Source organism: Trichocoleus sp. FACHB-262, assembly GCF_014696035.1.
Classification (GTDB): Bacteria; Cyanobacteriota; Cyanobacteriia; order FACHB-46; family FACHB-46; genus Trichocoleus.
Window position 1 is genome coordinate 57,672 of sequence record NZ_JACJPK010000090.1, and the last position, 209,886, is coordinate 267,557.

A 209,886-nucleotide genomic window follows, 5' to 3' on the forward strand; every position below is an offset into this window, starting at 1 on the left:
CGGCTTCGAGGAGGCGGGAGAAGTAGAAGCGGGTTTTGGTCATGGCATTGCGCTCAATTTTCCAGCCATTGGCTTCCAGGATTTTCACTACGTCTGCTTCTCGGTGCAGGTAGGCGCGAGTGGCTTTACTGGGGCCAGGAAAAAAGTCGCCAATTTTCTTGAGTAGGCTGTAGGCGAGGGTCTTGGGGGCAAAGCTGAGAATCAACCGCGATTCTGCCAGGGAGCTGAGATGCGCGATCATATCAGCGGCTTTGTCTTGTGGATAGTGGATCAACACGTCGAGGCAAATGACGGTGTGATAGCTACCCGTGAGGCTTTCGAGGTCTTGAACACTAAATGTGGGGTTGGTGCCTTGGCCGAGTTCGGTGGCAGCGCGCTCTTTAGCTTCTTCGACCATTTTTTCGGAGATGTCGCTGCTGAAGACTTTAGCGCCTGCTTCAGCTAGAGGGATACTGAGGCTACCCACACCACAGCCTGCGTCGCAAATGGTTATTTGGGAAAGGTTGTCGTCGGCTTTAAGCCAGCCCAAGACGTGATCAATGGTCTGTTGATGCCCAATGCGAATGTCGAGTTGGACTTTGTTAACTTCTCCATCGCCGTAAATGCGTCGCCAGCGGTCAAATCCGGTTGCGTTGAAGTACTCACGGACTACGGTTTTATCATCCACCACGTTCATAAATTTGCTTCTATTTACTGGGTTTCAACAGACTACAGTTCTCAATCCTATGATGATTTGTTCTTAGCGCGATAGTTTTGGTGGGGCGATCGCGGGTCTCTGATGCTCTTGGTGACACTTGGTGAATCCGAGCCTTGAGGGCACCTGCCCTCAAACTCCCGCTGAGGGACGGCTGCGTCCCCCAGTCCCCCTCCAGACAAGTTGGCCTGTTAGGGTTTCGAAATTGTGTTTTCTCTCTTCATCTCCCCTTCCCTGCGAGGGAAGGGGCTGGGGGTTAGGTCTCTACTCGCTGCCACACTAAATTTTGAGATTCAGAATCGAATGACCAGCGCAGTAAGTTGCTAGCGGGCTGACCTTGGTAGAGACAATGATCGTCTGCTGACTGGTTCCACAATCCGATCGCGCGTCTGGGTGAGGTGGTGGCTAGGGCGATCGCTTGTTCTACACTGCAAAGGCCCCATTTCACCAAATTTTGTACGCCAACTAACAAGGGCAAGGTTGTTCCAGATAGGGTGCCATCTGGAAGTCTTGCGGTGCCGTGTTTTACCTCAATTTCGCGGGTGTCCCAAGGGTAAATGCCATCCGGTAGACCCAGTGGAGCCAAGGCATCACTGACCAGGAATAAGCCTTGGTCGTAGCGGCTGGCTCTCAGCAGGAGGTCGAGCATGATTGGGGAGACGTGTTGGCCATCGGCGATGAAGCCGCATTGTACTTGTGGGTTGGCGATCGCGGCTCCTAGCAGTCCGGGTTCGCGGTGGTGCAGGCTGGGCATGGCGTTGAAGGCGTGGGTGACCATTGTGGCTCCTTGGGCGAAGGCTTGTTGCGCTTGGGCAACGGTGGCTTGGGAGTGGCCGAGGCTGATAGTGATGCCGAGGGAGCGCAGGTAGGCGATCGCGGCTCCGGTGGGGTCGAGTTCGGGGGCGAGGGTGATGACTTTGACGATGTGAGCGCAGTCACCTAATACTCGCTTGATTTGCTCGACGGTGAGGGGCAGTAGGTATTCAGCTGGGTGAGCACCGCGTTTTTCAGGGTTGAGGAATGGGCCTTCTAGATGCACGCCGAGAATTTGAGCAGCCTTTGTTTGGGTAGGTTGGATTTGTTCGATGAATTGCGCAATGGTGGCAAGCGATCGCTGAATGTTCTCTACAGATGTGGTGACGATGGTGGGGAGAAAAGCATCTACGCCCTGCTGCCAAAGAAACTGGCAAATTTCAGCGAGTTTGTCGAAATGCTCTGGGGCGAGGTCTGGAAAGGCTAACCCTAAGGCTCCGTTAATTTGCAGGTCAACCCCACCGAGAGAAATCCAGTTTGCGCCCGCATCTAGCAAGGGTTCGTGAATGGGGATGATGCCTGCTACGGACTGCCCCATTGGTTCGACCCATTGAATAATGCCGTCTTCGATGTGAATATGCTGAATTCCTAGGTGACCAGGCACCCGCGCCTTGATAATATCCATGTGCTGGATTGAGAGTTGCAATACTGAAACCGCAAGTTCTAACTTAATCCAAAATCCTAAATCTCAAATCCAAAATCTCAATGACTCAACCTTTAGTTGGCATCATCATGGGCAGTGATTCCGATTTGCCCACCATGCAAGCCGCGATCGCCACTTGTGAAGAATTCGGTGTGCCCTGCGAAGTCGGCATTGTCTCTGCTCACCGCACCCCAGAACGCATGGTGGAATATGCCCAGCAAGCCCATACACGCGGCATCAAAGTGATCATCGCTGGAGCGGGAGGAGCCGCGCACTTACCCGGTATGGTTGCCTCTCTCACTCCCTTACCTGTGATTGGGGTGCCTGTGGCTACTCGCAATCTCCAAGGCGTAGACTCTCTCTACTCGATTGTGCAAATGCCCGCCGGAATTCCTGTCGCCACCGTCGCGATCGGTAATGCCAAAAACGCCGGATTGTTAGCAGTCCAAATCCTCGCCACCTCAAATTCCACGCTGCTAGAGCAAGTCCAACAATATCGTCAATCTCTCAAGGATATGGTGATGGAGAAACAAGCCAAGTTGGATCAAATAGGTTATCAACAGTATCTAAAGGAGATGTAAGAACCTCTCCCCAACCCCTCGCCTCCTAGGCGAGGGGCCGAAGACTTTGATCTCCCCTTCCCTATTAGGGAAGGGGCAAGGAGTTAGACCTAACTCGCGATCGCGCTTAGATAAAAATCAGAGCCAAACGTGAGTGGTAGATCTGTTTCGGGATCAATAATCACCAACTGATTTTGAGTGTTAGTTGTTGGGGTGGTGCCAGGAGTTCTCCCCGTCAAAATCGTCGTGAGGATATCTGCTGGTTTCACCGATCTTCCTAAAACGGTATCGGCGATCGTCCGAGCAGCTGCGGTAATTGCGGTATCCTCTAAGCTTTGGCGCTTCGCCTCCTCAGGTGCTTTAGCGGTCACTAAAGGAGAGGTGACATTGAGATTGTTGTAGGTTTGGGTACCGACCAACAAACGCTGCGCCACAAACTGCGTACCTAGGAATGTAGAGCCGCTATAACGAGGAATTAGCTGACCTTCCAGACGACTGTTCGCTGGAACGAGCACCTTACCCTGAGAGTTTTTAATATCACTAGCGGTGGTTACTGTCATATTGATGCTTTCGCCTGGAGCCACCACCACTTTGTCTGAGGCTTCATACTTGACGTTGACTTTAGTACCTTGAGCGATGCGTAACTCTGGGTTTTGGGTAGTTTGGGTGCCAGTGCTAGGAGGTTGGCCGCCAGTGTTAGCATTGGTACCAGAGGTGTTGCTCTTGACGATATAGCGATTCACATCGATCTGAGTCGCCAATGGTTGGAGTCGGCCTGATTTAACTAAAGCCTGATAAACAAAGGCGGCAACTTCGGCTCTGGTTGCTACATCATTCGGATTGAGGTAACTGACATTAGGATAGTTGACCACAATGTTGTCTTCGGTGGCTGCTGCAACTCCTTCGGTGGCATAGGTGGGAATTTGCCGCGCATCTGCATACACACCGAGAGTACTAGCCGTAGCTTGGTCTGCTTTCAGGGTGAGACCACTGGATAGGGAAACTAAGACCTGTACCCGTGGAATCTGCTCGTCAGGACGGAACTGGTTGTTGGGATAACCGGAGAGAAAACCTGTTTCATAAGCCGCATCGATCGCGCTGGCTGCCCAATAGTTACTGGAGACATCGGCAAAGCCACGAGAGCTACGAATTCGATCTTTGTTAAACGCTTTCCGGACGATCGCAGCAAATTGGGCGCGGGTTACTGCCTGGTTTGGCTTGTAGGTGCCATCAGGGAATCCAGTAATGATGTTTTCATCTGCGAGTTTTTCAATAAAGGGACGTGCCCAATGATCGCGTACATCGGAGAGTTCAGCCGCACTCGCCGGGGCTGTCATGACAATGGGTGCCACTACAGGCGCAGCTACAACCGTTGTTAATCCCAAAGCCAGTAGTGCTGTACTTTTTGCAGTCCAGCGAGAGAAACCAGTCATCACCATCCACCTCATGAATTCTTTTTTGCTATGTCTGCCTGAAGGTTATCTTTTTTCTCGCCTCAGACGTTACTATCCGATGGAGTAATATTGGCCTTCTCAGCAGGAATGCTCATTCAATCGCCCATCATCTAGTAGCGATCGCGACCCATCCACTTACTTAGAAGCATAATTAACTTCTGAGTTCCCAGCTCAATTTATGATCGCTCTTTGGATATAGGAAGAGGGGCGATCGCCCTTCTGTTTGCTCTCCTTAAAGAAGCGATCGCTTGCAAATCTGTTGAGTTTGCTTAAGAACCTATTGGTCTTTTTCTAGTAGTTACTACAGTTTCATCCAAAACTTTATTACCTCTTGATGACATTCCTACATTTATTTGTGGTTTCTTCGTAGCTGTTGAGATTCGATAGGGCATCTTAGCAATAATGCAAGCCTGCTAGTTTTAACTGTTCAGTACGATTACCTATCAAGTGGAGAAACTTTAATGGACTTTATCGATCAGCTGAGAGCAATTAGTGACCAAATTCCCAAATTAAGAGACCAGATTTTGGGTAACGAGCAGGCCACAAAAAGCGCTTTGATCATGCCTTTTATGCAAGCTCTAGGTTATAACGTCTTCAATCCAGGTGAAGTATATCCAGAGTTTGGTGCAGATGTACCAGAGGTGAAAGGAGATAAGGTTGATTACGCTATTCTCCAGGATGGAAAACCAATCATTTTAATCGAGTGCAAATCATGTGGTGAAAGTTTAGAGAAGCCACAGCATATTTCTCAGCTCTTCAAGTACTTTAATGCGACAGAAGCGAAGTTCAGTATTTTAACCAATGGAATTATCTATCGCTTCTACTCTGACTTAGAAAGGCAGAACATTATGGATGCCAAGCCATTTCTGGAGTTCAATATGCTGAACATCCAAGAGGCCCCATTAAATGAACTAAAGAAGTTTTCTAACTCTTCCTTTAATCCAGATGAGCTCAAAAATACAGCTATCAGCTTGATGTATACGAGAGAAATCAAGCGAATTATGGCGGAGCAACTCGTGAATCCTTCACCAGAGTTCATTAAATTTTTTGCTGCACAAATTTATAAAGATAGGCTCAAACAGTCAGTCGTTGACATGTTTGCTGATATCGTTAAGTCATCTCTGAGTGAGTTTATTAAAGAGCGTATAACAGGGACATTACAAACAGCGCTGAAGGCAGAAGATGCTGCATCTACTACATCCAGCGCATCTAACGGTGCTCCCAGTGACGGCATTGTTACGACTGAAGAAGAATTGGAAGGGTTCTTGATCGTCAAAGCGATTCTGAGCGAGGTGATCGAGCCTAAGCGGGTTCAGCTAAAAGATACTAAAAGTTATGCTGGCATCTTGCTGGATGGGAACACCTGGAAGACTATTTGCCGACTTCGCTTCAACTCTAAACAAAAGTACGTCAGTCTGTTTAGCGAAGATAAAAAGGAAGTGAGCTATCCGATTGATAACTTAAATGGAATTTACAAGTTAGCGTCAGAACTCAAGAACAGAGTGATCCGTCTAGACAAAGGAAATGTCACAACCGAGATCGTGGCAACCGATGACGGCGGTAACGAAGAAGTTTTGGTGTAGCAAATTGTATTAATTGGCAAGCGATCGCTCTCCTGAAACTCGAAGCAGCAGAGGGCGATCGCTTTGTTTTTTATCCAATCTTAAGGAGACAAGGGACAATAAAAACAGCCATTACTGCTGGAGCAAGGGGCGATCGCGATGGTTCAGATACCTACTAGAGCACTTACGTTAGAAGAGTTTTTGCAACAGCCTGAAACCGAACCAGCCAGTGAGTATATCAACGGTCAAGTCATTCAAAAGCCAATGCCTCAAGGAAAACACAGTACCATTCAGGGCGAATTGGTAAATGCAATCAACGCTGTAACTAAGCCTCAGAAAACTGCACTTGCTTTTCCAGAACTACGTTGTACTTTTGGTGGACGCTCCATTGTTCCTGATGTCGCCGTCTTTACTTGGGGGAGGATTCCCCTGGATGCTAGTGGGGAGATTGCCAACACCTTTGACACCCATCCCGACTGGACCATTGAAATTCTTTCCCCTGACCAAAGCCAAACTAGAGTGACGGGCAACATTCTGCATTGCCTCAATCATGGGACTCAACTAGGTTGGCTGATTGATCCAGCAGAGCGCTCTGTGCTGGTTTATCCCCCTGGGCAGCAACCAGAACTATTGCAAGATCCGCAAGACTTATTGCTTACACCAAATTGGATTGCTGACTTGCACCTCACTATAGAAGATTTATTCGGTTGGCTGAAATTGGGAATTTAATGCCTTGTGTTTATTGAGGCTAGGGCATTCTCAATGTCTACTAATAGTTAAGGTTTGATGACTTGTGTTTCAAGCTAAGCCCTAGAAAAATTTTTCTTGGTAGACTTTCCCATGAGGAGTATTTTGTCTAGCATAAAAAATGAATTACAAAAACCTAAAAAGAATCAGCTGTGCCCTACTGTTTGCCGCTACCGTCAACACCGGGACAGGACTGGGAGCGGCTGCCAGCGCGATCGCAGACCAAAGCTCAGACCAGCAGACTGCTCAACTTCTAGCCCAAGCTCAGAGTCCCGCTCCTAGCCCCGCTCCTGCTGCTCCAGCCGCAACTATCACTCTCAGCGAAAGAACTGATTACATTGGTACCTGCCGTGGCACCACCGCAGCGGTCAATATCTATGAAGATACTCAACTCACTCGCAGAGTAGGGACTGTAGCCGCTAGAAGCAGCGTCACCCTCACAGGAATACTGGGTAACGGCATCGCTCAAATCAGAACCCCCAGTGTCGGCTGGATTCAAACTACTAACCTCGTCACCAACTGCACAGGCGGCAATCCAGGTGACAATCCTGGCAATGTCCAGCGCGGAGAATGCCGCAGACTGCGCGATCCAGATGTGGATGGTGCAGGATATGAGTCTCTACGCTTCGGTTTAAGAGCATATGACAACCCCGGCACTACGCCTCAAACTTATCAAGGCAGCTCTGACGGACCTGCCAAGGGAGCCAGAATCTTCCTCACGAAACCCAGCCAAACCAATGGCAAGTGGATTCGAGTCTTCTACACCAGCGTGTCTGGTCGAGAGCGCCTCGGTTGGATTTCTGGTGGTACAGGCACAACCAATAACTTGGCTAACTGCCCCACCAACCGTTAATTAGACTCGATAAGTTGAGGTAGGTTTTGCCTACTGCAATTAGAAGCAAATAAAACGAGGCGATCGCTCCATACAAAACAAAGGGCGATCGCTTTGTCTTTAGTGCTTAAACAACACTAGAATTCCAAAGCGCGATATCAAATTTTATAAGCGTAGATACGGCTTAGCGATCGGGTAATCCGCAAACTGAGTTGTCCCAGATGAACGATAATAGAAGTAGAGCTAAACAGGCTGAATATGTCCGTCTCCACCTCTAGTTGCGTATCTACCTTAGATCAGCAACAGCAACAAATCCAACAGGCAGAACAGTGTGCCGAAGAAGCGACAGGCGATCGCTGCAAAAATTTGTCTCAGCGTTGCACCGTGGTCGAAAATGGCCGAGTTGTGGTCAAGCCGTTACGGTAAAGGCCATTACGGTAAAGGCAGTACATCATGAAAGTGGTTGTAGTCGATGTAGCGATGCCCATCGGCTGTCTCATGAAAGATATCAACAAAGCAGTAATTCCATAAAATCTCTTGAGCGCTGTAGGTGTGACGCGCATGGATGACTTGAGATACCGTTTCATCAATGCCGCTGAGGGAAACCACCACTGAGGCTCGCATTTGAGCTAGAGACTCGGGTGTAGCTCCATAAAAAGGACTGTATTCATCAATGGGATGGAGCACCGTCCAACTGAGGGTAAAACTGGGAGTACGACTCCTCAGAAGCTTCAATTCGTAAAAACGCCGCATAGAGTGTCCCTCAGCGCTCGTTTCATCCCGCATTAAGTACAGTCGGATTTGGGCTTCCAAAATTTGGTTGCGTCGTTGATTAGCAGTCCGAAATATGAAGGTGGGTACTCCTTCGTAGGGACCAATCACGGCAACATGACTAAAGGAAACCCGCGCTGTAGGTCGTGAAAAACGAGCAAACGCTAACCCTGTCAGGAGGGCAATCCCAACTAAACTGACCATCGCCTCAATGGTGACTAATATGTTGGCATATACTGTCTGGGGATACAGGGCTCCGTAGCCAATAGAGGCGAGAGTTTGCACACTAAAGAAGAAGGCATCTAGAAAAGACCCAGGTTTGGCGTTGGCGATGCTAGCGGGTTGAGCTAGATACAGCAGTGCAAAGACGGCATTAGTAACCACATAGCAGAGAACCGTCAGGGCTAAAAAGCCAGTCCAAGGAATAGTAAGCAGCAGATGGTAAGGCTCTCGCCAGTAAGAGTGCCAAACTCCGTTGCCTAAGATGTGAAACTGTCCGTCTCGAATCTTGATCTGTACGACGGGTTGCGATTGCGATCGCCGCTTCGGTCGCCAATTCCGGAAGATCGTTAGCTGCCTCATGACTAATGCTGCTGCCTTTGAGAAACCATTCACGCCAATTGTCTGTGGCCTCTCAAAATTGCACAACCGAATCTTAGATGCAGTTCATGCAACACAATTCGCGCATCACAATTTACTCACGCAGTAATGTGGCTCTAGAGATACCCAAAGGACAGAAACCTCAGTTGCCCTAGCTCCGCAGATCTTGAATAAACTCCTCATATGCTTGCAGATGAGAACCTGAAAAATTATCCATCTCCTGATTGGTCAAATAGCCTGTTTTGTCAGTGTGAGGATTTTTCACATAACTGTAGATGTATTTGGAATAGTTAGGATTCTCATGCCAGCTAATGTTGAAAGCTGCATATTTTGGGAAAAAAGTCATGGAGGCATAAGCTGGGATGTGGTCATGTATCCACCAAGCTAAAGCAGTCCAATCTCCTGTGCGTTCGTAGTAAGGGATAAAGGAAGTCACGACAATACAGGTGGTCGCACCCATATACCCCTTGCTGTCTCTGACATCCCAAATATGACCTGCATAGTTTTTTTCATTACTCGCGCAGCTATATTGGTTCTTGTTCTCGGCTCCTTTAGCATTGACATCAGCGGAACGGTAAGCAGAGCGGATACCAATTCTGCCTAGCTGCTCCTGGAGTGGCTCCAGCACTTTCTCGCACAGATTCTTGCCAGCGGCGATCGCCAGTTCTGGGTCATTAGGGATATTGGGAATGCCCTCAATTTGAGAAATTTCCGAGTAAAGAAACTCTCGCATAAAAAAACTTTTAGAGAGTCGAACTCGACCCAACTCTTCTAAAGCTTTGACTGTCTGGGGCTGTCTCATGGAAGTCTTTCTACTGAGCGGTACGCTCCAAACCTTATACTTTTTCCTTGGGTGGTGGTGTGATGCTCCCCCGATTCAGCAACTCATCGATTTCTCGCAGAAGGCCAAAATCTTCTTTGGGTAAAGGCCGCCCTTCCGAAAAGTTTTCACCGATAGCAGGATATTTCTCTAAAAAGGAGAAGGCTTGGCGGAACTGACGCGGCCCTGCTGCGACTGGGGCATCTAGGTGGCAGGGAATAACCTGATGAAAGTCCCATTTTGCAACTTGGTCGGCCCACTTAAGAGTAATCTCAGGGGCGCGGTTGAGAATCAAAGTTTGTAGCACCGGAGCCACAAACAGACGGCCTCCTCCTCGCAATGCTTCAAAAGATCGCTGCCAATCTTCTTGCCACTGAAAAGGAAACAACCCAAAATATGCCTTTTTTGAGCGATCGGGAGCGTTGCGGGCTTCTCGCCATGCGTCTCCTAGCTTCACGGGTTCTAAAGCGCTAGGACGGAAATAGAACGCGAAGAGGGCAATCCGCTTCCATCCTTTACGTCGATTCTCTGCATTGTCCTCCACTACTTCGGAGCCGCTATCTTTAGCATGAAAGAGCAAGGCATAGGGGTCTAGCTGTACGATCGCGGGTGGTTCTTCGGGCACTGACATCACCGAATCGGTCACGAGCAGGGTGCGCGATCGCTTGTGGAAGCAGGCAATTTCGCCAAACGACCCAGCACCCAGGTCAATATCTAGGACTGCATAATCTATCTCTTTGGCAAAAGGCGCTTGGCTACTGTCTTCTGGAATGACGTGGGTACGCTTCATCGGGAATCCCAGCCAGCTCAGCGGCAAATTGATCGGGAAGCTCCACTGGTGAGGCGCGACGAACACTTGGGCATGGGGAAAGCGCCTGGCAAAAGGCCCGACAAAAACTTTGTGCTCTAGACCAGAACTCGTGGGCAGGATGATGTATTTCACCTCACCATGTGCTGCCACCAGTTCCTCAACTAGGCGGATACATTCTGGAGTGGGGGCAACTGGCGCATAAACCAGCAGTCCTCCGGCTTCTAGCCTTACGACAGTCATGCGGATGGGCACGATCACGTAAAAAACGCCTTGAATTTGGTCGAAGGTCCAAATGGTGTCTTTTACCACTTCTTGGCGGAGTGTGCGCCGTTTGCCAAATGGGTAGAGTGGTACGGCGGGCCAAAACCGCCATGTCCAGTCTTTTGGATTGCTTGTCTCAATCGGTTGTCCTTGCATATCCTGCCCGTTCATCGTGGTTCTATCCACGCCACGACCCCCATCCCGAAAGCGTACACTACTACTGTTAAGTCTAGCTTTTGGACATTAGAAAATTTTTCAATCTGTATCTGCCGTAAGTATGATTGCTCGGTTCGGTAAGAATAAGGCTTAACTCGAACTGCGTCTCGTACTTAGTCTAGTAATTTCTGCGATCGCTGCCTTAAAAATATCCCTTGAAGTAGCCTAATTGTCCCTTGCGGGATTTTAAGCTGACTCAAGATTGAAAAGCTGAAACATTCGCGCAGAGTTACTATGCAGAAAAACTTGTCACCTAAATGCCTAATAAAGTTGTATTGAGCGGAAAAAATACGTCTGAATTGCAAGTCCTATATAGTCAGGCAGAGAAATCTCATGTTCGGATACGTACTGCTGTGTGAAGACACCTTTAAGGCGACGAAATTATCACGTGAAATCTATGTAGAGAATGCCGTACGAAACGCGATACCGATTGCGCCTCCACCTGAAAAAATGTTTGGGGTCTACGAGAACATCGTCAGTGGAGAAGTTGGTCTACACGTTCCACTCAAATACTGGGCAAAGTTACCAGACAGGTTCCGATCATCACGTGTCCATAAAACCCCCTTTTGGGTCAATCAGGAATTTATTAATGGCGAACCGTTGTTCTTTATTGGCAACAGTCCACTAGGTTTTGGTGTTGGTGTCAACAATCCACAAGAAACAAGAAAAATTCTTGAGGGAAACTTTGCAAAACCGTTGCTTGACGAGGTTCGCAATTCGACAAGAAAGTACACAATTAAAGTTCAAGAACGTGCGGAGCGTTTCATTCGCGAAGTATCGGATGATCCAGTTGTTCGAGAAAAACTTCTGACGCAGCTTGATCCTATCCTTTTCGAGGAGGTCGTTGCGGAACTACTTGCATCAAAGGGGTTCGACGTTTTTCTCACGTCGCGGACTCGGGATAAGGGGAAGGATATATATGCTGCTTGGCCAACGCCAGATGGGACAATTCTCATGATGATTGAGTGCAAGCGGCTGCAACCGAATTCAGCACTTGATGCTATTAACGTACGAGCACTTCTTGGTCAGTTTATGTTCGAGCAGACATATGGATCCCGTGTTAGCTGTGCTATGTTGGCCACTACTGCTCGAAGGCTAGGTGCCGTTGCGTGCGAGTACTCTGAGAAGGTTGAGGATCTCACCATTAAAACCTATGACGATCTCTCTTCATGGATCTCATCGTATGGTCGTTCCCGTGATGGTCTGTGGGTACCAACTCTGTTCAAGGACGTACTTTAAAGATCGCTCCGCGACTTCATTTTCAGTATCGGCTAGTAAATGACATCTTTAACAAGCTAAATATTTCCTCAGCGGTTAATGGCAAATCGATGCTATCCAAAACAGTTAAAGCATCATGGCCGTAGCGGAGTTCTGGTTGTTGATTGGGTAGAAAGACCAGAATCGAGCGATCGCCTCTATATAGGGCCCTTCAAACTACTTCCAGAAAGCACCAAAGTTAAATTGCAATACACCCAAAATGCTGGTGACGCTGAGAACCGAGAGAATGCTTCCGGCGCTGAAACAGCTCAGAATACTGCCCGCACTCCCGACACTCAAAATACTGCCAGTGCTGCCAATACTTAAAATGCTGCCTGCACTGCCAATGCTGAGAATGCTACCGCTACTGGCAATGCTTAAGATGCTGCGGTGACTGGCCCAGCTTAAAAAACTTCGGTCTGCAAGCGGCTCATGTTCACCCATCATTTATCTCTTGAAATAGCATCTGCTTTAGGTATGGGCGGATTCTATCACAGAGCATCAATTCAACTGTGGAATATTAGTGAAGAGAGCGATCGCCTAGAGTTGGAGCCTAGCGATCGTTCTTTGTCATTCTGCTGAACTTGCTAGCAGCCGTTGAGCAAACTTCAGTAGACGGAGTGAGAAATGATAGTTATATAGTGATGTATCTATTTAGACCTGCTTTTACTGGGTTTCAATCAAAACAGTCACGGCAGCGATCGCGACAAACATATCGTCATTTTTGTCATTGAATTGAGGAATGGCGCGACCTTGCACCACCATACCGCCGGACTCAACTTTTAGGCTTTTGCGGCCAAAGGGTAGCATTGCCAGCACTTCCGCTTCCCGCACTTGCTCTGGATAGGGAACCGCCACTTGTACCTCAACAATCATCTCGTTTGGGTCGCTCAGTCCTGCCACTTCCCACACTCCAGGTAAGGCATTGTGAGCGATCGCATTGCGTACAGCTCTAGCGGCTGCCACAGTTGGTTCTTGTCCGTGCTGGTCTACTCCCATTCCCATCTCAATCACTAGGCGCTTACGAGTCATACGGCTCTCTCTAAAGGTTCTACAGGTTTCTTCACAGCTTATAGCGATTCTGCCTGTGTAGGTGCGTAAGCGTAAAGGAGTGAAATCAGACAAAGCTTTAGCGAAAATTTATAAAAGGGATGAATAGCCACAGCTTCGTAAAGTTCAAGCAAACTTTCTCACTTGTACGATTGTCAATCATTCCATCTGTAGGATTTACTAAATCGAGACTTTGCTAAAGCTTTATTCCCGTACAAATACTTAAATAAGCTACAGAAAGCAATGGTTGGGTAGCGGTCCAGCTACTCAGAATAGGGTGATCTAGAAATAGTTGAGAAGTTGGTGTTTAGAATATAGCCGTTGATTCTTTCTGAATGCAGCGCCTCTAAACAGATAACGGTAGGACGCTGACAGTTGAGTGACTGTGGCTCGGAGATCTAGCGATTCAGCTGATTGTGTCTAGCGCAAACCAACAGTCGTTTTTCTAATAGGTATCATGTCGAACCTGAAGCCAAATAGCAGTTCTGGTTATGTGACCCTGAATGCTTTGAAACAAAACCCTGCTCTCTCTCGTTTGATGTTTACGACTCAACCCACGAGTGCGGAGCAGATGGCAACGATTATTGAACCTATTCTGCAAGCTCCCCAACGTTGTAGTATTACTCCGCTATACATTCAGGCGATCGCGACTGCGGAAACCACCATTTTGGCGACAAATCTTGGTTCCCCCCAAGAACTTCAGGTGACTGAAAAGGCTGCTAATTGGTTGATTGGGCGCAATGCTACCTGTGCCATTACAGTTGCTCATCGCTCAGTCTCCCGTTGTCATGCCGTGATTGGCTACTATCCCAGCCGCGATTTTTATATTGCGGATGTCGGCAGTAGTAACGGCACTTGGGTAAATCGTCGTCGCTTAGCCCACCTAGAGCGCCACCTGTTGCAAGATGGCGACTTGATTCAGCTAGGCTCTCTTTGTGTAGAGTTTTTTGTAGCTACGGGCGATCGCTTAGCACCTGAAGGCAATGAAGCCACAGCTACCCATCATTAAAGATTCGGATTAAGCTTTGTTTAGCCAACCGAGTCTTCTGTTTTTCTTGAGATACGTTTCCAACTCCATCACGCCCTCCTCTTCTAAATTGAAAGGAGGGTTTTTCATTGGGCTTTGGTCAACCTAGCAAGTGCTCAGCTCAGGAAAGGCTAAGAAGCAGCAGGCTGTGCTTCGCGATCGAGCAGTTGTTGAAACTGGATTGTGTCTTGGCGCGGATCAGCGTAAGTGACCTTAACTTCCATGCGATCGCCTGGAGATGCTGCTTTGGTCAGCCGAATCGCCAATTCCAGCCCTAAGTCTTCTAGCAAAATCAGCGCTAAGTTTTCGTGCTCCCGCAGCCAGCGCAACACCAACGCTTGCCAAACCTCATGAGTATGACGCCGCAGGTATTCCAAGCCCCAATAGCGGTTGGTTTGGCGCTCTACCGAAGTTGCTTCTTGAGCTACAGCACCCACGCTCATCAATAGCTCTTTCATCTCTTCTGCCGAGAATGGTAGCGGGGTGCCTCGTAGATGAGCCTTAATCTGAAAATGCGCCAGCAAATCTGTGTAGCGCCGAATGGGTGAAGTGACTTGAGTATAAGTGTCTAGGCCGAGGCTGGCATGTCGCGCTGGGGTAATGCTCATTTCACTGCGAGGCATACAGCGACGAATCGCGCAGGAGCGTACAGGGCCAGCAGGCAGTTGCAATAACTCTTCTTCGGGCGGTAGCTCTGGCTGAGTTTGGTTGCGGAAGGGAATTGCTAAGTTATGCGCTTGACCGTAGCGGGCCGCCACTTCTCCAGCCAAAATCATCATTTCAGCCACGAGTTGCCGCGACTGAGAAACTTCTAAGACTTCAATCGTAATCTCGTCATCGTGGACCTTGATGGAAGATTCTGGCATGTTGATGCTGATGGCACCTTGAGAGTGCCGCCAGGTCTGTCGCCGCTTGGCCCAGCTTGCGATCGCCTGGAGTTCAGATTCACCTAGAACTCCCAACTCCAACATCTCGTCGACATCTTCGTAGGTGAGGCGATAAGTGGGCTTAATCAGGCTAGTTTGAATTTGGTAGTCTGCGATCGCCCCGGATTCATCCAGAATCACTCCAAAACTCAGGGCGTAACAGATTTTCCCCTGAATCAAGCTCATGGGGCCTGTCGCCAGTTCGGGCGGAAACATCGGGATGATGCCAGTTGGCAGATAAATGGTGGTGCTACGTCGGCGTGCTTCTAGATCTAGATCGTCTCCAGGCACAATCCAGCGTGTTGGATCAGCAATGTGAATCCAGAGCTTTTGACGGCCATCTTCTAGGTACTCCAAGCTGACGCCATCGTCAATCTCTCGCGTACTCTCATCGTCAATGGTGTAGACTTTTAGACCCGTCAGATCAAGCCGCCCCTCGACATCGAGATCGGGGGGTGGAGACTCTAAGCAACGTTTTGCGACTTCCAGCACTTTGGTAGAAAATTGAGTGGGGATTTGACTGCGGCGTACAAACAGATTCTCGTGGACGCTCCACAACCCTAAATCCACCAAGAGTTGGAAACCAGCTTGAGGAGTTTCAGGTCTTCCGAGAGCAGCCAAAGTTTCTAAGGCTGGCATCCGGTGAGAAGCTTCTTCTCCTAAGGTAGCAAACCGCTCTAAGGCTTCGAGGCGACCGCGATCGCTGTTCTGCCATTCTACGGCTTGATCCGTTAAGGCTTGCTGGATTCGAGTCAAAAATTCTTGCCATTCCCGCTGCTTTTGACCCGCCACTGTTAGCTGGTGCTTCAACTCCGCAACCTGAGTCGCTGAGCGAGGCTCGTAGTGGTCTCCCTTCTGCTTAAAGTAAAGCTTGTCTTCTGAGAGTAAATAATGAGCGGTATAGCACAGAGGCGGACTCTGGTCTGAGAACAGTAGCAAAGCCATGCCAGCGGGATCAACCGTCTCACTGTCTTCCACCAACAGTTCCCAAGCCACCTCTAGACTAGAGGGGTCGAGATATGCCTCTACTTCCTTTAGAAATTGAGGGATTTCCGACGGCTTGTAACTTTGGCCTGTAACGGTGTAGGTGACTTGCCGAGGATGAAGGGTGTAAGACTGGCCACGTTCATCCAACACGATCCAGTGCTTTTTACCCTCTGGACGTTCTAGAACTGCCAGCCGACGATCGCTATGCAGTCGAAATTCAACGAGAGTTCCCTTCTCCACCAGCTTTTGCTAACCCCAGTATGGCTTTTGCGGTTTACTGATCAGCGCGCTCTATTCAGCTAACTATCGAGTCTTAGCCGATTGAGTCGGAGTGTCTTTATCCTGTCCATGTGAAATTGCAGCCACGTCTATAGTAAGGCGGGTTGGCATCACCTGGCAGAAACTTTAGACCCGATTTTGTCGAAAAACCCCTCCGAGGGGAGAGGTAAATTTAACCTTCTTGGTTCACGAAAGGCAACAGAGCGATGAGGCGAGCGCGTTTGATCGCCACAGTTAGATCGCGCTGTTGCTTAGCAGTCAAACCCGTGATCCGCCGAGGCAGAATCTTGCCACGCTCAGTGATGAACTTACGGAGCAAATCCACATCTTTGTAATCAATGGGTTCTTCGGGCTTGATGGGGGAAACGCGACGGCGGAAGTAAGTCATAGCAATTGTTTGTGAGTCAAAAATCTTCAGAAAAACAGCGGACCAGAAACTAATAGAGCCTTGAATCCAGAAAAATAACCTTTCGAGGATTTTCAGACAGCAAGCTATTTAATTTCTTTATGAGACGTGTGCTTGTTGCAGTGGGTGCAGAACTTGTTGAGTTCCAACCGAGCAGTGGTGTTGCGACGGTTCTTGGTGGTGGTGTACCGAGAGACTCCTGCCGAACGCTTTGCAGCGTTGGTACGGCACTCAGTGCACTCCAGCGTAATGATAATACGGACGCCCTTAGCCATAGTTCCAGCCGTTCAAAAATGCGAATTAGACACAATCTCTTATTTTTTCACACGACGACTCACTTCGGCAAGTAATCGCTTCACCTTTAAGTCTAAAGAGTAGCCTCGGCTGGTTTGGATCACGCTAGTCTTTGCCAAGCGATCGTGCAGAGATTGTTGGTTGAGGGAGTCGGCGACCGCCAGCCCCAAGTCCAAGGCCAAGGGCAGGACTAGCAACACAATCCACCCTTCTCGAATCAAGCGCCAGCTACTCAACCCCAGGGCGACAAACAGAGCACTAGCCCCCAAATAAGCTTCTCGTTTCAGCAAGGCTAATAAATCAGCCGAGCGCAGCGCTTTGGGATCAATCACCTTAATATCGAAAACCCATCGCCCCAGGCTTTGACCCTGGTTGCGATAGGGAAGGAAAACCCGGAGAGCCAACCAGGCGATTAAGAAAAGCAGCGATCGCAGTAATTGCACCATGCCACCACTGCCTAGCACCAAAGAGCCAGCGAACCAAGCACAGAAAAAGTCCAACGTGAAAGCCACGGCACGTCGCCAAATTGGCGCTTTAGGAAGGCGAGCTGCTACAAGGTCACTGCGCATATATTGTGAGCGTTCCGAGATAAAGCGTGAAGTTGGGCGGATTCTGTCTAAATCATGAGTACGAACTGCTGAAACCTCACCGTCCTATAGGGGTGATGTTCAGCTGAGCGCAGCTACTTAAAACGTATCATTCTGCTGATTGCTAACGAGCGGTAAACTAACAAACAAGTTCCAAGAGAAAATCCGGACCATGCTGCCCGTCAAGCAAGCAGAAGCGCTAATTCTCAGCTTAGTTAACCCCTTATCGCCCGCCCAAGATACAGAAGTTTTAGACTTACTGTCTGCGTCTCAGCGGATTTTGGCAGCAGCGGTTACGAGTGCGCTTGATTTTCCTCACTGGGACAATTCAGCGATGGATGGCTATGCAGTGCGCTTTGCCGATGTGCAGTCCTGCAAGGCTGAGCAACTTGCAACGCTAGAAATTGTGGAGGAAATTCCCGCAGGGTATCAACCGCAGCAAACGATTCAGTCTGGGCAAGCCGCCCGGATTCTGACTGGAGCCATGATGCCAGCGGGAGCCGATACCGTTGTGATGCAAGAGCGCACCCAGCGTCAAGGCGATCGCGTCACGATTTTGGAAGCTCCAGAATTTCAAGCTTTTGTGCGGCAGCGAGCAGCCTTTTACCAAGCGGGCACCACCCTCCTGCATCCAGGTATTCAGCTGAATGCGCCCGAAATTGCGGTGTTAGCAGCAGCCCAGTGTGCTCAAGTCAGCGTTTACCGCCGTCCCCGGGTTGCCATCCTCTCGACTGGTAGCGAATTGGTTGCCCCAGACCAACCTTTGCAACCTGGGCAAATTGTGGACTCGAACCAGTACGCTTTAGCCGCGTTGGTGCAGCAGCTAGGAGCAGAACCGTTGCTGCTGGGAGTAATTCCAGATGAACCGGAAGCCTTAAAGTCAGCGATCGCCCAAGCAATTACTACTGCCGATGTCGTGCTTTCCTCCGGCGGTGTTTCTGTCGGTGACTATGACTACGTGGATGAGATCTTGGCAACACTGGGAGCCGAAATCCACATTCGAGCCGTAGCCATCAAACCAGGCAAACCTTTGACAGTGGCAACTTTTGCTGCACCCCAAGCGCGTTCGGTTTTGTACTTTGGGCTACCTGGGAATCCCGTTTCGGCTTTGGTCACTTTCTGGCGCTTCGTCCAACCCGCGCTCCGCAAACTATCAGGATTAGCTCAAGGCTGGGAACCGACGTTTATTAAAGCCCGCACCCAGCAAGATTTGCGCTCCGATGGCAAGCGAGAGAGCTATCTCTGGGGACATCTGCAACTGCTAGATGGTGACTACGAATTTCGTCTGGCAGGAGGCAGCCATAGCTCTGGCAATCTGATCAACCTGGTCCAAACTAATGCCTTAGCGATGCTACCTGTTGGCCAAACCGCGATCGCCGCAGGCACAGAAATATTTGTCATGCAAGTCGATTGAATCAAAAATCAATTCACTTCCAGCCCCAACTTCCAGCAATCACTTCGAGCCTCATACAATTAAACTCGTCTGGAGGAGGTCTGGAGGACGCAGCCGTCCTTCAGCGGGGGTTTGGGGGCAAGCGCCCCAAGGGTTTGGTTCTGATAAGATGGTCGGTTGGTAATCGGTGCGTGCGGCACTAAACGCACATTGAATCATGAGTATTAGCTGTTAGTGCGCGCCGAACACACCCTACATTCCTACAAAAAACACCTCCGCCTTTAGCCACTACCTTCAGCACCTACTTGTCTATGGTTTCCACCAACGTGAACCCCACCTCCGCAAAACCCCGCTCGCGATCGCAAATTAGTGTTGCAATTATTGGCACAGGTTTTGGGCAGAAAGTTCACATTCCAGGGTTTCAAGCCCACGATCGCACCCAAGTCTTGGCCGTGTATCACCGAGATCTAGCCCAAGCCAGAGCGATCGCCGAAGCCCACCAAATCCCCCATGCTTGCAGCAGCGTCGAAGAAATTGCCGCTTTGCCAGAAGTGCAGGCCGTCAGTATTTCTACACCCCCGTTTCTGCACTACGACATGGCCCAAACCGTATTGCAAGCAGGCAAACACATCTTGCTAGAAAAGCCGACAACCCTCTCCGCCACAGAAGCCAAAGACCTATATCATCTAGCAGCCAGCAAGCAAGCGATCGCAGCCCTCGATTTTGAATTTCGCTGTGTCCCCGCTTGGCAACGCTTGGCTGAGCTGCTAGCCGAAGGTTATGTCGGTGAACCTCGCTTGATCAAAATTGACTGGCTGGTTTCCAGTCGAGCCGATGCCACCCGTCCCTGGAATTGGTATGCTCAGCGAGAAAAAGGAGGCGGTGCTTTAGGCGCGATCGGTTCCCATGCCTTTGACTACATTGCTTGGCTATTCGGCCCCATCCAACGCTTATCGGCTCGGCTGAGTACTTCTATCCCGGCACGTCTTGACCCCAGTACCGGAGAGCAGAAAACGGTCGATGCCGACGACACCTGCATGCTGATGCTAGAGCTAGGCAACGGTACCCCTTGCCAGGTATGCCTCAGCTCCGTCACCTATCAAGGTCGTGGTCACTGGATAGAAGTGTATGGCGATCGCGGCACTTTGGTTTTAGGCAGCAGCAACCAAAAAGATTACGTGCATGGATTCCAACTCTGGGCCAGCCAAGGTGGACAACCCCTGAGCTTGGTAGAAATTCCCAAGCGCCTAGAGTTTCCCAAAACTTACCTGGATGGTCGGATTGCGCCGTTTATGGGGGTGGTCGATCGCTGGGTGCAAGGGATTGATCAACGAGCCGCGATCGCCCCTTCCTTGCGCGAAGGTGTTTACTCACAATTGCTGATGGACTTAACCCATCAATCCCACACCATAGGAACTTGGGTAGAAGTGCCCGATTTAGAGCAATTCCTAGCAAGTTGAGCTTGGGTTCACTCTAGGAAAGCTGGTAACGCATCCCAGGTGCTTGCGACACCAAACCCAGTAATTCCAACTGAAGTAGTGCGCTGGAAACTGCTGCCGCTGCTAGCCCTACCTGCTGGACAATCAGATCAAAAGCTGTAGGCTCAGCCGTTAACGCCTGCAAAACGGTTTGCAACTCTGGCGCTAAATTTGGAATTAAGGCATGGCTCGAATGGCTAGGAGCAGCCTTGGCGCTTGGGGCTGCTGACGCTACCACCTGTAGACGTGGCATTGTACCGAGCATCTCTAGCAGATGGATTTCGCTTAAAATTGCTTGGGCTCCCACGCTTAGCAGTTTCAAGCAACCCATCGAGCGGGGATTGTCTAGCGAACCAGGCAGAACATAGACATCGCGACCATAATCATTCGCCAGATGAGCCGTAATTAAAGCGCCAGATTTGCCGGGTGCTTCCATTACCAAAACTGCGCGACTCAACCCTGCAATGATGCGATTGCGTCGGGGAAAATGGCTGCGATCGGGTTGCGTCCCAGCGGGATATTCGCTCACTAGCAAACCCTGCTCGACAATTTGGTCGTAAAGCTTCTGGTTCTTCCAGGGATAGACCATATCTACCCCAGTCCCTAGGACTGCGATCGTGTAGCCGCTCACATCCAGACAACTTTGATGGGCTTCGGTGTCGATGCCGTAAGCCAAGCCCGAAACCACTGTAAAGTTTTGGTGAGCTAAAGAGGAACTGAGTTTGCGGGCCCAACGCCGCCCATAGTCCGAAGGGTCACGGGTACCCACGATCGCGATCGCAGGGGTGGTTGCTTGTTGCTCCTGAGGCTGGACTTGACCTTTGTAATACAGAGCAGGCGGAGGATCTGGGATTTCTAGCAGCAACTGAGGATAGCCCGGATCGGCTGGGGTCCAGAAACAGGGGTTTTCCCGCTCATGAGTTTCTAGCAACTGCTCTGGATGAATTTTGGCTCGCGCTGCCACCATCACTTCGAGGGTTTGGGGTCCAATGCCGTCCACAGCCCCCAGCTCTTTTGGGCTTGCTTCCCAAGCAGCTTCTAAAGTTTGGAAGTGCTGTTGGAGCCGTTTAAGCAAAATAGGGCCAATACCTGGAATGCGGGACCAAGCTAACCACAGTGCGCGTTCTGAAAACAATCATTCACCCTCAAGTCGGCGGATCTCAGTATGCCCCAATTTTGGCTTAATGCTGACTCTGCCTAGCGCCAATCCCCTCAATTTCAAGCTGGGTCTACGTTCTAAGTTTTCCAGCTCACAAACCGAGCATACAAATAGGCGATGACCTCAGAGATCACCGTCCGCACTCCTTCGCTCGATCGCCACCAATGTTCTACGTCATAAGCTCGTGGCTCAACGGCGATCGCACCCACATGCACCGTTGGGGCCAGTGCTTGCCGAAAAACCAGCCAACTACGACGAGTATGAGTGCCCAAAGTGAAAAGATTCACACCTGTAATCCGTAAACCCGATGCGGACAACCACTTCCGTAAGGTAATGGCTGAGGTGTAGGTGCGGTCCTTCTCAGCTTTGGGAGTTGGGACAGCAACCAATTGCTTAGGGTCGAACCCTAGAGCTAGAAATGTGGCGGCTGTCAGCTCTGCAAAGTTTTTGTACTCAGCCAGGTAGTAACCTCTGGATAACGGAGTGCCTGTAGTAATGAGTTTTTCGTAGGAACCACGCTGATATTCCGCGATCGCCTCTTCTACAGCGTAATCTGGCAACCAACCTTCTACAACTAGGATATTGGCGGGAATTGGGGCGGTGACAGCGAGAAAAGGATGGATATTAGCGATCGCCCAACCAAGCATCATCAGCAAGCTCAAGAAGATAACAGCCCAACCTTGCAGAGTTGGCAGCCACACTTCTCGTCGCTGGATTAACTGAATTTTGAACTTCAATCTATTTTTTGGCTGCATTAGACGCTAATTCTTGCTAGGGCGATCGCTCACTACTTTAGACAACCAATATCCTTCAGCATGGCTAACTGTTGTTGGACGGGAGCGAGCATATTAGCAGCGATCATGCCACTGGCTGCAACGGCGGGTAAGCCAATGCCAGGAAAAGTAGAATCTCCACAGCACAATAGTCCTGGCAAAGGTGTAGTCGGTCCTGGAAATAAGCTGTCCCCGGCGGAGATGGCGGGACCATAGGAACCTCGATAACGCCGCAGATAGCGCTCGTGAGTGAGCGGGGTGCCCACCAAGGAGACTTGGCAGCGGGAGCGGATATCAGGAATGATACGTTTCAACGCTTGCCACATCACCTCTGCTCGTTGCTCCTTTTGTTGGGCATAGGCTTCACTGCGTCGATCCAAGTCTTGCCACAAATCATAAGGTTCATTCCCAGGAGTATAGACATGAATCGTATGTTTTCCAGCAGGAGCCAGGGAAGGATCAAGCAGAGAGGGAATGGAAACAAGAACTACATTTTGAGGAGCGGTGACTTCCATCTCCCAATCATTCACCACAATGTAGTGACAAGCCAAATCCGAGCGAAGTTCAGTAGCATCAATACCGAGATGGAGATGCATAAAACTATCGCAAGCTGGCGTAGATTGCCGCTGAGCTTGAAAACGCTGAGGCAAAGCTCCTGCGGGTAGTAACTTGAGCGTATCCCAAATAGAAGCATTCGAGATCACCGCTCGTTTAGCGCAGATCTCCTTACCACCTCGCAAACGCACTCCGACGGCGCGATCGCCCGCTACTAAAACTTGCTCTACATGAGCATTTAACAGCAACTTTCCTCTCTGTTTCTGCAATCCTCTTACCAAAGCATCCACCAAGACTCCGCTGCCTTCGATGGGATAGTCGAGCGTTACTTCTGGTCGATACCAATCGGCAAACATAAACGCCATCTCCGCTGCACTGGTTCCACTGGCAGGTAACCCAGAGAGGAGAAAACATAACAGATCGAGCCAATTGCGGATAAACGGATCTGTGACCACACCCTCCATGACTCGACTAAACGAGCCAGTCAACTTCGGGATATGACCAATATGCTGCAAAAGGGAGGGAGCAAAACGCCCCATAGTCAAGGCAGCACCAAAATCAAGGCGGACGGCGGCTGGAGGAATTGCGATCGCCGCTCTCCCTAGAGGAGCCATGACTCGCTGTAATTCTCGCCATTCGGATACCGCAGTTTCCCCTCGAAGTTTAGCTAAAACCTCACAGAACTGATCCGCACCAACAGTAGTATCAAAATCGCCCTCAGGGAGACAGCAACCCCACGTATTGTAGGTAACACAGGGCAGCTCCTCACCAATGGCATCCAACACTTGACGGAGAGGGTTAGCAGAAGGACTGTAGGACAAACCAGAGTAGAGCGAGGGGCCAGAGTCAAACTTGAACCCTTGATACTCAAACCCATGAGCCGCACCACCCGGAATCGCATGGCTTTCACAAACCGCCACCTCAAAGCCATAGCGAGCTAGGAGCGCCGCACAGCTCAGCCCTCCAATGCCACTCCCAATTACAACTACATCCACTACATCCGTCACGGTGTCACTCAATAATCGAATAAGTCTTCAGATAGGGGGTAGATTACCATCTACTGATTATGCTGAGCACATCAGTTGTTGCTTGAGAGGCCACCCCGATGAACTCCGCAGACAATCACCAAAATTCCAGTGATACACCTGATCAAGCGGTCAACCTCAACACCAAGCAGATGGACGATGGTAGTGACGCTGATCTAGATGATTTGCAGATCACTGATGACAACGTGGTTTATAACGAACGTCTCCTCAACAGCCCAGCCGTCATGCCAGAGATGCCAGGGCAGCGAAGAGACGCAGATGCAGAGAGCAAAGAACAAGTTTAACCAGTGATCCTAATTTCCAGCTTTCGCCAACCGCTCCTGATGAAGATAGTCAAACACAGACTTATCTCCGATGTCAGGTGGAATCGCCTGGATCGCTTTGCGGCAAGCAAACACGAGAAACAGTGCTGCCCACAGAGCTAGTAGTACCTGTTCTCCCTGAGGCGGCAGAATGCCTACCATATGCCCTAGCAGCAGAATAGGAAGTAGCGGAGTCAAGATCTTTGTTTCAGCTCGATTAAAGCAAAAAGCTTCCTTGAAAAAGATCCCGGTCAAAGCTGCAAAAGTGAAGCCAACACCCAACAAACTTAAGGGATGATTGTAAACGAAACTCGCTAGCGGTTCATCTGCTTGTAGAGCAAACGCGATCGCACTGAGACCCCCGATCGCCCAGAACGCTTGCAAAGCTCGATGCAGCGGCGCTAGATAGATATGAATCGTGAGTAAACTAACGCCCAAGGCTAGCGAAAAGCCAGCATACAGCACAGTCACCCACGACATCACACCTGGCTCATCGCCAAAGCGCAACACTAACCCAGCCCCAAGCGCAAAACAACCAGCCGCCACCGCCAGCCCTGCGCGATAAATTATCACACCCTGGCGATCGCCCTCCGTAATCGTAAACTCCCCAAACTGCCCTTGATACACTTCCGGTTCCAACTTCGCAGTCGTCATCTCTCTCCTCCCTCTAACAAAAACCCAACAACATAGCCAAAAGCACCCTTTTGGAGGGGGTCTGGGGGACGCAACCGTCCCTCAGCGGGGGTTTGGGGGCAAGCACCCCCAAGCATTTGGTTTTAGCAGCACCTCAACTGCATCCCCGACATGCAATTTCAAACTAGCCTCAGCACTTCCCCCATTCACCGCAACTTCAACCCATCCATGACTTCCTACTAATGCTAACAACGCTCCAGAATCGCGATCGCTGTAGCTAGACACCCCCATAATTTCCGTCTCACCAATCACAACCGCCCAAACCTTTTCTACCACCGCACTTTCAGGAATATTCGTAATTAGATTCCCAAAGCGATCGCAATACTGTACACAACCCCACATCCTGTCACCCTCAGACCGATAACCAGGAATTGGCAACTGCACCAAACTTTGCAGATCAATCACTGGTCCCAACTCCCGTAACGCCACCCCAGAGGCCAAATGAGCCGCCACAGGCGCAAAAATATCGCGACCATGAAACGTCGTACTCAGTTGCCCCGATCGCCAGAATCGAGCATTTATTAACTCCACTGCCGCGATCGCCCGCTGCTGACTCAACACCCCACTAAACAACCCATTATCTGGCCCCACCAAAAACCCATCCTCCAGTTCAATCGCGATCGCCCGCCTTGCACTTCCCACCCCCGGATCAACCACCGCCACATGCACCGTCCCAGGTGGAAAGTAAGGATAAGCATTCATCAAACAAAACCGAGCGGCCACTACATCTTGAGGCGGAACCTGATGCGTCAAATCAATCACCCGCACCTCAGGATTAACCTGAGCGATCGCCCCCTTCATCACCCCCACATAAACATCACTCAAACCAAAATCAGTCAAAAGCGTAACTAGAGGTTGATTCATAAGTTAGGAAAGATGAAGGAGGAGGGATGAAGGATGACAGGGGAGAAGAGTGAGGAGTAGGGGCTAGAGAAGAGCCGAAACACTGACAGTGACGTTCGTTTGGACGGGGTCTGGGGGACGCAGCCGTCCTTCAGCGGGGGTTCGGGGGCGAGTGCCCCCGATGGTTCGGTTCATTAACTCAACTCAGATAAAGGATACTGCCGCCCATACTCATACATCGCGATCGCCGCCGCAGTCTGCACATTCAAAGACTCCACCATGCCAAACTGAGGAATCGCGATCGCCAGATCACAAAGATTTGCAATCTCCGCTGGAATCCCCGTCAGCTCACGCCCCAACACCAAAACCGATCGCCTAGGAAAACTGAACCCAGACAAAGGCACCGCATCAGCCCTTAAATCCAGCGCGATCGCAGAATAACCCGCTTGCTGTTGAGCTGCAATCCAAGCAGGCAAAGCCGAAATCGAACAAGTTTCTAAGGGTTGCCAATGGTGAGCTGAAACAGCCAAATTCCTAAACGCCAAATTCTGGGTCAGGGCTAAATCAGCCACCACCACCGACCCCACTCGAAACGCCTCCGCAGTGCGACACAGCCCACCTAGGTTAGCGGGATTCTGCACCAAACTGGCACAAACCACCAAATCTTGTCGGGGCAATTGGGCATAGCGATCGCGAGCAATCGAGGGTCGCTGAGGCAGAGACATGGGCATAATTTCACAAGGCGATCTTAAATTTTTGGTAATGGACGTTACAGACTGTGAGCCGGGAATGTTAACTTAGAGATCAGTTAAAAGCATAATCAAGCAGAAAAAACAGTCCGCCATGAACAAAAATCATCGGGAAGCCGCAACCAGAACCGTACAAGCTCATCGGGAAAACATCCAGAGAAGCCTGCAACACCGCCTAGAAGTTGCTAGAGCCAACGGAGACGAAAATCTAGTTCGCATGTTGGAAGCCGAAGCCAACTACCTCCGCTAATCGTTCGCTCATTAGGTTAAGGATTGAATATTGATTGCAAGGCCAGCGATCGCCTAAACTATGCTTCGATTTGCTGGCCCGCCTGCTTTAGTATTTCATTGCTCAAGAGTTACCCTTCAAGCTTTCTAAAGAAAATCCCTCAAGAATCCAACCCGTTAATTGGGCGATTTTTGAGGGATTTTTTTAGGAGTTAGAAATCAACCGCTCCCCGACACCACAGGTAGGATTTGCTTAGTACTTCATCCACCGATTACGTAGCGTTATCAGGAGCTTTCTTGCTTGACGTTAAACTTTAGGTTTTTAGTTCCCCAATGTCTGAAATTTATCCGATGCGACTTAATTTGGACCGGGTTCTAAAAGCGTTTGCCCCTGAAGCTGAGTTGGATGACGCAAACCTACTTCCATTTTAGGCTTTATCTTGACGGTGAGTGAAAACCTGCGGCTAGTATGAAGAAGCGATCGCCCCTGATGGTGCATTTCAGGGCAGGTTATCGCTGCTGATTCGTTCTTGATTGAATGCTTATGAAAGCAGAACTGCTCAACTGGATTCTGTTTGCTGGCAAGGTTTTACACCGTAACAGTGATTGGATGGCTTGGAACTTATTCCTAGCTCTTATCCCGTTAGGATTGAGCGTTTGGCTATTTCGTAGAAGTCGGCAGCCCTCCATTCTTTGGTGGTTGGGTTTGGTGGTATTTGTCGCCTTTCTACCCAATGCTCCGTACGTTCTGACTGACATCATTCATCTGATTTACGACATTCGCGAAGGATTTTCCGAGTGGATTGTCACTCTCGTCCTAGTACCGCAGTATATCTTGTTTATTCTGGCGGGCTTTCAAGCTTATGTCCTATCGCTGATCAACTTGGGCCATTACCTCAACCAACGACAACGGCATCGCTATGTGCTTTGGGCAGAATTGGTTCTGCATGCGTTGAGTGCGCTCGGCATCTACCTAGGGCGATTCTTGCGTTTTAACAGTTGGGATTTAGTCACACGCCTAGACTCCGTAGCAGACAAAGTCGTAGATGATTTAGTAGCTAAGCGTCCTGCCCTCGTAATGTTCGTCACATTCATCGTTATTACTGGCTTGTACTGGCTGATGAAGGAGGTGACGTTGGGCCTGATTTTGCGGAAGCGCTATCGTAGAACCTTTGAATCGACCTCTGAAGCTGATCCTGGGTCCAGCTAGTTCAAACTTCCGGAGCTAAACCAATCTCAGGATCTAAGCGTGCGTAATCCTGCACCGCTTTAACCAGATTTTCGGGGGTGCCAATGTCGAGGTATACCCCTGCCTCAAACACCTCTGCTTCGACTCGTAACCCTGCTGTAATTCCCGCTTGAATCACATCCCCGATCGCGAGTTCTTGGGGCGATCGGGGTCCTAAATTTTGGGCCTTGGCTGCTTCGATTTCCTTGAGGTAGTCATGGAGAAACTGGGTGAAAGTTGGATTCCAGACCGCGATCGCCCACATATATTGCAAAGTGGTTTGGCTCGGTTTCTCAATAATCAGATGCACTCGCCCGGATGAGTCAAAACTAACCATGCCTGCCTTCTGGGGTTGGTCGGTAGGAAACAAGCCCAAAACTACATCAGCTTGCGTTTGGGCCTGCCGTCGTAACAAATGAGTAAACGCATCTTCGGGCCAAAACAGAATATCTGGAAACCCCAGCGCCACAATCGCGTTTTGGATAAACGGGTAAGCTTGGTCCAGGGTATAAGGTACTCCATAGGGCAACCCCATGAGTAAGTAGCCCAAGTGCATCTGTAGCATTGAGCCATCACCAAAATAAGCGGGAATGTCCCACTTACCAGACCGCAGAATGAAATAAGCCTGAGCGATCCCCGCTTGCTGCAACCGCTCTAGCAAATATTGGCTCACCACTTTGGGCCGCACACTTCTTCCGGATGCTACCGCTTGAAACCCAATCGGATATAACTCCTTGCTGAGCGGAAGCGGTGAAATCCGCGTTGCCTGACCGCCCGCAGGAAGTAATCCGATGATGGGTGGTGAGGAGGTGGCTGGCAAGGCAATGAAGTCAGATTGCGGCATAGGTTTAGATGCTGAATTGAATCTGCGGTCATTGAAGTTGTGGGAGCGATCGCCCTCTCTATATTCCCGATATTCCCGGCTAAGCACCAAACTCCTAAGGCTGGCAGAGGCTGGCAGTTGCTGTCCATTGCTATAGCTGTGAATCCTGGGAATCCTATAGGGTGAAGAATTTTACCTGCTTCTAGCAGATTACTCAAATTAGGCGGCAAAACTAAAACGATGAAGAACTTGCTCAATGCTGGTGTGAGTCCAGGATTAGTCTGGTTAGCTCTGCTCAGCATTATCTTGCTGCCAGTTCCCGCCACGGCTACCAGCAAAACGGCTCAAGCAGGCAACGTGAAAGCAGAACTTGCTTACCAAAAAGCCAACACGGAATTTAATCAGTTTAATGACCTACGCCTAAAAATCACCCGTGATGGAAAAACACTGCTTGATCAACCCTTGCCAGATAGTGAAGGGAATTGGCCTCTAGTGGCTTTAGGGACAGATTGGGCCAAGGAAAACGCTCAGGCCGCCTTTCAAGTGCGTGACTTAGATGGCAACCAAGAGCCAGAAGTGTTGATCGATCTGTTTACAGGTGGAGCGCACTGTTGCACCTACTCGCTGATCTACCGTTACAACCCCAAAACCCAGACATACAGCGCCGATCGCTTTGAGTGGGGCAATGGTGGTTACCAGTTGCAAGACCTAGACAAGAACGGAGTACCAGAATTTAATGGGCGCAATGATGCCTTTGCTTATGCTTTTGGTAGCTACGCTGCCTCTGGCTACCCACTCCAGATCTGGCAATATCGGCAAGGCAAAATGGTGGATGTAACTCGCCAGTACCCCAAGCTCATTCATAACGATGCCTATTTCTGGTGGCAAACCTTTATCGAACGCCAGAATGATGGTGTGGAGTATGGGAAAGGGGCGCTGGCTGCCTACTTAGCTGATAAATACTTGCTTGGGCAAGGACAAGATGGCTGGCAAAAAGTCCAAAAAGCTTACAAAGGACCCGATCGCCAGCAGTACTTTACCGAATTACGCCGTTTTCTGCGGCAAACTGGCTATATTTCGGGTAAACCCCGCTAATCTGGACCGTGAAGCCGAATTGTAATCAGTTATACCGAAACAGATTATTTTTAGTTCAGATTTCCTCTCGAATTAGTCATAGGGGCACTCATACCCAATGATAGAAAACCTTTGCAAAGCTAAGGACTAATCTTGTGACATAAGGTCTTTATTTAAGAGAGTGTAAATATGACAACTGATCCTCGTGATAACAGACCAGAAAACGATCGCTTTGATCCTGAAGATAATCCGGGCACCCAAACTCATGTACCCACCACAGATGAGGGAGATACACCCTTAGATGAGCGGTATCGGATGACTAGTCAGCGCTCTGATTCTGATCCTAGCTCCGGTGCCGAACCCGAAGATCCAGGCGCTCCGGTGGAAGTGATTGGTGGCCCGAATCAGGGAACTGAGGTTCGCTAAAACAATTCCTGGACCTAGGAAATGTTGGATAAGATGAATTACTAATATCTCCCTAGCTAGCAACATTTGCCGAGTAGGGAGTTTTTTATATTTGGTTAAGTAATACCAATTCTCTAAATTCTATTTACCAAATATTCGTAGGGGCGAACGGCCGTTCCCCCTACAGCCAATCACTTTAAATAATTTTTAGCGCTGATCAGTCTTAGGTTTTAACGATTTGGAAATGGCCGTAGACACCAGCCAGAGAGTAATTGCTACGACCAACCAGATGAGTGTTGCAGCGATCAAAACTACCGATGCTGACCAGCGATCAACAAAGTACCAAACGGCGATCGCAAAGGTAACCAGACCAATGCTGCCTAAAGCTGCACCTGCGGTATCGGCTCCAGCAGCATCTATGTTTTCGTGTTTTTCAATGAGGGTGATACTCGCAGGTAAAACGGCGGGAAAAGCCATAAACAATCCGCCAATACTGGGACCATAGCGATAGGCCAAAACTCCGGTGAGCATAGTGACTAGCCCGCCAAACACAAACCGGATAGCATAGTCTGACCAACGCATTTGTTTCAGCTTAGAAAGATCAACCTTGATGCCCATACTTTTCCTCAGTCATCCTAAGTAAAGCTGACTGTCCACAATCCATAAGCAACGGTTAGCCACAATAGCCAAGCTGCCACAGCCGCCACCCAAGCTTTAATTCTTTGGCTCAATAGCAACCATGTGACTAACAGACTGTAGAAGAACAAGGCGATCGCCCCGGCAATCATGGCTTGCGCTGCTGTCTGTACATAAGTCATGCCATTGTTGGCAAAGGCGATACTTAAGGTTGCTAAAGCCACAGAAGGAGCCGCACCAAATAGCCCAGCGAAGCTTTTAGGTCGCAGCACATCGCTAATAACAGCAAAACCGGAGACGAAGAGTCCCCCGATAAAAAATCGCAGAATCAGCTCAGACATTGACTACTTTAAGCTGAGATTAAATTTTGGTTAAAACACTCTAGCTTGTAGTCTAGGATACTGTCATCAAACTATAGTCTTAGGCCTAGTCACCCTATTTAAGGAGCTAAGTCAAGTTGTCGCCGTGCTGCTGCTAACAGGACCTTGTGTTCCGCACGGGCGATCGCGTGATAAGTGCGCTCAACTGCCTCGGCATCGACAGAAATCGAGTTGATGCCCCAACGGACTAAGTGATCAATCAATTCTGGAGATTGGGCGGGCGCTTGACCACAAATAGAGCAGGGAATCCCGGCGGCTTGAGCCAGCTGAATCAGTTGGGCGATCGCTCGTAACACGGCTGGATGGCGTTCATTGAAGACGGCAGCGAGTTCTGGTTGGTCGCGATCGGCTCCTAGCAAAAGTTGGGTTAAATCATTGGTGCCAATCGAAATGCCTTGGACCCCAGCCTTCACATAATCTGGCAGCAAAAATAGTACCGATGGCACCTCTGCCATGATCCACAGCTGAAACTCTGCTTGCTGTATCAACCCAGCTTGTTCTACCCGCTGCCGACAAAAGCTAAACTCTTCTACTGTGCGGACAAAAGGCAGTAATAAATGCACGTTGCTGTAACCCGCTTGTTGCACCTCCGCAAGGGCTGTGAGTTCTAGCTCGAATAAGGCGGAGTCGACAAGATAGCTAAATGTGCCCCGCAGTCCCAACATGGGGTTGGTTTCGACGGGTAGCAATCTGCCGCCTTCTAGCGCTTGGAATTCATGAGAGCGCAAATCGAGTGCCCGGTAAAACACTGGACGGGGAGCGAAAGCTTTCGCAAACTGGCTCACCTGACTAGCAATTCGATCTATAAATTCTTGCTGCCGTCCCTGCTGCAACCATAGATTGGGATGTTGATGTTCTAGAACCTCTAACAGCATCAGTTCTGAGCGAATTAACCCAATGCCATCTACGGGCAAAGTTTTAACTTGGTCGATGAAACGAAGTTGGCTCAGGTTGACCAATAGTTGCGTGGCGATCGCGGGTAGGGGGCGATCGCTCCAGCGAGAATTAGGAGACGAACTAGGAGACGAAACAGGGCTATCTTGACCAGAGCGATTGATCGAGTCAGCATCGGCAGGCAGCGTGGTTTTTGGCTTAGGCTGAGTCAGGGGCGGTTGTCGTTGGTAATGAGTGGTTCGGAAATCGGCAATCCGATAAATCTCTCCCTGCGTGCCATCCAATAGCACTGTTTCCCCTGCCTGAATAATGCGAGTTGCCTGCGCCGCACCCACAATCGCTGGTAATCCTAGCTCCCGCGCCAAAATAGCGCCGTGACTGGTCATGCCACCTTGCTCAGCCACCAAACCAGCGGCTTGCTGCAAGCATGAAAACCAATCTGGGGTGAGTGTGGTGGTGACTAAAATCCGACCGGGTGGGATGTGCTCAGGTAAGTGGGCATCAGTAATCACGACTGCTTCGGCGATCGCTTGGCCACTAGCCGCCGCCAATCCTCTGAGAATCAGCTGGGGTTCTGTGGGTACAGTCTTCCGCAGCCATGATGGAGCGATCTGGTCTGGTTGTTGAAGTTCTGAAATTGGTAAGTTAACTTGGGTGAGATACAGCTCCGGGGGAGACTCTATATCTGCCTGCATCCACATCCACTTGAAGGTGAAGGTAGCGCTAAAGTCAGCTTTGAGTTGTTGCGCGATCCGAATCAGTTGTTGCAGCGTGGCTGGAGGCAGGGCGTATCGGTTTTGCTGCGCTTCTGTGAGTAGGTGAACCTGCAAGCAGCCATCGGGATGTTGAAAAGCAGGCTGGCTAATGTCCTTTAAGAACGGTAAGAAATCGGGGGCTTGGGGCAAGGTATGGGCGCAGGTTTTGCTACCCAAGGTTTGAGCTTGCACATTGCCTTGGAGCGCATCTACCTCGTAAGAGTCTGGAGTCACTTCACCCCAGGCGATCGCAGTTTCTAGACCCCAAGTAGACTGAATCGAAACAAGATTATCCTCAACCTTCACCACTCCTGCGGCGATCGCGGGCAAGACTGGGTGAATCAACACGGCTAAGCAAATTTGCTCTAAAGGAATTTCGGCTCGCTGCCAGTACAGCAAACTTTTGGCTCGAAACAACTCTGCCCAAACTTTTTTTAACCCGACTGCTAAGGCTTCTGGTTTAGCAGAGCAAATTTGCGGCTCAAAGATCTCGGCAGCTTCTAGGGCGAAGAGATTGTCGGCGGGTGGCTTCAGGGCCAACGAAGGTTGCAAAATCAGGGTGGTGGCTTGCAGTTGGGAGGCCGCTTCGCTTAAGTTTTCTAGCCACAGCTCTGGTAAGGGAGTGGTCGTAATCTCATGACGGATGTGCTGGGCGATCGCCTGCAATTGTTGAGGATGATCAACGTTCAGATGCAATGAAGAACTCGGAAGATCAGCAAATGGCTCCCGCCACTGAATAGATTCGATAAATTCTTGAAAGGTCTGGGCTGGTACCACTAAACCGGATAGCACAGGGTAGCCACTCTGAAGCAGATGACCGAGATAGAAGGCTTGATTTCCAAACCACAAAGGATTCGTATGTTGAATTTGATTCAACCAGTACAGGCTAGGCACAGGCGGCGCTGGGCTGAAAATAATCTTTCAATCTTAATCTAGTGGCTGTCTTTCCCCGGATCTTCCTTGCAATGATTAAAGACCTGGCTGCTATTTAACCGACTTAGCTGACTCATTCAGTTAGCTGACTAAGCTAACAATCAAATTAATTAACTCGGCCAAGTTTACAGGCTTGGATAAGTGGTGCTGAAATCCGGCGGCTAGAGCTTGTTGGCGATCTTCTGCTTGGGCATAGGCAGTCAAGGCGATCGCTGGGATATTGCGACCTTGGGTTGCTTCTGCCGCGCGCCACTGTCGGATTAAAACGTAGCCATCTTCACCAGGCATGCCAATGTCGCTGACTAACACTTGAGGTTGCCACTGCTGCCGCATGGCTAAGGCCGCTGGGCTAGAACCAACGGCTTTTACCTCAGCCCCTTGCTGCATTAAAGCAGTCATCAAAAATTCTCTGGTATCGGCATCATCATCCACCACCAAAATGCGTAAGTTATTCAGATTGGACGTAGATGGGAGGGCTATGGCGGGTCCTACCAACGTGACTGAAGGTAGAACAGTCTCTGGGATAGGACCCAAGCTCCGAGGTAAGCGGACGGTAAACGTAGCACCTTGGCCTATACCTGGGCTGGCTGCTTTCACTTGGCCCCCATGTAGCTCGACTAAATGCCGCACGATCGCGAGTCCTAGACCCAAACCGCCGAAAGAGCGAGTTGTCGTACTGTCGGCTTGACGAAAATGGTCAAAGACATGGGGGAGAAACATCGGACTAATACCTTGCCCCGTATCAGCGATTTCAATTTCTACAGTGGTTTCGCAGTGACGCAGATGCATCGTGATGTGCCCTGCTGGAGGCGTGAACTTGATCGCATTGGACAGTAAATTCCAAATCACCTGCTGCAAGCGATCGCTATCGCCCAAGATGAAGCTATTAGGTTGGTCAAAAATGAGTTGCAGTTGCATCGATTTGGCTTCGAGTAAAGGGCGGGCAGCGTCGAAGGCCGCTTCAACCACTGGCACCAAGTCGAGTTGCCGCATTTGCAGCTTTATCTGGCCCCGCATCACTCGGGAGACATCGAGCAAGTCTTCAATTAATTGGGTTTGCAGCTTGGCATTGCGCTCAATGGTTTCTAGGGCGCGCTCGGTAGTAGCAGGATCAAAATTGCGATTTCGCAATAGGCGGGACCAGCCCAGAATGGCATTGAGGGGCGATCGCAACTCGTGAGATACGATGGCGAGAAATTCGTCCTTCATGCGATTAGCCGTTTGGGTTGCCTGGTAGAGTTGGGCATTGTCTACAGCGGCGCTCGCCCGACGGGCTAAATCTTCTGCTAAGTTTAAGTCGGCTGATTGGTAGGGTCGCGTAGAGTCCACTCGAATTAAGGAAATAACCCCTAACACTCGTTCGCGAGCTACGAGAGGGACGCACATGAGAGAGCGGCCTGCTAAGCGCTGTAACACAGCTAAGTGCTTGGCATCCTGGGCAATTTCAGCCAAAAACCCAGGGGAAATTTCCGGGATCAGCACAGACTTGCCAGTGCGTAAAGCAGTGAAAGCAGGGTGCGGCTTGGTCAAATTGGGCGGGTACTGCTGCAACTGCTCTTGCATCATTTGAGCTTGCGCCGAGTCTCTGTGAGCGATCGCTAAGCGCCGCAGCGTTTCTCCCTCCTCCACCATATCAATGGTACAGAAGTCGGCCAAGGTAGGAATGGTGAGCTGCGCCATACTGGTAAGCGTGGCTTCGTAGTCGAGCGAAGACACTAATACAGTGCTGGCTTCGGCCAAAAACTGCAAAGCGCTCACCGCCCGCCTGCGCTCGGTGGTTTCTACCATCACGCCCCGGAGTTGCTGAGCTTGACCGGACGCATCGGTGACGACGTAGACAATGTCCCGTAACCAAATCACTCGACCATCCGCCGCGATCGCCCGGTACTCAAAATCTTGGTTTTGGCAGGTGGTCGCCGCTGTTTTGCAGATCTGGTGGACGCGATCGCGATCGTCTGGGTGAATTAAGCTGGGCCAGAAAGTTGCGTCTTCCAGCCAGCGATCGATCGGATAGCCCAGCATCGTCTCTGCTTGCTGGCTGACAAAGGTAAACTGCCAAGTTTTAGCTTCGGCTTCCCACACGATCGCGTCGAGTCCATTCACCAAATCGCGAAATCGCTGTTCCGCAGCTTCCGCCGCCGCTCGAGCCGTTTGTTCTCGCTCTAGCAGCTTCAGCCGCTCCACCTCGGCACGCTTACGCTCAGATACATCTGACATCAGCGACACAACGCTGTTGGGCTGCCCCTTGTCGTCTCGTAGCACCGCCGTCCATAAGTCAATAAAGATCGACGTCCCATCTTTGCGCTGGCGATAAGTTTCAAATCCGCTGAGCAGTTGGCCCGCTAAAGTCGTCTGTAAATTTTGTAAAAATTCTGCCTGTTTATCGACAGGAATACTAGGGAGAGGTTGACCCAGCACTTCTGACGCAGACCAACCAAAAATCTTTTCAGCGGCAGGGTTCCAAAGCTGGACTCGGCCTTCGGGGTCCAGCATGGTGATGCCGAGCGGAGAAGCTTGGATCAGCGCTTGTAAGGTTTGATTCGTTTCTTCTAAAACGATCGCGGCTTGTTTGTAGGGAGTAATGTCTTCTAACAAGCCATCAATAAAGGTTTTACCATCGGCTGATTGGCTCAAGATGGCGCTGAGCAAAGCCCAAATGCGACTACCCTGGCTACAGAGCTGCACTTCGCGCTCGTAGTAGCGGCTACTGGCTTGCAACCATTGTTGAAATTCTAAGTAGTCGGCATGGTGGCAAAACAGTTCTTGCCAATTCAGCCTTAGGGCAGCGGTAGTCTGCGGTAATTTTAGGATTTTTTGAAAAGCGCTATTGCTTTCCAGCAAATGTCCATCTGCACTCGCTCGAAACACACCCACATTCAGCCGCACCAGCAAGGATTGGAGTTGTTGTTGTAACTGAGCTGATTTGCGGCGCTCGATCGCATGTTCTAGAGCAGAGCGGACGGCGATCGCTAAACGAAAGGTGTGTTTAGGAGACTTGAGGATGTAGTCTTCTACCCCAGCCTTCATCGCTGCCACCGCCACTTCTTCGTTACCGCTGTTGGTGAACATAATCACCGGACAGTCGGGATAACGGGCTTTAATAGCTTGGGCGATCGCCACCCCATTGTTCCAACCTAGCTGGTAGTCAGTGACGACTAAGTCAAACGTATCTGTAGCGAGAGCTTGGGTAAATTGCGCCGCAGTAGCAACTTCCTGAAGCTCCACGTCCTGGAACTCTCGGTGCAACTCCCGCTTTACTAGGAGGCGATCATCAGGATTGTCATCGATAATCAAAATCCTTGCCATAGCATTGCCAACTGAACATCCACTTTAAGCTGCGCCAGAGAAAAGTTACTGCAAGTCGGGTCTGGATACAATTGCCGCGATCGCTTTAACTTGCATCCTAAACCGCATCTGGGATGGCATCAAGGCTCAATCGTGGGCCAGCGTGGGAGCTTGATTGAGATTCATCCAATAGAGATCGAGCGTTTTCACAATGTCTAATAAAGCGTTGAAGGCCACTGGCTTGACTAAGTAAGAGTTTGCGCCCAAATCGTAAGCCCGATTCACATCGCCCATTTCTTGGGAGGAGGTCAGCACGATTACGGGAAGACGCTTTAGCTCAGGCTGTTGTCGTAACCACGCTAGCACTTCATGCCCAGAACGGCAGGGAAGTTTTAAGTCGAGCAACACGAGACTAGGTAAGGGATGCTGATGGCGATCGCGATAAGGGTCTTGGCCAGACAAATACAGTACAGCGGCTTCGCCATTGTCTAGCACCTGCATCGGAGCCGGGAGGTTCGCTTTAGTAAAGGCTCGTTGAATGAGTAAAACGTCATTTGGATCATCTTCCACCAATAAAACTGATCCTGACGTGCTTGAAATCATATCGCTCTCTCCGTCTCTGTCTCTTGTAACTCTAGCTTGGTCTAGCTCTGGGCTTGTGGTAACTCTAGCCAAAACTGACTGCCTTGGGTAGGGCAAGACTCAACTCCGACCCGACCACCCATGCGTTCTACCCCCTTACGCACGATCGCTAAACCGATGCCAGTGCCAGGATAAGCTTCAGTGCCATGCAACCGCTCAAAGACCCGAAAAATGCGTTCTTGATGTTGCGGCGCGATGCTGATGCCGTTATCTTGCACCCACAGCCGCACGCCATCGGGTTGCGTCTCTGCCCAAATTTTAATTTGGGGTTGCACTCCCGCCCCCACGAACTTCAGCGCATTCATCAGCAAGTTGGTCAGGACTTGCACCAGAGTAACGCGATGACCCATGACGCTGAGGAGCGGGGGCACAACCGTAATTTGGGCGTGGCGTTGCCGGATTTCTAAGTCTAGCTGCACCAAAATCTCGCTGACTAAAGCAGTTAAATCGATCGGTTGCAGCTGCAACTCAGCGCGGCTCAAGCGACTGTACGCCAGCAAATCTTCAATCAACGTGTCCATGCGCTGAGCGGCTTTGCTGATGCGATGCGCGTAGTCCTGGCCAACCTCATCTAGAGCTTCCTGATAATCTTCCAGCAAGGCTTGTGTAAACCCTTGCATGGCTCTCAGGGGTGCCCGTAGGTCATGAGAAACCGAGTACCCAAACGCCTCTAACTCGGTGTTGGCTGCTTGGAGTTGGGCGGTGCGCTCTAAAACCCGATTCTCTAGCTCCGTGGCATTTTGCTGGAGTTGTTCTCGCAATTGGGCTTGCTCCAGCGCGATCGCCAGTTGATTGGCGACTTCCTGACTGATTTCTCGCTGCTCAGGGGTTAGTGTGGCCACATGAGCACCCAGCAACCTCAGCTCTCCTACCAAGGTGCTTTCGCTTTTGAGCCGCAACATCAAACAGGTTTCATGTTCGCCCGTAGGCTCAGGCAGAAGATTGGTAGGGCAAGTTGCTTCTAGCGCCTCAGCGGCATGAGGCGGATTAGATAAAGTCAAGGGTGAAGATGGCTCGATATTAGGTAAAACGGATGCCAGGGGTAGGCGGGTGCCAACTGCCAACCGAGAAACTTTTCCGTTGCTGCTATTCCCTAAAATCTGCGCTTCGCCCGCTTCAAAGTCGTAGCGCAACAGCAAGGCTTGTCGGCAAGGTACTAGGTAGCACAGACGAGCGATCGCCGATTGAGCAATTTCTAGCGATGAGTGTGCTTCTAGAATGGCGCGATCAATATCATGCAGGATGGCTAAGCGTTGAGCCGAGCGTTGCAGAGCGGCTTCTGCGCGTTTGCGCCGTGTTAGGTCACGAGTGATAAGTGCATAAAACCCCACCAGTAGCAGCAAGGTCAGAATGGCAATTAGCGATAGGGCGAGCGTGGTCTGGCGGATGCTGTCGCGGGACTGCTGCGATCGCAGCGCTAACAGGTCTGCTTCCTCTTGCTGCATATCAGCAACCGTGAGGCGGATTTGATCCATCAGTTGTTTGCCTCGATTGGACAACACAATGCGCCGAGCCGCTTCCAGCTTGTTCTGCTGGCCCAATTGAATCGTTTGGTCGAGTTCGGTTAACTTCTGGTTGATTACGGGTTTTAAGAAGGCGAGGCGACCTTGCTGGTTCGCGTTGTCCCTAGTCAAGGATTGCAACTGCTCCACTCGCTGATTTATTTGAGCGATCGCACTGTTATAAGGCTGCAAATAGCGGGTTGCCCCGGTCAAGAGATAGCCTCGTTGTCCAGTTTCGGCATCTTTCAAGGTCGAAAGCATTCTCTCCAAGGTGATAATCACTTCTTGGGAATGAGTGACCGAGGCATTGTTTCGGATCAGTTGCAGGATATGGTAGTACGACACTCCCACATTGATCGCCAAAACAGCGAGGCCAAAGACGAAGTAGACCGTGAGGCGACGATGCAAAATCTTGGACATAGGTTACTGTCAGAAGCTGACCTTAGGGCTAGATTTCACTAAGGTTGCGATCGCGTGAGTCAGGGCCATCGGTTCTACAGGCTTGGACAAATGCACCTGAAATCCAGCCGTAAGAGAGCGTTGTTGTGCTGCTTCGCCAGCGTAGGCCGTTAAGGCGATCGCCGGAATATGACAAATCCTGGCATCGGCCCGCACCTGTTGAATCAACTCATGGCCGTCCCGCTCTGGCATCGCAATATCACTGACGAGCACATCGGGTTGGCAATGTTGCAGTACAGCCAGGGCTTCTGCGACCGCAGCCACGGCAGTGACTTTAGCGCCTTGGGCTTCTAAAACAACCGTGAATAACTCTCTAATATCTACTTCATCATCCACCAACAAAATCTGCATCCCCTCTAGGGTTGGCCCTGGGTCTGTAGCCACGGCACCCAACTCCGCAACACTGTGTACTTGAGTGGGTTCTGCCCTAGTAACGAGCGGGAGCCGCACACTAAAAGTAGCGCCTTGGCCTTCCCCCGGACTTGTAGCTTGGACTGTACCTCCATGCAACTCAACCAAGTGACGCACGATCGCCAAACCAAGCCCTAACCCGCCTTGCGATCGTGTCGTGGTGCTGTCGGCTTGGCGGAAGCGCTCAAAGACATGGGGCAGAAATTCTGGTGCCACGCCTAAGCCCGTATCACTGACCCGAATTTCTACTTGAGCCTCACCCAGAGAGCCATTGGGATCTAGGTTGGAGTTGCCCAAAGCCTGGACCTGCTCCATCTGCACCTCGACTCGCCCTCCAGACGGCGTAAACTTGACGGCATTGGAGAGCAAATTCCATACCACTTGCTGAATCCGGTCTGGATCAACCGTGACTCGATACCGGGGAGAAGTACAAGCGCAGGTGACTTGGAGTGACTTAGCTTCAGCCGCCGGGCGCGCCGCATCGATCGCCGCTTGAATCACTGTCACTAAATCGGTAGGGCAGAGATTGAGCCGCAACTGGCCCCGAATAATCCGCGAAACATCCAAAATGTCTTCTATGAGTTGGGCTTGCAACTTAGCGTTGCGCTCAATGGTTTCTAAGGCGCGTGTGGTGGTAGTGGCATCCATCTGACGCTGCGTGAGCAAGCGGGACCAGCCCAAAATCGAATTGAGGGGAGTGCGAAGCTCGTGGGACAGGGTAGCCAAAAACTCATCTTTCATGCGATTGGCGGCTTCGGCGGTGCGGCGGGCAGCTTCACTGGCGGCTCTGGCTTGCTGAGCTTTCTGGTATAACCGCACGTTGTCCAGTGCGATCGCGGCTCGGTGCGCGACTTCTTCCACCAACACTCTTTCGTCGGGTCCATATCGCCGATCTGAGACAGTTGTAGCTAGTAAAATAGCGCCCAAAATGCGATCGCTACCCCGGAGCGGCTGAATCGTAAAAGACCGCGTGGCCAAATTTTCGATCGCAGTGATATGCCCGGAACTGGTGGGAAATTCCCGAAAAAATGTCTCCGCGATCTCCGCCTGACAAAACGCTTTTCCGGTCCGGATCGCCTCAGCCACGGGCACCTGGGCTTGCAGATGCAGAGGATAGTTTTGATTGAAGGCTAGTAATTGCTCGGTCTGCGTCGGATCAACATGAGCCGCAGCCACGCGACGAATTAGGTCTGAACTTTCATCTCGGACATAAATCAGGCAGTAGTCTGCCAAGTTGGGCACGATAACCTGAGCGAGCGCTTGCAAGGCCACTTCAGACTCCAAGGAAGTCGCGAGTTGAGCACTCACTTGAGCCAAAAAAGCGGCGCGTTGTTGGGCGGCTTCCGCTTCTGCGCGTGCAGCCTGGGCTTGGATCAACTGTACCCGTTCGGCTTCCGCTTGCTTGAGGGCGGTAATGTCGCGGCTGACGATCAAGGCATACTGCACGTTTCCTTCAGCATCCAACTCGGGTACCACCCGTGATTGATAAGTGCGCCATCCTTGCAGGCTAGGAGCTTTGAATTCCACCGTCTGCTCTTTTCCTGTGGCAAACATTTGCTCCATGCTGCTGTCCCAAGCTTGACAGAACGACTCTGGCAAACCATGTTCTTGACTCGTGTGGCCTAAGAAGAAAGCGGCGGGGAATCCGGTGATACGCTCTACGGCTGGATTGACATAGACATAGCGAAAGGCGCGATCGCAGCGAATAATTACATCCGGGGTGTTATCCAAGAGGGCTTTAGATTCTTGCTCTCGCCGATACAAAGCTTCCTGGGCCTGCTGGCGTTCTGCAATCTCCTGGTGCAAAATCACATTGGCTTGGGTGAGCGCTAAAGTGCGTTCCTCCACCAACCGTTCCAATTCGTCGTGAGATTGGCGCAGCACCTCCTCTGCTTGCTTACGTTCCGTAATATCTAGAACAGTCCCGAACATTCGGATCGGTTGACTAATCTCATTTTGCAGAAACCGCCCCCGACTGACGATCCAATGCAGCGTGCCATCGGGCCAAATAATCCGAAACTCTTCGCTATAGTCAGCTCTAGAGGCTTGCGCTACCTTAAAAGATTGGGCTAGGCGATCGCGATCGTCTGGGTGCACACAAGCTAGAAAGGCGCTCACGGTACCCGGAAAGGAGTCCTCGGGCAGGCCAAATAACCGCTCTTGTTGGCGTGACCAGCTAACTTTACCGGTACGGATGTCCCAATCCCAATTGCCCATTTGGGCGGCTTCGATCGCCAAACTGAGTTGTTCTCGGCTTTCCCAGAGCTTCAGACCTCGCAAATGAGCTTGTCGCTTTGCCACCCAAAGCCTGTGGTGGAGCAAGTTTGTCACCACCACTGCGGCAATCCCAGCACCAAGGCGCAGCAGATCTGTTTCAGTAAAGTTGAACTGGAACAAGGGGAGATTGATGAAAAACTCAAAGGCCAATGCCGATAGAAAACCAGCCGCAAACCCTGGGCCTACACCGCTGTACCAAGTGTTGACAACAATTGCAATAAAAAATAGTAGGGCTGGGGTATGACTCAGTAAGGGTTGCAGTAAGCAGGTGAAGACCAAGGCGATCGCCACCGTAAATGCAGCGATACCGTAATGTTGTAGAGCCGTGTACCTCACCGTCATCAACCAGCCTTCACTGTAAATAGAGCAAATAGAGCAATCAAATAGCTCAGCGTCAACAGACCTGCATACCCAGCACAGAGCAGGGTGCCCAAAACCCAATTCTGGGTTCAAGGACATAGCCTTTCTATCAAGACTGATTGAGCTAAATTCAGCAACGACTCCAAGAACCTTTTCCACTTGATCCCGCTCTGTCTACAGATAGATCTTGAGGCGAGCTGTGTAGTCTAAGGAAGCAAGGTTTCTCTACAAATTGAATAGAGCAAACTGGCTAGAGAGAACTGAACAAACTGATCTACTCCATAACTGCACTGGGTTTGTTGATGCGCCACTGGACTCATCCGTTGAAAGCTTGGCTGAATGTAATCCTGGAGTCTCCTTGCCCGTTGTGTCAGCGCTCGACTGCCGCTACCTTTTGCCTCGACTGCGATCGCCAGCTCCAACGCTGTGCTTTGCCAGCTCCAGCGGCGCAGTGGCAGGGGCAACTCCCGGTGTTTGCTTGGGGCAAATATGGCGGCACGCTCAAACGGGTGCTAGCGGGCTTGAAGTACGACTACCACCCCCAAGTCGCGCAGCCTTTAGGGCAATGGTTAGGGCAAGCTTGGCTCAAGCAAGGACCAAAACATCTCGTTCATCCCACTTCGGCGGCACCCTTACCCGTTGTGGTGCCCATTCCACTTCACACCGCCAAACTAAAACAACGTGGGTATAACCAAGCCGAACTCTTAGCCCAGAGCTTTTGTGAGCAAACAGGTTTGTCATTGCAGCGGCAAGGTTTAGTGCGAATTCGAGCCACAGAAGCTCAATTTGGTTTGTCTCAAGTCGCTAGAGAGCAGAACTTGGCAGCGGCTTTTGCGCTGAATCAATCTGTATGGCGAGGCTCTCGCGATCGCCCTGTGTTGCTACTCGATGACATTTACACGACTGGAGCAACAGTACAGTCAGCCGCCCAAACCCTGCGATCGCAAGGGATTAAGGTTTGTGGCATCATCGCGATCGCTCAGGCGCAATACTAAGGCGCGTTTGAGGAAATAAGTTTGATGAGATTGCGAATTTAGAGCGCTTTAAGAAGGATATACAGTAGGTTGCATCCGTGTGGGCCGAGTGGGACCGAAGATCGGGCTAGGATCTAGGCCAGCAATTTGCTGAAACTGCTCTGGTGTAATCGTGCTCACAATGGGCTGCTGTTCCCAAGTCTTAAGCTTCTGATGCGCTTGCAATAGGAATTGAAATCCTCTAACGAGAGGGACAGTTAACCAACTGTCTACTAACGTCTCCACCAGCGCTAATTCAATCAGGGGTGCTGGATAAACTCGTAGGAGATCTGCTAAGTAATCTTCAAAGTCATCAATTAAGTCGCTTGGCTCAAGATGCAATTGATAACTATTGACGATATGTTTAACTCGTTGATGGCTGAGTTGTTCCGAAATATTCATCTAGACCTCAGCTAGACTTTAGCGTTGAAATTCTTCTGAATCACTGTCTAAAATTAATCCTTAACTAATAAGTAATTGATAATTTCAAAGATTTTACCAAGCACGGTTTAATTTATAAAAATAATTCTAATTCTTTTCAGATTAATTTAAGCGGCTGCACCTGGGCGATCGCGAATGCAGAGTCAAGCAAGTTTCGGTTGGCAGAGCAAGATGTGGTGAGGTTTTCGCCGAGCATCTAGGTCGATACCGCTTGATCACACGCTCATGGGATGATAAAGAAATTACCAACCCTTTGGGTCCATACCGAGCCTGCAATTAAGCAATTCACCCAACTGGCTCTTGAATCAGCGCTAAATTCCCACGCCGTCCAGCCATGAAAAAGTTTTCCGCTTATACATCTTCTCTATTAGTTACTGGAGCTTTATTTCTGGGAGCTTGTAGTCCCAATTCCAATAACACAGCCGCCAACAATACAACTAATACCACCACATCCAGTACAGGTACGCCGATTTCCATTGGCATTGCCGTAGCCCAAACTAGCAACGTGGCTTTGTTAGGGCAAGAGCAAGTGGCAGGAGCTAAGATTGCCGAGAAATATTTCAATGAAAAAGGTGGTATCAACGGTACCCCAATCAAACTCGTGTTTCAGGACACCGCTGGAGATGAAGCAGGGGCGATTAATGCGTTTCAAACTTTGATTACTAGAGACAAAGTAGTCGGCATTGTTGGGCCAACTTTGTCTCAGCAAGCCTTTGGAGCCGATCCAGTCGCAGACCGAGCGAAAGTTCCTGTCCTTGGCCCTTCTAATACTGCGAAAGGTGTGCCGCAGATTGGAGAGTACGTTGCCAGAGTTTCCGCTCCGGTGGCGGTGGTAGCTCCAAACGCAGTCAAAGCGGCGCTAAAACTGAATCCTGGCATCAAGAAGGTAGCAGTTTTTTATGCTCAAAACGATGCTTTTAGTAAATCGGAAACTGAAACCTTTCAGCAGACGGTAAAAGACCAAAACCTTGATCTGGTTACAGTCCAGAAGTTTCAAACCACAGATACCGACTTTCAAACCCAAGTCACAAATACGCTCAATCTCAAACCGGAATTGGTAATTATTTCTGGGTTGGCTGCGGACGGCGGTAACTTGGTGCGGCAGTTGCGGGAACTGGGTTACAAAGGCGCAATTATTGGCGGCAATGGCCTGAACACCTCTAACATTTTCCCGGTTTGCAAAGCGCTCTGTGATGGCATTTTAATTGCTCAAGCGTATAGCCCAGAGCATCCTGGTGAAGTGAATGCAGCTTTCCGCAAGGCTTATCAAGCTCAATACAAGAAGGAGCCGCCTCAGTTCAGCGCTCAAGCTTTTGCAGGAGTGCAAGTTTTTGTCGAAGCCCTACAAAAAATGGGAGACAAGGCTAAATCCAATCCAGGAGCGATCGCTGAGCTTCGGACAGCGTTAAATCAGGAGATTTTGCGGGGGCAATATGCGACTCCTTTAGGCGAGATTGCGTTCACTCCAGAGGGTGAAGTGGTGCAGAAGGAGTTCTATGTCGCCCAGATCAAAATGGAAGGCGATCGTGATAGTGGCAAGTTTGTGTTTCTCAAGTAGGCTTAGCTCGCAGAGAAATTGATGAGTTTTACTCTATTTTTTCAGCAGTTCTTGAATGGCTTATCGATCGGCAGTGTTTATGCCATTTTTGCTTTGGGCTATACCCTAGTCTTCTCGATCTTAGGCATTATTAACTTTGCCCACGGTGCTATTTTCACCCTCGGAGCTTACTTCACCTACACGCTCATGGGCGGAGCGTTTGGTTTTAACGGCTTGCTAGCGAATGCCTCTCTCCCGGTGCAACTGCCGTTTGCTTTAGCCTTGGTATTGGGCAGTGGTTTAGCAGGTTTGGTCGGTGTAGCTGTCGAGCGAATTGCCTTTCAACCGTTGCGCCAACGCCGCGCTGATCCGCTACTCACCGTGGTTTCCAGCTTGGGTGTAGCAGTGGTAATTGTGAACTTGATTCAGTATCTAGTGGGGGCAGAGATTTATACCTTTCCCAACAATACCTATGGCGATTTGCCAGCAGCCATTAACTTTGGCACTGTCGCCCAACCAATCATGATTCGCACCGTACAGGTGATCATTTTTGCTGTTTCTGTGGTGATCTTGGGGATTTTAACCTTTTTGATTAACCGCACTAAGTTCGGCAAAGCGATGAAAGCTGTGGCAGAAGACCCCACAACTGCCAGTCTGCTCGGCATCAATACCGATCGCTTTATTGTCTTGACCTTTTTCGTCAGTAGCTTTCTAGGTGGTTTGGCAGGAACGTTAGTTGGCTCTAGCGTTGGTATTGCGGGGCCTTACTTTGGTATTGGCTTTGGCCTCAAAGGATTAGCGGTGATTGTGCTGGGTGGACTAGGCAGTATCCCTGGAGCTGTGTTAGGGGGGGTAGTTATTGGCTTAGTAGAAGCGTTTGTCCCCTCTGACTACTCGGCGTACAAAGATGCAGCCGCCTTTGGCATTCTATTTCTGATGCTATTGGTGCGACCGCAAGGTTTGTTGGGTCGTACCTTCGTGCAAAAGGTTTAATCATGTCTAATTATGGTTTTGACTTCCTAGCGACCTACGGCTTTCTAATTGTCTCTATGTTGCTGGGGGCGATGTTGGGGCTGTCTCTCTATTTGCCGCTAATGGCAGGGCAGCTATCTCTTGCCAGTCCTGGCTTCTATGCTTTAGGGGGATATATTGCGGCAATCTTGTCTACCAAGGTATTCCCTTCTACAGGTGCTACCTTTCCTATCCCGTTGTTGTTACTAGAAATGGTGATTGCAGGAGCGGTGTCTGGAGCGCTGGGAGTGCTGGTTGGCGTGCCAGCTCTACGGTTGCGCGGCATCTACCTGGCGATCGCTACCATTGCCTTCGTAGAAATTTTGCGTGTCCTTGCTCTCAACCTAGAAATTACCGGAGGTGCAGTCGGGATCTTTGGCATTCCGCAACCGTTTCAGACTCCGCTGGGATATCTGTGGATTGTGGTGCCGCTGTTGCTCCTGAGTATGTTCTTTGTCTACCGTCTGGAGAATATCCGCATTGGTCGCGCTCTAATTGCCATCCGGGAAGATGAACTCGCAGCCGATGCGATGGGGATTAATCCCACATACTACAAAGTCTTAGCCTTTACGCTGGGAGCCATTCTAGCAGGGGTCGTCGGCGCGGTGAGTGCCCACTTCATCAATACCTGGAATGCTCGGCAAGGCACCTTTGATGCCAGCATTATTTATCTCACGTTTGTCTTGATTGGTGGTTCTAGAACCGTGGCTGGGCCTGTCTTAGGTGGCATGGTTTTCACTGCTTTACCGGAAGTGCTGCGGGCGATCGCGGATACACCGAATCTCCCGCTCTGGTTGGCTAGCTTCTTGCGGGATGGTCGTTTGATTATCTTCGGCTTGCTGATCGTCATCGGCACGATCTTTTTTCCTCAGGGTTTAGTCACACCCGATTTGTTCAAACGGCGCGATCGCACTAAAAAGATGATGCCAATGGGAGCGCGGAAGTGATTTTATGCAGGCGTTAGGGCGATCGCAGCCCTGTTCAACCTTTCATTTTCAGCAGCACCATAAATGATTTAGAGTGCGTCTATGCCAATTTCTCCAATCTTAACTCTGCACCCATGACCGAATCGCCTGTTCTGGAAAGTAGCTCTGCTCTACCGCGTCAGCCTCTCTTGGAAGCCAAGGCGTTGACTCGTCGCTTTGGGGGGCTGTGTGCGGTGGATACGGTTTCTTTTACCGTTCATTCGGGTGAGATTTTTGGCTTGATTGGTCCGAATGGCGCAGGCAAAACCACCTTATTCAACTTGATCACGGGGCTGATTCCCCCCTCTAGCGGCCAGTTGCTCCATCAAGGTACCGACATCTCGCGGCAACGACCGCACCGAATTGCGGCCAAGGGCATTGCTCGAACGTTCCAGAATATTCGTCTGTTTGCTGACTTGTCGGCGCTAGAAAACGTCATGATCGCACAGCACATTCATACCAAAAGTGGCCTGTTTACGGGTGTGTTTGGCTTGCCGCCTGCTCCCCAAGAGGAACGCCAAACCCAAGCAAAAGCTTTGGAACTGCTCAAGCTAGTAGGGTTGAGCGATCGTGCTACGGAAAAAGCTTGCAACTTTCCCTACGGAGACCAACGCCGCCTGGAAATTGCCCGTGCTTTAGCGTTGGAGCCGCAAGTCCTGCTCCTAGATGAACCTGCGGCAGGCATGAACCCCAACGAAAAACAACAACTCAGTGAGTTTATCCGCGATATTCGCACCCAATTTAACTTGACGGTCCTGCTGATCGAACATCATGTGCCGCTGGTGATGGGGCTGTGCGATCGCATTGCAGTACTCAATTTTGGCAAACTGATTGCCCTCGGTCAGCCTGCTGACGTGAAAGCCAACCCTGCCGTGATCGAAGCCTACTTAGGGGGCGATGTATGAGTACAACCCAAGAGCAAATGGAACCGCCAAGGCATCCGGCAACTGACTTGCCCCTGCTAGAAGTGCGCGGTCTCAGTGTCAACTATGGCGGCATTCAAGCCCTGCAAGAAATCAACTTAGTGGTGAACCAGGGTGAAGTGGTGACCCTGATCGGCGCGAACGGAGCAGGCAAAACTACCACACTCCGCACCATCTCTCGCATCTTGAATCCACGCCACGGCCAAATTGTCTACGCTGGACGCGACATTACCCGTCGTAAAGCGCATGAAGTAGTGGCCCTAGGCATGGCCCACTCCCCGGAAGGCCGCCGAGTTTTAGCCAAGCAAACCATTCTCGACAACTTGGAGCTAGGTGCTTATGTCCGCTCCCATGCCGCTGCCGTCAAGCAAGACATCGAGCAGCAATTTCAACTGTTTCCCCGCTTGGCAGAACGGCGCTACCAACTCGCAGGCACCCTCAGTGGTGGGGAGCAACAAATGCTAGCGATCGCCCGCGCGTTGATGAGCCGCCCCAAGTTATTACTGTTAGACGAACCCAGTTTAGGCTTAGCCCCTGCGATCGTGCGGGAAATCTTCAATATCATCAAGAATCTGCGTACCACCGGAGTCACGATTCTGCTGGTGGAGCAAAACGCCCACCTGGCCCTGCAAGCTGCTGATCGCGGCTATGTCTTGGAAGCAGGCCAAATCACCCTCACTGGGCCTGCTCAAGACCTGCTGCAAGACGAGCGCGTCAAGCAAGCTTACTTAGGTTAACTCGGTTGCTTTTTCTTTACTCTCATCTCTGTCTCATGCGATCGCTAGACTTCTTTTTATTGAATCGTCCTGCTGCTTGCTGGCCTAAATTTGTCCTATCCCTAACCTCGGCAGTCCTCGCTAGTACTTTCGCTCCCGTTGCCGTTGAGGCCCGGAGTCAGCTCTATAAACCGCCAGCCTTGCAGTTCAATCGCGCGATTTCCGATCAACTCTCTAACCAGGATATTCCTACAGGGCAAGGAGGTTTTGCTAGAGATTATGTGATCACCTGTAAGGCGGGAGAGCAAATTACCATCACCGTGACTTCAACAACCTTCGACCCCATGCTGGCTGTGATTTCACCCGATGGCTCTACACTGGCTGAGAACGATGATGCTGAAGATGGCACGACCAACGCTGCTCTTGCGGTTACGATTCCCCAGAGCGATCGCTATACAATCCGAGTACAAAATTTTGGGCAAACTACAGGCGGCTCTTTCCAACTCCAGGTGACTCGCTCACCCGCTCAACAAATCCCTTGAGGAGCTTATCCGAAAATTTTTGACTTTACCTCTTGCCACAGTTAGATAGATTTGTTAATTTAATAAAGCGCCGAAAACAAAGCGCCCCTCGCCGGGATAGCTCAGTTGGTAGAGCAGAGGACTGAAAATCCTCGTGTCACGAGTTCAAGTCTCGTTCCTGGCATACCAGATGAAACTAAAAGCCCTCTGAAAGTTTACTCTTAGAGGGCTTTGTTTTAGTAATTACTGCACTAAATATCGGCCACGCCCAAAAGCGTGTCTAGCACTCCATTGAAACTCAAACCATCTTGCTCCCCAGCGTACAAATTTTTACAACGCGATCGCGGCAGATGTAGATCCAGTCGCTAGATTAGTGGGTGAGTCTCTGCCTCGAAGGTGATTGGATCTACACCACGTAGGCTCATGAATCAAAAGTTTTAGAGCTTGGAGGTGCCGTCATGGATGAGCAAGTACAACATGCGATGTTACCGCAACCCACCCATGATGAGTTAGCCCACCAGCAATTCGTTCATAGTCTAGAACAACATATTGCGACACAGATCTCACCGAATAACCGCACCATTTACGAAAAACGCGCCAAGCCTCGCTTTGAGCAAGAACACCAGCGATCGCCCGAAACGCAGCATGAAATTCGCCAGTTAATGCAGCAAGAATCCTACTATTGTCTGTGGGGAGCATTACGGCGTACCGCTCAGGAGATGCTGTGGGAATCCGTCAACCTCAGTGTTGAACGACAACTTCCAGAACTGATGGCGCGATCGCAACAACTCCAGACTCAGGCGATCGGCTCGTTAACTCTAAATCCCACGTTAGAAGTTCCGGCTTATCATACAGCGGTGGATATCCACTGTATGCCAGGAGGTTATCACAGCGAATATCGCGACGAGGATATTGCAGCAGGGGTCACCTACGATCGCGGTGTCTATCTCTATGCGATGGGTCGGCTTGGCCCGTTGAATGATGCAATAGGCCAAGCAGTCATTCAAAACTATCTCAAGCTGCAATATCCTGATTGGCAACCGGAGAAGATTTTGGACTTAGGATGTTCGGTCGGTCATAGCACCCTGCCTTATGTAGATGCCTATCCAGATGCAGAAATACATGCCATTGATGTCGCTGCTCCTACGCTGCGCTATGCTCATGCACGGGCTGAAGCATTAGGGAAGCGGGTGCATTTTTCCCAACAGAACGCTGAACATACAGATTTTCTTGATGCCTCCTTTGATCTCATCGTTTCTCATATCCTTTTGCACGAAGCTCCGCCCCACGCGATCGCCAATATCCTGCGTGAATGCGATCGCCTGCTCAAGCCAGGTGGATTAATGGTACATGCGGAAGCGCCGCTCTACCGCAACATGGACCCCTTCAGCGCCTTTATGTTTGACTGGGAAACTCAAAATAACAATGAACCTTGGTGGGGAGCGATGCGCCAGCTAGACTTAGAATCACTCACTCTACAAGCTGGCTTTGCTGCTGAAAACATCACTCAAACGGTGGCACCAATGGAATTAAAAACAGGCCAGTTAAAAGATGGAGGCTTTGGCAGTCGGGGCAACTGGTTTCTCTTAGCTGCCCATAAAGATAGCAGTCCTATCCAGAATGATTTATAAGGTTGAGGGTTGTGAGAAATGCATTTCTCACAACCCATTTCGGATTGCTCTGGATTGCTATAGATCTCTCAAGTACAACCAAGACGCAATCGCCTAGGAGCAGTGATGGCCATCGCCAAAGGCAAACGACCCCTTTACTTCGAGAATCCAGAAACCGATAAATTGCTGGCAATGGTTCTTGCCCTCGCCGAAGAGGTTTCTGTATTACGCGATCGCCTTGACACAGTAGAACGACTCGCCCAAGCGAAAGGCTTACTATCCCACGCAGAAATTGACGCTTACCAGCCAGACCCTCAAGCTGCCGCAGAACGGGAGCAACAGCGAGCGGCCTACATTGCTCGAATCTTACGTATTGTGCAAGCAGACGTAGAGGCGATCGCACCTGAAACTCCTGTAGAGCCAACAACAGCGCGATCGCCCTCCTAACATCTCCTAACATCTCTTAACAGACTGAATCAAAGCTGGGCAATTACGCCGTCGTTCTTCCTGCATGGCTACTTGTTTGGCTGTTGGATCTCCTTTTGGACTTCATCAGATAAGCCGGATTCCTGCACACAGATGGCGTAGATTTGCACCGCATCTAGTTGCGGAACTAAGGTTCTAGCTTTCTCTACCGTCATGCCAGGGGGTTTGCAGAAGTTATTCGCCACCTTGCGGTACTGCTCGGTACTGCCCAACAAGTTACTGAATTTATTTGTGTTTTGTAAAATCGGTAGCGATCGCTGCATCACCCGATTCACTAGAAAACTGACAGACTTCTGAGAACTTTGCGGCACTAGGCCACTGGTGGTAATGGCATTGGTCAGCGCATCTTGCAAGGAAGCTTTGCCATCTGGGGTAGCTAGGTAACTGGTTACCATATCCATTTGTGCCCCTGGATAAGATTGTAGAGCGGCACGCACCCCGACTAAGAAACTAGCTGAGAGAAAATCGGACACCGTACTGACATATTCATTAAACTGCACCGGAGAGTTCCGAGTCCCATTGGCGCAAATGACCGAGCCATCTTTGTCAGCGCCCGCGCTCAAATTAACGCTACCCTGCTGAGCGCAAGAGTTGAGGATTTGCTGGATCTTGGGGGAAAACATCTTATTGAGTTTCTGGGCTGCGGGAGAGTCAGCCAAAGAAGCAGGTGTGGCCGCTGTCGCAGCATCCATCAAACCGACCGACATCACCGAACTCAAAGCCGCGATCGCCACTTTTGTCCAACCAATTTTGCTCCGACGAGCCAAAGGAGCATATTTTGGAGCTAAAGCATCATCTTGAGGGCGCGGTTGAAGCTGGAAGCAAGCAGTCATAAAAACCTCAGTCAATGAGGGTGGACAATCAATCACAATCTAGCTCAAGCCAAGTTTCAATCTACTTAACACAAAGCACTTGGCGCATCTGCCGCATGTTAGTTGGCAAGTCTAGCTGGATTGCTTGCTGCACAAACAGCGTCGGAACCGGAATCGCAGGGGTGGCTTGCACCGAGTAGGCCAGAAGCGTTCCTGTGCGGTAATCTTGCAGAGTCAATTCAGCGGCAAAATCCGTAAAGCTACCTTGCTCTTGGCGAAACTGAATTTTTTGATGCACAGTCTCTACTACCCGCAGGTAAACCTCAACTTGAGCGGTAAAAAAGAGAAATGCCTTGTTCGCCACCTGATAGAGCCGTTTTCCTCCTGACCCTAGACTATCGCCTCGTTGCAGCACTTCACTGCGCACCAGATCAGGAAAGTACTGTACCCAACGGGGGTAGTCGGTTAGCTGCTGCCAAGCCAGCGATCGCGACAGGGGCAAATACATTGAAGCTGTAACCGCCCCTCCCCAAGCAGAATAGGCTCTTGTACTCAGTAGAATCTCGCCTCGTAGCAGAGCTTCGTGTTCGCTCTGACTGCGGTTGGGGATCGATGCCAGACAATCGTCATTAAATAGGTCAGCAGTCATGTAGACTCAGGAACTCCTGATAAGCCAATAGAACCCTTAGTCAGCCTGGATCAAAACCTCGCCCTTTCAGGCATTAGGAAATTTTGGCTACCGAGGTTCTACTTGATTTATTCACCACCTTACCTAGATCTCCCGGAAAAGGGGTTGATTCTAAATAAAGATTCCGCAAAATTTTGTAAGAATCTGTAAACCAATTTCTACTTAATTAAACATTTCTCAGCCGCCCCTACTGGGTTAACTCGCTTTATTTCTCATGCCACAATGAGGGCAATCGCTGACAGCGTTTTGCTGATTTGAGGATGTAAAGAGCAATGCATAACTTCTCTCGGAAATTTTCTCACCCTACTACCAAGTTTTTTTTCATCTGCTTGGGCATTACCGTGGTGATTTGGATTTTGAGAGGGTTTGGTGTTTTATCGTTTCTTTCCAGCGCCATCCTCTGGTTTCTCTTATTTCTGACTATCGGTAGTGGGATTGTCGCTGGGCTGCAACGAGCGCGATAGCTTGATTGCCTGAATCACGTTTTGTCGGTGTTGTTGCCGCATCGCTGCACCCACTGTGACATTCAACTGATTGCCAATTAGGAGCACCAAGGAGCTGAGGTAAAGCCAGAGCAACAAGACAATCACCGCACCAATGGCACCATAAGCTCGGTTAAAGTCGCCAAAATGGGAGACATAATATCGAAACAAACTTGAGAGAATCGCCCAAAATACTGCTGCCAGTACTGCTCCCGGCATAATGGGCGTGCCAATCTTCCATTGGCTAGGACCATAGCGATAAATAAAGGCAAACGCCGATGAGACAATTCCTAGAGCCAAGGGCCAACTCAATAGCCGCCAAGTTGACAGCAACCCTGATCCTAAAAAACCACTTTGGCTGGCTACATGCTTGACGATCAAGTCACTAATAAACATCAAAAACGATGCCATCAGTAACAGCAAAATCGTGCCGACTGTAAGCGCGACAGAAACCAATTTAGCTTTCCAAAACGGACGAGTTTGTTCTGGTGGAACTTGCTGGATGTGGTCAAAAGCCGTCATTGCCGCACTCAACGCGCCGGAAGACGCCCAAATTGCTGCAATGAAACTGAGGGAGAACAAACTACGATTCCGGGTTTGGCTGATGCCTCTGACAAAGTTTTGAATGAGAATCTGCACTTCCTCAGGGGCAACTTGACTGAGTTGAGACGCCAATCTTTGCAGCGTTCCTTGCAGAGATTCAAACAGCCCGATCGCCGTCAAAACAGCCAGAATTGCCGGAAACAGCCCCAACATGGCGTTGTAAGCCATTTCTGCGGAGAGCCCTGGTAGCCGCTGCTTACCAGCAGAGTCAATGACTTCTTTAATCGTTTTCCAATTTAGGTGCTGAAAAAAGCGGAAAAAACGAGCTGATAGCATGGGCTTGGGGCAACAGCACTTTGAGAATTACTTTGACAGATTCGGTGCAGAAATGCCAATAAATTAGAAACTTCAGCCTTGAGTTGACTCCTGATAGATCAAGTAGCGATCGCGTCCTGCCATTTTTGCTTGATATAGAGCTTTGTCAGCAGCGGCAATTAAGAAAGTGGGAGCAATGCCAGTTCGAGGAACTAAGCAAGCAATCCCCAAGCTTAAGGTGACATAATCCGCAATCGAGGACTGAGCATGAGGAATTCGCAAAGTCTGAATCCGGGTTTGAATTTCTGTAGCCACCAAGGTCGCACCTCGATCTTCTGTATTGGGTAGTAGAATGGCGAACTCCTCACCCCCATAGCGAGCCGCTAGGTCTGCTGGTCGCTTTGCTGTTTGACGCAGCACCGCCGCCACTTGTTGCAAACAGCGATCGCCCCTGAGATGCCCATAACAATCGTTATAGCGTTTAAAAAAATCGACATCGCCCATGATCAGCGCTAGGGGCGTGCGGTGTCGCAAGGCACGTCGCCACTCTTTATCTAAATATTCGTCAAAAGAGCGACGGTTGGCTAACTCAGTTAGCCCATCCGAATTTGCTAACCGCCGTAGTTCTTGGTTCGCCACTTCTAGTTGTTGATAAAGCTGGGCCTGTTGAATCGCAATGCCGACCTGAGTCGATAACTGTTGCAGCAGCTCAATTTCTAAGGGTTGCCACTGTCGTGGTTGGGCACATTGATAGGCACTGAGTAATCCCCAAAGTTCGTCGCCTCGAAGAATGGGCACAGTTAAAGCCGCACGAGCTTGAAGCAGAGCCAGTAAATGCAGGTAACGCGATGGCAAATTGGCTTGAGTCACGTCGGCGATCGCTTGCATCTGCCCCATCTGATAAGACTGGCGGCAACGCTTGGTAAAGTAAGCAGCCTCCATCACCTTCCCCACGATCGACATCCGATCGGTTGCTACCGACTCTACAGCAACGGTACTGTTGCCATTCGATTCAAAGCGGTAAATCAGCACCCGATCGACTTGCAAAAACTGCCTCACTTCCTCCACGGTTGTGTTCAAGATGGTGTCTAGATGCAACGACTGCCGCATGTGATTGGCGATCGCACTCATCAATTGTTCTTTGGCAATTTGACTTTGCAGCGTTTGCTCTACTTTCACCCGTTCCACAATTTCTCGCTGCAATTGCTCATTGGTCTGCTGCATTTCTTGCGTCCGAGCCTCTACCTCCTGTTGCAGCGCATCTAATGTTGGATGTAACTCCAACGGATCAAGCGATTGCAGGATGCTACTTTGAGTTACCAAACCTAGCAGCTCCCCCGCTTCTCCTACTACCACTAATCGCCGGATTTGATGCTGTTGCATCTGCTCGTGGGCGCTCCAAAGAGAAGCTTGCGGTTGGATGGCATGCAATGGCCGATTTATTACTGCCACTACGGAGGTTTGGGCCAAGTCTAAATTTTGCGCCTGTAGCCGCACTACATCCCGCTCCGTCAAGATGCCAATTGGCTTTGCGATCGCTGGATTTGTCGCCTCAGGCTGTACCAGAACCACGCAACTAATCTGGTGCTGGTGCATGAGTTGGCTAAGTTGCAGCACAGAGGTCGTGATGGGGGCAGCCACCACGGGGCTAACCATGACTTCATGAATCTGCCGCGCCTTGAGTAGCGCTGCGGGCTTGAGGGCTTCGCGGATACTTTGGCGAGTCACGACACCGATGATGCGCTCTCGCTGATCTAAAATCGGCAAATGACGAATCCGATGTCTCCATAAGCGCGATAACAGAACCAAAACATCCGTAGCGTCAGATTCCTGCAATGTGATAACGGGAGTTGTCATCACCGTAGCGATCGCCACCTCTAACCAGGAAGTTTTGGCTGCTGTCAGTCTCACCACATCTCGTTCAGTAAAAATGCCAACTAGCTGATCTGCATCTACGACTAACACATAGCTTTTATGAGCTTGGCTCATCAGCTTGACAACTTCAGTCATAGGTAGGTCAGGCGAAACACTCAAGTGATCATGAGCGATCGCTGAACTAAGCCAGAGTGCAGAAGGGAAAAACATAGAACCCAAAGAAGTTGCAAGCTGATCCAGAGAGGTAGCTTAGCTTTTATCCACCAAGTTTCAAAACCCAAGCCTTTAATACCCCTCAGCTTGATCGTACTGTGATCATCTAAAGAGCGTGAATTAATAACGATCGAAGATTAAAAATCCGCTGAACTTAACGCCTCCAGCCTCCAGCCTCCAGTTTGCCGCTTGTCTAATGTCGGTTAGAGTCTGGTGTTGCTCGTCTGGATGCGATTGCCCTAACCAGTAAAGTTGGATTTCAGCCACCTAAAGGGCAGCTCAATATAGGACAATCACTGGGTTTGAGGGAGCTGGGAGAAAAATCCACCGTAAATCTACCAAATCCTGCTTCTGGGTGAATCTACTGGAGGAAGCTGAAATAAGGTTACAAAATTTACCATTAATTCTACAAGGTGATACATAGACACCCGCTGCATCTAGGAGGAATCAAGCATGACATCATTTTTGGTAAGAGCGACGACGGCTATTCGGTTAACGGTAGACAACGCTCCAGATAGCAGCTGCGGTAGTAATGTAATCCATGCTTTTCTAGTCTCTTAGATTCTCTTACAGAAGCGATCGTCTCTCTCAAACGCTTTCCAAATCTTCTACATTCTGCATTCAGATAGCATCTGGTATCTACGCCCCAAAAATACCAGATCTAAATCCGAGGCTTCCTACCGCGATCTCAGACAGTGGGAATTGCCTTGCTGACAAGATTCAACACTCACAACTTCACAAATCTCAAGGACATCTAACATGGCTTACATTGCTGGCGACGATCAAAACAACGGTTTGAATAATTACGCAAGTGAAGATCCATTTGACATCTTGGACGGCAAAGGTGGCAATGATGATCTGGTAGCCTATGGTGACAATCTCCTTCTTGGCGGTGCAGGAAATGACTACATGGCTGCTGCAGAAGGCTTCAATATTCTCGATGGTGGCGAAGGAGATGACCAAATATATGGCTATGATGGCGGTGGTTATCTCTTTGGCGGTGCAGGAGATGATCAACTGATTGCCGATGACTTGTTTTCAAATGACGGTGTTAGCTTCGTCTTAAATGGAGGCACCGGAAATGACTACATGGGAGGGGGGAGAGGCAACAACATTTATATTGTTGATAGTTTCGATGACATTGCCGAAGAATTTGATGATGATGGAGCGGTAGGCAGTATAGATACTGTGCGATCGAGCGTTTCTTGGATACTCAGCGACGATCTAGAACATTTGACTCTCACAGGTCATAAAAATATCAACGGCACAGGCAACGCTCGCGACAACGTCATCTTTGGCAATCGTGGTAGCAATATCATCTCCGGAGAAGCCGGCAACGATGTAATTTTTGCTGAGGATGCTACTGAAGGAATTTTCACTCTTGCTCAACAAGCTCGCTTTATGGGAGCACCCGATGGTGGTATCCTAACTCGGCTCTTTGATGAATCCTTCTATTTGCAACAAAATTCCGACGTAGCCGCAGCCGTCGCTCAAGGTGCATTTCAGAACGGCTTTGACCACTTTACTCAACATGGTCTCTATGAGGGACGCAACCCCAGTGCGCTCTATGATGAAGCGCTCTATTTAGCAGAAAATCCAGATGTAGCTGCTGCTGTTGACCAAGGTGTTTTTAGCAGCGGTCTCGCTCACTTTGTGCAACACGGTCTGTATGAAGGTCGAGTCGCCAGCAGATCCTTTGACGAAGCCGTATATCTCAGTGAAAATCCAGACGTTACTGTCGCGATCGCGCAAGGTGTTTTTGGCAGCGGTTTGCAGCACTTTCTCTATCATGGTCAGTTTGAAGGCCGTAGCGATGATTTGCTATTCAACGAGAGTTACTATTTATCTACCAACTCAGATGTTGCAGCAGCAGTAGCCCAGGGAGTGTTTAGCAGCGGATTTGCTCACTTCACTGAACACGGACAACGAGAAGGTCGTAATCCCAGCACTTTCTATAGCGAAAGCTACTACTTATCTACTAACTCAGATGTTACAGCAGCAGTAACGCAAGGAACATTTACCAGTGGATTTTCTCACTATGCGCAGTTTGGCAAATCAGAAGGCAGGCTAGGAGCCCTGGGTGGTGCAGACCAACTATTCGGTGACGATGGCGATGACTTGTTACATGGTGGCAGCCACGGCAGTACTATGACTGGCGGCGCAGGTCGAGACCAGTTCTGGATTAACAACTCTGTTATCCCTGGTACTCCTCACATCATTACAGATTTTCAACTTGGTATTGACGCTGTTGTGGCATCTGTTGGCAACGGCATTCAGACCATTTCTCAAGGCACAGATGTCCTATTTCAAACTGAGTATGCCCAAGCGATCGCCATTGTAAAAAATGTAGATCCTGCTCAATTCATGGCTAATATAAACAACGTGATATTCTACGCGTAATTAGGTTATGACTCCCCGTTAACTAAGTTTCAATTAGCGATCGCTCTTTTTCTAATTAGAAAAGCGATCGCTAACAACGTCATTCAGGGTAGAGCTTTAGCTATTTCATCTATGTGCGGCTAGTGACTAGAGGACTACAGTAAAGCAGCCTCATTGGAACTGTAGATCCTGCGGCGATCGCTATGATTCACTGGCTACTTCTATACAAAATCTCTCAAAACCGTCATGTCAACACTCGAAACCAATAAACAAGTTGTATCCCAATATGTTGCAGCATTCAATCAAGGCGATCTAGAGACATTGCAAGAACTTTTTACGCCAAATGCTTTAATTCAAGGAGTTCTCGGATCGGCGAACGTGGATAAGGCGATGCTCGTTTGGCAAGAACTACATGAGGCATTTAATATTCAACTGACCGTAGAGGAAATGATCGCAGAAGGAGATACCGTTGCAGTACGGTACATAGAGCGTGGAACTTTTATCGGTTCTTTCCGAGGTCAGTCCCCCACTGGCAAATCTTACGAATTAGTAGCAATAGAGTGGTTTACTTTTCAGAACGGTAAAATCCATTATCGTTGGGGCGCTCGCGACTCTGCTTCTCAAGCCCGCCAAGTTGGCCTATCTCTTGCTTAACGTTCTAAGACTGCAAAACATATCCTGACTAGATGAGCGATTGCCCTATTTCCAAGACGCATTTCTGGCTGAGCTACGATGTGAGATAAGTTGAAAGGCAAGCGATCGCCCTTCATAAGTTTTGGTCATGTGCGATCGCTCCAGCCATTTTCCTTTCACATAAGAATAGTGGGTGTTTTTTTAGTGACAAAGATGGGTGATACTGATGCCTAGCCCTGCAACGACCAACTTGCCAATTCCTAAATCGTGGGATGAATTTGAGGACATTTGTTCTGACGTGTTAAAGCGACTTTGGAAAGACCCCTATTTAGTACGTAATGGTCGTTCAGGACAAAAATAGGACGGTGTAGATATCTATGGACAGCCTAGTCATCTAAGAGATGGTTTGCAAGCTTACGCTGGTGCACAATGTAAGCGAACGGATGCTTTAAAGATTGAAGTTATAGAAGGAGAGGTTGAAAAAGCCAAGAGATTTCAACCTTGCTTAGATGAATATCTAATTATGACAACTGCTGCAAGAGATGCAGTCTTGCAAGAACAAGTTCGCACAAGACCTTGGATCTTTCGGACTCATATAATGTTTTGGGAGGACATCAGCCTAGAACTATCAGGACATGATGACCTTCTTCAGAAACACTTTTCAGGCTGGATGAAGAGAACTACCACGAAGGAGCATATCCTCAATACAGTTTTGTCCTCTCAACCATCAGATTTTGATTATGATGATGTTGCTGGTACATTTTTTTATACTGCTGACGTTAAACTTCAGATTATTAAGAATCGAGAATTATCTGAATCAGAATATTCCTTCTATGAACCCTGGCTAGACTGTTTTGCCGACTCAGATGCAACAAGCTTGCCAGTCTCCATTTTTTATGGTGAAACGAAAATTCTAGAGGTTCTTTGTGTTTATGTGGATAGTCGGCATATTATTCCCTTACCCAAAAGTTGCACAAATCTAGTGATTGATCAGCTTGGGTATCATATAGGTTGCATCGTTAATTATCCACTTATAAAGACTAACCCTACATGGGCAAACTTCGACAATGCCCTAATGCGAGCAGAAATTACCGTTCGAGATGATTAGTTTTTCCAACAAGAGCAAAAAGTTCCCTGCTGAAAGGCTCCTGAATGTCGGGTTATGGGTAAAATGCCTACTTTGTTCAGCGCTGATTAAGCGCGATCGCGCACCTTCAATTTATAAAAACTCCCCAGATACCGAGCAGGATTGGTAATCTAGAGCTTACTGGATCATGATTATTTAAGAACCTCGCTCAGTATCGCTATGACTAGCCCCTTCCTCGCGCGTCTTCACAGTCCCGCTCGCCCTGTTCTTGTGTTTGATGGGGCAATGGGCACCTCGCTGCAAACCCAGAACCTGACTGCTGAAGACTTTGGTGGCCCGGAGTACGAAGGGTGTAACGAATATCTAATCCATACCAAGCCAGAAGCCGTCGCCAAAGTGCATCGCGACTTCCTGATTGCGGGAGCCGATGTAATTGAAACCGATACATTTGGCGCTAGCTCGTTTGTCTTGGCTGAGTACGACTTGGCTGACAAGGCTTATTACCTCAACAAAGCTGCGGCTGAGCTGGCAAAAAGTGTAGCGGCTGAGTTTTCTACGCCAGAAAAACCCCGATTCGTGGCGGGTTCAATGGGGCCAGGGACCAAACTGCCGACGCTGGGCAACATCGACTACGATACTCTAAAAGCCGCTTTTGCCGAACAAGCGGAAGGCTTGTTTGATGGTGGGGTGGATTTGTTCATTATCGAAACTTGCCAGGATGTGCTGCAAATTAAGGCAGCGCTGAATGCGGTAGAGTCGGTGTTCCAGAAGAAGGGCGATCGCCGTGCGTTGATGGTGTCGGTGACGATGGAAGTCCAGGGCACGATGTTGGTTGGTTCTGATATTAGTGCCGTATTGTCGATCTTGGAGCCGTACCCGATCGATATTCTGGGCCTCAACTGCGCCACTGGCCCCGATCGCATGGCAGAGCACATCAAATATTTGTGCGAGTATTCGCCGTTTGTGGTCTCCTGTATCCCCAACGCAGGTCTGCCAGAGAACATTGGGGGTCATGCTCACTACAAACTAACCCCAATGGAACTGCGGATGTCGCTGCTGCGGTTTATTGAAGATTGGGGCGTGCAGGTGATTGGTGGTTGTTGCGGGACTCGACCTGACCACATTCAGCAGTTGGCCGAGGTCGCTCAAACCCTCACGCCTAAAACTCGCGAGGTGCGGCCTTCTACTGAGGCGACTGGTCGGGCACCGATCCATTACGTGCCTTCAGCGTCCTCGATTTACAGCGCTCAACCCTATGAGCAAGACAATTCTTTCTTGATTGTCGGAGAACGCCTCAACGCCAGCGGTTCTAAGAAGTGCCGCGACTTGCTCAATGCCGAAGATTGGGATGGGTTGGTGTCGCTAGCCAAAGCTCAGGTGCGGGAAGGTGCTCATATCCTCGATGTCAACGTTGATTATGTGGGACGCGACGGCGTGCGGGATATGCGGGAACTGGTGTCGCGCCTGGTGACCAACGTGACTCTGCCCCTGATGCTCGACTCGACCGAGTGGGAAAAGATGGAGGCGGGGCTGAAAGTTGCGGGCGGGAAGTGCTTGCTGAACTCCACCAACTACGAAGACGGTGAAGATCGATTTTTCAAAGTGCTGGAACTGGCGAAAGAATATGGGGCTGGTGTGGTTGTCGGCACCATCGATGAAGAGGGGATGGCCCGGACAGCTGAGAGGAAATTCGCGATCGCCCAACGCGCCTACCGAGCTGCTGTGGAATACGGCATCCCCGCTCACGAAATCTTTTTTGACCCCCTCGCCTTGCCGATCTCAACTGGGATTGAGGAAGACCGCGCCAACGGTAAAGCCACGATTGAAGCGATTCGGCGGATTCGGGTTGAGTTGCCTGGTTGTCACATGATCCTCGGTGTCTCCAACGTCTCCTTTGGCCTCAATCCTGCGGCCCGCGTTGTGCTGAACTCGATGTTCTTGCATGAGGCGATGGAGGCAGGCATGGATGCGGCGATCGTGAGCCCCAACAAGATTCTGCCGTTGGCAAAGATCGAGCCAGAGCACCAAGAAGTGTGCCGAAAGCTGATTTATGACGAGCGGCAATTTGAGGGAGATGTTTGTGTTTATGACCCGCTCGGCGAACTCACCACGCTATTTGAGGGTAAGACTACCAAGCGCGATCGCTCGGAAGATGACAAACTCCCAGTCGAAGAACGCCTGAAGCGCCACATCATCGATGGTGAGCGAATCGGCTTGGAAGAACAACTCACCAAAGCTCTGGAGAAGTATCCTCCTCTAGAGATCGTCAACACCTTCTTGCTTGATGGCATGAAGGTCGTAGGTGAACTATTTGGCTCAGGGCAAATGCAACTTCCTTTCGTGTTGCAATCTGCCGAAACTATGAAAGCCGCAGTTGCCCATTTAGAACCCTTTATGGAGAAGGAAGAATCTGGGCAGGCCAAGGGAACGGTGGTGATCGCCACGGTAAAAGGAGATGTGCATGACATCGGTAAAAACCTGGTAGATATTATTCTCACCAACAACGGCTACAAAGTTGTCAACATCGGCATTAAGCAGCCTGTAGACAACATCATTGAAGCTTACGAAAAACACCAAGCAGACTGTATTGCTATGAGCGGTCTACTAGTGAAGTCTACTGCGTTCATGAAAGAGAACTTGGAGATATTTAACGAGCGAGGAATTACGGTTCCAGTGATTCTTGGTGGCGCAGCACTCACGCCTAAGTTCGTGAATGAAGATTGCCGCCGCGCCTACAAAGGCCAAGTAATCTATGGCAAAGATGCCTTCTCTGATCTGCACTTTATGGACAAACTCATGCCTGCTAAGACTGTGGGTGAATGGGACGATCGCGCGGGATTTTTAGGTGAGGGGAGAGAAGAGAAGAGAGAGGAGTTGGAACAAGAATTCAGCTCTCAAGGAGATAACGCGATCGCCAGTAATGAATCTGGATCACTCCTCACCCCTGACTCCTCACCCCTCACTGAAAACACCCAGCGCTCAGAAGCGATCGCCATTGATATCCCTCGACCCACCCCTCCTTTCTGGGGCACGCAAGTTTTGCAATCTGAAGATATCCCTGTAGAGGAGTTATTTAGATATCTCGATCTGCAAGCACTGATCGCGGGACAGTGGCAGTTCCGTAAGCCCAGAGAGCAATCGCGGGAAGAGTATGATGCCTTCTTGCAAGAGAAGGTCTATCCGGTTCTGGAGCAGTGGAAACAGAAGATTGTTGAGGAGAAACTGCTGCATCCCCAAGCGATCTACGGATACTTCCCTTGTCAGGCAGAAGGAAATTCTCTGCATCTATATGATCCCTCCGTAGGGGCGAACGGCCGTTCGCCCCTACAAGAACCGATCGCGACTTTCAAATTCCCTCGTCAGCGATCGCTCCGTCGCTTCTGTATTGCTGACTTTTTTGCTCCCAAGGAGTCAGGCCAGGTCGATGTGTTCCCGATGCAAGCGGTAACAATGGGCGAGATTGCTACGGAATATGCCAAAAAGCTGTTTGAGGCCCACAACTACACCGACTACCTCTACTTCCACGGATTAGCGGTGCAGATGGCGGAAGCTCTGGCCGAGTGGCTTCATGCCCGGATTCGTCGCGAACTGGGGTTTGGCAATGAAGACCCGGAGAACATTCGGGATATCTTGGCGCAGCGTTATCGTGGCTCCCGGTACAGCTTCGGCTATCCCGCCTGCCCCAACATGCAAGACCAATACAAATTGCTGGACTTGTTAGGCAGCGATCGCATCCACTTACATATGGACGAAAGCGAACAACTCTACCCAGAGCAATCCACTACGGCAATGATTGCCTATCACCCAGAGGCAAAATACTTTAGCGCTTAAACTTAGCGTCTAGGTGGACACCAGCAAACGCGATCGCTAAGCTTTTTATCTTCTACCAGCCGCTTTAGCGATCGCGACTTATCATCCAGGAAAAAGGCACTGGGTGAAAACCATGAAACTTGAAAGCTCTGCGTTTGAAGCTGACAGTTTAATTCCATCTCAGTACACCTGCGATGGGGCCAATATTTCGCCACCTTTAAGTTGGGACGCACCCCCAGCCGAAACGGAAAGCTTGGCGCTGATTGTAGATGACCCGGATGCCCCGGTCGGCATTTTTGTACATTGGGTGGTTTACGACTTGCCGCCGGAAACGCTCCACCTACCTGAAGGCATCGCTCCCCAAGCCACGCTCCTGAAAGGCGGCACCCACGGTAAAAATGACTTTGGCAGTCTAGGGTACGGTGGCCCTTGTCCTCCCAATGGCACGCACCACTATATCTTCAAGCTCTACGCACTCGATCGCACCTTATCTTTGCAATCAGGTGCGACCAAAGCGCAATTGGAAGCAGCAATGAACGGACATATCTTAGCGGCAGCAGAATTGGTGGGTCGCTACGCCAGACGCCGCTGAAATCCTGAAGTTACTGTTTAGGACGTTCACCATTTTTACCAATCTTGGTGTCTTGCCAAGCACTGCCAATCCCCTGCAAAATGCCGCGCCCGATTAAGCCAATGCCTCGCCCCAGCACTTCAGTTAAGACATAAACGAAACCACTGCCCAAAAACGCAATCGCCGAGCGAAACCGAGGTGCGATCGCATCCCTAGTTTCTAATACCAAAGTAACGGCGAGTTGCAGACCCGCTAATTCTCTCAGTTCTTGGTTACGAGGAGAATAAATCGAGGTTTTGGCAATGCCTCGGCTATCTAAAACCAATAATTCATATTGACTTTCAAAAATCGCTTTGGGCTCACCCACATAACGTTCAAGCCGATATTTCCAAGACAAACTATTTCTAAATCGCTCAATTTCACGAGTAGAGATCAGACGGCGATCGTAAAAAGTTTGCTTAATCACTTCCACATCGGCAAAGTGATTAAGTAAAGGTTGGATAACAGCGTTGGCCACTTGCAGCAGTAAGTTTTGCAATAAACATTCTGCTCGCTCGATCGCCTCTGGGGTATGAGCAGCATAAGGTACATTGTCTACAACGAGGGGGATTTGAAATAAGAGGTAAGTAAACAGATCCCAGCTCAGGGGAGTTTTATTGAGAATTTCGCTCTCTACAGTTGGGGTATCTTGCAGCAAAACTTTCACGACTTCTAAGTTCATCGCTCCCAACTGCAACGTATAGTATTTACCAAAAAAATCTGTGGTAGTTGCGACCCACAAATCTCGAATCACAGCAGGTTGTTTTTCCAACAACTGAGCAGGTTGAACTTGCGCAAATCGCAACTCATCCAGCGTTTCTTCTAACTTACGCAAAATAATGTAGAGCAGTTCTCGCTTTTTTTCTTCGCGCAGAATATCAATTTCCAGAGGCGTGTTGGTGAGATTTTGCAGGGGAGATTGCAACTTACTCACTGTCCGGTCAAATAGGCGAGATTGTAAAGGCCGCCCTGCCAGCTCTGGCGAAGTTATAGGGACGCTAGCTACCAGTTCTGAGCCTGTAGATATGCGCAAGCTAGGCTCGGAAACTGAGATGCGGCGATCGCTCTCTTCCCATGCACTCTCTTCCCAGCCGCTTTCTTCCCATCGACTGATGTCTGAAAGGGTGGACGAGCGATCGCGCAGTGTTTCTGGATCAGGCTCAGGCGGAGCTAATAGCTGATTCACCACCCAGCGAGCTGCCCGCAGTTCTCGCCACCGTCCCGCCAACACAGCGCGATCGAGAACTGGCAACCCTGGTTGTCGTAGTTGAGCCGTAATCGCTGCCAAAGCAGCATCAATTTGCTGTAAGCCCGAGAGTCGTTGCTTTTGCCACAAGGCAAGCAATGGATGGCGCTGGGAGACGGCAAGGGGGCGATCGCTGACTGGCAAAGCTGCGCCTACCTGAGTCGATGGAGCGATCGTCGCGGGAGCGTTTGCAGACCAATAACTTTGCCCCGTAGCCACCTGCCGAATGGCTGTCAATAGCTCTGTAGCTCTGGTGCCTTTGGCGCAATATCCCTCCGCTCCTGATTGGCGGGCAGCCGCGATCGCCTCTGGAAGTGGGGATGCACTCAAGAGCAAAATCGGAATTTGGGGATATTGCCGCTTCAGTAACTGACATAGTTGTAGCCCCGCTTCCTGATCCCGGCTTGTCCAGGTTGAAACTGCCCTGCCCAAATCTAAATTCAGAATGATCAGCGTTGCGGGGGAAGCTGCCAAAATCTGTAGCACAGTGGCTTCCGTCTCGGCTTCCCCAATGACTTGCAGGTCAGGAAACTGCTCTAGCCAAGTTCGCAATCCTAGCCGGAACACCAAGTCATCATCAATTAATAGCAGCTTTACTAGCGGTTCTGTCATTGCGCTTCGAATGCCCAATGTTCCATAACTGGCAATCAAGTTTCCCTGAGCCTAGCAATGATTCAGGTTGCTAACTGCTTCAAGTTGCAGCTCAGGTCGAATCCAAGATTGACGCTAGCATACTTAAGCCTTCTGAATTCGCTTAATTACCTGGCTTTATTCACTGGGCGCTGAGTCCGTTGGCGGTTCTGGCTCTCCTGAATAAGTTGGTTCTGCTGCCCCTGAGGGATCAGAATCAGACTCAGGGTCATCGGTCGCTGGAGCTTCTGCGGGCGTTTCTGCAGGCGTTTCTGCGGGGGCGGCTTGCTGGTCTTGGGCAGCTTGTCGAGCTTCGGCTTCACGGGCCGCTAAAATAGCATCCCGCTCGGCAGACCAATTCGCGATCGCGCCTTGAGCTTCTCCATAGAGCGCTCGGCCATAACTAATTTGCGCTGCTACATTAATGGCTTGACTCAAGTTCCCTTGGCTCGCCAAACCATATGCTTCGTTTAGAACAGGGCGATCTTCTGCAATTTGAATTTGTGCCGCCCAATCATAAATCGCGTCCTGAGCCTCCTGATACAAAGCCCGACCTGAGCGAATTTGGCCTGCCACTTCAATCGCTTTGCCTAAGTTACCTTGATTCGCCAAAGTCCGCGCTTGGTCTAAGAGTGGTTGGTCTTCGACCACCTGGATCTGGCGCTTCCAAGTCGCGATCGCGGTTTGGGCGTCAATCCGGAGAGCCCGACCTTGAGCAATTTGACTAGCCGCCGCGATCGCCTGCCGTAAGCTGCTCACCGTCCCCACCTTAGCTAACTGTTGAGCCTGGGCTAGATAAGGCCGATCTTCCACCCGCTGAATTTCTTTTTGCCAGTGAGCAATCCAGGTCTGCGCTTGCAGTCGCTGAGGACGACCTGGCACAACCAGCTTCGCTTGGTCAATTGCTAAGCGCAAAGCCGGAACTTGTCCTAAGTTGGCTAAGGTATGGGCAAATTGCAAATTGATTAAGTCTTGGCGCTGCATTTCCCAACGCTCTCTCTGGGCTTGCGCCGTTTTATATAAAGGTCGCCCTGGCTCGATTTGGCGTAAGACTTCCAGTGCTGTGACCAAGCTCCAGAGCTGTTCATGTAAAGGTTTGCCTGGAACTTTGCCGAGCGCCGCTGCTTGGTAAGCCCGACTCAAGCGAATTAAGTCTTGAGCTTCAGCCAGAACCGAAACTCCAGCGGGCACTTTCTCGGCGATCGCGATCGCCGACTCCCACTGTTGTTGTTTCAGTTGAGCCGCTGCTAATTTCAGTAAATCCTTGCTCCAGGTTACTTTTTTCGTCTCTGCAATGGTTTTGGCATGAGTTTTAGGCGTGATCTTCGGCAATAAAGCGATCGCCGCCGCTAAATCCTCTGGCGTATTGGCTTGGGCCAAGTTTTCAGCCCGTTGCAATTGCTGCCACGCCAACCGCTCTACCGCAATTTGCTGCCGGAGGGCTGTCACCCGTTGCCGCCAATGCTCGTTGGTTAGCCCTGCCAACGCTTGAGATTGCTTCCAAGCTTCTTGCCATTTCTGAGCTTTGATCGCAGCTTGTGCTTGGCCGTAAATCTTTTCGCCTTGGTTCCAATCTTGCTGCCAAGCGGAGATCTCTGCTTGTGCGTCCTGATAGAGAGGACTGCTGGGTGGAATTTTTTGGGCGATCTCTACAGCAGCTTCCAACTGATTCTGCCCAATCTTTTGATTGGCGATCGCCAACAGCCCCCGCGACCACTCAGCTAAAGAACTTTGAGCGCTGCTATACAGGGGGTGCTCAGTAGACCAATGCTTCACCAACTCCACGCTGGCAATCAGTTGCTTGAGTTCACCGGACTGAGCTGCTTGTTGGGCACAGTACAGCCGCTCTGCATCAGCGGCTAAAGGTGAAATTTGCTGGCAATTGGGCGGTGGTGGCAGCATGGTCAGCCAAACCAACGCCATTGCTCCGGTACCACCACAGACCAGCACCACGCTCAGCCAAACTAATGACCAGCTCCAGCCACGCTTACGGCGCGGTTCTAGCACTGGTGAATCTGTAGGTATGGCCTCTGGCCCCTGGGGATCAGCTAGATTAGCGGCTGGCTGAACGGCCTCATCCTTGATTACCTTTCGGGTGCCATTGGGTCTATCGGCAAAAGTAGCCGACTGAGCGATCGCTTCCCGTTCAGCATTGTTTGAGACTGTGCCACCCTCTGGCTCCTCAGTCGGCTCAGCCAAAATTTCTGCCAACTCAGTTTTTGGCTGTGGGTTAGATTGTCGCCCCAGTTGCCAAGGTCGAAACTGGTTCCCAGCATGAATACGAAATCGGTAGAATTGTCTTCTCGCCATAATTGCGGCTGTTGCGATTACCTAGAGAAACCCATATGGCACCCATCGACCTCTCCCAAAATTTAAGGGAGTTGTGTCTGTCAGAGAGACTTGCAGCCCTACTCACAGGTACAGCTTAGTTAGCCCGACCGAAATTGGAGAGTTAACGTTTGCAAAGTAAGCACTAACGATTGCTAGAGGTACAATTGGTGCCTGGGGCGAGGATAGAGTGCTGGTGAGGAGCGAAGAATGACGGTCAAGACTGGCCTAATCCAATACCCTAGTTGTATAGCAGGTATCCGGATCATTGCAGTCAAAACTCTAACAAGCCATAGAAATATTACGATACACGAACTTTAGCGCTTTCCTGCCCTGAAGGTGAGCGAGCTGTAGGAAGGTCATACAACAGGCTTTATCAACTCTAACTTTAAGCACTGCAAACTCACAGTGACCACAATCGAATCATTAATTTATCTATAGCCATCCGAGTAGCTTGTGAGAGGCACACTGATTACTCAACAGTGGCTAAGACAAGCTTAGCTAGGACGATCCAGCTTCCTGCCGTGGTAGGGTCACAGTTGCGGCTGAGCGATCGCCAACTATTCTGTTGAAACCTTCGGAACTAAACGCTTGAGTGATCCCTAAATAAAACATAGCGATCGCATAGCTACTCGGAAATGAAGCCAAACCTACCAAAGTGTAGTGACTCATCCAGCAATAAAATGACTTCGATTGGACGAAGGGCTGAATTGCAGCACTTCTAAAAGATTGCTAGGCTTACGACGCTTGCGTTGCTGCCACTTCAGCGCCTCGGTAGCCAAAAAAGTCAATTCGATAATCGGTGATTTTGACTCCGACTTGCGCTTCAATCTGCCGAATAATGTCTTCCGGCAATTCGATATGAATATCTAAAATCTGGTTCGTATCAAGGCAATTTACATGGCTGTGAGAATCGCTGATATTGCCGTAGAGACGACCGTCCGATCGCTCAATACATTCAATAATGCCTTGCGCGGAGAGGGCTTCTAGATTTTGGTACACCGAGGTATGTCCGATCGCCTTACCCTGACGATTCAGGCGGTCATAAATTTCTCTGGCTGACAAGTGCTCATGAGCTTGCCACAGCAACTCCAAAATGAAGCGACGCTGACGACTCAGACGCATCCCCAAAACCTGGCAACGGTTTAAGGCATCGTCTAGGGAGCGGATGGGTTTCGAGACTGTCACTTCATTTTGCATACTTAATGCCCTTAACCTATCTGATGCTCACTCAGCTATCCCTCGTTGAGCTTACTCACGACCTCAAGTACCCAATGTGCAATCGCTGTCAAGAGGCGGAGTAATTCTATTCGAATCTAACACCCCAAATCAAAATTGGCGATCGCGATCGTCAAATCTGTGAGCCAAGTAATGGGTGAATAGCCAGTACTGAGATTGGCTTACTATTTTCCTTCTCTATTATAAGTCAAATCTCAGCTAACACAAACTCACTACAACTTTACTTTAGTCAGGGGTACTGTAGCCACAGGCCGCCGCACTCGCGTTGCTGCATACTTCACCACTGGCGCAGAAGCCGGAGGCAGTTGGACTTGGGTGATTCGATGGGCCTTTTCTAAAGATTGTAAACTTTGAAGCACAGCGTTACGAACTACGGGTTCTGATTCTTGGCTCAACAGCAACCGAAGATAGTCCACCACTGATCGCCGCTGACTGCGATCGGCAGTTGGAACAGTCACAGCTTGAGTGAGCTGATGGACGGCAATCAGGCGCTTTAAGGCATCTGCATGGGTTAAATCGCGCACGAGTTGATCAAAACGGGCGGTCGGCTGTTCATCCTGATGCTCCAAAAGATGCCCAATGAATAGGACCAGGACAGATAATGTGCCAAAACCCTGAAGGATAGCTCCTGTAGCGCTCCAAAAGCTCTCAGCCTCACTCCAAATCACCAGGGAAATATAGGTGCTGAGGGCCGCGATGGCTCCACTGGCTACTGCTAGGCCAAAGCGCTGCTTAGTTCCTTTTAGGTGGCGGCGCAAGTCTACCCAAGGAATCTGCCAGGTTCCTGCCTGCAATGAATGAGTCAGCAACAAAATCAGAACACCGATCCCCAGAGCAAACAGTAGCTTCCAGTGCCAAATTAGCAGCACTGCCATGACTGCCATGCCCCAGAACCAAGTTCTAGACCCTTGATCTCCAGAACTTAGCCAGAACAGTTGCTTCAATGCTGCAACTGGAAACTCTGGCAGAGATGCCTGCACTTCGTTGATGAGTTGCCGCCGCCGAGATGAAGCCTGTGTCACGTTCCCTACCTATCTACCCGCCATACGCAAAATTGAAGCATGAAGTTTGATCAATCCACGATTGAGGCATTCAAACTTCAAATTAAATCAAAAATTCAGATCTATTGTGATCCTAATTTTTACTACTAGGATACTCAATTTGCTACTGGAATGCCCGAGCCTTAATAGTAAGTGAAACACCTAATTTAATTTGTAGGCTGCTGAACTGCGATCGCCTCCATTACAGATGATTCCTTAGCATCTTGAGCCTCGGCCCCTTGAGTGGGTAGCGCTGGGCAATCATTAGGTGCAAGGCGCAGGTAGCGGATGCATTCTTCGGTCGTCAATTGTCGTAAGGTGCGATCGCGAGCCAACTTGAGCAGAACCTCCCAAGTCGCAGCCCAAAGACGCACTTTGCCATCGTCACCCAAAGTAGCGATGTATTGACCATCGGGGCTAAAGAAAGCTCGGCGTACCCGATGCGATTCATGGCTAGGGCTAGAAGGCCGCAATTGCGCTTGTTCGGTACCTGTTTGGGCATCCCAGAGACGAGCTGTACCATCTGCGCTAGCCGTCACCAGCGATCGCCCATCTGGACTAAACTCAGCATCCAGCACAGGCCCCCGATGACCAGCCAAGACCACCCGCAAACCCCCGGTCGTTGGGTCAAATACTCTAGCGGCACCATCCCAGCTTGCAGTTACCACAAGTTGACTGTCTGGGCTAAAAAAGGCGCTGCTCACGACATCCTGATGCGCTAGTAAGCGGACTAACTTCCCGGATGCCGCATCCCAAATCCGAGCGGTTCGATCCCAACTGGCTGTGATCACCTGCTGATTGTTGGGGCTAAAGTGCGCCTGCTCGATTGTGGCATGATGACCATGCAAACTCTGTAATAGTTGCCCTGAAGCTACATGCCAAAGCCGCACTGTCAAGTCGTCCCCTAGCCCTAGTAGTTTCTGGCCATCCGGGCTAAAACTCAGTTGGCGGACAACAACGGGCGTAGCGATCGCAGGCTTGGTCACCGATTTCGCCTTAACGTCGCGTATATTTTGCAATCGTCGCAACAATTTCGGCTTCTGCTCATTCTGTAGTTGCAAAATCTCCATCGAGCCATCAGTTTTGGCGATTGCTAGCGTTTCACCATCCGGGCTCAGAGCAACACCACTGAGATTGCCACTGGATGAGTGGCTCAACATAGCCTCAGCTGACTGTAGATCTACCTCAGATGTTTGTTGAGTGATTGACACCCCAAACCGCCCACCAGCCTTTGATTGAGAAAAGTTCTCCGTGACTGGGTTCCCAGAGAGATGCCAAGCTTGCAGATTGCCAGCGGCAGTAGCAGTCACCATGCGGCTCAGTAGATTGGAAGCGACCGATGCGGGACTGGAAGCCGTACTATCCGAGAAAGACGAGGAATTGGCTGAAAAAGCCGCTTTTGTGAAACGAGAATTTAAGCGTGAAGGCAGAGATAGCAGTACTTCTAACCCCTTTGGGGCTGCTTGAGCCGTCAAAGTGCTGTTTTTGAGCGATCGCGACCCAGTAGGTTGCAAAAATGTAGCCCATTGAATCGGCGCTTTTGCCATAACCAAGGTTGGGAGTTCACCACCGGGTTGCGTGGCCCACAAGCGCACCACGCTATCATCGCTCGCAGTCGCAATATAAGCACCATCAGGGCTAAACTGAGCCGCCTCGATCGCGCCTTGATGCCCCCGTAACGCACTCACCTCGCGTCCGGTATAGACCTCCCATAGGTGAGCAGTGTAGGCAGTGCTGCGATCGCCAACCTGATTGCGGGTAGTCGTGAGGATGTAATCTCCATCAGGACTAAAGGTAATGGGTTCTGGTCCTGCGTAGCGAATCATGGTGGGTAAATCTCTGGGAGTGCTCAATTGCGTCCACAATTGTCCAGAGCGCAGATTCCACAGTCGGACTCGCTGGCTGGGATCAGCCGTAGCAATCAACTTCTCGCCTGGACTGAAAATCACCTGAATGATGGGAGCCGACTTAGTTTGATGGGGCAATTTGGAGCGGTGATATAGCAAGCGATCGCTTTGACCTGTAGCACCCGAAGTAGGGTTAACCAAAGGCTTTCCTAGCGATGGATTTTCGTGATCTAAGCTTCGTGCAGTTTCACCTGCATGAGAAAAAAGTTGTTGAAGTTGTCCAGTTTGGGCATTCCACAGGCGAGCTTGACCATCATCACAGGCAGTGGCAATCCATTGACCACTGCGACTAAAGGTAGCTTGGTTCACCGATCCTGGATGCTGTAGCACCTTCTGAATCCGCCCAGTTGCAACTTGCCAGATTCGAGCTTTACCATCGGTACTGGCCGTCAAGAGCGATCGCCCGTTCAGACTAAACTGGATGCTGTTAATCGGGCCTTGATGGCTCACCTGGGTTTGTAGTTGCCCAGTTTTTAGTTGCCAAATTCGCACCGTGTGATCCGCGCTCGCCGCCGCAAACCATTGCCCTTGAGGGCTAAAGGCAATTTGGACTGCTTCTCCCGTAAAGCCTGCCAGTTGAAAAACCGGAGCCCCAGACTCAACAGTCCAAATCTTGACTTGTCGAGTTCCTTTGGCGATCGCTGCTAATTGTTTGCCATCTGGACTAAAAGCGAGCGCTGTAATCGCTGACGGGGGAGAAGCTGGTGCAGCTTCAGTCTGCTTAGCTCGGTTGGAGCGAGCAGGAGTCGGTGCATCCCATTGCAGCACCCGTTCGGTGGTTTGAGATTGCAAGGACCAAACGCGAATTGTTCCGTCTGCGCCTGCGGTGGCAAGTCGGTTTTGGCTGGGGCTAAAGGCAACTTGATGCACAGCACCTTGATGGCCTCTTAGTTCAACCTGCAATTGCAGTTTTTGCAAAGCCGCTCTTAAGCTTGCTTCCGCCTCATAGGTGGGTTTTCCTCCCTCCGCAGCTAAGCGGCTAATCAGCAGTGCCGTAGTCGGATCTCCGCCTGATTCTTGCAAAACAGTTTGGGCGATCGCTGCTCGCTGCCGCGATGTTGCCACCTGGATTTGGTAGTCTTTCTCCGCTTGATTACTCACAGCAGTGCGGTATTGGTTAAACGAAACCGTTAACGCTACCAACAATGCACAGGGAACGGCAATTTGCAGCACCCTGGACTCCTTGTGGGCCTTGCGGCTCTCCTCTTGGCTGACCGCTACATACTGCTGAGCCAAGGCTGAAAGCTCATCTGGATAATTCTGCAAAAAGTCTTCCGCATCAACTAAACGACCGCCTCGAAGGAGATATTCTGCTTCTAAAGGTTGTTCAGCACGTTGCCATTCTCGCGTTGCCTGTTCAATGCATCGCTGTCGCCGCAGCATTTCGCGGTTTTCGTCGAGCCAGCCCCGCAACAAAGACCAATTACGAATCAACGCCTCGTGAGCCACATCGACCGTCTCGTAATAGAGAGCGGGGAGCAAGCTACCGGGTGATGACCAAGCGTTAGCTGAGGTCAAATCCAGATCCAAAGGTAAATTCGTTCTCCCAGTTCCTAAGCCATAGGATGACTTGATAGAACTAGCCGACGTGCCTGAGTTCCAAGTCCAAACCGAACCAGACAAGTCTTGATTCGCTTGGGCAAAGTGTAGGGCAGTTGAGATAGGTGGCTGAAGCGTCGTTACGGGTGTGTCAGTTTCATCAGCGCGAGAGCTACTAGCAGGGACTTGATTCGTCACGACCAGCTTGGCTACTACCAACTTCTCTAACACCTTTTCCACTAAAGAAGCTGGAAAGCGGCGACTGACCAATTCTGCTTTCAGAATGCGGCGGCGGGTATCTTCTGTACCTTCTCCCAATTGCGTCAGAGCCAGAAAAATCCGCTGAGCCACTCGCTGCTCTTCCGGAGCCAAACTGTAGAAGATTTCTGTCGCTCGTTTTTGTAAGGTGCCCCGCACGCCTCCCAGTTCGGTGTAGGCGTTCAGGGTCAAGCGAGGTGGCTCTCCGCTCTCGCTTTCCTGCCGCCGCTCCCAAAGTTCTAGCAGCGTATATTGAAGCAGCGGCAACTCCCCCGGTGCGCCCACTACATCCAGCAACATGGTGTAAATCAAGTTAGGCTCGCAAACTAGCCCTACTCTCTGGGCTGGACGCACAATCGTAGCCTTGATTTGCTCGTAGGTCAGTGGTGTGACGGTAACTAAATTTTGCTCAATCTTTTGAGCAAGTTGGTTGTAGAGCGAGCATTTGCCAAAAAAGTCAGCCCTTAAGCCGATCACAATGCTGAGGTAATGGCCCGCTTCCTGTAATGCCCCGACTAGACAGTTAAAAAATCGGTAACGTTCTTGTTCGGATTGCTGTCCCTGACAGAGGGTAAAGACTTCCTCAAATTGGTCAATCACCAGCACCAAGCGCGATCCCGCAGTGCTCTGCCCATCTGTGGTCTTTTGACTGGCGATCGCACTTGCTTGAGCTAATTGAGCTAAACCAGAACCACCATCTTTGAGAAATGCTTCAGCACGGCGCAACTGTTCGGCCCGCTCTAGACCTGTCGCTTGCGGATCGATAAATGCGTGAGCCAGACTACGGAGCGGATGATCCCCAGGGGTAATCAGCTTAATTTGCCAGCGATCGCTACCTGAAAACTTATTACCCTTGCGGAGTTCGTGAATTAACCCTGCTCGCAGCAAAGAGGATTTACCACTACCAGATGCCCCCACTACGGCGACAAACTTGCCATGCCGTAGCTTGTCAATCAGTTGATCGGTTAAATCTTCCCGACCAAAGAAATACTCTGCATGAGATTCATCAAAAAATTCCAGTCCTCGGTAGGGGCAGATTGTCTGAGATTTGACACTCAGCACGGTTGAGGGGGGCTGGGTGCAACGAGTCAGAATAATTTCGCTACCAGAGTTTTCAAACAGGGGCTGTTGGACTTCTGTTTTTAGCGCACTACTCACCCAATGAGTTAGCGAATAATTAGTAACAACTCCGTTTTCATTGCTTTTAGGATCAAGGCCATTTAGAACAGCCTGTGTAAATACACTGTAAGCACTATCCAACGACTCATAAGCTGTTTCATATTCTCTCGAAGCTGCCATAAACAAGCGATCGGTACCCGCATGGGCTCCGGGATCAGCTTCCAGCATATTGAACAGTTCACCGCTGTGACAGCAGTCTAACCAAATGATGCGCTGGCGCACGGGGCTTTCTTGAAGTAGTCGCCGCAGCCAAAAGAGAGACAAACCGTAGAATCCTACGTCTGGTTGGGAATCACTTAGAGCTAAGTAACCTTCCTGAATCCCTGCATCTTTTTGTAGTCCATGTCCAGAAAAGTAAAACAGCGCCGTATGAGGGATATTGTTTCCTTTGGGCTTAAAGAGCCGAATCAAGGCTGCTTCTAGCTCTCGCAGGGTTACTTGAGTTTTGAGACCCACTTTAGTCTGTACCGTGCCAGCCGCATTGTCAGTCGCCACGATCTCTGGTAAACGGGTAACTCGGAATTCACCATAGGTTTGCAATTGTTGAGCGATCGCCTCAGCATCTCGGGCTGGAGCATTAAGGCTGGGCAAGGATTGATACGCATTAATTCCAACAACTAAGGCATCCCGTGACATGATCTACTATTCCTGGCAACACCTTGATACAAAGGTAAGAAACTGGCTTAACTTCCTCAACTTAATGGAAAGTTTCTTACCGAAATTGAAATATAAATTCGCAGGAAATCTGTAAATTTAATCTCGATTTTTTAACTACTAAAACAAACTAAAAGCAACTAAAAATCAGTTGAATCTTTTTGCAAGCTTGCGCATTGCTGGCTGAATAAAGAGAATGAAATGCTGTTTTTCTAACAGGGTTTACAGTTAAAAAACAACACCATCAACTAGTCAAAACTGAAGAGTGCTCTAGTTAAGATTTCCAGTTTTGCATTCATCTTAAAACTAGATTGAGACGTTTATTAAATTTCAATACTGTCAAAATATCGGAATATAGAGTTCTTGTAAAAGGGGGTGATAACCCCTAGTTCAGACTACTTGAAGTTAAAGAGGAAGCCTGACTCAAAAAAGTTGGCAGCCAAAAATGAGAGAACACAATCCTCTGAAATCGCTAATTTCTTACAGTTTGAATTGCGCCTAGAAAAGATAGGTAGTTTTGGTTATTAGAGTGAAACTACGGAGGCAAACTGGTGGCTTCGTGGAGAGAAAAACCTCACCCAAAAACGGCTCCCGTAGAAATACTGAAAATAGAAACTGTAGCGATCGCAGGCTATCAAGCTGAGACCAGAGAGGTTTTCCTGCGTAGTCTTTAGTCAAGGATCTGAATCACACAGAATGCGAATTGAAATCACAAAGCTAGAGTTAAAACCGTTATCAATTGAATAAGATGTCTGTCAGTTCTTTTACAAAAATTAAATTTTTTTCTGATATTCGTTGGTGCTATTCCGGATAACCACGCCTTTCATTACCATTCAGCGGCTAAAACTAATGTCATCTAAAGTCAGGTGACTGCCGAATGTAGAGAAAACAACCCGATAAATATTACTAGCAGTCAAAAATAGTTCAGCGTTTGCCGGAAGACTAGAGTTAGAATTCGCTAAATTACCTTCTGTTAGTTCCGCCACAGCAATCAGTTGCTCATTGTGGTCGTAGGCTGACAAGACCGTGCAGCGAGAACTCGTGACAAACCCACCTACAGAAGATACCGGATAGAGAAATTTAGCTTCTATCAGACCAGTCTTGGGTGCTCCCATTAAAACAGTGGTGCCAGAGCGGGGAGGAAAGGCGGGGTTAGAGGGCCATAGGGCGATCGCGTTGTCAAAAATCACTCCCTGATGCTGAAATTGGTGGTTGACCACTTCAAAGCAAGCTAAATTTTCCAAATCAAGCTGTACTTGCCAGGGGCGAGCCACTGCCAAACTTGATTCGGACCAAGGCTGAATCGGCAGAGACGCTGCCACGGGGGGGCGATTCAGCAACTCCGACACCAAGGGCGTCGCCTCTAGATCAGAATTAAACCGTTGGTAATTTCTACCAGAATTACTTTTTTCAGTTCGAAGACTCAATGATTCTGCCATAACACCTCTTGGCTTGCCTGATGTATCGGACGATGCGATGCATGCTACACAAGTCAAAACAAGACCTGCCTCAAGCTGCCACTCCGATTAAGAGCGAGAAGACGAAGTTCACGGGACGATAGCAGACGCACTGGTATCAAGTTCCCAAAAAATACTTATTTCGACTTCACTCGACTGGGTAAACCTTAAGATATATTTAGGAGCCCTTTGTAAGGTTTTCGGGAAATCCACCCCTAAAGCAGCTCCTAGCCTACTCAAGTTCCAGTGATATTAGGATGGCTCAGCTTACATTTACAGTTTCTGATAGCTGGACCCTAAATCGAAGTCTTGCAATGCACCCTGTTTAATTTTTGCGTTCAGACCAATCAACTTATTCAGTCTTCTGAAAACGCCACACACCCTGATCTGAAACTTAGAAGCACCCTTATTAAGAAATGTAACGCAACCTTCTCAGAAAAGCGAGAAATTCCAGGAGTAAAGGATGTTTACGTCTTTTAGTTTCTCTCATCTTTAACCAATCTGCTGTTTCCCGAAGTACGTTTCTGCTATTTCGCTGGTTCGTAGCAGTCTGAGTCGAGATTTGCTCAAATATAAACAAACTTTGTCGACACTTGACAAAATCTTCATATTTACATCATCTCTAAGACGAGGTTAATTGAGTTATGTTTCTACCCCCTGGCTTTCGCCAACAATCCATTCCGACCAAGCTAGGCCGTATGGTTTACTACACTGCGGCAGCAAAACCTTGGGTTACTGCCGAGGCAGAACTATCTAGCGATCGCGAAACATTAGTATTCCTGCATGGTTTCGGCGGTGGTTCTTCCGCCTATGAGTGGTCCAAAGTCTATCCAGCCTTTGCCAGCGACTACCAAATTTTGGCTCCAGACCTGATTGGCTGGGGTCGTTCAGAGCATCCAGCCCGCAACTACCGAATTGAGGACTATCTCAACAGCATCACTGAGTTTTTGGAGCAAACTTGTTCTGGCCCCACGACTGTCATTGCTTCGTCACTCACGGCAGCTTTTACGATTCGGGTGGCGATCGCTCGCCCAGAACTATTCAAGTCGCTGATTCTAACAACCCCTGCTGGACTTTCCGATTTTGGCGAAGACTATACCCGCAGCTTTTTTGCCCAACTGGTCAGCACTCCCATCATCGATCGCTTAATTTACAACGCTGGAGTTGCTACTAGTGGGGGGATTCGCAGCTTTCTGGAGCAACGCCAATTTGCTCGCCCAGAGCGAGTTTATCCAGAAATTGTCGCAGCCTACTTAGAATCCGCAAGCCAAGCGAACGCGGAATATGCAGCACTGGCTTTCGTGCGCGGCGACTTATGTTTCGATCTATCCCAATACATCACCCAACTGACTGTGCCCACCGCAATTGTTTGGGGTCGCCAGTCACAATTTACCGCACCAGAAATTGGTCGGCGCTTAGCAGACTTGAATCCTCAAGCCATTCGGGTGTTCCAGCAGCTAGATGAGGTGGGCTTGACACCACATCTAGAGCTACCCGCCGTTACGGTGGGATTAATTCGGCAATTTCTTCAGAATCCTGACCTTAAATAGCTACTTGTCATTCAGTCTGATGTCAACCACACTGGCATTGAAGTCGTACAAAGTACCTTGTAGCTGCACAACACTGCCAATCTTGATCTTGCTATTGCCTAAAACAGGACCATCCTTGTTAACTTGGGCTCTACCACCAACCGTAATCAGCAAATCGGTGCTGTAAGACAGCTCTGAGCGAGGGTCCGGGATCACTTTAACAGAGCCGTCTGGTTGGGTAATCAGAACATTGCGAGGTAGCACTTGAACCGACTTGAGATCCACCTCACCGTATGGCTGATTGCGGATCACAAGGCTGGTCTTCTTGGCACCTTGAAAGTCTTGGATAAATCTTTGGGGGTTGCTGACACTCAAGCCCTTGGCAATTAAGTCAACCTCGATTGGTTTGGTTGCGTTGTTGATCTGAGCTACCGTTCCTGTTCCAGGTACCAAAAAGACGCCAATGATCACCAGCAAGATCACGAGGGCGGCTCCCACGTCGAGAATGCTAACTTTGCCGAATAGACGACCTTGAGAGTCCAAAATAGCCATACAAGCTTACCTTGCTGATATCTTAAGAAACGAATAAAAGAAATGACTGGGAATTGACTCTGACAATCCCTCAGAAAGCTGCCGCAACTCTGGTCAGATTACCATAACTTGCACGCCAAAGATTTAGGCAGATGGCGGTGTTAAATGCACTGAGCAAAGCGCAATTTTTAGGGAGCAACGGGCAACTGTTTCAACCGTTCCCTGTAACTCTCGCAATGAAATTTGTTGCTTTCGATGTGGCAACTTTGAGTCTTGGCTGTACGTCTAGAATCATCTATGAGGACAGATGAGGTTCTAGCACTTACAAACCTCTCAGACTAGGTCCGCCACTTCTAGTTCCCTTAAAGTTCAGCTTTTTTGCGTTCTCCTCGCACATCAGTGATCATGCTTAACCGCTTTTCTACTTTGTCTCGCCGTTCTGTCCGCCGTTGGCTCTATCCTTTTATTTCCTTGGCGATCGCCATTGGACTGGTAGTAGGTTCTCCCAGCCCCAGCCCAGCCTTACCTTGGGCTGACTTGATCTTCCGGGGAGTACAAATTATTCAACTCTCGAAAGTATCTGATCGCGAAGAAGTAGCGATCGGTCGTCAAATCAATCAGCAACTTATAAACAGTGAATTTCGGCTATACCGTAACCGCTCCATCAATGAGTATGTTGACCAAATTGGTCAGCAACTGGCGGCTAAAAGCGATCGCCCCCGTATCCCCTACACATTTCAAGTGGTAGAAGATAACCGCGTCAACGCCTTTGCCACAGCAGGTGGTTACGTCTATGTCACCACAGGTTTGATGAAAATTGCCGATAATGAAGCTCAACTGGCGAGCGTCTTAGGCCATGAAACGGGTCATGTGGAAGGCCGTCATCTCTTACAGCAAATGCGCCAAACGGCGATCGCCCGTGGTGTGGCTACAGCAGCAGGGCTCGATCGCAGTACCTTAGCGGGGATCGGTGTAGAACTGGCCCTCAGACGCCCCAATAGTCGCCAGGATGAGTTTGAAGCTGACGAAAGAGGCCTACGAATTTTAAGCAAAGCAGGTTATGCCCCATCAGCAATGGTTGCCTTTATGGAGAAGCTGCTTAAAGGCGGCTCACTTCCTACATTCCTGAGCACTCACCCTAACACCAAAGACCGCATTGAGGCGCTCAAGCGCAGTATCAACTCCACCAGTACTAGCAGCAGCAATACTAACCCTGGAAATGGCTTAGATAGTGCAGCATACAAAGCCAAGATTCAGCCTTTGCTAAGTCGTTCTTGAATTTGTCTCCCCTTCCCTCCTAGGGAAGGGGCTAGGGTCACGTCTCAACGCAATTCCTAAGAGCGAAGCATTTGGTGGCGAGCAATAATTTGGGAAGGCTCCACTTGAGCGATCGCTTCATCTAAAGGCAAGGTTCGGACTTCTTGGTGCCAAACATTGACCTGATAAACCCGACGATTGGTAATATCTACTCCGGTAAGCCAGCCGCTCTTTTGGTGATAGGCTCCCGTATCAATATCCAGCCATCCTTTTCCCTGAGCCACTTCCCCAGGTGATACTCCTGGCAACGTGAAAGTGATTGTATGCCCCGTCACAATCAATTTGTTTGGGAAATAAGGCTTGGCAATGCTGTGAAATTCTTCTCGAATCCAACAAAATTCATGAGAGCTTTGGTCTTCAATGGACATCTCTGGATGCACGCCTGCATGCACCAACCAAACATCTCCCAAGTCCATATACATCGGTAGCGTCTTGATCCATTCCAAGTGCTCGGCCAACAAGTCCATATTCTTATAGCTGGCTACCGTCGCTTGGCCACCGCTATATAGCCAAGCTTGCAAGCCTGGGCCAAAAGCTCGGCCCTTCGGAAAAGCATCAATCATCAGTTGCTCATGATTTCCGAGCAAGCAGTGGAAGTTACTTTTCTGAACAAAGTCAACTACTTGGGCGCTGCGAGGGCCTCGGTCAATCAGGTCGCCCAGGAAATAAACTTGGTCGTCCCCATCAGGAGCGATCGCCTCCAGCAAAATCATCAAGCCATCATAATGACCATGCACATCCCCGATGAAAATGCGACGGCGGGTAGATTCGCTCATCCGGTCCTCTCATGCAAAAACTTGAGCAAGGCTTCAGAGCTAGCCTAAATAGCTGCAATTTGCAATAAATTGAGATTGCAAAAGAGGAGCTATGGGAAGCACTGAACTCTTCTTATAGTATGCCCTGACTCACCTTGGCGATCGCACCGTAATTGTATCCAATGGTACCTCTCCTAAAGCCAGCGTTACTGGGTTAAGGCTCTGAGAAAACGCTGAAGTTCTGTCATAAAGCCTGTTTTAGGAGCTGGGGTAGGATCTTCAGGATTTCCAGTAGATTGGGCTAAAATTCGGTCGATTTCGTCGCCAGCGGGCTTGGTGGCAACTTCGGCAATTAGTTTATAGTCGTCCTCTAATTCTAGCCAAACCTGCCAAGGGCCGGGATAGCAACGCAGCAAGGCTCCATTTTCCAAAGGGCGAAGATAATAACAAACCTCGAAGGTGCTAAGAAACCGAGTGCGTAGCTGCCGCCCAGCATAGCCTAAGCCAACGGTGGCAATGTCTTCCAGAACCGGATTTAAGAGAACAAAGGGGCGTTCTCTGGCTTCATCAGCCATTTTTTGCACCTCAGCCACTTCTACAGAAGTTGGGGCGACCATGAGAAAGGCTTGGTCTTCTGGTAGCATCTTGCCCTTCAGTTCACCAATCCCTCGAATCTCAAAAGGCTTTTCCCCCCAGTCCCGCCGTGCCAGAGCCGCCGCACCAGCATCGGGGAAAAAAACTTTGAAGTTGGCTCCCAAATCTTCAAAAATACTCAAAAACTGCTCGGCGATCGGCATAGGTTTGAGTTCAGGGAAATTGAGTTCTACCTGTATCCGGCAAACACCAGCGTCTAGCGCTGCCTGGGTTGCAGTTTTGGCTTGCTCGATCGCGTCTTCAAGGTTTTTGGGAAGTTCAGCCATTGTTCAGTCAGATGCTTGAGGGCTTATGGGTGCCGAGGAAGATCACTAGCTTGCTAGGAGCGGCTCCCTACTAATTGTACGGGCATGAGTCGCTCTAGAACCTGCTGGAATACGGTGGCTGTCCAATCAATATCTGCGACTGTAGTATCTCGGCCTAAGGTGAAGCGAATACCACCTTTCGCCAAGCGATCGCTATATCCCATTGCCAACAAAATCGGACTGGGAGTTGTTTTGCCACTATGACAGGCAGAACCCGCACTAATCGCAATCCCCGCCAGATTCATTTGGCGCACCAAGGTTTTGCCATTTAAGGTTTCGCCATCGGTAGCCTGGAGACAAACGCTGACATGGTGCGGTAAGCGGTTCCAGCGATCGCCCGTGACAGTTACGCCTGGAATCGCTAGTAATTGATCAAACAAGCGATCGCGCAGCCGCATCAAGCGGGGGGTTTCGGTCGCTAGTTCCGCGATCGCCAGTTCTGCCGCTATGCCAAACCCTGCAATCGCAGGTACGGCCTGAGTCCCAGAACGCAGCTTAAACTCTTGCCCACCACCACCGATCAGCGGCACCAACTCCACTCCAGGTCGCACATACAAAGCCCCAGATCCTTGCGGTCCATACAGCTTGTGGCTGGACAACGAGAGCAAATCTACCGGAAGCTGCTGCACATCTAGCTGCAAACGGCCTGCGACCTGCACGGCATCAGTATGAAACAATGCACCATGATTATGAGCAATTTCACTGAGCACCTGGATGGGCTGCAAGGTACCAATTTCGCTCTGCCCGTGGATCACTGAAACTAAAACCGTATTACTTTGCAAGGCATGGCGTAAATCCTGAGGATTCACCCGCCCCTGAGCATCCACAGGTAAGCGAGTTACTTCCCATCCCCACTGCTCCAGCAAACGCACAGGCTCGGCGATCGCCGAGTGCTCCACGCTAGAAATAATCACATGTTGGGGCGTGGTGTACTGCCGCGCCACTCCCAGAATCGCCAAATTATCAGATTCGGTGCCGCCCGACGTAAACACGATCGCTTCAGGCGGAGCGTTGAGCAAGCTAGCCACCTGAAGGCGAGCCCGTTCTACCAACGTTGCGGCCCGACTGCCCCACTCATGCAAGCTGGAAGGATTGCCCCACTGCGCCGTCAAAGCCTGCTGCATGGCAGCGATCGCTTCCGCACGAGGGGGAGTTGTCGCACTGTAATCCAGATAGATTTGCATGAGTAGTCGCGTTCTAAAGCTTTAAATTAAGGCATTGTTTTCTTCCAGCATACCTTTCAATCCCAAGCGTACCGATTCAGTCAAGATGTCCCGCCTTTGGTTTAGGATTGGGAGCCCTTTGAAGCAATTAATTGTATCCCTAACGACAGAAAGAATTAAAGTTAGCTGACCCTTGGGGTAGAACGAACCAGCGTATCTAATTCGCTTCTAGGCTGAGGAACTTCCAACTATTGCTGCATAGGATGATCGCAAGTCTCAGTATGAAACGGAGCTTATTAAGCAAATGGCACCAGAACAACAGCAAGAGCAAAACCTACCTCAAGAAGCTCAGCAACTCCCCGAATCAGCCCAAAAGATCTTCCAAGCTGCAATGCGAAGTGCTCAGTCTGATGGTCTGTCTCAAGAGGGAGCGATGAATGTCGCTTGGACCACAGTCAAGCATGATTACATTCAAGGCAGCGACGGTAAGTGGCAGCGCAAGCCCGAGGACGAACACAGATACAAGTCAACGGTCGTCAGCGGTAACTAAAAAGTGTGGCAATTGCGGCTCTGGAGTGACTACAAAAAGCGTAGTTAAACTCATTCCAGCATCCCAGCTTACCTTAACCCCTCACAAAAAGTGTTGGGGTTATTTTTGATTCTTGTCTGAGACTAAGACGATTGATTTCGAGACATTACCACTCAAGTTGCAGGTGGAGCCGAGATAATGGAAACCGACGCGATCCTAGAAATCCGTGTACAGAATTTGCTCCTGAAACTGGAAGACATGGAGCGGAGACAAGACTCTACCGTTAAAGCAATTTTTCAGCTTTATGAAGCAGTGCGCTGGCTGAACGCGGGCAATCACGAACGAGTCACTAGTGAGCTGGAAGAGGCCATTATGACGTTACAGGAAGCCGCGAAGAAACCTCATTAGCGGCTAATGGTAATGATGCTATGGGCTAGGGCAACCTCTAGACATGCATCCCTCATTGCCGTCAGGAGCGTTATCTTGCTTTTTCCGGTTTCCCTGCGATCGCGTTTTTGCCTCAGTCTACTGCTGATTTTGAGCCTAACTGCTTGCCAACAAGTGCAGTCTCAGCCACAGCAATCTGCACCTGCACCACTGCCCCAAGATCCGTTAGTTCAGGCTTACTTCAATCACGAACCTGCTGCCAAATACACTGAGCCTTACCGCCAACAAACTCGCCCTGGCGATAATCTAGAGCAGCAAATTATTGACGCGATCGCCTCAGCGCAATCTACCGTAGATGTTGCCGTTCAAGAGCTGCGGTTGCCCAAGATTGTCCAAGCCTTGATCGATCGCCAAAAAGCAGGCGTAAAGGTACGGCTGATTCTAGAAAACACCTATAGCCAACCTTGGAGCGCGATCACCGAAGCTGAATTGGCTAAGCTACCCGAACGAGAGCGCAGCCGCTATGAGGAATACCAAAAACTCGCAGACCTCGACCAGGACGGCAAACTCACCCCAGAAGAAATTAATCAAGGCGACACTTTAGTCATGCTGCGGCAAGCGCAGGTGCCTTGGATTGATGATACCGCCAACGGCTCTGCTGGCAGTGACTTAATGCACCATAAGTTTGTCGTAGTGGATGGACAACGCCTAATCATCACTTCGGCCAATTTCACTACTAGTGGCCGCTTATCTTTAGCGGAATCGCTGTAATGCTTGCTGGGTAAGGGTTTCACTTTGTTAATGTTTCCACAAAGTAGCTTGGTTGGGTCAGGAAGTGAGGGGCTTGCGTAATCAGCAGATTAAGCGACACTGACTTCACTTGGGCAAATTGAATTAAAGAGCAGTGAGTATTTAAGTAACTAAAACATTACAAAAACAAAGCCCCGATCCCTAGATCGAGGCTTGTCTTTGAATATTAAATGCCAGCCAACGGTTTTAATATGCGCTTCGGGTACTAAATGCTAGCTGACGGCTTTTATACTTCTTATCTTCCGCGAAGACAACATTTCTGTCTATGGGGGGATTTACCCGCTTATTTCCCGCCTCAGCAACTCATTACCTATCGGACTGCCCTAGAACCTGAACGATGACTTCTATCAATGCATCCGGTAGGAGCGGCTTCGTGAGGTATTGCTGAAAGCCCAGTTCTAGCGCTCGCTCCCGCGCTTCTTTGCTTGCATAACCTGTCAAAGCAATAGCTGGCACCTGCCATCCTAGCTCTGCCTCCAATGTGCGTAATTCTCGAATGAGTGAGAAGCCATCCTCAAAAGGGAGGCCAATGTCACTGATTAGCAGGGTAGGGTGCAACTCCTTAAATAGCTCGATGGCCTCTGAAACTGACGGTGCCGCAGCGACCTTTGCTCCACATTCTTCTAGCGTGAAAGCCAGCAAGAAAAGAGTATCAATATCATCATCAACCACAAGTATTCGCTGCCCCGGCGGTAAAGCCAGCGGACTCATACTTTCCCCCTATAGACAGGTGCCTTACGTTTGCTTCAATGTATTTAAGCATTGATACTCAGCCTTTCAGCAGATTTCTAGTAGTGGATAGAAGCATAAACTTTAAGAAATTATAAAAGTACTACGCTAATTTCCTATACAGAATCGCAGCCTCAAGTTTTACAGGGCACAGTAGTCACCTCTAGAGCAGCACTTCTAGGGGTGCTTTTTCTATGTACTTTAGGTCTGTTTGCATCCAGTCACAGTACTTCCAGAAACACCGTCTGTGGTTGGCCTTTATATGTATCTAAAGTTACTTTAATAGATAGATTACTAATGCGGAGCCCTTGTGGAAGAAAAGTTCTCACCCACCCAAAAACAAGAACAGCTCTTCCGCACTGAACTCATTAAGTGGGGAATCGAGTTTGAAAAAGCAATCAAGGTTGCTAGAATTTTGGCCTTAAATATTCCCAACGAAAAGCTAAGCAGTAGTGACACAGCCCTGGTTGAAGAGGTTTGCCAGGAGTGGTTTGAGAAACGGAAGCACTGGGAGCAGTTTAAGCGGGTTATGGCTCAGCATGGTGCGAACCTGAACGAGGTGACTTTGGAAGATTACCAAAGGGCAAACCGACGAAAGGAGAATGAATCCTCAACTCGGACCACAAACCAGTGAAGTGATCAGTGCTTTGGCTGACCTAAAATGCTTCAGCTTGAATCCGCTTAGGTAGCCTAAATCACAGATTAAGTTAGGACAGCATTTCACGCTGTGAGCAGTGCATTGCGTTTGTGGCGATCTCACGACCAAAGCTTAAGCTGTGATCGCCTTCTCTAAGGGAGTTAGTGCAGCCGTAGGCAAATTTCTTAGTCCTACCCACACTTTGTACTCATTTCTCATGGCAGTAATGCAAACTTGAGCACCGTGTTCCGACAAACTGAGGGCTAAGCAAAAAGCTTTCTGTCTATCTTCAGCCTGGTGTGTCGTGCAGAGGCGGTACAGCTCGGCACCGGAGTACATACCCTCACAAATCTCGTTGCGATGCCAAAACTTAAACGGATGTACTAGCTCATGGGACAAAACTAAAGGCAACATGGCGGATCAATAGAACTGTAGACCATCATCTTTTGTGATAAGTCAAGAATGATAGGTATACGTCTGTACGGAGGGAGAGTGGCTACAAAAGCTCTATGCCCCTAGTCTGAGCAGCTTCTCTCGCCTCTAGGAATAGCTTCAGCTTCTCGTAGTGTGTCAAGTAGTTGTGACACCATTGCCCCAACCCGCCCCAATGGAATAACTCACCCACTCGGTTGAGGGAACAAAGCATCAATATTGTGTTCTAAACATACAATAGGTATAAATACTTGCGTTAAACCGATGACCGACAATTTCAGACTGCTGTAGAGGGCGTGTTCTGAAGTGAAGGATCGTCAAAGCAATGTAATTAGGAGAGCGCTGGTCAGGTTCACCCCAATGAACTGAAGGCCAGCGTTTCTCTTTAGTACTAACCATTGTAGTCTCAGCCAGCTTCAGCACAAGGTAGAGACTACTTACATGGCTTGCTATTTTCAAGCCTAAAAGAGCTTCAGTTCATCAGCACTTAGAAGATTCAACAATTGAATTGGTTAAGGTACTCCGCGCGACCCAAGTTTAGTTGTTCTTGCTATTTATAGGAGTCAAGCTCATCCAGTGCTCTTTGGCGAGCGAGCAAAGGATTTACATTTGGACGAACAACTTGAAAATAAGCTTCGGTCACTTCTACAAATCCCGTTCTAACATTTCCCAATCTATATTCCTTAATGAGTGAGTGCATCTTGTACTGTAGGTCTCTGTAAAAATCTTCTACTTCCTTAGGAGAGCGCTCTTTGAAGGCTGAAATAACCTCTTTGACAAGATCAGGATCAGTAATCCACTCACCAGAGCCTTTTTGATAAGACTGAAGTAACTGCTTCTTCTTTTTCTCGCTAGAGCGAGCACTATGACCTATATACCAGAAGTTCCAAGAGAGTCCAGCCGTAAGCACCAAAACGCCAAATCTATTGAAGTCAAATGGGTAAACAGCCAGTAGCGTAGCTGTTGTCAAAATAACTGAACAGATAGTAGTAAGCAGGGCATACCATCTGTCAGCAAACCATTTCAGATTCATGGACTTATTGAGTAAGAGTAGAGCACTAATCAAAAGCGTTCACTCAAGCCCCACTAAGCCTCACAGCAACTATTTATTGCAAATCAACTCTTCATAGCCTGTTTATGGCTACTTCACTGTTGAGTGGTTATAACTCGGTGTGTAAGAGAATTTTCAGCGAGGTTCGCTCGCTAATACTAAATGATCAAAACGGTCCGTCTGTCAGTTGCCGTCCTAGGCGCTGCCCTTGTCATGGCTTTACTTGGATTCGCTACTTTTCAACCCCAGTCCCTAGCTCAAAGTAACTGCGATCCTGCTTATCCAGACGTATGCATCCCACCACCGTCACCAGACCTAGATTGTAAAGACGTTTCCTACCGCAACTTCAAAGTTTTGCAACCTGACCCGCACAAATTTGATAGGGATAAGGATGGGATCGGCTGTGAGGAGTAAGCAATTTCCAGTTAAATATTTCACGCTCAGACTTTTATACTCTGGGTGATATTGAAGTCTGTTGCAATATCCAATAAAACCAATGCCTATTCCTCCGGCTCAAATAGCTGCACTATTAGCAGTTGTCATATTTGTAGTAGTAACACGCCTATCCAAAAACCCTTTCTTGCAAATTTTAGGATGGCTGGTTTTTGGAGCGTATATGTTCTGGGTGATTAGCCGAATAGTTTACATATTTTGGAATTTCTTGCCTGGAAGCAAATGAAACTTAAAAGTCCTACGTTGAGTTCTTAGTTTCAAACTTCAACATGGGGCAACAATTACTTACTCCATTAAGTTAAGGTACTGGGCTGGTACAGTATTCGGTTCCACCTGGGCTATATAGTGTTTTCGTTCCAAAAATGTTGCTTATTAGAGCCACAATTTGGCTCAGTATCGCCGCTTGAGAAACTTCGGGCCGATTTCACCTCTTGAAGTTGGCTACATCAGCTTTAGCTCACTATTAGCAGCTAGATTCGGCCAATGAATCGAATTGGATCAGGGAAAGTCATTAGTACGATTCTCAAGCATGAGGCGAAAGCGACCAGCTACAAGATCGCGCTGCTGAGAGCGATCAATGATGTCGTGCTGTCCTTTCCAGACTTGAGGAACTACAACCAAGATGTTGCAGTTCCGCTCAAGGTTTTATCAGAGCATTGGGTTGCCTATTACTGGCCGTTCGTTGAGCCGAACAAGCCAATCTTTCAGGGGCAACGGGCAGAGCTGAATGGTAAACCAAAAAACGATATGGCGTTTCGACCAACCCTAGCTGCGCTTCGCTTACGGTGGGAACAAGAATTAGAAACCGCTTCCCGCCCTTCAGATGGCTTCTTCGTCATCAATGAGATGCGAGTTGCCCGTAAGCGGGCTTTGTACTCTCAAGATTTCTTAAAAGCTTACCAAAAGGCTATTAGAGAAATTAGCAAAACCCTGGAAATGCCAATCCGTTACGCTGGCCCTGGTCATTGGACAGTATTCTCACAGCCTGTTAGGTACGAGGAACTTGATGGGCTAGCTGTTCCGGTACCTGGAACGCAGAGTAGCGACAAGTGCCTAGTCATCCAGGCTGAGCTATGGCAGTCGTTTCAGACTTTATCGTTATGGGTTGAGGCACTCTGCATTCATGAGTGGTGCCTATTTTCAGAGGGTGTGGAGCAGGGGAGCACTCAACAAGTTGATCGCGGTGACATTTACCGTCTGCTAACTGATCGCCCTGACAACCGCCGACCTCTGACTTGGGAACGCAACAATATTGATTTGCTGCTAGTGGAGGGGTACGAGTTTGTTTGCCCTTGGACAGAGCGGCGAATCCGAAGTGGTGTGAGCTACGACCTAGACCATTTGGTGCCCGTATCAATCTACCCAATCAACGAACTCTGGAATTTAGTGCCTGCTGATCCCGACTTTAACTCGCGGGTCAAACGTCATTACTTGCCGTCCTCTGAGAAGTTGCAACAAGCAAGGCAGCATTTAGAGTTGGCATACCAGCAATACGGTGTTTCAAAGGCTTTAGCAAAAGCCCTGCGGGAAGATGTAGCAATCCGGTTTCTAACTGTGGGCCATAACGTAACGAATTTTCCAACGCTAGTGACTGGAGCAGTGGTCAGACTAATTGATCAAGTAGCCGAGTCACGTAATATAGCCCGCTTTTGAGAGAAGCCAAGCCTACAGTGAGCTGTCTTAACTCAGTGGTTCACATTTCAAAACCTTCCTTAAACGGCAGAGAGCGCCTCTTCTAAGGGAGCCAGTGTAGTGCTAGGCAAGGTTCTTAAGCTGACCCACACCTTGTACTCAGTTCTTCTACAAGTGACGCAAACTTGAGCACCATGCTCCGCCAAGGAAACCGCCAAGGAAAAAGCTTTTTGCCTACCTTCAGCCTTGTATGCCATGCAAAGGCGGTACATTTCCCTGTCGGAACACATTCCCTCATGGATTTCGTTTTGATACCAAAACTTGAACGACTGAACAAGGTCGTGAGATAGCACTAGGGGGTACATGTGAAACCTCTGATGTCACAGTCTCATTCTTTATTAATTCTTAAGGACACTGTGTATAAAACATTACACTTGATTGAAAGTTTACTTTCTGGAGTAAAAAACATCAAGCCAACACAGAAAGATATAAAACACTCAGCTCAGGAACCCCTTGGTCTCGTCTGGCAGCGCTGCTCGAAAAATGCTGTACGGATTTACCCCTTGAAGAAGGAGGGCATATGCGGGTCAAGTACCTAGCTATATAGTAAGGAAGTTTTTAGTCTTGACACCTAGCGTGCCATCAAGAAAAACGAATAAGGCTCTAGCCTAGCGTGAAACTTTTATCAGTCCTGAACAAACACTCACTAAGACATATAGATCAACTGGCTTCACTAGGAAGTTATGGAAACCCGCCGTGAGTGCCTTCTGCTTAGTTCTAGAATCTCCAAATGCTGTTAGGGCCAATGCTGGTACCTGCCCTCCTTGATCTGGAGTTAAGTTTCGGATACACCGGATAAGATCATGACCATCCATTCCAGGCATAGCAATATCACTAACCACTAGATCGGGCTTCCTTTCAATGAAAAGCCTCAAAGCTTCATCAGACGAGGTTGTAGCTATCACCTCAGCCCCATAGGAACTCAGGATAATATCTACGAGTTCTACAAGTGGCTTCTCGTCATCTACTACCAAAATCTTGCAGTTCTGAAACTTAAGTCTGTCAGAAGACAAATCATTCCCCCCCCCAATCTCAAGCGCTCTCACTCCAATGATGGCTTAATAGCAATTAGAGCTCAGCCTGCCTTTTAGAAGAAAACGATGATAGGTATACGTCTGTATGCAGGGAGAGTGGCTACAAAAGCTCTATGCCCCTAGTCTGAGCAGCTTCTCTCGCCTCTAGAAATAGCTTCAGCTTCTCGCAGTGTGTCAGGCAGTTATGACACAATTGCCCCCAACCCGCCCCAATGGAATAACTCACCTACTTGGTTGAGGGAACAAAGTATCAATATTGTGTTCTAAACATACAATAGGTATTTATACTTGCATTAAACCGATGACCGACCATTCCAGACTGCTGTAGAGGGCGTGTTCTGAAGTGAAGGATCGTCAAACCGATGCAAGTAGGGGAAGCGCTGGTCAGGTTCACTACAATGAACTAAAGGGCAGCGTTTCTCTTTGATACTAACTATTGTAGTCTCAGTCAGACTCAGCACAAGGTAGAGACTACCTACATGGCTTGTCAGTTTCAAGCCAAAAAGAGCTTCAGGTTTGTCAGCACTTAGAAGATTTCAACAATTGAGTCAGCCAAGGCGACTCGCCCTACCCCACTCAGGTCGATAGCGCCGCTTGAAAAATGCCGTGCAGATTGAACCCTTTGAAGGGCGAGGGGCGAAACGAAGCGAGTGGAGGGGAAGCAACAGCCCTTGCCCCTCACCCTAGCTACATCGTAATCGCACGGCATTTTTCATCCGTCAACCCCTATCGAACCGGGTTGACTGACCGCTACCGTGAAGGGACTCAAGGCTCACTTGCTCATGGATGAGGGGATTGCCTAGATATTACGACACCTCTCACATCATCTGGTGCAACGATGCTGCACCCAGCTCGAAGCTAGAGAAGGCAGTCAAGGATGGGATCATGGAGGATGAGCCAACTCTGCTTTACCGTTGTGAACCGCGAGTGCAACCGTCGCCTAAAGGTTACTACTGGCACTTAATGACAAAACACCTATCCAACCGGATTTAAGTAGGTGGGTCAAATTAAAGATGGCTTCACCTGAAACCCTTACACAGCCTGAAAACTATCTTCAGTTTAATTACACCTACCTACTTATTAGCTAGAGACAACACACGTCCTTATAGTAAGTGCCTCATATTTTGTAAAAGAGCCAAAACTTTTGTTTCTTCTCATTAATACAAGCTATTCAACCAAAGTTATTTATTAGAAAATGAATTCTTAGGGGCCAATAATATTTGGCTTGATTAAATACCTTTATATATTAGAATTCTTAATTCTAATCAAATTAAGCTGAATGGAAACTCGGAAGAATAATTCATGTTAGCACCTCACCTTTTTAGATAAAAGGAGAAAGAAATAATGACTCCTGGACAAGAAAACACAGAGAATGAATTAACTAAAGTTCCTTGGAAATGGTTAATTGCGCTTGCTTCAGTAGCCTTGGGACTCTTAGCATTTCGAGGTGGAGAACTTTCTGCTGCCAAGGATGAAATTAAAATTGAATTTCCAGAACCTGGGACAACACTTGTCACAGTTAACAACATTCCAAATAAAGCGTCATATCTCCTAGCAGCTAGTGATTTGTGGGCACCAACAGGGCTTCCTTTGAATCCTGGTCAATCTGTAAAGATTACAGCTTCAGGAAGAGCAAATCTAGGAATTCATAGGCTTGTTGAAGCCGCCCATAATGATACTTACCCAACCGTTGGTTGGACGGGGCCTGCTGGTGTTCCAGTTAACAATAGGGATGTCAGGAATACTTATCGGCAGGATCTAAAGATAGAACCGCGAGCCGGAGATGGTACACTGCTAGCCTACTTTCACCAAAGTGGTAAACCAGAACCAAGCCTAGAAAATCCTCTTAGAGGTGAAGCTATTGTTGTTGGGGCCTCAGGAACAATAAAAAACAATAACGAAGTTCCAGTTACCATATGGTTAGTTATTAATGATGCTGTTTTAGAAAACAGTGAAAAGTCTAGATCTGCTTTTGTTGCGCCTGACAATACAGATACTTCTGCAACAGAGAAAATAGCTGAAGGCCCTTCAGCTGCAGAGCGCTGGAGATATATTCAACAAAAGCAATACTGGAACTTATGGTTCGATGATAATGTTGGGTTCTACCAGGTACAGTTTGACTTTCAATCTGAGCAAAGCCAGCAACAAAATTAAAGCTGTTTTTACTTATTCCTTGCTTAAAATTTCCTTGATCAGTTAGCAGATTAATTTTGTGCCGTATTTAAGGGATGGTTACAAATGACATTTTCCGAAGCGCCTTGAAAAGTGCAGGCCTTCTAGTAGCCATCTCATCAGGAAAAATTAAGCAGTACTCTCCTGCTCTACATCCTTTTCTCATTTTCAAAGTGAGAAAAATCGAGCTTGTTTCTTAATAGGAAACTGATTGCAAATATAATAGTTTTACTAGAGGTACAAGCATTTCTCTTGCCTCTATGACAAGCTTTTCAGGGAAGTTCTCAGTAGAGATAAAAACTGTCCCATCATCATCAATCACAAACTCAAACTCTTCAACAATGACCTGGAATGGAAACCACTCCCCCTCTACCTCGTAAGATCGCCTCACTTCCTCTAAGTTCAACTCGTACACTTGGCCCACTGGAGCAGCGATCAGAGCTTCTATTGAGTTTTGCAGCCCTACCTCGGTTATCTCAAACGGAGCCTGAGCTGCACTGGCGATCCTCTTCCGCTCTCCGATTCTGTTCGTCCCTCTAGACCGTGCCAGCTTGCCCCTTAGTTCAGTAACTTCTTTACCTGGATACTTCAGGGCAGTTTCTATCTCTCTAATATGGGGTCTAAGGTCAAAGCGAAGGTGGCGCTCAGTTAAACGCCCATCCACTTTTTGACGAACATCTAGGATCGCTAACTCTAAGGCATCGCCCAAGCGTTGAGTATTGTTTTCTTGCGCGATCCGACGCATCTGCTCTTTGACCAGCTCAGTTAAGCCAAACTCAACCGCACTACTGTACGTTTGCGATCCTCGTACCACTGAGCTTTGAATCAGGTCTACGACGTTCTGTAGGATGAACTCTTCTTGAGACAGCAGTTTGAATCTCATAAAGCCACCTCAGTAATGTAGCAGCGGTAGTCCGTCTCACTCACCAAAGCTGTGCCGACTAAAATTCCCACCACAGGCCGAGTGTCTAGTTCAGCGCAAGCAGAAATGTAACCTGCCATCCGAACCAGCTCGTCTTCCAACACCTGTTTGATGCCTAGGGTTGAGTCAGTGGTTGCCTTCGCCTCGATCAGGTAAGTATTTCCATTCCCCTGCATGACAATATCCGGGTAGTCATGGTTGGGGCGGGCCAACTTGCGGCATTGGTAGTACCGTTGAGCTAGGAATCCGGCAATCCCCTCACCGATCCCTGCCACGGCGCTCTTATTAGCCGTCATGCGCCGCTGTTCAGTCCTACTGTAGAAGAGGGGTGGATACCCAGGCTCTAAGAAGGCACCACTGGAGTAGGTAAACCAGTACTGCATTTCTTCGAGGGGTCGGTACACCAGTTGCTCTGAGTACTTGCTCACCATCCGCCTTAGAGTGTCTCTGCGAAGCTGAAAAGAACCGACCGGGGTATAGGTAGACCGCCGATTAGCTAAGAGCGCCTTAAATCGCAGCCGCGATGCGTGCCGAGTTGCCGCAATCTTGGCGATAGACTGCTCTTCCTGAGATAACTGGAGCAGGCGATGCTCCAAGGTGATTTGAATGGTCATTGGTACTGGAGAACTAGAAATCCATAGACTGTTCTCACAGTAAGTCCTGTAGCTAGCCCCGACAAACCTTTGCTATCACGGTGATAGCTCTTGCCCATTATTGGAGGTTGGCGGGCAGAGCACTTGTCTCAAGGCTGGAGGAACTTGCTCGTACGACTCCCACAACAAATTCATTTCTGCGAGTCTTCGCAAGTAAACTGCTTCGGGTGGGCGATAATTCTTGGCTTTGGCAAACCAGCGATCAACGGTAGGTTCAGAGCAACCGCAGATTTGGGCCATCTGAGCATGGGTCACGCTCCACTTGGCGTAGAACTCTTGAGGTGACATGCCTAACTGACAGCGAGTGTAGAGCTTCAGCAGAGCGATCTCTCGTTGTCCCAAGTCTCGTAGGCTCACTCCTGGCCCACCTCAAGCGTGGTATTATGCGGAGCGGTAGCCAGCAGCTCTAAATCTGCTTCCCAAGCGGTATCTGAACAAGTCCAAGCATGGGAAGGTGATTGAGAGTCAAGCCAAATTAAGTAACGCCAAGCCCAGGACTTTAAGTGTTCTGCCGGGGCATATTGCAGCCCTGTCACAGTACCAAAGTCCTGGGTTGGCAAAGGTAGCCAGCTAACACGATCCCCGATCCTCAGCTTTGGCTGGGGTATCTGATGAGGAAAACCCTCTGGCAGTAGTCGTGCCGAATAGGATCGTGCCGCAACCATTTATCCCCGTATCTCATGTCACTTATAGTCTACATTATTTCTCTCACAATCTGGGGACCTAGTGTCAAAATTCTTTCACGATGATGCCGTGAAAGAAGACAAACCCCAAAATATCAATCAGCGCTTTGGCAAAGCGATTCGACAGCGCAGGCGAGAACTAGACCTATCACAACAAGAGCTAGCTAAACAGACTGGGCTTCATCGCACTTATATTTCAGATATCGAAAGAGGGGAGCGCAACCCTACTTTGGAGAATATTGAGAAGCTGGCGAAGGCACTTGATATATCGATTGCCCAACTCTTTACTGACTACGGTATCGGGTAGGCAGTACGTCTCTATTGTGTAAATCAATAGTACATTAGAACCTTAAGCGAGCAGCTTGTAATCGCGCTTGCGGTGATACTGTGGGAATTGAGCCTCTGCCTTTCCGCAAAGCTATGGAACTATCATCGTTGTAGTGTCACCTCAGCAGAGCTACAGGGTAAGCAATTATGATCGCGGGATGTTGGAGCTGGTCAAAGCTAAAGCATTGGAGTATCGCTCTGTCCTTACTACTGCTTTTTGGATGTGGTAGCGCTACTCTAGAACCGCCTGCTCCCCCGACTACACCCCCTCCTGTTGTCCCTGCTCCTATCGGTACTCACCTAATATTGGGCAATCCGAGTAGTGCGACCACCAGTACTAGCAACCCTGATAACTACTTGCTAGTAAAGCCTCAATACGTTCTTTCTTACAACAACACTAGACGCATCCCAAACTGGGTAAGCTGGCAACTCAACCAAACTTGGCTCGGTGACACTCAGCGCCGTAACAACTTTAGGCCAGATACTACCTTGCCAACTGGATGGTATCAAGTCAGGCCAAATGACTATAGCGGCAGTGGCTATGACAAGGGACACATGGCTCCTTCGGGAGATCGCACTGCTAACGCCACTGATAACTCTGCCACCTTTGTAATGACGAACATGGTGCCTCAAGCTCCAGACAATAATCAGGGGCCGTGGGCAGAACTAGAAGACTATTGCCGCGATCTCGTGCAACAGGGCAAAGAGCTTTACATTACGGCTGGGACTTATGGGCAGAACGGAGTTCTAGCTAAGGGACGGGTGAGCATTCCTGCGACTACTTGGAAAGTGATTGCAGTGCTGGATAGACCAGGGTTAGGTATACCTGGGGTTACAGCCAGCACACGAATTGTTGCGGTGGAAATGCCTAACGAGCAGGGCATCCGTGACGAAAACTGGAGAAACTACAGGGTCAGTGTAGACCAGCTAGAGAAAAAGACAGGCTACGATTTTCTCAAATCTGTCCCTCGTAATATTCAAGGCACTATTGAGCGCAAGGTCGATCAGCAGTAAGGCTGGGACGAATCAAGTTTCCACCACTTGAGTAGAAATACCTGCTATTTGACCTGACGCGATTCTACCCAGAATGTAAACGTCAATTTTGATTTTGCCGATTTTATAAACCTGCACGTCTGAGAGGTTGTTCTTGATGACCTCAACTAAGTGCTGATACCTCTTGACTTGCTCTTTCTCTTCTATGCCGTGCCAGTCTTGTTCTTGATCTGCAACCTCGAGGAACTGATCTAGGTCTACTACTTCAACAGGGCAATTCGAAGGGTGTTGAGTTTGCTGAAGCACCATGTCAGGGGTTATAGGAGATTGAAGCTCCCATATGAAGACTTGAAAGGGGACTTCTGACTCACTCAGGCACAGCAGTCCATCCACACATCGCTGAAGTAGACCAACCAACTCTTCTTGCTCGCTGCTACTCATAGTGAACGAAGTTACAACTTGGCTAGTTTCGCATCAGTCTTAGCTGTACTAAGCCGCTATCAAGATCTAGTACACTACATATGATGATATAATGTAAACAATACTTAGTACAATCGTACTGTATTAGGGAGGTGAACAAAATGGCGACTGCCCTAGAAGTGGCGCACTACTTCCTGAATAAAGTAGATAGAGAGGCTGGAGATGCTATTACTAGTCTCAGGCTTCAAAAACTTATCTACTACGCACAAGCTTGGAGCATGGTATTTAGGCATCAGCCACTCTTTGAGGAGCAGGTTCAGGCTTGGAAAGATGGGCCAGCAGTATACTCAGTCTGGAAAAGGTACAAGCAGTACGAGAGAGATGCCATTCCACAAGAGACTGTGACAATGGAAAGAGGGTTTCAGCCTGATGAATTACAACTCTTAGATATTGTCTGGGAAATATATGGTGAGTTAAGCGCAAGCCAACTGTGGAAGTTAACTCATTCTGAACTGCCGTGGATTGAAGCAAGACAGGGGCTTGCTCCAAGTGAATCATCCCAAAACCCTATCTCTTTACAAGATATGAAAAACTATTACGAGGATTTTGGAAGCTTTTCTAAGGGCAATCCTTTTATAGAGAAAGAGGTGACAGAAGTTAATAAAGAGAAAACTGTCATTAGGATTTGTTTAAAAAACGGAAGCCAGGAAGAAATTGAATTAAAAGATTTAGGGACGTATATTGCTGAGAATTCACAAAATATACAATACGAGCAGAGCGAGCTTCCTGTAGAGGGAATTGACTTACTGTTCTAGCATCAGGACATCTTCTACATCATTACTAACTAGCAGAAGATCGAAATTGTTTTGTTATACAGCGAAGTGCCTTTAATTACCTTTCCTTCTCTCAGGAGTTCGAGGCTTTCAGCAAACTCTACATTGCATCCTAAAAACTTTCGATACTCAGTTTTCTCGTCTTCATGGCAAATCAAATCCTCTACCTCTTCACCTAGCATCGCTCTAGCCCAAACATTTGGTGAACTGCCTAGTTGCCCGTAAACCCTTTTGCCGCAAGCTGCCTTTTGGTATTGTCGTGCATCAACTTTGATTGTGACCCGTTCCAACAGCCCCATAAAGATGGTTCTCAGATATTAAGTAAACGCAAATTAAATTGATCAAGCTTGTTGACCGCAGGGGAGAACATCGAACCCCTCAGCCTCGGATAGGACGCTTAGCTGGCAAACCTGCACGGCCCATGAGAGCGGTAAGACAGTTTTGTCTTACCGCTTAGTTTTTTTCTTGGTCAGATTGCCTTAAGATCCTTAAAATATCTTCGGCAAGCCCCTCTGCTTCCTGGGAAGCTTCTAATCTTGAAAGTCTGCCTTTGAGATCAGCTACTTCCGTGGCAAGCTTTTCTAGAACAGTCCGTACTTGTTGCTCAAAGTTTGCACTCATAGTGACGACTTTAGGTACTTGTTCACTAACTTTGGACTTTTCTTCAGGAGGAAGCTGCTTATCTGCGTTTCTTTCCTCTATGAAGGGGTTAGGGGGAGTGGCAAAAGTTTTCTTGGGAGACGGCTTATCAATATTTCTTTCCTCTAGGAAAGGATTGGGGGGAGAGGTGACATCTTTTGAACTGTGTCTTTGTTGAAACACTTGTTCTATGTCAATTCCTCTCAAGCTTGCAGCTTCCTTGATGGCCTCAAGCGTCACCTCAGACGAAACAGAATATAAGTAAGTCGGACGGTGCTTTTTCTCAGTTCCTGGCTTCGTTGATATTTGAGTCAGTTTCTGATTTTGCAAATCATGTAAGTACTTGATTGTTGTGGATCTGTGCTTACTTGCAATCGGCTCTAAACTTTTTGCTTCCTTTATTCCTAGAGCTACCGCATACAACAGCACTAAATGATCTACACCTAAAGACATCAAGGCTGTAGCGAGTTCACCAGGCATCATAAGCTTCCAAAGCAACGGTGTAGCAGAGTCCCGCCGCCTGTAGACAGGTGGGGATAGAGATGATAGAATTTGATGCATAGAAAAGCTGCTCCCTTCAAGGAGTGGTAACTAAAAATTGAATCAAATCAATCGGGGATGTTCTTTTAGCGGGGATCATCCCTAATTGCTGTTTAAACTATCATCATCTCAAAAAGATCGCAATAGAAACAGAGCAAATTTACTACTAAAATTCCTTTCCTTTCAAGTGACTCGCAAAAGGGAAAGGCAAAAACACTAGATATAGCGTCCTGCTCACTTGATTCTGCGCTAATGGCTTTTAAGTTGTTCCTTACAATTCTTCCTTCCCCCTAAAGATAGTTGCAGTAAAGACGTAAAAACTGCTGAAGAGCATAGAAGTGTATTTAGCTCTCATCCTCACAACGCATTCTTTAGTGAGGCATTTCTTGATAGCTTCTGTACTTGCTCTCTTAGGGCTTCATTATCCTTACCCAAATCATTAAGCCGACTCCGTAGCTTTTTGACCTCCTGCTCCAGTTCCTCATGTCTCTCGAATAAGCCATAAGCCACTTCATGTTGCTCCCGTAGCTTTTGATTTTCTACCTCCAGTTTGCCGATCCGTCGCTTTAGAGCCGTAATAATCCCATCCTTAGAAGCACTTGAGGTGCTTTGCTTCCTGGTGGGCGGCTTAGAAGCTTGCTGCTCTCTCAGATGTTCAATGCGCTCTCTGATCTCAGCATTGTCGTAAAGCCAAGCTGTTGAGACGTGGGCAGCATTAGCAATCGACTGGAAATTAATAGGCTTGTTTTCTTTGAGGAGCTGCTTAATAGCCTGCTCAGCCCGCTCAAGTGTTGCTTGTTTCTTCTTTTGAGCATTTCGTTTCAACCCTTCAACATTCCGCTCATGTTTCATCGGAAGCCCCCTGCTGTGGAGTAATGGCAGCAATGATGCGTACTAGGTTTTCTTGTACAGGCAAGTTTTCTTTGCGAATTTCAATAGAACGCCTACTATCCGGTGCTTCTTCTGCCCACTCCAGCAGTTTGTTAGCACGCTCTAAATGCTCCTGGTGCTGATTCAGGTATCTAACATCGGTTTTGAAGTGAGTACAGGTAAGGCACTTGTTAGCACCGTAAGGGCAAGCCCCTTTAACTACAGGCAGCGTACAAAGACCGTTCGGCAAAGCCTGAGCCAAAATATTTTTCTTGAGCCATTGGGCATCAACATCATTAGGGTCTGCCCCTTCCGCTATATCTGCCGCGATCCTCCTTGGCTCAACCATCTTGCCTGTAACGTCAACCATGTTCTTTTTGAATTCTGCATACTTCTCCTTCATCGTTTGGTCGTGAATGCAAGCATAGTGGGCTGTCATTTCCGGTGACTCATGGCCCAAGAAACGCTGAATGACGTGCTGAGGAACACCGTGATTGACCATGCGAGTGCCAACCGTATGGCGGAACTGATGAGATTGGAAGTGCCAAGGGGTGCCCGATAGAGTGCAGATTTGCTTGTCATAAGCCAAGCGATTAAGAGCATCAGAAAAAACCTTTTGCTTCATTGGCTTACCTCTAGCATTGTGAAAAAGATAAGGAAAATCTGCCCCCCGCTGCACTCTGACTATCTGCTGTTGTTCTTGGATGACGGCTACAACTTCCGGGGCAATAGGAATGCTATGCTCCTTTTTCAGCTTGAACTGGTAGTAGCGGAGAAAATAATCACCGTGAGCATCACGAGTCAAGCAATCAAAAGGCATCCTACAAAGCTCACCGATCCGCATTCCGCACTCTTGTAGGATTAAAACCATCCGTGCAATGTGAGGCGGCAGAGATTCCAGATTTTGGTTTAGCTGCTCCATAACCTCTTCTGGAATGAATCTTGGCTGCGCTCTTGTATGCTTCGGGAAGTCTTCGCTATAGATCAGCCTTTTATCTGGTACGTTTGCCCAACCTTCTCTAGGGCACATCTCAAGGAAGGTTCTGAGCTGGGAAATGTATCGAGTTTTCGTATTTGCTCCTAACTTACTTGAAGCTAGGTAGCTAAGATATTCAACTATCAATGAGCGATTGATGTCGGCAGGTTGGGCTGAAGGATGATGCTTGCTCAGAAAATCAGAAAAGCTAATCAAGGTTGTAATTCTGTTTTTGCACTCCCCCCCAGAGCGAATTGAGAGACTGTACCGAATAAAGTGCTTAGCGGCTTGCTTTACCCAAGGTGAGGCGATCCTATTGAAATTGAGCTTATATTCTGACCGGGATGGATTGCAGAAGATGCCAAGACTTCTCAAATCCCATGAGTCTTTCTCGTATTCTGTTCGGTCGTCGTATGCTTTCTGAAGCAGCTTATAAATCTGACGAAACATTGTCACATAGATACTATGGAGACGATACCGACGCTCTTTTTGCTGCTTATCAATGCGTGGGGGTGTAAGCGGTTCTTTGAGTATTCCTCGCTCAGCTAGATAGGATCGCCACGACAGTTCCCATCGGTCTAGGCTTCTCTCTAGTAAGGACGTAATATGAGGAGCTACTAGATTGAGCCAGTCGGTCAAGTGCTCCAATACATGAGAGCGCCCCCAAACTGTGGCAAAGGACCACTCACCTTTTTGAAGTTTTTGGCAGTAGGCGTATTTGATTTCCGTATTGACACTTGGTGAGAAAATTTGGAATTGCAGCTTTTTATCAGCACCAAATTTTTTAGGTAAGACAAGTCCTTCCGGCTTGATAGGGCACTCGGACAACTTCCACTCGTCTCGCGCCCAAAAGTCTCCTAGTTTACTGGCTAAATTTTTTTGCTTAGTCTCTGACCAATTTTGAATCGCTTCCATCTTCCGTTCTCTTTTGCTCCCTCTTGTCCATGTAGTCTTGGTGGGCTTGCTTCATGTCCTCATCGTTCAGATGGGTATAGGTGTTGACAACTGTTTGAACGTGAGCATGGCCTAATCGCTTCTGCACACGAGCCGCATCCCATTTACTACGAATCAGTTCAGTGGCGTGGGTGTGTCTAAACATATGGGGATGAACCGCAATACCAGTTTTTTTGATCAGCCGCCGAAATAAAGCTGCTACCGCTCCGTACTTCATTGGTGCTCCTATTTCTCCGTCCCAGAGATTTACAAAAACGTAATCGGTGTAGTAGTCACCCAACTCCTCAAGCAAGTATTCGGTGTACAAGTCCATCAACTCCATTGAGACGTGGATAGGGTAAGTCTCTCTGGTCTTAGCTCTGGCACCGTTGATGTTGTCTTCTCTGGGGACAATACGGATGACATTGTCTTGAGATTCGATGTCCTCGTGCCTGAGTCCTAGGGCTTGCCCAATCCGCATTCCGGTATCGTGTAGCAAGGTAATAAGGAATTTGTCTCTAATCCGATTACACGCATCGGTTAGCTGGTCAATTTGCTCTTGAGTAAGCGTCTTGGGAATTCGCTTAGGTTCTTTAAGTTTGAGCAACTTAGTCTGAACAGGTTTGCCTTTAGTAATGTGGTGTAAAAAGCTTTTGTACCGCCTATTATGTTGAACTTGAGAGCGGTATAAAGGGATTTCATCTACTTCACCGATTCGCTCCTGAAAGTCATAAAACATGCAAACCGAAGTGATGATGGCATTAACCGTTGCCTCAGTTCGCTTAGCTTCCTGCTCGTGAATTGAGATAACTCCCGGCTGAGGTCTTCTTAGCCATGAAATGAATTCAGCCAGCTCACTCACCCCAATATTTTTCCAGTCCAGCCCAGCGTCCTTCAAGTACTCCCAATAAAGTCTTAGGTGGTAGGCATAAGACCGGATTGTGTTGGGCGATCTCCCCAGACTATCCAAATAACCAGTAAACTTGCGGATGGGTAGAATAGGCATATAGCGGTCATCTAGCACCACCCAATTTGGTCGGTTTTTATCTGGAAGGCGAACTTTTTGAACTTTCAAGATCGGATTACCATTAATCTATTTCTGTTTACTATTTTTCCAAAGTTAACTATACTAAAATAGTAAACATTACCCACTTCCTAGAAGTAGGTTTAGATAAAATTCATAGCACAGAAAAACTAGAACTAGCAACTACTTAGTTCTGGCAAGTGTTCATATTTAGTTTTGTAACGCCTAATTCTCGGCCTTCAACGTAACTAGTTTTACTAAGACGAATTGCTATAGATAACAATTCCACAAAGAGGCAGATTTAGGACTAATTCCCACTTTATTTACTAAGAAGAGGGTCAGATTTGGGGGTTAAGTTTTGATATTCATGGCGATTTCTCTCGCCCTGCCAGCCAAGGCAACGCCAACAACATGTTGCGGATTCCCAGCGCCGAATTAGCTAGCTTATTCACCCAAGAGTTCAACACTATGTGGGGCGATGGCCCTGGAGGCAAGCCCGATAGCAAGTTTGGCCTACAAAAGCCCTATCGTTCTCCCCAAACAGTTGTGCTTGGCAGCACATCAGTTACAGTGCAGTTCTCGCCTACCAGTCCCTCCCGTCCCTGGAGTCAAAGTGGGAGCGGACTCATTGGCAAAACCTTGGGTGCAGCTCAGCGATCGGTACACTTAACATTGTTTGTATTTTCCGAGCAGCGTTTAGCGAATGTCTTAGAAACTAATCATGAACGAGGCGTACAGGTACAGGCTGTCATCGATCCTAGTTTTGCCTACCGTTCCTATAGCGAAGCCTTAGACATGCTGGGCGTTGAACTTAAAGACAAGTGCCGAACCGAGCCCAACAACCATCCCTGGCAAAACCCTATTAGTTCAGTAGGGGCACCACGCCTGCCACCTGGAGATTTATTGCACAACAAGTTTGGCGTTGTTGATCAAGCCACTGTGGTTACGGGGTCTCATAACTGGACTGATGCTGCCAATACAGGCAATGACGAAACATTAGTTGTGGTTGAAAGCCCAATGCTTGCCGCTCACTACGAGCGAGAATTTGAGCGGCTATATACCAATGCCATCTTGGGGGTGCCTCCAGCAGTACAACGCAAAATGGCTGCCCAAGCGAAACAGTGCCAGTCAAGTCAGGCCCAGTCTAAGCCAACCTCAAAGCTCAAAAGCCAGCGATCGCCCGCTCCATCAACCCCTACAACCTCGCAGCCCCAGACCGCACCTAACTCAGTGGTGAACCTCAATACTGCTAGTCTGCAAGACCTGGAAACGTTGCCCGGTGTCGGTCCTGCGCTAGCCCAGCGCATTATTCAAGCTCGTCAGCAAAAACCCTTTACTTCGCTTACCGATCTCGATCGCGTGTCTGGTGTTGGCCCTAAACTCCTCGATCGCTTAGAGCCTTACGTCACTTGGTAAAGTTAGCCACCCGTTTTTGGGGCGCATCCACTCGCAATTCCATTTCTGCATGACTCACTGTGAGCCAAGGTTGCCCGAAATAAATCTGGGCCAGCGGGCTATTTGCAGGGACTTCCAAATGGCCTTTAACCACACCCAAACGTGTGTCTAAATGGGCTCCAAAAGAAAGTAAAGCTGAGTCCAATAGGCTAAAACTAGTAGCCGAAAAAGGTTGCCGCCAGAGAGAAAAAGGGGGTTCATAACGTAATGAGCAAAGCAGGCGATCGCCTTGACGTACCGTGACTTGCTGAGTTTGCCCCGCCTCCCAAGTAAACTCTGCCAGTTCTTTAGGCAATCCCCAGATTTCTCGCCCTCCTGCGACCGAATCCGGGTGGTCGACATAAATATGAGTCACCCAACCGCCAATATTGCCAGCCTGACGGATCAGCGTCGCCACAATCAATTCGTTGTACTCCAAGACTGACCCCGCTTGGTAAGCACTGAGATACACACTGGCGACTGCTTTGCCAGGCCACGGCTCCAGCACTTCTAAACCCGACGGCAGCAGCGATCGCACAGAAGCACTATCTACTAAATGTAATGTCTGCAAAGCGTGGCCTCGCAGTGTCCAAGGCGCAGAGGGATAAGGCACAGCGTTATTCTCCTGAGGTGAATAGGGGCAAACCAATCACACTGTAAAAACTCCCGTGCGCAAATCACTCTCTCTCGCGTCAGACTTACTTGAGAGGCTGGGCTTGCTATCCTGTAGACAGTTGCTCTGCTAGAATCGTCTGCGCTCCCAGCTATGACCCAACAACCAACCCGTATTTGTATTCTCGGTGGCGGCTTTGGGGGGCTTTACACCGCCCTCAAGCTCAGTCAGTTGCCTTGGACGAAGCTGGAAAAGCCTGAAATTGTTCTGGTAGACCAGCGCGATCGCTTTTTGTTTTCCCCCCTCCTCTACGAACTCGTGACAGGGGAACTACAAACCTGGGAAATTGCCCCCCCCTTTACCGAGCTGCTCGCGAACACAGACATTCGCTTCTGCCAAAACGCGATCGCTGAGATCGATACGCAAGCGCAGCAGGTGCAACTACAAGACGGCCCTACCCTTAGCTACGACTATCTAGTAGTAGCGTTAGGTGGTGAAACTCCGTTGGATCTAGTACCTGGTGCTGCCGAGTACGCCTTGCCGTTTCGCGCCCTCGCAGATGCTTACACACTCGAAGAAAGATTACGCCTCTTAGAAGCCTCAGAAGCCGATAGGATTCGGATCGCGATCGTGGGGGCAGGCTATAGCGGCGTGGAATTGGCTTGCAAACTGGCTGATCGTTTAGGCGATCGCGGTCGGTTGCGCCTCGTAGAACAAGCCGATCAAATTCTCCGAACTTCGCCAGAGTTCAACCGAGAAGCTGCTCAGAAAGCTTTGGAAGAACGAGGCGTTTGGTTAGATCTAGATACCAAAGTCGAGTCGTTGGGACCAGAAACAATTTCGCTGGAGTACAAAGGGCAAGTTGATACCCTTCCCGTCGAGTTAGTGTTGTGGACGGTCGGCACTCGCATTAATTCTGTGGTGCGCTCTCTACCTCTGAAGCAAAATCAGCGGGGCCAGCTTGTCACAACTCCGACGCTGCAAGTGGTTGATCATGCCAACATATTTGCTCTGGGCGATTTAGCCGATTGCCGAGATGCTGAGGGCAAGCAAGTTCCTTCCACGGCTCAAGCTGCTTTTCAGCAAGCTGATTATACTAGTTGGAATCTTTGGGCCTCGATTACCGGACGGCCACTTCTACCCTTCCGGTACCAGCAGTTAGGCGAAGTGATGACCCTAGGAACTGACAACGCCACCTTCACTGGCATGGGCCTTAAACTAGAAGGAAGTTTCGCTCATCTAGCTCGTCGCTTAGCTTACCTCTACCGTTTACCCACCCTAGAGCACCAGTTGAAAGTGGGAATGAACTGGATCGCGAGTCCAATTTTGGAGTGGTTAACCCCATCCTCATAGGTAGTTCAACCCAAGGTGCCTGCTATTGCGAGATCGCACGGATAGCAAATTGTCCTATAGCTTGGGAACATTAGGACTAGTATCAGGCGTGCTCCCTGGCCAATATCAGAATCAGGAATTGTTTCCCTGACCCACGCAGGGTCTTTTGCTGAAGCGCCCCAGCTGAATTTAATGGCTAACGGTATCGAGAGGTAGAAGAATATGAATGCTGCTGAGCTTCTGAGGCGTTATGCGGCAGGGGAACGGGATTTTAGCAAAACCGACCTGTGGGGTATTAATTTAAGCAAGGCCAGCCTTAGCGGCATTAACTTCAGCAAATCAGATTTGAGTGGGGCCAATCTGCAAGGGCTGAACCTGACTCAATCGGATCTGAGCGGGGCGAATTTAGATGAGGTTGACTTAAGCGGTGCCAACCTGCAAGGAATTAATCTAAGTCGCGCTAACCTCAGTAGCGCTAATCTCCGCTGGGCCTTACTCAATCGAGCTAACCTGAGCGGCTGCAACCTGAGCAAGGCAATTTTGAGTAAAGCCAACTTAAATGGTGTCAACTTGAATGGGGCCAATCTCAATGAGGCGAATCTTTGGGGGGCCAACTTGTGTGAAGCACTCTTGCAGGAAATTGACCTCAGCGGTGCCAACCTCAGAGGTGCCTATCTTTGTGGTGCTACCGTCAGTGGTGATTTGAGTTGCGCAAACTTGAGTGGCGCTAACTTAAACGGAGCAGTGCTGTCGGGTGCTAACTTGGCAGATGCAATTTTAAGCGAAGCCATTTTGAGCAGTGCTAACCTGTGGGGAGCGAATTTGAGAGGAGCTAAGCTGCGGGGTGCAGACTTAGGCAGAGCTGACTTAGGACATGCAGACTTAACTGAAGTGAATCTCAGCAAAGCGGACTTGGCAATGGCCAAGCTGATTAAGACCAATTTGACAGGGGCCGTGCTCAGTGGCGCTAACCTACGTGGCACGAACCTCAGTGAAACAGACTTGAGTACCGCTAACCTGATGGGTACGGATTTACGAGGCGCAATCATGCCCAACAACACCATTCATAGTTGATGAATGTAAAACCAATACGTTAAGGTCGTCAGCAGCGTATTAGTTACTAACACCCTAATTTGCCTGTGATGGAGCGACCTAGAGTAATTTTTTTGGATGCCGTGGGGACTTTATTTGGCATCCAAGGGAGCGTTGGAGCTATTTACAGCCAGCTTGCTCAACAATTTGGTGTGGAAGTATGTGAGGCTGATTTGAATCTCGCCTTTGGTCAGAGTTTTCGACATAGTAGCCCAGCCGCTTTTCCGGGTGCTGAGCCGAGTGAAATTCCAGTTCTAGAGTTTGAATGGTGGCAAGCGATCGCACAGCAAACCTTTGCCCAAGCTGGCGTTCTGCAACAATTCTCAGATTTTGCCACCTTTTTTAAGGAACTTTATGCCTACTTTGAGACGCCTAGCCCGTGGTTTGTGTATCCAGAAGTGCCGCTGGTTCTAGAAGGATGGCGATCGCAAGAGATTGAGTTGGGGATACTGTCTAATTTTGACTCTCGGTTGTATTCTGTATTAGGCGCACTCGGCCTAGCAAAATTTTTTACCTCAATTACCATCTCTACGGAGGTGGGTGCTGCTAAACCTAGCCCCGCTATTTTTGCGGCGGGTTTGGAAAAACATCACTGTGATGCGATCGCCGCTTGGCATATTGGCGACAGTTATCAAGAAGACTATGAAGCAGCGCAAGCCGTTGGGCTGCAAGGCATTTGGTTAAACCGTACTGACAAGTCAGTTCCAATTCGTAGTTATCCCTCCCCTTCACCTGCCATGCTTACGCCTGTCCCCCAACCACGAGCGATTCGCAACCTAAGTGAATTAAGCGAATTGATCACTCGGTAACCCAACTTCCTACTCTTTCTGTGGCCTGTCTCTGATACTACTGACTGACAATCATGGCTCTCAAATCTGCTCAAGTCCTTGCCCTTCTGCAAGCCAAGCAAGCTGACTTCAAAACCTTCGACCAAACAGCTTTGCATGCCTTACAAAAGTATCGTGCTGCTCTAGCAGAGGCATCTCAGAAAACAGCAATAGAACTTGAGCAGATGTTAGGCGCTGCTCGCGCTGTAGGAGCTAGACCACTCGAACCTGTAGGGAATTTCCTGAATTGGGTGATTCCCTCAAATTTGGTCTGGCAGAACCGAGAGCAAAGTTTGAGTTGGGTGCGCGATCGCTTGATTGGGATTGCCACCTTTGCTGTGGATGGTTCCCAAATTTTTCCCACTAAGGATTTCTCAATTCCAGTTGCTCTTGTGCAGATTGGTTGGTTCGAGAATTTACATCTGCCCAGCGGCACCTACGAGAAGGATGTAGCTCTGGATGTAATGACTCCGGCTGAACTCAAGGTGAACCATAGTGGAGAGCCTGTCGATCGCCGCGTGAATATGCGACGGTTTGAGATGGAGACGCAGCGACTGATCCAGTACATGCAGGAACACAAAAACTGCAATGACTGTTTAGTCTTTTTTGATGGTTCTCTAATTGCGACGTTCGCCGAAGCCTTCGACCCAGACACCCGCGCCTTCTATGTCGATTGCCTCCTGGAACTGCTGCAAACTAGCGAAGATTATCGAGTGCCGCTGGTCGCTTACATCGACACTTCCTACGCTCGCGACTTGACGGTGATGTTGCAGCAGGGCTTTAAGTTACCAGAAGCAAATGCAATTCACGATGCCCAGTTGCTCAGCAAGTTCATGAGTTGGGGCGATCGCACTCCCCTGTTTCTCTGCCAGCGATCGGGGATTTTGGGTCAATATCAAGCCCATGCTGACAAGATTGCTTTCACCTACCTCAAAACCACTCACGATGGCTATCCCGCTCGCTTAGAAATGCCCGTTTGGATGTATGAAGCAGGCATTGTCGATCGCGCTTTAGATTGGGTACGAGGTGAAGTCGTCATTGGCAACGGCTACCCTTATGTGATCGAAACTGCTGACCAAACCGCTGTACTACAAGCAGAAGATCGCCATACGTTTTACCGAATTTTCCAAGACTGGGCAGAAAAGGAAGAATTGAATCTGCGCTTATCTCGCAAGATGGTGAGTAAAGCCCGCCGTCGTTGAAACAGCGCGATCGCCACTCATCTCTAGTCACCCATCTCTAAAGCGAGAAGATTCAGGATTTGCAAAGTGCCAGTCACCAACACTTGACATCTTGTATTACGTTTGTAGTATAAATAATACAGACGCTCCAGCATTGGCTCGGGAGTTAGCCCTGTTTGCTTCAGGAGGCAAACGTTTATGCCTTACGAAAAATTAGAAATTTCTACCCCTAAGCCTATTTTGTCTTGGGCTAACCATTCCCTCGGAGCCGATGAAAGCAAAATGGCTAAGAACGTGGCGTCTTTGCCATTTGTGTTTAAGCATGTCGCTCTGATGCCTGATGTGCATTTAGGCAAAGGAGCCTTAGTGGGGTCTGTGGTTGCCACCAAAGAGGCGATCGTTCCAGCGGCAGTGGGAGTAGATGTCGGTTGTGGTATGTGTGCTATCAAAACTCCATTTACAGCCAGCCAACTAGAAGGCAAGCTCAAGCAAATTCGGCTAGACATTGAAGCTGCAATTCCGGTTGGCTTCCATGAAAACAAAGAAACCGACAAAACCGTGCTCAACTGGCAAGGCTGGCGTGAGTTCAAAGACTTGCATGCTGGGGTGCAACGCCTAGAAACCAAAGCCATGAAGCAAATGGGTTCTCTCGGTGGCGGTAATCACTTTCTGGAAGTTTGTGTGGATGCTGAGGAGCAAGTATGGCTGATGCTGCATTCTGGCTCTCGCAACATCGGCAACATGCTGGCCCAAAACCACATTGGTACTGCGAAAGAACTTGCCAAACTAGCAGACAATCGCTTGCCTGATCCTGATTTGGCCTACTTTGTCGCTGGTACACCTGAGTTTGCGGCTTATTGGCACGATTTGCAGTGGGCTCAAGGTTACGCCCGCTTCAACCGAGATGTAATGATGGCACGGTTCAAACGAGTGGTGGAAAAGCATTTAGCTGGGGGCAAACCCACTAAGGTGCTGCTATCTGTGAACTGCCACCACAACTATGCCGAAAAAGAAGTGCACTTCGGCGAAGAAGTCTACGTCACTCGCAAGGGAGCTGTGCGTGCCCGCAGTGAGGACTATGGCATTATTCCTGGCTCTATGGGAGCCAAGTCCTTCATTGTCAAAGGCAAGGGCAATGCCGAAAGCTACTGCTCTTGCAGCCACGGTGCAGGACGAACCATGTCTCGCAATAAAGCTAAGTTGCAGTTTTCCTTGGATGACCTAATCCAGCAAACGGATGGCGTCGAGTGCCGCAAAGACGCAGGCGTGCTAGATGAAATTCCCGCCGCTTACAAATCTATCGAGCAGGTCATGGCCAACCAGTCTGACTTAGTTGAAGTGGTAGCCACGCTGAAGCAAGTGGTTTGCGTCAAAGGCTAAACCCAGGTTACTAGGGAGCGATCGCCCTCTCTAACCCAATCAGGAGCACGTTCATCCCTCATCCTTCACACAGATGAGAGGTCGATTGGCGATCGCCTCCAGTTCCACCGACTTGATTAGCTCGTTCCAACTAGCAACTAAAGCAGCATCTTTGGGACGATCACAACGTTGGTCTACCAGCGTTTCAATCGTATTAAACCAAATGCCATTTTGGGCATAGACAGCAGGGCGATCGCGAGGGTCAGCCTGCTTTAATTGTTGATTCACAGTTGAGCTAGGAGTCACTCGTTGCACCCAGCCGTCCACTGTTACATCTTGGGTGCGATCGCCCGGATTGCAAATGAGAGACACAGACCAACGATAGTCTTGACCCGACTTTAAGGGAGGCAGATTTACATCTGTTGGTAAGTTGAGGCTGGCAATTCCTGCTTCGCCCGTAATGCTAAAGGTGGTTTTGTATATCAAGTTGCGGTTCACTTGTTTGGCATCTACGTCATAAAGAGCAAACTCTACTAAAGACGCATTGCTTGCTGGCAGAGACCAGAAAAATTGGGGATAAGCTGCGGTCGTCAAGCCCAAGTTGGTAGTGGGTAACAAAGCCACTAACGGGCCAGAATTCGCTGGCAAGCATTCTGTTGAACTTGGGCCTCTAGAACCTGCACCCTGCCGTCGGCCTGGCAACCTGGGCACAGGTGCAGTTCCACGCGTTCCAGGAGCTTCTAAACGAGGTGACACAAATGCTCTGGTCCCCGCTCCGACTCGCCGACCTGGTAGTTTGCGACCAGTGGCTCTAAATTGCAGTGCTGAGGCTGAGGCTGACGAAAAGCTGCTTTCCACCCAGCCAAACAAACCGATCATTAGGCCAGCAGCGATAAAAGTTTTGGAAATATTAACTTGAAGCATAGAAAAACTCTTGTGGATCGATTCAGCAGTAGCATCCCGCAGGCTTAAAGCCACACCGGGAGACACAGCAAAAACTGCCACTCATTGATGACGAGGGTTGCCCCAATTGTAAGTCTCTCGCTCAAGATTCAAGATTAAACGCAGCTGACATACAGTCTTTTCGCTGGCCTTAATGATACTGATCAATAAAATTTGGACCGTAGAATAGAGGGCAGCAAATTGTGCGGCAGCAGCAACGATTGGGGTAGAGTGTGAGAAAAATTTTTTGGCAGTTTTTTGAGCAGAGACAAGCAATCGCCTCTAAAACCCAGATTTTAGGGCTGTTAATCTCGACCTTGGCAGTACCGATTCAGCTCAATCCCAATTCAGCTTGGGCTAGTGTAACTACACTCCCCGTTGATCCAGGGCTGAATCATCAAGTTGCTCAAGCTGTGCCTACGCCGCCTAGTAATCCGCAGCCTGACCCAAATCAGGACCGCTTCCTGCAACCCCAACCAACCCTGCCCGCTCCCGCTCCTACGGAAGAAGAACAGCCAATCTTACCCACGCCTACCCCAGAAACGCCTCCCGCCCAGCCTGATGTCACGATTCCTGTTAAAGAGATTGAAGTGATTGGCAGTACGATTTTCGGGCCACGGGAACTGGACTCGATCGTGCAGCCTTACGAAGGACGCTCCTTGAGCTTGGAGGAACTGCGGACAGTAGCGGATGCCATTACCCAGCTTTATCTCAACAGAGGCTACATCACCTCTCGTGCCATCCTGGTGGATCAAACGATTACAGATGGCGTCGTCAGAATTCGTGTGATTGAAGGTAGCTTGGAGCGGATTGAAGTCGAAGGCAATCGCCGAGTTAATACAGGTTACATTCGCGATCGCATTCAGTTGGGAGCCAAAACGCCGCTGAAGAAAGACGATCTAGAAGACCAATTGCGCCTGCTCAAAACTGATCCTCTGTTTAAGAACATCGAAGCGAGTTTACGGGCAGGTGAACAGCTCGGCCAAAGCATTTTGACCGTTCGGGTTACGGAAGCAAACCCGTTTGACTTTTACCTCAGCGCTGACAACTATTCCCCGCCCAGTGTGGGATCTGAGCGTCTAGGCGTGAGTGCCGTGCATCGCAACTTAACTGGGCTCGGCGATCAACTTGCGGGTGCCTACTACGTTTCTACAACGGGGGGTGCTGAGTTGTACGACTTCAGTTACCGAGTCCCGATTAATGCCATGAACGGCACGATTCAGTTGCGGGCTGCTCCCAATGACTACAAGATTACCGATCCAGAGTTTTCGGAACTGGGTATTCGCGGCAGCTCGGAGTTGTACGAGATTAGCTATCGTCAACCATTGGTGCGATCGCCCCGCGAAGAATTGGCCCTCTCTTTGGGCTTTACCTTCCAAGATGGGCAAACTTTTCTGTTCAACGACATTCCTAATCCGTTTGTGATCGGGACTGGCCCTAATGGTGTTAGCCGTACCAGTGTGATCAAGTTTGGTCAAGATTACGTCAAACGTGATCCAACAGGTGCTTGGGCCTTGCGATCGCAGTTTAATGTCGGGGTGGATGTGTTTGATGTCACCACCAATCCCGATCCAATTCCTGATGGGCGGTTCTTTAGCTGGTTAGGGCAAGCGCAGCGGGTCCAAGCGCTCGGCACGGATAATTTGCTAATTGCTCAATTAGATTTGCAACTCACACCCGATAGTCTCTTACCCTCACAGCAGTTTGTGATTGGCGGCGGGCAGTCGGTGCGAGGGTTCCGCCAAAATGCCCGCTCTGGGGATAACGGGGTGCGCTTCTCACTCGAAGATCGGATTGCTTTGCAGCGGAACGAAGCAGGATTGCCGATTCTCCAGCTAGCACCTTTCTTTGACTTAGGAGCGGTGTGGAACGATGCCAGAAATCCTAACGAAATCAACAATGAGCGGTTCTTGGCAGGAGCAGGGGTAGGACTATTGTGGCGACCCGTCGCAGGTCTAAACATTCGCTTAGATTATGCCTTTCCCCTAGTGGACTTGAGCGATCGCGGCCAGAACGCCCAAGATGAAGCCTTCTACTTCAGTGTGGTGATTCGTCCTTAACTGATCCGCTTTACCAAGGGTTGCCGACCATTGTGAAGGCAGCCCAATAGTAAGGATGGGAGAGTTCGCGATCGCCCTACCAGCGGGCCAAATAAAATCGGTCAGCGCTAGCGAGTACTGCTTGAAGTCGAGGGTTTGGAAGTGGAACTGGTAGAACGAGTATCTTCTGAAGCTCGGTTAGTTTGAGAGCAGCACTGCACTAAAGGCGCTTTAGCTACAGTGTCTAACCCCACCGACTTCAACAAAGTTTCCCAATCTGTCGTTAAGGCGCGATCGCGAGGGTTGGCGCGGCGTAACTCACTTAAGCTCTTGAGCGTATCGTTCCAGATGCCCTCTTTGGCATAAATAGCAGGGCGATCGCGTGGAGCAGCTTTGGTTAGTTGATTTCCTAGGTCGCGGCTAAGGCTCACCCGTTGCACCCATCCTTGGACAAAATCAACGGCTGAAGGATCGGACGGATTGCAGATTAAAGAAAACGTCCAAGAGTAATTCTTGTTCACTTCTAGCGGCGGTAAGGTCGCATTTGCGGGCAGGGTGACGTTGATGACTCCTGGCGACCCAGTAATCGCAAAAGTTGTTTTGTAGATTTCCTGTTTCTTCTCATTGTTCAGCACAAATTCAGCGGTGCGTGCTGGTGTGGGCGGAATGAACCAGAAGAAAGTGGGATATTTCTCAGCAGTTAGCCCCAGATTAGTATCGGGGATCAAGGCGACTAAAGGCTGCTTCGGATTCGTGCAAGGCCCACGAGTCCCCGCACCGACCCGACGACCTGGCAGACGACGCTTGACAGTAGTAGATGGCTGCTGGCTTTGGGCCAGAGTGAGGGTGGGCCAGCTGCAAACAAATAACCCTAGAGAGAGAGCTAGGCAATTTTTCAGCAAAGTTGTCCGAGATTGTTTTTGACGCATACTGATCACCCGTAGGTCGCATAACTTAAGATTCACCAGCAAAGATACGGCATCCGCAAGTTCGTCTGCCCTAATCCGCTACCTCAATGAGAATCTACCGTTTTGGTTTCTATGTCTACCTGGGTGACAAAGGGTTCTTGAGGGATCTCAACGCTCGCCAGGGTAGGGCTGTCCAAAGCAGGAGCGATCGCCTCAGCATCTGGAGTCTGCCAACCAATGACTCGATAGACATCTACCATTTGTTGTTTGCCTTTGAGAGCCAGTGGTCCCCAAGCTTCAACCGCAAATTGCTGCTTCAAATGCTCTAAAGTTTCCTGGGCAATCAAGACACGGCAAAAATCTACATGGCGATCTTTTTCATAGCTTTCTAAGCGGGATGCAATATTGACACTATCGCCAATCACGCCGTACTCTAAACGGTTTTTGCCACCTAAGCTGCCGACGACCACCGGGCCTGTAAAGATGCCTGCTCGCATCTGCACAACGGGTAAACCGCGCGCTTGCCAACCCGGATTTAGTTCTCGTAGGCGATCGCCAAAAGCCAAAGCACAAGCTACTGCTTGCTTGGCATCTTCCGCAATTTCAGCTGCACTAGTACGTGGCACCGGAACGCCAAAGACTGCCATCAGCCCATCCCCAGTGAACTTATTAATAATGCCGTGGTGGGTTTGCACCTCCTGGGTCATCACAGATAGATATTCGTTCAACCAGTTCAACAAAGCCTCAGGAGACATCTGCTCAGAGACGGTGCTGAAGTCTTTGATATCAGTGAACAATACGGTCGCGGTCAGCCGTTGTCCAGGGAGTTTGCCCGACTTGAGCAGGCGATCGCGGCTACTCCACAACGCAGCAGCAATCTCTGGGGAAGTGTTCTGGCCGAGCAAGGTCATCACTGTTTTCTGTTGGCGTTGGGCTTGCTGCGCGCGGTAACTGACTACCAAGCCCACCGTCATGACAGCTGCGATCGCTGGGGTCATCACAGGCACCCAGCCTTGGTGGAGGAAGATTCCAAAGGTGCTGCCAGTCAGCACGCCCAGCATCAGAATGCCGCTCAGAGCTAAAGTGAACGGTTGGCGCATAATCCAAGCAACCGCACCGCCCACTACCGACCAACTGGCAATCCACAAAATCTCGGCCCACTCTGGCCAAAACCAAAACAGCGGGCGATCGTCGGAGACAGCATCCAAAATCTGGCTTACCATTTGCGCATGAATTAGTACCCCTGGCATGTTGGGATTATTCACCCAAGCCGCTGAACTGTAGGGAGTGAAAAATTCGTCTTTAAGGCTAGGCGCGGTGGTGCCAATTAGGACAATCTTGTCTTTAATTAAGGCGGGATCAACTTGCTGGTCGAGGAGCTGCGTCAGCGTTACCTGTGGTGATACATCGCGAGCGGCACGATAATTCAACAGAATTTGATATGCATCTGCATCCACATTTTGATAACCGCCCGCATTCGTTTGCAAAGGTGTGAATATAGCTTTGCCCCAGCGGACCTTGCCATAGTCTTTCCAAGCTGCTTGGGGCAACTGTTTCTGGGATGCCAAGTAATGCTGAGCCACCCGGAGGGAAAAGGAGTATAGCTCTGTGGTTTCTGTATTGCCAAACATGAAGTTGCGGCGAATGACGCCATCGGCATCTGTCACCACATCGTTGAAGCCCACGCGATCGCTCGGTACCACCATCGGAGGCGGCGTACCGCCACTCTCTGTATCACCAATATTGGTAATCGCAATCAGATTGGACGCTTTAAACTGCTGAGTCAGCAATTTCCAACCCGGTTCTTGCGGAAAATTGCGGTACAGATCTAAGCCAATGACTCGGGGTTTGGCTTTTTGCAAATTTGCTAAAGCCTCCGCCAGCACTTGATCAGAGATCGGCCATCGCTGCTGCTTCTTTAAGTCTGCTTCGGTAATGGCAACCACTAAAAACCGCTGATCAGGGGTAGCTTGGGGACGAAGCTGTACCATGCGATCGAACGCCACGAGTTCTAGAGATTGCAACCCTCTCATAGGGCGCACACTCAGCACTAATCCAGTCACGACAAGACTGGCGATCGCCACGACTGGCACACCCGTTAAATCTGACCACTCAATCCGAAGCGCAGGAGGAAATTTGAGGATCACAGAAGTTCTCAGCTAGTTAATCAAGTCAACTCATTGGTACTGATACACTACAAGCTACAACCTGCAACCATCCCTGAGCTGCTGACTCTGATAGTTTAGTAAACCCAGAGTCCGCTGAAACAACCATGCCCCAATGGCTTAATCGGAAAAAGGCTTCATCTGGTTTGTAGTGTTCTAGACCTGTGGATTTGGGACAGAATGGAATCAGCTCACTTGCCCTAAATTCCAACGATGCTCCTAGAGCCTATTGACTGTCCAAGTTGCAATAGCACTAACATTGTCAAACACGGAAAGTCAACCGAAAGAAAACAACGATACAAGTGTCGGAACTTGGATTGTTCCCGTTCTACCTTCATCTTGCGATACTCCTACCTAGACCATTTGCCTGAGGTCAAGCAAAGGATTAGTGAGATGGCAATCAATGGCAGTGGCATCCGAGATACGGCACGAGTGCTCAAGATTAGCTCCACAACGGTGATTGAACTCAGGACAAGAGGAATCAGAAGGTGTTGGAGGCTCAGACTCCGGTGGAGGAGATTGAGACTGAATCAACTGCTCAATGCGCTCATCGAACTGTTGCAGTTAGACTTCGAGAAACTCCAGTTGTTCGAGATGAGTTTGGATCAAAAAGCGATGATGTTCTCGTACCCGGCCTGTAAGAGCTTCATTTAAGGCGGATTGTTCGCCTCGCAATCGTCCTTTTGCATGTGCTGCTAGAGCTTCTGGGTTCTCGGTTCCACTGACTAGCGCTTTGAGTATGGCTCTGGCAGAGACGCCACTAATATCAGTAACGACGATGCCAGTTTGCGATTGGCCCATTCCAGCACCTTCTGTAAGCGGTTGATGATACAAGCCTTGTCACGGATAAGGGTGGTGCGCTGGCGGGTTAAATCTCGTAGGTCTCGCTGGGGGAGCGGTGGGATAAAACTCCCTCGCACTAACCCATAGCTTAGTAGCTCAGCCAACCATTCCACATCTTTGACATCGGTTTTGCGTCCTGGTACTTGTTTGAAGTGGTGCGAGTTAACCACCCTCACCTCGAAACTGCTTTCAAGCAAGTTGTAGACGGGTTTCCAATACTCCCCCGTACTCTCCATCGCCACATGGGTGATGTGTTCACTCGACAACCAGTTACACAAGCTCAGCAGTTCACGAGTGGTAGTACCATAGGTTCGCGTTTCTCGCTTCGGTTTGCCGCTTTCACTCGAGTTTAGGCAGCAAACCACAACGGTCTTTTTGTGGACATCGATTCCAGCGCAGCACTCATGAGTCACTTGCATCTGATGGTCCTCCAATGGAGTTGAACTGGTTCGCCCGCTATGAAGGTAATCGATCCTGCTTTGGGTGCTACCTCAGAGTCAATGAGATGCACAAGTGGTTGTGCCGTTAGCGGGCGCGGTCAGTCTCCTGCTCAGGCTTGGGGCACTAGTTCCAATCCGACCTCTAAACCAGTTTGTCAGTGTGACTTTAGCACTTTCATCCCCGGTTGTGAGCAGCCGCTCATGATGTCTCTTGCAGATTAGCTTCTTGAGAGAGTTGCTAAGGCTTTGAAAATGAGAAAAATCAGGATATTACCATTGAAAAGCGTCCTGATGATGAACTACACGATAGCGCAAACTCTGTCCCCTAATCACTTTAAGCGTCGTTTTGGGGTTCAACGGAACACCTTTCGCCAGATAGTCAACACCCTCAGCCCGTTGAGGCGACCTGTTCCCAAACCGGGTGCTAAACCAAAGCTAGCTCTTGAGGAGCGGGTGCTGGTGGCATTGGAATATTAGCGAGAGTATCGCATCTACTTCCACATTGGCAGCAGTTGGGGCGTTAGCGAAGTGAGTGTCTGTCGCATTGTGCACTGGGTTGAGGATGCCTTGATGCGCTCTGGTCGGTTCCGCTTACCAGGCAAGAAACAACTGCTGCAGGGCTTTGCCAAACCGCAGGTGGTCGGGCTCGATGTGACTGAAACTCTCACTGAGCGACCGCAGCGCCGTCAGCGGTGGTTCTACTCAGGCAAAAAGAAGAGACACACCCTCAAATGCCAACTGGTCGTTGAGCCAGCGACAGGCCACATCCTCTGCACCTTTTTCAACAAGGGACGTCGTTCACGATTTCAAATTGTTTCAAGCCTCAGGGGTTCATTATTCATCCCCAAACGCAAAGTTTGCAGGATAAGGGCTACCAGGGGATGCAGAAACTTCATCCCAACAGTTGCTTGCACAAGAAGAAACCGAGAGGTGGGCAACTGAGCCGTGACGACAAAGTTTACAATCGCACCTTAGCTCGCAATCGGGTCGTGATTGAGCAGGTCAATCGCTGCTTGAAGATTTTTAGAATCTTGGCTGAGCGCTATCGCAATCGCCGTCGTCGCTTTGGGCTGCGATGCAATTTGATTGCTGTCTTTGTACGACTATGAGCAGTCTCAGTCTCATGGATTAGTTCCAATCTGCAAGAGGTCTATTGAGCGCAACCATTTGACCTTGAGAACTTAGATTAAGCGCTTAGCTCGTAAAACGATTTGTTTCTCTAAATCCATCTGGCTACATGATGTTGTCATTGGATTGTTCATTAATCGCCATGAGTTTGGTCGAGCCGTTTGACTACTTCCACAGGTCTAGAACACTACCGGGCTGGGCAAAACATTCTCCAAAAAATTAGCGATCGCCAATTCCATCAATTAGTGATGGCGAATATGGCGATCGCAGGGGTGCTGATGTTGTGGGAACAGCGCGATTTAATGACCTTTTGGCAGGTGATCCATTAATCAGCGTTTGCCCTAATCAGCAATTGCATTCAGCGATTAATAGGAGCCGCGATAAATCCGGTGCGCTTGCTCGCGGGGTAGCCAGCTGTAAGCAGACAATTCATCTTCTGGAAAATTACGACTAGGCTTAGGCTCTGGAGGCGCAGGCTTTGATTCGGTAACCGCAAAGTTGGGCCAAGTTCTCGACGAGATTTTGCTGTGAGGGGGCAGAAATTCGTGTTCCTCGGGATCGTAAGACAAAACTTCTCCAGTTTCGATGCTGTAAACCCAACCGTGGAGGGCTAGCTTGCCTTCGTGGAGCTTGGAGTGGATCACTGGATAGGTTTTCAGGTTTTCTAGTTGGGTAATCACGTTTTCCGCGATCGCCGATTCTAAAAGTTCTTCCCCTTCGCGATCGCTGTAATGCTCTCGGAGCAGACGGCGAGTGGCTTCGGCATGCTTGAGCCATTCGTATACCAGGGGCATCTCTTCTTCTAAGCTGCTGAGCTTGAGTAAGCCTTTCATAGCTCCGCAGTGCGAGTGACCACACACAATTACCTGCTCGATTCCCAAAGCGTGAATCGCATACTCTACGGCTGCGCCTTCTCCACCGTTCGCGGCCCCAAAGGGAGGAATTAAGTTACCAGCATTGCGGATAACAAACAGCTCCCCGAGCTGGGCTTGGGTAATCAAGTTGGGGTCAATCCGGGAATCGGAGCAAGCGATAAACAGCACTCTCGGCTTCTGACCATGCGCGAGTTGTTCAAACAGGTCTTGGTGTTGGCTGAAATATCCGGCCTGAAACTCCCGCAGACCTTTGATCAATTTCTTCATAAAGGCGGCTCGATTCCCATCATAGGTAATTAATTTTAGTTGGTTTCTGCCCCAACTCTGATTAATGTTCCTAATGAAAGGCTTTAATGAATTAGAACGCTGAGCAGTTTTAGCTAGGGACGTGTGGTGAGGCGATCGCTCCCGTTCTCAATTGGCTTTCGAGTCAACTATTTACTGAAGCTACTACTTAAATACAAATTGACTAATGATTCACCAAAAAACCAGTATAACCAGAAACATAGATGAACCGCAGTGATGGCGCAAAAGGTAGATTGATAGGAAGCTTTAATATTTTTGTGACGCAACTTCCGCTGAGCAATGAATGCTCCCAACCATCCGCCCATCAATTCACACAGGTGTAAAGTCTTTTCCGGTATTCGCCATCGCCCTTGTTGGGCACGAGATTTGTCATCGGCATATAGAGCAAAGGTGATTCCACTCATGAGTGGGTAAAGAATTAGCGGGATTGGGTTAGCGGTTTGCAGCATGAAGTGAATCGATCCCAGTCCAGGTAGCAAAGATAACAGAAACATTTGTAAGGCCAGGGACGAAGACCAGCGAGTTAGCTTTGGCGTCGTCTTTACCTTTGTCGTAGAAACTGAGGAGGGGGGTGATTGCTTGGGCGCTACTCCTTGAATAGAAGCATGTGAAGCACGGGCTTTTCCGTTTTGCTCAACGCTGAGCTGATAGTAAATGACATCCCCTACTTGAGGTCGGTGGCTGGGGTCTTTCAAGGCAGTGATATGTAGGAAAACCTGCTTGTCACTATCACTTGCTTGGATGAAGCCAAAGCCACGATCATCCTTCCATGTCACTAACTGACCTTTACGCAAAACGGGTTTCATTAATTAACAGCAAATATATAACTGCTTGTAATGTGCTCATCTTTCAGGTGCGATCGCCACCTCAAAATTCCAGACATAAGAGGCGTAGGATGTGTGAGCCTTGAGTCACGCACCAAATCTTTGCAACTCATGCGTTACGGCTGCGCCTAATACACGCTACGTTTTGGCTTGGCTTAAGTTGAGAATATTTAGTACAATTGAACTGTAGAGTTGATAGTTTTGGCTGGGCTGAGAAGGCTATGGAGCAGCGATCGCGGTTGCTGATCTCTCCCAAAATTGCTGCCCTCGCTGCCAAACCTGTTCTACCAAATCGGGTGCATCAGAATCGAACCAGGTAATGGTGGGGTCAGCGTGAAACCAGGTGCGTTGACGCTTGGCGAACTGTCGAGTATGCAACACCGTTAAATCTCGCGCTGCTGAAAGTGAGATTTCTCCTGCCAAATACTGCTTGATCTCTTGGTAGCCCAGAGTATTGAGCAAAGGTATGTCGGGGCCGTATTTATTGCACAAGGTTGCCACCTCATCGACAAAGCCAGCGGTGAGCATTTGATCAGTACGCTGCTCAATCCGACGAGTCAGGCGATCGCCCTCGGCATCTAGCCCAATCTGCAAGATCGGGTAACTGGGCGGATTTTCACCTTGTTGGGCGGATATGGCTCGGCCTGTGGTGTAAAACACTTCTAGCGCCCGCAACGTCCGCACTTGGTCATTGGCGTGAATTCGGGCTGCTGAAGCAGGATCAACTTGCTGTAGGAAGCTGTAGATCTGGCGCTGACCCAACCCCTGAAGCTGCGATCGCAATTCTGGTTGCGGCGGTACGCGAGGAATAATCAACCCTTGCACCACGGAGCGAATGTAGAGCCCGGTGCCACCGACAAGAAAAGGGATAGGAAGAGACCTGTGAAACTGAGCAATCAAGCCCTGGGCCTGTTCTTGGTAGTCTGCCAGGGTTAAGGTTTCAGTTGGGGCACAAATGTCTATTAAATAGTGGGGAATTTGTTGTTGCTCAGCTATGGTGGGTTTGGCGGTGCCAATGTCGAATTCCCGGTAGACCTGGCGGGAGTCAGCACTCAGGATAGCTGCTGATTCTAAGCGTCGGGCTAGGGCGATCGCCAGCCCCGATTTACCTGAGGCAGTAGGGCCACAAATCACAACTAAACTAGGTACCTGTATCGCCTTTTGATCCATCCCTACCATAAAGCTCGCTGGAAACGCCTCTAAAATCGCTTATAACCCTTTTGTGCTATAATTTTGATAGATTTTGGTGTCTTGAGGCTTGATCGAGCTTCAGACCTAATTATTGGAGCGCTTCATTCATGACAAGCAATTACGGTGCCGATCAGATTCAAGTCCTTGAGGGTCTTGAGCCAGTCCGTAAACGACCGGGTATGTATATCGGCAGTACGGGACCGCGAGGACTCCATCATTTAGTTTACGAGGTCGTTGATAATTCTGTTGATGAAGCGCTGGCAGGTTACTGTAAGCACATCCGGATTGATATTAATGCTGACGGCTCAGTCACTGTAGAAGACGATGGCCGAGGCATTCCGACCGACGTTCACCCCCGCACGGGTAAGTCGGCATTAGAGACGGTCATGACCGTACTGCACGCAGGCGGTAAGTTTGGTGGTGGTGGCTATAAGGTCTCTGGCGGCTTACATGGGGTGGGCATTTCAGTTGTGAATGCTCTGTCAGAGTGGGTAGAGGTGGTAGTTCGGCGAGACAAAAAGGTTCACACCCAGCGCTTTGAACGTGGCGTGGCAATGACAGAATTGACTGTCAAGCCTACGTCTGAAGCTCGTACCGGAACAATGGTTAGCTTTAGGCCAGATGAGACCATCTTCACGACTGGCATTGAGTTTGACTACATGACGCTCTCCGGTCGGCTTCGGGAACTGGCCTACCTGAATGCAGGTGTAGAAATTACGTTCACGGACTATCGCCTGGAACTGGTTAAAGGCAATGAACCTCGATCGGAAACCTACTTCTATGAAGGCGGCATCCGGGAATACATCAGCTACATGAACCGGGACAAGCAACCGCTGCATGAAGAGATTATCTATGTGCAAGGCGAGCGCAACAATGTGCAGGTAGAGGTTTCTCTGCAATGGTGTACCGATGCTTATACCGACAGCTTGCTAGGCTTTGCGAACAATATCCGCACCATTGACGGGGGAACTCACCTAGAAGGTCTCAAGGCGGTGCTGACTCGCACGCTAAATAACCTGGCGCGTAAGCGTAACAAGCTGAAGGATAATGACCCCAACCTGGCAGGTGAGAACATCCGGGAAGGTCTAACCGCTGTAATTTCTGTTAAGGTGCCAGACCCAGAGTTTGAAGGCCAAACCAAGACTAAGCTGGGCAATACAGAAGTTCGGGGAATTGTGGACTCTTTGGTCGGAGAAGTTCTGACTGAGTATCTAGAGTTCCGTCCTGGGGTTACGGACAGCATTTTAGAGAAGGCAATTCAGGCGTTCAACGCTGCGGAAGCGGCTCGTCGGGCTAGGGAACTCGTGCGGCGGAAGTCGGTGCTGGAGTCCTCGACGCTGCCCGGTAAGCTAGCGGATTGCAGTTCTCGTGATCCTAGCGAATCTGAGATCTTTATTGTGGAAGGGGACTCTGCGGGTGGTTCTGCTAAGCAGGGACGCGATCGCCGTTTCCAAGCGATTCTGCCGTTGCGAGGCAAGATCCTCAACATTGAGAAAACCGATGATGCCAAGATCTACAAGAACACTGAGATTCAGGCATTAATTACGGCGCTGGGTCTGGGAATTAAGGGCGAAGAATTTGATTCCTCTCAACTGCGCTACCACCGCATCGTGATTATGACGGACGCGGACGTCGATGGTGCACACATCCGGACGCTGTTGCTCACCTTCTTCTACCGCTATCAGCGATCGCTCGTGGAGCAAGGGTTCATCTATATTGCTTGCCCTCCCCTCTACAAAGTGGAACGGGGTCGTAGCCACTACTACTGCTATAGCGATCGCGAGATGACTAACCTAGTACAGCATGAGTTTCCCGCGAATGCTAATTACACGATCCAGCGGTTTAAGGGTTTGGGTGAAATGATGCCGACCCAGCTTTGGGAAACCACCATGAACCCAGAAAGCCGTACCTTGAAGCGTGTGGAGATCGAAGATGCGGCTGAAGCTGACCGGATCTTTACGGTTCTGATGGGCGATCGCGTGGCACCTCGTCGGGAATTTATCGAGACCTATGGGCCAAAGCTCAACCTGATCGACTTAGATATCTAGGTAAGTATTAGTTATCTTTTGGCAGAGGTGGAGAGGTAACTCATTGGCTTACCCCTAATCATTAGTTAGAGAGATTGACTTAACCAACGACGGACGAACAGTCTGACTCAAATGGTCTAACTTGTAAGAGAACCTAAAGGTTCCAAGCTATTAATGTTCATTCTCTTGTAGCTTCTACCGTGCTTTAAGTCGATAGAAGCTACATTTCTTATAAGCCTCTAGACAACAAAAAGCCTCTGTGTTTAACAGAGGCTTTTTGCTTAGGAAGGGTTGAAAAAAACTATTTCTTTTGAAGCTTTACAGCTTAGTGAACACTACGACGGCTGGTAACAGCGTAGTAGATGAACAGAGCGACGATTGCACCCAAGACGGAAACGAGGATACCACCAATGCTTAGGCCAGCCGCACCCAAGGCTAACGTGCCTGTGGTCAAGAAGCTGTAGAGGGTTCCACCCAGAAAAGCACCGATAATTCCTAACAGCATGGTGCCAAGAATACCGCCACCTTGACGACCAGGGTAAATAGCTTTTGCGATAGCACCTGCAATCAAACCTAATACGATCCAAGCCAAAATATTCATTGTTATTTCCTCAAAATCAATAAACTAAATATTCAACAACCGCACAAAGTGTTCTAAATTTCGCGATGCGCGTTCTTTAATGTATATAGATTAGCGAGTTACTCAGGGTTGGAGGCACTACCGGAAGAGGGAAACCCCTTCATGCTTGAGTAATAGTCTTAAATTTTTTAAGCTCTACCCATACATAGAGTGGATTGAAGAATATTTAGGCTTCGCCCGAGATCTGGCATAAGACTGTGCGATCGCGAGGACCGTCTAACTCGAACAATAGTATTGATTGGTAAGTTCCTAAAGCTAGTTCGCCGTTGATCACTGGAATTACTTCACTCGTGCTTAGGGTTATTGCCATGAGGTGGGAGTGAGCGTTCATGGGTTCGTCTTCGGGAATGTTGGGTCTGAGGTGCAGATCATTATGTAAGTAGCGATCGCTTTCGGGTGCTAGTTTTTCAAGATATTTTTTGATGTCTTGCAGGAGTCGTTCTTCGTGTTCGTTGATGGCTAAAGCGGTGGTGGTGTGGCGGGAGAACACGAGTACCTGCCCGTTTTGAATGGAACTTGTAGCAAGTACTGTTTCGATTTGTGGGGTAATGTTGTGGATATTGATGCCTTGGCTGGTTTTTATTTCGATTAGTTTGTGGACGATTGGCATTTTTCTGGTTGGGTTTAACTGTTTTGTGGAAGACTCTTGGGGGCACTCACCCCCAAACCCCCGCTGAAGGATTTGCGTCCTCCAGACCTCCTCCAGCGGTAACCTTGGGTTGCTCAGTTTTGCTCTAGGTGTTGAGACATTTATAGAGGTAGCTATAGAGGCAGCTTAGGACAAAATGCTTTGCAAACCTTTTACTAGCCGCTCGATCCCTGCGGTGGCTGTCTCTTTTTGCAAGGCTCCATAACCTATGCGGAGGTAACATCCTTCTGTCATGCCGAAGGTGTCTCCTGGTAGGACGGCTACTCGATGTTCGCGAATGAGGCGTTCGATTAATTGCATTGCTGGTAGGTCTGTATGGACTTTGAGGAAGCAGTAGAAGGCTCCTTCTGTCGGTGCAACGGTACACAGGTGATCCAAATGCTGGAGTTCGCTGAGAACTAGGTGGCGGACTTCGGCGATCGCGTGCAAATGCTCTCGGCAGTAGGCAATTCCTGTCTGTAAGGCTCCGACAGCAGCGTACTGGGAGATGACGGGGGGACAAATCAGGATGGTGTCCTGCACCTTTTTTACAGCTACGGAAAGTGATGCTGGGATCACCATGTAGCCGATGCGCCAACTGGCAAAGCCATAAGCCTTAGAGAGGCTGAAGAGAGAAATTGTGTAGGGATCGCTGCCTGCAAAGGAACCTGGAGAGATGTGCGGCACACCGTTGTAGGTGAAGTATTCGTAAGCTTCGTCGCTGATGTGATAAATACCGCGATCGCGACAGAGCTGATTCACTGCTTGTAAAGCCGCTTTGGGGTACACGACACCTGTCGGATTGTTGGGGGAAATGGTGACGACTGCACGAGTGCGTTCTGTAATCGCTTGAGCGATCGCTTCTGGACGCAATTGGTAATTCTCATCGGTGGGTACAAAGACAGGGCGGCACCCAGCGATCGTAATTGCCATGTCGTGGTTGAAGTAGTAGGGTGTTTGCAAAATAACTTCATCGCCTAGGGAAGTAATGGCGAGAAGGGCATGCATAAATGCCATATTGCTACCCGCTGTCACCACCACAGCGTTTTGCTCGTTGATCTCAATGCTATTAAAGGTGCGAAGCTTAGCCGCGATCGCCTCTAGTAACGGTGGGATTCCCTCGTTTGCTTTATATAAATGATTTGTTGGGTCAGCTAGAAACTGAGGTATCTGCGCGATCGCTTCCGGTGGAGGCCCATAGTAAACCACTCCTTGCCCTAAAGAAATCGTGCCAGGATATTGACGAATCAGTTCCCCCACAATCGGAATGATGGGAGACTGGACTGCCTGCATACGAGAGATCAAATTTTCCATGCAAATATGAGCGGATATGAGCAAATATGGTGCGATCGCTGGCTTCAATTGTCTCTTAAAAACCTTTTGCAGGGGTCTGGGGGATGCAATCGTGCCTCAGCAGGGGTTTGGACAGGTGCTTCCAAGTCTTTGGTTCTCGTCTCCAAAGTGGCAACCATCACAACTAGAAGATCTCTCTTTCGGCACTAGCCTCAATAGTTTCCCTCCCAGCACAATTCCTAGTTGAGCCAGCTTTATTAATGTTTTTATTCATCTGCGATCGCACAGCTCTAATCAGCAGTGCGCTAGTTTTTAACGTTTTCAGGGAGGACATTGAGCGTGAGACTTGGGGCGCAATATCTAGGGAATGGTCAATGTGAATTTATCTTGTGGGCACCTACTGCCGCTACCGTCTCCTTGCAACTACTGGCTCCTAATCAACAGCAAATTGCGATGGAGCAGCAGGAAAGCGGGTATTGGGGTGTAGTAGTCTCTGACGTGCAGCCAGGCACTCTTTATCAGTACCAATTAAATGACGGCGAAACTCGCCCTGATCCTGCTTCAAATTTACAACCGCAAGGTGTACATGGTCCTTCGCAAGTTGTTGATCCCCAGTTTAATTGGAGCGATCGCAACTGGAGCGGTGTCCCCTTAGAGGCAATGATCCTCTACGAATTGCATGTCGGCACCTTTACCCGGGAAGGCACGTTTGAAGCCGCCATCTCCCGATTGCCCGATTTGAAAGATCTGGGGATCAATGCGATCGAGATCATGCCAGTGGCGCAGTTCCCAGGCGATCGCAACTGGGGGTACGACGGAGTTTATCCTTTTGCCGTCCAAGACTCTTACGGTGGACCAGAAGGCTTAAAAAAACTAGTCGATGCCTGCCATCAGCAAGGGTTAGCAGTCGTGCTGGACGTGGTTTACAACCACTTTGGCCCAGAAGGTAACTATCTCAGCCACTTTGGTCCTTACTTTACGAACACCTACCGGACCCCCTGGGGCAGCGCCATTAATTTCGATGACGCTTATAGCCCTGGAGTTCGCAATTATTTCATTGAAAACACCTTGTATTGGCTGCGAGATTATCACATTGATGCCTTGCGCCTGGATGCTGTCCATGCCATCTACGATCTTGGTGCCAAGCATTTTCTCCAAGAACTAGGCGAGAATGTGGCAACTCTATCCGAGCAAGTGGGTCGCGAGCTATATCTGATTGCCGAAAGTGACCTTAACGATCCCCGTGTGATTCGTTCGGTGGAGCAGGGAGGATATGGTCTGGATGCTCAGTGGAGTGATGACTTTCACCATGCTCTCCATGCATTAGTGAGCAGCGATCGCCAAGGCTATTACCAAGACTACGGTGAATGTGAGCAACTAGCCAAAGCTTATAGTGATACCTTTGTCTACGACTGGAAGTACTCACCCCATCGCCACCGCTTTCATGGCAATGTCGTCACCGATCGCCCCTGCTCGCAGTTCGTGATTTGCAGCCAAAACCACGACCAGATTGGCAACCGCATGTTGGGTGAACGGCTCTCCCACATGATCCCCTACGAAGCGGCTAAACTGACGGCGGCGGCGGTTCTACTATCTCCTTACATTCCGTTGCTGTTTATGGGCGAGGAATATGACGAACCAGCTCCTTTTGTTTACTTCGTCAGCCACTCCGATCCGGATTTGATCAAAGCGGTACGGGAAGGCCGTAAGCAGGAATTTGCCGCTTTCCACTGCGAAGGCGAACCCGACGACCCAGAAGCTCCGGAAACTTTTAACAAGTGCAAGCTGAACTGGGAAAAGCGCCACGAAGGCAAAAACAAAACCATGTTGGATTGGTACAAACATTTGATCCAACTGCGGAAAACCATTCCTGCTCTGACTCAGCTCAGCCGCGATCGCCTCAGTGCTACCAGTGCTGAAACCTTGGTCGTGCTACGACGCTGGAGCGAAACTGAGCAAATTGCGATCTTAATGAACTTCAGCGACCAGCCTATTACTTCCCAACCAGAGATCCCAACTGCTGAGTGGCACAAAATCCTCGACTCAGCCGATTCAAAATGGCAAGGCTCTGCTGCTTCTGCCTCCGATGCTTTAGCATCTCAGCAATCCGTGACATTGCAACCGTGGAATTGTGTGGTTTACCAAGCGATCGCCTGATGTAACTGCCTCTCCTGCTTTTGCATTTTCATCCTTCATCCCCCCTCCTCCATCTCTCCCTTGCTTCTCCCTCATTCCCCCTGACTCAGGAGCCAAATTTTTCCTATGAGGATTCCTCGCGCTACATATCGCATCCAGTTCAACTCCGCCTTCGGTTTTGAGGATGCTCAAAAGATTGCTTCCTACCTCGCTCATTTGGGTATTTCTGACCTGTATGCTTCTCCTATTTTCAAGGCTAGGGCTGGTAGCACTCACGGCTATGATGTGGTTGATCCCAGCCAACTGAATCCAGAGCTAGGTTCCTCTGATGCTTTTGAATCTCTGGTGCAGGAACTGCAATCTCATCAGATGGGTTGGTTGCAAGACATTGTGCCCAACCACATGGCCTATGACAGCGAAAACCAGTACCTGATGGATGTGCTGGAAAATGGTCCTAGCTCTGACTATGTCGAGTATTTTGATATTGCTTGGAATGCTCCCTTTGCCAATAGTGAGGATCGAATTCTTGCACCTTTGTTAGGCGATTTTTATGGGCGTTGCCTAGAGAACGGGCAGATTCAACTAGACTACGATGAAACAGGACTGAGTGTTAATTATTACAGCCTGAAGCTACCGCTTAAATTAGAGTCTTATGCACAATTTCTGACTCAAAATTTAGGGCAATTAGCTAGAACTTTAGGTAGGCATAATCCTGATTTCGTTAAATTGCTTGGCATTCTTTACTTGGTCAAGAGCGTTCCTTCAGAAGTGACTGGGAAGCAACGACAAGACCAAATTGCTTTCGTTAAAGGATTGCTTTGGGAGCTATACACCAGTAATGAAGAAGTCAAAGCTTTTATTGAACAAAATATTCAGACCTTTAATGGAGAAACAGGCAATCCAGAGAGTTTTAACCTACTAGATAGTTTGCTGTCTGACCAGTTCTTTCGGCTTTCTTTCTGGAAAGTAGGGGCGGAAGAAATTAATTACCGTCGCTTCTTTACCGTCAATGAATTAATTTCCGTTAAAGTCGAAGAACTGAAGGTTTTTAACAATACTCATAACCTTATTTTCAAGTTAGTAGAATCGGGTAAGTTTACTGGATTAAGAATTGACCATATTGATGGTCTTTATAATCCAATCCAGTATTTAGAGCGTCTGCGCGAAAAAACAGGTGATACTTATATCACTGTGGAAAAAATCCTAGAAGCAGGAGAAGATTTACCCAGCAATTGGCCGATTGAGGGTACTTCTGGCTATGACTACTTGAACTATGTCAATGGCATCTTCTGTCGAGTTGATAATGAGCAGCGATTTGATGAGATCTATACGAAACTAACTCGTACTAGAGCTGGTTATGGTGAGTTGGTAAATCAAAATAAACGGCTAATTCTGGAGAAGAATTTAGCTGGGGATATTGAGAACCTAACTTATTTGCTCAAAAACATATCTAGTAAGTATCGCTACGGCAACGATTTTACGATCAATGGTTTGAAGCGAGCGCTGGCGGAAGTGTTGACCATCTTCCCGATTTACCGCACCTACATCACGCAGGAAGGCTTACCTGAGCGCGATCGCGGCTACATCACAGAGGTAATTGATAGCGCCAAGGAACGGGTGCCTCTGCTCCAAAATGAGCTGAACTTCATTGAGAAACTGCTGCTCCTAGAATATGACGACTCTCTCACTCAAGCCGAGAGAGACTACTGGCTCTACTTCGTCATGCGATTGCAGCAGTACACCGGACCTCTGATGGCTAAGGGGGTCGAGGACACTACCCTCTATGTTTATAACCGTTTGCTATCCCTCAACGAAGTCGGCGGTGACCCTAGCCACTTTGGGTTATCTCTTGACGCTTTCCATGAGTTCAATCACAAACGGCAGACCGATTGGCCTTACGCTATGAGCGCCACCGCGACTCATGACACCAAGCGTGGGGAAGATGTCCGGGCTCGGCTCAATGTCCTCTCCGAAATCCCAGATGAGTGGGAGCAACAAGTCAGCACTTGGAGCCAAATTAATCGCTCTCAGAAGGTGCGTCGGCAGCGCGAAATCATGCCTGATGAGAATGATGAATACTTCTTTTACCAAACCGTGGTTGGGGCGTTTCCTTTCCAGGATGGTGAATTTGAGCAGTTCGTCGGGCGAGTTAAGGATTATGTGATTAAGGGCGTACGGGAGGCGAAGGTACATACGGCTTGGCTCAGACCGGATGCAGCCTACGAAGATGCCTTTGCTCAGTTTGTGGAATCAGTCTTGCAACCTGGTGGAGATAACCCGTTCCTGAAGGAGTTGCGTCCTTTCCAAGAGCGAGTGGCCTACTATGGCATGTTTAACTCTCTATCACAAACGCTACTGAAGCTGACTTCTCCTGGTATCCCTGACATATACCAAGGCACTGAGTTTTGGGAATTGAGTTTGGTGGACCCTGATAACCGTCGGCCTGTAGATTTTGAGCAGCGTCAGGCTTGTTTAGATGATCTGAAACAGAAGATCGCGAACAATATTCCCGAGCTGATTACTGAACTGCTAGAGACGAAGGAAGATGGCAGAATTAAGCTGTTTTTGACTTTCCAAGGGCTGCAAGCTAGAGCTAAATATAGCGACCTATTCCAAGATGGTGACTATTTGCCACTCCAGGTGTCTGGTAAGTTGCAAGACCATATCATTGCTTTTGCGAGAAGGCAGGGAAATGCAACGGCGATCGCGATCGCGCCTCGGTTCCTCACGAATGTGATTCAACCTGGGGAGTATCCTCTGACTCAACAGGTATGGGAGGATACGGCCATTGAGCTGCCTCAAGGTGCTCCTACTTCTTGGCACAATGCGATTACGGCACAATCGCTGCAAGCTGAGGGAAGGATACTGGTTGGGGAGGCTTTACAGCATTTTCCTGTGGCTTTGTTGTTTGGTTAGAACAGAACCAAGAGCTTGGGGGCACCTGCCCCCAAACCCCCGCTGAGGATGGTTGCGTCCCCCAGACCCCCTCCAAATGAACTTGAATGTAAGGGTTTCGGTTCTTTGGATTCTGGCTGCTAAGTTCTAGCTTCTATCTCTTCCCTTTTCATCCTTCATTTTTCCTATTTCATCCCTTTTACTTCCCTACCGTTCTGCGTGAAAGGATATGTAGCAATGGTTCAGGTTGCTTACATTTATTAATAAATGTAAGTAAAACCTGTGATGTAATGGGTTGAATTCGGGTGAATGTTGGCTTGCTGTGGCTTTTGGTGGTTCTGGCTCAATAGAGCTTCAGAATATTTAACACAAATTCTCATCAAATCGTTTTACTGTAACGATTTAGGTGGCTTTTTAGTTTTTCGTAAGGATTGCCATTCCAGCAAGCAACTTTAGTGTTGGGAAGTTTAGCAGGACATTTAGTATGACCAGTACTGTCGCTACCAATTTAGAGGGCAACGGTAATTTAGCAACAAAACTCCGTGAGGGTACTAAAAAAGCCCATACTATGGCCGAGAATGTCGGCTTTGTGAAGTGCTTTTTGAAGGGAGTGGTTGAGAAAAACTCTTACCGGAAGCTAGTCGCTAACCTCTACTTCGTTTATTCTGCGATCGAAGAAGAGATGGATCGGCTCCAGCACCACCCTATTGTTTCGAAATTTTACTTTCCTCAACTGAACCGTAAGGTCAGTCTGGAGACGGATCTTTACTACTACTACGGTCCTAACTGGCGCGAGGAAGTGGCTCCTTCGGCTGCGGCTCAAGCCTATGTGCAGCGAATTCATGAGATCGCGGCTACTGAGCCTGAGTTGCTAGCGGCGCATTCTTACACCCGTTACCTTGGCGACCTCTCGGGTGGTCAGATCCTCAAGGGCATTGCTCAACGTGCCATGAATCTTGAGAGTAATGGTACTGCGTTCTACGAATTCGAAGATATTGCGGACGAGAAGGCGTTCAAAAACACCTACCGTCAAGCGATGAATGAGTTGCCTGTGGATGAGGCGACTGCGGATCGGATTGTTGAGGAAGCCAATGCAGCTTTCGGCATGAACATGAAGTTGTTCAATGAGCTAGAAGGTAATCTGATCAAGGCGATCGGTGTGATGCTTTTCAACACGCTGACTCGTCGTCGCGGTCGTGGCAGCACCGAAATGGCGACTGCTGAATAAGCTGGCTTTGCTAGAAAGTTAGCTAAGTTTGACGAACGATCCTCTATCTAAAATTTAGTCTCCCTGGTGAGCGAACTTGTAATCCTGGAGGCTTGGTGGTTGTAAAGCAGTCACTGAGCTTGCAGGATTATTAGCTTGAAGGCATCCTGCTTGCAGTGATAACCTGAGCAAGCGGTATTTGGGTAAGCGATCGCCCTTTTCGAGCCTCCCGTTCTCGAGTCTCTTTGAACCGTTTTCAAGCCCTTTTTGAGTTTAGGCATGGCTGCAAAAATTCCTGTTACTGTCATTACTGGCTTCCTTGGCAGTGGTAAAACGACCCTGATTCGACATGTGTTGCAAAACAATCAAGGTCGGCGAATTGCGGTGTTGGTAAATGAGTTTGGCGAGTTGGGCATTGATGGGGATTTGCTGCGCTCTTGCCAAGTGTGTCCAGATGAGTCGGGTGAGGAACAGCCAGTGAGTGCGGTCAACGCCCTTAATATTGTGGAGCTGACGAATGGCTGTCTCTGCTGCACCGTGCAGGAAGAGTTTTTACCGACGATGCTGGAGCTGATTAAGCGGCGAGATGAGCTGGACTGTATTTTGATTGAAACCTCTGGTTTAGCGCTGCCTAAGCCGCTGATTCAAGCGTTTCGTTGGCCCGAAATCCGCAATGCTGCGACGGTAGATGGTGTAGTGACGGTAGTGGATTGCGAAGCGGTGACTCAGGGAACGCTGGCAAGTGACTTGCAGGCCCTAGAAGCACAGCGGCAAGCTGATCCCAATCTAGATCATGAAACACCGTTGCAAGAGTTGTTTGAAGATCAACTCGCCTGTGCTGATCTGGTGGTGCTGAACAAAACGGATTTAGTCGATGCTGAGGCCCAAACTCAAGCCCTAGAACTGATTCAGCAAGAATTGCCCAGAGCGGTGAAGATTGTGGCGAGCGATCGCGGGCAACTCAGTCCAGATGTGTTACTAGGCTTCCAAGCAGCGGTGGAAGACAACCTGGAGGAGCGCCCCAGTCACCACGACACCGAGGAAGAGCATGACCATGATGACGATATCAGCTCAACTCACGTTGTTTTGCACCAAAGCTTTGACCCAGACCAACTACAACGCCAACTAGAAGCTCTGGTGCAAGAGCAAGAAATTTATCGAATTAAGGGATTTGTGGCAGTACCCAACAAGCCAATGCGGTTGGTGCTGCAAGGTGTGGGTAAACGCTTTGAGCGCTTTTACGATCGCCCCTGGCAAGCCGATGAGACTCCAGAGACGCGCCTGGTATTTATTGGTCGTGCGATCGATGCTGCCAAGATTGAGTCGCAATTACTAGCTGCGGCAAACTAAATCAGCAGGAAACCAACCTGAGAGTTAAGCTGTCAGCTAGAAATAGCTAGTATCTCGTTTATTGGTTGCGCTGTGAAATTTGTTTCTATCAATCAACGCTTAAAAAAGCTACCACAGAGTTTTCTAAGCGTTGGCTTTATTTTGGGCATTGTGTTGGTTGCGGCTGTTACCTTGGCTGCAACGCCAAGTTCCTTAACCAGCTTGTTTCGTCCCACCCCAGTGGTGGTCAATTCCAGCTTTATCAGCCCCTTAGTGGAGCTATTTGGCAATGTTGCTGTGGGCAAGCGGGTGTTTGTGGCTGGCAACACCGTTTTAAGGGCCGATCCTGATACGCACATCTGCATTGGCAATGAAACGAATCTCCAAGACAATATCCTCTTCATCGCCCGTCGCCGCATTCCTGCTCCCACTAGTGCCTGTGGCCGTAGATCGAGTAGCGCTGGAAACCAAGTCAGCATTGCTCACCAAGCCAGTATTGAGAATTCCAAAATTGGTAACTTCACCTTCGTCGGTTTCCATGCTCAGTTGAAAAACACCGTTCTAGAAGATGGAGCCTTTGTGCTGCATGGGGCCAAGCTTGCCAACGTGCGAATTGGCAAAAACCGCCTGGTACCCATTGGTGCAGTCGTTACCACGCAAGCTCAAGCAGATGCTTTACCGCTAAAAACAGCAGACAACGCAGAGTTTCAAAAAGAAGTTTTAGAAGTAAACGAGGAGTTTGCGGAGCACTACGGCGAACTCTATCGAGCGCAAGGATTCGATGCCGTCACGGGCATTAGCGCCGCGCCAAAAACCTCCTGGAATCAGCAACCCGTACGACCCACATTAGGCCAGAACGTCCAAATCGACCAATTTGTGCGGATAGTAGGTGACGTGCGTTTGGGTCGTAATAGTGTGGTGGGCCAGCGTACCTCGATTCGAGCCGACGAAGGTTCACCAATCATCATTGGCGAGAATGCCGCGATCGAGGACCGAGTTACCTTTCATGCCCTCAAAAGCACCAGTATCCGAATTGGCAGAAACTTAAATACAGACGACAACGTTGTCTTCCACGGCCCTCTAGAAGTTGGCGATAACCTGGCGATCGCAGACGACGCAATCTTGTTTCGCTCTCAAGTCGGTAACAACGTCACGATCGGCACGGGAGCCATTGTAGTGGGAGTGACGCTACGGGACGGAACCCAGGTGCCGCCGCAAGCTGTGATCACAGCGCAGAATCAAGCAGATGCGTTGAAAACTAATTAAAACTCCTAGAGCAAAGCTAATCAAAACCCTATTTAGCAATAGGGTCTAAGAATAGGCTTGAATGTCCTCACCACACTCGTCTACTAAGTAGCAGAGGGCACGAAATCGGAGGCCCACCAATTCCTCGTATAGAGGATTGAGTTTGCACAGTGGCGGAATGTGAGCCACCTTGCGGCCAAAGAGAGTAATGTCTCTTTCAAAAGGGCATTGAGCAGGAATTGACTTAGCGAGAAAATGAGCTAACTCAGGGGTCTTGATTTCGATGCCATCCAGCCACTGCCGTAAAGGCTTGAGAGCATCAAACTGAGCCTTAAACGTAGATGGGCTTTTGGCGGGAGCCACTGCTGCATGGAACAGGTCGAAACTAACTTGATTTGTTGACGCCATAACATGCGTTCCAAGTAAGAGAGAGTTAGGAATGGCGGCGATGCTCTCAGCAATGCTTTGCGCGATCGCGGGTAGCAGACGCTCTTAACATTCCCATACATAACGATACAAATGCTAGCGAATTGTTCCGTAAAGTGGCAAATATAAACGGGTGATTTTTGATAAATCTCTGATGAAATCTACAAATTTGTAGCAAAAACTACCAGATTTTTTCACGTAGAAACCTGGGCAAACCAAGCTCATCTTTATTAATAGGAAAAACTTTCGTTTTACTGCCCTGAAAAACTAGCCATTCAGTTGAAGTTTATGAACAGCAATCTGACTTTAAATTATGAACGTTCGGTTTTGTAGTCTTGCCTTAGCTGGATTAGTCCTTACAGGTCTACTGGCAGATCCAGCTAGAGCAGGACAACCCGTGCTCAACCAAACCCCTCAAACCATCGAGCGCACCTTTGGTTCCTATCAGACCCGCCTCACCACCCCAGATGGCGTGACCTACACCTATTCTGCAACTCGATTGCATCAACTATTTCCCCAATTTCCCCAAACCGAGTGGTCAATCACCTTCGTCAACAACCGTGCTAAATACATCAACCTGAACGTAGCCGCCAACCCCAACGCCGACGACTTTACCTACGACCAAGCAGAAGCCGCCAAATTTTTTCAATTCGTTTTCTGCTACCAACCCCCTACCTGGCAAGAGCTATCAACCCAATTCACAGGCAACACCACCATCTACGACTACGAATACTGCCTAGGAGACGGGATCGCCACCAGCTTTACCCGCATGGGCTACAAACAATTTGCCGACTTCATTCAGCTCTATTACGACCCCCGGTGTGAGAAGGAAGATGGAAGGATGAAGGAGGAGAAATGAAGGAGGAAAAGGGGGAGCCAAAACCCAGAAGTTAGAAAGCAGAAATCAGGATTAGCGACCAAAGACCCGAAACACCCACACTCAACTTCGTTTGGAGGGAGCCTGAGGGACGCAACCGCCCCTCAGCGGGGGTTTGGGGGCAAGCGCCTCCAAGCTCTTGGTTTTGCCCAGAACTAGACTAAAGCAGGCTCCGGTAAAGCCCCCTGCATCCGTCCCAACCAATCAATCAAATTCGCCAACTGCTGTTCCACACCCAACACCCCTAAACCCCGCACTGTCACCTTACCCGACGTATAGACAAACCGAGATTGCAAGTGATCAGGCAGATTCGCCTTCAGCAAATTCCAGGCAGGCTCCTCCATCGGCGTTTCTAGCACCACATGTTGATTGCCCTCAGGCTTGATGCGAGAGAAACCTAGCTTCTTAGCAGTCTGCTTCAGCTCTACAATCCGAATTAATTGCAGAGCTGCGGGTGGGATCGTGCCATAGCGATCGCTCCATTCTGCTGCTGTTTGCGTCAACTCCGCCTTGGTACTGGCTGAAGCGATCGCGCGATAAGCACTCATCTTCTGATCTAGATCGGGAATGTAATCAGCCGGAATAAAGGCAGTCACGCTGAGATCGATCTGGGTATCGTCCACCTTGGGAATCTCTTGGCCACGAATCTCGCGAATCGATTCCTCCAGCATCTCCATGTAGAGATCGAACCCGATCGCATCCATCTGTCCCGACTGTTCTGCCCCCAGCAGATTCCCCACGCCGCGAATTTCCATGTCCCGCATGGCGAGTTGATAGCCAGAACCGAGCTGGGTAAACTCCTGAATCGCTCGTAAACGCTGACGGGCAGTATCTGAGAGCTGACTTTGTTTGGGATAGAGCAACCAGGCATGAGCTTGAATCCCCGCTCGACCGACGCGACCCCGCAACTGATACAGCTGCGACAAGCCGAAGCGCTGAGCATCCTCAATCAAGATGGTGTTCACGCGTGGAATATCTAAACCCGATTCAATGATTGTGGTGCAAAGGAGAATATCTGCGTCCCCATTGCTGAAGGTGAGCATGGTGGATTCCAGCTCAGCCTCTGGCATTTGGCCATGGGCGATCGCGAGCCTCGCTCCTGGCACCATTTCGCGGATTTTAGCTGAAGTTTCCTCAATCCCCTCTACCCTGGGCACCACATAAAAGATTTGACCGCCGCGATCGAGTTCTTGCCGAATCGCCGATCGTACCGTTTCGGAGTCAAAAGGAGACAAGTGAGTTTTGATCGGACGACGAGAAGGCGGTGGAGTCGTAATCAAACTCATTTCTCGCACACCAGACAGCGCCATATAGAGCGTCCGGGGAATCGGAGTAGCGCTGAGGGTCAGCACATCCACTTGAGTTCTGAGGCTCTTGATTTTCTCCTTTTGGTTCACCCCAAACCGCTGTTCTTCATCCACCACCAACAAGCCCAAATCTCGGAAAGCAACGCCTTTACCCAAAAGTTGATGGGTGCCCACGACAATATCTAGCTCTCCGGTGGTTAAGCGTTGCTGAATTTGGCGGCGTTCCTCAGCGGTGCGGAAGCGATTCAGTAGACCTACTTGAATCGGGTAGGGGGCAAAGCGTTCCTTCAGCGTGTGGTAGTGCTGCTGCGTCAGGATCGTGGTGGGAGCTAGTAGCGCGACTTGTTTACCTGCTGTGACTGCCTTGAAGATGGCCCGGATTGCCACTTCGGTTTTGCCGAAGCCGACATCTCCACAAACCAAGCGATCCATTGGACGGGAATTTTCCATATCCCGTTTGACATCCTGCGTCGCCTTGAGTTGGTCTGGGGTGGGTTGGTAAGGGAAAGAGTCCTCCATCTCCTGCTGCCAAGGCATGTCTGTGGGGTAGGTATAGCCTTGCTGCTGCGATCGCTGGGCGTACAGTTGCAGCAGGTCCACCGCCAACTTCTTGATTGACTTGCGAACCTTGCTTTTGGTCTTCTCCCAAGCCTTGCTGGACATTTTGTTCAGCTCTGGCACCGCATCCCCAGCCCCTCGGAACCGAGACAAGGACCCGACTTGATCTGCTGCCACCCGCAGCAAACCATCGGCATACTGCAACACCAGGTATTCGCGAGTTTCGTGGTTGATCGTCAAGCTTTCTAGTTTGAGAAACTTGCCAACGCCATGACTCTTATGGACGACAAAATCTCCCGGTTGCAGCTTATTCGGGTCAACCTGCTTAGATGCCGCCCGTCGCCGCTTCCGCACATAGCTGGGAGTGGTTAAGGTGTGCTGCCCAAAGAATTCTCGGTCTGTGACCACCACCAAGCGGAAAGTGGGTAAAACAAACCCTTCGATCTCCGCGAGGCCCGAATACTTGACTGCTACAGGCACCCGCTGAATCTGAAGTTTCTCGATCGCAGGATAGTCGCGTGAGTTTGGGACAAACTGCGCCGGACAATCATGCTCCTGTAATAAAGACACCGATCGCGAAGGCTGCGCCGACACCAACCATACCGAAAATCCGCGATCGCGCTCTCCTCGAATCGTCTCCGCCAACTTACCAAACTGGTGCGGAGTGGCATTAACCGGGCGACTGGCAAGATTGAGGGATGGAGCAGCACCTACAACTTCTTCGACCAGTTCTGATAGATAAAGGCGATCGAAACATTCGACTTCGGCGAGTGACTCTTGAAAGGAACGATGGATCTTAGGCAGAAGAGAACTCTCCTCTTCATCCTTCATCCCTCCTCCTTCATCCTTTCCCTTACCTCCTTCATCCCTCCACTGCTCCTCCACATGCTCAAACCAGCGATCGCCGTGAGCTTGACACTGCTCGGGTTCATCGAGAGCGATCAAGGTATTTTCTGGCAAGTAATCAAGGAGAGAAGCTGGCTGATCAAAGGCTAATCCTAGAAATCGGCGTAGACCTGCTAAAGGTTGGTCTTGCTCAAATTTCTCTTGTTCAGCGGGGTTGAGATAGGTTTTTAGCGCTGTTGCCTTCTCGCCTGTAAACGCAGCTCTGACGATCGGGCTAAAACTGGTGGGTGTGAGGACGAGATGATTGATCGAGTCGAGCGATCGCTGAGTGGCAGGATCAAACTCTCGCATTTTGTCCAGCTCATCACCAAACCATTCCAAACGAATCGGGAGTTCGGCAGCAACGGGAAACACATCCACAATGTCTCCTCGGCGGCTCCATTGGCCTTCTGTTTCTACCAGGGAAACGCGCTCGTATCCTAAACGGGTCATTTCACTGCTAAAAGCATTGAGATCAACTTCAGTCCCTCGTTGCAATCTCAGGCAATAGGGGCGGAAGGCATCGATAGGGGGTAAGTGGGGCTGTAAAGCTCTCTCTGTGGCGACGATCGCAGTTCTGCTCGTCTCTGCACCTTGACCATTCCCATTGCTGGTAGCTGCTTGGCTACCTACCAAATCCGCTAAGACTTGCAACTGGCCCCAAGCCATTTCTGACTCCAGGTCAAAGGGTTCGTAGGGAGATCCTTCGGAGGTGGGATAGAAATGAACCGTTTGCCAGCCCATTGCTTCTAGTTGGGCAGTCCAGCGGCCTGCTTCTTCTAGGGTGGCAGTCACTACTAACAAGTTGCGGGGGCCAGCTTGAGCCAGAGCCGATGCTACCAAGCCCTTGGGGATGCGAGACACACCGTTGAGCTTTAGAAGTTGTTGCTGTTTCAGCTTGGCTAATAGCTCGTTAGTGAGGGGCGATCGCCCAAGGGCACGAATAATTGAGGAGAAAGCCATAGATTCTGGAACCGGAGCAGCGAACAGCCAAGAGTGTTTACCTATCTTTATATTGTAGAAGCCTGAGCAGAAGCCGTTGCTTTTCGAGGGCGGAATACCTCTATCAGGGGACATCCGAACTGCTGGATCTCCCCCTCCTGGAGAGGTCAGCTCCTTTTTTAATCGATAAGCTTAGAGGAAATAAGGAAAGTTTATAGAATCGCCAGGGAGTTTTTTATGACTAGTATCAACAACTCACCATTCATGAGTAATGACGACAATCTAGCGCCGATCGACGTGGAAATCGTAGAGACGACCGCTGAGATTCAGCCCCAAGAGTCTGCTTCTGACAAAGGTCAAGCGACTAATCACATCGTTGCCGAAGCTATTGGCGCGGCTAGTGGTGGTATTGCTGGAGCCACAATTGGTAAAATGGTCGGTGGACGCCTAGGTGCAGCCGTCGGTGCTGTAGGTGGCGCGATCGCAGGTGCAGCAATTGGTAACCAGGCCGCAGAAGGCATTGACCAAAAGCTCGACAGTGCAGTCCACACCATGAAGGACGCCGTTGATGGCGTGACTCACCAAGTGGAAGGTGTAGTTGAAACCGTCAAAGAAAAAGTCAACGAGACTGACCTAAAGGGTGCTGTTAATTCTGCCAAACAGAAAATTGAGGAAGCTGATGTTCATGGCATCACGGACTCTGTAAAGCAAAAAATCAGCGAAGCGAATGTTCGCGGTGTAACTGACTCTGTGCAGCACAAAATTGAGGAAGCTGACGTTCAGGGTGTGAGTGCTTCCGTCAAACAAAAAATCGATGAAGCCAACGTGCGTGGCGTGACTGATTCCGTACAGCACAAAATCGAAGAAGCTGATGTGCGTGGGGTTAGCAACTCTGTCAAGAGCAAAATCGATGAAGCAAATGTGCGTGGCGTGACTGACTCCGTACAGCACAAGATCGAAGAAGCTGACGTGCGTGGCGTTAGCAACTCTGTCAAGAGCAAGGTCGATGAAGCGAATGTTCGCGGAATCACCGACTCTGTCAAGAGCAAAGTTGACGACGTAAACGTGCGTGGCATGGCTGACTCTGTAAAGGATTCTGTTAAAGGCACCGCAGATAAGGCTAAAGATGCGATTGCAGATAAAGCCAAGCCCGTCTTAGGTAGCCAACCCTCGACTAGCCCAACTTCATCCACATCGGTTAACCGAGATCTCTACAGAGACCCTCTAATAGGTGTAGATCCTCTGCTTGATGTGAACACCACACCTGTAATCACACCTCCGCCTGCAACAAATCCCAAGTTGATCACCGATCGCTCCATTGATTCCCTGACTACTGACGAAGAAACCAAGAAGCGCTACCAGTCCTAAGCAACCCATCTCTGGAATGTAGAGTTTAATCTGATTCCCTGAGATACTTAGTTAACGTGCCACAACGCTAGAAACAACTGCCTCCGCTCCCCATCAGAAGGGAGTCGGAGGCTTTAATTATGGACGGTAGTTGTAGAAGACTAAGCCAAAGCAGCTAAGCTAGGCGGCATCTGCTTGTATGGTTGAGAGGTGAGGCGATCGCAACAATATTTGCTTCAATCGTGTTGGCTGATACTTGTTAAGCTTGGGCAAAAACTGCACCTTAGAGTCTTGGAATGTTTAGAACCTTTGATTCTGAATATTAAGATACTTAAGACATTAGGCGCGATTCGCCACAATCACAGGCAACTCAGGAATGTCCTCTTTTCTTTTTGATTTCCTCATCCTTATCTTGCTGACCTTTGCCAACGGAGTCTTCGTGCTCTCGGAGATGGCGATTGTTTCGGTGCGCAAAGTGCGACTCCAGCAGATGGCCAATGAGGGGAATGCCAAAGCTCGCACAGCCCTCGACCTAGCAAGTGCTCCAAACCAATTCTTAGCAACCGTCCAGATTGGGATCACGCTGATTGTCATTCTGTCTGGTGCTGTGGGGGAATCCACGCTGGCTAAAAGAATTGGGCCGCTCTTCGCCTTGATCCCCGCCTTAGCTCCATACCGAGAGGCGATCGCCTCGGGTATAGCAATTGTCATCGTCACCTACTTAACCCTGATTATCGGGGAACTGGTGCCTAAGCAACTGGCGCTAAACAACCCAGAAAGAGTGGCTTCCTCCGTGGCTGGCCCCATGCGGATGTTGGCAATGTTCGCCGCGCCAGTGGTCCATCTCCTGAGCGCCTCGACAGATATGGTGATGCGATTGCTCAGCATTCGACCCTCCGACGAGCCAATGGTGACTGAAGAGGAAATCAAAGTCTTACTGCAACAAGGAACTGAAGCGGGCACCTTTGAAGAAGTTGAGCAAGACATGGTGGAGCGGGTGTTCCGCTTGGGCGATCGCCGCGCCAATGGCTTGATGACACCCCGCCCCGATATTGTCTGGCTTGACCTAGAAGACTCCTCAGAAGAAAACCGTCAGAAAATCACGGAAGGAGTGCATTCCCGGTTTCCGGTGTGTCAGGGTGGTATCGATAGCGTCTTGGGGGTCTTGCATGTCAATGACTTGCTAGTACGGAGTCTAGTTGGAGAACCAATCGATTTAGCTACTAATTTGCGGCAACCGCTGTTTATTCCAGAGAGTACTCGCGCCCTTTCAGTTCTAGAGTTGTTCAAGAAATCCAGTACTCATATCGCGTTTGTCGTGGATGAGTATGGAGTGATTCAAGGACTCGTGACCCTCAATGACATCCTAGAGGCGATCGTCGGTGACATTCCTTCAGTTGAGGACTTAGAGGAGCCCTACGCCGTCCAGCGTGAGGATGGCTCTTGGCTGCTAGACGGAATGCTATCAGTGGATGAGTTCAAAGACATTCTTGAAATTAATAAAATTCCTGGAGAAGAAAAAGGTAATTATCATACGCTAGGTGGTTTTGTAGTCATGCATCTAGGCCACATCCCCACCGCTGCAGATCACTTTGACTGGCAAGGGCTACGCTTTGAGGTGATGGATATGGATGGAAACCGCGTCGATAAAGTCTTAGTAATGCCTATTGCCTCTGAGGAGGGTACTAGCTCTAGTGATGAGCCTTCTCAACCTAGAAGCTCTAATTAAAAATTTTTAATGCCCACATAGCCAATCAGCGAGCTGACAAAATCCTTTACCTTCTGGTTCTGGTGTGATGTAAGTCGGTTGATGCACTAGTTGATCCGCATAGTGTTTAACATTAGCGACCCCCACGGATAGGGGAAATTGATCGGCATCAAACAAGCTTTCATCATTAGGGCTATCGCCCACTGTGACGACCTGCTGAGCCGTGTGCTCAGGAAAGTACTGACCTAGAACTTGGCGTAACCCAGTCGCTTTGTCCTGCTCAATTGGCTTGATGTGGCCTTGGACATTGCTGTAGGTGAAGCCCCAGCCTTGATCTTGGCAGTAGGCATTAATGGCTTGAATGTCCGGTAAGCTCAGCCTCTGAATATCAAATGTCCAATCTGTGACGCGAAAACGATTGTCGGCAGATTCTTGTAGTTGCGGAAAATCGGCTTGTAGGCGCTGAAAAGTTTGGGCCAGCTTTTGGCGATGCAAGGCTAAATCAGGAATCGTCACCAACGCGATTGGAGTCTCAGTTTGGCTAGCGTAAAACATACCGCCGTTTTCCGCGATCGCTCCCCAAGTGGGCAAATAGTTGACCAAGCCACCCACCCAACCTGCCGATCGCCCGGTGACAATCAAAACTTGGATTTCCGCCGCAGCTAACTGCTCCAAAGCTTGTAGTAAGGTGGGCGTAAATTTGCCATTCTGCGTCAGTGTGCTGTCCATGTCGGTGGCCACTAGGCAAACATTCTTAAGGGAATTAGCGACTAAAGCCTGAGACAGTAGCGTTAAAGGCATCTTGGTTAGTAACTGTAATGATTAGGTCAATTAAGTGCTGTAGCTTATGGCAAAACTGACACCAGACCAGCGTAACTACCTTTACTTATTAGAGGCAGAACGAGCTGGAATTCATAAACCCATCCTGGCAGCACTTTATCAGGTTCAAGGTAAGCCAACGCTGGAAGATGGCGAAACTGGGCTAGGGATTGCACCTGCCAGCCGGATTCCCCTCGGGCAAGTCAATACTTTTGCGGCTCAAGTGCAATATGCCGCTAACACAATTCGCAGCATCACCGACAGCTTAGTCGCCCAAGGCTGGAAAGCCACTGACCTATGGATTAACGAAGCAGGACGCTACGGTAACAGATTTATTCAAGCGGTAGCAGCAGGTTATACACCGCCAGCCAATAACGAAGCCTCCGCCCGCCTAGAATCCTCAAACCCTCAAGCTCTGCTGCAAGCTTACCTGGACGATTTAGCCATTGACTTCAAAGCCGAAGGGTTGCCACAAAACCTGGCTTACTTAGACAGTGCACTACTGACTTTGGTCGATCGCCTACCTAGTTATTACAGAAGCTTGCCTTACCAAAGAGATGCTTTTCTAGAAGCTCTGCGGATTTGGCGCAAACTCGATTCCCGTGAGGCTGCGATCGCCTCTCTCAACCTGAAAACGCCCGTTGATGCTGACCCTGAATCCGTAGACGAGTCTTACCTAGACAAAGCGCTGATTCAGTTTATGCAAAGCATTTCTCGTAACTATTCAGGCTACCCTCATCAACGCGAAGCTTTAGTTCGCCTGACCCAACTATGGCGACAACTGGATTCTCGGGAAGCAGCGATCGCCTCTCTAGAAAAAGACACCTCCCCGGAGCCAGGATTAAAGATCGTTGATCCTGCTCTAGTTGCTTTTGCCCAGCGCTTACCACAGTACTACCAAGGTAAAGGAGAGCAACGAAATGCTCTAACAGAAGCTTTTCGGCTGTGGCGGGGTCTTGATTCCCGCACCACGGCTCTGGCTGCGTTAGGCATTAACCCAAACACATTGTCTGCTAGCACTACCAATAAAACTGCTCTCACCGACGCAGCGACTCAGCTTGATCGCGAACTGCTCGAATTTATTGAGCGGATTCCCGGTGAGTATCAAGAAACTGAAGAGCAACGAGAAGCATTAATTCGTCTGGTGCAGCTTTGGCGAGGGTTGACTACTCGTGACCAAACCATTCGATCGCTGTTTGAAGACGTGAGGCGAATGCAGCAAGCACGTCGAGATGCCCCAGAAGCCCCCCCCAAACCGAAACCGTTGATCTTGCCCAAGCGTCCTGCCCGCTGGACTCCTGGCAATATTCAGCTCTATGCCTCCATCATTCCCAATGGGACTTTTAGCTGGGCTGAGGCCACTCACGGCGGCACTCGCATGCCCCCTGACCAAACCACAGTCGATGCGATTGTCCGTATTGCTCGTCTAGCGCAACAAGCCCGGGAGCGGATTGGTCGTCCTTTCCAGGTCACTAGTTGGTACCGCCCCCCAGAAATCAATGCTAGAGTCGGTGGTGTGTCTAACAGCCGCCATATTGTTGGGGACGCGATCGACTTTTATTGCGACGGGCTTACAGGCGATCAGCTCTATTGGTTCCTAGATTCCTGGTGGCCAGGGGGGCTAGGCCGATACGCTAGCTTCCCTTATCTCAGCCACATTGATGCTCGCAGCTACCGAGCCCGTTGGCTCCGCTAGTATTTTTAGATACCTGTATTTTCGCTGCGGCTTGTGATGCAACAGCCCCGCTTCGGGGCACTCTGAAAATAGAAGTCACCGTTGGGCCTGGATTTACTATGTCAACCCCTCTTTTTCTCATAGAACCTTGGTTGGCTCAAGCTCCTGTCAAGACTGCGAAACCTGTCAAAACCGTTAAAACCAAAGTGGCTGTGCCTCCCCCTCAGCCTGTGCAGCCCGATGACAGTGCTATGCAGCCGTGGATGATGACCACTGGCGGGTTGTTTCTCCTATTGGTTGGGTTAGGAGTTTATTCTCACTTGCAAGCGAGTAAGTTGCAAAAGCAGGTGCGATTTGCCGACTTGAAGAATAAGGAGATGCAGAAGAAACTGAAGATGGCTCTGGAAACCATCGGCAAGATGGAAAAGAACCCCGACCTAATTCACTCCAGAGAATTTAATCTAGACTACCTGCGCATGCGGATGGCGGAAGAGGTCTTCCACTTTGCCATCGTCAATCAAATTAAAATTAAAGTTAAAGAAAAAATCTCGCTAGCTCTGCGACCCAGCCAAGCCCAGCAGGGTGCTGTAGGAATTGCCAGTGCAGGTCGGGCTGTAGATGAAGTATTTGATGTGGAATACGAACCGGGCGACCTACCAAAGGGCACGAAGCGGGTATTGTTCCGGATTCAAATCAAGCTGACGAAACTGCCGACTCAGCCCACCTCGGTCACAATTAGCCAAATTATTGACTGCTTAGAAACCTACCTCAGCCCTGCCCATGAGGAGAACGACACCTGGCAACCTACCATTCAGGGTCGCATTGCTCAAATTCATTGGGATCAGAAAGCGAAGCCTACACCAATGCTGGTGCTAGAGCAAACGACTGACGGCACGAACGTTACCTTCCGAACTAACCGCACTTTAGCGCATCGCTAAAAGTCCTAGAAAGTCATAGCAGTGGCGATCGCGCTCTAGAAGCCCCACCATCTTGACCATCGATCAAGCTTAATCAGCTAACCCAGCTAATATTTTTTAATTGCTGCATATAGGTGGGTTTTATATTTGCTATACCAGAATCCATAAATCCTTAAAGTCATCTTTGATAGGTGACTTTAAGGATTTCAAAATATATTGATTCGTCAGCTACAAGTTAACTAGACGCTTTTCATCCTGCAAAGCATGATGTGCCTTGCAATAACGTAAGAGATTGATAGCAAAGTCATCAATCATCTTCATCTGGGCCTTTCCAAGCTTCAATCACTTCATCAATTGATTGGCCGAGAATCCGCGCCAAAGGTCCAAGTTGGCGTTGTTCTATGTCTTTGCCGACCCAAATATTCTTCAGTTCTCCGTAGGAGAGCCGATAAGAGTCACAAAAGCGAGCGAACTCATCATCGTTCAAATCAAGTTCAGCTTGGCGATGCTTGAGGAGGGTCGCAATGAGTGCTGTTCCTTGCTTAGGTGGCTCGGTTTTATTTAAGTACTTCTGCACCAAGCCGTCAATCTGGCTGTTGTGCCCCCCGGAGCGGCTAACCAAGTCATAGCAGGCCAAATACAACGCTTGGCGCAACTTGCGGTCTTGGTTCATGGCTGCGGCAATCTGAGCCGCATAATCAGGCTTGCAAAGCCCAACTACGGCTCCCTCATAGGTGATAGGTACATAGGCGTCCCTGGCATCAAATTGCCAGGCGGTAGGCTGATTGCCCTGTAGCACGATGGCATCTCCTTTTAGCGATCGCAACCCACGCTTATTGCTGTGTTTCGCCAAGCGCTCTCGGAGGTTGCCAGAGTTGCTTAGGCGCAGTCAAACAAGACAGTGGTCATGTAATAGTCTGCCCAATCTACGCCAAAAGCTTTTTCAAGGACGCGGCGGGTTTTGTCGTTTTGTTGCTGTTTGGTGCAGTAGTAACGTTGAGCCTGGAGAATTTCGGTTTCTTGCTCTGAAGTCACCGCAATAGCCGCGATCGCCTGTTGGCAGTGAACTGTTAAAAAACCTTCGACTCGGCTGAGAAATTGTTGTTCTTCTTCAGCGCTGCCAGGGCGAATAAACAGACAAAAATCCGAGAAAATATCTCCCCAGTCTGGCAAAGCCCGAGCTTGGGAAAACTCAGGATTGGGTAGGGCTGACAAGGCGGTGCGATATGCCTCCGAGAGAGTTCGGTCGGCGTTGAGGGGGGATAAATCTGCGATCGCGGCACTAATCTGTCCTCGACCCCCTACCAGGTCGGTGCCGAACATGGGCAGAGCGTAATTGGTGCGAGGAAACATGACGCAATGCAAAATATCAAGATTGCTCCCAACTCGTGCCAATTCTAAGTGCAACTTCCGGAATTGAGGAGTTTGGTAGCAGCGATTTTCAATCACCAGTTTTTCCCCTTCTAGTCGCCCTTCGACATACCCCAACTCAGCCGGGAAAGGATAAGGAGATAAATCCAAATGGCGGTGCCAAACAGACTCGATCGCGTCTGCGAGTTGACGGATTAAAGGATGTTGTTGTTCGCGGAGAGAGGGGGTTGAGGTCGCTGACATGGTAAAAACTGGAAGTTGTTAAAGAATGCTGTTGTAGGTTCAGAATATCAGCTTGCTTTGGGCACGAATTCAAAGCTATAAGAATTTCTAAGGGCAATAACGGCGGAAGAAAATGCCAAATCCAGTTTTAGGCGATCGCTACGAGATCCAAAAGCAACTGGGCAAGAACTCAGGACGGCGAACTCTCCTCGCTCGTGACTTGCAAACTCAGGGGTTTGTGGTGATCAAGTTGCTGTCCTTTGACAATGAAACTGAATGGGACGATTTGAAGTTATTTGAGCGCGAAGCCGACACGCTCAAGAACCTGTCCCATCCGGCGATTCCGCAATACCTTAATTCCTTTGAGCTGAACCTCCGCAATGGTAAAGGCTTTGCTTTAATCCAAACCTATGTGCATGGGAAATCTTTGGAAACCTTGCTCCAAGGCGGCAAAACCTTGACTGAAGCACAAGCAAAGCAAGTTGCCAAAGCACTGCTAGAAATTTTGGTTTACCTCCACGGTCAGCAACCCCCCGTAATCCACCGAGACATCAAGCCGAAAAATATTTTGCTCACCGATACCTCTGGCGATCGCCCGATTCAAGTCTATTTAGTAGATTTTGGCTCAGTCAGGGCTGCAACGCCGGAGGAGAATACCAACTTTACAGTGGTCGGCACCTATGGCTATATGCCGCCAGAACAGTTCAGTGGCAGGGCGATCGCGGCATCTGATCTTTACAGTTTGGGGGCAACCTTAATCACTTTGGTCACAGGCACTCACCCTTCTAGCTTGCCTCGGCGTGGTTCCCGAATTGATTTTGGTCAAGTGGCTGATTTGAGCCCGGCCTTTGCCGATTGGCTTAGTTGGATGACTGAATCTAGCTTAGAGCGGCGGCTCACCTCGGCTCAGGGTGCTTTACAAGCCCTCGAACAAGACCAAACCCGAAATGCAGCAGCGGCAGTGGTAGCTAAACCCACTGATAGCAAAGTAGCGCTGAGCAAAGATGCTAATGCTTTGGAAATCATTATGCCAGCCTTATTAGGCCAAACTCGCTTGCGGATCGATGCCCAAGAAATCTCACTAGCTCAAAAGCGGTTGGGGCTTTCCAAAGGGCGGCCTCAAGTGGGGCGCAGGCAAGAAATTCGCAGCGTGACCTATACAAAATCTGGTGATGCACCCAGGCTGGCGATCGCGGTCGGCTCTCAGCAATATGAACTAGGCGGGCCGCAATCTCTCACAGCGGCAGAATTGGATTGGTTAGCTTATGAACTCAGTACTTGGCTCAAGATTCCGCTTACCAAATCCTAATCCATCTAAATCGGCGAGTTCTGCAAAACCGGACGTTCCTCCCGTCTATAGTTAATGAGTGAAGCATGGTTGACAGGAGAGGGAGAGGGCTATGTTTGGTCTAGGATGGCCGGAAGTAGCGATTATTGCGATCGCGGCAATTGTGATTTTTGGTCCCAAGAAAATTCCTGAGCTAGGGAGCGCCCTAGGCAAAACGCTGCGGGGGTTTAAGGAAGAAGTCCAAAAACCTGATGCTGAGAATGATGTTACAGATTTAGATCAAGAATAACCAGCCCGAGCCAGACCCTAATTTTTAGAGCAAAAACAAACACATCTAGACAGCTCATAGACAACTGTCTAGATGTGTTTAACCTCTCTCCGGGGAAACTGAAACTCTAAAAAGTGTAGGCAGACTGAGACTCTGTTTGAGCTGTGCCTGAGTTAGACTGGCTTACCTCAACTGAAGCGACGTTTACAGTTTGACCATTGGTCAACGTACTGGCTCCATTCTGCTCTGCCGTTTGCGTGGCTGTGGTATGGCCGACCGGATTTCGGGCCTCAATCAACTGAATGGCACGAGTCACGCTCTCTGGCAGAATGACAACCAAGCTCCCTGGTGTAGCTCGATCGAGGGCAGAGTTGATGGCTTTGGTTTCATCCAGAATGATTTCGTGAGGGCATCTTTGGTTGGCTGCTTCCAGCCCTCGGCAAATCCACTCCGCCGCTTCGCCTCTGGCTCGCCCTCTAGTATCGTCGTCTTCCTTGACGATCACGCGATTGAACATATCCGCGGCCAGTCTACCCAGAGTGACAAAATCCTCGTTGCGGCGATCGCCTGGTCCTCCAACTACACCAATCCGCTCTCCCGTCCAATTCTTCACAAAGCCTCCTAGTGCTTCGTAACTGGCAGGATTGTGGGCATAGTCCACCAAGGCATGGTAGTGACCGAGGTCAAACAAATTCATTCGTCCTGGTGTTTGGTCAGCTGAAGCTTGGAAGCTCATTAAGGCAGCACGAATGTCTTCGATCCTGACCCCATGGGCAAACGCCGCTAAACTCGCAGCGAGAGCATTAGCAATCATGAAGGGCGCACGTCCCCCCATTGTCAGCGGCACATGGATGGCTTGCTCGATGCGGAGCGTCCAGTCACCCTTAAGAATCGATAGATAGCCATTTTCATAGATGGCGCCTAGACCTCCTTGCTGAGCATGAGCCCGGACAATTTCGTTGTCAGGATTCATGGCAAAGTAAGCTACTTGGGCTGTGACATTACGAGCCATGCCTGCAACGAGAGGATCATCAGCATTCAGCACCGCGTAGCCGTTGGGCATGGCAGATTCTGCCACCACGCTTTTCACCCGCGCCATATCGTCTAGCGTGTTAATGTCTCCTAGCCCCATGTGGTCAGCCGCGACATTGAGCACCACGCCAATATCACAGGCATCGAAGCCCAAGCCAGAGCGCAAGATACCGCCACGCGCGGACTCTAGAACTGCTACTTCCACAGTGGGATCTCGCAGAATCAATTGGGCGCTTTGAGGCCCAGTAGTATCTCCCTTTTCCACCAAATAATCATCAATATAGATGCCATCAGTGGTGGTGTAGCCCACAACGCGCTGGGTTTGCTTAAAGATATGAGCAATCAAACGGGTCGTGGTAGTTTTGCCGTTGGTGCCCGTAACCGCAATGATGGGAATGCGGCTAGCAGCCCCAGGCGAAAACAGCATATTAATCACCGACTCTGCCACATTCCGGGGAATGCCTTGGCTGGGCGCAACGTGCATCCGGAAGCCAGGAGCAGCGTTGACTTCAACAATCACACCGCCGGTTTCGCGCAGCGGTCGCGAAATGTCGGAGGTAACAATGTCGATACCAGCAATATCAAGGTTGATGATTTTGGCGACTCGTTGGGCCAGCCAAATGTTTTCTGGGTGGACATCATCGGTGCGATCGATCGCGATCCCTCCGGTACTGAGGTTGGCGGTGGCCCGCAGATAGCAAACTTCTCCCAGAGGTAGTACGGTTTGCAGGGTATAGCCTTGCTGATCTAGCAGCTTCCAGCTCGTGCGATCGACCGTGATCTTGGTCAGAACATTGTCATGACCTTCGCCCCGTTGGGGGTCTTGATTGGTCCACTCAATCAATTGTTCGATGGTGGAGCGGCCATCACCCACCACATGGGCGGGAACTCGCTCAGCTACGGCCACGAGTTTACCGTTTACCACCAATACACGATGGTCGCGCCCTGTGTAGTACCGCTCCACGATCAGCGATCGCGACACCTCTTTGGCGGCGTCGTAGGCTTCTTCGGCCATCTTCCAGGAGTCGATGTTGAGCGTAATGCCACGGCCATGATTGCCATTGAGCGGCTTGATGACAATCGGAAAGCCACCGACTTGCTCTACGGCTTCTTCTAGCTCGTCCATGTAATTAATTACAATACCCCGTGGCACAGGTACACCGGATTCGTGGAGAATTTGCTTGGTACTTTCCTTATCGCAAGCCAGCTCTACGCCTAAAATGCCAGTGTGATTGCTTAAGGTTGCCTGAATCCGTTTTTGATGCGCTCCATACCCCAGTTGAATCATGGAGCGAGCCGGAATTGGCAACCAAGGAATGCCTCTCGCTTCTGCTTCGCGCACCAAAGACTCGGTGCTGGGACCCAACGAAGCATCGGCCCAGTAAGCTCGCAAGTCTTGCAAGTCTTGTTCTAGCTCAGCTTTAGGATAGCTCCCCGTTTCTACAATGCTTTGGCACAGGCGCACTGCTGCTCTAGCGGCATAACGACCTGCCTGCTCATCTAAGTACTCGATCACCACTTGGTAAGTGCCAGAGGTAGCCGTTTCCCGGGTGCGGCCAAAACCAACTTCCATACCCGATAGCACTTGTAGCTCCAGAGCCACATGCTCCACGATATGCCCCATCATGGTGCCTTCGCGGACTCGGCTCAGGAATCCCCCCCGGCATCCTGGCGAGCAGAAGTGATCGTCTAAGCTGGGCAACGCTGTCACTAACCCCTCATAAAACCCAGGAATTTGGTGGGAAGGCTTTTCTGCCAAATCCTCCAAATCTAAACGCATCACGACCAGCTTATGACGACGAATGCTCCAGTAGTTAGGGCCGCGTAATGTCTGGATCTTGAGTATTTTCATAACGCTATCCGAGGGTGTTCGGGGGTGGGGAGGACGCAGATGCAATAACGAGTTGCGGTGACTTTAAAGAAGCAACTACCCAGTTTCTCGCTTCAATAAACCTCAAATTGTTTACCAAGAACAGTTTGGCGCTCGATAAACTACAATCTCTGCCAGTATGAATTACAACAAATCAGAACAAATCAAAGTTCAGCAGATTTAGAGTCAAACTTAAAAAACAGCGTAGCAGCGATCGCCTGAACTACTTGGCTCTTTTTGAGGTAGAGGATCGAGGAACTGCCGCTGTATTACCAGGGTGGCTGGTATTTACCCAATAAAATCAGCATACCAATACAAAAAACAATCGACATAGCAAAACCAGTCAAAGCTTAGCTCTTGACCTGATAGCTGTTCTTTGCAGTTTCAAGCTTTAAGAACCTGCAAAACTGTTCATATTGAGCAGTTTTAGTTAAAAAAGTTTGAGAGTTGCTGGCTAGCATGAAGTCAATACTAAGGTAACTGATGGGGAGCCGAGACTACCTTCGGGTATGACAAATTTAGGCTGAATGCTTTTCAAAATCAGCATTAAGCCAGAGGTTCGTAGGAATCTGATTTTATGGTTCGCGAGACATGATCCGACGTTGGTAGAGCTGGTAGCGATCGCCATAGCTGAGGATATGCACCCGCAAGTTATGAATACTCAGTGGCTCTGTCGCATCTGCATCGGGTTGGTTAGTATAGTTCAGATCCACAGGGTCAATGACGGTAACAGAGCCTTTGCCCAGGACGTGTAGCAAGCCATCACCCTCAAATAGGGCACAAGTATCCTCGTCGATGCCGATGCCCAGCTTATCCGGGTAAGCCGCGATCGCACTCATCAGTCGTGCCATGCGATTGCGATTATGGAAATGCTGATCCACGATAATTTCTGGGATGATGGCTAACCCAGTAGCCATGTCTACGAGCGAGCGATTGGGATGCTCACCACTACCACCGCCGGCAATCATGTGATGCCCCATGACCGCTGCCCCAGCACTCGTGCCTGCCAGCGTGATCTCACCTTTCACGGCCCGTCGCCGCACTTCTGCCATCAATTCTGTGTCCGCCAACAGCGCACAGAGCCGCAACTGATCGCCCCCAGTCATGAACACGCCTGTACAGCTTTCCAGAAAAGCACGCCAGAGAGAGTCCTCACACTGCTCTCGTTCGCGGATATCTAGGACTTCAATCGCCTTAGCACCCATGTCTTCAAAAATGGTGCGGTACCGTTCGCCAATCGTGGCGGGTTCTCGCGAGGCGCAGGGAATGATGGCAATCCGAGCATCTGTGCCGCCCGACCGATGAAAAAAGGAAGTCAAGATTTCCTTGCCGTGGACTTTATCTTCCGCTCCCCCAATAATCATCACAGCGGTTTTCGTGGACTGAGGCATCTGTTGTTTGAGGGTTTGAGATTCTAGCTGCGGCACGACGCTACTCCTGGACATAAAATGAACCAGACGCTCCAGTAACCGATTGATTGAAATAGGGATGCCGCTTCTGTTCATCCAGTGCCATGCAGTTTTAACCCTGGAGCTTAACTAATATAGGCATAATGTCAGATTATTTAAACATAATTTAAGAAATTCAGAAATCACTGCCTAATTTCTTCTGACGGCTCTTAAGGTGGCATAAGAACTAACCACTAGCGATCGCCAAATACCTCTCTCGATCAGAAGTATGCGCCAGTTTCAGGGTATAGTCAGCAGTCTCGGCAAGATTTGCATTCTCAAAAGTTAGGGTTTTGTGAGATTCGACATTGTTACTTTGTTTCCTGACTTCTTTACGTCACCGCTGAGTTCGGGCTTGTTGGGCAAGGCTTTAGCGAAAGAAATTGCTACGGTGCATCTCACAAATCCACGTGATTTTGCGACTGACAAGCATCGACGTGTGGATGATGAACCCTACGGGGGTGGGGTCGGCATGTTGATGAAGCCAGAGCCAATTTTTGCGGCGGTGGAGTCCCTGCCTGTTTTACCGAGGCGAGAGGTGATCTTAATGACGCCCCAAGGTCAAACGATGAATCAGGCAATGTTTCAGGAGTTGGGAACGAATTATGACCAACTGGTGGTGATTTGTGGCCATTACGAAGGAGTGGATGAGCGAGTCTTGCACCTCGTGACTCGTGAGGTGTCATTAGGGGATTTTGTGCTGACCTGTGGTGAGATTCCGGCGCTGACGCTGCTGAATGGGACGGTGCGTTTGCTGCCTGGAACGGTGGGTAAAGAGGAATCCCTTAAGGCAGAAAGCTTTGAAGCAGGGCTGCTAGATTATCCGCACTACACTCGACCCGCCGTGTTTCGCGAGTGGGAAGTGCCAGCCGTTTTGCGCTCTGGAAACCATGCTGAAATCGATCGCTGGCGACAAGAACAGCAAATTCAACGCACTCGCGATCGCCGCCCCGATTTGTATGAGAAGTGGTTGAAGGATCAGGAGGTGTAAGTTGCCCTTGATACTTGTCTGCTCTCGGACTGCGGTACAATCCGATTGCCCAGCTTCCCCCTGATCGCTGTAACTTTATTAGGGCGCTTAGGGCGATCGCTCGACTCAGACTCCACCGATTCCACGATTTCTGTTCCCCTATTGCTGCTGTCAACTTTGGCATGGAAGGCTACATTGTCCAGTTAATTATTTTCACTGCAACCTATGCTCTCTTTGGCTTGGGCTTGAATTTGCAGTGGGGTTTTACAGGTCTGATCAACTTTGGCCATGTTGCCTTTATGACGGTCGGAGCTTATACCACCGTTTTACTGACGCTAACTGGGATACCCCTACCCATTGCGGTCTTAGCTGGTGCGGCTTTGGCTGCCTTGCTAGGCTTGTTGATTGGCTTTTCTACCCTCCGCTTACGAGAAGACTATTTGGCGATCGTGACAATTGGCGTGTCTGAAGTGGTGCGACTCGTAGCCCTGAATGAAGAGTGGCTGACGCGAGGAGCGCGGGGTGTGTATGGCTATCCCCTACCGCTGGACAAATTCAACCCCAATGCTTTCACTAGAGGCGGCATGATTGCCCTGCTGACGGTGGTGGTGGGTTTGGCCTACTGGAAGCTTTGGCAGTGGGTGCAGCAACGCCTCAAGACAGTGTCTCGTCCCGCCGCGATTAGAAATGCGTTGGTTTGGGGTGGCTATACGGGCTCACTCGTCTTGCTCCTAGGAGGAGTCGGAGTTGTGATGCAACAGCTCAAACTAAGCCGTACCCTTTCGCCAGAGCTGTTAGGCTTGGGCCTGTTGATCGCTTTGGTCGGGGTAGGCTGGGTTTACATCGCGATCGCTAAAACCCTAGTGGCTCGCTTGTCAGAATGGGCCGCAGGTTTGGCTTTATTTAGCGTCTCCTTGTGCTCGATCTTAGGCTTGTGGATGTATAGTATTGGCGCGAACGCCCTCTATAACTACTCCTATAAGGCAGGGCTGATGTTGTTGCTGGTGGTGGTGCTGGCGATTTTGTTTAGCTTGTTAGAGTGGCTGGTGCGATCGCCTTGGGGCCGAGTGTTGAAGGCGATTCGAGAAGATGAGGAAGTCGCCAAAGCGCTAGGTAAAAATGTGTTTTGGTACAAGTTGCAATCGCTAATGCTAGGCGGCGCGATCGCTGGAATTGCCGGAGCTTTTTATGCTTGGCAACTTACCTTCATTAACCCCGACGGCTTCATTCCCCTAATCACATTTCAAGCTTGGACGATTGTGGTTTTGGGTGGCGCTGGGAATAACGTCGGTACCTTGCTGGGTGGGACAATTTTCTGGGCTTACAACACCTTGACGCGGTTTGTCCTGAAAGACATTGTGCCGCTAGACGATGCGAGATTAGGCGCATTCCGCGTCATGATCATTGGCTTGATCTTGATTGTCGTTATGATGTGGCGACCCCAAGGCATTCTAGGTAAGAAGGAGGAATTAACCCTTGGTCGATGATCCCAAGTCTCCCGATGTTTTGCCGGAAGCAGTGCCGCAGCAAGGCTTAGAAGAAATTTTGACCGAGGTGGAAGACCGTAGACCCTCACTTCAGGTTCCCCTTTTAGCAGCAAGTGGCCTCTCCAAGAGCTTTGGCGGCATCAAAGCCGTGGACAATGCCGCGATCGAGGTGGCTCAGGGTAGTATCACTGGACTAATTGGCCCCAATGGTGCGGGTAAAACAACGTTGTTTAACTTGCTGTCTAACTTTATTCGCCCCGATCAAGGGCGGGTGATTTTTGATGGTGAACCGATCCAACAACTACAACCCCACCAAATTGCTCAGCAAGGCATGGTTCGTACTTTCCAGGTAGCGCGGGTGTTGTCCCGGCTGTCGGTGTTGGAAAATATGCTGCTGGCGGCTCAACATCAGACGGGAGAAAATTTCTGGAGCGCTTGCTTGCAGTTTCGCCAGGTGGCCAAGGAAGAAAAGCAGTTAAAAGAGCGAGCTTACGCCATTTTAGAGTCGGTGGGCTTGACGCATATGACCCATGAGTATGCAGGAGCGCTTTCTGGCGGTCAGCGCAAGTTGCTAGAGATGGCGCGTGCCCTGATGGTGCAGCCCAAACTAATCTTGCTAGACGAACCTGCGGCTGGTGTGAACCCCACCCTGATCAACCAAATTTGCGAACACATCACCACCTGGAATCGGGAAGGGCTGACATTTCTGATTATTGAGCACAACATGGACGTGATCATGTCGCTGTGCGATCGCGTTTGGGTTTTGGCAGAAGGCCGCAATTTGGCAGTGGGCAGTCCTAGTGAAGTCCAAACCAACTCGGAAGTATTGGAGGCTTATTTGGGGCAGTGAGGTCAACAGGTACTCATCCCGAAGGTGCCTTAAAAACACGAAGAGGTGAGTTTTGACACCCACCTCCAACGCTCAAATTTTCTGCAAACTAGTTGTGATGCACCCTTTGACAGAAGCCTTGTAGCAATTTGCGGCTTGAGTTGCTTGAGCCTAGTCGTGCTTTTTCTTTTTGCCGTTTTTGCCTTCTACGGGCTCTACTGGCAGTTGCATGACGCTTCCGGTTTGCGTTTGGACTGTCTGTCCTGGAACTACCTGACCAGGAGCCGCAGCGGGAACCGCTAAAGGCGATGCCTGAGTTGTAGCTGGCGCAGGCGATACTTGAGCGGCTGGAGCGGGGCTTTCTGCGGCAGTTGGAGGAGCTAGATACCGATTGACTAGCAGGGGAATGGCAGTCGTACCAGCCAGCGAGACAGCACCAATAATGCCCTGAGTTAGGGTTACTTTAAATCCTTGTCCTTTGGGGGGTTCTGAGGGTGATCCAGAATTTGCAGTCATAAAGAGGCAGGGGTATGGCTGTACAATCAACTTCACTCATTTATCGAAAGAATCAGCCTGAGCTACAACCGTATTTTTACCGAGCAAATAAAATCTTTGACAAAGATTCAAGCGTCCATAAGCTGTCTGTAAAAATGGTTCTGAAAGGAAACTACGGCTTGCTTGGCGCGTCACACCAGCGATGCCACATTTGCCGATACAGGCTTTCGAGGGTTTGAGTAAAACCGCGCCCATTTGTCAGAGGCGATCGCGACATCAGATAGCGCAAATTGGATCGGAGAAAGCGTAAGCGATCGCGGTCTTCTGCTAAACGTTTGGCTAGGGCTACATACTCGCCTGAAGACACAGCAATCAAATCGGTCAGCCCTAGATTGGCTAACAAGCTCATCCCCACCCTAGCCGCATGACTTTTGCCAGCCAGAGTAATCACCGGAATCCCCATCCATAAAGCTTCGCAGGTAGTTGTAGTGCCGTTGTAGGGGAAGCTGTCGAGGCCAATGTCGATTTGGTGATAAAGGGCCAAGTGCTCGGCAAAAGAGGAGACGTGCCCTAGGAGGTGGACGCGATCGCTAGTCACACCATGTTGAGCGAACAAATCATGAAAGCGCTGACGAGTAGCCGCATCAGTCAAAGCTTTGTATTTCAAAACCATCTGAGATTGGGGTACAGCCTTGAGGATATTGGCCCAAGTCGCAATCACTTCTGGTGTCACCTTGGCCAAGTTATTAAAGGAGCCAAAGGTGACGTATCCCTTCGTCAGCGCGGGCAATGCTTCTACAGTTGGGGCGTTTTGTGCTGCTTGGTAGCAGAGAAAGCCACGGGGTAGCCTTACTAATTTCTCGGTGTGGCGAGTATCAGCCACTCCTACTGGATCGGCCCAAGTATCGGTGAGGCGGTAATCGATCGCTGCCAAGCCTGTGGTGTTGGGATAACCCAAATAAGTCACTTGGATCGGTGCAGGTTTATGAGCGAACACCAAGATGCGGTTGCCAGCTGTATGTCCTGCTAAATCCACCAAAATATCAATCTGGTCTTGGCGGACCAACTGAGCTACATGCTCATCGCTAAGGCTAATGATGTCGCGCCAGCCGTCAGCAAAGCGGCGAAATTGTTCGGTCAAGCCATCATCGGCCAGCAGATTAGCGTAGCAGAACACCTCATAATTAGCGTGGTCATGAGTTGCCAGCACAGAGCCGATGAAAAACCCTACAGGATGGGCATTGAAGTCTGGGGAGACATAACCAATCCGCAAACGGCGATCGCGAGTCCGATCATTTAAGTGTGGCGTCGCGGCTTGAGTAAGCGGCTCGGCATACTGTTCGGCCCAGCGTTTGTGCTCAGTAAAAATTGTCTCCGGGTCGTGGCTGCTGTCATAGTGCAGCGAGAACAGCAAATTACTTTTCGCTTCCATCAAACCGGGTTTCATCGCGATCGCCTGACGATAAGCGGCGATCGCCTCCGTCATCCGTCCTTGGTCTTTGAGCACGTTGCCCAAGTTGTTGTAGGTTTCGGCCAAGTCAGGACGTAGCACTACTGCTTGCTGGTAGTGGGTGCTGGCTTCTGCCAACTGACCTTGGCGTTTGTACATATTGCCGAGGTTGTTGTGGGCCTCAGCCGAATCGGGCTTGAGAGTTAGAGCTTTCTGGTAAGAGGCGATCGCGGCTTCCGCTTGGCCCAAATCTTGGTAAACATTACCTAAGTTGGTATGAATGTCGGAGGCGGTAGGTTGCAGGGCTAGCGCTTGCTGGTAGTAAGTGATCGCTTGGTCAAGTTGGCGGCGGTTGAAGCAGGCCAGAGCCAGCTGGCAATATTGAGTTGCTGCTTGATGCCAGTACTGAGTTGCTGCTTGAATCTGCCCCTGCTGTTGGGCAATCAGCCCTAACTGAGACAGAGCCTCAACTTGGTCCTCAACTTGGTTGGGTTGCTGCTGCAAAATTTGCCGATAGATTTGCTCAGCTTCAGACCACCGCTTGGCCTGAAAATGTTGGAGTGCGATCGCCGAAGCTTCAGAAATATTCACCATACCGCCCAATGTCTTGCTCCACTGAATCTTGCCTGCAAAACTGTCTCATCTCAAGTCTGTAACTTTAACGCTACACCGACTCCAGCATTCCCTACCCAACCCCGCATCTCAAAGCTCAATCTCAAAACTCGGTCCCAGATTGCCTCACAAAAGCTGAGTTGCGCTTTCAGATAGACATTATGTTGGGAATGATCAAGAGAAATAGAGGCTAGCTGTTGTTGAGTTAAACGAATGGCTGGAGCCTTTGCCACTCGCTAAAGTGAGTTGCCCCACTTTGCTAATCCCATAGAATTTTGCCCGATCGAGGATCTTGAGCATGTCAACGCCGCTGAAAACGATCTCCTTGCTTTGCCCCACGCGAGGACGACCTGATAAAGCCCTCCGTCTGGTCTTAAGTGTGCTGAAAACCGCGCACCATCCGGAAAGAGTCGAGGTTTTATTTTATGTAGATACCGACGACTCCACCAAACTAGACTACGTGGAGCAACTGAAAGCTCATAAAACAGAACTCAACCGCTTAAAGCAGTGCTTCTTGATGGTCAACGAGCCAATTGGGGTTTCTAAAGCCTGGAATGCCTTGGCGACTGCTTCTCAAGGCGATCTTCTAGTCATGGCCGCTGATGACCAAATTTATAACGACGCAGGGTGGGATACGCGACTCGACCAAGAAACCGCAAAATTCCCAGATGAGATTTTTTGCATGTGGTTCAACGAAGGTCATTGGGGTGAAAAACTCTGCACCTTCCCCATTGTCAGCCGCAAATGGTGTTTAACGTTGGGCTACTTCATTACAGGCATTTTTGAGTGTTTGTATGATGACCTCTGGATTATGGATATTGCCAAGCGAGTCGGGCGATTGCACTACATTCCCGATGTGTTGACGGAGCATTTGCATTGGGGCTATGGCAAGGCCGAAATTGATTCCACTTACGAGTTCAAGCAGGTCGACTCCCAGGGAAACCTTAAGCCTGCGGTGCGACGAGACATGGATTTGTTTGGCAGAACAGCTCCATATCGTGAAGCCGATGCTCGCAGAATTGCCGCAGTCATGCATGGTCCTGTGGCTCTCCAACCTGGCTTGTCCCCGATTGGTCGTCCTACGATCTTCAACGATGCCAAAGGCGCGATCGCCCCTACCAGTCAACCTGCCGTTTCGCCCACTAAAACCCAAGTGGTGAATTTATCAATTACTAGTAACCAAGAAACCAAACAGTTAAAGCTGTACTTGGATGCGGAGAAATATACCCAGCAACTCATGCTGTCGCGTTTTAGCGCTGGCAAGTTGTATGAAACAGAAGTTTCTGATTTTTTGATTCAAACGCTGCGTCCCGGCGATCGCTTTATTGATATTGGGGCGCATGTGGGCTATTTCTCTCTTTTAGCAGCTACTTTGGTGGGTGATTCGGGTAGTGTGCTGGCTTTTGAAATGGAGTCGGCGAACTACAAAAAGATTTTAGAAAACATTGAATTAAATCACCTTTCAAATCTCAAGGTTTTTAATGTTGCTTTAGGAGCTGAAACAAAAGAAGCCCAATTTTTTGTCAATTTAGATAATGATGGTGGTCATGCTTTGTGGAATGTGGGAGCACACCAATTTAATCAAAAAAGTCGGATGAGCCAAGCAACAAAGAAGGTTAATGTTACTACGTTAGACGAAGCCTTGACTGACCAAAACTCTATCCCGCCTAAGATGATCAAAATTGACACCGAAGGCGCAGAGCTGCAAGTTTTGAAAGGCAGTATAAACATTCTGAAAACTCATCGAGTCCCTTACATTATTTCTGAAGTCAATCGTTTTGGTTTACAGCAAATGGGAACCAACGAAACTGAACTACGAGAATGGATGCGATCGCTCGGATATGACGCTTATTTAATGCAAGCTAGTTCACCTAATTTAGTTAAGCTAGAACCCAACCAATATTGCGACACCACTAAGGTATTTAACTTGTTATTTAGTCGTGTCTAACTTCAGGTTGTGAGGCAGAAATGAACGACTGTCCATTGGTCTGGATCATGATGGGGGTAGCTGGATCAGGGAAGACAGTGGTAGGACGATTGCTATCCGAGCGCCTAGAATGTGACTTTTTAGAGGGCGATCGCCGCCATCCCCAGGCCAACATCCTCAAAATGTTTTCCCATCAACCTTTAGAAGACGCAGATCGTCGCCAATGGCTCTTAGAAATTGAGGATGATATTCAACGCGCTGGCGATCGCAATCGAGAGACGGTCATCACTTGTTCTGCGCTCAAACTCTCCTACCGCAACCACCTAGCCGCTTTAGGGCGTGTCCAACTGGTTTACCTTGAAGTACCGCATACAGAACTGGAGCGCCGCCTCACTCAACGACAAAATCACTACATGCAGTCTGCCATGCTGCAAAGCCAAATCGCTGCCTTTGAACCCATCAGTCCGGAAGAAAATGTCATCACGGTAGATGGACTTTTACCTCCTATTGAGGCAGTCAATTCATTGCTCAGTCAGGCAATGCAACGATTCCCCGGCCTAAAACAACCTTGGTGGCAACGCTGCACTCAATAGGCTGCTTTTGGTTGACCACACATCACCGGGCTCAAGACTGGATGTAACGAAATGTTGAAAAAGACGAAATAGTTGGTAAACGAACTGACAGATATTTAAGTTCAGCCAAGCCGTAGCATGACCAAACATAATAACTTCTTGGGGTATAGCTTGTGGGTACGAGACTGTATTGAAACAACATCTGACAAGATACTAACCTCTAGAGCACCTCTCTACAGTCCTATCGCTCTAGCCACCTATTGCTTCTTTACTAATTTTGGTATTGGTACACTTTTGTACAGCATTAATGTATTCCGTCGCGGCTACCTATGGCGGGGAAGAGCGATTGCCACATTATCAGTAGTGTTTCTAACTATTGAAATGTTTACTTCTGCTTCCAATATACGTTTTCTCGCTCCTGGCAGAAGCATCCTCAATATGTTAGTTGCAGTTTGCCTATACAGCGCTGAAAAACCTCATTTTAATCGAACTGTACGGGATGGCGTAAAGCAGGCAAGATGGTGGTTGCCATTAGTTTGGGTTGTAGTAATTACTTTGGTTCTGCTGTTGTTGAATTTCTTTTTATTGAATTAAAACTACAAGAAACAATAACATTATTCAATACTAATCTGCGATCGCAAGCCCTGAGACTCGTTGAGGCCATGGGTGTGGAATATTTTGTGATGATTCAGCACGAATCCCTTTCGGAGCAGGAAAACCTTCTTGCCATGTGCTAGCAAGAGCGCTAATGAGTTCTAACCAAGAAGTTGAATCAACTGGATTGACTATATTGGTAGCCTGCTCATCTTTTAGATGTTTGGCCTGGACAAATTCAATAAAATTGAGGATCTCGCTAGCTTGGTCTTCAGGGAGAGATTTAACAAGTTCATAAATCTGTTAAGCGATCGTCATCGTTATAAGCGGGTTTTAAGTAGATTTTAGCTTGATTACAAAAACCTCAGAAACTTAATTTCTAAGTCATTTTTTAAAGGCTATGATTAGTTCTAGGCCTGTTAATTTTGGTTCTAAGGCATTAAGTAAACTACATTTTGAAAGTATACATGGAATGGACAAAAACCTAAGCTTGCTCTGCGATGAATTCTTTAACGAGATATTCGATGAATACTGGAAATGGCTTCTTGGTAAATTTAACTCATTAAAAGAAGGAAAACAGATTTTCTATAGGCCAATAAATGGTAATACTCGTTATGTCAAAAGTATGAATCGGGAAGTAATAGAGTTGTTAGAGAAAAAGGCAAAACGAGGAAGCTTGAATCCACATCCTGGCTCAACTGACAAGAATGAGCTGCGAGATGACTTTTACAAGCTATGCCATGACCCTAAAATCATTATTAGAGATTCTCAAAATAGAATTAAGGGGATAAAAGAGCTTCGTGAGAGACACGATATCGAAAACCTGGCGGAATTCAAACGTCACATGTTTGAAGAGTTTGAGGAGTTTGCAAGAGAAAAATATTTTGATTTGTTGTCCTATCGCAAATCAAAACTTATTCATATTGAGGAAGATTTAAGCGATGATCGGATTGATGACGCCATAAAGTCAAATAAGCTTCTATTTGATTTCGTTGTAACTGATGATAAATTGGCTCTTCAACGTCAACGTCGAGGCCAAGATCGCCTACGTGAACTAACTCTTGAAAACTATAATTTTCAATGTGCTATTTGCGACATAACTGCTCCGGAGTTACTCATTGCAAGCCATATCGTTAGATGGGCTGACTCCCGTTTACTACGAGGAAAGCTGTCTAATACTATATGCCTGTGTAGATTGCATGATGCTCTATTTGAGCAAGGGTATTGGTCTCTCAGGGATAACTTTTCTATCTTGATCAAAGCTAGCCTGAACAGCAACACAATTGAGTTGGTTTTAAACAGCTCAATGCAGTTTAGAAAGCCTAAGAAATATCTCCCAGAAATTTATTTTTTACAGAAACATCGATCACGATGTCTGTTAAATTAGTATCGGTTTTTCGTTCGCAAACCTTGCAAAGATGAGAACCCAGCTGGTTCAAATAAACTCTCTGTCTTTTGCTTTGCCGATGAGGTTAGTATCTCCTCAGTATCTTGACAGCGTGACGAAAGCTCAAAACAAGCACGAACAGCTTACAAATTCAAACCTGAGAGACAGCGTTGTACTTGTTTTTCCCAAGTCCAATCTTGCATGAAGTGGGCGGCGGCTTGGCCCTTGGCTTGAGCGGTTTGGTAGTCGGTGTAGACCTGTTCTAGAGCTTCCACGATTTCTTCTACATCTGATTCACCCCAGCCTTCTACGCCTTGGAAAATGGGAATAGATTTAGCGGGTTTTTGGTGGGTCAGAGCATAGCAGCGATCGCTTCCAATCAAATCTAAGTGGCCCGTATTGGCTGAGAGAATCGTGGGTAGCCCACAAGCCATACTTTCCATTGCGACTAAGTTGGTGCCGCCTTCTGCGCGATTGGGAAATACCGCAACGTGGGCTTCGCGGATAATTTGCCCCACCATGTGGTTGGGAATGGGGCCAACATCAATACAGGCATCGGCGGGAATCCCATTGGCAACGAGCCATTCCACTACTCGCAAGCGACCATCAGCATGAATAGCTGGCGTACCTTGGACATGACCTGACTGCTCCAGCCCCGACATGAACTGCGGCCAGAAATTATGCCAAGCGGTGAGAAGTAGCGCGTCTGGATGGCGATCGCGAAACGCCCTGAAAGCTGCAATCACGATATCCTGGCCTTTGCGGTACTCCAGCTTGCCGCCGGAAAAAATCACGAAGCGATCGCGGAACAAATTGGCTTTGGGAGCAGGATGGAAAATCGCTGGGTCAATGCCTTGAGGGGCGGTGTAGACGTTCTCCAGGCCATAGCTTTGCAATACTTGGGCGTTCCAAGTTGAGCCTGCCACAATCGCATCATAGGTTTTAGCCTTGGCAATGGCTTCTGGTTTTAGGGCCGTATCTTCAAAAAACACCACGCCGAAATTACGCTGACCGGAGACTCGCGGCAACAGTTTAGAGTCAAAATCTTTGCCCAAGGCGTAGAAGATGGGGATATCTAAGCCGACTTGTTGCTTGGGGTAGTTAGCTAGCAGGTTTTGTAGATTTTGCTGTTGGGCAATCGCGGGACGCAACAGCACTTGGTGTAGCGGATTGAGCAGTTCTGAGGTGACTGAGGCAGGTGTTAGCAACATTGGGGCAAAGCTGGGATGCTGCTGCAACTGAAGCGTGAAATTGATGCCGTAGACTCCCCATCCTGTCATTAAGCTCAGTTGCCAGCCGATACCAATGGGTCTCACTGGCTTAGTGTTTGCGGTGGGAGGTGGGGGAGTGACGTTAGTAGAATCGTCGGGTGGAGTAGCTGCTGCGAATTCAGGAGAAGGCTGGGGCATGGCAGGAAGAGAATGGGTTGATGGCGATGGTGTCTCGACTAATGTTTGCAATGCCTCTTGGACACGGCTGATCACAGCGGCCCAGCTACCCGGTTGTTGCTGACGAAACAGCCGCATCGTGGGATACCAAGGGCTATCTTCTCGCTCTAACAGCCAACGCCAATCAGGGGCAAAGGTGAGCAGCACCCACACAGGTTTGCCCATTGCGCCTGCCAGGTGAGCCACAGAAGTATCCACGGTAATCACTAAATCCAGTTGAGCGATCGCGGCGGCTGTATCAGCAAAGTCTTGCAACTGCGAACTTAAATTCTCTACGGTTGCGCCGTCGCTGGTGAGTTGGGCGAATTCGGCAACTGAGGCATCTTTCTGCAAGCTGTAGAAGCTGACTCCTGGCATTGTCAGCAATGGTTGAAAACAGTGCGGTGAGCAAGAGCGATGATGATTGTTTTGATTCGTGCGGCTGCCCGACCAAACTAAGCCCACTTTGAGATGGTCAGCGGGTGCGCTGAGTTTTACGGCGGATTGTGTCGGAGGGAAAATGTAGGGAACTGAGGCAGGGATGGTGTCTACTGTGGTACCCAACAAGCGCGGCAAGCTCAGTAGTGGTGTGTGCAGATCAAAGGCGGGCAGTGGGTTTTCTTGGGCCACAAGTTGATCGATGCCAGCCACCCCAGCCAATAGGCGCAGCAGTGGGGCTTGGCATTCTACAATCACCCGTCCGCCGCGCTCAGCGACTAGAGCCGCATAGCGAATGAATTGAATCGTATCGCCAAAGCCTTGCTCGGCATGGAGAAAAATGGTTTGCCCTTGTAAGTCTGAGCCATCCCATAGTGGCTGAGCAAAAGGACGAGGTCGTCGGTGAGGTCGTCGCCAGCGCCATTCGTACTCGGCAAATCCCTGTTGGAAATCTCCGCCGATCAGCCAAGCCAAAGCGCGATTCCAATGAGTCTCAATATCGTCAGGATTGCTAGCTAGAGCTTGGTTGTAGGCAGCGATCGCCTGAGCGACTTGACCTTGCTGACGATAAATTAAACCTAGACTGGCATAAGCGTTCGTGAAGTTGGGGTTGAGCGCTAAAGCTTTTTGGCAATGGACGATCGCCTCAGCAAACTGGCCTTGTTCCCGCAGCGTGGCGCTGAGGTTGGCATGGGCTTCAGCGAAGTTGGGCGCGATCGCCAACACCCCCTTGTAGTAGGCGATCGCTTGGTCAAATTGGCGTTTTTGGTGCGCGATCACTCCGAGCAAATGTAAGGCATCCAGGTGGTTGGGGTCTTGCTGCAACACCTGAAAGTAAATGGTGCTGGCTGCCTCTAATTGACTAGTTTGGTGCCTTTGGAGGGCAGTAGCGATCGCCGCCTCCAAATCACTCAGAGGTGTAGGCAGGCAACTGGCTAATAATTTTTGCAGTGCTTGACTGACTCGCTCAATGACTTCAGGCCAATTTCCAGCAGTGGTTTGCCGAAATAGCCGCATTGTCGGGTACCAAGGGCTGTCTTCGCGGTCAGTGAGCCAGCGCCAGTCGGGGGAGGTGTCGAGCAGCAACCAAACTGGCTTGCCTAAGGCTCCCGCTAAATGAGCCACGGAGGTATCAATGGCAATCACCAAGTCAAGTTGGGCGATCGCGGCGGCTGTATCGCCAAAATCTTGTAACTGAGGGCTTAAATCTTGAATTGCAGTGGAGGGTAATTGCGCTAAATCAGCAATTTGTGGGCCTTTTTGCAAACTATAGAACGCGACTCCAGGCAGCTCTAGCAGTGGCAAAAACTGCTGGAGGGGGCAAGAGCGCTGATTGTTGTGCGGATGGGTAGGATTGCCTGACCAGACCAAGCCAACTTTGAGTTGCGTGGCTGGTGGGGCGACTAAAGTCAGGCTGGAAGTTGGAGGCTGCAAGTAGGGCACTTGGGCAGGAATGTTTTCCAGGCTGGTGCCTAAAATTCGCGGCAAGCTTAATAGCGGTGCATGGACATCAAACTTGGGGATGGCCTGACCCTCGACAATAAATTGCTGAATCTGGGGGAGGGGCTGAATCAGCGTGGATAACGCTTGCTGACAAGCCACAAGGATACGGCCTCCCTTCTGCGCTACTAAGCCTACATAGCGAATGAATTGAATTGTGTCGCCAAACCCTTGCTCTGTATGAATTAGGAGGGTTTTTCCTGACAAATCAGAGCCATCCCAAATTGGTTGTTTGAATGGTTGCGGCTTCATGTCTGGTCGTCGCCACCGCCACTCATATTCCTCAAAACCCCGCTTCAAGTCACCGATCCGTAATAGCGCGATCGCTCTGCTAAAGCGGGCATCGACATTCTCAGGATTAACAGCCAGCGCTTGGTTGTAGCAAGCCATTGCCTCGACATACCGCCCTTGGGCCTCCCAGATCGTCCCCAAGTTGTTGTAGGTCATGGCGTAGTTGGGATTCAGCGCGATCGCCTGCTGGTAGTGCGCGATCGCGGCATCAACTTGGCCTTGTTCTTTCAGCGCGGCCCCTAAATTGTGGTGCAACTCGGCGGCTCCAGGATTGAGAGCGATCGCTTGTCGGTAATGAAAAATTGCCGCCTCAATTTGCCCGGTTTGGCTGAGCGCTACGCCCAAGTTACTATGCGCTTCCGGAAAGTTAGGTTTAAGGGCTAAGGCTTTTTGGTAGTAGGCGATCGCGTCAGAGTTACGTTTCTCAGTAGCGGCTAATGCCCCCCGCAACTGCCAAACCTCGGCTTGGTTGGGTTGCGCTTGCAAAATTTGCTGATAAAGTTGCTCGGCTTCCACCAAACGACCTGATTGATAGTGTTGGATAGCAGTTTTTAGGAGTGCTGCCCAATCTTGCTCGGGTAGAGCATTGGCTGACCTCTCCCCGCCTGCGGCACCCCTCTCCTGTAGGAGAGGGGCTGGGAATGAGGTTTGGCTCTTGTCTAGTAAATATTTTTGCGGCTGAGCGATCGCCTCCCGCAGTGCTGCCACAACTCGCGCCAACACACCTGCCCAGTCACCAAATTGAGCTTGCCGAAACAACCGCATGGTGGGATACCAAGGCGTGTCTTCCCGCTCTAGCATCCAGCGCCAATCGGGAGCAAATGAAAGCAATACCCAGACAGGTTTACCTAAAGCTCCAGCCAAATGAGCAACTGCCGTGTCTACCGTAACAACTAAATCCAGTTGCGCGATCGCGGCGGCTGTATCACCAAAATCTTGTAACTGGGGGCTTAAATCTTGGAGGCGATCGCTCAGTGCACCCAGTTGAGCCAGTTCTTCTGGTTGGGCTGCTTTTTGCAAGCTGTAAAGCGTTACGCCAGGGATATCGAGCAAAGGGCGGAAGTCACCCGCTGTACAAGAGCGATTGCGGTTATTGCGATTTTCTGGATTGCCCGACCAGACGAACCCTACTTTTAACTGGGTGCTTGGAGGGGTGGCCAAGGTGATCGAGCTAGAGCTAGGAACCTGAAGATAGGGCACCTGAGCAGGAACGGTTTCTAGAGTGGTGCCGTGGAGCCAAGGCAAACTCATCAAAGGTCTTTGCACATCGAAGGCGGGTAAAGCTTTACCTTGGGCGACAACGGCTTGCACTCCGGGCACCGTTTGCACTAAGCGAACTAAGGGAGCTTGGCACTCTACCACCACTTGCCCGCCTTGTTCTGCAACCCAGGAGGCGTAGCGAACAAATTGCATGGTGTCACCAAACCCCTGCTCGGCATATAGCAGAATCCGCCGTCCCGCTAGGTTTGAGCCATCCCAGAGGGGTTGAGGAAATGGGCGCAGTTGTTTGCCTTCCCGTCGCCAGCGCCATTCATATTCAGCAAAGCCTTGGCCTAAATCTCCACCCAGCAACAAAGCCAGAGATCGATTCCAATGAGGCGAGACAAATTCTGGCTTCAGCACGATTGACTGGTCATAAGCCGCGATCGCCTCAGCTACTTTGCCTTGATGCCGCAGGGCATGGCCTAAGTTGTTGTAGGCTTCTGGGTAGCGAGGGTTGAGGGCGATCGCTTGCTGGTAGCTAGCCACAGCCGCCGCATATTCACCATTAGCAACCAAAGCCAATCCTAGATTGTTGTAGGCATCAGCAACATTAGGCTTGAGGGCGATCGCTTGGCGGTAGTGCGCGATCGACTCCTCAATGTAACCAGCTTGGTAAGCAATTAGCCCTAGGCCATGCAAGGCAGGGAAATAATTAGCCTCTTGCTGCAAAATTAAGCGGTAAAGCTGCTCGGCTTGATGCAACTGCCCAGCTTCATGATGCTGAACGGCGCTAACAAACGCTTCACGGATGGTTGCCATGTGGCTAAATCCTTATACGGTTCAGGGCGTTGAGGGGACAGGTGATGGAGTCGGAGGTGTGGGAGCCGCTACGGGACGCACCACTGGAGCAGTGGGTGCTTTAGCTTCAAACACGGCTGCTAGAGCTTGGTCAAACGTTTCTGCCATGACGATACGGTTTTCGTAAGCCACAATGACTCGGACTAAAGTAGGCAAGCTGTTTTGCTCAGCTTCTAGATATAGAGGCTCAACATACAACAATGACTGCTCGATCGGAATCACTAACAGATTGCCCTGAATCGCCCGTGAACCTTGCCGATTCCATAAGGAAATTTGCTGAGAAATAATCGGGTCTTGGTTAATCCGCGCTTCAATTTGCTCTGGCCCGTAGACCAACTGCTGTTTAGGAAACTCGTAGAGCAACAGCTTGCCATAGTTTTCTCCGTCCGATCGCGCTGCCAACCAAGCAATCAAATTATTGCGCTGTCGCGGCGTAAAGGGCAGCAACAAAATGAATTCTTCTGTATCGCTCCCAGGCAGGCTAGTAATCAGGTAATAGGGTTCCACTAACTGCGGTTTACTGCCATATATTTCTACCGGAACCTGCCATTGGTCTTCCCGGTTATAAAATACCTGCGGATCGGTCATGTGGTAGGTCAACAGCCGCTCTGATTGCACGTTGAAAAAATCGACCGGATAGCGGACGTGACTGCGAAGGGCGGCGGGCATGGCGCTGATCGGTTTGAATAATCCTGGAAAGATTCTGGCCCAAGTTTGAATGATCGGGTCTGTGAGATCAGCGACATAAAAATCAACCGAGCCATTGTAAGCATCGACCACCACCTTAACCGAGTTGCGAATGTAGTTAAAAGGATGGTTGCCAGGGTCTGAGTAAGGATAGCGATCGCTCGTCGTATAGGCATCGACCATCCAATAAAGATAATTTTGGTCGGCTGAATCATCGCCAGCAGTAGCCTCTGGGTTGGTGTCAGCCGTAATTAGATAAGGCTCACTGTCATAACGCAGAAAAGGGGCGATCGCCCGAATCCGCTGATTAATGTTGCGACGGAACAGCACCTTGGTTTGGGGCGTAAAGTTGCGAGTTAAGACCATCTGCCAATCATTTAAGTACTTGGCAAATAGCAACCGTCGCCATTGAGAATTCAGGAAGACACCACCGCGCCCCCCGTAGGTGTTGTAAACGTTGTCGTTTCCACTGGGATAGTCCAACTCCTTGACTCGCGTCCCAGTCATGACATAGGTATTAGCAATCTCTCCGTAGTACAGCCGAGGTTGGCCAATAGGAATACTGGCTCTAATTCCAGCGCTGGAAGTCGTCAACGAGCTAGCATTGTCATCGGCTGGGTTGACCCCAATATCTTTAACGAAATAATCTGGCAGACCCCCTGGCCCTACCCGATTCACTGGGCTAAGCGTAAATCCATAGCCGTGCGTATAGACCAAGTGCTCGTTCACCCAAGTTTTAGCTTGTTGCGGCACCGCACTGTAATCTAACTCCCGCGCCGAAATTAGAACCTGCTGCTTTTCGGTAGTGAGGGGTGTTCGCTGAAAGCGTTCCCGCAGGGTGGAGTTAGGAGTGAGGAGAGAAGCAATATCATCCCTTCCTTCGGAACGCTTCGCGAACGTTCTTCCGCCTTCATCCTTCAAAAGCGTGTAGCGATCGACATCCGCATCTGGAAACCGATAATACAACCGGATTTGTTGTAGCTGCCGATTGGTTTGTAGGAGTGGTCGTGTGTCCCAGAGCCGAATGTTGCGTAGGGTGAGTTGGTTGTTTTGCAGGTCAGTGCGGGTCAGTTCTCCAGTGGGGGAAAAGGTTTGAGCATCAATGGCTTGCAGGTCAAAAGCTTGACGGGTTAGGGCAATGCTGCGCTCGATATAGGGACGTTCCCGTGCTAGCTCGTTAGGCTGTACGGCAAAACGATGCACTGCCTCTGGTAAGGCGATACCCGCGATCGCCACCACAGCAACATACAAGCTCAACCCATACAGCCAAGGAGCGGGTTGGTTAGCTCGCTTCGAGCCGACCATCGTCCGCCAAAGCAGAAAAATCGCGATCGCCAAGGCCAAAAAGCTCAAGCCAGTATTGATCGGCAACTGCACCGTTACATCCGTGTAGCTAGCGCCATAGACCACGCCTCTAGAGGAGTACAGCAACTCGTAACGACTGAGCCAGTGACTAAAAGCGATCGCGAGCATCAGGCTAGTGCTCAAGCCCTGTAAGTGGCGAACTTGCGGAGCCGAGAATCCCGGAAAGTTGCCCTCACTCAAGCTTTCTCCTGATAGGAGATACCACAGCGTTACTGACACTAAGGCATACAGCGTTAAGCCTGTCAGCCAAAAGGCTAGGAGTTGCTGGACTGGCAGAGTGAAGACATAAAAACTAATATCGCGACCAAAAAGCGGATCAGTACTGTTAAATGACGTGGGATAGAAGTACTGCAAAACCTGTGCCCAGTGGCCATCCAGCGTGAGCCCAAACCCCACTGCTAAAACCACCGCGATCGCCCGCAACCAAAACCGAGGGGCAATTGTTAGCCCCAGCACAAGCCCACCCAACACTGCCGCCTGTGACAGATGACTCGGCAATTGCACCAAGATTTGCCATATGATTTCTGGTTCTAAGCGCTGGGGGGACGGCAGTGATGCATTGGAAAAGCTAGCAAAAGCCTTGCCCAGCCAGCTAGGAGGATGCCAATAGCGTCCCGCCACCTGAGCGTAGTAAAGCAGCATCACCCCCACTAACAGATTTAACCCCACCGCCAGCGGCAGCAACTTAGTCACCCCTAAGCCGCGAGGCCGAGCCACCCGATTCCCCAACAAAATTTCCTTGGGGCTTAGATCTTGCTCTTGCGGCTTCTGGTACTGCAAGCGTTGGGCGATCGCAAAATTACCAAACCAAAACCCGATCGTTACCAAGCAGGCGATCGTCCAGAGACAGGCTTTAGTCCAGACCCGCAGCAAAAATGCGGGTGAATAACCCAATTCCTGAAACCAAAGCACCTCGCCCCCCAGCCGAGCTAGCAAATCAAATGCTAACCACAATCCAACCAGGAAGACAACAACCTGAGAAACTGTGCGGAACCAGCTCTTACCCATCAGCCTTCACCCCAAAAAAATAACCCCACTTCTGGAGGGGGTCTGGGGGACGCAGCCGTCCCTCAGCGGGGGTTTGGGGGCGAGTGCCCCCAAGGTTCGGATGCTAAATTGCCTCACCCGATCGCGCCTCAGGATTGAGGTTAAACAGCATCTCCAGCGACTGCATGGCTCGCCGCCGCGCCTCAATATCCTGCTGCGCCCGCAGTTGCACCATCGGGTCATGCAAAATCTTATTCACAATTCCTCTAGTCAGCGCCTCAATAATTTCCTGGTGCTTCTCGGCAAACTCGCTACCTAAGCGTGACAACGCCTTTTCGAGTTCTTGCTCGCGAATGGTTTCAATTTTTTCCCGCAAGCAGCTAATGGTCGTGACGGTTTCTAGCGATCGCCACCAAACATCAAAGGCATCTAGCTCGTCTTCTAGTAGGGCTTCCGCCTCCATTGCCATCTGCCGACGGCTTTCTTGGTTTTGCGCCACCACAGCTTTTAAGTCATCGACGTTGAACACCTGGACAGATTCCAAGTCGTTGACATCGGCATCGACGTTCCGGGGCACGGAAATGTCGATTAGCATCAACGGTTGAGCTGGTTCCAAGCAGTTTTCTAGCTTGGCGCGATCCAAAATTGGCTGAGTCGAAGCGGTGCTGGTAAACACCAAATCTGAACAGGTCAGCACTTCCGACAACTCAGACAGCAGGCAGAGCTTGAGTTGCGCCTCCGTAAACTGGCTGGCTAGTTCCTCGGCCCGCTCCAAAGAACGGTTGAGAATACAAATTTGCACCGCCCCTTTGGAAATCAAGTGCTGCACCAGCAGTCGCGCCATTTTGCCTGCCCCAATAATGGCAACTCGACAAGCAGCCAGGTTCGGCACCTTGATCTGTGCTAGCTCCACCGCAGCCGAGCTAATTGAAACAGCCCCCGTACCAATGCTGGTTTCTGTGCGAACGCGCTTACCCGCCGAGATCGCTTGCTTAAACAGTTGATTGAGAATGCGGCCTACGCCTTTGTATTGCTGACCCAGCTTGTGAGTGTGCTTCACTTGAGCCAAAATTTGCCCTTCGCCCAGCACTAAGCTATCTAGACCCGCCGCCACTCGCATCAAGTGCATGACTGCATCTTGGTGTAACAACACAAATAGGTGAGGTCGTAGCGCCGGAATGGGTAACTTGCTGTGCTCAGACAAGAATTGCGTCACTTCCCGCACGCCGTGCTCAGATTCGGTAGTGACAATGTAAATTTCCAGGCGATTACAGGTACTGAGGATGGCAGCTTCCTCAATGTGGCTGTAGCTCTGCAAGTGAGCGATCGCCGCCTCATGTTGATGTTCTGGAATACTAAGCTTTTCGCGCACTTCAACGGGGGCTGTCTTGTGGCTCAGGCCCACAACGGCAATATTCATCTTCCCTCCCTAAGAGTTGTCGTCTTCCAAGCCAGACGGAGCGATTGATGTAAAAAACGTTTTTGATAACCAGCAGGCGTCTAGCAGGCTCAATCAATGGATCTTTAGAAATCTAAATTAAAACTAAAGGAGTACCTAAAGTAGGCAAGTTAGGAAAAGTTCATCTAGCTGGAGACCCAAAGTGATAGGCATGAAAAAGCGATCTACGTCAGCGATCGCTTCTACCTTTAGTGTGGCACTTCTCCAGGGTTAATGCTGTTTCAGGCTTAAAGTTCAGCAGGGGCATAGCATTGCCATACCCCTGTCTGAAATCCTGCCGTTAGCAATTAAGAAACTGCAAATTAACGCAATTGCAGGGATTTGCTTTGTCCGTCGAGCAGGTGAATCGTGTCCACAAAGCGAGCCGTTTTGGACTGGTTGGAAATGACCAGAGATTGAGTCCGAGCGCCACCGCTAAAGAAGCGCACGCCTTCCATCAAGGTGCCAGGGGTGATACCGCAAGCGGCGAACAGGACGGTTTCACCAGACGCTAGCTCATCGTCGTTGTAAATGCGATCGGGGTCGTCCACGCCCATTTCTTTCAAACGAGCGATGTTGGCTTCCCGGTTCCAGTTGCTGCTTTCGGGAGTGTTGACATCTGCGGGGTCGTAGATTAGTTGGCCTTGGAAGTGGCCACCCAGGCAACGCATTGCAGCAGCGGAGATCACACCTTCAGGAGCTGCGCCAACGCCCATCAGAGCGTGGATGTTGGTGCCAGCGAAAGCACAACAAATGGCGGCAGACACGTCACCGTCGCTGATCAGGCGAACTCTAGCTCCAGCTTGGCGGATTTCTTGGATCAATTCCTTGTGACGAGGACGATCCATGACGACAACCACTAGTTCTTCCACAGAGCGGTTTAAGCACTCGGATAGAATCTTGAGGTTTTCGGTCGCAGACTTGCGAATGTCCACTTTGCCCTTGGCTGCCGCCGGAGCTGCCAACTTCTTCATGTAGAAGTCGGGCGCTGCGAACAAACCACCTTTTTCAGAAATAGCCAGCACGGCCATAGAGCCGTTTTGACCATAGGCAACGAGGTTGGTGCCTTCGCACGGGTCAACCGCAATGTCAATTTCGAGCAGCTCGTCTGGGTTGCAGTATTCTTTAGCATCCTCGCGGGTGCAAATTCCCACTTCTTCCCCGATGTAGAGCATGGGGGCGTCGTCGCGCTCCCCTTCCCCGATCACGATACGGCCTCGCATGTAAATTTTGTTCATTCGCTCCCGCATTGCTTCTACAGCAACTTGGTCAGCGATGTTCTTTTCGCCCTTGCCCATCCAGCGAGCAGAGGCGATCGCAGCCTGCTCTACTACTTCAATAATCTCAAGACCGAGCGTGTTTTCCACGAGGTGTTTCCTCCAAACGGCTGATTTTGCGTCGTTTTAACTGGCAATTTCAGTTCTCAATCCTACCAAAGTGCGGGTATACCCTTGACAGAAAGATTTTGGGTTGAGCGGCAAGAGTGGCAGTTTGGGTGTGTCAGAACTTAAGGAATTCGTTGCAAATTGCTTCCAGCAACCCAGATTGAGCAAGGCTACAGTGGAGACAGGCGCTTGGCTCCAAGCGTGATTCAGCTATTTTTGAGGCGGTGAGCTAGAGCTGGCTTTATCTCTATCTGGCGATCGCTGGGAAGTTTTTTAAGTTCGGAGCATCACGATGAATCAAATGGCTTGGTTCCTGGTGGCTTGGGTGGGGGGCAGTTTGGCGATTCTGGGTAGCTTGATGACGCTGGGGAGTCTGTTGTTGTGGCTGGTGCCTCGGTCTGGGAGTAAGCCGCAAAAAATGGATGGGGAGCGATCGCCAGGGATACTAGACTGGCAGAATCGTGTGAAGTTAACGGCGGTTTCTCTGGGGCTGGCGATCGCGGGTTTTAGTCTTCTAGTAGTTTTTCCGCTCCCGCTGCATTGAGGCAGTATGCATGGATTGGTTCTATTTGGCTGAGGGTGCGGAATAGTATGCTTAAGATAGCAGTGCAATTCTGAGAAAACATGCTCGAATTTCTCAATCGATTTTTCGGTCGTCACCCTGAGCAGGTGAAGGCTCATGTGGAGATTTACACTTGGCAAACTTGTCCTTACTGCATTCGGGCGAAGGTGTTGTTGCAGTGGAAAGGGGTGAAGTTTACTGAGTACAAGATTGATGGGGATGGGGCGGCTAGGGTCAAGATGGGGGAGCGGGCGAATGGTCGCCGGACGGTGCCGCAGATTTTTATCAATAATGAGTATGTGGGCGGCTGTGATGATCTGTATGCCTTGGATCGTCAGGGACAGTTAGACTCGCTTTTGATGCAGTCTGCTACTTGATTTTCAATCACTAAAATCCGAGCCTTGGGGGCACTCGCCCCCAAACCCCCGCTGGGGGACGGTTGCGTCCCCCAGACCCCCTCCAAACGAGTTGATCTTTAGGCGTTTCGAGCCTTTTGTTTTTATTCCCTCAATCTCCTAGCTTCTGACTTTTGACTTCCTTCCCTTTCATCCTTCATCCTTGCAACTCCCCCCTCCTGTTCTTTCTCACCCCAAATACCTAGTGCACCATCGCTGGATGGCTCGATCGCTGGAGCTGGCTGAAGCTGCGGGGGCTGCGGGAGAAATTCCTGTGGGGGCGGTGATTGTAGGGCCAAATGGAGAGGCGATCGCTGAGGGAGAAAATCGGCGGGAGCGCGATCGCGACCCAACGGCTCATGCGGAGGTGTTGGCTTTGCGGGCGGCGGGGCAGGCGTTACAAAATTGGCGTTTGAATGAATGCACGCTGTATGTGACGCTGGAGCCTTGCCCGATGTGTGCGGGGGCAATTGTGCAGGCGCGGTTAGGGTTGTTGGTGTACGGGGCGGACGACCCGAAAACTGGTGCGGTGCGGACGGTAATGAATCTACCGGATAGCACTTGTTCGTTTCACCAGCTCAGGGTTTTAGGTGGGATTCTGGAAACGCCTTGTAGGACGCAGTTACAGGATTGGTTTGCCGAACGGCGGCGATCGCGGCACCCACCTAACTCGGCTTCTACCTCATGACAGCGGCGGAAGTGTCCTTGTGGCAGAAGACAACTCAAATAAAAGCCTTTACGTTAGGTTCAAGCAGGCATTATCCGGCTTGGTTCTTGCGTTTCTCGTCTCCCGCTGTCACTATGATCTCGTTCGACTCCATGATTTCGCTTAACTCTTTTGGCCGTGACTCTAGCGATACTCCTCCAGCACCAAAACAGGACATGGAGATAACCACTCACGCAAGTTCCTCTCTACCCAAGAAACCTGCAACGAGTATTTCTCGCTTTTCCCCGTGGCTCATGCCTTGGGTCTATCCGCTGGGTCGTCATGTGGTTTTGCCTGCTTACTTTGGGCGGATTGAAGTCAGCGGTCAGGAGAATTTGCCGACGGATGGGCCAGTGATTCTAGCGCCGACTCATCGTTCGCGCTGGGATGCGTTGCTCGTGCCTTATGCGGCGGGTCGCGACATTACGGGGCACGATTTAAGATTCATGGTGTCGGCGGATGAGGTAAAGGGACTGCAAGGGTGGTTTATCCGGCGCTTAGGCGGGTTTCCGATTGACCCAAAGCGTCCGGCGATCGCGAGTCTACGGCATGGGGTGGAGTTGCTAGAAAATCGCGAATCTTTGGTGATTTTCCCGGAGGGCGGCATTTTTCGCGATCGCCAGGTGCATTCTCTGAAGCCCGGATTGGCTCGCTTAGCTCTACAGGCGGAAGCAAATCAACCAGGGCTAGGAGTCAAAATCGTGCCGATTAGTTTGCATTACAGCCAGGCTGTGCCCGGATGGCGTTCTCAGGTAGCAATTCGCATTGGCGAGCCGTTAAAAGCTGCCAATTATGATTTGGAACAACCTAAAGTGAGTGCTAAGCGCTTGACAGCTGACCTAGAGTCATCGCTGCAAGAGCTAACCAGCAATTTGTCAGCGGCTCATCCTTGGCCCGCGATCGCGCCAGCGGAATCAAATACCGAGGGTTAGTTGCCAGTTTTTGAGTGTGCCTGTATCCATTGCCGCGCGATCGATAACCCACAGTTGCCAGCGTCCGGCGGCAGACTGATTCAGCAATTTACGCAGTAGGGGTGTATTTTGCAGGGAATAGCTACTTTGCAACTGCGTCCGGCGACCCAGCGTGCGGCCTTGCAACAACACTGTTTGGCCTTTAGGTGCAATCAAGCTAATTTCCAAATCACCCAAAAAACTGTGCTCTAGATTGACGGTGACTTGAATATCCCGTACTAGGCTGGCATCGTTGATTTGAATCGCGCTTTTGATGCCATTGAAATCGTTATCTGGGATTGCCAGGCTGCTATCGTTGCGCCCTTGGACTTGCTGAGAGCTACTTAAAGGTGCAGCCATTTGCCGCTGAGCCGCTTGAACCGCTTTAAACGCATTCACTTTACCAAAACCGAACCATTCCGAACGGCCATTTGCTTCGTAGGTGCCTTTGCGAAACCCAAATTGCGGATCGGGGTCAGGGTCAACAATTTTGTCTGCGGTTTGTTGCAAAATCTGACGTACTTCTTGAGCCGTCAAGTCAGGATTAGCCGAGAGAACTAAAGCTGCTACGCCTGCCACGGTGGGGCAAGCGCTGGAAGTACCACCAAAATCTCCGGTAAAGTCTCCAGGGTCATAGCCTGCGGCTCCGAGTTGATCAGCTGTGAAAACGCTTTGTCCTGGTAGAAACACCCGAACTTCTGGAGGTGTGCTGACAAAACCGGTTTCTTGCAACCACATTCCCGGCGGAGCGTTGTTGCTCGGTGCACAGACTGAGATGTTAGTGCCCCAGTTACTATAGGCGGCTTTCTTGTTCAAGCTGGTAGAGGCTGAAACCGCCATCACATCGGGATGAACTGCAAATCCAGTCAGCCAGGTCGTGGGTCCGCGTAGCACGTTGTTGGGCCAACCTTGTTCGTTGATCGCGCCATTGACCGGACGATTCGCATTGCCAGAAGCAAAAACAATTACACAACCTTTACCATTGCGGCCATCTTTAGCGGCCCTAGTGAGGGCAGCGCTCTGCCGCAAGGACAACGGAAAGTAAACAGCACTTGGCCCCCAACTGCAAGAAATTACCGCTGCACCATTGACCACAGCCCAGTCAAAGATTTGCTCGATCGTTTCATCGTCTAGAAAGCCTGTAGTGCGGATGGGCATTAAGGCGCATCCAGGAGCCACCCCCACAATGCCACTACCCGTTTCCTCTGCTACAGCTACGCCTGCACAAGCAGTGCCGTGGCTAGCTTCTGTATCGTCTGGGAGGGGTAAAAAGTCTTGATCTCTCAAATCTCTAGGGGCGACAATCTTGCCTTGACCTTGAAAGTCAGGATGGTTTAGATCAAAAGAGTCATCTGCTACTGCCACCACAATCGAACGGCTCCCTCTAGTGATGTCCCAAGCTTTTTCAGCCGAAATATGGGAACCTGAGGCCAAGTCAGGGCCGCCATTGTGGTTGAGATACCACTGTTTTGGATATAGCGGGTCGCTGGGGCGGTAGTGGGCCTGGGTTCTGACAACAATATTTGGTTCAGCCATCAATACCTCCGATCGCCGAGTTAGCTGATTGGCGATCTTGACTGGATTGGCTGCGGCTTGAGCGGTGACTTGAAACACAAACGTATTGGGGATTCCCACAACAGGCTGCACTTCTTGCAAACCTAGTTCTGTGGCGATCGCGTTCCTGGTTGCTAGATCAACCTGAGCCGCAAATTGAATTGTGAGTTTATCTGTCAGGTAAATCAGCGAACCAGGGTTATTTCTGACTCGATACACATGGCTGGCAAAGTCCACACCACTGCTCGATCGCACCGTTTGCATCACCTGGTCCCGCTGGGCTGGGTCAACAATAAATTCGGCTGACTGAGCAGGAGGCACGTTCCGATGTAGCTCGGCGGGAATTTGCTGCGCTAAGTGCTGCACCGCCTCTGGCGACGAGGGATGAACCGTGAACCGATCGCTCACCTTCTCTAACAGCAACTCTTCGCCCCCGCGCTGCAAAATAATCCCTGTACTACTCTCAGGCATTCCCGAACCTGGAGTTGAGTTAGAAGCACTGGGTAGATTTGCATCATGGGTCATAAGACTGGTTCCTTGAGCTGCACTTGCTAACCAAAATTAGGGCACAGATTCAGCCATATCTCCTTACTTCAAAAGGGTGATTTCATCTTTCCCCAAAACCGTACCTCTGCTGGGCTAGGGAACTCAAGCCCAAAAATCCTAGTCTCCTTTACTCAAACTTGGGAGTATTTTTTCCAATCCACTGGGCGCTAAATTAATGCTAACTCCAGCAATTGCGAGTCAGTAAAAGTTAGGTGCGTACTCAACAGTGGTACTTCTGCTGTAGCTGTACTGAAACCTTTACAGGCGCTCATTTAGCTTGGCAGAGGCTTTGGTAGTTACTTAAATCTACCGAGGACCGCCAATGGTAAGATACCCGAAGTTTGAATCTGTCCTGTTTGTTGCAAATTCGCAAAGTTACTCCATGATCTCCTCTGGCTCTGTTCGCTTCCTTCGCTTGACAGGCTTAGTTTCTCTGCAACTTGCCGTAGCTTTCACGCTGCTACGTCCGCTGGCTGCTCAGGCTCAGGTTCCTTCTCTCCCCCCGTCGGGTGGCCAGGCTCAACCGCTTGACCCCAATGACCCCAATAACATACGTCCCTTAAGCCAATCTTCTGGCGTGCTGAGCCTACCGGGTGGCCAGCGTTTAATGGATGAAGCTAGTAATGCTGTTTCAGCTCAAAACTATTCTCTGGCGACTCAGAAACTGCAAGAAGCGCGCCAAGTTTACAACCAGCTTTCCAATTTCTATCAAGACTTAGCTTCGAGCTTCTCTGGTATTGACAACCGTGTAGCTGATAGCCAACGCCGTAAAGCTCTAGATGCAGCTCAGCTAAGGGATCAAGCTACTTACCAATTGGCTTTAGTGCATCGCGCTCAAAATCAACCCGAATTGGCAGTCCCTCTCTTGGTACAGATCATTCGCAGTCAACAGCCAACTCGTGACCTGGGCAAAAAAGCTTACCAGCAACTGTTTGAACTTGGGTTTGTGGATGCCCAGTTCCCGCGTGCTGGAGGCGAGCAACAGTCTTCTACGCCTGCGGCTCCTCGTTAACGACAGCGATTCAATTACTGAAGAATTTCTAACTCAGCGGACTGACAAACTGAGGCTTTCCTAAATCAATCTAGCTCAGCATCTACCACATGCGTGGCACCTAACTAGCCAGGGTTGCTCTAACTTGCTTAATGGTCAAGTATCCAGCTAAAGCTAGACTAGATCAGTCTGAGAACATGCAGAGGAGTATGAATGATTAGCCGAGATCAAGTTGAAACGATGATCAGAGCAGCCTTGCCCGACGCGCAGGTTCAAATCCAAGACCTGACAGGTGGTGGTGACCATTACCAGGCCACGATCATTTCATCTCAGTTTGAAGGAAAAGGCTTGGTGCAGCAGCATCAGTTAGTCTACAGCGCTCTCCGGGAGGCAATGTCTACGGAAGCCATTCACGCGCTGTCTCTGAAAACATTCACCCCTCAAACTTGGGCTACTTCGGGTCAATCTCTTTGACCAGTGGCTCAAGAACGTTTTAGCAAACTTGCTACAGCCAGCTCGCCAATGCATCTCTGATAACTCTGGTTAGGGTTGGCAGTCGTCCTGGAAAACCAACCAGTACACTAGTTATAGAGGACATCGCAAAGATTGTTTAGGAACAGCTATGACTCCAGAATTGCAAGAACAGATCGGCGCTTTGCTCAAACAGCACAAAATTGTGGTGTTTATGAAGGGCTCAAAGCTAATGCCTCAATGTGGTTTCTCTAACAACGTAGTTCAGATTCTGAACTCGATGGGTGTACCCTATGAAACCGTTGATATTTTAGAAAATCACGAAGTTCGTCAAGGTATTAAGGAATACTCTAACTGGCCCACAATTCCTCAGGTCTATATCAATGGGGAGTTTGTTGGTGGCTCGGATATTTTGATTGAACTTTACCAAAAAGGCGAACTTCAGCAGATGGTAGAAGTCGCTCTGGCTTCCTAGAGCTTTTCGTGATTGAATCAGCTAATTACTGAGGTTGAGACAAAGTATTTGTAGGGCAGCTTTTGACCTGCCCTTTTTTGTGCAATCTGCTCAGTCAATTAAAATTAAATTCGCCCTTCTATATACCTACTTTCCCTACAGCTCAACCGAACCCACCATCTAGTTACGGACTAATGGTTTAGAACTTGGTTTAGCACTAACAGTTTAGTAGTAGTCTGTCTGAGACTCTAGGCTTTCAAAGTTAGAGGAGTCGTATAGGTAACGAGTAATTTCTTCTTCTAGACGATGAATTTGATAGGGTTCGATTGTATTTGCGTGTCGAAGCGCTGCTAAATAGCCATCGACATAAAGGCGCAAGTCATCGAAACGATACCCCCGATTCCAAAGTTCGCCTAGAGCATCGGAGAGTTTTTGATAGTAGCGGATAGTCAGAGTGTCTTGAAGCATAATCTTTAGGTTAGGTCCTTAGTTGGCGGGAATAGTATGGACGTTTATTTAGACCGATTTGGCTAGGGCGATCGCGGGGCTTTCGCTTCGGAGTTGGCCTAATTGACTCAGTACTACAAGCGCTGTTGGTAATGCTTCACCACCTTCAACGGATAAACCCTAGTGAGTGTTAAGAATTCTATGAGTGGAAGTGAGCTGAGCAGCTAGGGATGTTGATACTCTTATTCTACCCTTAACCTGTAGATGTCCTATGGGCCAGAAGTCATAGCCTCAGGGACAGATACGATGATTTGTTGGTTCCGCACGAGGACGTGAGTAGCAGGGGTTACAAACCCATGACAAATGCTCTGTTAAGTTGGAGGACAATCACTCGAAGGAAACTGCGCCTCTGTGGGAGCTGTCTGCGTTCAAATAGTGGAAGGAAATCCGCACCTGCGATCGCTGCTCGGTTGGCATCTGCAGCAGGCAGGGTACTGGGTTTATCAATCAGCCGATATCCACCAAGCGAGAGAGGTGTTTCAAAGCCGCCAACCAACCCTCGTTGTGCTTGACTCCGACCTATCTGGTGGAGATGGATTGGAGTTCTGTCGCTGGTTACAGCAACAACAGCAGTCAATGATTTTGATGTTGTCGGCTCGTAATACAGAAGCAGATATTGTGGAAGGCCTGAAAGCGGGGGCCGACGATTACCTGACTAAGCCTTTTGGTATGCAAGAGTTTCAGGCCAGAGTTGAAGCCCTCACTCGGCGTACTAGAGCAGTGGTAGCGCCACTCCAGTTAGAGTACGGGGATCTCACCATTGATTTGGTGCAGCGCCGAGCTCGTTTTCAAGATGAATTCATTGACCTGACACCGCAAGAGTTCAGTCTGCTGTACATCCTAGCCCAAGCGGGGGGTGCTCCCTTGAGCCGATCGGAGCTGCTGCGTCGGGCTTGGCCTGATGAAATTGACAACCCTAGAACAGTGGATACACATGTTCTATCTTTGCGGAAGAAAATTGAAACCGATCCCCGCCAACCCAGTTTGATTCAAACCGTTCGAAATGTGGGCTATCGATTCAATCTGGAAGTTCTGACGCCTAACGCTGCGGCAGTGGCAGAGCGCTCTCATGCGAGACAGGGGGCTATCCCTGCTGATCCGAGTGCTTTCCGGATGGCTACTAGCGATGGTCGCCATTTCTAAACGGGAATTTTGGCGTGGTCAATTCGTGGTTTTGACAGAGCGTTAGGTCGAGGCTACATCCATTCTTGAGCAGTTTCAGTTTCTACCTGAATCAAGGTATTGCGTAAGTCAATCCAGTCTATGGCTGCGCTAGGCGAGTCTTTCAGAAGTTGACCTTGTTGTAAATAGAGGACTCTGGTACAAAACTGCTGAGCTAGATCAAGTTGATGGTTCACTATCAAGAGAGTGGTTTGCCCACTTTCTGCTAAATCGGTTAGAACTTTGAGCACATGTGCGGCTCGCCCTGCATCTAGAGCTGAGGTGGGTTCGTCTAGAAGCAAAATCTTGGGCTGAAGCATTAGCGCTCGTGCGATCGCGACCAATTGCCGCTGACCCACTGAGAGTTGCAACTCAGTACGGTCTAGCCACTCGGAGGGAATGTGTAATTGTTCTAGCCAGTACTGCAAACGCTGGGCAATTGTGGTGCGAGGAAGTTCTTGTAACGTCAAAGGATAGACCAGAGCCGCTTCCACGGTCATTCCCAAAAGTTTTGACTCTTGGGGCACTAAAACAATTTGCCGTCGCAACTGAACGACAGGAATTTGCCGAATTTCTTGATTGTCTAAGTAAATGGCTCCCTGAGTGGGCTCACTCAGCCGATTTAATAGACGCAGTAGAGAGGTTTTTCCCGCCCCGGATGGCCCCACCAAGACAATGCGATCGCCCTGAAACACTTCAAAAGAAATGTTTTGCAGTAGATAGTGGGCTCCAACCGAAGCGGCTAAATTAACCTGCTGCAAGCGCATTTGTGCAGTTTGTTCCATTGGCAGAGGTACTATTTTTGCGTCCACAGACCGTCAATTCAGTTTAAGGGAGATGGGTATCCCTGGGTCCAAACTGTCCAAATGGTCCAACTATCGACTGCTAGTAGCATCAGCGTTAACCCTAACAAGATCAAGTACATCCAGGGTTGAGCGAGGGGCCGCACATCGCTTGTATCAATGCCTGTTTTTTGTTGCACCTGCTGCACTAACTTGGCAAACCCAGAGACGCGCATCGGCAGCAAGTAAGCTTTACCAGAGTGAGTCAAAAAGTAGTAAACCAAGCCTCCTTGTCCAGTTGAGCGTGGCTTCAAAGCTTGAACTTCCTGCCACGGTAGCACCCAACCTGGGCGTAACCATCTAGGGACCCAACGGGGGTAGGTCACTTGAATCCCATCCTGGTCTAATATCACTCGCTCGCTCAAAGCGGCATAAAGGGCGACCGCACCAATCGTAATGCCAACCCAGAGCCAACTAGCAGGCACCGGAGCACTAGTCACTTGAGTCAAAAAAGGCAAGGGTACGGTTAAAGCAATGTAGAGCCCTAGGAGGGTCAGGCGAATCAAGGGTGAGATGCCAAAGCTATGTAGCTCTAAAGACTGGATGGGGGTTGCAGAAGGCTCTGACGCCACAGACAAATTAGGAGGGGGCTCTAAAGACACAGTTCAATCTCGCGATCGCTCTTAAGTAATTAGTCTCTCTCAACTGTAGGCTAACTCTTTTCGTTACGCCGCTCCTAGCTGAATTTTGCTAACCCCCAAGGCAGCAAAGCCTAGACTGTACCCGGATGTAATTCGAGTTGTCACAGAGTGGCCGCAATCATACTGAGGCGGATTCTAGTAGCGTAGAATACAAATTCGATTTTTACGGATGTGCTTCGGCTGTCTCACCGAGTTAGATCAGAACTATGAGGTGATGCCCTATGTCTAACTCTGCAAGCGTTCCTGTTATTGTCCGTGCACCAAAACGAATTGACTGCTGTACTGCTGCCTTTTTAGCTCAAGACCTGGAAACAAAAATTCAAGCAGGTGAAGGTATTGTGCTTGATTTGAGTGCAACTCAGTTTCTTGATCCGGAAGGGACAAAGGTGATCCTAGAAGGTTTGATGAAGTCTCGACAGCAGGGGACTAAGTTTGCTCTAAAAGGTGTGAAGCCACAAGTCAAAGTGATTTTAGAACTTTCTGGAATTTTGCAGCACTTCAAACAGAAGTAGTGGTTCCTGAGCGATCGCCTACTTGCTGCTATTTGCTGCCAACCTATCAAGCAGCGATCGCATCCCAGTTTTGAATCACGCAAAAGCCTACTTTCTCTTGACTAAGCAAGCGCTGAATTCGATGCATGGGCATTGCAGCGATCGCGTAGTCCTGTTTAGTGGCTTGGCGAACTTCGGTTACTCGTTCGCGATAGCGAATGACATCTGCTTGGCTTAAAAATACTAGAGCGTAGCGTCCTTGTTGAGATGCTTCTAGTAGAGGCATGCCATTTGGATCAATTACCACAAACCCACGAGAAACAGGACGGTAAGACATAGCTCGGAACTAAAAGCAGAGTATTAATTGATATTCAGCATATTTACTGAAAATTCCGTAAATGGCATTCCCCCAAGTGGGGGATTTCTACGGAAGCTATGGTTGTTGAGCCCTACTACTCAAGACTGTCGTTTTCTTCTGGCCTCTATCTAAGGTAGATATTTTTGTACTACGTCCCAGCCTGTGACTGAGACCCAAATAAACCCTAGGAACAAAATTAGGTTCGTGCTTATATGCAGCGATCGCGCCCAACCACGTTCAGGGTTGATTTGGGTCGCACTCCAGAAAGAAATTGCGACTAGAGCCACCACTATTAAGCCAGCAGGCAAATGGGTTGAATGCCCCAAAGAGCCGTAATGCCCCACGGTGCCGACCAAGCCGATCGCTAGCAAGAACAGCACTAGGAACGCGAGGATGCCGCCAATCACGTAATGCAGCGATCGCAGCCAGTTTGGATAAGGTTGACCATTAGAGCGAACTTGGAACATCCAGACGCCAGTCATGGCCAAAAGCACATAGGCCAAGAGCGAGAAGCCCATTGACCAAGCAGCGGCTCTCCACAACCAGAGGAACGAGGGTAGATTCAAAACTATTTACAGGATGACTTTCGTCTTCCTATTATCATCATTTCAGGGAAACTAACCTATGTATTAAGTTGGACTCCTGCGAGCGGAACCCCTAAGTCTTTAATTCAGCTTGTTTATCTGCAACTATCCATCAGGATGAATTTGCGTCAAGCGGTGGCGGCTAGAGGTTCTACGACGCCGAGCCCTTCATTTTTCTCTTCTTTACGTTGCTCACTCGCTGTGTCCAAGCCTGGATACACTTCAGCTTCAATCCACAGCTCGGAACAGGGGATATTGTCCGATAAAATAGCGCTAGCCATCATGCCTGTATGAATCTCTAATTGAGCCTCTGGTGGAGCCTCAAACAGCAAGCGTTGGCCGGGAAACACAACCCGCTCAAAGTACCAATTCGCTACATTGGTAATTCGTGCGATCTGAATCTGACTCGTTGCATTGACATAGCAGCAAAAAATAGGATCAGGCTGATCAGAAGGAACTGGATCAAGGAGTTGAGCCATAATTTTGAGGAGCTTAAAGCCGTAGGTAGATTTATATTCGGAACACTATCACCCCCGATCCCCGGTAGCTGTAAACATGACTACCATCCAGTTTGTCCCTTGTAGATCTTCATCAATATCTCTACCAATAGGTAGAGTGGAACCAACCTAAAGAGTTGCTGGTTAAGGCTTTTGAGGGATTGTTGAACTGACAAGCTTTACAAACCTACAGGCTTACTTTATTGAAACTTCTTCAAGCGCTAGGTGCATTACTTTTTTGGGTGAGAGCGAAAAATCACCATGCTAACTAGAAAGGCCAATGGTATCGTAAAGTTATATAAAACAATTTTCAGAATTCCTGTAAGCATGCAGATGTTGCTGAGTTTGTCTCCAGGGATTTGAACTTGAGAACTGCTAGTGACATTCAGGCTGTGTCATGCTCCTCAGCTGGGTTCTGGTTTGCTTGATTACTCGTCTTAATCTGAAAGTTCTTTTTTGTGCTTGATGTGAGACTCAAAAATTCTTAACACTACACTGTGATGCACCATCGAGTTCTCTACGTTCGCCTTCCTTGTAATCCGATTTTTCCCCTTGGCGTTGTCTATTTAGCTGATCACCTGCACAAGCTGTTTCCTAGCTTAGAACAACGAATTTTTGACTTGGGAACGGTGCCACCCCTAGATTTCGCTTCAGCTTTAGATGCTTGTGTGGAGCAGTTTCGACCCACGTTACTGGTTTTTTCGTGGCGAGACATTCAGATTTATGCTCCTGTCGGGGGGCGTGGCGGCAATCCTCTGCAATATGCCTTTGAGTTTTTCTATGCTCGTAATCCCTTTGTGAAGCTACGGGGAGCTTTGGGAGGATTTCGAGTTACCAGCGCCTACTATACAGAGCTTTGGCGAAATTTAGGCTTGATAAAGCGTGGCTTGAAACGGGCGCAAAAATACCATCCTGAAGCTCGCCTAGTCGTGGGTGGCGGAGCCGTTAGTGTCTTTTATGAGCAGTTAGGCAAGAAGTTGCCCGCCGGGACGATTGTGTCTGTGGGGGAAGGTGAAACGCTGCTAGAGAAGCTGCTCCGAGGCCAAGAGTTTCGAGATGAGCGTTGCTATGTGGCGGGAGAGGCGAAACCGCGCGATCGCTTGATTCATGAGTGGCCCACGCCAATCCAGAAAACAGCTTGCGACTACGACTACATCAACCGCATCTGGCCCGAATTTGAGTACTACTTCCAGGAGAGTGACTTCTATGTAGGGGTACAAACCAAGCGGGGATGCCCTCATAACTGCTGTTACTGCGTCTATACAGTGGTAGAAGGAAAGCAAGTCCGGGTGAATCCAGCCGACGAGGTGGTGGCTGAAATGCGCCAACTCTACGATCGCGGCATCCGCAATTTTTGGTTTACCGACGCCCAGTTTATTCCCGCCCGCAAATATATTGATGACGCGATCGAGCTGCTGCAAAAAATTGTCGATTCGGGCATGCAAGACGTTCACTGGGCTGCCTACATCCGAGCTGACAACCTGAATCCGCAGTTGTGTGACCTCATGGTCAAAACTGGCATGAATTACTTCGAGATCGGCATCACCAGCGGTTCCCAGGAGCTAGTTCGTAAAATGCGGATGGGCTACAACTTGCGGACAGTACTGCAAAACTGTCGTGACCTCAAAGCAGCGGGCTTTAAGGATGTTGTGTCTGTGAACTATTCATTTAACGTGATTGACGAACGTCCGGACACGATTCGCCAAACGATCGCCTATCACCGGGAATTGGAAAGTATCTTCGGCGCAGATAAGGTAGAGCCTGCCATCTTCTTTATTGGCTTGCAACCCCATACTCATTTAGAAGAGTACGCCCTAGACAAAGGTATTTTGCAGGCGGGTTACGACCCCATGAGCTTGATGCCTTGGACCGCCAAGAAACTGCTCTGGAATCCGGAACCGATGGGTTCGTTCTTTGGTGAGGTTTGTTTGCAAGCTTGGAAGCAAAATCCCAATGATTTTGGTCGAGAGGTAATGCGCATTCTCGAAAGTAAGCTGGGCCGAGCTGACTTAGAGGAAGCATTGACAGCTCCGATCGCCCCGACGGAGAAACAGCTAGCGACTTCTGCCTCATAACATCTATAACAATTGAGCGCTAAAGAAGTAGTTTTACTTATGACTGAGGCGCATTTACCACCGTACGCTTGAACTACGCATTCCTAGTGATATTTCAATCATGTTAGAAGGTTCTATTCTGCAAAAGCTAGAGGCGGCTCATCAAACAGGTGAGACAGGGAAGCGCCCTCTTAGCTTTGGGGTTTATTACAAAAACACTTTAGTTGCTTTGTGTCACGCCTTGGAGGACTGCATTCTTAGCTGTGGTAGCCCTCCCTTGGTAATTACCGCCTTTCAGCGGGGTAAATGGTATTTGCAAGAAGCAGATCGTTATGGCGATCTAGCGGCGCGATCGCGGCAAGTGGTAATTATGGCTGCGCCTGACTCAGGCTTTACGGAACACCCCACCAGCCAACGCGAGAATGTATCGATCGTCGGTCTAGAGCCAGCAGACCCCGTGGCGCAAGAGTGGCACTTGATCATTCTGTCACCCACCTACACGGCGATGGTGTTGTGCCAAGAGTTGTCTGCGGCTGACTACGGCCCTGGTGGTTTGCCGACAGAGGACCGTGAGCGAAAGTTCTATGGCTTCTGGACGTTTGAACCGAACTTGGTGCAAGAAACTGTGGAGTTGGCGATCGCTCATCTTGCTCCTTACAATCCAGAGCTGCAAAAAACCCTCCAAGCTCAAATGGCCGCGATCGCCAATGAAGCAACGCAAGCCGAATCAGACGATCTTTGTGGGGTGGTCTCACGGGTAGTTGATTACCTCAAAGCCAGTCAGCAAGATTTAGGCCAACTTCCCTTTACCGAAGAGCTTCACCCTGACGTTCTAGACCACAATCTAATCTCGAATGAGCTACAGGCATTTCTGCGAATTGCCCAACTCAGCGACCTAACCGATATTAAAAATCCGATGGCAGCGGCTGAGGTAGCAGCCTTGGCTGAGATGATGGGTCAACTGCTAGATTTACCCGCGTGGCAACTGCACCGTCTCCGCTTAGCTGGCATGTTGCACCGCATTGCTCCCATGCAGGAAGCAGAGAGCTTATCTGGAGGACATGCCCTCCAAGCCCAAGAGGAAGCGCCTAGTTGTCCGCTGAGTTGTCCCCTAGTGCCGGGTGCCCAGGTTCTCAGAACTTTGCCTCGTCTCAGCGCGATCGCCACGATTATTAATCACCAAACCGAGTGGTGGAATGGCTCTGGTCATCCTGCTGGTTTGGCGGGTGATGAAATTCCTCTAGAATCGCGGATTTTAGGCTTAGTAGAAGCTTTTCAACGGCGAGTGGCTGATTTGCGACTGGCTTATGTTCAGGGTGACTCTCAGGGCGATCGCGCATTCAATTTAGAAGCAGCCCTCTCGCAAGTTTTAGCTGAATGCCAAACTTATCAAGGCACTCGTTGGGACCCCAAGCTGGTAGAGGTTCTCGCCTTGATGGTGTGCGGGTTACAGCAAGGTCTCAGTTTACCGCTTACCCCACATCGCGTCACTTCTGGGATGTGGTTACTAGATGCTCGATTAGAAGAAGCAGCCTATCCCTTCTCCAGTGGCACGGAAAATTCTGACAAGACGGCAGCGGTAGGAGGCACTCATGGACATTGAGGCAATTCGCTCTGGGCAGTTGAAGCAGTTGGCGGGAGTCAATCTTGAAGATGAAGATCTCTCTAACCTGGATTTAAGCGGGATTAACTTAGCGGGTGCGTCCTTAGTGGGGGTCAACTTTAACCGCACTAAGCTAGCAAGAGCGCGTTTGGACGGTGCCAACTTAATTGGGGCGCAATTGGTGGGGGCAGATTTGCGGACTAATCTGCTAGGGGCCAATCTCATGCAGGCGGATCTCACAGGGGCAGACCTCCGAGGCAGCAACCTGCGAGGCGCTAACTTAATGCGGGCTAAGCTGACTCAGACCATTTTTACAGGTGCTTTTCTCAGCGGGGCCAACTTGGTTGGCGTGAATTTGCAAGGAGTGGATTTGCGGAGTGCCGACTTGCGAGGCGCTAACCTAAGTGGAGCCAATCTGCAAGGCGCTAACCTGAGTCAAGCCGATTTACAAGGAGCTTTACTGAGTGAAGCGAATTTAGAAGAAGCCGACTTACAAGGCGCTAATTTGGCAGGAGCTAACTTGAGCGGGGCTAACTTGCTCTGTGCTGAACTCAAAGATGCCAACTTGAATGGTGTGAATTTGGCAAGCACTTGCTTATTAGGAACTGCATTGGATGCCCTTTCACCTGCGGCTCAGAATCGATAATGCCTTGAGGCTATCGGAAATAGAACTGGGACTAGAGTGGGTTTAAGTCTAGAGGTTAGCGTTTGGCGATCGCTTGCCGTCTTCTAGCTGCTAGATTCATGCCTAGAGCAATCAAGCTCAGGCATAAAATTCCTACTGCTCCAGCCAGAGGATTGCTATCAATTCCTGTCACCCACGCGGGTGCGAGATTAGAGTAATTTATTAGCCCCCCAACATTAATGATGTAGTAGCCCCAAACCAGTCCTGCATGTAAACCAATAGGTAGCCCTAGCTGACCTTGAAAACGAGGTCGGGCTCGATGAGATGGTTCATCTAAACTTGCTTTGGCGTGAGTTGCTCGCTTAGCCCAACCCAAAGCTAAACCGAGCAACACTAAAGCGGGAAAGTTGATCCAAGTGCGGCGAATTTCAGCGATCGGTTTGATGAAGTGGGCCAGAGCAAATACGGTACTAGCAACCCCAAGTGCTGTAGTGGGCCGATAATCTCGCTCTAACTCATGTAACAACCAACCGCGAAAAAATAGTTCTTCCGCAAACCCAATTCCTAAAGAAACCAGCAACCCTTCCAAAATGATTTGAGGCAGAAACACAGAAGGCGATCGCCAATTTAGCCACCCTAGCGCTCCTTCAACTAAAAACATCCCTAACAAGCTGCATACACCTATCCCCAAACCCCCCAGCAGCTCTAGCCCGTTTTGTCGCGAAAGCTTTAGGCCATAACTTTGCAGAATGGTTGTGTCTTGATAAACCCGTCGCCCCCAGAACCGCGCTAGCAAAATAAACTCGACGTACAGCAATGTCAAAGTCAGAATGCTAGTGAGGTTCTGATCATCCACTACCCAATAAATCGGCCCTGCTACGGGTAGCCAAACCAGCAGCAGGGATACTACAAAAACTGCCAGACGAATTGGGACAGGATAATGAGCTAGGCGAGCCAGATGGAGCTTCAAGTTAGGAACGTCTTTTGTGGCTTTTACTCGTCTGGCTCAATTGTGCTACTAAGGCCGTGCGTTTTGAGAGTTTCGCTATAGAACTCAGCATGCTCTTGGGCACAGGTAATGACTAGAGCCATGCCATTGCTGTGGGCTTCCATCATGATGCTAACGGCCTGTGGCTGAGTCAGGCTAGGAACTGTATGTATCAAAGTCTGCACCACATACTCCATAGAGTTGTAGTCATCGTTGTGCAGTAAAACCCGGTAGCGTGGTGCAAGCTTACGGGCCGTTGAACGTTGTTCAATGGTCTCGACAGACATTGCTCTCCTCTCTTCTAATAAACGGACTATAAAGACTGATTGGCTTTAGCGGCTCTAATGGTTGACCTGCCACCTAAACTACTTTGTGTAGGCTAGGCCTGGAGTTGGTTAGCAAAGTTCTCTTGGAGCTTGGAGTATCACAACTTATGAGTCTGTTGCTAACTGAAACAATCAGGCAGTCTATTGCTAGGTCTACTTAATAATACTTAAATTCCCTAATCTCGTGACCCCTGTCAGGGAAATTACTCTTCTACAAGATGGGATTCTAACTTCTAAAATAGGAGAACGCAGAACTTGTAGTTCTTCTGTTGTCTGTGTTGATGGACCGCCCTAACGATTTTCAGCCACATCAAATTCTTTATCTGCAACACGATCGCGATCGCCTTTATGTTGAGCTAATTCAGCAAATAGTATCGCGTCAAATGTATTGGTCTCGACCTCTAGCCCTTGTCACGGATGTTGCTTGTTATCCTACCGTTGGTCACTACCAACCTATCTGGGAGACGAGCGAGTCAGCCATTTATGATTTACGTCAAGCGCCCGACCTGCTTTGGCCTGCGTTATTGTTTCAGCCTGCTTTAGATACTGAGGTCATGCCACTACTAAGCACCCTCTACGCTTCAGAGACTGAGGCTTACCCAGAAACTGCTCAGGTAGCTCATCAACGGCTCAGGCATTTCATGCACCAAATTTGGGCAGCGGCTCCAGAAGCCTTTCGAGCCTAAAAATTCTACATCAGATTTTATAGAGATTTTACGGTTCACCAGTACACAGTCCTTGGTCTGGTGTTCTAGAGCTATTCAGATGCACCCCGAATTCACAGCGCCTTTAAGTCCAAAGCCTTACTACAATCATTTTGCTTTTTCGACAAATCGCCTTCTCAGCGAATTAAGGCCGCGATCGCAAAACTAACAAATAAAAAATTTACTTGACTTTAGCTACTACTAATTGAGAAACGCTAGGGACTAGCAACTAACTGAATTCGGCCTGCATCCATCTCAGCCATCAGTAGTTCGAGGGCTTCATAGTCTACATCTGAAATGTAACCCCGGCGAGTTAGCTCGTAGTTGATTTCGTTCTCAATATCAGGCGTCAACTTTTTGAAATACAAAGCTTTTTCTACTAAATGTCGAATAACAGCAGTCGCTTGCATGGCAGGATTACTAGAACTTCATACTTAGAATTCTCTACCGAGCTTGTGAGTAAAAAGGTGATCGCAGACCGTATTTTTAAGTGATCCTCGTCACGATTTTGCTCGAAATCTTCCGTGTTTTAAGGGAAGTCTTGTCTAAGCTGAATTTGAGCAAAACACAATGTCTTTAAATAGTTTTAATAAGGTTAACGAAAGATTAAAACTAGCAGATTTAGATTTAAGTATTTTAGCAGTGCTACTACGGCTTTTAATCTATGACTGTACTCTAGGCAACAACTTTACTCCAGAAAAAGATTTGGCTTAAAGAACAGTAAAATCATGCCATTGGATGATTGACAACGATAAAAACTAAGGATTTTTTCTAGAAGATGCGTAGATTTATTTTTTAGAGTTAAGCCTTAGTTCAGGATAGCTAATTATGGCGGCCATTAAAGAATGGAATCATACTGCGAACGCTGAAAGGCTAGCTATTCCAGGGTTTAGCTTTGAATGTGGTTTTCCTAGACGCGCTGAATTTTTCCACAAGTTTCCATTTTAAGCATGCTTTCATCGGATTTTCTGCTACTTAACTTTCCTACTCATGCAGGGCAAAATTCTTTTGTATATCTAATTGAGTAACTTCTAAATGCTTATAAGGAGGTCTACTCTGAAAAAAGCGTTAGCTAGAGGAGCAATGTTTTAGGATTCATCTCAGATCGGCCCAGAAAACCGGAAATTAGTAGTCTGCCATACCATTCCGTAATAACACTTACCCAAAACTTTAAACATATGGGGCGATCGCATGAAGATTCCGCAAATTAGCCTTAGGGCAGTAGGCGAACGGAAAGGCGACCGACTATGGTCTAAACATCGTATTAAAGTTCTTTTTGATTTTTAGTGCTTACGGGATTGCGGTTATGAAAACTGTTCTGCTTCAGCCTCAAGTTACAGTGGTGCAGCCTCAAGGCCATATCAATGCTTCAAATTCCGTTGAGTTGCAGCAGCAACTAACGACCGCTGTCTCCTCTCGACAACCTCAAGTCGTGTTGATTGACATGAGCAAGGTAGAGTCTCTAGATAGCACAGGGCTGATGACCTTAGTGTCTGCTCTCAGCTCGGCTCAACGCTTCAACCACCGCTTTAGCCTTTGCTGTATGTCTGCTTCTATTCGGATTATTTTCGAGTTAACTCAGCTCGACCGCGTGTTTGAAATCTTTGAGGATCGAGCCTCCTTTGAAGCAGCAATCGCCGTTACTGCTTAGCTCCTATGGCTGCTAGCTCTGCCCACAGCCACTAAATTCTTAGGTTCCACAACTGCTCGAACGGTTGCTCAAGACATTTCAGTATAGTAGTAGGGCGAACTACTAACTGAAAGACAGTCGCAGTTGCTGGAACCAAAAGAGAGCTTTTTGCCGTGGCAGTTGCAATCGAAGAATTACTGACTCCTGAAATTTTGCGACCAGCCCGCTACCTGGGCAATGAGCTGGGAGCTTTTCATAAAGGTTGGGACAGCGCCTCGGTACGCTGGGTGCTGACCTATCCAGAAATCTATGAGGTGGGTGCGTCTAACTTAGGCCACATCATCCTCTACAACATTCTCAACACCCAACCTCGGCAGCTATGCGATCGCGCTTATTTGCCTGCTCCAGATTTGGCGAGTAAGCTACGCAGCACCCAAACGTCGTTGTTTGCGGTGGAGTCGCGGCGATCGCTGACTGATTTTGATATCTTGGGTTTCAGCCTCAGCTACGAGCTAGGGGCTACCAATATTTTAGAAATGCTTGATTTGGCAAGTATCCCGCTGACCTGGCGAGAACGAGCCACAACAGAACCTTGGAACGTCCAGCAAGGTAGTTACCCGCTAATTTTTGCAGGCGGACAAACAGCTACCTCTAACCCAGAGCCTTACGCAGAATTTTTCGATTTTATTGCTTTGGGCGATGGTGAAGAACTGTTGCCTGAAATTGGCCTAGTTCTAGAAGAAGGCAAAGCGGCAGGGCTAAACCGCGAACAACTACTTCTAGATCTGGCCCAGGTTCCGGGAGTCTACGTACCCCAGTTCTACGATATGGCGGCGGATGGTTCGGTGCATCCCAATCGTCCCGGTGTGCCCGAGCGCGTTTTACGGCGTGTTGCTGTGCCGCTTCCAGCTTATTCGATTGGCTTGGTGCCTTACGTCCAAACGGTTCACGATCGCCTCACCATTGAGGTACGCCGTGGTTGCACCCGTGGCTGCCGCTTTTGCCAACCGGGAATGCTGACTCGCCCAGCTAGAGATGTAGAACCCGAACAGGTGGTAGACGCGATTGAGCAGGGAATGCGAGCTACAGGCTATAACGAGTTTTCCTTGTTGTCTTTGAGTTGTTCCGATTATTTAGCGCTGCCTGCGGTGGGCGTGGAGATTAAAAATCGGCTCAAAGATGAAAATATCTCTCTTTCTTTGCCGAGCCAGCGCGTCGATCGCTTTGACGAAAATATTGCCAACATGATTGGCGGTACGCGCCAAATGGGGCTGACCTTTGCCCCGGAAGCAGGAACACAACGCCTCCGCGACATTATTAATAAAGGTTTAACTAACGAAGAACTACTGCGAGGCGTGAAAACTGCCCATGAGCAAGGTTGGGATAAAGTCAAGCTCTACTTCATGATCGGCTTGCCAGGTGAAACCGATGCTGATGTAATTGGCATTGCCGAAACCGTGCGTTGGTTGCAGCAAGAATGCCGCGGCAAAGGCCGCAAATCTTTTAGCTTCAATCTGACCATTTCTAACTTCACTCCTAAGCCCCACACGCCTTTCCAATGGCACTCGGTTTCAACTACGGAATTTGAGCGCAAACAAGCCTTACTCCGGGAGGAGTTCCGGCGCATTCGGGGGTTAAAGGTTAACTTCACCGATGTTCGAATTTCGGCGATGGAAGATTTTGTAGGTCGGGGCGATCGCCGTCTAGGTGCTGTCGTGCGGCGGGCTTGGGAACTAGGCGCAGGGATGGATTCTTGGTGGGAAAGCCTAGAGCGTGCGTTTGGGGCTTGGACGCAAGCGATCGCTGAGGCAGGCTTGTCTTGGAAATACCGCCAAGTGGAGCAAGGCGAATGGAGCCTCATGACAATAAATGAGTCGGTTGCTCATGAACTCGCTTCTGGGGGCCCCAGTGCAGACGATCCGATGGTTAGCAATGACTATACAGACGCACGCTTAGATGCTCCACTGCCTTGGGACCACCTCGATACTGGCATTGATAAAAAGTGGCTCAAAGAAGACTTGCTACGGGCTTTAGCAACAGCGATCGTGCCCGACTGCTCCTTTGAAGGCTGCTCTCACTGTGGGGTCTGTGGCCCAGACTTTGGTCATAACGTGGCGATCGCACCGCCGCCCATCCCTGATTTTCAAGGTCACTTCACACCGAATCAAGAGCGATCGCAGCGGATTCGAGTGTGGTTTGGCAAACAAGGCGACATGGCTTTGGTCAGCCACTTGGACTTGGTGCGGCTCTGGGATCGAATCATCCGCCGGGCTGCACTACCGATTGCCTTTACGGGTGGCTTTCACCCCATGCCCCGCATTTCCATCGCCAATGCGCTGCCTTTGGGTGCCACAAGTGCTGGAGAAATCGTTGACTTTGAACTGACTAAACCCGTTGATGTGGATGTCTTTCAACAAAAGCTGGCTGCTTGTCTACCTACTGACATTCCAATCTACCGCGCGGAAGTCGTGGATCTGAAAACGCCCTCGGCCACGCAGTTGCTAGAGCAAGCTGAATACTGGATTACACTCACGGTTGCTGGGGATGAAGAACTAGCGAGTCTTAGCTACCCCACTCTTGAGCAGTGGCAAGCTTGGATTGCCGCAATTAAAGCTCAAGATACGATTGCTTGGGAACAGACAACCAAATCTGGCAAAGTGCAAACCATCAACTTGCGCGATCGCTTGTTTGAGCTAGCGTTGATGCCTGCTCATCCAGAGTTAGGCGAGGCTGCAACCGTCCTACGCTTTGTGGGTAGCTGCCGTAACGATGGCACTTTGCTGAAACCAGAGCAGGTGCTTTATATGTTGGAACAGGTATCTCAAAGAGAGTTACGCCTCGTACATACCCACCGCAATCAACTCGGTTTGGCCGCGCCAGCCCAGTAATTAGGTCTCTTTAAGGGCAGGTCTGGTGCCTGCCCACTCAATGGTCAAAAGCAACCACTTTTTGAAATATTGCGATTTTCAATCAAACTGATAGTATTCGGTTTATTTCTCAACCTTCTGAACGTAACTTTATAAACCGCAACTCAGGAAGTCCTAAAGATTGAAAGCTTTTCCTGGATTAAGGTGTATGCTTATTTTTAATCGCTGCCAACCTAACAGGGTAGCATCGAAGTATCTGCACGCTATAATGCTTCTCAGATAGAAGTAGTTGAAGAACAAAAGCCTTTAGAGTTGCCGCTGAGTAGTGGCCTGAGAAAGGATGTTCTAGCCTGCTTCTGAAAGACTTTCTGCCGCCTGCGATTCCGCCGCTTCCAGTACCTAACCCTTTACAGGAAGGTTCTGTCTTAGATTACTGCACTCGTTAGCGCCTGATTGCTGATTGTTCACTCAATCATCGACTCTTTCATTCGATTGTTCTGTAGGCGGTCTGCACCTCACCCGGTTGAGACGCACTCAGTCTGCTTTTCTTCGACGTCAGCTTAAAGCCAGCAAAGTGTTAGAGGCGTAAGTGTTGTGGTGCCTTTACTGCTGCCAATTTTTGAGGAAATTGAATGTCAAAACAAATTATTATCGCTGAGCAGCATCGCATCGCTGCTGTTTTTTCTGAAGATCAAATCCAAGAGTTGATTGTTGCTACAGGCAGCCATCAGATTAGTGATGTCTACCTGGGTGTCGTTGAGAATGTTTTACCTGGCATTGACGCTGCCTTTGTGAACATCGGCGATTCTGAGCGGAATGGCTTCATTCATGTGACAGACCTAGGCCCACTGCGCTTAAGGCGCTCTGCCGCTTCCATTACGGAACTATTGGCTCCCCAGCAAAAAGTCTTAGTTCAGGTGATGAAAGAGCCGACAGGCAACAAAGGGCCTCGACTCACAGGGAATATCACACTGCCAGGACGCTACTTGGTCTTGATGCCCTACGGTAAAGGGGTGAACCTCTCGCGACGGATTCGCAACGAAAACGAGCGCAACCGTTTGAGAGCCCTCGCCATCTTAATTAAACCTGCTGGGATGGGGTTACTGGTCAGAACTGAAGCAGAAGGAATGGCTGAAGAAGCGATTCTGGAAGATTTAGAAGCACTTCAAAAGCAGTGGGAATCTATTTTACAGGAAGCTAGCTCCACTAGAGCCCCTGCTTTGCTGAACCGCGATGACGACTTCATTCAGCGGGTGTTGCGAGATACGTACAGTGGTGAGGTGAATCGGATTGTCGTAGATTCTCACACTGGTCTCAAGCGGGTGAAGCAGCACTTGATCAACTGGAGCGGTGGGCGATCGCCGCAAGGGGTGTTGATTGATCAGCATCGCGATCGCATTTCTGTCTTAGAGTACTTCCGAGTTAATGCTGCAATTCGCGAAGCTCTGAAGCCCAGAGTTGATTTGCCCTCCGGTGGCTATATCATCATTGAGCCGACCGAGGCTCTGACTGTCATTGACGTGAACTCTGGCTCGTTCACGCGATCGGCCACAGCCCGCGAGACTGTACTTTGGACCAACTGCGAAGCTGCAACTGAAATTGCGCGTCAACTCCGCCTGCGTAATCTGGCTGGTGTAATCATTGTTGACTTCATCGACATGGATACTCGGCGAGACCAGATGCAAGTTTTGGAGCACTTTAACAAAGCGCTGAAATCAGACAAAGCCAGACCTCAAATCGCTCAACTGTCAGAGCTAGGCTTGGTTGAACTGACCCGGAAGCGTCAGGGTCAAAATATTTATGAACTGTTTGGTCGCACTTGCCAAACTTGTGGCGGTTTAGGGCACACGGTTCATTTACCAGGAGAAGTGCCTCAATACGACGCTGATGTAGCAGAGCGATCGGGCACCTTTGGGATGAGAGAATCTGCCGCTCCTAGTACAGAGCCGCGTGTGCGAATTCGCGAGCCAATCAATCGGGAGCCAATCAATCGCGAACCGATTAGCAGAGAACCAATTAACAGAGAACCCCTGAATCCTGAACCCGCTACCTTTAGTCCTTGGGAGGGACGGAGTGATGACTTAGAGTTTGACAGTGGCAGCGATCCGCTAGAGCCAGATTTGATGAACCATCCCAATTATCAGGAGCGGGGTGGTCCTGGTAACAACCGTCGCCGTCGCCGTCGGCGGATTGGCATCACTTTAGGTGAAGGGGAAGTTGCTCCTAAGGGACCGATTAATCCTAGAGAGATTATTCCTGCTAAAACGATCGCAGTTAAGGCGGAGTTTATTGCTGAAGCCGAAACAGTGTCTCCTTTAGAAGACTTCCCCGTCATTGTCCCGAAGGAAGCTGAATCTGAAAGACCAGAGCGGGTAAAAACTACCAAGCGAGAGTTTATTAAGCCCGTGGTTGAACCTCCTGAAGTTGTCACCGTTGAGATGACGCCAGAAGAACAGGATGTGTTTGCGTTGATGGGTATTTCCCCCTTGGTCTTAGCGAACCGAGAAGTTAAAGACCCTAAATCTACGATTATCCAGGTTACTTTGCCTGGAGAAGCACCGCCTGTACCGAGCGCACTCGTTACTCCGACCGAGAATGGCGCGACTTCCTCGTCGGCTGTCGAGTTTGCTTCCCCTCGCTCTGCTGAAGTGCCGCGGGTTGCTCCTCCGGTTAGAAACACCCCAGCTACTGTAGAAACTGCACCTCCAACAGTCTCACCCGTCTCGGAGGATGTAGTAGCACCGCTTCAGTCTGAGACAAATGAGGCTGAGGTGACACCTGTTACTACCGAAGCGGAGGAAGATAACCTAGGACCAGCTCGGCGTCGGCGTCGGCGCTCCTCTGCTGCTGACGCTTCCAACAAAGCTGAAAGCTAGAGGGCTTGGCGTTTGGCTAAGGTGGCAATGCAGGCTAAGCAGCTTAAACTTCTAGAATCACCAGATTTCCTTTACACTCAGGAACTGATTGCTGGTGTGGATGAAGTAGGCCGAGGCGCTTTATTTGGGCCTGTGGTAGCGGCAGCCGTGATTTTGCCACCTAACAAACTTTCGTCTCTAGTTCAGGTGGGTGTTGCCGATAGCAAACAACTGTCGAGCGGGCAGAGACAACAATTAGCGGGTCACATTCGGACAGTTGCGATCGCCTGTCAAATTGGCCTTGCTTCTGTGGTCGAAATTGATCAACTTAATATCTTGCAAGCTTCGCTGTTAGCCATGCACAGAGCTATCTTGAAGTTACAAGTTCAGCCAAGCTTGTGTTTGATTGATGGTAATCAAAAAATTCCGAGGCTAGCCATTGCTCAACAAACCTTAGTCAAAGGTGACCAAAACTCGGTTGCGATCGCGGCAGCTAGCATTGTTGCTAAGGTTTGGCGAGATCAATTCATTGCTCGTTTAGCAGCTCATTATCCAGCTTACGATCTGCTGGCTAACAAAGGATATGGGACTACCCGACATCGCCAAGCTTTGCAACAGCTAGGACCTTCTCCCTTTCACCGACGTTCGTTTGCTCCTTGTCGGGTGCGCGAGTCTAGCACTGCGTCAGCGCTTGAGGGGATCGCACCCATCTGCACTCAATTAGAACTTTAACTATCTGGATGATTAGTGCAGTAAAAGGCTAGATTGTCGGGCTATTGATGGGCAAAGTAGCGGGTGGTGCTGTTGGTCTGGTTGCTTGAGCCTGAACCCAGCGTCGATAATCTGACAACAACTGATGCATTAGTCGTTGTTTGACGGTGAGCAAAACACTCTTCAATAGACCATTACCTGTAGCTTCGAGCAATGGGCGAGGCATGAATGAAAAAGGTGGCGGCAGTTCTACGTTAACCTCTAAGTTTGCCTGCCCTTTTAGGTGAGTGACTCCATACAACAACACTGGAGAGAGTTGCCCTGCGAGATTGAGTCTAAATCGCTGATTGATGTATTCCACTCCCCGAATCTCGCAAGCAACAGACTCTAGATGTACGGTTCCGTCACTGTCAGCCCATACTCTCATGTCAACAGTGGGTTGAATGCTTAGGTTCATAAAGGACAGAGGACGCATCTTTAAGCGGAAGCATTCTTCTGTTAGCAGCTCAACTCGACTCGGGTCGGCTAATGCATTCACGAGGCGTTGGGGTTGTCGTAAATAGTGTTGAATGGGAATGGGCTGTTCTGGAACAGCGATTTCCACCCCTTGGGATGCTACGAAGCGAGTGTACATGCGAGGATAAGTAAGGGTGCTGTTGCTATTCACTGAATTTTACAGTTTTTTTATAGTCTGAATCTCAGGCTTTTGAGAGAACAAGTAGTTTCACCCTTGTATAGACCAGGCTTTCGTCAACGAATGATGATAGGTGATTAAATTCGACTTTTAAGAATGTTCATAAAACTAGTTACTTAGCTCCAGACTTACAGAGTAATAGATAGACTTTATGGCGGTATCAATTGCGCATTTGGGGCCTTCTGGCACCAATGCCGAGACAGCAGCATTGGCTTTTTCGTACCATTTGACCCAAGCGACAGGCCAATCTACCCTGCTTTGTCCCTACTCCAACATTGGGCAAACTCTGCGAGCTGTAGCTCAAGGCGACACCCAGATGGCAGTCGTACCCGTGGAGAACTCAATTGAAGGGATTGTCACAATTACATTAGATACACTTTGGCAGTTCGATCAGTTGCAGATTCAGCAAGCCTTGGTTTTGCCAATTGTGCATGCGCTACTATCACGAGCGAAAAATTTAGAAACAATCAAGACGGTCTATTCTCATCCTCAAGCCTTGGCTCAGTGCCAGGAGTGGCTAGAAAAGTTTCTGCCGAACGCCCAACTCATTGCTAACAATTCCACTACTGAAGCCTTGCAGCTTTTGGATAATGACCCCACCATTGGTGCGATCGCCTCTCCAAGAGCCGCCCAACTCTACAACTTGCCGATGTTGGCTCATCCCATTAATGATTACCCAGGCAATTGCACCCGCTTTTGGGTTTTGAGTTTAGATTCTGCCCCTAGTGGTACTCATACTTCGCTTGGGTTTAGTGTTGCGGCTAATGTACCCGGAGCTTTGGTAAAGCCTTTACAAGTTTTGGCCGAACGGGGAATTAATCTGAGTCGGATTGAATCGCGCCCGACTAAGCGATCGCTCGGTGACTATTTATTTTTTATGGATTTTGAAGCAGACTTACGGGAACCGTCTGTTCAAGCTGCTTTAGTAGAACTAAAAAACTATACTGAAACTCTTAAAATCTTCGGTAGTTACTCGGTCAAGAATATTCAACTAGAGACTCTATCCTCGCAGGCCTAAAACCTAAGTTCTTATCAACTTGAGTGATACTTCATATTCAGCTTGATATAGTCTGATTAGTCAATTGAGTAAGAGCAGCCTTGAAATTCTTAGGGCTAGCTATTGAGGCTGTAGCACTGCTGAGCATAGCTTGGAAATCAACGCAGCTATAGCTTTCCCGGATTTAGATGCAACTTTATTTTCGAGGCACCGCTGGCTCTCTGCTTGAAGACACGCTGTTAACTATGGCACTATTAATGCCTCAGTTTCGATTAGATTGCTATGACATACAGCCTAAAAAGAAAATAATAAATGTTAAAGGCTTTTCTGCCTCTTATGAAAGAAACTATCCTGTAATTAAAGTTCTAGAGCATCTTGCTACAGTTTTTGCTCTAGAAAATTTTCTCAAATGGTGTGAGGTCGTTGCCGATTATTCCATGCCTTTAAGAAAGCTGGAGTTAGGAAAATGTCCAAAACTATCGCCAATCTAACGCTGCCATTAGTTTCTTTAGAGATCGAAAACGTTTTAGATACCTATCACTACCATCCCTACCGCCAAGCGTTTGCGATACCAGAATTACGCGAGCAACTCATCGCTTATGTGCTCAATTGTGTGCCAGCTTGCTACGCCATGATTGAGGAGCACAGCAATTTAGAAGCAGACCCAACTTTAGTGCCTCGGCCCTTGCGCGATCGCCTGCGGTTAATGGTGAGAGAGGGAATTGAGCGCTTGGTTGAAGAAAACGCAGATTGGGTGAGCCACCACATTCCTCCAGAAATCAGCTCAGGCTCTGCTCCCTCTAGTTGGTTTGGCTAATCCATTCCACCGATTTTCTGAGTTTCTAAATGGGGTGCAGAGGCAGGTTCCCTAGTGAAGGTTCAGTCCCCACCCCTTTGTTCCCAACCTATTGACGAACGGTATACAACTAAATAGCCAGCAGGTGATTTCTGCTGATAGATGCTCATGAACTGAAATATGCTTGTTAGAAATAAAATTGAATTCAAATGATGAATTTGTAGAAAAATTTGATATACTTGTAATCCTGAAAGGTTGGCGGCATGGCCAAGTGGTAAGGCAGAGGACTGCAAATCCTTTACCCCCAGTTCGAATCTGGGTGCCGCCTTTTCAATTCGTTTTCTACCTTCTCGCAGAAAGCCTTTTGTAGCACGGGCTTCGAGTGTTCTTTGAGAAAGGTTATTGTGCAAAATACAGATCAATCCTTATCCCGGGAGCACTAAAACAGGACTATCAAGCTGAGATAGATTATCCTGCTGTTTTTTCTGGTTTTGAGGTGATTGAGGATTTAATGAGTGAGAATCAGATCCGCCAATTCCGATGACGTGGCACTAATTTTCTCATTCATTCAGAAGAAGGCAGAATTTGATCGAAATATCGGTGCTTTTTCCGGTAACTTGCAGACATCCGAAGAAAAAATATACAAAACACTTTTTGGCGTAGTTCCCTTTTCTTACGTCTTGTTCGCAGAGCTTTCAGGATGTGAAGTCGGCTTTGCCTTGTATGGATTCAGATACTCATCGTTTGCAGGTCAACCCAGTATTTGGCTCGACGATCTGTATGTAGATGAGGCGATGAGAAGCCAAGGTGTAGGTGTGGCGTTAATGACTCGTCTAGCTCAAATTTCTCAGGAAAATGACTGTACTCATCTTGCCTGGAATGCTGATGCTCGCAATATTCGCGGACTTAGTTTCTATCACCGACTGGGTGCAGATATTACAGAGCAACACGGTCATCGATGTTTCCTCAGGTGGGTTCCGTAACCTGACCTCTAGCAAGCTATAGAAAACCTGGAGAAACTCTAGGTCTTCTCCAGGCGAATTGTTGTTGTCTCCAGTAGAGCGATCGCCTACAACACCTTACATTGGCCGTGCTGACGCAAAAGATGATCGCAAAGCACCAAGGCAACCATCGCTTCTACCATTGGCACTGCCCTTGGTAAAACGCAAGGGTCATGACGACCTTTACCAGCCAGCGTCGTTTCTTCGCCTTCCGTGGTAACAGTACGTTGCTCCTTACGAATCGTGGCGGTGGGCTTGAAGGCAACCCGAATCACAATGTCTTCCCCATTGGAGATGCCACCTTGAACACCGCCAGAACGGTTAGTGGCTGTACGAACTTCACCAGCTTCATCAATGTAAAATTCGTCATTATGCTCGCTGCCCGTCATTAAGGTGCCAGCAAATCCAGAGCCAATTTCAAAGCCTTTGGTAGCAGGTAGGGACATTACTCCCTTAGCTAAGTCGGCTTCCAACTTATCAAACACGGGAGAACCAAGCCCTTTAGGAACACTGCGAGCCACACATTCAACCACCCCACCTAGAGAATCGCCTTGGTCACGAGCTGACTCCACAAGGGCGATCATTTGCTCGGCACATTCTAGGTTAGGGCAGCGCACAATGTTACTTTCAACTTGCTCTAGAGTGACGGTTTTGGAATCAATCACCGCTTCTAAATCTTTAATCCGCTTGACATAACCTAAGACTTCAATGCCAGCAACCTGCTGCAAAATCTTCTTAGCGATCGCCCCTGCTGCCACCCGACCAATGGTTTCTCGGGCCGATGAGCGACCACCTCCCTGCCAGTTGCGAATGCCATACTTGGCATCATAAGTAGCATCGGCATGAGAAGGACGGTACTTCTCCACCATCTCGTCATAGTCTTGCGATCGGGTATCCTTATTCCGTACCAAGATTGCGATCGGAGTACCTAAGGTCTTGCCTTCAAAGACGCCAGAGAGAATTTCGCAGGTATCGGCTTCTTTGCGGGGAGTGGTAATCTTGCTCTGTCCAGGCCGACGGCGATCGAGTTCAAACTGGATTTCTTCAGCGGAGAGCTCTAGTTTCGGAGGGCAACCATCAATCACGACACCTACCCCACCGCCGTGAGATTCGCCAAAGGTTGTGATGCGGAATAAATGGCCGAAGGTGTTGCCCATATTTCTTTACATAACTCAGAAACTCTGATTTTAGCAGGGTTGAGGGTCAGCCATGCAAAAAGCGCCCCCGTGAGGAGAGCGCTTTTTGTTTAGCTAGAGACTAGCTGAAGATTAACCGTGGATTGCAGGTGCACTTAGCGCTACAGGAGCAGCTTCGCCCGCAGCCAGGTCAAGGGGGAAGTTGTGAGCGTTGCGCTCGTGCATCACTTCCATCCCCAGGTTCGCGCGGTTCAGTACGTCGGCCCAGGTGCCAATCACTTGACCCTGTGAGTCGATGATCGACTGGTTGAAGTTGAACCCGTTCAGGTTGAACGCCATCGTGCTGATGCCCAAGGACGTGAACCAGATGCCAATCACAGGCCATGCACCCAAGAAGAAGTGCAACGC

The 209,886-nt window shown here is 49.4% G+C and carries 186 protein-coding genes, 2 tRNA genes and 4 pseudogenes (1 of these 192 cut by a window edge); 95 read left to right on the plus strand and 97 right to left on the minus strand.

Going from position 1 to position 209,886, the window contains the following annotated elements; genetic code table 11:
- Both bchM and nagA read right to left on the minus strand, forming a co-directional pair.
- Nucleotides 1-676, minus strand: partial view of a magnesium protoporphyrin IX methyltransferase gene (gene bchM, locus H6F68_RS20735; RefSeq protein WP_190561934.1) — the 5' portion only. The gene continues 11 nt to the left of window position 1, outside the view; the window shows 676 of its 687 coding nt (coding positions 1-676); it begins with the start codon at nucleotides 674-676; the stop codon falls past the left edge of the window.
- Nucleotides 677-950: 274 nt separating this feature from the next.
- A complete protein-coding gene (gene nagA, locus H6F68_RS20740) occupies nucleotides 951-2,132 on the minus strand; it encodes an N-acetylglucosamine-6-phosphate deacetylase (RefSeq protein ID WP_190561936.1) in 1,182 nt (393 codons plus the stop codon).
- Nucleotides 2,133-2,212: 80 nt separating this feature from the next.
- On the opposite strand from nagA, the gene purE reads away from it, so the two are divergent.
- Nucleotides 2,213-2,731: a 5-(carboxyamino)imidazole ribonucleotide mutase gene (gene purE, locus H6F68_RS20745; RefSeq protein WP_190561938.1), complete on the plus strand. Its 519-nt coding sequence runs from the start codon at nucleotides 2,213-2,215 to the stop codon at nucleotides 2,729-2,731.
- An 89-nt stretch (nucleotides 2,732-2,820) separates the two neighbouring features.
- Here purE and H6F68_RS20750 read toward each other — a convergent pair whose 3' ends face one another.
- Nucleotides 2,821-4,143, minus strand: coding sequence for an S-layer homology domain-containing protein (locus H6F68_RS20750; protein ID WP_190552831.1), 1,323 nt, complete (start codon nucleotides 4,141-4,143; stop codon nucleotides 2,821-2,823).
- A 482-nt stretch (nucleotides 4,144-4,625) separates the two neighbouring features.
- Here H6F68_RS20750 and H6F68_RS20755 point away from each other — a divergent pair, with 482 nt between their 5' ends.
- The 4 genes from H6F68_RS20755 to H6F68_RS20770 all read left to right on the plus strand — a co-directional run bounded on the left by H6F68_RS20755 (nucleotide 4,626) and on the right by H6F68_RS20770 (nucleotide 7,731).
- On the plus strand, nucleotides 4,626-5,747 hold the full coding sequence (locus H6F68_RS20755; protein WP_190561939.1) for a type I restriction endonuclease: 1,122 nt from the start codon (nucleotides 4,626-4,628) through the stop codon (nucleotides 5,745-5,747).
- A 138-nt stretch (nucleotides 5,748-5,885) separates the two neighbouring features.
- Nucleotides 5,886-6,455 carry a Uma2 family endonuclease gene (locus H6F68_RS20760; RefSeq protein ID WP_190561941.1) on the plus strand — a complete coding sequence of 190 codons (570 nt, stop codon included), beginning with the start codon at nucleotides 5,886-5,888 and terminating at the stop codon, nucleotides 6,453-6,455.
- Nucleotides 6,456-6,594: 139 nt separating this feature from the next.
- Nucleotides 6,595-7,326 carry a hypothetical protein gene (locus H6F68_RS20765; protein WP_190561943.1) on the plus strand — a complete coding sequence of 244 codons (732 nt, stop codon included), beginning with the start codon at nucleotides 6,595-6,597 and terminating at the stop codon, nucleotides 7,324-7,326.
- Between the two features lie 237 nt (nucleotides 7,327-7,563).
- The gene (locus H6F68_RS20770) at nucleotides 7,564-7,731 is read left to right on the plus strand and encodes a hypothetical protein (protein ID WP_190554446.1); all 168 of its coding nucleotides are present in this window, start codon (nucleotides 7,564-7,566) and stop codon (nucleotides 7,729-7,731) included.
- A gap of 6 nt (nucleotides 7,732-7,737) precedes the next feature.
- Here the strand turns inward: H6F68_RS20770 and H6F68_RS20775 are convergent, their stop codons facing one another.
- From H6F68_RS20775 to H6F68_RS20785, 3 genes are all read right to left on the minus strand, one after another.
- Nucleotides 7,738-8,658, minus strand: coding sequence for an ion channel (locus H6F68_RS20775; RefSeq protein WP_190561945.1), 921 nt, complete (start codon nucleotides 8,656-8,658; stop codon nucleotides 7,738-7,740).
- Nucleotides 8,659-8,827: 169 nt separating this feature from the next.
- Nucleotides 8,828-9,478 carry a peptidase M15 gene (locus H6F68_RS20780; protein WP_190561947.1) on the minus strand — a complete coding sequence of 217 codons (651 nt, stop codon included), beginning with the start codon at nucleotides 9,476-9,478 and terminating at the stop codon, nucleotides 8,828-8,830.
- Nucleotides 9,479-9,512: 34 nt separating this feature from the next.
- The gene (locus H6F68_RS20785; protein WP_199300215.1) at nucleotides 9,513-10,739 is read right to left on the minus strand and encodes a DUF4336 domain-containing protein; all 1,227 of its coding nucleotides are present in this window, start codon (nucleotides 10,737-10,739) and stop codon (nucleotides 9,513-9,515) included.
- A gap of 378 nt (nucleotides 10,740-11,117) precedes the next feature.
- On the opposite strand from H6F68_RS20785, the gene H6F68_RS20790 reads away from it, so the two are divergent.
- Both H6F68_RS20790 and H6F68_RS20795 read left to right on the plus strand, forming a co-directional pair.
- Nucleotides 11,118-12,023, plus strand: coding sequence for a restriction endonuclease (locus H6F68_RS20790; RefSeq protein ID WP_190561949.1), 906 nt, complete (start codon nucleotides 11,118-11,120; stop codon nucleotides 12,021-12,023).
- 78 nt (nucleotides 12,024-12,101) lie between these two features.
- Nucleotides 12,102-12,368, plus strand: coding sequence for a hypothetical protein (locus H6F68_RS20795; RefSeq protein WP_190561951.1), 267 nt, complete (start codon nucleotides 12,102-12,104; stop codon nucleotides 12,366-12,368).
- A 339-nt stretch (nucleotides 12,369-12,707) separates the two neighbouring features.
- Here the strand turns inward: H6F68_RS20795 and H6F68_RS20800 are convergent, their stop codons facing one another.
- The gene (locus H6F68_RS20800) at nucleotides 12,708-13,073 is read right to left on the minus strand and encodes a Lin0512 family protein (protein WP_190561953.1); all 366 of its coding nucleotides are present in this window, start codon (nucleotides 13,071-13,073) and stop codon (nucleotides 12,708-12,710) included.
- A gap of 475 nt (nucleotides 13,074-13,548) precedes the next feature.
- On the opposite strand from H6F68_RS20800, the gene H6F68_RS20805 reads away from it, so the two are divergent.
- Entirely contained in the window at nucleotides 13,549-14,100 is a 552-nt protein-coding gene (locus H6F68_RS20805; protein WP_190441114.1) for an FHA domain-containing protein, read from the plus strand.
- Nucleotides 14,101-14,249: 149 nt separating this feature from the next.
- On the opposite strand, the gene H6F68_RS20810 is transcribed toward H6F68_RS20805, so the two are convergent.
- The 4 genes from H6F68_RS20810 to H6F68_RS20825 all read right to left on the minus strand — a co-directional run bounded on the left by H6F68_RS20810 (nucleotide 14,250) and on the right by H6F68_RS20825 (nucleotide 17,579).
- Entirely contained in the window at nucleotides 14,250-16,271 is a 2,022-nt protein-coding gene (locus tag H6F68_RS20810) for a ribonuclease catalytic domain-containing protein (RefSeq protein WP_190561955.1), read from the minus strand.
- A 211-nt stretch (nucleotides 16,272-16,482) separates the two neighbouring features.
- Nucleotides 16,483-16,698: a 30S ribosomal protein S18 gene (gene rpsR / locus H6F68_RS20815; protein ID WP_190441120.1), complete on the minus strand. Its 216-nt coding sequence runs from the start codon at nucleotides 16,696-16,698 to the stop codon at nucleotides 16,483-16,485.
- A 104-nt stretch (nucleotides 16,699-16,802) separates the two neighbouring features.
- Nucleotides 16,803-16,991 carry a 50S ribosomal protein L33 gene (rpmG, locus tag H6F68_RS20820; RefSeq protein WP_190441123.1) on the minus strand — a complete coding sequence of 63 codons (189 nt, stop codon included), beginning with the start codon at nucleotides 16,989-16,991 and terminating at the stop codon, nucleotides 16,803-16,805.
- A gap of 39 nt (nucleotides 16,992-17,030) precedes the next feature.
- Nucleotides 17,031-17,579, minus strand: coding sequence for an RDD family protein (locus H6F68_RS20825; protein ID WP_190561957.1), 549 nt, complete (start codon nucleotides 17,577-17,579; stop codon nucleotides 17,031-17,033).
- A 190-nt stretch (nucleotides 17,580-17,769) separates the two neighbouring features.
- Here H6F68_RS20825 and glp point away from each other — a divergent pair, with 190 nt between their 5' ends.
- Nucleotides 17,770-19,011, plus strand: a complete 1,242-nt coding sequence (gene glp, locus H6F68_RS20830; RefSeq protein ID WP_190561960.1) for a gephyrin-like molybdotransferase Glp — start codon at nucleotides 17,770-17,772, stop codon at nucleotides 19,009-19,011.
- A gap of 51 nt (nucleotides 19,012-19,062) precedes the next feature.
- Here glp and H6F68_RS20835 read toward each other — a convergent pair whose 3' ends face one another.
- A complete protein-coding gene (locus tag H6F68_RS20835; protein WP_190561962.1) occupies nucleotides 19,063-19,209 on the minus strand; it encodes a hypothetical protein in 147 nt (48 codons plus the stop codon).
- Nucleotides 19,210-19,301: 92 nt separating this feature from the next.
- On the opposite strand from H6F68_RS20835, the gene H6F68_RS20840 reads away from it, so the two are divergent.
- A complete protein-coding gene (locus H6F68_RS20840) occupies nucleotides 19,302-20,450 on the plus strand; it encodes a Gfo/Idh/MocA family protein (RefSeq protein WP_190561964.1) in 1,149 nt (382 codons plus the stop codon).
- A gap of 13 nt (nucleotides 20,451-20,463) precedes the next feature.
- Here the strand turns inward: H6F68_RS20840 and dprA are convergent, their stop codons facing one another.
- The 3 genes from dprA to H6F68_RS20855 all read right to left on the minus strand — a co-directional run bounded on the left by dprA (nucleotide 20,464) and on the right by H6F68_RS20855 (nucleotide 23,962).
- Nucleotides 20,464-21,603, minus strand: coding sequence for a DNA-processing protein DprA (gene dprA / locus H6F68_RS20845; RefSeq protein WP_190561966.1), 1,140 nt, complete (start codon nucleotides 21,601-21,603; stop codon nucleotides 20,464-20,466).
- A gap of 101 nt (nucleotides 21,604-21,704) precedes the next feature.
- The gene (locus H6F68_RS20850) at nucleotides 21,705-22,382 is read right to left on the minus strand and encodes an ElyC/SanA/YdcF family protein (protein WP_190561968.1); all 678 of its coding nucleotides are present in this window, start codon (nucleotides 22,380-22,382) and stop codon (nucleotides 21,705-21,707) included.
- A gap of 32 nt (nucleotides 22,383-22,414) precedes the next feature.
- A complete protein-coding gene (locus H6F68_RS20855; protein ID WP_190561970.1) occupies nucleotides 22,415-23,962 on the minus strand; it encodes an FAD-dependent oxidoreductase in 1,548 nt (515 codons plus the stop codon).
- A 98-nt stretch (nucleotides 23,963-24,060) separates the two neighbouring features.
- On the opposite strand from H6F68_RS20855, the gene H6F68_RS20860 reads away from it, so the two are divergent.
- On the plus strand, nucleotides 24,061-24,285 hold the full coding sequence (locus tag H6F68_RS20860) for a hypothetical protein (RefSeq protein WP_190554461.1): 225 nt from the start codon (nucleotides 24,061-24,063) through the stop codon (nucleotides 24,283-24,285).
- A gap of 9 nt (nucleotides 24,286-24,294) precedes the next feature.
- Here H6F68_RS20860 and H6F68_RS20865 read toward each other — a convergent pair whose 3' ends face one another.
- The 3 genes from H6F68_RS20865 to H6F68_RS20875 all read right to left on the minus strand — a co-directional run bounded on the left by H6F68_RS20865 (nucleotide 24,295) and on the right by H6F68_RS20875 (nucleotide 26,564).
- On the minus strand, nucleotides 24,295-24,957 hold the full coding sequence (locus H6F68_RS20865; RefSeq protein ID WP_190561972.1) for a DUF2301 domain-containing membrane protein: 663 nt from the start codon (nucleotides 24,955-24,957) through the stop codon (nucleotides 24,295-24,297).
- Nucleotides 24,958-25,038: 81 nt separating this feature from the next.
- Nucleotides 25,039-25,860 (minus strand): S-adenosyl-l-methionine hydroxide adenosyltransferase family protein, encoded by an 822-nt coding sequence (locus tag H6F68_RS20870; RefSeq protein ID WP_190561974.1) that lies wholly within the window; start codon nucleotides 25,858-25,860, stop codon nucleotides 25,039-25,041.
- A gap of 173 nt (nucleotides 25,861-26,033) precedes the next feature.
- Entirely contained in the window at nucleotides 26,034-26,564 is a 531-nt protein-coding gene (locus H6F68_RS20875) for an RNA methyltransferase (RefSeq protein WP_190561976.1), read from the minus strand.
- A 118-nt stretch (nucleotides 26,565-26,682) separates the two neighbouring features.
- Between H6F68_RS20875 and H6F68_RS20880 the strand changes: the two genes are divergently transcribed.
- Nucleotides 26,683-26,838, plus strand: a complete 156-nt coding sequence (locus H6F68_RS20880) for a hypothetical protein (RefSeq protein ID WP_190441166.1) — start codon at nucleotides 26,683-26,685, stop codon at nucleotides 26,836-26,838.
- Between the two features lie 522 nt (nucleotides 26,839-27,360).
- Nucleotides 27,361-28,026 (plus strand): DUF1361 domain-containing protein, encoded by a 666-nt coding sequence (locus H6F68_RS20885; RefSeq protein WP_190561978.1) that lies wholly within the window; start codon nucleotides 27,361-27,363, stop codon nucleotides 28,024-28,026.
- 1 nt (nucleotide 28,027) lies between these two features.
- On the opposite strand, the gene H6F68_RS20890 is transcribed toward H6F68_RS20885, so the two are convergent.
- Nucleotides 28,028-28,888 (minus strand): sugar phosphate nucleotidyltransferase, encoded by an 861-nt coding sequence (locus tag H6F68_RS20890; RefSeq protein ID WP_190561980.1) that lies wholly within the window; start codon nucleotides 28,886-28,888, stop codon nucleotides 28,028-28,030.
- A gap of 219 nt (nucleotides 28,889-29,107) precedes the next feature.
- On the opposite strand from H6F68_RS20890, the gene H6F68_RS20895 reads away from it, so the two are divergent.
- Together H6F68_RS20895 and H6F68_RS20900 are read left to right on the plus strand one after the other, a co-directional pair.
- A complete protein-coding gene (locus H6F68_RS20895; RefSeq protein ID WP_190561982.1) occupies nucleotides 29,108-29,962 on the plus strand; it encodes a hypothetical protein in 855 nt (284 codons plus the stop codon).
- A 168-nt stretch (nucleotides 29,963-30,130) separates the two neighbouring features.
- Nucleotides 30,131-30,367, plus strand: coding sequence for a hypothetical protein (locus tag H6F68_RS20900; protein WP_190431930.1), 237 nt, complete (start codon nucleotides 30,131-30,133; stop codon nucleotides 30,365-30,367).
- A 186-nt stretch (nucleotides 30,368-30,553) separates the two neighbouring features.
- On the opposite strand, the gene H6F68_RS20905 is transcribed toward H6F68_RS20900, so the two are convergent.
- The 7 genes from H6F68_RS20905 to H6F68_RS20935 all read right to left on the minus strand — a co-directional run bounded on the left by H6F68_RS20905 (nucleotide 30,554) and on the right by H6F68_RS20935 (nucleotide 42,862).
- The gene (locus H6F68_RS20905; protein WP_190561984.1) at nucleotides 30,554-30,964 is read right to left on the minus strand and encodes a DUF3147 family protein; all 411 of its coding nucleotides are present in this window, start codon (nucleotides 30,962-30,964) and stop codon (nucleotides 30,554-30,556) included.
- Nucleotides 30,965-30,981: 17 nt separating this feature from the next.
- Nucleotides 30,982-31,323, minus strand: coding sequence for a DUF3147 family protein (locus H6F68_RS20910; RefSeq protein WP_190431928.1), 342 nt, complete (start codon nucleotides 31,321-31,323; stop codon nucleotides 30,982-30,984).
- A gap of 98 nt (nucleotides 31,324-31,421) precedes the next feature.
- Nucleotides 31,422-33,905 carry a putative PEP-binding protein gene (locus H6F68_RS20915; RefSeq protein ID WP_190561986.1) on the minus strand — a complete coding sequence of 828 codons (2,484 nt, stop codon included), beginning with the start codon at nucleotides 33,903-33,905 and terminating at the stop codon, nucleotides 31,422-31,424.
- A 120-nt stretch (nucleotides 33,906-34,025) separates the two neighbouring features.
- The gene (locus H6F68_RS20920) at nucleotides 34,026-37,250 is read right to left on the minus strand and encodes a response regulator (RefSeq protein WP_190561988.1); all 3,225 of its coding nucleotides are present in this window, start codon (nucleotides 37,248-37,250) and stop codon (nucleotides 34,026-34,028) included.
- 126 nt (nucleotides 37,251-37,376) lie between these two features.
- Nucleotides 37,377-37,832: a response regulator gene (locus H6F68_RS20925; protein WP_190561990.1), complete on the minus strand. Its 456-nt coding sequence runs from the start codon at nucleotides 37,830-37,832 to the stop codon at nucleotides 37,377-37,379.
- A 41-nt stretch (nucleotides 37,833-37,873) separates the two neighbouring features.
- Nucleotides 37,874-39,793, minus strand: a complete 1,920-nt coding sequence (locus H6F68_RS20930; protein WP_199300217.1) for a CHASE3 domain-containing protein — start codon at nucleotides 39,791-39,793, stop codon at nucleotides 37,874-37,876.
- Nucleotides 39,794-39,802: 9 nt separating this feature from the next.
- Complete coding sequence (locus H6F68_RS20935) at nucleotides 39,803-42,862, minus strand: ATP-binding protein (RefSeq protein WP_190561992.1); 3,060 nt, start codon at nucleotides 42,860-42,862, stop codon at nucleotides 39,803-39,805.
- 320 nt (nucleotides 42,863-43,182) lie between these two features.
- Between H6F68_RS20935 and H6F68_RS20940 the strand changes: the two genes are divergently transcribed.
- Nucleotides 43,183-43,875 carry a ComF family protein gene (locus H6F68_RS20940; RefSeq protein ID WP_190561994.1) on the plus strand — a complete coding sequence of 231 codons (693 nt, stop codon included), beginning with the start codon at nucleotides 43,183-43,185 and terminating at the stop codon, nucleotides 43,873-43,875.
- A 48-nt stretch (nucleotides 43,876-43,923) separates the two neighbouring features.
- On the opposite strand, the gene H6F68_RS20945 is transcribed toward H6F68_RS20940, so the two are convergent.
- Complete coding sequence (locus H6F68_RS20945; RefSeq protein ID WP_190561996.1) at nucleotides 43,924-44,295, minus strand: hypothetical protein; 372 nt, start codon at nucleotides 44,293-44,295, stop codon at nucleotides 43,924-43,926.
- 373 nt (nucleotides 44,296-44,668) lie between these two features.
- Between H6F68_RS20945 and H6F68_RS20950 the strand changes: the two genes are divergently transcribed.
- The 9 genes from H6F68_RS20950 (at nucleotide 44,669) to H6F68_RS20990 (ending at nucleotide 52,064) form a co-directional block, all read left to right on the plus strand.
- Nucleotides 44,669-45,892 carry an ABC transporter substrate-binding protein gene (locus H6F68_RS20950; protein ID WP_190561998.1) on the plus strand — a complete coding sequence of 408 codons (1,224 nt, stop codon included), beginning with the start codon at nucleotides 44,669-44,671 and terminating at the stop codon, nucleotides 45,890-45,892.
- Between the two features lie 21 nt (nucleotides 45,893-45,913).
- The gene (locus H6F68_RS20955; protein WP_190431913.1) at nucleotides 45,914-46,864 is read left to right on the plus strand and encodes a branched-chain amino acid ABC transporter permease; all 951 of its coding nucleotides are present in this window, start codon (nucleotides 45,914-45,916) and stop codon (nucleotides 46,862-46,864) included.
- A 2-nt stretch (nucleotides 46,865-46,866) separates the two neighbouring features.
- Nucleotides 46,867-47,829, plus strand: a complete 963-nt coding sequence (locus tag H6F68_RS20960; protein WP_190562000.1) for a branched-chain amino acid ABC transporter permease — start codon at nucleotides 46,867-46,869, stop codon at nucleotides 47,827-47,829.
- 113 nt (nucleotides 47,830-47,942) lie between these two features.
- The gene (locus tag H6F68_RS20965) at nucleotides 47,943-48,752 is read left to right on the plus strand and encodes an ABC transporter ATP-binding protein (protein WP_190562002.1); all 810 of its coding nucleotides are present in this window, start codon (nucleotides 47,943-47,945) and stop codon (nucleotides 48,750-48,752) included.
- The gene (locus H6F68_RS20970; protein ID WP_242065593.1) at nucleotides 48,749-49,507 is read left to right on the plus strand and encodes an ABC transporter ATP-binding protein; all 759 of its coding nucleotides are present in this window, start codon (nucleotides 48,749-48,751) and stop codon (nucleotides 49,505-49,507) included. Before H6F68_RS20965 ends, H6F68_RS20970 begins: the two co-directional genes overlap by 4 nt.
- Nucleotides 49,508-49,512: 5 nt before the next feature.
- Nucleotides 49,513-50,028, plus strand: a complete 516-nt coding sequence (locus H6F68_RS20975; protein ID WP_199300218.1) for a PPC domain-containing protein — start codon at nucleotides 49,513-49,515, stop codon at nucleotides 50,026-50,028.
- 90 nt (nucleotides 50,029-50,118) lie between these two features.
- A tRNA-Phe gene (locus H6F68_RS20980) sits at nucleotides 50,119-50,191 on the plus strand.
- Nucleotides 50,192-50,465: 274 nt separating this feature from the next.
- On the plus strand, nucleotides 50,466-51,638 hold the full coding sequence (locus H6F68_RS20985) for a class I SAM-dependent methyltransferase (RefSeq protein WP_190562004.1): 1,173 nt from the start codon (nucleotides 50,466-50,468) through the stop codon (nucleotides 51,636-51,638).
- Nucleotides 51,639-51,743: 105 nt separating this feature from the next.
- Nucleotides 51,744-52,064: a hypothetical protein gene (locus tag H6F68_RS20990; protein WP_199300219.1), complete on the plus strand. Its 321-nt coding sequence runs from the start codon at nucleotides 51,744-51,746 to the stop codon at nucleotides 52,062-52,064.
- Nucleotides 52,065-52,132: 68 nt separating this feature from the next.
- On the opposite strand, the gene H6F68_RS20995 is transcribed toward H6F68_RS20990, so the two are convergent.
- The 4 genes from H6F68_RS20995 to H6F68_RS21010 all read right to left on the minus strand — a co-directional run bounded on the left by H6F68_RS20995 (nucleotide 52,133) and on the right by H6F68_RS21010 (nucleotide 57,028).
- On the minus strand, nucleotides 52,133-52,936 hold the full coding sequence (locus tag H6F68_RS20995; RefSeq protein WP_190562008.1) for a hypothetical protein: 804 nt from the start codon (nucleotides 52,934-52,936) through the stop codon (nucleotides 52,133-52,135).
- 61 nt (nucleotides 52,937-52,997) lie between these two features.
- Entirely contained in the window at nucleotides 52,998-53,564 is a 567-nt protein-coding gene (locus tag H6F68_RS21000) for an SRPBCC family protein (RefSeq protein ID WP_190431892.1), read from the minus strand.
- Between the two features lie 449 nt (nucleotides 53,565-54,013).
- Entirely contained in the window at nucleotides 54,014-54,964 is a 951-nt protein-coding gene (locus tag H6F68_RS21005) for a YihY/virulence factor BrkB family protein (RefSeq protein WP_190562009.1), read from the minus strand.
- 72 nt (nucleotides 54,965-55,036) lie between these two features.
- The gene (locus H6F68_RS21010; RefSeq protein ID WP_190562011.1) at nucleotides 55,037-57,028 is read right to left on the minus strand and encodes a diguanylate cyclase domain-containing protein; all 1,992 of its coding nucleotides are present in this window, start codon (nucleotides 57,026-57,028) and stop codon (nucleotides 55,037-55,039) included.
- 762 nt (nucleotides 57,029-57,790) lie between these two features.
- Here H6F68_RS21010 and H6F68_RS21015 point away from each other — a divergent pair.
- The 5 genes from H6F68_RS21015 to H6F68_RS21035 all read left to right on the plus strand — a co-directional run bounded on the left by H6F68_RS21015 (nucleotide 57,791) and on the right by H6F68_RS21035 (nucleotide 65,532).
- Nucleotides 57,791-59,431 carry a calcium-binding protein gene (locus tag H6F68_RS21015; RefSeq protein WP_190562013.1) on the plus strand — a complete coding sequence of 547 codons (1,641 nt, stop codon included), beginning with the start codon at nucleotides 57,791-57,793 and terminating at the stop codon, nucleotides 59,429-59,431.
- Nucleotides 59,432-59,656: 225 nt separating this feature from the next.
- On the plus strand, nucleotides 59,657-60,064 hold the full coding sequence (locus H6F68_RS21020; RefSeq protein ID WP_190562014.1) for an ester cyclase: 408 nt from the start codon (nucleotides 59,657-59,659) through the stop codon (nucleotides 60,062-60,064).
- 385 nt (nucleotides 60,065-60,449) lie between these two features.
- Complete coding sequence (locus H6F68_RS21025) at nucleotides 60,450-61,151, plus strand: hypothetical protein (RefSeq protein WP_190562015.1); 702 nt, start codon at nucleotides 60,450-60,452, stop codon at nucleotides 61,149-61,151.
- 198 nt (nucleotides 61,152-61,349) lie between these two features.
- Nucleotides 61,350-64,961, plus strand: a complete 3,612-nt coding sequence (metH, locus tag H6F68_RS21030; protein ID WP_190562016.1) for a methionine synthase — start codon at nucleotides 61,350-61,352, stop codon at nucleotides 64,959-64,961.
- Between the two features lie 112 nt (nucleotides 64,962-65,073).
- Nucleotides 65,074-65,532 (plus strand): YbhB/YbcL family Raf kinase inhibitor-like protein, encoded by a 459-nt coding sequence (locus H6F68_RS21035; RefSeq protein WP_190562017.1) that lies wholly within the window; start codon nucleotides 65,074-65,076, stop codon nucleotides 65,530-65,532.
- Nucleotides 65,533-65,542: 10 nt separating this feature from the next.
- Here the strand turns inward: H6F68_RS21035 and H6F68_RS21040 are convergent, their stop codons facing one another.
- From H6F68_RS21040 to H6F68_RS21070, 7 genes are all read right to left on the minus strand, one after another.
- Nucleotides 65,543-67,408 carry a DUF3685 domain-containing protein gene (locus H6F68_RS21040; protein WP_190562018.1) on the minus strand — a complete coding sequence of 622 codons (1,866 nt, stop codon included), beginning with the start codon at nucleotides 67,406-67,408 and terminating at the stop codon, nucleotides 65,543-65,545.
- Nucleotides 67,409-67,564: 156 nt separating this feature from the next.
- On the minus strand, nucleotides 67,565-69,736 hold the full coding sequence (locus H6F68_RS21045; RefSeq protein ID WP_190562019.1) for a hypothetical protein: 2,172 nt from the start codon (nucleotides 69,734-69,736) through the stop codon (nucleotides 67,565-67,567).
- Between the two features lie 519 nt (nucleotides 69,737-70,255).
- Nucleotides 70,256-70,426 carry a hypothetical protein gene (locus H6F68_RS21050; RefSeq protein ID WP_190562020.1) on the minus strand — a complete coding sequence of 57 codons (171 nt, stop codon included), beginning with the start codon at nucleotides 70,424-70,426 and terminating at the stop codon, nucleotides 70,256-70,258.
- A gap of 66 nt (nucleotides 70,427-70,492) precedes the next feature.
- On the minus strand, nucleotides 70,493-70,954 hold the full coding sequence (locus tag H6F68_RS21055) for a Fur family transcriptional regulator (RefSeq protein WP_190431861.1): 462 nt from the start codon (nucleotides 70,952-70,954) through the stop codon (nucleotides 70,493-70,495).
- Between the two features lie 251 nt (nucleotides 70,955-71,205).
- Entirely contained in the window at nucleotides 71,206-72,015 is an 810-nt protein-coding gene (locus H6F68_RS21060) for a hypothetical protein (protein WP_190562021.1), read from the minus strand.
- A gap of 185 nt (nucleotides 72,016-72,200) precedes the next feature.
- Nucleotides 72,201-77,552 (minus strand): caspase family protein, encoded by a 5,352-nt coding sequence (locus tag H6F68_RS21065; protein ID WP_190562022.1) that lies wholly within the window; start codon nucleotides 77,550-77,552, stop codon nucleotides 72,201-72,203.
- A gap of 851 nt (nucleotides 77,553-78,403) precedes the next feature.
- Nucleotides 78,404-79,009, minus strand: coding sequence for a hypothetical protein (locus H6F68_RS21070; RefSeq protein ID WP_190562023.1), 606 nt, complete (start codon nucleotides 79,007-79,009; stop codon nucleotides 78,404-78,406).
- A gap of 662 nt (nucleotides 79,010-79,671) precedes the next feature.
- Between H6F68_RS21070 and H6F68_RS21075 the strand changes: the two genes are divergently transcribed.
- Nucleotides 79,672-80,577 carry an alpha/beta fold hydrolase gene (locus tag H6F68_RS21075; protein ID WP_190562024.1) on the plus strand — a complete coding sequence of 302 codons (906 nt, stop codon included), beginning with the start codon at nucleotides 79,672-79,674 and terminating at the stop codon, nucleotides 80,575-80,577.
- Here the strand turns inward: H6F68_RS21075 and H6F68_RS21080 are convergent, their stop codons facing one another.
- Nucleotides 80,578-81,108: a DUF4330 domain-containing protein gene (locus tag H6F68_RS21080; RefSeq protein WP_190562025.1), complete on the minus strand. Its 531-nt coding sequence runs from the start codon at nucleotides 81,106-81,108 to the stop codon at nucleotides 80,578-80,580.
- A 384-nt stretch (nucleotides 81,109-81,492) separates the two neighbouring features.
- Between H6F68_RS21080 and H6F68_RS21085 the strand changes: the two genes are divergently transcribed.
- A complete protein-coding gene (locus H6F68_RS21085) occupies nucleotides 81,493-82,365 on the plus strand; it encodes a M48 family metallopeptidase (RefSeq protein WP_190562026.1) in 873 nt (290 codons plus the stop codon).
- 56 nt (nucleotides 82,366-82,421) lie between these two features.
- Here H6F68_RS21085 and H6F68_RS21090 read toward each other — a convergent pair whose 3' ends face one another.
- The 3 genes from H6F68_RS21090 to H6F68_RS21100 form a co-directional block, all read right to left on the minus strand.
- The gene (locus H6F68_RS21090; RefSeq protein ID WP_190562027.1) at nucleotides 82,422-83,180 is read right to left on the minus strand and encodes a metallophosphoesterase family protein; all 759 of its coding nucleotides are present in this window, start codon (nucleotides 83,178-83,180) and stop codon (nucleotides 82,422-82,424) included.
- Between the two features lie 185 nt (nucleotides 83,181-83,365).
- Nucleotides 83,366-84,079 (minus strand): DUF1995 family protein, encoded by a 714-nt coding sequence (locus H6F68_RS21095; protein WP_190562028.1) that lies wholly within the window; start codon nucleotides 84,077-84,079, stop codon nucleotides 83,366-83,368.
- Between the two features lie 53 nt (nucleotides 84,080-84,132).
- A complete protein-coding gene (locus tag H6F68_RS21100; RefSeq protein WP_190562029.1) occupies nucleotides 84,133-85,302 on the minus strand; it encodes a cysteine desulfurase family protein in 1,170 nt (389 codons plus the stop codon).
- Between the two features lie 283 nt (nucleotides 85,303-85,585).
- Here H6F68_RS21100 and H6F68_RS21105 point away from each other — a divergent pair, with 283 nt between their 5' ends.
- From H6F68_RS21105 to H6F68_RS21115, 3 genes are all read left to right on the plus strand, one after another.
- Nucleotides 85,586-85,831, plus strand: a complete 246-nt coding sequence (locus H6F68_RS21105; RefSeq protein WP_190432043.1) for a ChaB family protein — start codon at nucleotides 85,586-85,588, stop codon at nucleotides 85,829-85,831.
- Between the two features lie 177 nt (nucleotides 85,832-86,008).
- On the plus strand, nucleotides 86,009-86,218 hold the full coding sequence (locus H6F68_RS21110; RefSeq protein WP_190562031.1) for a hypothetical protein: 210 nt from the start codon (nucleotides 86,009-86,011) through the stop codon (nucleotides 86,216-86,218).
- A 75-nt stretch (nucleotides 86,219-86,293) separates the two neighbouring features.
- Entirely contained in the window at nucleotides 86,294-86,968 is a 675-nt protein-coding gene (locus H6F68_RS21115) for a phospholipase D-like domain-containing protein (protein ID WP_242065594.1), read from the plus strand.
- A gap of 345 nt (nucleotides 86,969-87,313) precedes the next feature.
- On the opposite strand, the gene H6F68_RS21120 is transcribed toward H6F68_RS21115, so the two are convergent.
- Complete coding sequence (locus H6F68_RS21120) at nucleotides 87,314-87,718, minus strand: response regulator (RefSeq protein ID WP_190562033.1); 405 nt, start codon at nucleotides 87,716-87,718, stop codon at nucleotides 87,314-87,316.
- A 328-nt stretch (nucleotides 87,719-88,046) separates the two neighbouring features.
- Between H6F68_RS21120 and H6F68_RS21125 the strand changes: the two genes are divergently transcribed.
- Nucleotides 88,047-88,370: a hypothetical protein gene (locus H6F68_RS21125; RefSeq protein WP_190554892.1), complete on the plus strand. Its 324-nt coding sequence runs from the start codon at nucleotides 88,047-88,049 to the stop codon at nucleotides 88,368-88,370.
- Between the two features lie 135 nt (nucleotides 88,371-88,505).
- Here the strand turns inward: H6F68_RS21125 and H6F68_RS21130 are convergent, their stop codons facing one another.
- The 3 genes from H6F68_RS21130 to H6F68_RS21140 form a co-directional block, all read right to left on the minus strand.
- Nucleotides 88,506-88,787, minus strand: a complete 282-nt coding sequence (locus H6F68_RS21130; protein WP_190554893.1) for a hypothetical protein — start codon at nucleotides 88,785-88,787, stop codon at nucleotides 88,506-88,508.
- Nucleotides 88,788-88,869: 82 nt separating this feature from the next.
- The gene (locus H6F68_RS21135; protein ID WP_190562035.1) at nucleotides 88,870-89,019 is read right to left on the minus strand and encodes a hypothetical protein; all 150 of its coding nucleotides are present in this window, start codon (nucleotides 89,017-89,019) and stop codon (nucleotides 88,870-88,872) included.
- 336 nt (nucleotides 89,020-89,355) lie between these two features.
- On the minus strand, nucleotides 89,356-89,838 hold the full coding sequence (locus H6F68_RS21140) for a hypothetical protein (RefSeq protein ID WP_190554894.1): 483 nt from the start codon (nucleotides 89,836-89,838) through the stop codon (nucleotides 89,356-89,358).
- 954 nt (nucleotides 89,839-90,792) lie between these two features.
- Here H6F68_RS21140 and H6F68_RS21145 point away from each other — a divergent pair.
- Entirely contained in the window at nucleotides 90,793-91,962 is a 1,170-nt protein-coding gene (locus tag H6F68_RS21145) for a hypothetical protein (RefSeq protein WP_190562037.1), read from the plus strand.
- Between the two features lie 59 nt (nucleotides 91,963-92,021).
- On the opposite strand, the gene H6F68_RS21150 is transcribed toward H6F68_RS21145, so the two are convergent.
- Nucleotides 92,022-92,198: a hypothetical protein gene (locus H6F68_RS21150; RefSeq protein WP_190554896.1), complete on the minus strand. Its 177-nt coding sequence runs from the start codon at nucleotides 92,196-92,198 to the stop codon at nucleotides 92,022-92,024.
- A 411-nt stretch (nucleotides 92,199-92,609) separates the two neighbouring features.
- Nucleotides 92,610-92,975, minus strand: coding sequence for a response regulator (locus tag H6F68_RS21155; protein ID WP_190554897.1), 366 nt, complete (start codon nucleotides 92,973-92,975; stop codon nucleotides 92,610-92,612).
- Nucleotides 92,976-93,821: 846 nt separating this feature from the next.
- On the opposite strand from H6F68_RS21155, the gene H6F68_RS21160 reads away from it, so the two are divergent.
- Complete coding sequence (locus H6F68_RS21160) at nucleotides 93,822-94,028, plus strand: hypothetical protein (RefSeq protein ID WP_190562038.1); 207 nt, start codon at nucleotides 93,822-93,824, stop codon at nucleotides 94,026-94,028.
- A gap of 351 nt (nucleotides 94,029-94,379) precedes the next feature.
- Nucleotides 94,380-95,189, plus strand: a complete 810-nt coding sequence (locus tag H6F68_RS21165) for a hypothetical protein (RefSeq protein WP_190562040.1) — start codon at nucleotides 94,380-94,382, stop codon at nucleotides 95,187-95,189.
- Nucleotides 95,190-95,403: 214 nt separating this feature from the next.
- Here the strand turns inward: H6F68_RS21165 and H6F68_RS21170 are convergent, their stop codons facing one another.
- The 4 genes from H6F68_RS21170 to H6F68_RS21185 all read right to left on the minus strand — a co-directional run bounded on the left by H6F68_RS21170 (nucleotide 95,404) and on the right by H6F68_RS21185 (nucleotide 97,342).
- Nucleotides 95,404-96,090 carry a hypothetical protein gene (locus H6F68_RS21170; protein ID WP_190562042.1) on the minus strand — a complete coding sequence of 229 codons (687 nt, stop codon included), beginning with the start codon at nucleotides 96,088-96,090 and terminating at the stop codon, nucleotides 95,404-95,406.
- Nucleotides 96,087-96,743 (minus strand): hypothetical protein, encoded by a 657-nt coding sequence (locus tag H6F68_RS21175; RefSeq protein ID WP_190562044.1) that lies wholly within the window; start codon nucleotides 96,741-96,743, stop codon nucleotides 96,087-96,089. Before H6F68_RS21175 ends, H6F68_RS21170 begins: the two co-directional genes overlap by 4 nt.
- A 75-nt stretch (nucleotides 96,744-96,818) precedes the next feature.
- A complete protein-coding gene (locus H6F68_RS21180) occupies nucleotides 96,819-97,139 on the minus strand; it encodes a helix-turn-helix domain-containing protein (RefSeq protein WP_190562046.1) in 321 nt (106 codons plus the stop codon).
- Nucleotides 97,136-97,342, minus strand: a complete 207-nt coding sequence (locus H6F68_RS21185; protein WP_190562048.1) for a hypothetical protein — start codon at nucleotides 97,340-97,342, stop codon at nucleotides 97,136-97,138. The genes H6F68_RS21180 and H6F68_RS21185 overlap by 4 nt, the downstream gene beginning before the upstream one ends.
- A 166-nt stretch (nucleotides 97,343-97,508) precedes the next feature.
- On the opposite strand from H6F68_RS21185, the gene H6F68_RS29115 reads away from it, so the two are divergent.
- A complete protein-coding gene (locus H6F68_RS29115; protein ID WP_313930204.1) occupies nucleotides 97,509-97,772 on the plus strand; it encodes a helix-turn-helix transcriptional regulator in 264 nt (87 codons plus the stop codon).
- 167 nt (nucleotides 97,773-97,939) lie between these two features.
- Entirely contained in the window at nucleotides 97,940-98,806 is an 867-nt protein-coding gene (locus tag H6F68_RS21195) for a DNA/RNA non-specific endonuclease (RefSeq protein ID WP_190562050.1), read from the plus strand.
- Nucleotides 98,807-98,818: 12 nt separating this feature from the next.
- Here the strand turns inward: H6F68_RS21195 and H6F68_RS21200 are convergent, their stop codons facing one another.
- The gene (locus H6F68_RS21200) at nucleotides 98,819-99,226 is read right to left on the minus strand and encodes a nuclease A inhibitor family protein (protein WP_190562052.1); all 408 of its coding nucleotides are present in this window, start codon (nucleotides 99,224-99,226) and stop codon (nucleotides 98,819-98,821) included.
- Nucleotides 99,227-99,366: 140 nt separating this feature from the next.
- On the opposite strand from H6F68_RS21200, the gene H6F68_RS21205 reads away from it, so the two are divergent.
- A complete protein-coding gene (locus tag H6F68_RS21205; protein ID WP_190562054.1) occupies nucleotides 99,367-100,020 on the plus strand; it encodes a Panacea domain-containing protein in 654 nt (217 codons plus the stop codon).
- Nucleotides 100,021-100,491: 471 nt separating this feature from the next.
- Here H6F68_RS21205 and H6F68_RS21210 read toward each other — a convergent pair whose 3' ends face one another.
- The 4 genes from H6F68_RS21210 to H6F68_RS21225 form a co-directional block, all read right to left on the minus strand.
- Entirely contained in the window at nucleotides 100,492-101,160 is a 669-nt protein-coding gene (locus H6F68_RS21210) for a hypothetical protein (RefSeq protein ID WP_190562056.1), read from the minus strand.
- Nucleotides 101,161-101,574: 414 nt separating this feature from the next.
- Complete coding sequence (locus tag H6F68_RS21215; protein WP_190562058.1) at nucleotides 101,575-102,069, minus strand: DUF6262 family protein; 495 nt, start codon at nucleotides 102,067-102,069, stop codon at nucleotides 101,575-101,577.
- Entirely contained in the window at nucleotides 102,059-103,978 is a 1,920-nt protein-coding gene (locus H6F68_RS21220) for a site-specific integrase (protein ID WP_190562061.1), read from the minus strand. Before H6F68_RS21220 ends, H6F68_RS21215 begins: the two co-directional genes overlap by 11 nt.
- Nucleotides 103,947-105,071 carry a tyrosine-type recombinase/integrase gene (locus H6F68_RS21225; RefSeq protein WP_190562063.1) on the minus strand — a complete coding sequence of 375 codons (1,125 nt, stop codon included), beginning with the start codon at nucleotides 105,069-105,071 and terminating at the stop codon, nucleotides 103,947-103,949. The genes H6F68_RS21220 and H6F68_RS21225 overlap by 32 nt, the downstream gene beginning before the upstream one ends.
- A 360-nt stretch (nucleotides 105,072-105,431) precedes the next feature.
- Between H6F68_RS21225 and H6F68_RS21230 the strand changes: the two genes are divergently transcribed.
- The gene (locus H6F68_RS21230) at nucleotides 105,432-106,436 is read left to right on the plus strand and encodes a phospholipase D-like domain-containing protein (RefSeq protein ID WP_190562065.1); all 1,005 of its coding nucleotides are present in this window, start codon (nucleotides 105,432-105,434) and stop codon (nucleotides 106,434-106,436) included.
- Here H6F68_RS21230 and H6F68_RS21235 read toward each other — a convergent pair.
- Nucleotides 106,426-107,103 carry an acetoacetate decarboxylase family protein gene (locus H6F68_RS21235; RefSeq protein ID WP_199300221.1) on the minus strand — a complete coding sequence of 226 codons (678 nt, stop codon included), beginning with the start codon at nucleotides 107,101-107,103 and terminating at the stop codon, nucleotides 106,426-106,428. The genes H6F68_RS21230 and H6F68_RS21235 overlap by 11 nt on opposite strands.
- Nucleotides 107,104-107,220: 117 nt before the next feature.
- Here H6F68_RS21235 and H6F68_RS21240 point away from each other — a divergent pair, with 117 nt between their 5' ends.
- The 5 genes from H6F68_RS21240 to H6F68_RS21260 all read left to right on the plus strand — a co-directional run bounded on the left by H6F68_RS21240 (nucleotide 107,221) and on the right by H6F68_RS21260 (nucleotide 112,879).
- Nucleotides 107,221-108,420, plus strand: coding sequence for an NAD(P)/FAD-dependent oxidoreductase (locus tag H6F68_RS21240; RefSeq protein WP_190562069.1), 1,200 nt, complete (start codon nucleotides 107,221-107,223; stop codon nucleotides 108,418-108,420).
- A 201-nt stretch (nucleotides 108,421-108,621) separates the two neighbouring features.
- Nucleotides 108,622-109,473, plus strand: a complete 852-nt coding sequence (locus tag H6F68_RS21245) for a pentapeptide repeat-containing protein (protein ID WP_190431838.1) — start codon at nucleotides 108,622-108,624, stop codon at nucleotides 109,471-109,473.
- A 68-nt stretch (nucleotides 109,474-109,541) separates the two neighbouring features.
- Nucleotides 109,542-110,300 (plus strand): HAD-IA family hydrolase, encoded by a 759-nt coding sequence (locus H6F68_RS21250; RefSeq protein ID WP_190562071.1) that lies wholly within the window; start codon nucleotides 109,542-109,544, stop codon nucleotides 110,298-110,300.
- Nucleotides 110,301-110,353: 53 nt separating this feature from the next.
- Nucleotides 110,354-111,520, plus strand: coding sequence for a DNA double-strand break repair nuclease NurA (locus H6F68_RS21255; protein WP_190562073.1), 1,167 nt, complete (start codon nucleotides 110,354-110,356; stop codon nucleotides 111,518-111,520).
- A gap of 177 nt (nucleotides 111,521-111,697) precedes the next feature.
- Nucleotides 111,698-112,879 (plus strand): RtcB family protein, encoded by a 1,182-nt coding sequence (locus H6F68_RS21260; RefSeq protein WP_190562075.1) that lies wholly within the window; start codon nucleotides 111,698-111,700, stop codon nucleotides 112,877-112,879.
- 51 nt (nucleotides 112,880-112,930) lie between these two features.
- On the opposite strand, the gene H6F68_RS21265 is transcribed toward H6F68_RS21260, so the two are convergent.
- Nucleotides 112,931-113,863 (minus strand): DUF928 domain-containing protein, encoded by a 933-nt coding sequence (locus H6F68_RS21265; protein WP_206755546.1) that lies wholly within the window; start codon nucleotides 113,861-113,863, stop codon nucleotides 112,931-112,933.
- 170 nt (nucleotides 113,864-114,033) lie between these two features.
- Between H6F68_RS21265 and H6F68_RS21270 the strand changes: the two genes are divergently transcribed.
- The gene (locus H6F68_RS21270; protein ID WP_199300222.1) at nucleotides 114,034-115,860 is read left to right on the plus strand and encodes a ShlB/FhaC/HecB family hemolysin secretion/activation protein; all 1,827 of its coding nucleotides are present in this window, start codon (nucleotides 114,034-114,036) and stop codon (nucleotides 115,858-115,860) included.
- A gap of 107 nt (nucleotides 115,861-115,967) precedes the next feature.
- Here the strand turns inward: H6F68_RS21270 and H6F68_RS21275 are convergent, their stop codons facing one another.
- Together H6F68_RS21275 and H6F68_RS21280 are read right to left on the minus strand one after the other, a co-directional pair.
- The gene (locus H6F68_RS21275; RefSeq protein ID WP_190562079.1) at nucleotides 115,968-116,768 is read right to left on the minus strand and encodes a DUF928 domain-containing protein; all 801 of its coding nucleotides are present in this window, start codon (nucleotides 116,766-116,768) and stop codon (nucleotides 115,968-115,970) included.
- A gap of 83 nt (nucleotides 116,769-116,851) precedes the next feature.
- On the minus strand, nucleotides 116,852-118,894 hold the full coding sequence (locus H6F68_RS21280; protein ID WP_313930205.1) for an adenylate/guanylate cyclase domain-containing protein: 2,043 nt from the start codon (nucleotides 118,892-118,894) through the stop codon (nucleotides 116,852-116,854).
- Nucleotides 118,895-119,125: 231 nt separating this feature from the next.
- Here H6F68_RS21280 and H6F68_RS29840 point away from each other — a divergent pair, with 231 nt between their 5' ends.
- Nucleotides 119,126-119,566, plus strand: coding sequence for an IS1-like element transposase (locus H6F68_RS29840; RefSeq protein ID WP_399314766.1), 441 nt, complete (start codon nucleotides 119,126-119,128; stop codon nucleotides 119,564-119,566).
- Here H6F68_RS29840 and H6F68_RS21290 read toward each other — a convergent pair.
- Both H6F68_RS21290 and H6F68_RS21295 read right to left on the minus strand, forming a co-directional pair.
- The gene (locus H6F68_RS21290) at nucleotides 119,477-119,713 is read right to left on the minus strand and encodes a hypothetical protein (protein ID WP_190562204.1); all 237 of its coding nucleotides are present in this window, start codon (nucleotides 119,711-119,713) and stop codon (nucleotides 119,477-119,479) included. The genes H6F68_RS29840 and H6F68_RS21290 overlap by 90 nt on opposite strands.
- On the minus strand, nucleotides 119,638-120,174 hold the full coding sequence (locus H6F68_RS21295) for a transposase (protein WP_190562081.1): 537 nt from the start codon (nucleotides 120,172-120,174) through the stop codon (nucleotides 119,638-119,640). The genes H6F68_RS21290 and H6F68_RS21295 overlap by 76 nt, the downstream gene beginning before the upstream one ends.
- A 315-nt stretch (nucleotides 120,175-120,489) precedes the next feature.
- On the opposite strand from H6F68_RS21295, the pseudogene H6F68_RS21300 reads away from it, so the two are divergent.
- The 3 genes and pseudogenes from H6F68_RS21300 to H6F68_RS21310 all read left to right on the plus strand — a co-directional run.
- Nucleotides 120,490-121,286, plus strand: a pseudogene (locus H6F68_RS21300) (IS5 family transposase); the annotation flags it as partial.
- Between the two features lie 46 nt (nucleotides 121,287-121,332).
- Nucleotides 121,333-121,488 (plus strand): annotated as a pseudogene (locus tag H6F68_RS21305) (IS1 family transposase); the annotation flags it as partial.
- A complete protein-coding gene (locus H6F68_RS21310) occupies nucleotides 121,485-121,652 on the plus strand; it encodes a hypothetical protein (RefSeq protein WP_190562083.1) in 168 nt (55 codons plus the stop codon). The pseudogene H6F68_RS21305 and the gene H6F68_RS21310, both read left to right, overlap by 4 nt.
- A gap of 36 nt (nucleotides 121,653-121,688) precedes the next feature.
- On the opposite strand, the gene H6F68_RS21315 is transcribed toward H6F68_RS21310, so the two are convergent.
- From H6F68_RS21315 to miaA, 3 genes are all read right to left on the minus strand, one after another.
- Nucleotides 121,689-122,465, minus strand: coding sequence for a carbonic anhydrase (locus H6F68_RS21315; protein ID WP_190440972.1), 777 nt, complete (start codon nucleotides 122,463-122,465; stop codon nucleotides 121,689-121,691).
- Nucleotides 122,466-122,632: 167 nt separating this feature from the next.
- Nucleotides 122,633-123,280 carry a DUF1294 domain-containing protein gene (locus H6F68_RS21320; protein WP_313930206.1) on the minus strand — a complete coding sequence of 216 codons (648 nt, stop codon included), beginning with the start codon at nucleotides 123,278-123,280 and terminating at the stop codon, nucleotides 122,633-122,635.
- Between the two features lie 267 nt (nucleotides 123,281-123,547).
- Nucleotides 123,548-124,507, minus strand: a complete 960-nt coding sequence (miaA, locus tag H6F68_RS21325; RefSeq protein WP_399314770.1) for a tRNA (adenosine(37)-N6)-dimethylallyltransferase MiaA — start codon at nucleotides 124,505-124,507, stop codon at nucleotides 123,548-123,550.
- Between the two features lie 119 nt (nucleotides 124,508-124,626).
- On the opposite strand from miaA, the gene gyrB reads away from it, so the two are divergent.
- Entirely contained in the window at nucleotides 124,627-126,567 is a 1,941-nt protein-coding gene (gene gyrB / locus H6F68_RS21330) for a DNA topoisomerase (ATP-hydrolyzing) subunit B (RefSeq protein ID WP_190553367.1), read from the plus strand.
- 304 nt (nucleotides 126,568-126,871) lie between these two features.
- Here gyrB and H6F68_RS21335 read toward each other — a convergent pair whose 3' ends face one another.
- The 3 genes from H6F68_RS21335 to H6F68_RS21345 all read right to left on the minus strand — a co-directional run bounded on the left by H6F68_RS21335 (nucleotide 126,872) and on the right by H6F68_RS21345 (nucleotide 129,128).
- Entirely contained in the window at nucleotides 126,872-127,147 is a 276-nt protein-coding gene (locus H6F68_RS21335; protein ID WP_190440964.1) for a GlsB/YeaQ/YmgE family stress response membrane protein, read from the minus strand.
- A gap of 205 nt (nucleotides 127,148-127,352) precedes the next feature.
- The gene (locus tag H6F68_RS21340) at nucleotides 127,353-127,796 is read right to left on the minus strand and encodes a secondary thiamine-phosphate synthase enzyme YjbQ (RefSeq protein ID WP_190553368.1); all 444 of its coding nucleotides are present in this window, start codon (nucleotides 127,794-127,796) and stop codon (nucleotides 127,353-127,355) included.
- 165 nt (nucleotides 127,797-127,961) lie between these two features.
- A complete protein-coding gene (locus H6F68_RS21345; RefSeq protein WP_190562087.1) occupies nucleotides 127,962-129,128 on the minus strand; it encodes a pyridoxal phosphate-dependent aminotransferase in 1,167 nt (388 codons plus the stop codon).
- A 318-nt stretch (nucleotides 129,129-129,446) separates the two neighbouring features.
- Here H6F68_RS21345 and treZ point away from each other — a divergent pair, with 318 nt between their 5' ends.
- From treZ to H6F68_RS21370, 5 genes are all read left to right on the plus strand, one after another.
- A complete protein-coding gene (gene treZ / locus H6F68_RS21350) occupies nucleotides 129,447-131,264 on the plus strand; it encodes a malto-oligosyltrehalose trehalohydrolase (RefSeq protein WP_190562089.1) in 1,818 nt (605 codons plus the stop codon).
- Nucleotides 131,265-131,369: 105 nt separating this feature from the next.
- A complete protein-coding gene (gene treY / locus H6F68_RS21355; protein ID WP_190562091.1) occupies nucleotides 131,370-134,159 on the plus strand; it encodes a malto-oligosyltrehalose synthase in 2,790 nt (929 codons plus the stop codon).
- 463 nt (nucleotides 134,160-134,622) lie between these two features.
- A complete protein-coding gene (locus tag H6F68_RS21360; protein ID WP_190553372.1) occupies nucleotides 134,623-135,366 on the plus strand; it encodes a heme oxygenase (biliverdin-producing) in 744 nt (247 codons plus the stop codon).
- 258 nt (nucleotides 135,367-135,624) lie between these two features.
- Nucleotides 135,625-136,695 carry a cobalamin biosynthesis protein CobW gene (gene cobW / locus H6F68_RS21365; RefSeq protein WP_190440948.1) on the plus strand — a complete coding sequence of 357 codons (1,071 nt, stop codon included), beginning with the start codon at nucleotides 135,625-135,627 and terminating at the stop codon, nucleotides 136,693-136,695.
- A 72-nt stretch (nucleotides 136,696-136,767) separates the two neighbouring features.
- Nucleotides 136,768-137,940, plus strand: a complete 1,173-nt coding sequence (locus H6F68_RS21370; protein ID WP_313930207.1) for a carbonate dehydratase — start codon at nucleotides 136,768-136,770, stop codon at nucleotides 137,938-137,940.
- A 45-nt stretch (nucleotides 137,941-137,985) separates the two neighbouring features.
- On the opposite strand, the gene H6F68_RS21375 is transcribed toward H6F68_RS21370, so the two are convergent.
- On the minus strand, nucleotides 137,986-138,327 hold the full coding sequence (locus H6F68_RS21375) for a Mo-dependent nitrogenase C-terminal domain-containing protein (protein WP_190562093.1): 342 nt from the start codon (nucleotides 138,325-138,327) through the stop codon (nucleotides 137,986-137,988).
- Nucleotides 138,328-138,658: 331 nt separating this feature from the next.
- Here H6F68_RS21375 and H6F68_RS21380 point away from each other — a divergent pair, with 331 nt between their 5' ends.
- Nucleotides 138,659-139,204, plus strand: a complete 546-nt coding sequence (locus H6F68_RS21380; RefSeq protein WP_190562095.1) for a hypothetical protein — start codon at nucleotides 138,659-138,661, stop codon at nucleotides 139,202-139,204.
- 173 nt (nucleotides 139,205-139,377) lie between these two features.
- Here H6F68_RS21380 and mfd read toward each other — a convergent pair whose 3' ends face one another.
- Nucleotides 139,378-142,935: a transcription-repair coupling factor gene (mfd, locus tag H6F68_RS21385; protein WP_190562097.1), complete on the minus strand. Its 3,558-nt coding sequence runs from the start codon at nucleotides 142,933-142,935 to the stop codon at nucleotides 139,378-139,380.
- A gap of 216 nt (nucleotides 142,936-143,151) precedes the next feature.
- On the opposite strand from mfd, the gene H6F68_RS21390 reads away from it, so the two are divergent.
- Both H6F68_RS21390 and H6F68_RS21395 read left to right on the plus strand, forming a co-directional pair.
- Entirely contained in the window at nucleotides 143,152-144,282 is a 1,131-nt protein-coding gene (locus tag H6F68_RS21390; protein ID WP_242065595.1) for a glycine zipper domain-containing protein, read from the plus strand.
- A 355-nt stretch (nucleotides 144,283-144,637) separates the two neighbouring features.
- Entirely contained in the window at nucleotides 144,638-145,990 is a 1,353-nt protein-coding gene (locus tag H6F68_RS21395; protein ID WP_190562099.1) for a hemolysin family protein, read from the plus strand.
- Between the two features lie 6 nt (nucleotides 145,991-145,996).
- On the opposite strand, the gene H6F68_RS21400 is transcribed toward H6F68_RS21395, so the two are convergent.
- On the minus strand, nucleotides 145,997-146,770 hold the full coding sequence (locus tag H6F68_RS21400) for an HAD family hydrolase (RefSeq protein ID WP_190562101.1): 774 nt from the start codon (nucleotides 146,768-146,770) through the stop codon (nucleotides 145,997-145,999).
- A gap of 46 nt (nucleotides 146,771-146,816) precedes the next feature.
- Between H6F68_RS21400 and H6F68_RS21405 the strand changes: the two genes are divergently transcribed.
- On the plus strand, nucleotides 146,817-148,484 hold the full coding sequence (locus tag H6F68_RS21405) for a D-Ala-D-Ala carboxypeptidase family metallohydrolase (RefSeq protein WP_190562103.1): 1,668 nt from the start codon (nucleotides 146,817-146,819) through the stop codon (nucleotides 148,482-148,484).
- A gap of 98 nt (nucleotides 148,485-148,582) precedes the next feature.
- Nucleotides 148,583-149,401 (plus strand): hypothetical protein, encoded by an 819-nt coding sequence (locus H6F68_RS21410; RefSeq protein ID WP_190553379.1) that lies wholly within the window; start codon nucleotides 148,583-148,585, stop codon nucleotides 149,399-149,401.
- Between the two features lie 286 nt (nucleotides 149,402-149,687).
- Here the strand turns inward: H6F68_RS21410 and H6F68_RS21415 are convergent, their stop codons facing one another.
- Both H6F68_RS21415 and H6F68_RS21420 read right to left on the minus strand, forming a co-directional pair.
- Nucleotides 149,688-150,233, minus strand: a complete 546-nt coding sequence (locus H6F68_RS21415; RefSeq protein ID WP_199295960.1) for a hypothetical protein — start codon at nucleotides 150,231-150,233, stop codon at nucleotides 149,688-149,690.
- A gap of 26 nt (nucleotides 150,234-150,259) precedes the next feature.
- Entirely contained in the window at nucleotides 150,260-150,994 is a 735-nt protein-coding gene (locus H6F68_RS21420) for a phycocyanobilin:ferredoxin oxidoreductase (protein ID WP_190440925.1), read from the minus strand.
- A 112-nt stretch (nucleotides 150,995-151,106) separates the two neighbouring features.
- Here H6F68_RS21420 and H6F68_RS21425 point away from each other — a divergent pair, with 112 nt between their 5' ends.
- Together H6F68_RS21425 and tatA are read left to right on the plus strand one after the other, a co-directional pair.
- Nucleotides 151,107-152,282 (plus strand): serine/threonine-protein kinase, encoded by a 1,176-nt coding sequence (locus H6F68_RS21425; protein WP_190440921.1) that lies wholly within the window; start codon nucleotides 151,107-151,109, stop codon nucleotides 152,280-152,282.
- Nucleotides 152,283-152,373: 91 nt separating this feature from the next.
- The gene (tatA, locus tag H6F68_RS21430) at nucleotides 152,374-152,550 is read left to right on the plus strand and encodes a twin-arginine translocase TatA/TatE family subunit (protein ID WP_190440918.1); all 177 of its coding nucleotides are present in this window, start codon (nucleotides 152,374-152,376) and stop codon (nucleotides 152,548-152,550) included.
- Between the two features lie 106 nt (nucleotides 152,551-152,656).
- Here tatA and cphA read toward each other — a convergent pair whose 3' ends face one another.
- Both cphA and H6F68_RS21440 read right to left on the minus strand, forming a co-directional pair.
- Nucleotides 152,657-155,413: a cyanophycin synthetase gene (cphA, locus tag H6F68_RS21435; protein WP_190562105.1), complete on the minus strand. Its 2,757-nt coding sequence runs from the start codon at nucleotides 155,411-155,413 to the stop codon at nucleotides 152,657-152,659.
- Between the two features lie 593 nt (nucleotides 155,414-156,006).
- Nucleotides 156,007-156,876 carry a cyanophycinase gene (locus tag H6F68_RS21440; protein ID WP_370527551.1) on the minus strand — a complete coding sequence of 290 codons (870 nt, stop codon included), beginning with the start codon at nucleotides 156,874-156,876 and terminating at the stop codon, nucleotides 156,007-156,009.
- A gap of 298 nt (nucleotides 156,877-157,174) precedes the next feature.
- Between H6F68_RS21440 and trmD the strand changes: the two genes are divergently transcribed.
- The 3 genes from trmD (at nucleotide 157,175) to H6F68_RS21455 (ending at nucleotide 160,186) form a co-directional block, all read left to right on the plus strand.
- The gene (gene trmD, locus H6F68_RS21445) at nucleotides 157,175-157,870 is read left to right on the plus strand and encodes a tRNA (guanosine(37)-N1)-methyltransferase TrmD (RefSeq protein WP_190440914.1); all 696 of its coding nucleotides are present in this window, start codon (nucleotides 157,175-157,177) and stop codon (nucleotides 157,868-157,870) included.
- A gap of 161 nt (nucleotides 157,871-158,031) precedes the next feature.
- Nucleotides 158,032-159,336 carry a branched-chain amino acid ABC transporter permease gene (locus H6F68_RS21450; protein ID WP_190562190.1) on the plus strand — a complete coding sequence of 435 codons (1,305 nt, stop codon included), beginning with the start codon at nucleotides 158,032-158,034 and terminating at the stop codon, nucleotides 159,334-159,336.
- Entirely contained in the window at nucleotides 159,326-160,186 is an 861-nt protein-coding gene (locus tag H6F68_RS21455; protein ID WP_399314786.1) for an ABC transporter ATP-binding protein, read from the plus strand. Before H6F68_RS21450 ends, H6F68_RS21455 begins: the two co-directional genes overlap by 11 nt.
- Nucleotides 160,187-160,336: 150 nt before the next feature.
- Here the strand turns inward: H6F68_RS21455 and H6F68_RS21460 are convergent, their stop codons facing one another.
- From H6F68_RS21460 to H6F68_RS21470, 3 genes are all read right to left on the minus strand, one after another.
- Complete coding sequence (locus H6F68_RS21460) at nucleotides 160,337-160,681, minus strand: hypothetical protein (protein ID WP_190562107.1); 345 nt, start codon at nucleotides 160,679-160,681, stop codon at nucleotides 160,337-160,339.
- 151 nt (nucleotides 160,682-160,832) lie between these two features.
- On the minus strand, nucleotides 160,833-162,704 hold the full coding sequence (locus H6F68_RS21465) for a tetratricopeptide repeat protein (RefSeq protein WP_190562108.1): 1,872 nt from the start codon (nucleotides 162,702-162,704) through the stop codon (nucleotides 160,833-160,835).
- Between the two features lie 50 nt (nucleotides 162,705-162,754).
- Nucleotides 162,755-162,955: a hypothetical protein gene (locus H6F68_RS21470; protein WP_190562110.1), complete on the minus strand. Its 201-nt coding sequence runs from the start codon at nucleotides 162,953-162,955 to the stop codon at nucleotides 162,755-162,757.
- 65 nt (nucleotides 162,956-163,020) lie between these two features.
- Between H6F68_RS21470 and H6F68_RS21475 the strand changes: the two genes are divergently transcribed.
- From H6F68_RS21475 to H6F68_RS29120, 3 genes are all read left to right on the plus strand, one after another.
- Nucleotides 163,021-164,670 (plus strand): FkbM family methyltransferase, encoded by a 1,650-nt coding sequence (locus H6F68_RS21475; RefSeq protein WP_190562112.1) that lies wholly within the window; start codon nucleotides 163,021-163,023, stop codon nucleotides 164,668-164,670.
- A gap of 20 nt (nucleotides 164,671-164,690) precedes the next feature.
- Nucleotides 164,691-165,242: a gluconokinase gene (locus H6F68_RS21480; RefSeq protein WP_242065596.1), complete on the plus strand. Its 552-nt coding sequence runs from the start codon at nucleotides 164,691-164,693 to the stop codon at nucleotides 165,240-165,242.
- 497 nt (nucleotides 165,243-165,739) lie between these two features.
- Nucleotides 165,740-165,958 carry a hypothetical protein gene (locus tag H6F68_RS29120; protein ID WP_242065597.1) on the plus strand — a complete coding sequence of 73 codons (219 nt, stop codon included), beginning with the start codon at nucleotides 165,740-165,742 and terminating at the stop codon, nucleotides 165,956-165,958.
- Nucleotides 165,959-166,022: 64 nt separating this feature from the next.
- On the opposite strand, the pseudogene H6F68_RS29845 reads toward H6F68_RS29120, so the two are convergent.
- A pseudogene (locus H6F68_RS29845) lies at nucleotides 166,023-166,115 on the minus strand (DUF2281 domain-containing protein); the annotation flags it as partial.
- Between the two features lie 100 nt (nucleotides 166,116-166,215).
- Between H6F68_RS29845 and H6F68_RS21490 the strand changes: the two are divergent.
- Entirely contained in the window at nucleotides 166,216-167,202 is a 987-nt protein-coding gene (locus tag H6F68_RS21490; protein WP_190562114.1) for an HNH endonuclease, read from the plus strand.
- A 143-nt stretch (nucleotides 167,203-167,345) separates the two neighbouring features.
- Here the strand turns inward: H6F68_RS21490 and H6F68_RS21495 are convergent, their stop codons facing one another.
- From H6F68_RS21495 to glpX, 4 genes are all read right to left on the minus strand, one after another.
- Complete coding sequence (locus H6F68_RS21495) at nucleotides 167,346-172,880, minus strand: tetratricopeptide repeat protein (RefSeq protein ID WP_190562116.1); 5,535 nt, start codon at nucleotides 172,878-172,880, stop codon at nucleotides 167,346-167,348.
- Between the two features lie 21 nt (nucleotides 172,881-172,901).
- Nucleotides 172,902-175,979, minus strand: coding sequence for a UPF0182 family protein (locus H6F68_RS21500; protein WP_190562118.1), 3,078 nt, complete (start codon nucleotides 175,977-175,979; stop codon nucleotides 172,902-172,904).
- A 103-nt stretch (nucleotides 175,980-176,082) separates the two neighbouring features.
- Nucleotides 176,083-177,378 carry a glutamyl-tRNA reductase gene (locus H6F68_RS21505; protein WP_190562120.1) on the minus strand — a complete coding sequence of 432 codons (1,296 nt, stop codon included), beginning with the start codon at nucleotides 177,376-177,378 and terminating at the stop codon, nucleotides 176,083-176,085.
- Nucleotides 177,379-177,719: 341 nt separating this feature from the next.
- Nucleotides 177,720-178,763 (minus strand): class II fructose-bisphosphatase, encoded by a 1,044-nt coding sequence (glpX, locus tag H6F68_RS21510; RefSeq protein WP_190440897.1) that lies wholly within the window; start codon nucleotides 178,761-178,763, stop codon nucleotides 177,720-177,722.
- Nucleotides 178,764-179,073: 310 nt separating this feature from the next.
- On the opposite strand from glpX, the gene H6F68_RS21515 reads away from it, so the two are divergent.
- From H6F68_RS21515 to H6F68_RS21530, 4 genes are all read left to right on the plus strand, one after another.
- Nucleotides 179,074-179,325, plus strand: a complete 252-nt coding sequence (locus H6F68_RS21515; RefSeq protein WP_190562122.1) for a hypothetical protein — start codon at nucleotides 179,074-179,076, stop codon at nucleotides 179,323-179,325.
- 80 nt (nucleotides 179,326-179,405) lie between these two features.
- Nucleotides 179,406-179,720 (plus strand): glutaredoxin 3, encoded by a 315-nt coding sequence (grxC, locus tag H6F68_RS21520; protein ID WP_190562124.1) that lies wholly within the window; start codon nucleotides 179,406-179,408, stop codon nucleotides 179,718-179,720.
- A gap of 181 nt (nucleotides 179,721-179,901) precedes the next feature.
- On the plus strand, nucleotides 179,902-180,426 hold the full coding sequence (gene tadA / locus H6F68_RS21525; protein ID WP_277876128.1) for a tRNA adenosine(34) deaminase TadA: 525 nt from the start codon (nucleotides 179,902-179,904) through the stop codon (nucleotides 180,424-180,426).
- Between the two features lie 113 nt (nucleotides 180,427-180,539).
- Nucleotides 180,540-181,376, plus strand: coding sequence for a 1-acyl-sn-glycerol-3-phosphate acyltransferase (locus H6F68_RS21530; RefSeq protein ID WP_242065598.1), 837 nt, complete (start codon nucleotides 180,540-180,542; stop codon nucleotides 181,374-181,376).
- On the opposite strand, the gene H6F68_RS21535 is transcribed toward H6F68_RS21530, so the two are convergent.
- Nucleotides 181,359-183,473, minus strand: coding sequence for a S8 family serine peptidase (locus H6F68_RS21535; RefSeq protein WP_190562126.1), 2,115 nt, complete (start codon nucleotides 183,471-183,473; stop codon nucleotides 181,359-181,361). The genes H6F68_RS21530 and H6F68_RS21535 overlap by 18 nt on opposite strands.
- A 403-nt stretch (nucleotides 183,474-183,876) precedes the next feature.
- On the opposite strand from H6F68_RS21535, the gene H6F68_RS21540 reads away from it, so the two are divergent.
- From H6F68_RS21540 to grxD, 3 genes are all read left to right on the plus strand, one after another.
- A complete protein-coding gene (locus H6F68_RS21540) occupies nucleotides 183,877-184,506 on the plus strand; it encodes a hypothetical protein (protein ID WP_190441195.1) in 630 nt (209 codons plus the stop codon).
- 192 nt (nucleotides 184,507-184,698) lie between these two features.
- Entirely contained in the window at nucleotides 184,699-184,959 is a 261-nt protein-coding gene (locus tag H6F68_RS21545) for a BolA family protein (RefSeq protein ID WP_190553397.1), read from the plus strand.
- A 148-nt stretch (nucleotides 184,960-185,107) separates the two neighbouring features.
- Nucleotides 185,108-185,431 carry a Grx4 family monothiol glutaredoxin gene (gene grxD, locus H6F68_RS21550; RefSeq protein ID WP_190440880.1) on the plus strand — a complete coding sequence of 108 codons (324 nt, stop codon included), beginning with the start codon at nucleotides 185,108-185,110 and terminating at the stop codon, nucleotides 185,429-185,431.
- Nucleotides 185,432-185,635: 204 nt separating this feature from the next.
- On the opposite strand, the gene H6F68_RS21555 is transcribed toward grxD, so the two are convergent.
- Nucleotides 185,636-185,878 carry a DUF6761 family protein gene (locus H6F68_RS21555; protein WP_190440879.1) on the minus strand — a complete coding sequence of 81 codons (243 nt, stop codon included), beginning with the start codon at nucleotides 185,876-185,878 and terminating at the stop codon, nucleotides 185,636-185,638.
- Between the two features lie 414 nt (nucleotides 185,879-186,292).
- Here H6F68_RS21555 and H6F68_RS21560 point away from each other — a divergent pair, with 414 nt between their 5' ends.
- On the plus strand, nucleotides 186,293-187,060 hold the full coding sequence (locus H6F68_RS21560) for a response regulator transcription factor (RefSeq protein WP_399314801.1): 768 nt from the start codon (nucleotides 186,293-186,295) through the stop codon (nucleotides 187,058-187,060).
- A 53-nt stretch (nucleotides 187,061-187,113) separates the two neighbouring features.
- Here H6F68_RS21560 and H6F68_RS21565 read toward each other — a convergent pair whose 3' ends face one another.
- Together H6F68_RS21565 and H6F68_RS21570 are read right to left on the minus strand one after the other, a co-directional pair.
- Nucleotides 187,114-187,863 (minus strand): ATP-binding cassette domain-containing protein, encoded by a 750-nt coding sequence (locus tag H6F68_RS21565; protein ID WP_190562130.1) that lies wholly within the window; start codon nucleotides 187,861-187,863, stop codon nucleotides 187,114-187,116.
- A 38-nt stretch (nucleotides 187,864-187,901) separates the two neighbouring features.
- Nucleotides 187,902-188,522, minus strand: coding sequence for a hypothetical protein (locus tag H6F68_RS21570; protein WP_399314805.1), 621 nt, complete (start codon nucleotides 188,520-188,522; stop codon nucleotides 187,902-187,904).
- A 260-nt stretch (nucleotides 188,523-188,782) separates the two neighbouring features.
- Between H6F68_RS21570 and H6F68_RS21575 the strand changes: the two genes are divergently transcribed.
- A complete protein-coding gene (locus H6F68_RS21575) occupies nucleotides 188,783-189,073 on the plus strand; it encodes an STAS domain-containing protein (protein ID WP_190440873.1) in 291 nt (96 codons plus the stop codon).
- Nucleotides 189,074-189,119: 46 nt separating this feature from the next.
- On the opposite strand, the gene H6F68_RS21580 is transcribed toward H6F68_RS21575, so the two are convergent.
- The 3 genes from H6F68_RS21580 to H6F68_RS21590 all read right to left on the minus strand — a co-directional run bounded on the left by H6F68_RS21580 (nucleotide 189,120) and on the right by H6F68_RS21590 (nucleotide 190,473).
- Nucleotides 189,120-189,389: a hypothetical protein gene (locus tag H6F68_RS21580; RefSeq protein WP_190440870.1), complete on the minus strand. Its 270-nt coding sequence runs from the start codon at nucleotides 189,387-189,389 to the stop codon at nucleotides 189,120-189,122.
- Nucleotides 189,390-189,538: 149 nt separating this feature from the next.
- Nucleotides 189,539-189,976, minus strand: a complete 438-nt coding sequence (locus tag H6F68_RS21585) for a DUF4079 domain-containing protein (protein ID WP_190562133.1) — start codon at nucleotides 189,974-189,976, stop codon at nucleotides 189,539-189,541.
- A 146-nt stretch (nucleotides 189,977-190,122) separates the two neighbouring features.
- On the minus strand, nucleotides 190,123-190,473 hold the full coding sequence (locus H6F68_RS21590) for a DUF1830 domain-containing protein (protein ID WP_190440864.1): 351 nt from the start codon (nucleotides 190,471-190,473) through the stop codon (nucleotides 190,123-190,125).
- Nucleotides 190,474-190,991: 518 nt separating this feature from the next.
- Between H6F68_RS21590 and H6F68_RS21595 the strand changes: the two genes are divergently transcribed.
- The 3 genes from H6F68_RS21595 to H6F68_RS21605 all read left to right on the plus strand — a co-directional run bounded on the left by H6F68_RS21595 (nucleotide 190,992) and on the right by H6F68_RS21605 (nucleotide 194,794).
- Complete coding sequence (locus tag H6F68_RS21595; RefSeq protein WP_190562135.1) at nucleotides 190,992-192,566, plus strand: photosystem II high light acclimation radical SAM protein; 1,575 nt, start codon at nucleotides 190,992-190,994, stop codon at nucleotides 192,564-192,566.
- Nucleotides 192,567-192,666: 100 nt separating this feature from the next.
- A complete protein-coding gene (locus H6F68_RS21600) occupies nucleotides 192,667-194,148 on the plus strand; it encodes a DICT sensory domain-containing protein (protein ID WP_190562137.1) in 1,482 nt (493 codons plus the stop codon).
- The gene (locus H6F68_RS21605) at nucleotides 194,138-194,794 is read left to right on the plus strand and encodes a pentapeptide repeat-containing protein (RefSeq protein ID WP_190562139.1); all 657 of its coding nucleotides are present in this window, start codon (nucleotides 194,138-194,140) and stop codon (nucleotides 194,792-194,794) included. Before H6F68_RS21600 ends, H6F68_RS21605 begins: the two co-directional genes overlap by 11 nt.
- 55 nt (nucleotides 194,795-194,849) lie before the next feature.
- Here H6F68_RS21605 and H6F68_RS21610 read toward each other — a convergent pair whose 3' ends face one another.
- Both H6F68_RS21610 and clpS read right to left on the minus strand, forming a co-directional pair.
- The gene (locus H6F68_RS21610) at nucleotides 194,850-195,743 is read right to left on the minus strand and encodes a CPBP family intramembrane glutamic endopeptidase (protein WP_190562142.1); all 894 of its coding nucleotides are present in this window, start codon (nucleotides 195,741-195,743) and stop codon (nucleotides 194,850-194,852) included.
- 23 nt (nucleotides 195,744-195,766) lie between these two features.
- Nucleotides 195,767-196,048: an ATP-dependent Clp protease adapter ClpS gene (gene clpS, locus H6F68_RS21615; protein WP_190440850.1), complete on the minus strand. Its 282-nt coding sequence runs from the start codon at nucleotides 196,046-196,048 to the stop codon at nucleotides 195,767-195,769.
- Between the two features lie 320 nt (nucleotides 196,049-196,368).
- On the opposite strand from clpS, the gene H6F68_RS21620 reads away from it, so the two are divergent.
- Nucleotides 196,369-196,773: a hypothetical protein gene (locus H6F68_RS21620; RefSeq protein ID WP_190440847.1), complete on the plus strand. Its 405-nt coding sequence runs from the start codon at nucleotides 196,369-196,371 to the stop codon at nucleotides 196,771-196,773.
- Between the two features lie 233 nt (nucleotides 196,774-197,006).
- Here H6F68_RS21620 and H6F68_RS21625 read toward each other — a convergent pair whose 3' ends face one another.
- Nucleotides 197,007-197,201, minus strand: coding sequence for a hypothetical protein (locus tag H6F68_RS21625; RefSeq protein WP_190440844.1), 195 nt, complete (start codon nucleotides 197,199-197,201; stop codon nucleotides 197,007-197,009).
- Between the two features lie 896 nt (nucleotides 197,202-198,097).
- Between H6F68_RS21625 and H6F68_RS21630 the strand changes: the two genes are divergently transcribed.
- From H6F68_RS21630 to H6F68_RS21645, 4 genes are all read left to right on the plus strand, one after another.
- Nucleotides 198,098-198,442: an STAS domain-containing protein gene (locus tag H6F68_RS21630; protein ID WP_190562144.1), complete on the plus strand. Its 345-nt coding sequence runs from the start codon at nucleotides 198,098-198,100 to the stop codon at nucleotides 198,440-198,442.
- A 152-nt stretch (nucleotides 198,443-198,594) separates the two neighbouring features.
- Nucleotides 198,595-201,309: a TIGR03960 family B12-binding radical SAM protein gene (locus tag H6F68_RS21635; RefSeq protein ID WP_190562146.1), complete on the plus strand. Its 2,715-nt coding sequence runs from the start codon at nucleotides 198,595-198,597 to the stop codon at nucleotides 201,307-201,309.
- 611 nt (nucleotides 201,310-201,920) lie between these two features.
- Complete coding sequence (locus tag H6F68_RS21640) at nucleotides 201,921-204,164, plus strand: Rne/Rng family ribonuclease (RefSeq protein WP_190562148.1); 2,244 nt, start codon at nucleotides 201,921-201,923, stop codon at nucleotides 204,162-204,164.
- 27 nt (nucleotides 204,165-204,191) lie between these two features.
- The gene (locus H6F68_RS21645; RefSeq protein WP_190562150.1) at nucleotides 204,192-204,875 is read left to right on the plus strand and encodes a ribonuclease HII; all 684 of its coding nucleotides are present in this window, start codon (nucleotides 204,192-204,194) and stop codon (nucleotides 204,873-204,875) included.
- Nucleotides 204,876-204,903: 28 nt separating this feature from the next.
- On the opposite strand, the gene H6F68_RS21650 is transcribed toward H6F68_RS21645, so the two are convergent.
- Complete coding sequence (locus H6F68_RS21650; RefSeq protein ID WP_313930208.1) at nucleotides 204,904-205,521, minus strand: DUF1997 domain-containing protein; 618 nt, start codon at nucleotides 205,519-205,521, stop codon at nucleotides 204,904-204,906.
- A gap of 178 nt (nucleotides 205,522-205,699) precedes the next feature.
- On the opposite strand from H6F68_RS21650, the gene pheA reads away from it, so the two are divergent.
- The 5 genes from pheA to H6F68_RS21675 all read left to right on the plus strand — a co-directional run bounded on the left by pheA (nucleotide 205,700) and on the right by H6F68_RS21675 (nucleotide 208,324).
- Nucleotides 205,700-206,566: a prephenate dehydratase gene (gene pheA, locus H6F68_RS21655; RefSeq protein ID WP_190562152.1), complete on the plus strand. Its 867-nt coding sequence runs from the start codon at nucleotides 205,700-205,702 to the stop codon at nucleotides 206,564-206,566.
- 224 nt (nucleotides 206,567-206,790) lie between these two features.
- Nucleotides 206,791-207,036, plus strand: a complete 246-nt coding sequence (locus tag H6F68_RS21660) for a hypothetical protein (RefSeq protein WP_206755547.1) — start codon at nucleotides 206,791-206,793, stop codon at nucleotides 207,034-207,036.
- Nucleotides 207,012-207,362, plus strand: a complete 351-nt coding sequence (locus tag H6F68_RS21665) for a hypothetical protein (RefSeq protein WP_190562156.1) — start codon at nucleotides 207,012-207,014, stop codon at nucleotides 207,360-207,362. The genes H6F68_RS21660 and H6F68_RS21665 overlap by 25 nt, the downstream gene beginning before the upstream one ends.
- A gap of 236 nt (nucleotides 207,363-207,598) precedes the next feature.
- Nucleotides 207,599-207,669: transfer RNA gene (locus tag H6F68_RS21670), tRNA-Cys, on the plus strand.
- Between the two features lie 217 nt (nucleotides 207,670-207,886).
- Nucleotides 207,887-208,324, plus strand: a complete 438-nt coding sequence (locus H6F68_RS21675; protein ID WP_313930209.1) for a GNAT family N-acetyltransferase — start codon at nucleotides 207,887-207,889, stop codon at nucleotides 208,322-208,324.
- An 86-nt stretch (nucleotides 208,325-208,410) separates the two neighbouring features.
- On the opposite strand, the gene aroC is transcribed toward H6F68_RS21675, so the two are convergent.
- Both aroC and H6F68_RS21685 read right to left on the minus strand, forming a co-directional pair.
- On the minus strand, nucleotides 208,411-209,499 hold the full coding sequence (gene aroC / locus H6F68_RS21680) for a chorismate synthase (RefSeq protein WP_190562160.1): 1,089 nt from the start codon (nucleotides 209,497-209,499) through the stop codon (nucleotides 208,411-208,413).
- Between the two features lie 111 nt (nucleotides 209,500-209,610).
- Nucleotides 209,611-209,886: pseudogene (locus tag H6F68_RS21685) on the minus strand (photosystem II q(b) protein); the annotation flags it as partial.

What these genes read in the sequence shown, in the direction of transcription:
- H6F68_RS21145 (WP_190562037.1), top strand. Translation starts at nt 90,793, where the DNA reads ATGAATCGAATTGGATCAGGGAAAGTCATTAGTACGATTCTCAAGCAT.
- H6F68_RS20880 (WP_190441166.1), top strand. Translation starts at nt 26,683, where the DNA reads ATGAACAAAAATCATCGGGAAGCCGCAACCAGAACCGTACAAGCTCAT.
- H6F68_RS20875 (WP_190561976.1), bottom strand. Translation starts at nt 26,564, where the DNA reads ATGTCTCTGCCTCAGCGACCCTCGATTGCTCGCGATCGCTATGCCCAA.
- H6F68_RS21630 (WP_190562144.1), top strand. Translation starts at nt 198,098, where the DNA reads ATGAAAACTGTTCTGCTTCAGCCTCAAGTTACAGTGGTGCAGCCTCAA.
- purE (WP_190561938.1), top strand. Translation starts at nt 2,213, where the DNA reads ATGACTCAACCTTTAGTTGGCATCATCATGGGCAGTGATTCCGATTTG.
- H6F68_RS21165 (WP_190562040.1), top strand. Translation starts at nt 94,380, where the DNA reads ATGACTCCTGGACAAGAAAACACAGAGAATGAATTAACTAAAGTTCCT.
- metH (WP_190562016.1), top strand. Translation starts at nt 61,350, where the DNA reads ATGACTAGCCCCTTCCTCGCGCGTCTTCACAGTCCCGCTCGCCCTGTT.
- H6F68_RS21255 (WP_190562073.1), top strand. Translation starts at nt 110,354, where the DNA reads ATGGCTCTCAAATCTGCTCAAGTCCTTGCCCTTCTGCAAGCCAAGCAA.
- H6F68_RS21170 (WP_190562042.1), bottom strand. Translation starts at nt 96,090, where the DNA reads ATGAGATTCAAACTGCTGTCTCAAGAAGAGTTCATCCTACAGAACGTC.
- H6F68_RS20920 (WP_190561988.1), bottom strand. Translation starts at nt 37,250, where the DNA reads ATGGCAAGGATTTTGATTATCGATGACAATCCTGATGATCGCCTCCTA.
- H6F68_RS21240 (WP_190562069.1), top strand. Translation starts at nt 107,221, where the DNA reads ATGACCCAACAACCAACCCGTATTTGTATTCTCGGTGGCGGCTTTGGG.
- H6F68_RS21490 (WP_190562114.1), top strand. Translation starts at nt 166,216, where the DNA reads ATGATTAGTTCTAGGCCTGTTAATTTTGGTTCTAAGGCATTAAGTAAA.
- H6F68_RS21195 (WP_190562050.1), top strand. Translation starts at nt 97,940, where the DNA reads ATGATCGCGGGATGTTGGAGCTGGTCAAAGCTAAAGCATTGGAGTATC.
- H6F68_RS20780 (WP_190561947.1), bottom strand. Translation starts at nt 9,478, where the DNA reads ATGAGACAGCCCCAGACAGTCAAAGCTTTAGAAGAGTTGGGTCGAGTT.
- H6F68_RS21260 (WP_190562075.1), top strand. Translation starts at nt 111,698, where the DNA reads ATGCCTTACGAAAAATTAGAAATTTCTACCCCTAAGCCTATTTTGTCT.
- H6F68_RS21040 (WP_190562018.1), bottom strand. Translation starts at nt 67,408, where the DNA reads ATGACAGAACCGCTAGTAAAGCTGCTATTAATTGATGATGACTTGGTG.
- H6F68_RS21275 (WP_190562079.1), bottom strand. Translation starts at nt 116,768, where the DNA reads ATGCGTCAAAAACAATCTCGGACAACTTTGCTGAAAAATTGCCTAGCT.
- H6F68_RS20770 (WP_190554446.1), top strand. Translation starts at nt 7,564, where the DNA reads ATGTCCGTCTCCACCTCTAGTTGCGTATCTACCTTAGATCAGCAACAG.
- H6F68_RS20905 (WP_190561984.1), bottom strand. Translation starts at nt 30,964, where the DNA reads ATGGGCATCAAGGTTGATCTTTCTAAGCTGAAACAAATGCGTTGGTCA.
- H6F68_RS21540 (WP_190441195.1), top strand. Translation starts at nt 183,877, where the DNA reads ATGATCTCCTCTGGCTCTGTTCGCTTCCTTCGCTTGACAGGCTTAGTT.
- H6F68_RS21660 (WP_206755547.1), top strand. Translation starts at nt 206,791, where the DNA reads ATGGCACTATTAATGCCTCAGTTTCGATTAGATTGCTATGACATACAG.
- H6F68_RS21620 (WP_190440847.1), top strand. Translation starts at nt 196,369, where the DNA reads ATGGACCGCCCTAACGATTTTCAGCCACATCAAATTCTTTATCTGCAA.
- H6F68_RS20775 (WP_190561945.1), bottom strand. Translation starts at nt 8,658, where the DNA reads ATGAGGCAGCTAACGATCTTCCGGAATTGGCGACCGAAGCGGCGATCG.
- nagA (WP_190561936.1), bottom strand. Translation starts at nt 2,132, where the DNA reads ATGGATATTATCAAGGCGCGGGTGCCTGGTCACCTAGGAATTCAGCAT.
- H6F68_RS20940 (WP_190561994.1), top strand. Translation starts at nt 43,183, where the DNA reads ATGCGCCACTGGACTCATCCGTTGAAAGCTTGGCTGAATGTAATCCTG.
- H6F68_RS29120 (WP_242065597.1), top strand. Translation starts at nt 165,740, where the DNA reads ATGGTGGTTGCCATTAGTTTGGGTTGTAGTAATTACTTTGGTTCTGCT.
- glp (WP_190561960.1), top strand. Translation starts at nt 17,770, where the DNA reads ATGCTGCCCGTCAAGCAAGCAGAAGCGCTAATTCTCAGCTTAGTTAAC.
- H6F68_RS20760 (WP_190561941.1), top strand. Translation starts at nt 5,886, where the DNA reads ATGGTTCAGATACCTACTAGAGCACTTACGTTAGAAGAGTTTTTGCAA.
- gyrB (WP_190553367.1), top strand. Translation starts at nt 124,627, where the DNA reads ATGACAAGCAATTACGGTGCCGATCAGATTCAAGTCCTTGAGGGTCTT.
- grxC (WP_190562124.1), top strand. Translation starts at nt 179,406, where the DNA reads ATGCTCGAATTTCTCAATCGATTTTTCGGTCGTCACCCTGAGCAGGTG.
- H6F68_RS20910 (WP_190431928.1), bottom strand. Translation starts at nt 31,323, where the DNA reads ATGTCTGAGCTGATTCTGCGATTTTTTATCGGGGGACTCTTCGTCTCC.
- H6F68_RS21605 (WP_190562139.1), top strand. Translation starts at nt 194,138, where the DNA reads ATGGACATTGAGGCAATTCGCTCTGGGCAGTTGAAGCAGTTGGCGGGA.
- H6F68_RS20860 (WP_190554461.1), top strand. Translation starts at nt 24,061, where the DNA reads ATGAACTCCGCAGACAATCACCAAAATTCCAGTGATACACCTGATCAA.
- H6F68_RS21600 (WP_190562137.1), top strand. Translation starts at nt 192,667, where the DNA reads ATGTTAGAAGGTTCTATTCTGCAAAAGCTAGAGGCGGCTCATCAAACA.
- H6F68_RS21080 (WP_190562025.1), bottom strand. Translation starts at nt 81,108, where the DNA reads ATGGCTATTTTGGACTCTCAAGGTCGTCTATTCGGCAAAGTTAGCATT.
- H6F68_RS21000 (WP_190431892.1), bottom strand. Translation starts at nt 53,564, where the DNA reads ATGACTGCTGACCTATTTAATGACGATTGTCTGGCATCGATCCCCAAC.
- H6F68_RS21555 (WP_190440879.1), bottom strand. Translation starts at nt 185,878, where the DNA reads ATGCTTCAAGACACTCTGACTATCCGCTACTATCAAAAACTCTCCGAT.
- H6F68_RS21085 (WP_190562026.1), top strand. Translation starts at nt 81,493, where the DNA reads ATGCTTAACCGCTTTTCTACTTTGTCTCGCCGTTCTGTCCGCCGTTGG.
- H6F68_RS21205 (WP_190562054.1), top strand. Translation starts at nt 99,367, where the DNA reads ATGGCGACTGCCCTAGAAGTGGCGCACTACTTCCTGAATAAAGTAGAT.
- H6F68_RS21535 (WP_190562126.1), bottom strand. Translation starts at nt 183,473, where the DNA reads ATGACCCATGATGCAAATCTACCCAGTGCTTCTAACTCAACTCCAGGT.
- H6F68_RS29840 (WP_399314766.1), top strand. Translation starts at nt 119,126, where the DNA reads ATGCTCCTAGAGCCTATTGACTGTCCAAGTTGCAATAGCACTAACATT.
- H6F68_RS21110 (WP_190562031.1), top strand. Translation starts at nt 86,009, where the DNA reads ATGGAAACCGACGCGATCCTAGAAATCCGTGTACAGAATTTGCTCCTG.
- H6F68_RS20790 (WP_190561949.1), top strand. Translation starts at nt 11,118, where the DNA reads ATGTTCGGATACGTACTGCTGTGTGAAGACACCTTTAAGGCGACGAAA.
- H6F68_RS21050 (WP_190562020.1), bottom strand. Translation starts at nt 70,426, where the DNA reads ATGAGTCACTACACTTTGGTAGGTTTGGCTTCATTTCCGAGTAGCTAT.
- H6F68_RS21095 (WP_190562028.1), bottom strand. Translation starts at nt 84,079, where the DNA reads ATGGCTGAACTTCCCAAAAACCTTGAAGACGCGATCGAGCAAGCCAAA.
- H6F68_RS21475 (WP_190562112.1), top strand. Translation starts at nt 163,021, where the DNA reads ATGTCAACGCCGCTGAAAACGATCTCCTTGCTTTGCCCCACGCGAGGA.
- H6F68_RS21035 (WP_190562017.1), top strand. Translation starts at nt 65,074, where the DNA reads ATGAAACTTGAAAGCTCTGCGTTTGAAGCTGACAGTTTAATTCCATCT.
- H6F68_RS21045 (WP_190562019.1), bottom strand. Translation starts at nt 69,736, where the DNA reads ATGGCGAGAAGACAATTCTACCGATTTCGTATTCATGCTGGGAACCAG.
- H6F68_RS21645 (WP_190562150.1), top strand. Translation starts at nt 204,192, where the DNA reads ATGCAGGCTAAGCAGCTTAAACTTCTAGAATCACCAGATTTCCTTTAC.
- H6F68_RS20990 (WP_199300219.1), top strand. Translation starts at nt 51,744, where the DNA reads ATGGCCATCGCCAAAGGCAAACGACCCCTTTACTTCGAGAATCCAGAA.
- H6F68_RS20965 (WP_190562002.1), top strand. Translation starts at nt 47,943, where the DNA reads ATGACCGAATCGCCTGTTCTGGAAAGTAGCTCTGCTCTACCGCGTCAG.
- H6F68_RS21005 (WP_190562009.1), bottom strand. Translation starts at nt 54,964, where the DNA reads ATGCTATCAGCTCGTTTTTTCCGCTTTTTTCAGCACCTAAATTGGAAA.
- H6F68_RS21395 (WP_190562099.1), top strand. Translation starts at nt 144,638, where the DNA reads ATGTCCTCTTTTCTTTTTGATTTCCTCATCCTTATCTTGCTGACCTTT.
- H6F68_RS21500 (WP_190562118.1), bottom strand. Translation starts at nt 175,979, where the DNA reads ATGGGTAAGAGCTGGTTCCGCACAGTTTCTCAGGTTGTTGTCTTCCTG.
- H6F68_RS21515 (WP_190562122.1), top strand. Translation starts at nt 179,074, where the DNA reads ATGAATCAAATGGCTTGGTTCCTGGTGGCTTGGGTGGGGGGCAGTTTG.
- cobW (WP_190440948.1), top strand. Translation starts at nt 135,625, where the DNA reads ATGGCTGCAAAAATTCCTGTTACTGTCATTACTGGCTTCCTTGGCAGT.
- H6F68_RS20750 (WP_190552831.1), bottom strand. Translation starts at nt 4,143, where the DNA reads ATGACTGGTTTCTCTCGCTGGACTGCAAAAAGTACAGCACTACTGGCT.
- H6F68_RS20865 (WP_190561972.1), bottom strand. Translation starts at nt 24,957, where the DNA reads ATGACGACTGCGAAGTTGGAACCGGAAGTGTATCAAGGGCAGTTTGGG.
- H6F68_RS21575 (WP_190440873.1), top strand. Translation starts at nt 188,783, where the DNA reads ATGTCTAACTCTGCAAGCGTTCCTGTTATTGTCCGTGCACCAAAACGA.
- H6F68_RS21530 (WP_242065598.1), top strand. Translation starts at nt 180,540, where the DNA reads ATGATCTCGTTCGACTCCATGATTTCGCTTAACTCTTTTGGCCGTGAC.
- H6F68_RS21545 (WP_190553397.1), top strand. Translation starts at nt 184,699, where the DNA reads ATGATTAGCCGAGATCAAGTTGAAACGATGATCAGAGCAGCCTTGCCC.
- H6F68_RS20800 (WP_190561953.1), bottom strand. Translation starts at nt 13,073, where the DNA reads ATGACTCGTAAGCGCCTAGTGATTGAGATGGGAATGGGAGTAGACCAG.
- H6F68_RS21340 (WP_190553368.1), bottom strand. Translation starts at nt 127,796, where the DNA reads ATGCCAATCGTCCACAAACTAATCGAAATAAAAACCAGCCAAGGCATC.
- H6F68_RS21665 (WP_190562156.1), top strand. Translation starts at nt 207,012, where the DNA reads ATGTCCAAAACTATCGCCAATCTAACGCTGCCATTAGTTTCTTTAGAG.
- H6F68_RS20835 (WP_190561962.1), bottom strand. Translation starts at nt 19,209, where the DNA reads ATGATTCAATGTGCGTTTAGTGCCGCACGCACCGATTACCAACCGACC.
- H6F68_RS21015 (WP_190562013.1), top strand. Translation starts at nt 57,791, where the DNA reads ATGGCTTACATTGCTGGCGACGATCAAAACAACGGTTTGAATAATTAC.
- H6F68_RS21580 (WP_190440870.1), bottom strand. Translation starts at nt 189,389, where the DNA reads ATGTCTTACCGTCCTGTTTCTCGTGGGTTTGTGGTAATTGATCCAAAT.
- H6F68_RS21565 (WP_190562130.1), bottom strand. Translation starts at nt 187,863, where the DNA reads ATGGAACAAACTGCACAAATGCGCTTGCAGCAGGTTAATTTAGCCGCT.
- H6F68_RS21215 (WP_190562058.1), bottom strand. Translation starts at nt 102,069, where the DNA reads ATGAAACATGAGCGGAATGTTGAAGGGTTGAAACGAAATGCTCAAAAG.
- H6F68_RS20895 (WP_190561982.1), top strand. Translation starts at nt 29,108, where the DNA reads ATGAAGAACTTGCTCAATGCTGGTGTGAGTCCAGGATTAGTCTGGTTA.
- H6F68_RS20930 (WP_199300217.1), bottom strand. Translation starts at nt 39,793, where the DNA reads ATGTCCAAGATTTTGCATCGTCGCCTCACGGTCTACTTCGTCTTTGGC.
- H6F68_RS20825 (WP_190561957.1), bottom strand. Translation starts at nt 17,579, where the DNA reads ATGCGCAGTGACCTTGTAGCAGCTCGCCTTCCTAAAGCGCCAATTTGG.
- H6F68_RS20925 (WP_190561990.1), bottom strand. Translation starts at nt 37,832, where the DNA reads ATGATTTCAAGCACGTCAGGATCAGTTTTATTGGTGGAAGATGATCCA.
- aroC (WP_190562160.1), bottom strand. Translation starts at nt 209,499, where the DNA reads ATGGGCAACACCTTCGGCCATTTATTCCGCATCACAACCTTTGGCGAA.
- clpS (WP_190440850.1), bottom strand. Translation starts at nt 196,048, where the DNA reads ATGTCTGTCGAGACCATTGAACAACGTTCAACGGCCCGTAAGCTTGCA.
- mfd (WP_190562097.1), bottom strand. Translation starts at nt 142,935, where the DNA reads ATGGCTTTCTCCTCAATTATTCGTGCCCTTGGGCGATCGCCCCTCACT.
- rpmG (WP_190441123.1), bottom strand. Translation starts at nt 16,991, where the DNA reads ATGGCTAAGGGCGTCCGTATTATCATTACGCTGGAGTGCACTGAGTGC.
- rpsR (WP_190441120.1), bottom strand. Translation starts at nt 16,698, where the DNA reads ATGACTTACTTCCGCCGTCGCGTTTCCCCCATCAAGCCCGAAGAACCC.
- miaA (WP_399314770.1), bottom strand. Translation starts at nt 124,507, where the DNA reads ATGGTAGGGATGGATCAAAAGGCGATACAGGTACCTAGTTTAGTTGTG.
- H6F68_RS20935 (WP_190561992.1), bottom strand. Translation starts at nt 42,862, where the DNA reads ATGACGGTGAGGTACACGGCTCTACAACATTACGGTATCGCTGCATTT.
- H6F68_RS21460 (WP_190562107.1), bottom strand. Translation starts at nt 160,681, where the DNA reads ATGACTGCAAATTCTGGATCACCCTCAGAACCCCCCAAAGGACAAGGA.
- H6F68_RS21405 (WP_190562103.1), top strand. Translation starts at nt 146,817, where the DNA reads ATGGCAAAACTGACACCAGACCAGCGTAACTACCTTTACTTATTAGAG.
- pheA (WP_190562152.1), top strand. Translation starts at nt 205,700, where the DNA reads ATGGCGGTATCAATTGCGCATTTGGGGCCTTCTGGCACCAATGCCGAG.
- H6F68_RS21150 (WP_190554896.1), bottom strand. Translation starts at nt 92,198, where the DNA reads ATGGCATACAAGGCTGAAGGTAGGCAAAAAGCTTTTTCCTTGGCGGTT.
- H6F68_RS20850 (WP_190561968.1), bottom strand. Translation starts at nt 22,382, where the DNA reads ATGCAGCCAAAAAATAGATTGAAGTTCAAAATTCAGTTAATCCAGCGA.
- H6F68_RS21345 (WP_190562087.1), bottom strand. Translation starts at nt 129,128, where the DNA reads ATGGAAAATTTGATCTCTCGTATGCAGGCAGTCCAGTCTCCCATCATT.
- H6F68_RS20885 (WP_190561978.1), top strand. Translation starts at nt 27,361, where the DNA reads ATGAAAGCAGAACTGCTCAACTGGATTCTGTTTGCTGGCAAGGTTTTA.
- H6F68_RS21105 (WP_190432043.1), top strand. Translation starts at nt 85,586, where the DNA reads ATGGCACCAGAACAACAGCAAGAGCAAAACCTACCTCAAGAAGCTCAG.
- H6F68_RS21375 (WP_190562093.1), bottom strand. Translation starts at nt 138,327, where the DNA reads ATGGCGTCAACAAATCAAGTTAGTTTCGACCTGTTCCATGCAGCAGTG.
- H6F68_RS21070 (WP_190562023.1), bottom strand. Translation starts at nt 79,009, where the DNA reads ATGGCAGAATCATTGAGTCTTCGAACTGAAAAAAGTAATTCTGGTAGA.
- H6F68_RS21140 (WP_190554894.1), bottom strand. Translation starts at nt 89,838, where the DNA reads ATGAATCTGAAATGGTTTGCTGACAGATGGTATGCCCTGCTTACTACT.
- H6F68_RS21400 (WP_190562101.1), bottom strand. Translation starts at nt 146,770, where the DNA reads ATGCCTTTAACGCTACTGTCTCAGGCTTTAGTCGCTAATTCCCTTAAG.
- H6F68_RS21090 (WP_190562027.1), bottom strand. Translation starts at nt 83,180, where the DNA reads ATGAGCGAATCTACCCGCCGTCGCATTTTCATCGGGGATGTGCATGGT.
- H6F68_RS21410 (WP_190553379.1), top strand. Translation starts at nt 148,583, where the DNA reads ATGTCAACCCCTCTTTTTCTCATAGAACCTTGGTTGGCTCAAGCTCCT.
- H6F68_RS20805 (WP_190441114.1), top strand. Translation starts at nt 13,549, where the DNA reads ATGTCGAACCTGAAGCCAAATAGCAGTTCTGGTTATGTGACCCTGAAT.
- H6F68_RS21440 (WP_370527551.1), bottom strand. Translation starts at nt 156,876, where the DNA reads ATGTCCAGGAGTAGCGTCGTGCCGCAGCTAGAATCTCAAACCCTCAAA.
- H6F68_RS20945 (WP_190561996.1), bottom strand. Translation starts at nt 44,295, where the DNA reads ATGAATATTTCGGAACAACTCAGCCATCAACGAGTTAAACATATCGTC.
- H6F68_RS21465 (WP_190562108.1), bottom strand. Translation starts at nt 162,704, where the DNA reads ATGGTGAATATTTCTGAAGCTTCGGCGATCGCACTCCAACATTTTCAG.
- H6F68_RS20985 (WP_190562004.1), top strand. Translation starts at nt 50,466, where the DNA reads ATGGATGAGCAAGTACAACATGCGATGTTACCGCAACCCACCCATGAT.
- H6F68_RS21450 (WP_190562190.1), top strand. Translation starts at nt 158,032, where the DNA reads ATGGAAGGCTACATTGTCCAGTTAATTATTTTCACTGCAACCTATGCT.
- H6F68_RS21380 (WP_190562095.1), top strand. Translation starts at nt 138,659, where the DNA reads ATGAACGTTCGGTTTTGTAGTCTTGCCTTAGCTGGATTAGTCCTTACA.
- H6F68_RS21220 (WP_190562061.1), bottom strand. Translation starts at nt 103,978, where the DNA reads ATGGAAGCGATTCAAAATTGGTCAGAGACTAAGCAAAAAAATTTAGCC.
- H6F68_RS21065 (WP_190562022.1), bottom strand. Translation starts at nt 77,552, where the DNA reads ATGTCACGGGATGCCTTAGTTGTTGGAATTAATGCGTATCAATCCTTG.
- H6F68_RS20795 (WP_190561951.1), top strand. Translation starts at nt 12,102, where the DNA reads ATGGCAAATCGATGCTATCCAAAACAGTTAAAGCATCATGGCCGTAGC.
- H6F68_RS21360 (WP_190553372.1), top strand. Translation starts at nt 134,623, where the DNA reads ATGACCAGTACTGTCGCTACCAATTTAGAGGGCAACGGTAATTTAGCA.
- H6F68_RS20755 (WP_190561939.1), top strand. Translation starts at nt 4,626, where the DNA reads ATGGACTTTATCGATCAGCTGAGAGCAATTAGTGACCAAATTCCCAAA.
- treY (WP_190562091.1), top strand. Translation starts at nt 131,370, where the DNA reads ATGAGGATTCCTCGCGCTACATATCGCATCCAGTTCAACTCCGCCTTC.
- H6F68_RS21625 (WP_190440844.1), bottom strand. Translation starts at nt 197,201, where the DNA reads ATGCAAGCGACTGCTGTTATTCGACATTTAGTAGAAAAAGCTTTGTAT.
- H6F68_RS20950 (WP_190561998.1), top strand. Translation starts at nt 44,669, where the DNA reads ATGAAAAAGTTTTCCGCTTATACATCTTCTCTATTAGTTACTGGAGCT.
- H6F68_RS21250 (WP_190562071.1), top strand. Translation starts at nt 109,542, where the DNA reads ATGGAGCGACCTAGAGTAATTTTTTTGGATGCCGTGGGGACTTTATTT.
- H6F68_RS21200 (WP_190562052.1), bottom strand. Translation starts at nt 99,226, where the DNA reads ATGAGTAGCAGCGAGCAAGAAGAGTTGGTTGGTCTACTTCAGCGATGT.
- H6F68_RS21335 (WP_190440964.1), bottom strand. Translation starts at nt 127,147, where the DNA reads ATGAATATTTTGGCTTGGATCGTATTAGGTTTGATTGCAGGTGCTATC.
- H6F68_RS20995 (WP_190562008.1), bottom strand. Translation starts at nt 52,936, where the DNA reads ATGACTGCTTGCTTCCAGCTTCAACCGCGCCCTCAAGATGATGCTTTA.
- H6F68_RS21595 (WP_190562135.1), top strand. Translation starts at nt 190,992, where the DNA reads ATGCACCATCGAGTTCTCTACGTTCGCCTTCCTTGTAATCCGATTTTT.
- H6F68_RS21075 (WP_190562024.1), top strand. Translation starts at nt 79,672, where the DNA reads ATGTTTCTACCCCCTGGCTTTCGCCAACAATCCATTCCGACCAAGCTA.
- H6F68_RS21245 (WP_190431838.1), top strand. Translation starts at nt 108,622, where the DNA reads ATGAATGCTGCTGAGCTTCTGAGGCGTTATGCGGCAGGGGAACGGGAT.
- H6F68_RS21295 (WP_190562081.1), bottom strand. Translation starts at nt 120,174, where the DNA reads ATGCAAGTGACTCATGAGTGCTGCGCTGGAATCGATGTCCACAAAAAG.
- H6F68_RS20970 (WP_242065593.1), top strand. Translation starts at nt 48,749, where the DNA reads ATGAGTACAACCCAAGAGCAAATGGAACCGCCAAGGCATCCGGCAACT.
- H6F68_RS21590 (WP_190440864.1), bottom strand. Translation starts at nt 190,473, where the DNA reads ATGGCTCAACTCCTTGATCCAGTTCCTTCTGATCAGCCTGATCCTATT.
- H6F68_RS21210 (WP_190562056.1), bottom strand. Translation starts at nt 101,160, where the DNA reads ATGATGCCTGGTGAACTCGCTACAGCCTTGATGTCTTTAGGTGTAGAT.
- H6F68_RS20900 (WP_190431930.1), top strand. Translation starts at nt 30,131, where the DNA reads ATGACAACTGATCCTCGTGATAACAGACCAGAAAACGATCGCTTTGAT.
- H6F68_RS21425 (WP_190440921.1), top strand. Translation starts at nt 151,107, where the DNA reads ATGCCAAATCCAGTTTTAGGCGATCGCTACGAGATCCAAAAGCAACTG.
- H6F68_RS20960 (WP_190562000.1), top strand. Translation starts at nt 46,867, where the DNA reads ATGTCTAATTATGGTTTTGACTTCCTAGCGACCTACGGCTTTCTAATT.
- H6F68_RS20765 (WP_190561943.1), top strand. Translation starts at nt 6,595, where the DNA reads ATGAATTACAAAAACCTAAAAAGAATCAGCTGTGCCCTACTGTTTGCC.
- grxD (WP_190440880.1), top strand. Translation starts at nt 185,108, where the DNA reads ATGACTCCAGAATTGCAAGAACAGATCGGCGCTTTGCTCAAACAGCAC.
- H6F68_RS20870 (WP_190561974.1), bottom strand. Translation starts at nt 25,860, where the DNA reads ATGAATCAACCTCTAGTTACGCTTTTGACTGATTTTGGTTTGAGTGAT.
- H6F68_RS21480 (WP_242065596.1), top strand. Translation starts at nt 164,691, where the DNA reads ATGAACGACTGTCCATTGGTCTGGATCATGATGGGGGTAGCTGGATCA.
- tatA (WP_190440918.1), top strand. Translation starts at nt 152,374, where the DNA reads ATGTTTGGTCTAGGATGGCCGGAAGTAGCGATTATTGCGATCGCGGCA.
- H6F68_RS21495 (WP_190562116.1), bottom strand. Translation starts at nt 172,880, where the DNA reads ATGGCAACCATCCGTGAAGCGTTTGTTAGCGCCGTTCAGCATCATGAA.
- H6F68_RS21120 (WP_190562033.1), bottom strand. Translation starts at nt 87,718, where the DNA reads ATGAGTCCGCTGGCTTTACCGCCGGGGCAGCGAATACTTGTGGTTGAT.
- H6F68_RS21505 (WP_190562120.1), bottom strand. Translation starts at nt 177,378, where the DNA reads ATGAATATTGCCGTTGTGGGCCTGAGCCACAAGACAGCCCCCGTTGAA.
- H6F68_RS21100 (WP_190562029.1), bottom strand. Translation starts at nt 85,302, where the DNA reads ATGCAAATCTATCTGGATTACAGTGCGACAACTCCCCCTCGTGCGGAA.
- H6F68_RS21135 (WP_190562035.1), bottom strand. Translation starts at nt 89,019, where the DNA reads ATGCTTTGTTCCCTCAACCGAGTGGGTGAGTTATTCCATTGGGGCGGG.
- H6F68_RS21130 (WP_190554893.1), bottom strand. Translation starts at nt 88,787, where the DNA reads ATGTTGCCTTTAGTTTTGTCCCATGAGCTAGTACATCCGTTTAAGTTT.
- H6F68_RS21290 (WP_190562204.1), bottom strand. Translation starts at nt 119,713, where the DNA reads ATGGGCCAATCGCAAACTGGCATCGTCGTTACTGATATTAGTGGCGTC.
- H6F68_RS21315 (WP_190440972.1), bottom strand. Translation starts at nt 122,465, where the DNA reads ATGAAGAAATTGATCAAAGGTCTGCGGGAGTTTCAGGCCGGATATTTC.
- H6F68_RS21020 (WP_190562014.1), top strand. Translation starts at nt 59,657, where the DNA reads ATGTCAACACTCGAAACCAATAAACAAGTTGTATCCCAATATGTTGCA.
- H6F68_RS21010 (WP_190562011.1), bottom strand. Translation starts at nt 57,028, where the DNA reads ATGTTTTTCCCTTCTGCACTCTGGCTTAGTTCAGCGATCGCTCATGAT.
- H6F68_RS21420 (WP_190440925.1), bottom strand. Translation starts at nt 150,994, where the DNA reads ATGTCAGCGACCTCAACCCCCTCTCTCCGCGAACAACAACATCCTTTA.
- H6F68_RS21230 (WP_190562065.1), top strand. Translation starts at nt 105,432, where the DNA reads ATGTTGCGGATTCCCAGCGCCGAATTAGCTAGCTTATTCACCCAAGAG.
- H6F68_RS21175 (WP_190562044.1), bottom strand. Translation starts at nt 96,743, where the DNA reads ATGACCATTCAAATCACCTTGGAGCATCGCCTGCTCCAGTTATCTCAG.
- H6F68_RS20890 (WP_190561980.1), bottom strand. Translation starts at nt 28,888, where the DNA reads ATGCCGCAATCTGACTTCATTGCCTTGCCAGCCACCTCCTCACCACCC.
- H6F68_RS21640 (WP_190562148.1), top strand. Translation starts at nt 201,921, where the DNA reads ATGTCAAAACAAATTATTATCGCTGAGCAGCATCGCATCGCTGCTGTT.
- H6F68_RS21390 (WP_242065595.1), top strand. Translation starts at nt 143,152, where the DNA reads ATGACTAGTATCAACAACTCACCATTCATGAGTAATGACGACAATCTA.
- H6F68_RS21055 (WP_190431861.1), bottom strand. Translation starts at nt 70,954, where the DNA reads ATGCAAAATGAAGTGACAGTCTCGAAACCCATCCGCTCCCTAGACGAT.
- H6F68_RS20840 (WP_190561964.1), top strand. Translation starts at nt 19,302, where the DNA reads ATGGTTTCCACCAACGTGAACCCCACCTCCGCAAAACCCCGCTCGCGA.
- cphA (WP_190562105.1), bottom strand. Translation starts at nt 155,413, where the DNA reads ATGAAAATACTCAAGATCCAGACATTACGCGGCCCTAACTACTGGAGC.
- H6F68_RS21160 (WP_190562038.1), top strand. Translation starts at nt 93,822, where the DNA reads ATGAGGGGATTGCCTAGATATTACGACACCTCTCACATCATCTGGTGC.
- H6F68_RS20785 (WP_199300215.1), bottom strand. Translation starts at nt 10,739, where the DNA reads ATGAACGGGCAGGATATGCAAGGACAACCGATTGAGACAAGCAATCCA.
- H6F68_RS20955 (WP_190431913.1), top strand. Translation starts at nt 45,914, where the DNA reads ATGAGTTTTACTCTATTTTTTCAGCAGTTCTTGAATGGCTTATCGATC.